Source organism: Flavobacterium sp. LHD-85 (assembly GCF_030929595.1).
Taxonomy (GTDB): domain Bacteria; phylum Bacteroidota; class Bacteroidia; order Flavobacteriales; family Flavobacteriaceae; genus Flavobacterium.
On sequence record NZ_JAVFVR010000001.1, the window covers coordinates 807401 to 1038086 of the forward strand.

A 230686-nucleotide genomic window follows, 5' to 3' on the forward strand; every position below is an offset into this window, starting at 1 on the left:
AAAGCAAATACTTCTGCTCTTGTTTTTTGTACCGGATAATAGAATCCAACAGGATCTGCCTCTGTAGTAATTGGCACATTACCAAATAAATCCATTAAATTTACATATGAATAAGCTCTTAAGAAACGTGCTTCTGCTCTAAATGTTGCTATTTCAGCTTTTAGATTAGAATCAACACCTCTTTCTGCTAGTTTTTCATCTGTAGTTTGTCTTAAAAATTCATTTGCAACACTGATATGATAAGATGCTCTTGAATAAGTACCATATAAAAACTCATTTACAGGTGACCAAGTTTGCATGTTTAATGTTGGCAAAGTTCCATCAGACCAAGCAATAACTGCTTCATCTGTAGGCAATTCTTGTGTCACAAAAAGTAAACGTAAGTAACTACTAAAATCACCACTAAGACCAGAAATATCCGCTTGTCCATCACCATCGTTTCCTCCTACATATAGTCCAGCATATAATTTAGCCAAAACTTGCTTATAAGAGTCTGGGTCTTGAAAAAAAGTATCTGATAAAAATTCATCATCATCTTTTGGTGTCACGTTTAAATCGTCAGTACACGAAGTAAGCGTCATACTTATTCCTAAAATAAATAGGAAGAAATAAGATATATATTTAAATGATATTTTCATTTTGTATGTTTTAAATTTTTTGTTTTTCAATGTACTATTAGAAACTTGCATTTACGCCAAACAAGAATGTTCTTGCTCTTGGATAAACGTTACCATCAATTCCGTTGAATTTCTCAGGATCTAATCCATCATATTTTGTAAGTACAAAAACGTTTTGAACACCTGCAGAGAATCTTAATGAAGCTGCTTTTAATAAAGATTTATCTAAAGTATATCCAAGAGTTATGTTATCCAATTTGATGAAAGAAGCATCTTTCACATAATAATTAGATAAATAACGCTGTGTTCCGTTGTCTTCAAAAACAAATCCAGTATTTAAGTAATCTGAACTCACATTTGCCAAGTCAGTTTGTCTTCTTAAACCAGCGTCAGAATACCCCATGTTAGAATTTACGTTATCAAAAATGTAATTTCCTACACTCGCTCTCCAGTTCATTGTAAAATCAAACTTTTTGTAGTTTAATGCCGAGAACAAACCAAATGTATAATCTGCCGTTGGTTTTTTATATCTGTAACGGTCATTTGCATCAATTTTACCATCTCCATTTCTGTCTACATAAGCGCCAGCAATAGGTTTTTTGTTCGCATCGTACAATTGTTCGTATACGAAGAATGAATTTGGAGCAGATCCAACTGTATTAATCAAGACTTTGTTTCCATTTCCTCCTTTAATATTATCTCCTACCTCATAACCTTGGAAACCTTCAACAGTTTGACCTAAATCTTCAATTTTTTGATCTAAGTAAGTAGCATTAACAGCAACATTCCAAGTTAAGTTATCTTTTTTGATAATATCTGATTGAAGGCTAAACTCAAGTCCTTTAGTTCTTAAATCACCAATATTATTATATCCTTGATTTCTCAAGTTAGCACCATCTGGAACCAATACATCAGCTAATAAATCAGATGACTTTTTATCAAAGTAGTTAATTGTTCCTGTGATTCTATCATTTAAGAATCCAAAATCAACCCCAATATTCATCTCAGATAATTCTTCCCATTTAATATTTGGGTTATATCCTTCTGGCCTAGCTGTTCTGTAAACAACACCATTAAACACATATTGAGTATTAACAGTACCAAGAGTTACCCTTCTTAAATAATCATACTGTGGCGGAATATCTTGTTGTCCAGTAGTACCGTAACCAGCTCTTAATTTTAAACTAGAAAGCGTTTCATTATCTTTTAGGAAAGACTCTTCGGCAATATTCCAAGCAAAGGCACCTCCCATAAAGTTACCCCATCTGTTATCTTTAGAAAAACGTGAAGTTCCGTCTCTTCTATAATTTAAAGTCAATAAATATCTACTATCGTAACCTAAGTTCAAACGACCAAAGAACGATTGTAAATTGATATCTGGATCAGTAATAACATCTTCATTTCTAGTAGAAGCAGGCTGTGTAAGCTCTCCTGACTGATATTTTTCTTTTTGAAACAACTGATAGTTATAACCAGCAGTAGCATCTAATTTAAGTTTTCCTAAATTTTTAGTGTAAACAAAATACGTATTCAAGTTTTTATTTTGAAGATCATCTGTATACGTATTATTATTTCCTAAATTCACCCAATTTCCAGTACTAAAAGGATTTGGCTGATATCCTAAAGCACTTTCTGTACTTTGTCTGTTGTATCCACTACTATCAAATCTGTCAATACCAGCTTCAGCAACCACTCTTAAATCTTCAAAGAAATGAAATTTATAGTCTATGCTAATATTACCCCATTTTCTAGTAGATTTAGATCTTTTATCTTCCTGATTTAATCTCGCAACTGGGTTTTTAGCTGGCAATAATGCTAAGTTTCCGTTTGGCTCTAACCACTCGAAATATCCTCCATAACGAGAACCTTCTTGGTAAGGAGATTGCGTAGGATCAAAACTGATTGCAGAACCAATAACTGCATCTTCATCCTGAAATTGATTTTTACTGAAAGATAAGTTTCCGCTAATGTCAATTTTTAAGTGATTATCAAATAAAACTGGATTTAACGATATCGATGTCGTTGTTCTTTCAAAAGAAGTGTTTCTTAAAATTCCAGGATTATCAACGTTTCCAACAGATAAACGCACAGGCAATTTATTGAATAAAGCACCGCTTACAGAGATATTATTGTTTGTTGTTAAAGCTGTATGGAAAATTTCATCCTGCCAGTTTGTACTTGCAGTCCCCATTAATGCTTTTTGAGCATCAGATCCTTTTGTATTTACAAAATTACGGAATTGATCTGCACTTAAAACATCCACAGTATTAGCAACAGTATTGATACCAACTTGAGAGCTGAAATTAACTTTCACACCACCTTTAGTTCCTTTTTTAGTTGTAATTACAATTACTCCATTTGCAGCACGAGAACCATAAATAGCGGCTGCCGAAGCATCTTTCAATACTGTAAAAGACTCAATATCATTAGGATCAATAGTAGACAAAATACTTGTAGCACCACTTGGAACAGCATTACTCAATGGAAGTCCGTCCAAAATAATCAATGGATCGTTAGAAGCACTTAATGAAGATCCTCCACGAATTCTAATATCTGCTTTTGCTCCTGGAGCTCCTCCTCCAACAACATTAACACCAGCAATACGTCCACCAATTAAACTTTCTGGTGTTACGTTAATACCTTTGTTAAATTCTTTTGCTGAAATTTGAGAAACAGAACCCGTAGCATCTTTTTTCTTAACAGTACCATAACCTACTTGTACAACAACTTCTTGTAATTGATTTGTATCTTCGCTTAAAGAAACTGCTAAGTTTTTTTGACCATTAAATACAATAGTCTCTGTTTTGTATCCGATAAATGAAACTAAAATTTTGTCTCCATTTTTCAGATTAGGCAATTGAAATTTACCATCAAAATCAGTAGAGGTACCTCCTGCAGCACCTTGAACATTTACATTTACTCCCGGTATTGGCTGACCTGTGGTATGATCAGTAACCGTACCATTTAAAGTGTTCTGAGCCAACACTGTAAAAGGCAACAATAGGAATAAAAATAACAACTTTTTGTAAATTGTTTTCATACTTTTTGTTTAAATTAGTTTTGAGTTTTTGAATGTTAGTTAAGTTTTTAATTTTACTTCGAATTTCAAAATTATGAATTTATTAACATGCTCGACAGCAGGCACTTTTTATTGCTTTACGAAAACGTGGTAGTGTTGAAAACTTTCTATTTTTTGTAATCTTTCAGTGTTAAAATTGCAAATACCAAAAATATTATACACCTTTATTATTAATTAGATTTTTTTCGATTAACTCCATGAAACGTAAAATAACCCTCAAACAGATTGCAAAGGAACTTGACGTATCCATTTCAACTGTCTCAAAATCACTCAGAAACAGTCTTGAAATTGGAGAAGAAACACGCCTAAAAGTTCAGGCTTTTGCAAAGTTTTATAACTATAAACCAAACAATATTGCTCTTAGTTTAAAAAACCGAAAAACGAAGAGTATTGGTATCATTATTCCCGAAATTGTACACTACTTTTTCTCTACTGTAATCAACGGAATTGAACAGGTTGCAAACGAATATGGCTATAGTGTTGTCATCTGTGTATCTGATGATTCTTTTGATAAAGAAGTCCTCAATATGGAGATGTTGGCCAATGGAAGCATCGACGGTTTTATTATGTCTCTTTCTAAAGAAACGCAGTATAAAGGCGACTTCCATCACATTACAGAAGTTATCAATCAAGGAATGCCCGTAGTCATGTTTGACCGCGTTACCAACGATATTTTATGCGATAAAGTGATTATTGATGATAAATCTGCAGCGTATGAAGCAGTTCAGAGTTTAATTGACAGCGGACGTAAAAAAATTGCTTTAGTTACAACTGTTGACTATGTAAGCGTTGGAAAACTGCGAACAGACGGTTACGAAAAAGCTTTACTAGATAACGGATTACCTTTTAACGAAGATTTAATCATAAAAATTGAAGATGTCGATACTTGCGAAATAACCATTTCTGAACTTCTGCACGCCAGAGCTTTCGATGCTGTTTTTGCTGTAAATGAGCTTTTTGCAGTAACAATTATCAAAACCGCAAATAAAATGGGATTAAAAGTTCCTGAAGATTTAGCTGTTATTGCTTTTACGGACGGAATTATTTCAAAATACTCCACTCCAACCATTACGACAGTCAGTCAGAGTGGTGAAAAAATGGGGAATAAAGCAGCTAAAATGCTTATAGAAAGAATAGAAGCCGAAGAAGATGACGACGAAGAACACAATGAAAATTATATTACAGAAGTCATAGAAACTCATCTTATAAAAAGAGAATCTACTGACTAAAATTCTTAAAATCAATACTTTCTAAAGCCATAAAAAATATTTATGGCTTTTTTATTAGCATATATAAAAAAATAATTTATAATTTTACGCCCGTCAAGGCTTTTAGTTTTACTTCGAAAGGAACAAAGTTTTGATAAGCAAAGCGCTTATCGTATAATTTTTCACAAATTACGATAATGGAAAAGCGTAAATTAAGTTTCTGGGAAATCTGGAACATGAGTTTCGGATTCTTAGGAATCCAAATGGGGTTTGCACTTCAGAATGCAAATGCCAGCAGAATTCTTCAAATTTTTGGTGCTGATGTACATGAACTTTCGTGGTTCTGGATTATTGCTCCCCTTATGGGATTAATAGTGCAACCCATTATTGGTCATTACAGCGACAAAACCTGGGGAAGATTCGGCAGACGAAAACCTTTCTTTTTAGTAGGAGCCGTTTTAGCTTCGGTGGGATTAATTTTAATGCCACAGGCTAACATTTTTATTTCTATTTTACCTGCCCTCTGGGTTGGAGCGGGAATGTTAATGATCATGGATGCTTCTTTCAATATTGCAATGGAGCCTTTTCGTGCGCTTGTTGGAGACAATTTAAGAACAGATCAGCGTACTGCAGGATTTAGTATCCAAACTTCATTAATTGGTTTTGGAGCCGTAATTGGTTCTGCATTGCCATACATTCTTACGAAATATTTTGGCGTGCCAAATAGCACAGTTCCAGGAAGTGTTCCATTAAATCTAACGTTGTCTTTTATTATCGGAGCGGCGGTTTTAATTGGCTCAATCTTAGTTACGCTGTTTACAACCAAAGAATATTCGCCCGAAGAATTAGCAAAATTTGAAGATCCGCAGAATGATGCAATTCCTGATTCTGAAGAAAAATCAAAAATCACAGACATCTTTACCGATTTTGCAAAAATGCCTGTTACAATGCGTCAGTTAAGTTGGGTGCAGTTTTTCTCTTGGTTCGGATTATTCGGAATGTGGGTTTTTACCACTCCGGCAATCGCACACCACATTTACGGTTTACCATTAGAAGATACGTCAAGCCAGCAATACCAAGACGCTGGTGACTGGGTCGGAATCCTATTTGGTGTTTACAACTTAGTTTCGGCTATCGTTGCTTTGTTTTTCTTACCGTATATCGCTAAAAAAATTGGGCGAAAAGCAACACACTCACTTTCATTAGTCATTGGAGGAATTGGATTAATCTCCATTTATTTCATGCCAAATGAAGACTGGGTTGTACTTCCAATGATCTTAATCGGAGTTGCTTGGGCGAGTATCCTAGCAATGCCATACGCTATTCTTGCGGGTTCTATTACACCTAAAAAAATGGGAGTTTACATGGGAATCTTCAACTTTTTTGTTGTTATTCCTCAAATTGTAAATGCTCTAATTGGTGGTCCAATTGTAAAATACCTTTACAACGGAGACGCAATTTATGCCTTAGTTACTAGCGGTGTTAGTTTCTTAATCGCCGCAGCTTTAGTATCTAAAGTAAAAGACGTAGACGACTTTACTCAAAAATCATAATAAAGAATTTTCCACACAATGAGCAAAAAAGCATTCATATTCGATCTTGACGGAGTGATCGTTGATACCGCTAAATACCACTTTTTGGCTTGGCAAAAAATTGCCAAATCGTTAAATATCAATTTTACCCATGAAGACAACGAACTTCTAAAAGGTGTTAGCCGCGTTCGTTCGCTAGACATTATACTTGGCTTAGGAAATGTTCAGGCTACTCAAGAACAAAAAGATCAATGGTTAATTCAAAAAAATGAAGATTACCTATCTTATTTAGTTGACATGGATGAAAGTGAGGTTCTTCCAGGAGTTTTAATAATTCTAAAACTATTAAAAGATAAAAATCAAGGAATTGCACTGGGTTCTGCCAGCAAAAATGCAAGACCAATTCTAGAAAAAACAGGCGTTCTGTCTTACTTCGATGTTATTGTTGACGGAAACGATGTCAGCAATGCAAAACCAGACCCTGAAGTATTCTTAAAAGCGGCTCAATTATTAAACATTGATCCAAAAAATTCAATCGTATTTGAAGATTCTGTTGCCGGAATTCAGGCAGCAAACATCGCAGAAATGGTAAGTGTGGGAATTGGTGAGGAAACAATTTTACATGAAGCTGATCATATTTTTAAAGATTTTACCCAAATCAAAACAAGCTTTATTAACGATTTAATTAGTCAATGAGAAAATTTGATAATTAGATAATTTCTAAAAATGAGAATTATCTAATGATCAAAACGACAAATTATTTCATTTAAAAAAAAACGTAGAACAACCAAGCAATTAAAAGGTAAAAACAGTCAAAAATAATTATCAAATTATCAAATCGACACATTATCTAATTGCCACATTATCTAATTTAAAAGATGAACCAAGATTATATAAAACCAGACAATTGGTCTATTATTGAAGAAGGATTTGATGCAGAAAGAGTAAAATCTTCTGAAAGTCTTTTTAGTATCGGGAACGGCGCTATGGGACAGCGTGCAAATTTTGAAGAATCTTACTCTGCAGAAACTTTCCAGGGAAGTTACATCGCAGGAATTTACTATCCAGACAAAACAAAAGTGGGCTGGTGGAAAAACGGTTATCCAAAATATTTTGCCAAAGTACTTAATGCTCCAAACTGGATTGGAATTGACATTGAAATCAACGAGGAAAATCTTGATTTAAATACTTGTACTGAAGTTAGAAACTTCCGTAGAGAATTGAATATGAAAGAAGGATGGTACAACCGTTCTTTTGAAGCTGTTCTTAAAAACGGAACTGAAATCGCCGTAAATGTTCGTCGTTTTCTTTCGTTAGATTTAGACGAAGCCGGAATCATTAAATACGATATTACGCCTTTAAATAAAGATGCAAAAATCGTTTACAAACCTTATGTTGACGCTGGTGTAACCAATGAAGATGCGAACTGGGAAGAAAAATTCTGGGAACCGCTTGAAGTTAAAAAAGGTACAAACGAAGCTTTTGTAACGGCTCAAACGTTTAAAACGCATTTTAAGGTTACAACCTTCATGCACAATACGATTTTGGCAAACGGAGAAAATATCAACGTTTCACCATCAACAATCGATTCAACTGTAGATAAAGTTCAATACACATACGGAACTATAATTGCAAAAGGGCAAACCTCAACAATTCAAAAAATTGGAGGTTACACGGTTTCTTTAAACCACGAAAATACTTTGGCTGGAGCCGAAAAAGTAATTAAATCTGCTGTTGCTTTAGGTTATGATACTTTGCTTCAAAACCAAATTGATGCTTGGGCAAAAATCTGGGAAATGTCAGATATTACAATTGAAGGTGATGTTAAGGCACAACAAGGAATTCGCTTCAATATCTTCCAATTAAACCAAACCTATTCAGGAAAAGATTCTCGTTTAAACATTGGTCCAAAAGGTTTCACTGGAGAAAAATACGGCGGATCAACTTACTGGGACACTGAGGCGTATTGTATTCCATTTTACATGGCTACAAAGGACCAGCAGGTTGCGAGAAACTTATTGACGTATCGTTACAATCAATTGGATAAAGCGATTGAAAACGCTAAAGATAATTTAGGTTTCAAAAACGGTGCAGCTTTATACCCAATGGTTACCATGAATGGTGAAGAATGCCACAACGAATGGGAAATCACACACGAAGAAATTCACAGAAATGGTGCGATTGCTTTTGCGATTTACAACTACAACCGCTACACAGGAGATTACTCTTATATTCCAGAAAAAGGTCTTGAGGTTTTAATCGGAATTGCACGTTTTTGGCATCAGAGAGCTTCTTTTTCTAAAGATAAAAATCAGTATGTAATTCTTGGAGTTACAGGTCCAAACGAATACGAAAATAACATCAACAATAATTTCTATACCAATTATATTGCAAAATGGTGTATTGATTTTGCTGCTGAACAAATTGAAAAAGTAGCTTCAGAATATCCTGCAGACCACAAAAGAGTGATGGATAAAGTAAGTCTTTCTGCAGAAGAAATCAAAGAATGGAAAAAAGTGGCAGACGACATGTACTTCCCTATTTCTGAAGAACTTGGAATCTACTTACAGCAAGACGGATTCTTAGATAAAGATTTAGTTCCGGTAAAAGATTTAGATAAATCACAGCGCCCAATTAACCAAAAATGGTCTTGGGATCGTGTGTTGCGTTCGCCATACATCAAACAGGCTGACGTTTTACAAGGTTTTTATTTCTTCGAAGATCATTTTTCTAAAGAAGAATTAAAACGTAATTTCGAGTTTTACGAATCATTTACCGTTCACGAAAGTTCGCTTTCTCCTTGCGTACACTCGATTCAAGCTGCAGCTTTAGATAAAATGGACATGGCATATACATTTTATTTAAGAACTTCTCGTTTAGATTTGGACGATTATAATAAAGAAGTCGAAGAAGGTTGTCATATCACGTCAATGGCCGGTACATGGATGAGTATCGTGGAAGGCTTTGGAGGAATGCGTGTTAAAAATGACCAGCTTCATTTCTCTCCAAAAATTCCAAAAGAATGGAAAGGTTATTCTTTTAAAATTAATTTCAGAAACCAAATTTTAAAAGTAGCTGTAAATCATAACGAAACAACTTTTACTGTAGACGGTGATCAAGATTTAACAATTATTGTTAACGGGAAACCTGAAATTGCAAGTAAATTTGTACAAATAAATTAAATTACAATACACTAAAAATCTAAAAAACATGAAAAACTTATTTTTCGCAAGTTTAATCTTGTTTGCTTTTAGCTCAATTGCTGAAGCACAACAATTAAAATCACCCGAAGGCAAGTTCGTAATGGAATTTTCTCTTCAAAACGACGGAACTCCAGTTTACAATTTAAAATACAAAAACAAAGAAGTTGTAAAAACCAGTAAACTAGGTCTTGAACTTAAAGATGATAAAAAATCTTTATTGAACGACTTTACAATTGCTGATACGAAAACTTCGACTTTTGATGAAACTTGGAAACCAGTTTGGGGAGAAGTAGATCACATCAGAAATCATTATAATGAATTGGCTGTGACTTTAAATCAAAAAGGAACAGACAGACAAATCGTAATCCGCTTTCGTTTATTCGACGACGGACTTGGATTTAGATATGAATTTCCAGCACAAAAGAATCTTACTTACTTTGTAATTAAAGAAGAAAGATCTCAATTTGCTATGACTGGAGATCACACGGCTTTCTGGATTCCTGGAGATTATGATACTCAAGAATACGATTATACAAAATCGAAATTATCAGAAATCAGAGGTTTATCTCAAAAAGCATACACTGCAAACGTTTCTCAAAAATCTTTTTCACCAACAGGAGTTCAGACTTCTTTGATGTTAAAAACAGCTGACGGAATCTACATTAACCTTCACGAAGCGGCTTTGATTGACTATTCTTGTATGCATTTAAATTTAGACGATAAAAACTTAGTTTTCGAATCTTGGTTAACGCCAGATGCAAAAGGAGACAAAGGTCACATGCAAGCGCCAAATCACTCTCCTTGGAGAACGATTATCGTGAGCGATGATGCTAGAGAAATCTTAGCTTCAAAAATGACTTATAACTTAAACGATCCGTCTAAAATTGACAATACTTCTTGGATTAAGCCAGTAAAATATATTGGTGTTTGGTGGGAAATGATTACTGGAAAAAGCTCTTGGTCATACACAAACGATTTTCCAACAGTTCAATTGGGAGTTTCTGATTTCTCAAAAGCAAAACCAAACGGAACGCATGGAGCAAACAATGCTAATGTGAAAAAATACATTGATTTTGCTGCACAGCACGGTTTCGACGCTGTTTTGGTTGAAGGATGGAACGAAGGCTGGGAAGACTGGTTCGGACATTCTAAAGATTATGTTTTTGACTTCTTGACGCCTTACCCAGATTTCGATGTAAAAGGTTTGCACGAATATGCTAAATCTAAAGGTGTAAAAATCATCATGCACCACGAAACTTCTGGATCTGTTCGTAACTACGAACGCCACATGGATGCAGCTTACAAATTCATGAACGATAACGGATATGATGCTGTAAAAAGCGGTTACGTAGGCGATATTTTACCAAGAGGTGAAAACCACTACAGCCAATGGATTGTAAACCACTATCAATATGCTATCGAAAAAGCAGCTGATTACAAAATTATGGTAAACGCTCACGAAGCAGTTCGTCCAACAGGAATTGCAAGAACGTATCCTAACTTAATTGGAAACGAGGCAGCAAGAGGAACAGAATACCAAGCTTTTGGAGGTTCTAAACCAAATCACGTTACCGTTTTACCATTTACACGTTTAATTGGAGGTCCAATGGATTATACTCCTGGAATTTTCGAAATGGATATCAGCAAAATGAATCCTGATAATAAATCACATGTAAACAGCACAATTGCAAACCAATTGGCATTATATGTTACTATGTACAGTCCGTTACAAATGGCTGCTGATACTCCGGAGAACTACAACCGTTTTCCAGATGCATTTCAATTCATCAAAGATGTAGCTGTTGACTGGTCAGAAAGCAAATATATTGAGGCTGAGCCAGGAGATTTTATTACCGTTGCGCGTAAAGCAAAAGGAACAAATAACTGGTTTGTTGGAAACGTAAACGGAGAAACTCCACGTACATCTAACATTGATTTCAGTTTCCTTGAAAAAGGTAAAAAATATACAGCAACAATTTATGCTGATGCAAAAGATGCACATTACAAAACAAATCCGCAAGCTTACACCATCAAGAAAATTGCTGTAACGAATAAATCAAAATTATCTCAGTTTTCTGCTCCAGGAGGAGGTTATGCGATAAGCATTATTGAAAACAAATAATTTTAATTAACCATATAAGAAATGTAAGTCCATTTAAATAGAAATCTCCCCAGTTTTTGCCTTAAATGTTCTTACATTTCTTATATGGTTTAAATTCTGCTGTCCTGCAAGGTTTTCAAAACCTTGTAGGTATAGTTCATTACCTATAATAACCTGCATGCAGTTTCAATTGAAACCTACAAGGTTTTGAAAACCTTGCAGGAAAACTAAAACTATAAATTATGAGAATTCAAACAAACCATATTATTTATAAAATACTTCTATTTGTTCTTGTTTTTTCCGCTTCCGCGAAAGCGCAAATCCAAAAAGTAGAACCGCCTTTCTGGTATGCCGGAATGAAAAATTCTGAACTGCAGATTATGTTCTACGGAAAAAATATTGCACAATATGAACCTTCAGTTTCTAATAATGTTGCGATTAAAAATGTAGAAAAAACAGAAAACCCAAACTACCTTTTCGTAACCATCGATACAAAAGATGCAAAAGCTTCTGAATTGATTTTCTCTTTCAAAAACAATAATAAAGTTGCCTTTAAACAAAAATATGTTCTTAAAGAAAGAAGAGCCAATTCTGCTGATAGAAAAAGTTACGACGCATCTGATTTGATTTACTTAATTATGCCAGATCGTTTTGCGAATGGAAATCCGAAAAACGACAGCGATGCTTCTTTAACTGAAAAAGGAAACCGTCAAGATCCAAGCGGGCGTCACGGCGGAGATATCGAAGGAATCATCAAAAACTTAGATTATATTTCATCTCTTGGCGCAACTACAATCTGGAGCACGCCTTTGTGCGAAGACAACGACAAACAGCATTCATATCATACATACGGACAATCTGATGTTTACAAAATCGATCCGCGTTACGGAACAAATGACGATTACGCTCGTTTATCGGCAGAAATGCACAAGAAAAACATGAAACTGGTTATGGATTATGTGACCAATCACTGGGGAATTACACACTGGATGGTTAAAGATTTACCAACAAAATCATGGCTTAATCAATTTGAAAACTACACTCAAACACACCACAGACGTGAAGTAATTACAGATATTCACGCTTCAAAAATAGATCAGGAAGTTTGCGTTGATGGTTGGTTCGTTCCTTCAATGCCGGATTTAAATTTAAGAAATCCTCTTGTTGCAAAATACTTAACTCAAAATGCGATTTGGTGGATTGAATTTGCTAATCTTGACGGATTTAGAGTAGATACTTATAACTATTCAGATAAAACGGCAATGGCAAATTGGGCTAAATCTATTACAGACGAATATCCTAATTTCAATATTGTAGGCGAAATCTGGATGCACAATCAAGCGAATTTAGCATTTTGGCAGAAAGACAGCAAAATTGGCGCTATCGAAAATTACAATTCAAATCTTCCAAGTGTAATGGATTTTACGCTTCAAAGCCAGATTACTTCTGCTTTCAACGAAAACGAACCAAGCTGGGATAACGGATTGATTAAATTCTACAACAATTTTGCTATGGATTTTTTATATCCAAATACCAATAACATTTTGGTTTTTTCCGAAAATCATGACACAGATCGTATGAATGAAAAGTTCAAATATGATTTGCCAAAATACAAACTGGCGATGACTTTATTGGCAACAGTTCGCGGAATTCCGCAAATCTATTACGGTTCAGAAATTGGAATGGGCGGTGATAAAGGCAAAGGCGGAGATGCCGATATTCGTCAGGATTTCCCAGGCGGATGGGCTGGCGACAAAAACAATGCTTTTACTGTAGCAGGAAGAACTGCTCAACAAGCTGCTTTCTTTAATTTCAGTTCGAAATTATTCAACTGGAGAAAAACAAACGAAGCGGTTCATTTCGGAAAAATGAAGCATTATATTCCTGAAAATAATACTTATGTATATTTCAGATATACAGATTCAAAAACCGTAATGGTAGTTTTCAATAACAATGCAAAAGAGCAAGTTGTGAAAACAAACCGTTTCAAAGAAAGCATCAAAAACTACAAATCTGGTAAAGATGTTATCACAGGAAAAACATTCGATTTAGCTTCTGAAATTACTTTAGAACCAAAATCGGCTTTGGTTTTAGAATTGGAATAAGATTAAAAACACAGTATATAATGTAGAGACGCACTGCAGTGCGTCTACGCAAAGTTTTTCCGCCACGAATTTCACAAATTTCCACGAATTAATTAATCAGATTTAAATTTGTGAAAATTCGTGAAATTCGTGGCGGAACCTTTATTATAAATCTTCGTTAAATTTGAAATAAATGAAAAAATACACTTTCCTTTTTTTATCTTTAGTATTCATAATTACGGGTTGTTCTGGCTCAAAATCAGTTACAATGAATAACGAAAATACTTCGAAAACACCTTTCGTTTGGGAAGGAGCAAATGTTTATTTTTTACTTACAGATCGTTTTTACAACGGAGACACTTCCAACGACGTCAATTTTAACCGAACCAAAACGCCCGGAAAACTTCGCGGATTTGAAGGCGGAGATATCATCGGAATTACCAAAAAAATCGAATCGGGATATTTTGAAAAACTAGGAATAAATGCCATTTGGCTTACGCCGATTGTAGAACAGATTCACGATGGTGTTGATGAAGGAACCGGATTGAGTTACGGCTTCCACGGTTATTGGGCAAAAGACTGGACAGCTCTAGACCCTAATTTCGGAACCAAAGAAGATTTAGCCAATTTAGTAAAAAAAGCACACGAAAAAGGCATCCGAATCATTCTTGACGGCGTAATTAATCATACAGGGCCAGTAACTCCAGAAGATCCGGTTTGGCCTTCTGATTGGGTTAGAACTGGCGTTGTCTGCGATTACAAATCGTTTGAAAATACAACCATGTGTACTTTGGTTGATAATCTTCCAGATGTTAGAACTGAAAGTAATCAAGAAGTAGCGCTTCCTCCTTTTTTAGTTGAAAAATGGAAAAAAGAAGGTCGTTACGAAAAAGAAATTGCTTCATTAGACGAATTTTTCAAAAGAACAAATTACCCACGAACTCCGAAATATTACATCATCAAATGGCTTACCGATTATATTTTAGAATTCGGAATTGATGGCTACAGAGGAGATACCGTAAAACATACTGATGAAAACGTTTGGGCAGACTTTAAAAAAGAATGTGAGTACGCTTTTGAAACTTGGAAAAAACATCATCCGATGCAGGTTTTAGATCAAAATCCGTTTTATACAATTGCCGAAGTTTACGGTTACGGAATTAGCGGTGGACAAGATTATGATTTTGGAGATCGAAAAGTCAATTATTTCCAAAATGGCTTCAACAGCATGATCAATTTTGAATTTAAATGGAATGCCGCTCAAAGCGATTATGAAAGTTTATTTTCGAAATATTCCAACGCTTTAAATAATGACTTAAAAGGATATTCTGTTCTTAATTATATGTCTTCCCACGACGACGGACAGCCTTTTGATGCGAACAGAACCAAAAGCATCGAAACGGCCAATAAACTGCTGCTTTCCCCAGGAATGTCTCAGGTTTATTATGGAGACGAATCGGCACGATCTTTAGTTATCGAAGGCACTCAGGGCGATGCAACTTTGCGTTCTAACATGAACTGGGATGCTATTCAGAATAATCCTGAAACTCAAAAAATACTTTTGCATTGGCAGAAATTAGGTCAGTTTAGACGAAATCATCCTGCTGTTGGAGCTGGTGTACACCAACTGATTAATCCATATCCTTATACTTTTTCTAGAACTTTTACAAAAGGCTCTTTTACAGATAAAGTGGTTATGGGAGTAGATTTACCAAAAGGTAGGAAAGAGCTTCCAGTTGGCGACATCTTCCCAAACGGAACAAAACTAAAAGACGCTTACTCAAATCAAGAAGTTGAAGTAATTGACGGAAAAGTGATTATCGACAATGATTTTGATATTGTTTTACTGGAGATAATTTAACCGCAAAGCACGCTAAGATTTACGCTAAGTGCGCTAAGTTTTGTTAGCCACGAATTCACGAATTATTTTTTTACAATCTTTGAAAATAAAAATTCGTGAATTCGTGGCTATTTAATTTTCACAAATCATCGTGTGCTTTGCGTAAAACTTTGCGACCTTTGCGGTTAGAAAAAACACTGCAAAATGCTAAAAATTGCACATCGAGGCGCCAAAGCCTACGAACCTGAAAATACTTTACAAGCTTTTCAAAAAGCCTTAGACTTAAATTCAGACGGAATTGAACTCGATGTTCATTTAAGCTCTGACGGGCATATCATCGTAATTCACGACGAAACCATCGACAGAACAACCAACGGAAAAGGTCTTGTAAATGATTTTACTTTAGCAGAATTGAAATCCTTTTTAATTGATGGAAAATATCAAATTCCAACTCTAAATGAAATTTTTGATTTAGTTGACAAAAAATGTCTCATCAACATAGAATTAAAAGGATTAGGAACTGCCCCTAAAGTTGTTCAGTTAATTGAGAAATATATTTCAGAAAAAGGCTGGAAATACGAGAATTTCATCATTTCAAGTTTTGATTGGAATATGTTAGAGGAAACATCAAGCCTAAATCCAAATATCCCAATTGGTGTTTTAACCGAAGAAAATCTTGATACCACTTTAGCTTTCGCCGAAGAAATAAAAGCAAAAGCCATTCATCCTGATTTTAATTTATTGAATGAAGAAAATGTTCAACAAATTCAGGAAAAAGGATTTCTGGTTTTGCCATGGACAGTTAATTCAAAAGAAGACATTCAAAAAGTAAAAAGCTATAAAGTAGACGGAATTATCTCCGATAATCCAGACAAAATATAAAGTTTAAAATAGCAACAGATTAAAAGTTTTTTTTTGCCACAAATTCCACAAATTTTCACAAATAAAATGCGAAAATCAATTTGTGAAAATTTGCGTAATTTGTGGTTAAATAAAAAAATTAGTGCCAATTCGTGTAATTAGTGGCAACCAAAAAAAATATGATCAAAAATTTCGACATAATCATCGTTGGTGGAGGCGCAGCTGGTTTTTTTACTGCGATTAATATTGCAGAGAAAAATCCGAAACTGAAAATCGCCATTTTAGAAAGAGGAAAAGAAGTGCTTTCTAAAGTCCGCGTTTCCGGAGGCGGACGATGCAACGTTACACACGCTTGTTTTGAACCTAACGAACTGGTAAAATTTTATCCACGTGGAGAAAAAGAACTTCGAGGCCCTTTTCATCAATTTTGTTCGGGAGACACTATCGAATGGTTTGAAAAACATGGTGTAGAGTTAAAAATCGAAGAAGATGGAAGAATGTTTCCAGTTTCAAACTCTTCACAAACTATTATCGATTGCTTCTTAAAAGCAACCGAAAAATTAGGCATAAAAGTCTTGACAGGACAAAGCGTACAATCTATTTTCAAAAAAGAAAATCACTGGAAAATTGATACACAAAGTGACAATTATGCTGCCGAAAAATTAGTAATGGCGACAGGAAGCAATCCAAAAATTTGGGAAATGCTTCAGGAACACGGACACGCTATTGTGAGCCCCGTTCCTTCCCTATTTACTTTCAATATCAAAGATTCGAGAATTAAAGAATTACCTGGCGTTGCAGCACAGGTTACCGTTCATGTAAAAGATACAAAACTAGAATCTACTGGCCCTTTATTGATTACGCACTGGGGAATGAGCGGACCAGCAATTCTGAAACTTTCGGCTTGGGGCGCACGCATTTTACATGACAAAAATTATCAGTTTACCATTTTTGTGAATTGGTTAAATGACGTTGATTATGAAGATGCGGAAAAAATCCTGAAAGATTTAAAACAAGAGCATGCTAAAAAAGCAGTTTCTAAAAAATCTCCCTTCGATTTTCCGAACCGTTTATGGGAAAGTCTGGTTTTGGCTTCGGGAATTGATTCAGAGACTAAGTGGGCCGATTTATCTAAAAATCAATTGCAGAATTTAACTTCACAGTTAACAAAAGCCGAATTTAAAGTCAACGGAAAAAGCACTTTTAAAGAAGAATTTGTAACGGCTGGCGGAATCGATTTAAAGGAAATCAACTTCAAAACCATGGAAAGCAAAATTCACGAAAATCTTTATTTTGCTGGCGAAATTGTAAATATCGACGCTATTACAGGAGGATTTAATTTTCAGAATGCCTGGACAAGCGGGTTTATTCTGGCTCAAAATATTTAATACAAAATGAAATTTAAAGGAATTATTTTTGATTTAGACGGAACGCTAGTAGATTCATTACACGATATCTCGGACGCGATGAATAAAGTGCTTACCGCTCTAAATTATCCCACACATACTTACGACACATATCAATATTTTATAGGAAGTGGTTTGCGAAATCTGGTTAGCAAAGCTTTGCCCGCTGCAAACAGTTCTGATGATGAAATCGAAAGTTGTTTTGAATGTATGGTTGATGAATATACTAAAATCTGTACGCTGAAAACGAAACCTTATGATGGAATTGTTGAATTGCTTGAAAAACTGACTTCGCAAAACATCAAAATGGCGGTTTTCTCTAACAAAGCCGACGAATTGACGAAGAAAATAGCATCAGAGATATTTCCAAAACAATTCGATACAGCAATTGGTTTAAGCACAGAAGAACTTAAAAAACCAAATCCGTTTGAAGCAATTGAAATCAGTAAAAAATGGAATTTAAAACCAGAAGAAATCCTTTTTGTTGGCGATTCTGATATTGATATGAAAACCGCGGTAAACGCTAATATGTTTCCTGTTGGCGTTACTTGGGGCTACAGAACAGAAGAAGAATTGAAAGCCAGCGGTGCAAAAACGGTTATTAATACTGCTTCGGAACTGATTGCTATTTTATAAAATCATGAATCCTTCTTTAAAAAAACAGATACTATCAATCGCTTCGTTTTCTGAAAATGAAATCGAAATGATCAATTCTTGTTTTGAATATGAAAGATTTAAAGCGAAAGAATTCCTTTCTGAAATGGGAAAAACTAGCAACAAGATTTTCTTTATTCTCGAAGGTCTTGCTCGTGTTTATTATTTAAAAGACGGAAAAGAAATCACTACCTATTTAAGTTCTGACGAAGGTTTTATTGCTTCATATTCCAGTTTCATCAATCAGACGCCATCTTTTGAAAATATTCAATGTATTGAAGACTGCGAAGTGCTTTCGATTACTTTCGGAAAAATGCAGTTTTTGTATGGTGAAATTCCAAATTGGGAACGTGTCGGAAGAATTTTAGCGGAGCAAAATTACCTCTGCATGGCAGATCGTGTTTTAAAACTGCAAATGATTCCTGCCAAAGAAAAATACCAGACTTTTTTAGCATCGGCTCCAGCCAAAATAATTCAGCGAACGCCTTTAATTTATATCGCTTCTTTTCTCGGAATTACTCCAGAATCGTTGAGCAGAATCCGTCAGGACATTTCTTAACATTTATCAAGTGAGTTGATAAATGGAATTCAAATCTTTGCCAAAATAAAATTTGAAAAAGATGAAGAATATTACCAAAAACGTTTACCAAATTCCATTATTTCCTAGAAACGCTATAAATTGTTATTTGATTGAAGATGTTTTAATTGATGCAGGAATTAGAACTTCTGCCAGTAAAATATTAAAAGCTTTAAAAAGCAAATCAATAACAAAACATGCTCTAACTCACGCTCACGCCGATCATCAAGGAAGCAGTAAAATAATCTGTGAAACCTTAAATATTCCCCTTTTATGCAGTGAACCTGAAAAGGAATTTGCTGAAAACGGAAATGTAATTACAGAATACCCAAACCCAAATCATTTTATTTCGAAATTTCAGAAAAACTTTTGGGCAGGAAAAGGACATCCTGTTACTGAAACCTTAAAAGAAGGAGATCAAATTGGTGGCTTTACTGTCATTGAAACTCCAGGGCATTCAAGAGGTCATATCTCTTTTTTCAGAGAAAAAGACGGCGTTTTAATTGTTGGAGATGTGATGACCAATATGAACCTTTTAACTACAAAAGTCGGTTTGCATGAACCTCCTCATTTATTTACGGCCGATAAAGAAACCAATAGAAAATCCATTCTAAAATTGGCTTCCCTAAAACCAAAAATACTTTGTTTTGGTCACGGACCTGTTTTATTTAATAATGGTGAATTCGAAAAATTTATTCAAAAAAGCAACATTGTATATTAACAAGAATTTACAGATTCTGTAAGTTTTCGTTAAGACTATTCTAATAATTTTACTCTCAACTAATCAATCCTTTATGAGAGTAAAATTACTTACCACAATTTCTATTTTCACTTATCAACTCAGCGTTTCTCAAAACGAAAAAGTATTGAACGGAAAAGTGTTTTCGCAAAACATTCCGCTTAATAAAGTAGAAGTAATTAATAAAACTGCCAAAACCAGCACAAGAACAAATGAATTGGGAGAATTTTCGATTCTGGTACGACCACAAGATAGTGTGTTGTTTTTCTCTAAAGATTACTTTTTTAAAAGACTAAAAATTTCCCAGGAAAATATAGATCAGAACAATATTATTGTAAATATGATTCTAAAACCTGAAGAATTGGATGAAGTTCTAATTACCGCTATAAAATTTCCACATGTAGGTCCAACTCAAGAAGTTTCAGATTCGATCGCATTACAGAGAGCTTCTCGCGATTTACGGAAATACACAGGAGTTTATGATGGCACCATTTCAAATGGAATGAATTTTGGCGCTATGGGCGCTGGTCTTTTAGGTTTGTTCAAAAAGGAAGAAAACAGCAATAAAAAGCCTAAAAAGAAAACTTCTGAATTAGATTTCAAAACATTCGCGGAAGCAACCTGTCCTTTAGATTTCTTTACAAAAGACTTAAAATTAAATTCTGATGAAAAAACTCTTTTTCTAGAATTTTGTACAGCCGATCCGCAATCGGAAATTATTCTAAAACAAAAGAATTTACTTTATACAATGGATTTTTTATATGCTAAAAATGAAGAATTTAAGAAGCTAAAGTAACACTTAACTTGAAACAAAAAAAACCTGAAACCTGAACCTAAAATTTTACTTATTCAACCACCAAATACTCGCATTTAAAACTGTTGCAAACCCAACCCAAGCTAAATACGGAATCAGTAAATAACCTGCAGTTTTATTGATTTTGATGAATTTCAAATACGTTTCGTAAATCATCAACCATAAAAGAACAATTTCGATTAAAGCTAACATTGGGTTTTTCAAACCAAAGAATAAATAAGACCAAATTGAGTTTAAAATCAATTGAATAATAAAGAAAAGTAATGCTTTTTTAACTTCTTCTGTCTCTACTTTAATTTTGTCCCAAACCAATGCAGCTGCAACGGCCATTAAAATGTAAAGTACTGTCCAAACCGGCATAAAAATCCAATTCGGCGGATTAAAAACAGGCTTCTCTAGCATTACATACCAAGTTTCAATACTTGGTTTTGTAACCACTCCCGCAGAATATCCTACTGTTAAACAAATTACTAAAGCTATAGCGATTTTTACGAACTTATTCATTGTATTAAATTTTGAATTCAAAAATAGGCAAAAGAAAATTTTAAACCATATAAGTAATGTAAGTTCATTTTACTAAAGCCTGCTTACATTTTCTTATATTCCTTATATGGTGAAAAAATTTAAAAACTATCTTTGCCAAAATTTTATAATTCATGTTAACAGCAGCTGATTTTATACCAAATCCATATTCTTCAACAATCGAAAACGGAAACTTTGAATGGAGTGCTCCAAGCAACATTGCCTTGGTGAAATACTGGGGAAAAAAGGACAACCAGATTCCAGCAAATCCTTCGGTAAGTTTTACGTTAAATAACTGCAAAACAATCACAAAACTTACCTTCTCTAAAAAAGAGAACCAAGGAAACTTTTCTTTTGATTTGCTTTTTGAAGGAAAACCAAAAGAAGATTTCAAACCAAAGATTCAGAAGTTTTTAGAAAGAGTTGAAGTTTATCTGCCGTTTTTAAAAGACTATCATTTTACGATTGATACCCAAAATACATTTCCGCACAGTTCCGGAATTGCTTCTTCGGCTTCTGGAATGGCTGCATTGGCAATGAATTTTATGAGTTTAGAGAAATTACTAAATCCAGAAATGACTGATGATTATTTCTATCAAAAAGCTTCATTCTTGGCTCGCTTAGGCTCAGGAAGTGCGTGTCGAAGCGTAAAAGGAAATGTAGTCGTTTGGGGAAATCAGGCTAATATTGAAGGAAGTACAGATTTGTTTGGTGTTGAATTTCCGTATACGATTCACGAGAATTTCAAAAATTATCAAGATACGATTCTACTGGTTGACAAAGGTGAAAAACAAGTTTCTAGTACGGTTGGACACGATTTAATGCACAATCACCCGTATGCAGAAAGACGTTTTGCACAAGCACACGAAAATCTAGATAAATTAATTGCCATTTTTGAAAGTGGAAACTTAGACGAATTCATCAAAGTTGTAGAAAGTGAAGCTTTAACGCTACACGCCATGATGATGACATCGATGCCATATTTCATTTTGATGAAGCCAAATACGCTACAAATCATAAATGCAATATGGAAATTTAGAAATGAAACTCAGATTCCGGTGTGTTTTACGCTTGATGCTGGAGCAAATGTGCATGTACTTTATCCCGAAAACGTTACAGAAAAAGTACTTCAATTTATTCAAGACGAATTAGTTGTATTTTGTCAGAATAGTCAATACATTTGCGACAAAATTGGAAGCGGTGCAATTACATCATAATTTTCCGTATCTTTAGTTAAATTTTTGGTTATGGACATTCAATTAGAAAAACGTGAGGCGATGGAGATGTTGAAAGAGACTAATGATCCTACACTTATTATGGCGATTGCAAAATTGCTTAGAAAAAATAAAAAAGATTGGTGGGATGATTTAACTGATCAACAAAAAGAAGATATAGCTCAAAGTGAATTAGAATTCGAAAGAGGAGAATTTACGAGCTACGAGGATGTTATGAAAAAATACAGATAGTGGATCTTAAAGTAAGTTTTTCAAAAACAGCTGAGAAAAATTTAGATTCAGTTTTACAGTTCATTGAAGCAAGATGGTCAGAAAAATCAAAAAGAATGTTTATTGTCAAATTTGAAAAAGCAATTTCAATAATGGTGATGAATCCTGAGATTTTTCCAAAATCATCAATAAACAAGAAATATCGAAAATGTGTTATAACAAAACAATCAAGTTTATTGTATAGTTTTAGCGCAAATGAAATCAGAATTCATAATATTTTCGACACCAGACAAAACCCAAATAAAATTAAGAAAGACATAAAATAAATCATGAAAGGACCACTATTTTACTCAAAAATATTACTCTTTGGAGAATACGGAATTATTCGCGACTCTAAAGGACTTTCTATTCCTTATAATTTTTACAATGGTGCATTGAAGAAATCTGAAGAACCTTCAGCTGAAGCAATTGCATCAAACAAAAGCTTGAAAAGTTTTGCCGCTTATCTTGAAGTTCTTCATACTCAACAGCCAGAATTAGTTACTTTTGACTTAGAAACACTTCAAAATGATGTTGAAACTGGAATGTATTTCGACTCAAGTATTCCGCAAGGGTATGGTGTTGGAAGCAGTGGTGCACTTGTTGCTGCTATTTATGATAAATATGCGACAAACAAAATCACTGTTCTAGAAAATCTGACTCGCGAAAAATTATTACACTTAAAAAATATATTTTCTCAAATGGAAAGCTTTTTCCACGGGAAAAGTTCTGGTTTAGACCCTTTAAACAGCTATTTGAGCATTCCAATCCTGATTAATTCTAAAGACAATATCGAGGCAACTGGAATTCCAACTCAAAGTTTTGACGGAAAAGGTGCTGTATTTTTGTTAGACTCAGGAATTGTTGGAGAAACAGCTCCAATGGTTAGTATTTTTATGGAAAATTTAAAAGATAAAGGTTTCCGTGCGATGCTTAAAAATCAGTTTGTAAAATATACAGATGCTTGCGTAGAAAACTTCCTGCACGGCGATATGAAGTCTTTGTTTACCAATACCAAAAAGCTTTCTAAAGTTGTCTTAAACCATTTTAAGCCAATGATTCCAGAACAGTTTCACGGAATTTGGCAACACGGAATTGACACAAACGATTATTACTTAAAACTTTGTGGTTCTGGCGGTGGCGGTTACATCCTAGGTTTTACCGAAGATTTAGAAAGAGCCAAAGCATCTTTAAAAGACTATAAATTAGAAGTAGTTTACCAGTTCTAAAGTTAAACCTCTTAAAATAGTGTTGTGATTTACTGAATACCCTTTCCTAACATTTAATCTTAAAAAATTATTGCCTATGAAAAGTATTTTAAAGATTCTCAAAGCAACTTTTTTAGGAGGAATTCTGTTTCTAGTACCATTGGTTGTACTATTAATTGTTTTGGAAAAAGGATATGGACTTGTACAAAAAACTACACTCCCACTTGTAAGCACTTTACCAAAAGTAAGCGTTTTAGGACTTGCAATTCAGGAGCTTGTTGGAATATTGATTATAATTTTAATTTGTTTTATTGCTGGATTATTGGCAAAAACTACGGCAGCTGAAAAATTAGTCCAGAAATTAGAAGATGGTATTTTAAGTTTTGTTCCTGGTTATTCATTTATGAAAAGCATGAATGAAAATATACTGGGTTTAGAATCTAAAGATGATTTAAAAGTAATTTTAGTTCCTACGGATGCTGGTTTACAATTTGCTTTTTTAATAGAGCAAGTCAGTAGTGAGAAATTTACAGTTTTTATTCCAGATGCTCCAAATCCGTGGAGCGGATCGGTGGTTTTTGTAGATAAAAAAGATATTACAGAAATCGATATTACACAAAAACAAGCTTTGGCCTGCATTCGAAAATTAGGTTATGGGTCTCAAGAATTGTTAAAAAATAAACTCTAGTTTTTTAAATCAAAAAATATACTTTAACTTCCCTAAATCAAATCAATACCACCATATCATTTATGTTAAGCAGACAGCAAAAACTTTTAGTAATGAAAATTGTTAGTCTGTTCTCTGTAGTTCGAGGTTACAATATTCCGATCATTGTTTTAGCGCAATACTTGTCGGCCATTTTTATTTTGGCTCCAGAAATTAGAGCGCTAGATATCTTGCTTGATTTTCATTTGTTTTTAATTGTATTCGCATCGGCTATTACAATCGCATCAGGATATATCATCAATAATTTTTACGACAGCCAGAAGGATTTGATTAATCGTCCAAATAAATCGATGCTGGATCGTTTGGTAAGTCAAAAGACCAAATTGAACGTTTATTTCAGTTTGAATTTTCTTGCTGTTCTAATGGCTTTTATAGTTTCATGGAGAGCTTTTCTGTTCTTTTCTGTTTATATTTTCATGATTTGGTTTTATTCGCATAAAATTAAAAAGTATCCAATTGTAGGAAATTTAATGTCTGCATTGCTTGCTGTGACGCCTTTTTTTGCCATTTTGCTTTACTTTTACAATAAGATTTCATTTGAAGAAATTGAGAATCACATGAGCCATTTTATGGTAATTTCGGCACATGCGGTTTTCTTGTTTCTGCTTTTATTGATTCGCGAAATGATAAAAGATTTAGAAAACCTCAAAGGCGATTTGGTAAGTGATTATAGAACGATTCCCGTCTTATACGGAGAAAAAATTTCTAAGCAAATTATAACGCTTTTGACTTTGTTAACCATTTTACCTGTATATGTTTTGGTTAACATTTATGATGTGGGCTATATGGACATCTATTTTTATGTCTGTTTTGGAATCCTACTTTTTTTCTTAATTTATTTATGGAAATCTGACTCTAAAGAACAATACTTAAGACTTCATAATGTTCTTAAATTCTTGATTGTATCAGGCGTTTGCTGTATTGTTCTGATTAATCCTAGCGTATTATGGCATGGTCGCGAATTGATTTCTAATTACTAAAGCTTTTTAATTTCCCGCAGATCTGGCAGATTTAGCAGATTTTTTTCTTTGTGTGGCTCTGTACAAACTTTGCGGATCTCTATGAAATAACAATCTTTAAAAGAAGCCAATTGATTGTGTTTTAGCCCCGATTGAAGTGGAAATCTTTTTATTTTTTTCTTTAAAAAATAAAAAATTGAAACGGAAAGCGGGAAACCATGTTTGAAAAGAAGCCAATTGTATTGCTCCTGAACATCTTAAAATAAAACGCTATTAATCTAAGAACATTGAACTTAAGATTTATTAGCAGGAAAAAACTATCTTTGCACAAATTAATGATTCTATGAACAACAAGGAAGGCAACAATAAAAGAGGCGGATCGAGACCAAACAGCTCACGACCAAACTCTAACAAGCCAAAACCTCCTATGGCTAAGCGCGCGCAAGGGCCTAAAAAAGTAAAACCTGAAGTTAAAGCTGCTCAGGAAGCTGCTGCTGAAAAATTTAGAAAACAAAATCAGCCTGCTAAGAGACAAAAGGCTTCAGATGAAATTCGTCTGAACAAATACATCTCTAATTCTGGTGTTTGTTCTCGTCGTGATGCCGATATTTATATTCAGTCTGGAAACGTAAAAGTTAACGGTACTGTAGTTACTGAAATGGGTTATTTGGTAAAACTGAATGATGTTGTAAACTTTGACGGTGTTACGTTAACTCCCGAAAAGAAAGAATATATTTTATTGAACAAACCTAAAAACTTTACAACTGCCTTTGATGAAGGTCAGGAATACCGTAACGTTCTAGAACTTGTTCGTGGTGCTACAAATGCAAAAATTGCTGCTGTCGGAAGAATGGACAAAAATACAACTGGTTTGCTTTTGTTTACCAACGATACTGATATGATTCGTAAATTTACATTGCCGAATCAGAAATCGTCTAAGATTTATCAGGTTTCTTTAGACAAAAACTTGAAGTTTGAAGATTTAGAAAAAATCAGCAAAGGTCTTGTTCTTGACGGACACCGCGTTTTTGTTGAAGAAGTAAGCTATATTGATAATGAACCAAAAAGCGAAGTTGGTCTTAAATTGCGTACTGCTAACGTAAAAGTGGTGCGTTCTATTTTTGAATCTTTTGAATATAATGTCTTAAGAATTGACCGTGTTTCGTTTGCTGGACTGACCAAAAAGAATCTTCCTCGCGGAAACTGGCGCTTTTTGACCGATCAAGAAATTATCAATTTGAAAAACACATAAGCATTTTTCAAATTTAAGTCATAACGAAATCCTGTTTTCTTTTGAAAATGGGATTTTTTATATTTAAAAACTAAAGAAATTATGTCCGAAAAGGGTAAAAATAGATCTTCCGATAGATTGGTTTTTGTCTTCTACTGTTTCGTAATTTGAAAAACCTAGGATGATTTTGATTCCGGGAGGAATGCTGTTTAAAATATCTCTTTTTTGATCTTCTAAAAGGAGTTTTAAACTTTCTATTAACTGAAGATTGTATCTTAAATAAGACATTACAAGTAATGCTGAAAAGTTAAGTATTTCTCTAGCTGTTTCACTTTTAATGCCAACTTCGTTAGAAACCATTTCTGAAATTCTTCCTTTCTTGTTCGAGAACAATTCTTTAAGCAATACATTTCCTTCTAAACGGTAGCAGTCATCGACTGATAAAATTCTGCCTGCATTAAAATCTACTTCTTGGTAAAAAGTGGAGTCTTCTTGGATTAGTGAAACAATTTCGGAGTAAAAATCAGATTCTTCGGCTTTGTTGTAGAGTCCCATCAAAATTGTGCCGATCGAGACGTCTATTCCCTTGATTAAAAGTGCATCATTTTCAAAATAAAACTTGTTTAACTTGGAGACAACATTAGAAGAAATAAAGCGTCTAAGTTCAATTTGTAGGTTTGGGGTCATACTCATAACTTAAAAAATGATTATTTATACTTATTTAAAATAACCGATAAAGTGAGGCTTTTCATCGATTATCGTGATAAAAATATAAAATATTTTAACATTTCCAAAAATTAAGTTAAAAATTTAGGTAGTCGATTTTCAAGCATTTAGCCCTAAAAAATACAGAAATGAGGAAATATAAAGCTTAGCGTAACTTATAAGATACAAAAATTATTTTTAAAATTTTAAGAGTTTTTTTTAAAAAATCAAAAATATAAGAAAAAGCTTAAGGTCAAAATTACCATTTAGAAAATAAGCTGTCTATTTTGCCAAAGGATAGTCAGAAAAATCCCGAGATAAATTACTGAGAAAAAGAAGTTGACAAAACTTGAAGCCAAGAATCCGAGAACAGAACCCGTGGCTGCTTTTAAGGCACGTTTATGATTTTGAGAATCGTACAATAACTCGCCTACGAGCGCTCCTACAAATGGTCCAATAATAATTCCAAACGGAATTGGCGCTAAAATGCCGATAATCAAACCAATGTTAGTTCCCCAAACTCCATAAGAGCTTCCTCCAAACTTTTTGGTTCCCTTAGATGGAATTACATAATCCAAAACTGTAATCACTACCATCAAAACAAAAGTGATTCCTAAAACCCAGTAATTGTTTTCAACAGCCTTGGTGAGATATAGCAACAACAATCCGACCCAACAACTTGATAATCCAGGCAAAACAGGAAGAAAACTCCCAAAAACACCTACAATTACACATATAAAACCGAGCAATGTTAAAAATAAATCCATAATGTTTTTGTAAATTTGTACTTACAATTTAAGCAATTTTAATAATGCGAACTCTCGTAAAAATAATTATTCTATCTTTTTTTGTGTCTTTTATTAGCCAGAACACATATGCTCAATCTAAGAAACTTTCTTTAGATGACCAAATATTAAGGGATAGCCTATATAGTATTTATAAGAAAAAAATCTTAAATTTTTCAATGAAAGACTTTGATAAGCTGTTTTTTGAATTTTTCAATAAAAAGACTGATCCTGATATACTTTTAACGAAAACTGAATTTTATAATTATACCGTTCAAATAGCCGCTTTTTCAGATAGACTTGTCAAATTATATCCTGATCAGAAGGAAGTTGCAGAAAAAAACAAAGAAACTTGGCTGTCTGAAAACTATGAAGATTATTTAGAATACAAAGCATCCCAAAAAAAATAATCCGTATTTTTGTTCATTCATTCAATTTTAAAACTTTGAGGCAGTTTTTCCCTTTTTTTATTTGTATTCTTTTTAATTCTTGTCAATATTTTGAGAAGCAGGTTCCGTCTGAAAAAGAGTTACTTCAAAAAGAGTTAAAATCAATCAACTGGAAAGAAGTTGATGAATATCCTTCTGTCTCTAACTGCGAAAAAATTGCCGATAAAAAACTTCGCCAACAATGTTTTTTCGAGGTCATGTCAAGTCTTATTCAAGAAAAACTAAACGTCGATACTTTGTCTATTTTATATCCAGAATTGGATACTATTGAGGTAAAAGTAACCGTTTTTCCAAACTCAACCATGAAGTTTGAGCCTCAGTTTCCTAAAGATTCTGTTGCTTATGACACCATAAAAATCGACAGCATTCTTCATGCTCGCTTAGTCGATTTCCCGAAAGTAAATCCTGCCATAAAACGTGGAATTCCAGTAAAAACACAATTTATTCTGCCTGTTATTCTAAAAGCAAAAGACGATAAATAATTTACACCATATAAGTAATGTAAGTTCATTTAAAATTAGAATGCGTTTACCGATTCGCTTAACTTAAATTTCTTATATAACTTAAATGGTTAATTTATTTTACAAAGCGTCGGTCTTTCCATTCATAAGAACCAAACAAGCTGTACAAAGCTACTGCTGAACTAAAAAATGGATACAATAAACTGCTCAATAAAAGACTCTTAATTCGTGTTTTAGTTAAGAATTGATTGGTGACAGAAAGCAAACCAAAATCGATTATAAATTTAAAAAAGGCAAATAAAACTAGAATCGGATAACTTAGAACTCCAAAAAGAAATAAGAAAAAACAAATAACCAAAGTTAGATTCCCAAAGAAAACAATAAGTCCTAAAAACTTTCCAAAAGTACTTTTGTAAGAACTTGTTTTTGCTGCCCAGCGCACTCTTTGATGAAACAATGCTTTCCAATTTTCGGTTGGTTTCGTAACAACAATTGCTTCTTTAGCTTTTAGATAATGAACTTCTTTGGAAAACTTTTCTATCGCTTTCTGCAATAAAAAGACATCATCTCCGCTAGCAATTTTGTCATTCCCATCAAAGCCATTCAGTTTTTCAAACAATGATTTTCTGTACGCAAAATTAGCTCCGTTGCACATGAAACCTTTCTTCAAACCAAAACTTCCAATCGTTGCGCCTTGCAAACTCGTTAAATCTAATTGCTGGAAATGATCTAAAAATGAGTTTTTACATTGATAAATTACAGCACCCGCTAGCATTGAAACTTTATTCTGCTGAATATAATTGTCAAAAGTCAGAAGCCAGTTTTCAGAAACAATACAATCGGCATCGGTTGTGATAACCCAATCGGTTTTTACATGCTGCATTGCCGTTGTAATCGCGTCTTTTTTTGGGGAATTTGAGACCCTAATGTTATCGACAATTGAAACTTGGAATTTGGAATTTAAAACTTGGAATTTATCTTTAGAATTATCATCAACTAAAATCACTTCAAATAAATCTGTCGGATAATTAAGTTTAGAAATGCTTTTTAAAAGATTGGGTAGATTTTCTTCTTCGTTTCTAAACGGAACAATAATCGTAAAACTGGTTTGCGGTTTTAAATCTGTTTTTTGATATTTTTTTATTCTGAAAAAACCATAAACAAGCAAGCAGATGCTACAAACATAAATTGCTAATATGGAGAATAAAACAAATATCATTCTACAGTTTTGGTTTTAAAATTCAGTACAAAATAGCTTCCTAGAACTACTGGCAATACGACATTCAAGAACCACATTAAGGTGCTGATGAAAATTACAATCCATTCGTTTACGCCCAAAATTCCGAAGAAATATATCGCAACGCTTCCTTTTACAGCAAAATCTAAAAACTGAAATGTCGGCAATGATGAAGCCAAAAAGTAAACCGATGTAATCGCAGCCATTAAAGTGAAATAAGGCAAATCGACATCAAAACCTAAAAACAAAAAGTAATATTGATGAGAGAAAACCAAATAACGGCAGATTCCTAAAAAGATATTTTTCTGATGAACCGATTTCGGGATTTCGTTGATTTTATGAATCAGTTTTTCTATCGAATATCCTTTGACTTTTATCTTTTTAATGGAGAATAATAAAATTAAAATCAGCATAAATCCACCAAAAAGAATCAGAACCGTTTTAGTTGTGATTACATTAAATTCAGCATTAAAATACAATAATCCAAAAATTCCAAAAATGATCGTTAAAATCATCTGGATTCCGTTGCAGATTAAGTTTAAGAAAACAACTCTTTTGGTTTCCGTTTTTGGATAATACAACGCTTTTCCCGCGTACTCTCCTACTCCATTTGGTGTAAAAATTCCAGCTGTCAATGCTGCTAAAACCTGCTTTGTGGCTTCGTAAACCGAGATTTTATGAATAACCTGCGCAAGATTCTGCCATTTCAGAATCTCAAAATAGCGGTTCAAAACACTCAAAAGCAAGATAAACGAAATCCCTAAAACCGACTGGTTTTTCTTGAATAAAACAATAAACTTTTGCCAGTCCAATTTGTCATTGTTAGCCAACTGATTATAAATAAAATAAAATGCACCGCCAACAATTAAAAGTTTGGCCAGAAGAACTAGGAATTGCTTAGCTTTGTGAGGAATTGAAATCATGCCGCAAAAGTAATCAAATGTGGCAATTAGGAAGTGAGAAAATGAGTCAATTTTCTAAACTTGAAACCTTAAACTTGAAACCACAATCTCTTGACACAAGAACGCATCATATTAGGTATTGACCCTGGAACCACCATTATGGGGTTTGGATTGATTAAAGTAATCAATAAAAAAATGGAATTTCTGCAATTAAACGAATTGCAACTTTCCAAATACGACAATCATTACCAAAAACTAAGAATCATTTTCGAGCGAACTATTGAACTAATCGAAACACATTGCCCTGATGAAATTGCCATTGAAGCGCCTTTCTTTGGCAAAAACGTTCAATCGATGCTGAAGTTAGGTCGAGCTCAAGGCGTTGCAATGGCAGCGGGACTTTCAAGAGGAATTCCGATTACTGAGTACGAACCTAAAAAAATAAAAATGGCGATTACTGGAAACGGAAATGCCAGTAAAGAACAAGTTGCAAAAATGCTGCAACAGCTTTTAGGCTTAAAAGAATTACCCAAAAATCTCGACTCTACAGACGGTTTGGCTGCTGCGGTTTGTCATCATTTTAATTCTGGTAAAGTCGTGGCTGGAAAAAGTTATTCGGGTTGGGATGCTTTTGTAAAACAAAATGAGGATAAGATAAGAAAATAGCTATATTTGTTAAAAACAAATCTTAATCTTAACCACAAATGACAAAAATTAAATTTATTGCATTTATTTTATTTGCAGCAGTTATTTCTTCATGCTCGTCTGATAATAGTGACGAAAGCCAATCAGAAAATTTTTTTAATTTCACCTATGACGGTAAAGTCCAAAATGTTAAAACTTGGGAAGCTCAAAAGCAAGGTGATTTTATAGAAGTCATGGGAACATCTGAACAAGGAATTGCTATTGATTTCAAATTTAATTCTTTTGGAAATTTATATCAGGCACTTACAAATCCTACATCAGTAAACAGTCAAATTCCTTGGTTGCAAGCTTCAGAAAATTTCACTTCTAACACTTTTACTTTTACTTTAGAGAACCTGAACAATACAGACAAAACAGTGCGGGTAAAATTTTCTGGTAAAGTATATGAAGACGGTTACGATTACGAATCAAAGTTTGTTAATGTAAGCGGTTCATTTAAAATTCCTTATAAAGAAATCACGCCACAAGTTGAAGGGCTTGGCACTTTTGCTAAAATTGATGGAAAAGACTGGCATGGCTTATCATTTGATGGTACAATTGAAAACCAGACAACAAAAATAATTTATGCTGAAAACGACGGTGAGTACACAATTGGTATTGCTTTTCCTGATTATAATGCAAAAGCAGGAACTTATAATTTTACCAGCAATGATAGTGCTTACAAAATTTCTTTTCAAAAATATGATGCGACAACTCACGAAAGCATCACCTATGATGTTTCTGGAACAGTTACTTTTACAACTCTAAATGCTGTTTTAGCGACAGGAACGTTTAGTTTAACCGCTACGCATCCTACGACTAAAGCAAAAATTATCATTTCAAATGGTACTTTTAAAGAAAGCGCTGCATTCTAATAAAAAAACATAATTTATCATTAATTAATATTGATAATTGAAGAGCAAGATTTACCTTGCTCTTTTTTTTATTATGTCCGGCATTTACATCCATATTCCTTTTTGCAAACAGGCTTGTCACTATTGCGATTTCCATTTTTCGACTTCAATGAAAAAGAAAGATGAAATGGTTTTGGCATTAGCCAAAGAAATCAATGTACGTAAAAACGAATTCAAAAATGAGATTATAGAAACCATTTATTTTGGTGGCGGAACTCCTTCCGTACTGTCAAATGACGAAATAAACTTTTTAATTTCTGAAGTTTACAAAAATTACAAGCTTGTAGAAAATCCAGAAATTACGCTTGAAGCCAATCCAGATGATTTGTCTGCGGAGCGAATTCTGGAATTATCCAAAAGTCCGATAAATAGATTAAGTATCGGAATTCAGTCTTTTTACGAAGACGATTTGAAGATGATGAATCGTGCTCATAATTCGGCTGAAGCCAAAAAATGTTTGGAAGAAGCAACAAAATATTTTGACAATATTTCCCTTGATTTGATTTATGGAATTCCAGGAATGAGTGACGAAATGTGGAGACAGAATATTCAGACTGCTTTAGATTTTGGCATTCCGCATATTTCAAGCTATGCTTTGACAGTTGAACCAAAGACAGCTTTAAGCAAATTAATTCGGACTGGAAAAATCGCTGAACCTCAGGATGAAGCAGCTTCCAATCATTTTATGATTTTGGTCGAAATGCTTCAGCAAAACGGTTTTATTCATTACGAATTATCCAATTTTGGAAAAGAGAATTATTTCTCCAAAAACAATTCGGCTTATTGGTTAGGTAAAAAATATATCGGAATTGGACCTTCGGCACACAGTTATGATGGCGAAAAAAGAGGCTGGAATATTGCAAATAATTCATTGTATTTAAAAGCTATTCAAAACGATGAACTTCCTGTTGAAACAGAAATCCTAACTATTTCAGATCGTTATAATGAATATATTATGACGGGATTGCGAACCATTTGGGGCGTTTCTTTAGAAAGAATTGAAAAGGATTTCGGATCAGAATATTTGAATTATTTACTGGAACAATCTCAAAAGTTCTTAAACGATGATCTGCTTTCAATAGAAAACAACATTCTTAAACCAACTCCAAAAGGAAAATTTTTAACGGATGGAATTGCTTCAGATTTATTTTATCTAAATTTGGATGAATAAAAATTAGCCACGAAGGCACAAAGGCTCAAATTTATTAAACTTTGTGACTTAGCGTCTTTGCGGCATAAAATCCAAATTTGTGTTAGCAAAAATCAACAACTTCGAAATCGACTTATCAAAACCCATTGATATTTCTATTCCATTAACAAATACAGATGAAAATCCGATTGCATGGTATATTGAGAAACCCGTTATTGAACCTGTAGTTTTTGGCGACTGGATTGGTAAAGTTTCTGAAGGAAAATCATCTACGAATTTTAATAATATTTTCTTCAATCCGCATGGGCATGGCACGCACACTGAATGTCTCGGGCATATTACCAATGATTTTTATAGCATTAATCAATCTTTGAAACAATTTTTCTTTTTTGCTAAATTGATTACAGTTGAACCTGAAAAGATTGGAGATGATTTTGTGATTATGCAAGAACCAATTGAAAAAGCGTTGAGCGCTTCGACTCTGCTCAGCGTGACAAACGAGGCTTTGATTATTAGAACGCTTCCAAATCAACTAGATAAAAAATCAAGAAAATATTCCAATACCAATCCGCCGTATTTGTCTGAAGAGGCTGCGATTTTCATCCGCGAAAGCGAAATTCAGCATTTATTGATTGATTTGCCAAGTGTGGATAAAGAACATGATGAAGGGAAATTATTGGCTCACAAAGCATTTTGGAATGTAAAAGACACGCACAAGGTAAATCCAGATGCAAGATTTAATGCGACAATTACTGAAATGATTTACGTTTCAGACGAAATTGAAGATGGAAATTATATACTAAATCTTCAAATCGCTTCGTTTGAAAATGACGCAAGTCCATCAAAACCAATTTTATATAAGATTTAAGGTTTGCCACGAATTTCACGAATTTGCACGAATTTCTTTTTTTCTTTTGCCACAAATTAAAAAGATTTGCACAGATTTAATCATTTTAATCCTTTAATCTGTGGCAAAAAATTAATTCGTGAAAATTCGTGAAATTCGTGGCAAAAAAACAAAAACAATATGATTAGTGTTTCTACAGATAAAACCAAACTCGACGTTCCGTTTATACAAAACTTTTTAAAAGACATTTATTGGGCTGCGGGGCGAACGATTGAAGAAGTGCAACGCACAATTGATGCTTCTGTTTGTTTTGGAATTTATCTAGATGACAAACAAATTGGGTTTGCACGCGTCATTACTGATTATGTCGTTTTTGCTTATTTAATGGATGTTTTTATTGATGAAGAACATCGCGGAAAAGGCTATTCATCCATTTTGATCGAAGCGATGATGAAAGAACCACAATTGCAAGAAGTAAAAATCTGGCGTTTGGCTACAACTGACGCTCACTTTTTATATGAGAAATTCGGATTTACAAAACTGAATCATCCAGAAAAGATGATGGAAAAAATAGTCAAATGAAAACAGTCCTAAAACTAGAAGAAACGGCTTTATTTATTCTCGGAATATTTCTTTTTAACCGTTTAAGCTATGAATGGTGGTGGTTTCTTGTTTTGATTTTGGCTCCAGATTTATCAATGATTGGTTATGTTTTTGGAAACAAAGTTGGAGCATTCCTTTATAATATCTTTCATCACAAAGGAATTACGCTTTTAATTTATGCGGTCGGCCTTTATTTAAGTATTGAAGTTGTGCAATTAGCGGGAATTATTTTATTTTCACATTCGGCAATGGATCGCATTTTCGGTTATGGTCTTAAATATGAAAAAGGTTTTAAATACACACATTTAGGTGAAATTGGTAAATAAGCAGTTATGAATTTAGAAACGTTTTACGAATATTGTCTGTCGAAAAAAGGTGTCAGCGAGCATTTCCCTTTTGATGAAGATACGCTGGTTTTTAAAGTAGGCGGAAAAATGTTTGCTTTGTCTTCTCTCTCTCAATGGGAAAAAAATGAGCAATCTGTCAATTTAAAATGCGATCCAGACCGCGCGCAGGAACTCAGAGCTGAATATGACGAAATTCAGCCAGGTTATCATATGAGTAAAGTGCATTGGAATACGATCGCTTTAAACGGAAATCTTCCAGACAAATTTGTCAAAGAATTGATAGATCATTCGTATGAATTGGTTTTCAAAAGTTTGACAAAGAAAATTCAGAATGAAATTACTCAATTAAAAAATTAGGCATTACATTTGCAGGGTAAGATCAAAACTTAAAAACCCGAATCAGTTTGCAAATTAGCATTTTATAGCATCATGAAAGAACAATTTAAAAAATTTCTAAACGAAGAACAAGATCCAAAAGCGATTGAAAAAATCACTTCGAAACTCTCAGATTTATTAATGAAAGGCGAAGAAGTTGGATACATCGCAGTGCAAAAAAAGCCTGCAATTACTGTTTTTCCAGATAGTATTGTATTAACAAACAAACGTATCATTATCTGCAAGCCTAAAAACTTAGGTCTTTCTATGGATTTTACAGATTACACTTGGGATGATATTGCAAGTACTTTTGTAAAAGAAAACATCTTAGGTTCTGAATTCTCATTTGGAACGAAAACAGATTTAGCAATTTCTATTGATTATATTCCTAAAATTCAGGCTAGAAAAATTTATACTTACGCTAAAGAGCAATTGGATTTATTGAAAAATCCAGTTTCTACTGCTACACCAGTTCAAGAAACTATTGAGCCTGTTTTTGAAGAAGAAGAAGAGGAAGAAATCGAAGAAGTAGAAACAGAAGAAGTAACAAGTTTTGCAGAAATTTTACCTGCAGCGCCAGCCGTTACAGAAACTTACGAACCGCTTCCAACTCAACCAACTCAACCTACTCAACCTGCTGGAGACCGTAAATTAAGCGATTTATCTAAAGAAGAACTTTTCGATAAATTACAGAATTACAAAAAACTTCTTGATAATGGTTTAATCATGCAGGGAGAATATGATGCTTATAAAAAAGAGATTTTAAGTTATATGTAATTTTAAAGTACAAAGTTTCTGAGTACAAAGTGCAAAGTTTTATCAGCTTTGTCTAAAATAAAAAAGCCCGAAATAGAGATTCTATTTCGGGCTTTGCATTTAAACTCTGTACTTAGAAACTTTGCACTTTGCACTTATAAAGTCGCCTTCTGCTTTTCTACAAATTTATGCGATTGCAATTCTAGTAGTTCTTTTGCATTCTTTCGTTGTAAATCGAATAAACCTTTATCTTCTGCGATATCTGCATAGACCTTATCGTGCATTTCGGCGCTTGTTTTAACCAATAAATCGCGTTGGTATTTATTTTGAGCCAAAGTCGCTTTCATAGCGGTTTCGGCTTCTTCTTGTTTGAAATCGAATTCTCCTTTTGGCGCTAATAATTTGGCAATAATTGGCGATGTTTCGATGGCTAAAAATAAAAGCATAATGAAAAATGACGGCAGCCAAGGCAGTTTGTTCAATGCATTAATACGCGCCATTAATCCGTCGAAACCTTCAATGATAGGTTGCGTCTGTGAAACTTTTTTGTCTAAATCGGCTTGAAGCTGTACGCCTGCTTTTTCTTTTTCGGCAATTTTAGCTTCGTTGGCCTTTTTAAGCGTTTCGAACTCTTTTAAAGCTGCATCATGTTTTTCGCGTTTTTCTTTGTAAACTGGGCCTTTTCCTAGTTTTTTAGTTCCAGCAGTTCCTTCAGCTTCTGTAATATAAACCGAATACAAATCGTTTACTTCTTTTTCTTTCTTTACAATGTCAGCTTTTAAAGCGGCGATTTCGGCTTTATTTTTATCTAAATCTGTTTTGAAATAGGTTCCAATTTGTTTTTTATTGGCCAATTCCATTTCGTTTTTCTCTTTCAGTAAAACGGTATTAATTTCTTTTTCGAAGATTTTAATTTCCAGAGGTTTCGAAATGACAATTGCAATAATAATTGCCAATGCAATACGCGGAGTTGCCTGCAGAAATTCATCAAGGAAACGATCTCTTTTCTTAATCGTCGAGACGATAAATCGGTCCAAATTGAAAATCAATAAACTCCATACAAATCCAAAAATTAGGGCGGGATAAATAGAATCGAAAACGGTAAAAAGCGCATAAGCACTGGCTAAGAAAGCCATAACTGCTGTAAAGTATACTGTGGCGCCAATACCAACATATTTGGTTTGTTCGCCTTCTGAGCAGTCTTTCAGGATGTCTCGGTCAGCACCGGAACATAGGATAAAAAATTGTTTTAACATGATTGATGATTTTTGATTGTGATTGATAAGGCAAATTTAACGCCAAATTTTCAAATACCGTCAAAATATCAATTTCTTTTTAGTTGTGAATCAAACGTTTGAATCCTGAATGTTAGTTAAATATTAATATTTATAAGCAATAACTGACTAATCATAACACTATGTTAATTTTTTTTCAAGGCTTTATTAATACGCAGGCCTTAGTTTCGCAACCGAAATCAAACTAAACAAACACAATGAAGAAATTTTATCTATTAACCGCATTCTTTTTATTCGCCTTTACAGGTTTTGCTCAGAAAGCCATTATCTCTGGAAAGATATTAGACGCCGATGACAAACTGCCTCTTCCTGGAGCTATGGTTCAAATTGTGGGCGAGAAAAAATACACCGTTTCAGACTACAACGGTCGTTTTGAATTATTAAATATTAATGAAGGAACTTACAAAGTTGAAGTAAAATATATTGGATATACTTCTTTAACTCAAGAAATAAAAGTGGAGCAAGGAAAAAACAATGTAATTGACTTTGCTCTTAAAGCTTCTGAAAATGAATTGAAAGAAGTTGTTGTTGGAGACATCTTAAAAGGTCAGGCAAAAGCATTGAACCAACAGAAAAACAATAAAAATATCGGAAACGTAATTTCTTCTGACCAAATGGGACGCTTCCCAGATGCTAACGTTGGAGACGCTTTAAAGCGTGTTCCAGGTATCACAATGCAGAATGACCAAGGTGAAGCTCGTAACATCATCATTAGAGGTTTGGCTCCATCGTTGAACTCTGTTACTTTAAATGGTGACCGTATTCCATCTGCTGAAGGAGATAACAGAAACGTGCAAATGGACTTGATTCCGTCTGATATGATTTCTACTATCGAAGTAAACAAAACGCTTACATCAGACATGGATGCTGATGCGATTGGAGGTTCTGTAAACTTAATTACAAGAGCAACTCCAAACGGTGAAAGAATTTCTGCAACTCTTGCTGGAGGATATTTACCAATACGTGACCACGCTTCTTACACAGCTGGTTTCGTTTACGGTAACCGTTTTGCGAATGATAAATTAGGAGTCGTTTTCAGCGGATCTTATAACAATGTAGATTACGGTTCTGATAACATCGAAAACGAATGGGTAAAAGATGATTTTGGAAATGAGTATTTGCAAGCTTCTGAAATTAGAAAATATGACGTACAGCGTATTCGTCGTAGTGCTTCTGTTGCTTTAGATTACAAATTCAATGACAACAATACCATTTTTGCTAATGCAATTTACAACTGGAGAGATGACAGAGAAAACCGTTTCAGAACTACTTACGATGATATCGAGCCTCTTTACAATGGCGAAGAAATTGTTGGTTTTGAAGGTCGTGTAAAACGTCAAACAAAAGGTGGTTTAGACAATAACAGAAACAAAAACAGAAGATTAGAAGACCAAAGAGTACAGAACTATTCTATTCGCGGAGAGCACTTAATCAACTCAACATTAGATTTAGATTGGTCTGCTAACTATGCAAAAGCTAGAGAATACCGTCCAGGAGAGCGTTATATCGAATACCGCCAGAAAGGTTTAGAAATGTTTGAAGATTTATCAGACATCAGATTTCCTTTAATCACTACTGTTGGGGAGTCTGTTGACGAATTTAAATTTGACTCTGTTACCGAAAATACAGATGAAACAAGCGAAAGCGAATTTGGTGCTAAAGTAAATATCCGTTTCCCATTCTCTGTTATTGCTGGAGAAAAAGGAAGATTGAGAACGGGTCTTAGACTTCGCTTAAAAGAAAAAGAAAGAAACAATATGTTCTATTCTTATGAGCCAATTAATGATGATATGGAATTATTATCGCAAGTTCCGACAAGCTATTTTGATGGAAAAGATTTTAATCCAGGAAGCAAATATGTGCCAGGAACTTTTGCTTCTGCAGCTTTCTTAGGAAGCTTAGATTTAAATAATCCTGCTTTATTTGATAAAGAAGCAGATCCAGCAGAATATTTAGCTGTAAACTATAATGCTAAAGAAAGAATCACTGCTGCGTATGTAAGATGGGATCAGGATTTTAACGATAAACTTTCTATGGTTTTAGGTTTCCGTTTAGAAAATACTCATATTGATTATACAGGAAACCGTGTATTAGATGAAGAAGAGTTAGAAAGCAAAATCAACAATACAAACTCTTATACTAATTTACTGCCAAGTATTTCATTACAATACAATGCTACAAAAGATTTAGTTTTAAGAGCTGCTGTTACAACCGCCCTAGCTAGACCAAACTACTATGCATTAGCTCCTTATGTAAATAATATTGCTGCCGATAAAGAAATTACAGCTGGAAATCCAGACCTTAAAGCTACTTATTCATACAATTATGACTTCATGGCTGAGAACTATTTCAAATCTGTCGGTTTAGTTTCTGGAGGTGTTTTCTACAAAAGATTAAATGATTTCATTTACAACTACAGCGACAATCAATATACTGATACGAAATTTGCAGCAGATTTCCCTAATCAAGTAAATCCAATTCCAGCAGGTGAAAACTGGTCTTTCTTACAATCAAGAAACGGAGACAATGTTGACGTTTACGGGTTTGAAGTTGCATTCCAGCGTCAATTAGATTTCTTGCCAGGTAAATTCTTAAAAGGTTTTGCTATCTATTTAAACTATACTTACACGCAATCTAAAGCAAAAGGTATTGCTGATGAGGATGGAAATGAAAGAAAAGACATTAGTCTTCCTGGAACAACTCCTCACATGTTTAACGGATCATTATCTTGGGAAAACAAACGTTTCTCTGCAAGAATCTCAACCAACTTTACCTCTGATTATTTAGATGAGTTAGGTTCTGAGTCTTACAAAGACAGTTATTATGACAAGCAGTTTTTCTTAGATGCAAATGCTGCTTATAAAATTACTCCCAAACTTCGCTTTTTTGCTGAAGCAAATAACTTAACAAACCAGCCGTTACGTTACTACCAAGGAGTTGCTGCTCATACAAAACAAGCTGAATATTACCAGCCACGTTACAATTTCGGATTGAAACTAGACTTGTAATTCTGCACTTTTTTAAAATTCTTAAATTAGACAGAGTTTAGCGCTCTGTCTAATTGCATTAAAATATATAATACAAATGAAAAATAAATCTTTAATTGCTTTTTTACTTTTAAGCTTATCATTTACAGCTTGTAAAGATGATAAATTAGCTCCAGTTCAGCCAAATGCTGTAAAACCAACTGCTGTTACAGAAGCTTTGCCTCACGATACAGATGATCCTTCAATTTGGATTAATCCGACAGATGCTTCAAAAAGCATTATTATCGGAACAGATAAAGACACAGACGGAGGTTTATATGCTTTTGATTTGAATGGAAAAATCCTTAAAAAATCAATTCCGCTAAAACGTCCAAACAATGTTGATATCGCTTATGGATTGATCATTGACGGAAAAAAAGTAGATATTGCTGTAACGACTGAACGTGAAGAAAACAAAATCAGAATTTTCAGTTTACCTAATTTAGAACCTATTGATAATGGCGGAATTCCTGTTTTTGATGGAGAATCTCAACGCGATCCAATGGGAGTTGCTTTATACACACGCCCAAGCGACGGAAAGATTTTTGCTATTGTGGGAAGAAAAACAGGTCCTTCTGGAAGTTATTTATGGCAATATGAACTTTCTGGAAGCGGAAAATTTGCTGCTGCAAAAGTGGTTCGCAAATTCGGAACGTACAGCGGTAAAAAAGAAATTGAAGCCATTGCTGTCGATAACGAATTAGGCTTTGTGTACTATTGCGATGAACAAACAGGAATTAGAAAATACAATGCAGATCCTGCTTTAAACGATAATAAAGAATTGGCATTTTTTGGTCAGAAAGATTTCAAAGCAGATCATGAAGGAATCGCGATTTACAAAAAAACAGATTCTACAGGATATATTCTAGTATCCAACCAACAGGCAAATTCTTTTATGGTTTACCCGAGAGAAGGAGCAAAAGGAAATCCGAACAATCATCCATTATTGGCTGAAGTTCCAACTTCTACAATTGAATGTGATGGTGCAGATGTAACAAGTGTTAACCTTGGAGGAAAATACAAAAACGGGCTTTTTGTAGCAATGAGCAACGGAATGACGTTCCACTATTATGCTTGGGATTTAATCCAAAAACGTATTGACGAGGCTAAGAAATAACGATTCAGTGTTGATTTGAAATTGCAGTTTTTCGGTACTTTCCTTTAAATTGTACTGAAAACTGCGTTTCAATGTCTTAAAAAGTACTCATTGTCTGGCTGAGCGAAGTCGAAGCCCAGTTTCCAATAGTGGCGCCCTTCGACTTCGCTCAGGGAGACAAGCAAGCAGTATCAGACAAGCACAAAAACAAAAAAAGCTGTTCAGAAATGAACAGCTTTTTTTTGAATTAAATAATTCCTTTTATTCTGTAATTGGCGCGCCTGCTAAGATTTCAGCATTTGCAAACTCTTCAAATTTCGCAAAATTAGCTTTGAATTTATGAGCCAATTCTAACGCTTTTTTATCGTATAAATCTTTGTCTTCCCAAGTATTTCTAGGATTTAAAATTTCCACTGGAACATTTGGACAATCTTGAGGAATTTCAATTCCAAATACTTCATGATTTTTAAACGCTACATCATTTAATTCTCCTTTTAACGCAGCAGTAATCATAGCACGAGTATATTTAAGCTTCATACGGCTTCCTGTTCCGTAAGCTCCTCCAGTCCATCCTGTGTTGATTAACCAAACTTTTACTCCTGCATCTTTCATTTTTTTGCTCAACATTTCAGCATAACGCGTTGGGTGCAAAGGCATAAATGGCGCTCCAAAACAAGCAGAGAAATTAGGCTGAGGCTCTGTTACACCAGCTTCTGTACCAGCAACTTTTGCTGTATATCCAGAAATAAAGTGGTAAGCTGCCTGACCTGGAGTCAATCTTGAGATTGGAGGCAAGATTCCGAAAGAATCAGCCGTTAAGAAAAATATATTTTTAGGATTGTGTCCAATCAAACCTGGCTGAACATTATCAATATGTGTAATTGGGTAACTTACGCGAGTATTTTGAGTAATAGAAACATCGTCAAAATCAACTACGTTTGTTCCTGCTTTGAAAACCACATTTTCTAAAAGCGCTCCTTTTTTGATTGCTCTAAAAATGTCTGGTTCATTTTCTTCTGTTAAGTTGATCACTTTCGCGTAGCATCCGCCTTCAAAATTGAAAACAGTGTTTTCGTTTGTCCAGCCGTGCTCATCGTCTCCGATTAATTTACGTTCTGGATCTGCAGATAAAGTTGTTTTTCCTGTACCAGACAATCCGAAGAAGATTGCTGTGTCTCCTGCTTCGCCAACATTGGCGCTACAGTGCATTGGAAGTGTATTTTTGAAAACCGGAAGAATAAAGTTCAATGCAGAAAAAATTCCCTTTTTCATTTCTCCTGTATAACCTGTTCCACCGATTAAAGCAATTTTTTTAGTAAAATCTAAAATAGCAAAATTAGACTGGCGTGTTCCATCAACAGCAGGATCTGCCATAAAACTTGGCGCACAAACTACTGTCCATTCTGGAGTAAAATTAGCCAGCTCTGAATCTTCTGGACGTAAGAACATATTGTAGCAAAACAAGTTTGACCAAGCAGTTTCTGTTACAACACGAACATTCAATCTATAATTTGGATCAGAACACACATAAGAATCACGAACAAAAACTTCTTTGTCTGATAAAAATGCTGTTACCTTATTATAAAGCTTTTCAAAAGCTTGTGGCTCAAATGGAATATTTACATTTCCCCACCAAACTTGATCTTTAGTAATATCATCTTTTACGATAAAACGATCTTGTGGAGAACGACCTGTAAATTCACCTGTGTTAATTGCCAACGCTCCGGTAGAATTCTCAACACCTTGTCCTGACTGCAAAGTAATCGCATGTAATTCATCTGCAGATAGTTGATAACGAACTTTTGCATTTTCAATTCCTAACTCTTTTAACGAAATCGATTGCGCGAAAACTGTATTAGTGCCCATAAATTTTTAAGTTGTGTGTGATTTTTTGTTTAAAGCAAAATTACAGATTTATTTTTATTTCTTTTAAAATACTTAAATTTCACTTTAATTTATATGAAAAAAGAGAAATTTTACTTTAAAAATTATAAAAAGAAAAAAATAACCGCCTCTAATTTGTTTATTTACAACCTTATACGCGAATTTGTTATATTATTTTTGTTTGATAACAGAAAATACAAAAAAGTCACACAAATAAAGTTATATGTTATTTATGTGACAAAATTAAAGATTAATTCTTAGACAGAATTTTTTTTTCGAGATTTTATGATTTTCTCTTCAAAATCGTAAAGAATAATAGCGCCCAAGCAATAATTAATAAGAAACCACCCAAAGGTGTTGCGAATACGATAATTTTAGATTCGAAGAGTGTATAGTCTTTTGTTGCCAATAAATAGATTGAACCGCTGAAAAGCAAAACGCCTGCAACTACTAAATTATAGATCGTTTTTAAGGTTTTCTCCGCAATGTCTTTTTGCGTAGATAAAAATAGAAGAAACAGAGCGTGATACATTTGGTAACGAACACCAACTTCAAAAGTATTTAATTGGTCAACCGAAAGATATTTTTTCAATAAATGAGCACCGAAAGCACCCAAAATAATAGCTAACATACCAATAAAAGCTCCTGTTAAAACGATTCTTCTTTTCATAATATATCTCTTTTGAAATTTCAAACAAAAATACTTCAAACGAACTGAAAAACGGCCTTATTTCCTAGATTATTTAGAACAAAATCAAATTGTTTTTTGGGTTTTGCGAAAAAAATAATTTTATTTTCTTTAATTTGAATTGTTATATTTATAACATTTAAATATATTTGTGTTAAATATTTGATACATGAGAAACATTTTAATATTTGGAGCAGGAAGATCTGCATCTTCTTTGATTCGATATTTACTATCAAAATCTAATGAAGAACAGCTGCACTTAACGGTAGCTGACCTTTCATTGCAACTTGCAAAAACAAAAACACAAGATCATCCAAATGCTACTCCGCTTGCCTTAGATATTTTTAATTCAGACGAAAGAAAAAAAGCTATTGCAAATGCATCAATCGTAATTTCTATGCTTCCTGCACATTTGCATATCGAGATTGCAAAAGACTGCCTTGAATTCAAAAAGCACCTTGTTACTGCATCATATATTAGTGATGCCATGCAGGCTTTGAACGAAGAAGCCATTAAAAATAATCTGATTTTTATGAACGAAATTGGTCTAGATCCAGGAATCGACCATATGAGTGCCATGAAAGTCATTGACGAAATCAGGTCAAAAGGTGGTAAGATGCTTTTGTTTGAATCTTTCTGCGGCGGACTTGTAGCTCCTGAATCTGATAATAATTTATGGAACTACAAATTTACTTGGGCTCCACGAAATGTAGTTTTGGCTGGACAAGGCGGTGCTGCCAAATTTATTCAAGAAGGAACTTATAAATATATTCCGTACAGCGCTTTGTTTAGAAGAACCGAATTTCTAGAAGTAGAAGGATACGGAAAATTTGAAGCGTATTCTAATCGCGATTCTCTTAAATATCGTTCAGTTTATGGCTTAGATGATATTCTTACCTTATATAGAGGTACAATCAGAAGAGTGGGGTATTCTCGCGCTTGGAATATGTTTGTACAGCTCGGGATGACAGATGATAGCTATATTTTAGAGGGGTCAGAAAATATGAGTTATCGTCAGTTCATCAATTCTTTCCTTCCGTATCATCCAACTGATTCTGTCGAAATTAAAACTCGCTTGATCTTAAAAATTGATCAGGACGATATTATGTGGGACAAGCTTTTGGAATTGGATTTATTCAATCCAAACAAAAAAGTAAACCTGCCAAATGCCACTCCGGCTCAAATCTTAGAAAAAATCTTGACCGACAGTTGGGCTCTTGAACCAGATGATAAAGATATGATTGTAATGTATCATAAATTTGGTTATGAACTGAATGGCGAAAAAAAACAAATCGATTCGAAAATGGTCTGCATTGGCGAAGACCAGACTTATACCGCAATGGCAAAAACAGTTGGACTTCCGGTTGCAATTGCGACATTATTGATTTTAAACGGAAAAATTACAACTCCAGGCGTTCAGCTTCCTATTAAAAAGGAAGTTTACGAACCTATTTTGAAAGAATTAGAAGAATATGGGGTCATTTTTAACGAACAAAATGTGCCTTATTTTGGATACAATCCAGACTTATTTTAGTCTGGGTCTGCATTGTTTATTTTTAGAATTTTTTTTTTAATTAGTTTTTTGATTTTATCCGCTTCCTCCATCAGAAGCGGATTTTTTTTCTTTTAAGGGACAAAGGTTCAGAGGAACAAAGCCACAAAGGTTTTATACTTTGCGTAAAAAAACCTTTGTCACTTTGCTCCTTTGTTACTCTGAACCTCTATTTCTCCGTTTGAAGCGTTATAGGCAATGAATACAACACTCGAACAGCTTGACCATTTTCAGTTGCAGGAATCCATTTTGGCGAAAGTTTCAAAACTCTTATTGCCTCATCTCCTGCTCCATAGCCTAAATCTTTTACAACATTAAACTCAGACAGACTTCCATCTTTTTCAACCATAAACTCAACAAAAAGCTTTCCTTCTATTTTTTGTTTCGAAAATTCTTCTGGCATTTTAAAGTTTTGTCCCACAAACATATAGAACTTTTCTATTCCGCCAGGAAATTGTGGTTGTTTAACATCTGCCTTTTCATTAACACCAATCCTGTTTTTTCCATTAAAACTATTTTGTGCAACTGCTTCCGAATTAAAAGTAATTAACAATAAAATAGAAACGACAGTTACAGAACTCACTTTTAAAACCATTGCAATTGGCGATTTTTCTTTAGTCATCATTATCAAACGTTTTTTGGTTATTTGATAATTAATAGTACTCGCCAAAGCGACAGTATGTTTATTTGAAGCAAATTCGAGTAATAAGCTCTGATAACTTTTAACTTCATCAAACTGCTTATTCACCGCTTCATCAGCCAAAAATTCGTGATTAAGCTTTATGGCTTTTTCAAACAAAACAAACATCGGATTAAACCAAAATACAATTTGCAAAACCTCAACAAAAAGAATATCCAAAGTATGTTTTTGCTGCAAATGCGCTTTTTCATGAGCAATTAATTCTGATGGAATTTTTCCATTTGCAAAATCTTCTTTACTGATAAAAATAGCATTCCAGAAAGAGTGTGGCAAAATCGATTCTTTCATTAAAACAAGTTTCTGATTGTCTATAAATTGTACCGAATTCTTCTTCATTTTTAAGAAAAAGGAAGACACATTTACAACAAATCGAATCAGTAAAATTGCTGCAATAAGAACATAAATTGCACCTAAAAAGAAATATACGATTTCATTGTATGAAACTTCGTTTAAGATTGATTTATTAGACACAATCATTATTTCATCCAGCTGAATTGTTTTAATTTTTGATGGAAAAAATGATGCAATCGAAAATAATTGCAACGGAATAATTAAGCTGAAAATCAAACTTCCGAGAAGATAAGCACGATTAAAACGAAACATTCTTTCGTTTTCCAACAACAATTTATACACTGCATAAAAAACAGCAAGCAGTAAACCCGATTTTAAAAGATACGTTATCATTTTTTCTTTTTTTGAATTTCTGAATCGATTATTTTTTTAAGATCTTCCAGTTCTGAAGACGATAGATTGGTTTCGGTTGTAAAAAACGAAGCAAATTGTGAAGCCGAATTATTAAAGAAATTACTAATCAGCCCTTTCACGTGTTTCGCAAAATAGTCTGTTTTCTTTACGAGCGGATAATATTCTCGAGAATTCCCAAATTCGTTATACGCTACAAATTTCTTATCGATCATTCTTTTTAAAAGCGTCGCCACGGTTGTTGTTGCCGGTTTTGGTTCTGGATACGCTTCAAGCAAATCCTTCATAAAAGCCTTTTCAAGCTTCCATAAATGCTCCATTAACTGTTCTTCTGCATTTGATAATTGTATCATGGTTTTGTATTTTCAAGTTTTTCTGTTTCAGCCAATTCCTTTTTATATTCCTCCAAATTCCATTCAATATTCAGTTTTGCAGCATACTCAGCCATTGTGCCAAGTCCAACTTCTGCACGCCTTTTATCTACATTATCTGGATCTATCATTGGCGATATACGAATTTTATTAGTCTTTTTATTCATTGAACTCTGACTCCCATAAATTTGTTTTTTTCCTTCTCTCAAAGCTACTCTATCTTCCAAATAAGCCAGATTTCCTGGATTTGCATTACCGTTTTTAACCGCCTCTCTCATCATTGGCAGATATTTTTGCTGGTATTTTAAATCAGAATGCTGAATCACCAGAAACAATGTCTGATTTCCTTGCGTCCCAACCACATTTTTTCCTAACCAGCCTCTTTCGTCCAGAATTTTCATAACCTTAATGAGGTTAATGCTGTCCTTCTCCCCCATTATTTTACCAATGCTGTCAATTTTCTTTTTATCAGGCTTAGCAGCTCTGTATACATTCATAAACTCTCCGCGAATTTCCTGATCTTCGGTATAAATCTCCGCAAGTTGCTTTTCCAGCACCTTATCATAATTTGCTCCAATAACATCTAATTTCTTCTGCAGTTTATCAATTGTTTTATCCCATTCTTTTTCGGTGTGCAAAGGTTTTAAATCGTTATCAATTTTAATATGCGCCATATTCTCGTATCCGTTATCGATAGAAAGATTGAGCCATTTAAATGCTTTTTTATGCTGCCTTGCCATAGAAGCAGAACAGCCTGCGTTGTACAAGTCTCGGTAATCTTTCTGTTCTATTTTAAAAGCTTTTCCATAACACGAGACAGACAAGTCGTAGTTTTTTGCCGTGTAGCAAGAATCTGCTTTATGAACCCATTCTTTATAAGTCTGAGCCTGCATAAAAACGCAGTTCAATACAATAAAAGAAAGTGCGATTATTTTTTTCATGGTTTAAAGGTTAGTTTATTTAATATTTTGTTCCGAAATCAATTCTCCTTTATCGTAATTCTTGATTCCTTTTAATTTTCCTTTGTCCGAATAAAACTTCCATTCTCCAAAATAAAACCAATGCGACTGAACCGAATCAGTCTCAAATTTAGTTTTCCCTTTCGATTCCAGTTTTCCGTTTTCGTAATAACTTTTTACAATACAGATTCCGTTTTTGTATTTCTCTGTTTTGTAGATTTTCCCATTAATGTACATTTTCCATTTTTTAACCGGAAGATCGTTTCTATAATATTCATACGATTTATAATTTGTACCATCCTGCGTATAATTATCAATCCAAACACCTTCTTTTTTCTTGTCAATTTTCTGATTGATCGGTTTGCTTTTACAGCTCAAAAGCATTGAACCGCAAAACAATAGTAAAAAGAGGTTTTTCATATTTATGTTTTAATTCTACAAGCATAGATGTTACTCTACAAATGTAGAATTAATTTTCAAACTAGCAAATATTTTTTTAAGATCCTGATATCGTAAGACTTAAAAGTTCTTATAACCTAAATTTTCTTGATTTTCCAAATGCGTTAGGGATTACTTCACATTATTTTTATTTCATTGGAGTTCAGTGAACTTCGTTTGAGGCGGTATCTCCCGATTTATAAAAACAAGGCTTTTTAGCCGTAGTTTTTGTTAATCGGGAATATAGCCGAAAGCCCGACCGAAGGGAACGCCCATAAAAAAATCCGCTCATTTCTGAACGGATTTATATAAAACTTTGCACCTCTGTGCCTTTGAACCTTTGTCCCTTTTTTACTTACTTAATTCCACAAAATATTTGTAAAACAACGGAATAGTCTCAATACCTTTCAAGTAATTAAAGATTCCGAAATGCTCATTTGGCGAGTGAATAGCATCACTATCCAAACCAAATCCCATTAAGATGGTTTTGCTTTTTAATTCTTTTTCAAACAAAGCTACAATCGGAATACTTCCACCAGAACGAACTGGAATTGCAGGAACTCCAAACGTTTCTGTATACGCTTTATTTGCTGCCTGATAACCAATGCTGTCAATTGGCGTTACATAACCTTGACCACCATGGTGAGGCGTTACTTTTACCGTAACTCCAGCTGGAGCAAGACTTGTGAAATGTTTTGTGAAAAGTTCTGTAATCTCTTCCCATTCTTGATTTGGAACCAAACGCATCGAGATTTTAGCAAAAGCTTTACTCGCAATAACCGTTTTAGCACCTTCGCCAGTATAACCGCCCCAGATTCCGTTTACGTCTAAAGTCGGACGAATTGAGTTGCGCTCGTTTGTTACATACCCTTTTTCACCATAAACATCGGCAATGTTTAAAGCGTTTTTATATTTTTCTAAGCTGAAAGGCGCTTTTGCCATTTCAGCTCTTTCTTCTGCAGATAATTCTTCTACTTTATCGTAGAAACCTGGAATGGTAATATGATTGTTTTCGTCGTGAAGCGAAGCAATCATTTTTGCCAGAATATTAATTGGGTTTGCCACAGCTCCACCGTATAAACCTGAATGCAAATCGCGGTTCGGACCTGTAACCTCTACCTCAACATAACTCAAACCTCTTAAACCAGTCGTGATCGATGGCTGTTGGTTGGAGATCATTCCTGTATCTGAAATCAAAATAACGTCGTTTTTCAGTTTTTCCTGATTGCGCTCTACGAACCAAGCCAAACTTGCAGAACCTACTTCTTCCTCACCTTCGATCATGAATTTTACGTTACAAGGCAACGTATTGCTTTGCACCATTAATTCAAGCGCTTTTACGTGCATGTACATCTGACCTTTGTCGTCACACGCTCCACGCGCGAAGATGGCTCCTTCTGGGTGAATATCTGTAGTTTTAATAACTGGTTCAAAAGGTGGCGAAGTCCATAATTCTAATGGATCTGGCGGTTGTACGTCGTAGTGTCCGTAAACTAAAACCGTTGGAAGATTTGGATCTATAATTTTCTCTCCGTAGATAATTGGGTAACCTGGAGTGTCGCAAGTTTCGACATAATCGCACCCTGCTTTTGATAAACTTTCTTTTACAGCCTCTGCTGTGTCAATAACATCTTGAGAATATGCAGTGTCGGCAGAAACCGACGGAATCTTTAATAATTCGATCAATTCGTTGATAAACCGATCTTTATGTTGTTGAACGTAGGACTTAATATTTTCCATTTAAATTATTTTTATAGAAAACCAAAAGTACGAAAAAGAGAATTAAAAAAAATTTTCAAAAAAGCTTTGATAATTCAAAAGTATGCCTATCTTTGCACCCACAATTACCGCGGATATGGCGAAATTGGTAGACGTGCCAGACTTAGGATCTGGTGCCGCAAGGCGTGTAGGTTCGAGTCCTATTATCCGCACAAAAAAAAGCTTCTGAAGATTTTTCAGAAGCTTTTTTGTTTTTACTACATTTTGTTTTTTGTTATTAAAGTTGTTGATAAAGAATTTATTACAATTTTAAATCTTTGTTCTTTCCATTTTATTTTTGAATTATCGTATAAACTAGATCATTCAAGACAATTAACAAATTACTTTATGGAGGAATTATTTTTAGAAGAAGATAGATTTCAAAAACATTTAAATGACAATCATTACACATTAATAGCACCTGTTGATCTTAATCTTTTTGAGCCTTTTATAAAAACTATCAACGAAATAGCTCCTTCAAGTTTTTTTGGCTCCATTGATGATGCTTTAAAAAATAGAGAGGCGGTACGAATAGCAATACAAAATTTCCCTCCACAGACTGAATATAAAGTTTATGTCATAATATCAATGGGCGGAATGATGCTTCATGCAACTCTGGAAGAATATTGTGAAAGGCACAACATACAATATCCATAATTAACAAAGGAAATGGAAAATTTTGATTTCTATAAAAACAAATACGAAAGAGAATTAAATAGACGAAATTATTTAGATGGAGCAATAAATAATCCAATAATCGGAGTAACAGTTGTAACAACATTAAACTCTTATATTGTATCTAAAAGTATTTTCAAAGCAAATGAAAATAGCTCAATATTCATAATTACGATTTTAATTTTAACTTTTATTCTTGCATTTATATCCGTAATTTTTATTTTTATTTCATCAAATAATCTTTTTAAAGGATTCAAATATCAACATTTCGGCTTACTTAAAGACTATAGAAAATTTGAACTTGATTTAGAAAAATTCAATAACGAACTAGAAGATAGTAATTTACAAAACAGTTTTAAACAACGAACTGTTGAAAAATTTATCCAGTTTGCAGATGATCACACTATTATAAATGATAAAAGAGCGCTAAATTTGTATAGGTCAAGAAGTTTTATAATACTAGCGATTTTATTGACATTCATAAATTTGAGTTTTGTAACTATAATAAATTTTAAAATGGCAGAAGAAAACAATCCAATAGTTGTCCCTGCGCCAATAACTCCTTCAGAACCGCCAAGAATGCCAACTGATAGAATTGAAAAAGGCGAAAATCCTACAAGTCCATTGCAAACAAAATAAAATTGCTTGGAATAAACAAAATACTGCTGCAATCTTTTATTGTAATAGATTACAGCAGTGTTTTGTTTTAAATATTATCTTTTAAGGAAATCTTATCATTCCCTAGCTTAACAGTATGCCACTCTAAAAACCTTCAATATCTCCTAAACACACCATAGTCCATGATTTTTCATTCCTCGAAATGACAAAATGTGCAGTGATTCATCTTTATCAAATCATCTTGACGAAAGGAGCTTTTCAGCATCACCAACAGTTTGTACACTATGAAAAAAATTGCGGAAATCACTCTGGAATTTTTTGTCGGTTTTGCTTTTTGTTTCTCCTTTCGTGGAAATGAAAAACTGGGTGGAAATAAAAAACACTCAAAACACTACAAAACAACAAATTATCACCAAAATCCACCCCAACAAAAAGATTTCTTCCGTACCTTTACTAATCCAAAAAATCTGCCAATAAACTCTTCTCTTTGCCTATTGCAGAACAAATTCCCCAAATTTTGTTTCGGTTATAAATTCGTTTTCAACCACTTAACAATAAACAAAAATGGAATCACAACTACAGGAAATTCGGGAACAGCAGAAAGCCTCTTGGAACAAATTTTCTCCAGGCTGGAAAAAATGGGATCATGAAATTCTGGATTTCATGAGGCCTTTTGCCGATGAAATCATTCGTTCGATAAATCCAAAAGGATCTGATGTAATTTTAGATGTCGCGGCTGGAACTGGCGAACCGGGTTTGAGCATTGCCGCGATGCTTTCTGACGGAAAAGTCATTATTACCGATCTCGCTGACGATATGCTTACTATTGCCCGCGAAAATGCTTTTAGAAAAGGAATCACAAATGTTGAATTTCAAGCTTGCGATGTCACCGAACTTCCTTTTTATGACAATACCTTCGACGCGATAAGCTGCCGAATGGGTTTTATGTTTTTTCCTGATATGCTTTTGGCGGCAAAAGAAATGTATCGGGTTCTGAAACCTGGTGGCAAAATCGCAACTGCTGTCTGGAGCGGACCTGAGAAAAATTTTTGGGTTACTGCTGTTGGCGGAACAATTAACAGAAATATGCAGCTTTCTCCTCCGCCTCCCGAAGCTCCGGGAATGTTTCGCTGTTCGAAAAGCGGTTTAATAGCCGATATTTTCCAACAAGCTGGATTTAAAAATACTTCCGAAACAGAACTTACCGGCAAATTAGTTTGTGGCACAGCAGAAGTCTACTGGAATCTGATCACCGAAATTGCCGCGCCTTTTGTTGCCGCGCTCAGCAATGCCGATGACGAAATGAGAGAAAAAATCAAGCAAGAAGTTTTTGCACAAGTAAACGAAAAATTCCCTGACGGAAATGTCATTATTGACGGAAATGCTCTTGTAATTTCTGGAGAGAAACAATTTTAAAACCGTTTGATAAATAACCCGAAAAAGCTTCTGAAACATTCCAGAAGCTTTTTTATTTATGCAATTTTACACTATTCGATTTTATTTCAAATATAGCCCAGGTTTCAACCACGGGAGACAAAGATTGTCGACAATGAATGCGTTCCAATAGTTCAGACCATTGGCTATATCTTAAATCGATAAATCCATCTTGTTTGTCATTCCTACTCCAAATCCAGATAAGGATCGAGAACTTCTGCCAACTTATTTAACCAATAAAAATTATCATCGATTTTAGACAATTCAGACTCTATACTTTCACATCTTCTCATAGAGCTTAATGAAAGAGCATGATTTACTTGTCGTATCATTTTTGCCATATCTTTAGTATCAATAACATCACTAAAAAAATCTAAAAGTCTTTTTTCTGTTTCTTCCGAAAGATCGTTTGTAGCCATTGTCTTATTTTTTAAATGTGGTAAATATAATACTTTTGAACACATAAATGTAACCAAGACAAAAATAAATCTTAAGAATTTTGAAATATGGATATTTCAGAAGAAACCTTTATTGCAAATCTTGGGACTCATATAAGACAATTGCGTGAAAAAAAAGGCTTATCACAACAAGCTTTGGCTGATGATTGTGATATCAAAAAAACTCAGATAGGTAGAATTGAAAGAGCTGAAATAAATACTACAGTAAAAACTCTTGTAAAAATCGCCAGTGCTTTGGATATTGAACCTAAAGAATTGTTTGATTTTCCTTTGAAATAAAACCTTAAAATTTTCCTTAATCTCCAATGATCAAAACCAAAAAATTTCAACTTACCAAAAAAGAATACTTTTCATTTATTATTAGAATTTTATTAAAAAAGCGCTGGTGGCTCTATGCTTTTATATTGTTTCTTTCTGTTATAATCCTTTTCAAGGACAACAAAGATTCTTCAGATACTTTTATTATGGTTTTTGGTTTTCTTTATCCGCTAATTATATTATTTCAATATTGGCGATTCGCATATTCAAAAGAAAATAAGATCATTTTTAAAGAAAGACAATTTGAAATTTTCTCGGATAGAATTATTGCTTACATGGGAGAAATCTCAGAAGGAACAATTGACAATCAAAATTTTATAAAAACTTTCGAATTAAAAGACCTTTACCTTTTATACATTTCAAAAGGTCAATGTTTTTACTTTCCAAAAAGAATTTTCGAATCTCAAGAAGATGAAAATTGGTTTAGAAATGAAGTGTTTTTAAAGATTAAGAAGAAATAATTTCGGCTAAAGCATATTTCATTAGAATCAAAAAAACCTCCAGCTAAAGCAGGAGGCAATTCATTTAACTTTCTTATTCCATAAAGCATATCCGTCTAGTTTGTCATTTCGACGTAAGGAGAAATCTTCGCGAGAAACTCGACAAAGATTGGCTTTTCGTTGCGGAGTTTCTAGTGTGATTGCTTCGCCAGTTCGCTATCGCTCGTGTCCTCCTTCCTCGGAATGACAAAATAAGTAACGAAAATCCTTTTAATCTTAATAATCTGTGGCAAAACAAAAAACATTTCAGAAATTTCTTTAATTATTTTATACTTTAGTATTTAAATATTCTTACTTTTAAAAAACCAAAAACCTAATTCTCAAAATTTCGCTTGTTTTTAAATCTCAAAAAAAACAATTAGAACACATGAGAAAATACAGATTACTAGTCATTTTTTTAGCAATTATTGCTGTTTTTTATTTTGCTAGAACAATTCGAAGCTTTACTGTTCAGCACGAAACCAAAACCCTTAAATCGGAACATTTTATTGTTTCCTATAACGGAATTTATAAAAGCGAGGCAGAAAAAGTTAGCAAACATCTTGAAGAAAATTATTCTAAAATAAGAGAAAATCTAAAAGACATAGAACACGAGCCGATAAAGGTTTTTGTTTACGGTTCGCAATTTAAGTTTAATGAAGCCACGGGTTTAACAGAAAACACAAAAGGCACAAGTCGTGGGCCAAATGAGTTCCATTTTGTTTGGACAAATTGGTTTAATTCTCTTTTCCCAGACGATCCGCTCAAAACGGCTTTGCATGAGTTTACGCATTGCGTTCAGCTGAATATATTAATATACAAAGCAAAAGACACCATCATAACACAAGACCGACTGACTTTTGAAAGAGCATTTGATAAAAAGTTTAAAGCCGAATATCCGCGCTGGCTCTGGGAATCGATTAGTATTTTTGAAGCAGGAGAAGTTAATTCGCTAAGCGTGAAATATGCCAAAAGCAAAAACCTCACTTTAGAAGATTTAAATCACGGCAATCAGATTTACAATATTGGCTACACGATAATTGAATATATGACCCAAAAATGGGGAAAAGATATTCTGCCTAAATTAATCGCGTCTTTTGGCAACATCGAAAAAACATTGAATGTATCAACCGAAGAATTTGAGAGAGGCTGGATGGCTTTTTTGGAGGAGAAATATTGATTCGTTTTTTATTTCACGCAGATTTAAAATGATTTAAGCAGATAAACGCAGATATTATTAAAATCAAAATAAATCTGCTAAAATCTGCAGAATCTGCGTGAAATAAAAATTCTTTAATCTTGGAATTTGAAATTTATTTATTGGAATTTAATATTTCAATAATCTTATCTACATTGATTTCACTATAATCATTAATATAAAAATCGCACGGCGGAAGCTGTTCTTTGGTATGCGTGCTTAAAACGCCTACGACTTTCATTCCGGCATTTAGTCCTGCTGTAATACCCGAAAAAGAATCTTCAAAAACCACACAATCAGACGGAGAAACTCCAACACGTTCTGCCGATTTTAAATATACTTCTGGATTTGGTTTATGAAACGTCACATCTTCTGACGACATCATCGAATCCATTTTTTCTCCGAGTTTCAAGAAATTGGCAATTAAATCCAAATTCGCTCGAGGTGCCGATGTAGCAACTGCAGTTTTAAATCCGCGCGATTTTAATTCGTTTAAAAAATCCATATAATATGGAATCGTTTCGACTTTGTCTTTGTAAATCTCTCGAAACATTCCTTCTTTTTCGTCTTCTAATTTTATCAATTCTTCTCCTGCAATTGGGCGTTTGAAGAAATGCGTCATGATATAACTATTGTGTTTTCCGTACATATGCTCTTCAAATTCTTCTTTCGTGTACGGAATATTATATTTATCGAAAAACTTTTCAAAAGCGATTACATGATGCGGATTGGTATGCGAAATCACACCGTCCATATCAAAAATTACACATTGCTGGCTCATATATTTGTTTTGTTGTTTTATTATCTTCAAATATACTGAATCACTCTATCTACCATCATTTTATAAAATTAAATTTTGATTATTTTCGAGATAATTTACGTACGTTAATTCCGTTTTTTCTATTCTCGATCATAATAAGATCCCCATTTTCATCAAAAGCGATTCGTCCTATATAAGCAGTTTGAGCTTCACCAACCAAACCATCTTTATAACCACTAGGTCTCTCCCCTTCTCCTAATAAATATTTTCCTTTTCCATCAGGAGTAATCTGTAAAATATTATTATTAGATGTCGATATGTATATAATGTCATTTTTATCTATAGCCAGCCCTTGTGCATCTTTTAAACCTACATACGGCACATAGACCCCATCTTGTTTTACCGTAATTTTAATTGTTGTCACAAGTCCTTCTGGTGTTATTTTTCGAATTCCTTCGGCACCAACATTTTCTTTCATATATAAATTACCCTTACTATCCTTAGCAATAAACTGCGCAGAACTAAAACGCGCCTCTTCGCCTTTACCATCATTATGCCCCCATGCATCAGGTTTTCCAGCTAAAACAGTTGATGTTCCTTTTGGATTAAATTTTAATATGGATGTTGCATCAGAAATATACAAATTATCCTCTTTGTCAATAAGAAAACCAAAAGCCTGGCGTCCCATTTCTGCTTCTGTCAGATAAGTAGTCACTAAGCCGTTTGGAGTAATTTTTCTCAAAGTTCTATCATGAGAACCTGAAAAGTATATATTTCCTTTAGAATCTGTATTTAAATCAACAATTGTTGTAAAAACAGCTTCTTCGCCCTGCCCATTTACATCTATCTCACTAAACTCTCCAGATCCAGCCAGAACTGTTACAACACCATTTTTATCTACTTTTCTTATCTGATCAGATTCAAAACTTGCTACATAAATATTTCCATTTCCGTCAATAGTCAATGCTGTAGGAAATAAATCTCTTGGCTTAAAGACCCCTGCCGCAACAGTACTTACTTTATCATATTGAATAATAGTTACATTTTCATTGTCATCACTCGAACAAGAAATCATTGTGATAGCAAATAGAAAAAAGACGATTTTTTTCATAGGTTCTTAAGATTTTTGATTTGGTTTTGAATTAGTTAAAACAAAACTAATAGAATAATCTTTCAAAAAACATTATTTCCAATAAAAAAACTACAATTTAACTTTCTTACCCAATCCAAATTTTACTTTTAACCAAAGTCATCGTCTGTCTCAAATGCTGATTGCACGCAATAAGAATTATCAAAACCAATAAACCATAACCTACGATGGTATAAATTTCCATATCGGCCAATAAAGTCGATTGTTTTGTAATTGTACTAAAAACCTTTTTCATGGCTAGAACATTTGCATTATCTGCGGAATATCCTTTGGCAATAAAACTTTGAGTTGCGCTTGCAATCGTTTGCTGTGCTTCGGGATTTTCGCCTGTTACAAATTGGCTTAATTTCAAGAAGTGTTTTTTATTCAAGAAAACCATTGCATTCTGCATTACGCAGAAACCAATTGTACTGCCCCAAAAACGCCCCGAAACCCCAACAATTCCCGAAGAAACCGCCATATTTGCTGGAACCGATGATGTGGTAAATAAGATGAGCGGAACAAATAAAAACCCAACACCGATTCCTTGCAAAATATAGGGAATGATAATATCGCTCAATGCAATATCTGGCACAAAAAGAAACGTAAACCAGAAATGGAAAATAGCAATAAGCGCAAAACCAATCATGAAAATAATTTTTGTCGAAACAGATTTCATCAGAAAAAATGCGGCTAAAATAAGTCCGATTACATTTCCTAATCCGTTTATGTATTGAACGCCCGCCACACGCGATGGATCCCAATTCCAGATTGAAAACATTGCCGAATGACAAAGACTCAATGTTGCTCTGCTGATATAGAAAAGGAAAAACAATAAAAATCCTATTCGCAGATTGGCGTATTTTATCACTTCAAAATTAAAACTTGGTCTTTTCACTAAACGTTCTTTAAAAACGAATAATCCGCCTGTAATGAGCGAAATCATCAAGATTAAAACCATTTCTGAAGACTGTAACCAATATTTTTTCTCAGCATAAACAAAAAAGTAGGCACCGCAAAGAATCGAAATTAAAACCAAAAAATAACTCATCCAGTCGATTTGATACAACGGAATCTTCTTTGTAATTCGGTGCCCTCTGAAAGTAACTAAGATTAAAAAGACGTTTAAAACTTGTAGTCCGCCCGAAACATACAACATATATTTCCAGTCGTAATGATCAAGAAACCACACTGCGATATTCATTATAAAAGGCGTAGACAACAATAGCGCGCCGTAGTAAAATGAAAACCCAATAATAATGGCATTTTTTGTATTGAACTGCTCAATAAGCAATTGTCTGATGGTGATTACAGGAAGCGCCATCAGGATTCCTTCGGCAACTCTCATCAATAGAAAAACCGAAAAATTGGTAATATAGGCCGATGAAACAATCGTAATTCCAATTAAGGAGTAAACCGCCATCAGGTAATTTTTTGCAGGGAAAAAACTCGAAAATCGGCCTTCTATCAAAATGGTTGCCAGCAGAGTTCCGTACGTAACACACATCGCAAACTGCAAATCTTCGGGCTCAATATCCAGAAAACTCGCCGCATACGTTACGTTTGACGTGTAAACCCCCAATAAAATCATAGAATGCAACAAACAAACGAACAAAATAATAATGATCGCCCATCTTGGAACCCATGATTTAAATATACTTTTATCTTCCATTTTATTTGTGTGCAGCAACAACTGTAATGTTCATTCCTGCTCTTAAAAAATCGGTTTGTTTATCTTGTTCTTTTAACTGAATTCTAACTGGAATTCTCTGTTCAATTTTCACGAAGTTTCCAGTCGCATTATCTGGAGGAAGCAACGAGAATCTTGCGCCACTCGCAGGCGATAACGAAGCAATTGTTCCCACGAAAACTTTGTCGTTTATGGCATCAGCTTTGATTTCTACTTCTTGTCCAACCGTTAAATACTGTAATTGCGTTTCTTTAAAATTGGCTGTAATCCATTTTTCTTTACTTACGATAGAAAGCAAAGACTGCCCTTCTTTTACCATTTGTCCAGGCTGTAAAGTTCTTTTTCCAACCCAACCGTCATAAGGCGCTGTGATTACTGTATACGAAAGAAACAATGCCGCATTATCTGCTACAGCTTGTTTTGAAGCAATATTCGTTTGTGTTGTCGGAACATTCGCTTCAGCAACAGAAGTGCTTAAAGTAGCTGAATGAATTCTGTTTTTCATTTCCTGAAAATGTGCTTGAGCCGATTCGTAATCTGCCTTCACTTTTTCTAATTGCTGAGAAGTTGCCGCTTCTTCGCTTACCAAAGCTTTATATCTTTCGTATTCTAATTTGGTTTTCCAAAGATTCGATTTGGCAGCTTCTAATTGCGATTCGTTAATTGCTGTTGCACTCGCTGTATTAATGGCGTTTTTTTGAGCCACAACGCTATTTTGCTGTGCATTTTGAACATCGGCAAGAGCCACATTCAATTTCGATTTATATTCTCTATTATCGATCACCACCAAAGTATCTCCTTTATGCACAAACTGATTTTCGTCAAAACGAACTTCCTGCACATAACCTGTAATTCTCGACATAATTGGCGTAACATATTGTTCTACCTGCGCGTCATTAGTCTCTTCATGATTTCGGTTAAACACATAAAACCAAATTCCCAAAATAACCCCGCTTATTACCAGCGCACACGCAATAATTGTTATTAGTATATGAAACGTTTTATTTCTTTTAGTTTCATTTTTTATCTTAACCATCTTTTTTATCTCTTTATCTTAGTTCTTTCTTTTAGTCTTTCTTCTTGCTTCTTGCCTCTTCCAAGTCTTGCTTCTTGCCTCTTCCAAGTCTTTCCTCTTTCTTCTTTCCTCTAAGGCTTCAGCCTAATCTTTCGCCAGCATCTAGCTCTGAGGCATAATTCCTGCCGTGTGCATCATTTGGTAATGTTTCAAAACAGCATCCAATCGGGTAGAGATTTTGTTGTATTTTGCCTGAAGCAAAGCATTATCAGCATCGACCATTTCGGTAATTAAAACCAATTGGTTTAAGTATTTCAGCTTTACTATTCGGTAATTTTCTTCAGCTAAATCCAAAGCTTTGTCAACCACGACAAATTTTTCAAGAATTTCCTGATACTGCGTATGCTCTTTGTATAACTGATCTTGAATTTCTTCTTTTATAATTTCAGTTTGCATTTTCTGCATATCGATTTTAGTGCTCGCTTTTGCCACTTTCGTTTTGTTTTTATACAAAGCCGAAAGATCAAAACGCGCCTCGATTCCTACCTGACCTAAAGTGTACAAATACGGATTTGGCGGAAAGAATTTGTAGTTTGGATAATAAAAGCCATAATTCCCGAAGAAGTTTACGCTTGGCAGATAATTTCCTTTTACTAATTGCATTTCAGTTTTACTGATGTTTAATTCCTGACTTGCAATTCGCATTTCTTCATTCTGCATCGCTTTATTCAGATAAAAATCATACGGATCTAAACCGTTCATTTCGTCCAGACTTGAAGTGGTGTCAATTGCAATTTCTTCGTTTTCCGGAATCTGGATCAGCGTTTTCAGATCGTGAAGTGCGATTTTAATGTTTTTGGAGTTAGTTAACGCATTCAATTCGCGATCTGAAAGCTGTAATTCGGCACGAATAACTTCGTTTTTCGTAACCGTTCCATGTTTTTGAAGCGATTGCACTTCTTTTAATCGGCTTTTTTCTTCTTTGATGTTTTCCTCAAATATTTTTTGAAGTTCCATCATTTTATAAATCGCCAGATAGTTTGCAACAACTTCCAGTTCGATATCATTTTCTGTTTTTTCCGATTTTATTTTCGCAATTTCGTTTTCCTGATTCGCAATTTTAATAGCGTTATTAATCTTGTTTCCAACGTAAATTGGCATTTTAAAAGTTGAATTTACCTCATAGATTTCAGGAATTGCAGGCGTAACTTCTTTATCTTTTAAGAAACCATCTCCTTTAAATTCTGTAATGTTGGTAATTCTGGAGTACATTCCGTTTAGTTGTACATCCGGCAATCTAAGTTCTTTTCTTTCTTTGATGTTTTGCTCAGCGAGCGTAATCTCCAGTTGAGATTTAAGGATTTTTTTGTTGTTTTCCTTCGCCAGTTTCATCGCTTCTTGTAAAGAAACCGTATGAACTTCCTGAGCATGTAAACTATTGAATACTAAAACCATTAGTAAAATCAATAGGATTCTGGGAAAACAATCTTCTTTAGAGTTTGTTTTTGTAAGGAACATGAATATTTGAATAATTAATGCTGCAAAGTTCCTTCATTTTTTATTTGGCTGATGATTCTAAAAAGTCAATAACATATTCATTTCGGACAAATGTTAAAATTCCGTTTTCCGAAAACGTTATATTAAAACACTGAAAAACAAATGATTAAAAATTAATATTTTTTCAAGCAGATTTAAAAAGGATTTTAGCCGATGGGCGCAGATTAATTTTTTACCCTCGCAGATTTGGCAGATTGTGCAGATTATAAAGCATTTAAAAAAATATCCCAAATCTGCGAGAGAAATTATTTTAGTATTAAATAAAAGAAATCTATTTATTACGTTCCAAAATTTCTTTTCCATTAAGATAATCAGAAGGTCTTTGACCTAAAATCTTAAAAAAAGTGTTACTAAAGGTCGGCACACTATTATACCCAACTTCTTGAGCTACCTCTTTCACCGAAAGTTTTCTTTCTAATAAAAGTTCGATTGCTTTAAGAATTCTTCGAATGGTGTAATATTGAATAAAAGACATCTTTAGATCTTTCTGAAATAAGCGATACAAGGAGCGTTCGCTAAAGCCAAACTCATGCGCTACATCAGCAAAGAGAATTGTTTCGCCCAAATTATTTTCAATATATCGAAGAATTTTTCCCAATCGTTTATCTTTAGGCTGAGGAAGTTCTAGAGGTAAATTGGTATGACATATCTGTGGAAGAATCGCCTTTATAGCTTTTGCAATGACAAAACTCGGACTTCCCTTTTTCAAATCTCCGTTCCATTGATTGGTAAACATCATCATTTGAAGCAGCAGATTATTCACAGGATAAATACCTTCGATTTTATAGAATTCATCTTCATCTTTTTCAACGGGAAAATACAAATTTCGCATCATCACGTGTTCCGACTTTGGTTCGATACTATGCTCTACTCCTGCAGGAATCCAGATAAAATGTCTTGCAGGCAAAAAATATGATTTCGTTTCAGTTGTTACAAAAACCACATCGCCTTCTGCATACAGCATTTGCGCTTTTTTATGTTTATGTGTTGGAACAAGCAATTCCCCCATTATATTATGATGACAGTAAATGCTTTTTTTATCGGCATCTACTTTATGGAGATAATATTTGTCTACTTTGAATGTTGATTGTTCCATAATATAAAGATAGGAAAGAAATAAATTGCTTCGTCTGTTCGCTATCGCTCGGGTCCAATATTTAAAATTCCAAAACTGGAACCTAAAAATATTTAACCGTAAAGTTCGCAAAGCTATATGATAACGCTTTGCGAACTTTTATAAATCTTGCTGAAAAAATCCTTAGCGAACTTTGCGTATCCCGATAGTTATCGGGATTGCGCTCTTTGCGGTTAAACCTCGCAAAATATATCAAAAAAAAAATGCCTCTCATAATGAGAGGCATTTTACAAACTTAGGCGGTCTGGACGGGACTCGAACCCGCGACCCCATGCGTGACAGGCATGTATTCTAACCAACTGAACTACCAAACCCTGCGTTATTGCGAGTGCAAAAATACAACAGATTTTCGTTTCTGCAAGCGTTTTTTCAAATAAAATTTAGACAAATTTTTAATTGGTTAAATTCCAATATTTTAAAAATTCACTTTAAAAGCAAAATAGAAGAAGTTTCTTTCTTTTTCTTAATCAAAAAGGTTTTTTCCATAGAAATATTCATCCCTTTATTCAACATAGCCCGTGGTTTTAACCACGGGAGACGTATTTATACACATTGCATTCCCGTGGTTAAAACCACGGGCTATGTTTTAATATATGATAGAAAATCTTTGTGGAGTTACTTGCGGAGATTTGCTTCGCCTATTCGCTATCGCTCGAGTCTCCTTCTTCGAAATAACAAACAGTACGTTAAAATTATAATTACAATAAAACAGAAAGTCCGCAAAGCTTAAAAAAAACTTTGCGGACTTTGCGTAAATCTTAGCGCTCTTTGCGGTAAAAACCAAAAAAACCAAAAGTGTATTAAATCAAAAAAGCCATCCACAAAAGTGGAAAGCTTTTCATTGGTCTAACTACTAAACCAGCTACGAGTTACAAAGTCGTAGCAAAACAACACAACTAATCTTAGATACCGTTTTTGGGCAAAAAAGCCTTTCTTAATAGAAAGGCTTCTCCCAATATTGCGGTCTGGACGGGACTCGAACCCGCGACCCCATGCGTGACAGGCATGTATTCTAACCAACTGAACTACCAAACCTCTGCGTTATTGCGGTTGCAAAGATATAACAGAATTTCGTTTCTGCAAGTGTTTTTATAAAAAAAATGAAATTATTTTTTAAAATATTATCCAAAGTTTTGTTTTTCAACCAAATATGTAGTCAATATTTTTTCAAAATTATCGCCAACATTTACCGGAACGTACTTAATTTGGTTCTTTGCACAAGTTAAAGCCAAGTTTTTAAAATAGGCTTCTACCCTTTTTTCATATTGCTCTTTTACGTTATCAGCAAAAATCGAAACCTCTTCTCCTGATTCTAAGTCGATAAACTTTCTTGGCGTGTTATCAAAATCAAATTTCAGTTCGGTTTCATTATCAACTACATGAAATAAAACTACTTTGTGTTTGTTGTGTTTTAAATGCTGCAATGCGTTGAATAATTTCTCATCATCTTCGGTCTGAAACATATCGGTAAACAAAATAATCATAGAACGGCGGTGCATTTTCTCCGCAATCTGATGCAGATATGTAATCGTATCAGTCGTTTTTTTAACTTTTGGCTGAACCAATAATTCTTCCAGTTTATTCAAAAGCATTCTATGATGACGGTCGCTTCCTTTCTCTGGGGCGTAATATTCATATTTATCCGAGAAAACGCTCAAACCAACAGCATCGCGTTGTTTCTTTAAAATATTCATTAAAACTGCCGAAGCCAAAACGGCAAATCCAATCTTCTTTTCATAAAAAGGCTGATTCGATTTCAGTTCAGGATAATGCATCGATGAAGAATTATCAACAATCAAATGACAGCGTAAATTGGTTTCTTCTTCAAAACGTTTCGTGTACAAGCGATCGGTTTTGGCAAACAATTTCCAGTCGATATGTTTGGTGCTTTCGCCCGCATTGTAGACTTTGTGCTCGGCAAATTCAGCTGAAAATCCATGAAACGGACTCTTGTGCATTCCCGATATAAAACCTTCCACAATCTGATTCGCCAACATTTCAAGATGCTGAAAACTGGAGACTTTCTCTATTTCCGATTCGATTTTCATTCGGTTTCTTTTTTAATATTTTGTGCTTTATAAAGCAAATCTGTCGCCTGAAACAATTTGCGTTTCAAGATCGGACTAAAATTAGGGTTTTCTTTTAAGAATCGCTGTACTTCATCAAAAGCATATTTCGAAGAATATTTCCCAACCGTATTATCCAGCCAATCTTTCGGAAAGAAAATATCTCCCGTACGCTGAATTTCATCAACCAAATCTAGTGAAAATCTAATATATTTCTGCGCACTTTCCTGACGAAGGGGATGATTTACATTTGCCAAACCAGCAGAAACCCAAGATTCTTTCTCTCGGTTTGCATCGTCTTTTAAAGATTCTATAAAAGCATTTCGAACCGATTCATCTTTCGATAATGACGGAAGCAAAAACTCAAAACGCTTTTGTTTGTCCGGATTGGTAAATGAAGTTCTGGTTTTCTCCAAGATTTCATCAGCTTTTGGATGTTGGAAAATCGCCAGATTCATCGCCATGTTGGTATAATCGTCTTCGTTTAATTTCAAATTCGGAATCGAAATTTCTTTACTCCAAACTTTGTACAAACTTGTTTTTCCTAAATCTGAATAAGCCACTGAGCTAAACAAACCAAACAAAGTCTTTTTGATATTAGGAGATAAGTCAGATGGCAAGCGCGTAAACAAAGTATATACTAGCTTTTTTTGACTAATCATCTGTTGTTTCTCTGTAAAAAATCTCCAATATATAGTGTTTATATTGTTAGTTATAATTCGCAAAACCAGTTCATTTTCTTCTAATTGAATTCCTCTGAAATAACACCTAAATGCATCATCAGGAGAAATGTTTCCAATAAGCATATTTTCATAAAGATTACTGTAACTTGAAGCTCTTGCCATTTCATCTTTCAAAGAAGCAATATAATTCAAATTATTCCCGTCAAGCGGAAAAACACCATATCCAAAACCGTTATAATTATAAACAACAGCGAGCGGTTTTTCAAGTCCTATAGTTTCTTTTACAACCGTATTTTTATCATTAATATTAACAGATAAGACCTTTACCTCTTTAGCATAAACTAAACCAATCTGAAAAACCTGAGGCCAGATATTCTCTGATTTATCTTCTGCTTTTTGCTGAATTTCAAAGCTTTTGATTCGGTTTTTAGCATCATATTCTATTTTATCTGTAAAAATCGCTCTTCCGGATTTGTTTACCCAGACATCGCTCCATTTTTTCATATCAAGCGGTGTTTCAGCATCAAGAATTTCTACGAGATTATTCCAATCGGCGTTGTCATTGGCGTATTTCTGAATGTATTTTTGAATTCCTTTCTGAAACGCTTCTTTTCCCATTGAAGCTTCCAACTGACGCATCATAATTGGCGCTTTGTTGTAAATAATAGCTCCATACAATGAACCTGCATTCTTTAAATTCGCCAAATGCTGCTTGATCGGATGTGTTCCTAAAGATCGATCTTCCGCGAAAGCGCTTGGATAATGTGCCGTAAAAAACTGCAGATTATGATTGACTTTCGGAAAAATCGGATTCATAATTTTATCGGCCATGAAGTTGGCAAAAACCTCTTTCATCCAAACATCGTCAAACCATTTCATCGTAACCAAATCGCCAAACCACATGTGTGAGGTTTCGTGTGCGATCAATTTTGCACGATTTAGTTTTTCGCTGTCGGTTGCGCTGTTGTCCAAAAACAAAGTCGATTCTCTGTATTGAATCGCCCCAACATGTTCCATTCCGCCATATTGAAAAACGGGAATCGAAGCGAAATCTAACTTCTGAAACGGAAATTTACGATCGGTATATTTTTCTAAGAAATCCAAAGATTGTTGATGCAAATTGAAAATAGTATCAGCGCTTACGCGAAATTTCTCAGGACTGTTTTCACGATACAGCATCATCATTTCTAAACCTGGTTTTTGTGTCACGCTTTTGAATTTTCCAGCTACAAAAGAAAATAAATAGGTACTCATTTTGTCTGATTCTCCAAAAGTGTAAGACGTAAAATCACCTTTTTCGAGTTTCTCCACAACATCGGCTCCAGCTAAAACCGACCAATCTTTTGGCACAGAAAGCCTCAATTTATAAGTCGCTTTCAAATCAGGCTGATCAAAACAAGGAAATAAAGTACTCGCGCGGTCTGGAACTAATAAAGTGTACAGAAAATCATCATTTCTGTTTAATGATAAATTACCCGCAATAAATGAAATTTCAATTCTATTTTTTCCTGAAGTCAAAGCCGAAACAGGAATTATAATATGTCCGTTTTCGTAAACAATCGAAATCTTTTTCCCGTTTGCTTCAATTGTTTTAATGTTCAAAGTTTTTTCTTTAAAATCTAAAAGCAAAGGCTGACTTAAATCAGATAAACTCAAATTTACAATCAAATTAGAGTTTATATTTTCTGTTTTCTGATTCGGAATTTCGAAAAACAAAGTGTAATGAAGATCTGAAATCTGTTTTTTGCGAAAATGTGCCAGCTGTTCAGAAACACCGTTCTCAACTAATTCACTTGCTTTTGATTGAGAAAAACTATTGAAAATCAATATAAAAAAACAAAGAAGGCTGTAGAAAATTTTCATTTTTAAGGAATATAAGATTTGCTAAAATTAGCAAAAGCATTGATTTTTCGCAAACAATTATCGCAACAATATTGCATTTAAAAATAAGATTTCTATATTTGCAACATTATTGCATTAAACAGCATAAAAAACCTCATCTAGAAGTTAATCTTCACGAATGAAAAAGAAACTTAAATTTATAAATCTCTTGATGCCTTTGATTGTATTGTTCGCAATACTTTTTCCGGCTGTCCATTCGTACGAGCATATTTTAGACACTCATTCCTGTAAAGAAAAATTAGAGTTTTCTGTTTCCGAAAAACCGCAATTCAAAGCCAAACTGCATTCGTTTCATAAATGTTCGATTTGTGATTTTAAGTTCAGCGCGGTTGGCACATTTGAGATTAATATTTTTCAGTTTTTCAAGAATAATCCTGTTGTAAAACACATTGTTTTTTACAGCAAACCTCATTTTGCATTTTTTAAGGGCGCTCTTTTCTCACTTCGAGCCCCACCTTTTACACTTTAATATTTTTTTTGTGTTCCCGATTGTTTTGCAATTCGGCATATAATTGTTTTTATGATTTAAAAATCTAAAAACATTCAATAGCTATTACATTCGTTTTAAGCATTTAATACAATGTATTGATATTGATATTGATATTGATATTGATATTGATATTGATATTGATATTGATATTGATATTGAAATAATTTTTCTACACAAAAAAACTTCCAAATTTTTATCGATTAACATATTAGAACTAAAACTTAATTCAGCTTTTAGTTACCAGTGTGCTGTTTGACTAGAGAAAAGATATATGTCGCCTCGCTGAGGCTTTTGCATAGGTCATAAATTCTTTTTTACAAATATTTCGTCCCGCTGGGACTTACCCAAAAATGACAAATATATTTCTACCAATATTTTGTCCCTCTGGGACTTATAAACTCTGCAATAGGCTTCCTGTATAACCCAAATACCCTTTATAAAATGATCAAAATCAAATCAGAAAAAATGAAAACAACAAAACTCATTCTGGCTTCGCTCTTTGCGGCAGTTGCTTTTACAAGCTGCAGTAATGACGATTCAGAAGAAAAACAGGCAATTCCAACTGTTGACAAAATCGAATTAGGTCTTAACAATAGCGAAACAGCAACTACTGGCGCAGATTTCCATTTTAATGCAGAAGTAACTGCTGCTGATAAAATCGAAAATGTACAAGTAAAAATTCTACAAAAAAGTACCGAAACATACTCGAAAGTCTGGTCGCACGAAATTACGTGGACGCAATATGCGGGCGCAAAAAACGCGACGGTTCACAAACATTTTGATATTCCAGAAGATGCTGTAGCAGGGAAATACGACTTCATCATTATAGTAAACGATCAAAACGGAAACAAGCTAGAAGTGAAGAAAAACTTAACCATTATAAATTAAAAACATGAAAAAATTAAAGCTTTTAATGGGCATTTTGGCTCTTACTTTTATTTCATCCTGCTCCAGCGACAAAGCCGAAATCGACAGCGAATATCCCGTAATTGATAGTACTGGAGCAAATGCTTTTCCGATTCAATGCAGCACGATCGAACGCGGAAAAACCTTCACATTTAAAGCCACTTTTAATGATAATGTCGCTTTGGGTTCTTACAGCTTAGACATTCACCACAATTTCGATCATCATACGCATAGCACGGAAGTTAACACCTGCGAAACCGAAGCTGTAAAAAGTCCTGTAAAACCAATGCTTTTTATAAACAATTACACCATTCCAAACGGAGTAAAAAGTTATGAAGCAACAGCACAAATCACCATTCCTGCAGATGTTGATCCTGGAGATTACCATTTTATGATTCGCTTGACGGATAAAGAAGGCTGGCAGACGCTGAAAGGTTTAAGTATTAAAATTTTATAAGATCAGATTAATGAAGAATGCCCTATCCATTTATTGGAAATTTTGTTTTTTACTCATCAGTTTATTAATTACAACAGAAGCTATTTCTCAAAATCAGCCTTCAGAAAAGAAACCAGAAATCAAGGAACTTGACGAAGTTTTAATCAGCAACAATTCTGTTCAAAAAAGCAAAAAAGAAGAATCGCTAAATGTTGAAACGGTAAACAATAGTTTCATTCAGCGTAATCTTGGCGGAAGTCTGATGCAGTCTTTGCAGAAATTACCTGGCGTTAAAACTATTTCTATTGGTTCTGGAGGTTCTAAACCGCTTATTCGTGGTTTGAGTTTCAATCAGGTTATTGTGGTTGAAAACGGCTTGAAACACGAAGGCCAGCAATGGGGCGCAGATCATGGCTTGGAAATCGATCAATATGCTGTAAATCGGGTAGAAATTATAAAAGGTCCTTCTTCATTTATTTACGGATCTGATGCTGTGGGCGGTGCGATAAATATTAAACCCTTGCCTCTTCCGTTGCAAAATACTTTTGGCGGAAGTGTTGACCTTACTGGAAAAAGCAATAATGCGCAATTTGGAAGTTCTATTAATTTATTTGGAAGAAACAAAAACTGGTTCTTTGATTCGCGTGTTACCACAATGGATTACGGCGATTATCGTGTTCCGACCGATGTGGTTCATGTGTACAGTTATGCTGTTCCGTTATATAAAAATCATTTGCGAAATACGGCTGGGAAAGAACTTGATTTTCATTTGAGTACAGGATATTCTGGAGAACATTTTAAATCGGTTTTCTATTTCAGCAATGTGCACACCAAAAGCGGATTCTTCGCGAATGCGCATGGACTCGAACCTCGAAATGTAGATCTAGAATTGCACGACAAATCGAGCCGTGATATTTTGATGCCTTATCAGCAAGTCAATCATTTAAAAGTTAGCAATACGACTTCTTTTCAGTTGGGAAATCATGCTTTTGAAACTCAGATTGGTTTTCAGAATAACTTTAGAAGAGAATATAGCCATTATGTAAATCATGGTTATATGCCACCTATTTATCCTCAAGACATGTATGCACCGCAGGATTTGGAACGCCAATATGATAAAGATGTCTGGTCGTTTTCTGCTAAAGATGAATTCAGAATGAATAACCATCAAATTACGGTTGGTTCGAATGTAATTTTTCAGCAAAATGAAATTGGCGGATGGAGTTTTTTAATTCCTGCTTTCACTCAATTCAATGCTGGTTTATTTGCTTACGATAAAATTGAACTGAACGAAAAATGGTTTTTAAACGGCGCTATTCGTTACGATTACGGAAAAATCAAAATGAAATCGTATTACGATTGGTTTCAAAGTCCAGTTTCAGAAAACAATCAAACGGAATTGGAATATTTACAGCGTTCTCAGGATTTGACTAAAAACTTTGACAGTTTTACGTGGTCGATTGGAGCCAATTATAATCCTGGAAAGCTTTCGCTGAAGGCCAATTTGGGTTCTAGTTTTAGAATGCCAATTGCCAAGGAACTGGCTTCAAACGGTGTAAATTATCATTATTTCCGATTCGAAAAAGGAAATCCGAATCTGGATGCAGAACGTTCGTATCAATTGGATTTGGGAATGGAATGGAATCAGCAAAACTGGTCTTTTCAACTGACTCCGTTTGTGAACTATTTTCCGAATTTCATTTATCTGAATCCAACTTCAGCTCATGATATTTATTATGGCGCAGGAAATCAAGTTTTTGAATATGAACAAAGTAAAGTCTTTCGTTATGGCGCAGAATTGCAGACTCGCTATTATTTCCTAAAATCTTTAAGTGCAGAAATTGGCGCCGAATATCTTTATTCGGAACAAAAATCAGGAAGTAAAAAAGGCTATACACTTCCGTTTTCTCCGCCGCCTTCTGTTTTGTTTGGATTGAATTATGAACCTCAAATCCCTTTTTTAAAAGAACCATATTTTTCTGTTGATTATCGCTTTACAGCAGAACAAAATAATATCGTTCCGCCTGAGAAAAAAACGGCTGAAAGTCATGTTTTTAATGTGGCTTTTGGTTCAAAAATTAAAACAGGAAAACAGGATATCAGCCTCAATATTCAGATCCAAAATTTATTTAGTACAAGATATTTAAATCACACCAGCTTTTACCGACTTATCGAACTTCCAGAAGCGGGACGGAACATTATTGTTTCTATGAAGATTCCGTTTTCGATTTCGCGATAAGCAAACCATTCAAAACTCAATTATTTACAAATTTTAAATCCTTTATTACAATGAAAAACAATTTTTACAAACTGCTTTTTTTATTCGCTTTGTCGCTTTTTGCCATTTCGTGCAGCAACGACGATGACAACCATGACGATCACGATCACGATCAAGACACTTCAGAAGAACACACTTTTGTTAGAGTTTTACTTTCTGACGAAAAAACTACAGCGCTAACGCTTTTTGATCCGCATGAAGATAAAATCAGTTCTTTTACGGCAAAGTTTGCTAAAGCCTCTTTGTACACAACAGAATCTGGACGTTATGCAGGAATTGTTCACAGAGACAATAATTTTGTAGAAACTTTCGACAGCGGATTAGAATTGCACGGCGATCACATTGATGTTGATGATGTTCCGAAATTTGGAGTTTTAGCGACAAGCGCATTAAAACCAACGCATTTTAAAAGTAAAATTGGAGAAATCTTAACTTTTAATGACGGCGACGGAACACTTTCTGTTGGTAAAGAAGCAGATGTAAACAAAGCTGGTGCAACATTCAAAACGATAAACGCAGGTTTATTAGCGCATCACGGTGCAATGGCGACTTTTACAAACGGAACTTATGCCATTACGGTAAAAGACAATTCGGTTACGGGAACGCTTCCTGAAAAAGTAAAAATTATTGACAATACCGGAAAAACACTTTTTGATGCTAAAATTCAAACAAAAGGAATTCACGGAAATGCTTCAGATGGCGTTTATGCAGTTTTTGGTTCGTCAAGCGGAATTTTGGTTGTAGAAAGTAACGGAAACCAAAAACTAATCGATCATCCAGCAGATTTTGGAACGGCTTGGTTCGGAAGTATTTTAGAAACAGCTTCGGCAGGAAAATTCATTGGATACACTGCTGCAAAAGGTGCTTATTTAATTGATGTTGTTGCTGGTACAGTAAAACCAATTATTGCGAACACAACCATTATGCAATGTAAAACAAGTTACGATCGTAAAAAACTGGCTGTTTTATTGCATTCTGGAGAGTTTAAACTTTATGACATCAGCAGTTTACAACCTGTAAAAGAAACTAAAGCAACAACAGAAACAGCTACAGATGCTACATTAAAACCTCAAATGGCAGTTACAGACCGTTTTGCTTACATTACTTCGCCATCAACTGGAGAATTAGTACAAGTTAACCTTACTACATTGGCAATCAAAAAGACTAAGGTTTCTAGTACGCCTTATATGATTACGGTTTTGGGTTATGAAAACAGCGAAACCCACAGCCACTAATTGATTTTAAAGTAACTTTTTCAATTATTCTAACACATAGAAACATAGCTTATCTTTGAGCGTAGAGGCGTTTCACTTATTTAAAACCACATAGCTATGTGTAAAAACTAGTTTTCTCTAAACTCTTTTATAAGCATAAAATCTATGTTTCTATGTGTTTAAAAAAGCTCAGCACATCAAAATAAAAAAGGTCCAACTTTCGTCGGACCTTTTTTATATTAATCGTAATCTAAGATTACAATAAAGCGTCTAAACTATCTGCGTAGGTTTGTTTCGGAGCTACTCCTACTTGTTTTCCTACTACTTCACCGTTATGAAACACCAAAACGGTTGGTATGTTGCGCACACCATATTTTGCAGCAAATTCTTGGTTAGCATCTACATCTACTTTACCAACCACAACTTTACCAGCGTACTCATCGCTTAATTGGTCAATGATTGGACCAACCATTCTACAAGGACCACACCATGCTGCCCAAAAATCTACCATTACTGGTTTATCTGATTTTAAAACTACTTCATCAAAAGTAGCATCTGTTATTGCTAATGCCATAATATATTAAGATTAAATTACGTCTGAAATATTAACTTTCAAACTACAGTACAAATTTAAAAATTTAAAATAAATCAAACACCATTACTAAATTAGTTTTCGTTATAAATGTATTATCATTAATTATAAGCTAGATAACTTTAAAATTACAATTTATTTACCTGAAAATCAAACCAATAAAAAGTTAATGTTTTTTGTAGTATCTTTAATACATTCAAAATTCAGCTACTATGAAAGAAGCTTTATCCAAAACCAAATCTTTTCTGCAATCTGATTCTTTTAAAAAATATGCCAAACGTTTTGGATATTTTATCTTGGGCTTAATTGCAATACTTTTGCTCGCCTGCGGAGGTTTGTCGATATATTTTAACCGAAATAAAGCCGAAATTATCGCCAAAGTCAATACCAAAATCAACGAAAATATAAATGGCAAGTTTCATATTGGCGATTTTCATTATAAATTTCTAACTGGTTTCCCAAACTTTACATTGGCGCTTAATGATGTCGAAATAAAAGACAATCAATGGCAAAGCCACAAACATACTTTGCTGAGAGCAAAAGAAATCGAAGCGCGTTTGAACATTTTTAGTTTGCTGCAGCACGAAATCAACATTCATAAAATCTTAATCAACGACGCCGATATTTATATTTATAAAGCCGAAAACGGTTATTCTAACGCCAATATTTTTAAACCTAAAAAGAAGAAGCCAAAAACCGATAAAGAAAAACCCGAAACGACAATTGACGAAGTGAACCTCAACAAAGTTCATGTTATTATTGATAATCATCTGGGACATAAATTGTTTGATTTTGATGTGGCGAGTTTAGAATCTAAAGTAAATTATGGCGATGACAACTGGCAGACGAATCTGTATTTGAAAACTAAAATTAATAGTCTAGCTTTTAATACTATTCACGGAAGTTTTGCTAAGGAGAAAGTTCTGGAAGGCAATTTTGATATTTCGTATGCCGAAGCCAATCAGAAAATAGATATTAAAACCAAAGGACTTAAAATTGGTTCCGATGTTTTTGATATTATCGCTTTCTTTAATATCGGAAAAAGCAATTCGCATTTCGGAATCAATATCGGAACGGATATTTTATGGCGAAATGCGTCCAATTTATTATCGGCAAACATCAGTTCGAAACTTAACCAATTCGACATCAAAAAACCAATTAAGGTAAACTGCGATATAAAAGGCGATTTGAATGTAGAAGGCGATCCTAAAATTGTGGTGCAGGCAGACATTCGTGATAACGAAGTGAGCATTCCTGACGGTTTATTTACCAATTGCAGTTTCAAAGGAATTTTCACTAACACTTTTAAACCCGAAAAAGAATCCAGCGATCCAAACTCTGCTATTATTCTTACCCATTTTAAAGCCGAATACGAAAGCATTCCGTTAACAATTGCGCAGGCAGTTATTAATAATCTCGAAAAACCGATTGCCACAGGAGTTGTAAATTCTGACTTTGATATTTCGAAACTCAACGGACTGATGAATGAAAAAATTATTCATTTTGAAAGTGGTCATGCCAAAGCCAATTTGAAATTTCAGTTTGATATTGTCGATTTGTACATCAATAAACCAAAATTTACAGGTGATGTTGATATTGCTGATGCTACATTCGATTATCTTCCAAAAAGAATTCATGCCGAAAAAACGGCAGTACAATTGTCCTTTACGCAAGAAGCGCTTTACATTAAAAAAATAGCCTATAAACACAAAAAGAACATTATTCGCATTGACGGAAAAATTGATAATTTCTTGAATCTCTATTACGATGCACCCGAAAAAATGGTCGTAAACTGGAATATTTATTGTCCAAATATTGATGTGAAACAGTTTTTAGGCGTTCTGCAAAATTCTCCAAAACAAAAAGTGGTAGAGAAAAAACCAGTGAAAAAGAATGTCAATTTTACGAATCAGTTACGATCAGTAATAGAAAAATGTGCTGCTGTAATTAATCTCAAAGCCGATAACATCACCTACGGATCGCTAACCGCAACCAACACTCGGGCCACAATCCAGATGCTAAATTCTAAGATCCTGCTCAAAAACGGAACGCTGCAGACTTCTGGCGGAAGCATAAACTTTAGCGGTTCTGTTGAGCCAAGCGGAAATCGTTATGTCTTTACTTCGAACGCGCAGGTAAACCGTGTAGATATTGCAAGTTTCTTAAGGTCTTTCAACAATTTCGGAATCAAATCTTTCAGTCCCAAAAACATTCGCGGACGATTAACCAGCAATGCTAATGTTGCGGGTTTAATGAGCAATACAGGCGATCTGATTGTCAATTCTATGAAAGGAAAACTAGATTTTAATGTCAATCAAGGTGCTTTAATCAATTTTGAACCAATTATGAAAGTAGGCAAATTTGCTTTTCCGTTTCGTGATGTCGAGAATATTACTTTCAGCGATTTAGCGGGTTCGCTTAATTTGCGTGGCGAGCAAATCGATATCCATAAATTGACTATAAGTTCGAGCGTTCTCAACCTTGATGCAGAAGGCGTTTATTCTTTCGGCCGAGGCACCAATCTCGCCCTCACAGTTCCGCTAAGAAACTCTAAAAACGACGCCAAACTCGCCACCAAAGAAGAACGAAAAGCCGTTCGCGAACGCGGTATTGTCCTACATTTGATTGCTTATGATAATGAAGGAAAAATGAAGGTTAAGTGGGGGAAGAAGGATAAAGGGTGATAAAAATTCATTTTATAAAATTTCGTATTTCATGGTTAATATTAAGTTGAAAACTAAATATTTTTGAGGCCAATTGTACGCAGGTCAATTGTACGCACAAAACTACTTTTATAAACTATGAATATCAAAGAAAAATTCGGATTCAAAGTCAAAGAACTTCGAGAACAAAAAGGATACTCAATCGAGTATTTAGCCAATATTTCCAACGTTGATAGAAATTACATCTCAGATATTGAAAAAGGTCAACGAAATGTCTCCATAGAAATAATAGAAAAAATAATAACAGCTCTCGATACTGATTTTGGGGCTTTTTTTAATGATAAGGGTTTTAAAAAATGAAGAAAGTAAAAAAATATTCAGAAATCAGGCAAAAACTTCAAATTGATGTTGACAAAAAAACAGATAATGGTTTAGCTAAATTTACTCATTATCTACAAAATCATAAAAATGGTGTTTCGGAATATTTCAAAAATGATGCTGAAGAATATCTTACAACGATACATGAAAAATTAAATATTTTAGAAGAGCCAAACTTCCAATATTATTTACCCATAAAATGGGACATCCCTTTTCCTTCTCCAGAAGAACCTAAATTTAAATTTATTGATTTATTTGCTGGTATTGGAGGAATAAGACTTGCTTATCAAAATCTGGGAGGCAAGTGTGTATTTACAAGTGAATGGGACACTTATTCAAAAAAAACTTATGAAGCAAATTTTGGTAAAGTACCATTTGGAGATATAACTCAAATTAATGAAACAGAAATTCCTGATCACGATGTTTTACTTGCAGGATTTCCATGTCAACCCTTTTCTATTGCTGGCGTTTCAAAAAAGAATGCATTAGGCAGAAATCATGGTTTTTTAGACGAAACTCAAGGAACTTTATTTTTTGATATTGCTAGAATTCTTAGACATAAAAGACCAAAAACTTTTATGTTAGAAAATGTTAAAAACTTGGTATCTCACGATAAAGGAAATACTTTTAAAGTCATCAAAAAAACATTAGAGGAATTAAATTATACCATTTACTATAAAGTTTTAGATGGTAAGTATTTTGTCCCACAACATAGGGAAAGAATTATTATTGTTGGTTTTGATAACGAATATTTTGAAGGAAAAGAGAATTTCAAATTCCCTGAAATGACTGAAGCAAAATTTGCATTAAAAGATATTCTTTTACCAAATGTAGACCCTAAATACACATTGTCAGACAAGCTTTGGAATTACCTTCAAGAATATGCAAAAAAACATAAAGCCAAAGGAAATGGTTTTGGATTTGGTTTAGCTGATTTAAACGGAATTTCTAGAACCATGAGTGCTAGATATTACAAAGATGGAGCAGAAATACTAATTCCTCAGAAAGGCAAAAATCCAAGAAGATTAGTACCTCGAGAGTGTGCAAGACTTCAAGGATTTCCTGACAATTTCATAATACCTGTATCAGATAATCAAGCGTATAAACAATTTGGGAACTCTGTTGTTTCGCCCTTAATGCAAGCGGTTGGAGAATGTTTAATTAAAGAAATAGAAATAATTAATGGAAAACATTCTTAATAAAGCAATAGAAGCTGTTCAAACATCTGAAGTTGCATTTTGTAAATTTCTTTCAGCAAATGATACCAAAGCAACAAAATCCCACCAAAGCGGTTATTTAATTGGTGTTTCTGCTTGGTCTTTATTTCTTGACAAAAAACCAGATGCACACATTATAAAACATAATGCAAAAATAAAATGGCAAGATGATTTTGAAACATCAGCAACTTTTACATATTACAAGTCCAAAGGAGAATTAAGACTAACAGGATTTGGTAAAAAGTTTCCCTTTAGAGAAGAAGACAACGTAGGTGATTTATTTATATTAACTAAAAAGACGAAGGAATATTTTGAAGGTTATATTTTACAATCGAGTGAGGATATAGATGATTTTTTTGCAGCAGTAAATATTTCATCAACACAAACAAATGCAATTATACCAAAACAATTTGATGAAAAACCTGAAGATAAATTACTAAAATGTTTTCATCATTTTTTATTGACTTTAAAACAAGATTTTCCACCAACAATCGATCTAGCAACTACAGCTAGAAACTGTTACATAAATTCTTTTAGTAAAGCTAAAAATATAATTCAAAAAAATCCTGATCAAGAAATATTAAATTGGCTTGAAACTGAGTTTAAATTATTTAAAACTATAGAAAATGATCGATATAGTAGCATACTTAAATCCCCATTTGCATCTGTAGAAGATTTAATAACCTCTGCCAATACAATATTAAATAGACGTAAAAGCAGAGCAGGAAAATCGTTAGAACATCATCTTTCTGAAATTTTTAATTGTTTTGAACTTCAATACTCAAGTCAATCAATTACTGAGGACAACAAAAAACCTGATTTTCTTTTTCCTGGCTCAGACTCATATCATAACCCTCTCTTTGACAACAATAAATTAATCTCTTTAGCATCAAAAACAACATGTAAAGATAGATGGAGACAAATTCTTAATGAAGCTGATAAAATAAAAACAAAACATTTATTTACTCTTCAGCAAGGAATTTCTAAAAATCAACTGCAAGAAATGTATAAATATGATGTATGTCTTGTTGTTCCAGAACCTTTTCTCAAAAATTTCCCTATTGAATTCCGAGATAAAATTTTAACTCTTGAAAATTTCGTTCATCATGTAAAGAAAACGCAAATGTGATTAAATATAGTTTTGAACATATATTAAAAACCTATACTAAAAAAAGCCACTTTCGTGGCTTTTTCTCATTTCTTACTCAATCACCAAATAAGGATCAAGAATTTCTGCTAATTCATTTAACCAATAGAAACCATCTTCAATATTTACGGTTTCGGTTTTCATAAATCCATCTTCTCGTATTGCATTTAACGCAATTAGGAAATTTACTTGCCTAATGGTTTTTGCCATACTTTTGGAATAAATTGAATTGTTGAAGAATTCAGTTAACCTCAACTCTGTTTCTTTGGAAAGGATGTTTATACTCATTAAGCCTGAGAGTTTAAAACTACATACCCATAAAACCAACAAACAAGTTTTTCCCTTATCCTATTAGGCAATTTTTAGTCCATAATCGGAATTACAAAATTGAAAAATAAATCAATTTAAAATTTCATAATATTTCCTTAACCTACTTGTCTTTTATCTTTAAAATCGATAAGTTTGAGAATGAATCATTAAATTTTATTTGTTATGAAAGTACAAATCAACACCGACAAAAACATTGAAGGAAGTGCAAGATTAGAAAGTTATTTTTCTGGAGAAATAGAGAAAAGCTTAGATCGTTTTCAAGATAAAATTACTCGTGTAGAAGTTCACTTTGGAGACGAGAATGGAGAAAAGTTTAGTCTGCATGACAAAAAATGTGTGATTGAAGTTCGTCCCGTAAAATTACAGCCAATCACTGTTACAGAACACGCTGAAACACTTGAAAAAGCTTTTAGCGGTGCATTGGCCAAAGCTAAAAAAACATTGACGAGCTCTTTCGAAAAAATTAAAGCGCATTAATATTATTTTTAAACCATATAAGTGATATAAGTTCATTTTAAGTTTAGTTAAAAACTTATTTCACAAAAAAAGCGAAGCACTTTTAGTGCTTCGCTTTTTTTATGGTTCATAATAAGTGAAAAACTTAAATTCTCTTATATAACTTATATGGTTTATCTTATTTAGGTAGAGGCGCGCCAACTGCAATATCGCAACGGTGACCTGGTTTTCCGTGTGGCGGATTCATTCCGTCTGCTACTGTTGCTTCATTGCCTTCTGTGCTTAACAAAGCTGGAACTGGGTTTGATGCTGGTGGAGTAACCGTAAAGTTTTTGGTAACAGTTCCGCTTTGATCAGTATTTGTAGTTGTCGTAGTTGTTTTTGCAACAGGAGAATTTAAAGGAGCCCCAACCGCAATATCACATCTATGGCCCGGCTGTCCGTGTGGCGGATTCATTCCTTTTGCCACTTTAACAGGCGTAGTTGTTGTAGTCGTTACCATTTTCGCCTGATTCGGATTTACCTGAACGGTTTGTCCTTGAGTTGCTTGTACTTGCTGCGTTGGTGCAGAATTTAAAGGCGCTCCAACCGCAATATCGCAACGGTGCCCTGGCTGTCCGTGAGCAGGATTGATTCCTTTTGTATCGCTTAAAACTGTATTTGGGTTTGTTGCAGGTGCTTGCACCACTGGCGCAGCAGGTTTTGTGGTATCTTTTGCAAGTCCTAATCTTACTAATTCTGAAGATGCTGTACTTGCCTGCGGTTCTAATTCCTTTTTACAAGAAACAAAAAGTAAAGAAGTAACAGCTATTGAGCTTAGAAGTATTTTTGCCTTCATGACTGGGTATTTTTATTGATGAATCAAATATAGTGGTTTTTTGAGAGATTAAATCACATGAGTAATGTTAATGATAATTTAATGAGGAACAAAGGTACATAGTCATTAGGCATCTTAAAATAAACTTTGCGACTCTGCGACTTTGCGAGATTCAAAAAATAGCATTGCGAGAAACCTCACTTCCATCGTTAAAAAAATTATACCTTTAAACTCAAATAACATATCTCATGAAAAAAATACTTTTACTTCTTTTATTCGGTACAACTTTTGCAAATGCGCAAACAGACAAAAACAAAATCAATCAGACTCTTGATACATGGCATAAAGCTGCTGGCGAGGTAAAATATGATGCTTACTTTCATGTATTGGCAGATGATGCTATTTACATCGGAACTGATGCAACCGAAAATTGGACCAAAAAAGAATTTGCTATTTGGGCAAAACCCTTTTTCGATAAAGGAACGACTTGGAATTTTAAAGCATTAGAACGTCATATCTTTTTTGATAAATCAGGAAAAATTGCTTGGTTTGATGAACTGCTAGACACTCAAATGAAAATCTGTCGCGGTTCTGGAGTTTTGATAAAAGTGGGCAACGAATGGAAAATTCAACATTATGTGCTGTCAATGACAATTCCGAATGACGAAGTTGATGCTATAACCAAGATAAAAGCACCTATTGAAGACGCTTTAATTGCAAAACTTCAGAAAAAATAAAACATTTTACAGTTTTCTTATTATAAACGTAACTTTTTGAGCATATTAGAAGCGCTGTTGGTAGATTAATTTTAATTAATTCGGCAAAAACAGCGCTTTTTTGTAACTTTAGAATAAGATACTGTCAAAAAAACGAACCGTATTTTACAAAATTCATCAAAATAAAACCCACACCTCTATTTTAACAGCCTTAAAAACAAGAATATTTATTTTTTTCTAACTTTGACCCCGAAAAAAATAGGGTTAAACAAAGTATTTTAAAAATGAAAATAGAAAAACGCTGGATTATCTCCTTTATCATGATAAGCGTCGTATGTACGATAGGGGCATTTTGGCCGACAGTGACCGAAAATAATTATGTTTTGTCAGAATTTGGAACTATAGATCACATTGTTCCTGCCGATGTTGCTTGGATGCTTACTTCGAGCTGTTTGGTTTTAATCATGACTCCAGGATTATCTTTCTTCTATGGCGGAATGGTTGGCAAGAAAAACGTTATTTCGACCATGCTTCAAAGTTTTATCTGTTTAGGAGTTGTAACGCTTTTATGGGTTGTTGTCGCATTTAGTTTGGCTTTTGGAGAACCAGTTGGTTTTGGATCTGGAGATCATTTTTACAGCTTTTTTGGTAATCCAACTACTTTTGCTTTTATGGATTATGTTGGTGTTCTGCCACATAAACAATTGGCCAATACGATTCCGTTTATGCTTTTTGCCTTGTTTCAGATGAAATTTGCCATCATTTGTCCTGCCATTATTACGGGTTCGTTTGCAGAGCGCGTTCGTTTTATTTCTTATTTAGTTTTCATTAGTTTATTCACGATATTCATTTATGCTCCTTTATGTCATGCCGTTTGGTATCCGACGGGCGTTTTAGGAAGCTATTTTGGCGTTAAAGATTTTGCAGGAGGAACTGTAGTACACATGAGTTCTGGTTTTGCTGCTTTGGCTGGCGTTATTGTTTTAGGAAAAAGAAAAAACAGCCAGCATATTCCAACCAATATTCCGTTTGTATTATTAGGAACAGGAATGCTTTGGTTCGGCTGGTTCGGATTCAACGCTGGATCTGCTCTTGCTGCCAACGGAACTGCTGCTATGGCTTTTGCAACAACGACAACTTCATCTGCCGCAGCCATGTTAACTTGGATTTTCTTTGATAGAATGAACGGAAGAAAAGTTTCTGCTCTTGGAGCTTGCATCGGCGCTGTAGTTGGTCTTGTTGCCATTACACCAGCTGCAGGATTTGTTTCGGTGCCAGAAAGTATGTTCTTCGGTTTCATTACAGCTTTGGTTTCTAACACGGCTGTAAACTGTAAATATTCTAAAAAATTCGATGATACTCTTGACGTTTTTGCTTGCCACGGTGTAGGCGGAATTATGGGAATGATTCTAACTGCTATTTTCGCTCACGGCGAAGATGCAAGTTTACTTCATGGCGGATGGAATGTTTTCGGGCATCACATGATGGCGCTGGTTCTAGTTTCGATCTTTACTTTCTTCGGAGCTTATTTCTTATTTAAAGTAACCAATTTCATTATTCCGCTAAGAGTTTCAGAAGAATCAGAACACATCGGATTGGATTTATCTCAGCACGATGAAACTTTAGATCCAAAATCAAAACCAATTACTGAGCCTCATTACGGTTAAAAAATATAAGTTGCCACGAATTACACTAATTTTCACTAATTTTTTTTCTGCAATGCGTTAAATTGATTTGTGTAAATTCGTGTAATTCGTGGCAAAAAACAAAATATACTTCACGCGAATTCTTTGCGGAAAACTTTTTAAACCCAATTACGCTATTTTCATTCGTTTATATTCCTTAATTTTGCCGAAAATTTTTGTAAAAGTGGGAAGTAAAAATAAACTAAAAAGATTCAGAGAAAACGAAACATTCCAAAACGTTTTTCAACCAACCAGAGAAGAAGTTGTAGGTGATTTGATGCCTTTAAAAGGAAAATGGAATTCTGATTTCTTTAAAAATGACAATCCATTAGTTTTAGAATTAGGATGTGGAAAGGGAGAATATTCTGTTGGATTAGCAGAGAAATACCCAAACAAAAATTTTATCGGAATTGATATTAAAGGTGCTCGTTTCTGGCGTGGTGCTAAAACTGCTGTAGAAAACGGACTTCATAATGTGGCTTTCGTTCGTACTCAAATTGAATTGATCAATCATATTTTTGCTGAAGGCGAAGTAGACGAAATCTGGATTACTTTCCCAGATCCACAAATCAAATACAAAAGAACCAAACACAGAATGACGAATTCTGAGTTCTTAAAATTGTACAAAAAAATCTTGAAAAAAGACGGTGTCGTAAATCTTAAAACCGACAGTGAATTTATGCACGGTTATACACTTGGATTGCTCCATGGAGAAGGTCACGAAGTTTTATACGCAAATCATAACGTATATAAAAACGAAGGAAGCCCAGAGGTTGTAACTTCTATTCAGACTTTTTACGAAAAACAATATTTAGAAATTAATAAGGCAATTACGTATATTCGTTTCAAAATTAAAGACTAACTTTAATTTTGAAACCTTTATCTAACCCATTTTAATAACTAAATGACCTACCTTACTCCATTAATTTCAGGTTTTATTGCCGCTGCCATTGGAACTATTCCGCCTGGATTGCTCAATATGACGGCTGCCAAAATAAAAATGAAAGAAGGGAAAAAGAATGCGCTGTCATTTGTAATTGGTGCGGTTTTAATTATTTTTTTTCAGGCTTACATTGCAGTATTGTTTGCTCGCGTCATAGACAATCGTCCAGATGTTGTAATATTATTGCGTGAAGCTGGTTTTATCATTTTTTCGATCTTAACTATTTATTTTTTCTTTTTTGCGAAAGATCCGATAGCAAAGAAAAAAACGAAGATTAAAAAGAGCAGTAAAAAAAGCCGTTTCTTTCTAGGCATGCTTCTTTCTGGATTAAACTTCTTTCCTATTCCTTATTATGTCGTAATAAGTGTAACGCTTGCCTCGTACCATCTTTTTGTATTCGAAAACACCATTATCTTAACCTTTGTATTAGGCTCGGTTCTTGGAGCTTTTGCAATTTTGTATAGTTATATCGCTTTCTTTGGAAGAATAGAAAAGAAAACTGATTACTTCATGAGAAACATGAACACTATTATCGGGACCATAACTGGATTAGTTGCACTGGCAACACTTTTTAATATCTTGAATTATTACTTCGGATAATTTTATAGCCACAGATTTAGGGGATTAAAGTGTTTTTTTTCTTTGTGGTTAATTATTTCTCACGCAGATTTTGCAGATTTTAGCAGATTAATAGTAATTTTAAAATCTTTATAATCCTTTTAATCAGTGGCAAAACAATCATGGCAGAAGAGAATTTTTTCGAAAGAGTTTATGTAATCGCCAGACAAATTCCGTTTGGAAAAGTTACTTCGTATGGCGCTATTGCAAAAGCATTAGGCACAGCTCGTTCTGCAAGAATGGTCGGTTGGGCAATGAATGCTTGTCACAATATGGATGATGTTCCCGCACATAGAGTGGTAAACCAAAAAGGACTTCTAACAGGAAAACATCATTTTGACGGAACTAATTTAATGCAGCAACTTCTGGAAAGCGAAGGTATTGTGGTAGAAAACAATCAAATTATAGATTTCGAAAAACATTTTTGGCAACCTGAAATTGAACTTTAAATTTTTTCACCATATAAGTGATATAAGTTCATTTAATCGTGACGCTTATTCTTATGTCTGAAAATCTGCAATGCGCAATCTTTGTCAAAGTTTAAAACTTTGACAAAGATTCTGAAGCTATTTTAAATCCAAACTAAAATGAACTTATATAACTTATATGGTTCAAAAAAACTAAATCAGGCAAATTACAAAACTCGTTTGATCCTCGTCGGTTTGGTAACTTAAATAACCTCCGTGTGCTTCAATAATATTCTTAGAAAGTGTCAAACCAATTCCCGCGCCATCTTTTCTAGTGGTGAAAAACGGAAGAAAAACTTTATCTCTAATTTCAGCATCTACCCCTTTTCCGTTGTCTGAAATCACAATGAAAAAACGATTGTTTTCGGTATAGCTTGAGATTATTAATTTCTTTTCTGTTTTTTCTTTTAAAGCATGAATACTATTGGTAATCAAATTGATAATTACTTGTTCCATCTGATTTTTATCAATCATAATAGAACGTGAACTGTGTATTTCATTCACCAATTCTATTCTTTCTTCCTTCAAAATCGGGCTCATAATTCGGAGACAATCTTCAAACAGAGCATTAATTGGCGTCATTTGCTTATTTGGCGTTGGCAGCATTGCTAGTTTACGGTAATTCTCTACAAAAAACTGCAAATGATCACTCCTATTTATGATTGTCGAAATACTGCTTTTGATGTCTTCAAAATCATCTTCTTCCAATTCTTCCTGATCTACAATATGAAGCAAATTTTGCGAAAGTGCACGAATAGGCGTTAGCGAATTCATTAATTCATGAGAAATAATCTTCATTAAATTAATCCAAGCCTCTTTTTCTTTCTTCTCAATAACACGCTGAATACTGTCTAATAAAATGATAAAATACTCTTTATTGTACGTTTGTGTGCGCGAAGTCTGAAGCATAAAAGTCTGCAAATCCTGATCTTCAATTTTAATAGAAATGGCTGTTTTAAGCTCACTAAAACCAACATTTTCAACTTCAATGCAAAGTCCAGGAAGATAGTTTTTAAGATATTTCCAGTGACTTACTTTTGGCACTTTGAAGAGATTGGAAAAACAGTCGTTCATTATAAAAATAGACCAATCCTCATTTTCTTTTTCTAAGATCAAGGCCGCAGTATCAATACTGTTCAAAATCGAACGATAGATTAATTCTTTGGAAATCTGTTCCTGTTTCTGAACTTTTAAAGTGTCGTATAACAGATACAAACTGTTGAAATTATCTTTTTTATGTTCTTCTGGAAAATGAGCAGAAAAATCATCATGCAGAATCGAGTTTATCGTTTTGTCATAAAACAGCAATTGGTTTTTGACGAAAAAATACATTTCGAACAAAAAAATTAAAACGAAAACACCAACCAAAATACCATTGAATCGAAATCCTTTATAAAATAGCAACGCACTGCAAAGAAAGAGTGCCATTACAAACACAACTCTTAGAAACAACGCATTATAAAACTTCCAATTCTTCATTTTTATTTGAATTGCCTCCAGCTTTAGCTGGAGAGATAAATTATTTATAGAAATAGGCTTTAGTCAAAATGTTTAGGTTTGGCTAAAGCCTCAATCTTATCTCAATATTAACATCCTGCTAAAGCTGGACGCTACTCATTTTCTCTAATTCTTCAAATCGTATTTCTCTATTCTTCTATACAAAGCAGCACGAGACAAACCCAATTCTTCCGCAGTTTTACTGATGTTTCCATTATGCTTGAAAAGTGCTTTTTCAATCGCACCTTTCTCCATTTCTGATAACGGATTTTCATCATTTTCTTGAATTTCTTCAAAATCCAAAATATCCAGATCCATTACAGAAATAGTATTGTTTTCAGCCAAAATCAAAGCACGTTCGATTTTGTTTTCCATTTCACGGACGTTTCCTTTCCACGGATATTTTTCCAAATATGGCGCTGCATTATCCTCAAAACGCCAATTTTCCTGATTGTATTTTTCGGCAATCTGTTCCAGAATAAAGTTTGCCATTGGTACAATATCGTCTTTTCTTTCGCGCAAAGACGGAAGATTGATTTCCATTGTATTAATTCGATAAAGTAAATCTTCTCTAAAAGTTTTATTCTTTACTTCTGTTTTAATATCGCTATTTGTTGCGGCAATAACACGAACATTCAACGTTCGCGGTTTGCTTTCTCCTAAACGCGTTACGGTTTTAGTTTGCAAAACATGAAGCAATTTGGCTTGAAGATGCAGTGGAATATTTCCGATTTCGTCCAAGAAAATTGTTCCGTTTGACGCATTTTCGAAACGTCCTGGAGTATCTATTTTAGCATCGGTAAAAGCACCTTTGGCGTAGCCAAAAAGTTCACTTTCAAACAGATTATCACTTAGAGAGCCCAAATCTACATGTACAAAAGGTTCATTTTTTCTTTCTGAATGCTGATGAATAAATTCTGCAAAAACATACTTTCCTGTTCCGTTTTCACCTAAAATCAAAACATTGGCGTCTGTTCTGGCCACTTTTTCAGCAATAGAATAAGCTTGTTTTATTTTGGCTGAAGTCCCGACAAAATATTTCTTTTCTACTTTTTCTGCTTTTTCTAAAGCTGTTTTTTTACTGCTTTTCCTGCTTTCGGTAACAGCTTTATCAATAACTTCTATCAGTTTTTCATTATTCCAAGGCTTTAGAACATAATCAAAAGCTCCAATTTTAATGCCTTCTACAGCAGTTTCAATTTTACCAAAAGCGGTCATTAAAATCACAATAGTCTGTGGCGAAAGCGTTTTAATTTCTTTCAGCCAATGAATTCCTTCACGCCCATCTTCAAAACCAATTCGGTAATTCATGTCCAACAAAACCACATTTATATCATTTTCGCTTAAAATTGAAAAGATTTTTTTTGGACTATTAGTTGTAAAAATCGTCTCGAAATGTTTTTTAAGAATCATTTTTGCAGAAAAAAGAATTTCTTCCTGATCGTCAACAACTAATATTTGGGCTAGTTTTTTTCTCATGTGTTTTTTTTCTGTCCGCTTCCGAACGGTCAACTGTTCATTATCGGACACTACTTTTTTGAAGTATTTTCTGAAGCCTCTTTAAAATCAACGCTTTACAAATAATAAATTTTATGGCACAGTATTTACCTATTGATTATCAGTAAAATAAATTATAAAATGGACACGGTAATTCCTCGTAAAAATAAAAAATTTAGATATCTCGCAATAGCAATTGCTGTTTTTTTAGTTTTGCTTACCATCTCGGTTTTTGCTTTTAATACCAAAAGGACTTTAAATGTAAAAGCAGACGAATTAGTAATCCAAAAAGCAGAAAAAGCTTTTTTTGAAGATTTCGTAGTTTTCCAGGCAAAAGTAGAACCTTTGAATGTAATGCTGGTAAACGTTACCGAAGGCGGTTCTGTAAAAGAGATTTTTGTAGAAAATGGCGCAATGGTAACCAAAGGGCAATCTCTGGCTCGTTTGTACAATCCAAACACAGAATTGAATTACTTAACTCAGGAAACGGCTATTATTGAGCAAATCAACAATTTAAACACGGGAAAATTAAACATCCGAAATCAAGAACTAAACTTAAACAAAGATTTAGTTTTGATCGAACATGATTATAACGATGCGAAGCGATTATATGATATGAATGCGAAGTTGTATGAGAAAGATGTAATTTCTAAAAATGACTGGAATACTTTTAAGGAAAGTCTTCGTTTTCAAGAAGAACGTAAAAGAACAATTCAGCAAAGCATTCAAAAAGAAAAACAAAGCAACCAGGTTCAGATTTCTCAAATAAACCGTTCAATCCAGACTATGGAAAAAAGTTTGGACATTCTTAGAAACAACAAAAAGAACTTTCTAATCACAGCTCCAGAAACAGGAAGATTAACTTCTTTTGAACCTGTTTTAGGAAAAACTTTCCAAGCAGGCGCAAGCATTGGAAAAATTGATTCTAAGAAAGGATACAAACTTACCGCCGAAGTTGACGAATTTTATCTGGAAAAACTTAGAGAAGGATTAAAAGGGCAGATAGAATTTAAAGGAAAAAATCTTGAAGTTATCGTTACCAAAGTAATTCCAGAGGTTAAGGGTGGACGATTTACCGTAGAACTTGCTTTTGTAAGTAAAGAAAATATTGTCTTGCAAGACGGACTTAGCTTTGGTGTAAAACTAATTTTGTCTGAAAAGAATAGAACTTTAGTAATCCCGAGAGGAGCATTTAATCAAGAAGCTGCAGGAAAATGGATTTTTGTTGTAAACGGAAACAAAGCAGTAAGAAGAAACATCAAACTTGGCCGCGAAAATCCTTCGTATTATGAAGTTCTGGAAGGCTTAAAAGAAGGCGAATCTGTAGTTACTTCTTCTTATACCGATTATAAAGATATTGAAGAGCTTTCTCTAAATAAAGAATAGTTTCTTTTGTTTCAAGTTTCAGGTTTCAAGTTGGTTACAAAGTAAACTTGAAACCTGAAACTTGAAACAACAAAAAACAAATAAAAAAATCATCATTTCAATCATCAATCAAAAAACGAATTTAATAACATTTCAAAACCTTAAAAATTATGATCGCAATTCAGAATTTAACCAAAGTTTTTAGAACAGAAGAAATAGAAACCGCAGCTTTGAGCGGTATCAACGTAGAAATAAAAAAAGGAGATTTTTTAACCATTATGGGGCCTTCAGGTTGTGGAAAATCGACTTTGTTAAATATAATTGGACTTTTGGACAGCGCAGATGGCGGAAGCTATAAATTACTAGATCAGGAAATGATTGGTCTAAAAGAGAAAGGAAGAGCGCAGGTGAGAAAAGAAAATATTGGTTTTATTTTTCAGAATTTCAACCTAATCGATGAGCTTTCTGTTTACGATAATATCGAATTGCCATTGCTTTACAACAATGTAAAGACTTCTGAAAGAAAGCAAAAAATTGAGGCTATTGCTGAGAAACTTAATATCTCTCATCGTTTGAAACATTTTCCGCAACAGCTTTCTGGCGGACAGCAACAGAGAGTTGCCGTTGCAAGAGCTTTAGTAAATGACCCTAAAATTATTTTGGCCGATGAACCTACAGGAAACTTAGACAGTAAAAACGGTAATGAGGTAATGGAACTTTTAACCGATTTACATGCTAAAGGTGCTACTATTTTGATGGTTACCCACTCTGATTATGATGCTTCTTTTTCGCAAAGAACCATTCATATGAAAGACGGAGTTATATTTTCTGAAAAGTTAAATCAACGAAATGTTGATGTTTTTATGGACGCTAAATAACAAAGTGATGATTAAAATTATTGTTACTGCACTCGTAGTTCTGGTAGAATTAGTTTGCAAAATATTTACTATGATTTAAAACCGAAAGGTTTTCCAAAAACAACCATATCAACTATAAAAAATATACCTCAAAATGATTTTTAACTGGTTTAAAATTTTTATATATCATTTAAAGCAAAGCAAACTGTTTTCGTTTTTAAATGTTTTAGGATTAAGCATCGGGATTGCGGGCGTAATCTTTGCCATCTTGTATTGGAACAATGAGCATTCTTACGATCAATGGAATCCTGAAAAGGAAAACACTTATATGGTCCTTAATAGACTTAGTAATGGAGACACGTGGGGCTCCAATTCTATTCCGTTTGGCGAGACTTGTAAAGCTTCTATTCCCGAGATAGAAAATATCTGCTTCTTTCATACTTGGTACGATGAAGATATAATCAAATATCAGGATCAAAAACTGCTAACAAAAGACATTTTATCTAGTGATGAAAATTTCTTTGATTTCTTCCCATTTGAGATTATTAAAGGCGCTAAAAGCAATATTCTAAAAGAAAAAAATAGTGTTGCAATTTCTGAAGAACAGGCATTATTAGTCTTTAAAAACGAAGATCCTATTGGTAAATCTATTTCTTATGGCAATAAAAACTATACCATAAAATCGGTATATCGCATTACTAAACCATCATCTATAGAGCCTTCTTATGTTTTTAGTGGCGTGAAGAGAGAAGGTGATTTAGACCAATGGGGAAATTTTAATTATGGCTTACTAATTAAAATCAAAAAAGATGCAACTGTAAGCACTGTTTTAAAGAAAATGCAAAATGTTTATTTTGTAAACAGAACCGTAAAAGATGCCAAAGAAAGTGGCATGACTGTGGCTCAATATGTAAAGGAAAATGGTGAAATAAAAGTCATTTTAGATCAATTGAAAACGTCTCGCCTTTACGGAACCAAAAGTTCTGCTGGGCAAAATTATCCTGAGGGTGTCGGAAATTTAAAATTGCTTTACATTATGGCGGGCTTATCTGTTTTGATTTTAGTTTTATCATTGGTTAACTATATCAATTTAGCAACAGCATCGGCTATAAAACGTGCAAAGGAAGTTGGAGTACGTAAAATTGTAGGCGCTTCAAAAAACCAGATTATTATTCAGTTTATTTTTGAAACTGCTATAATTGTAACATTAGCTATTTTATTTGCTTTGGCAATTGTAGAGCTTTCATTACCATATTACAACAATTTTTTAAACAAAACACTGACTATGAATGGCAGTGAATTCTACCTGCAGCTCATTTTTATTTTTGGATTAGTTATCGTTCTTGCAGGTATTTTCCCTGCCATTTATATCTCAAATTTTGAGACTCTAAAAGTTTTAAAAGGCAATTTCTCTCGCAGCAAAAGTGGTATCTGGATTCGTAATTCGATGCTTATTTTTCAATTCGGAATTGCTGCATTCTTTATCATTGGAGCGCTAATTGTCAATTCTCAGGTAGAATACATGATGGAAAAAGATTTGGGCTTTAGTGGCGATCAGGTTATTTCTATTCCTTACAATACTGTTGACAGACTCAAAAGGACTGATGATTATTTAGTCTCAAAACAAGAAATTAAAAAAATACCGGGAGTTGTTGATGTTAATACATTTGCAGGAGCTTTTGGAGGCAATTCAGGTTCAAGTTCAGGATTTAAACACAATGGGATTTTTGTACAGCCAAAAAACATTGAAATGGATTTTGGTTTCTTAGACATGATGAAAATAAAAGTAGTTAAAGGACGTGACTTATCGCCTCAATATGCTTCAGACACTATAAGCAGCATGCTTATGAATGAAACATTGGTAAAAATGTTAAACCTTAAAGATCCAATCAATACCGTTATTACCTCAGGATGGAGCATCGGAAGTGGTGATAATTTAAAGTTTAAAATTGTTGGAGTTGTGAAAGATTTCAATTTAACCGGATTACAAAATAAAGTTCCTCCAATGGTTTTTATAAATCTTAAAACTTTAAAATGGAATAACTTTAGCAATGTTCTTGTAAAGGTTTCTCCAAATAATTTAACAGAAACGTTAGATAAATTGAAATTATATTGGGAGAAAAATGTAAACCCAGACTATCCTTTTGATTACGAATTTGTTAACAAAGGATTCGCAAAGACTTATGAGCAACAAGTGAAACAAAAAAACCTGTTTTTTATTCTAAATTTGGTTGTAATTATAATTGCGGTGTTTGGATTGTTCGCTTTGGCATCATTTTCGATGGAGAGAAGATTGAAAGAAATCGCCATTAGAAAAACATTAGGAGCCGAAACAGATATACTCCTAAAAGAATTGTCGAAACAATATATTGTTTTCTGTTTTATAGGATTTGCAATCGGGATTGTTCCTGCTTACATATTATTACAGAAATGGCTTGAAGATTTCGCTTTTAGAATTGGAATATCATCTATTCCTTTTGTAATTGCCTTGATTTCTCTTTTGATTTTAACTTTAATAATTGTTTTAACAAAAGCGTTCCAGGTAACCAAAATAGATGTTTTAAAATATTTAAAATACGAATAAGCTTGTAGACCATTTTTTTTAAAGAAGCCCGACAGATTTCAGTAAAATCCGTCGGGCTTTTATTTTTTTAGTCTTTCATCGTTACAGCATCGTTATAAATCAACTTGTCCAAATTTTGGTCTCGATCGTATACATCTGGGAAAAAATTAACTTCTCCATTGTCTTGAACCCAGCAGGTAAAATAACCTATATAAACCGGAATTTTACGTTTAAGCATGCAAGTTGTTTCTTTTCCTCCATTCATAGCACTCTCTATTTTGTCTGCTGGCCAGTCTGGATCATCTTTTAAAATATGCAATGCAAGCTGTTTGGCTTCTTTCACATTGATGCAGCCGTGGCTGAAAGTGCGTTTTTCAAATTCGAATAAACTTTTTGCAGGAGTATCATGCATATAAATATCGTTTGGATTCGGAAACATGAATTTTACTAATCCCAGCGAATTTTTAGGTCCTGGTTTCTGTCTTACTTTACCTCCATTCCATTCCATATTATGTTCTTCCAAATAGTTTTTATCACTTGCAATTTGGAGTTTTAGTTCATTTTGAATAATGCTATTTGGCACATACCAATATGGACTAAAAACAATTCGATCCATACTTCCACTAAAGATTACTGTTTCGCTAAGTCGATTACCAACAAAAATATCCGAAACTAGATCATACTTTCCATCCTTAACATAAAACAGTCTGAATGAAGGAATATTAACCATAACATATTCGTCTGCTTTAGCCAACTTGGTCGGGATCCATCTGCATCTTTCCATATTCAGCATAATGGTTCTGATTCTTTTACCAATCGGTTCATTCATCTGATTGATAATATCTCTTGTTAGGGCATAATTTATCTTTAAATTATATCTTTTTTTATAATTTAAAACGCCCGCCATCAATTCTTCATCATAAATATCACTTCCTGAATCTTGTTTTAAATCTCCAACTACAAACAGACGGTTTCTAATTTGCTTTATAGCAATTGCCGTATCGTCTGGTCTTAAATCTTTAAAAGCAGCACTGTCAATCGTAATTTTCTGCCATAGATTATCGGTTTCTATTTTACGGTATTTTTTCAGCGCATCTTTCAATCTATAGTATTGACTGAATAAAAGATTATCATCTTTATCCAATCGATCAGAATCAACCATTAACGAATCTAGAATGTGAGTATACGAAATAGATTTTGCAGGCAAGTACCATCCTATTTTTTTTAATGTCGCAGGATCAACTCCAGAATATACATTGCTGGCATAAAACACATACATGCTTGTCAGCAGTAATTCGGTATCAAGCTGTGGCGGTTTGTTTGAAGAACTTTCATTAAAAGCCTCATCTATTTCCTCTTTATAAGGCATTTTATTTTCAATTCCCTGATCTTTCAGAACATTTACTTTCTGATACAATAATGATCCAAATTCTGTTATATTTTTATCATCGTACCAAATAGATTTGTACTGTTTTGCTTTATAAATACCCTCAACATCTTTCTGATATTTTTTAAGCTTAGGATATTTTTTAAAAAAGGCGTTAATTGAAGCTGCGTCGATGGTAATGACTGCAACAGCTTTTGGATTTGTTGCATCAGCCTTGCTTTTGGCATTGTTGGAAAATGAATTGAATGAAAATGCAAAAAAACTGACTGTAACAATAATTAAAGAAAAAGTAAAATTTCGCATATTTTTAAAGTTTTAAATTGGTAGAAACAACTTTAAAAAAAATACCGAAAACCCAATAAATTACTCAAAAAACCTTAGTTTTCACATATTTTTTTCCTATCTGGTAATCATCGATTTGGGCTATCAAATATAGCGAAGTTTTGTGAGAATTTTAATTTAATTAGAAGAAAACTTTTATAAAAAATCATTCCTAATAAATCGAACAAACTTTTATAAAAGTATCAAAACAGGTAGATTCTTAAATTCCTTTTTCAACAAAAAGTTATGTTGAATAATTTTGAATAATCTCAATATCAATAATTACAATTCAAAAACGCTTAATTTCCGAACTTAATCTGTTATCTTTGCACCCTAAAATCAGTTTAAATAAATATAATCTTATAAGACTGGTTTAAGAATAAAAAAATAGCCCATTACAATGAAACTAGATAGAAAAGAAATTCTAAAAGCCTTAGAGACAATCACTATTGCTGGAGAAGGAAAAAATATGGTTGAAAGCGGTGCGGTAACCAATGTTATTACATTTGGAGATGAAGCTGTTGTAGACCTTGTATTGCATACACCTGCTATGCACATCAAAAAAAGAGCTGAAGATGATATTAAGAAAACAATTCATGATTTAATATCGCCAGACGCGAAGGTAAAAGTAAATATTAAAGTAGAAGCTCCGGAGAAACCTGAAATTAAAGGTCGTGCAATTCCTGGAATCAAAAATATTATCGCAGTTGCTTCTGGTAAAGGAGGAGTAGGAAAATCTACTGTAACAGCAAACTTAGCTGTTACACTTGCCAAAATGGGATTTAAAGTTGGTGTTTTAGATGCTGATATTTACGGCCCTTCAATGCCAATTATGTTTGACGTTGAAAACGCAAAACCTGTTTCTGTAACTGTTGACGGTAAGTCTAAAATGAAACCAATTGAAAGCTACGAAATCAAAATGCTTTCAATAGGATTTTTTACAGCACCAAGCCAAGCTGTAATCTGGAGAGGGCCAATGGCTGCAAAAGCATTAAACCAAATGATTTTTGATGCAGATTGGGGAGAATTGGATTTCATGCTTCTTGATTTGCCTCCGGGAACTGGAGACATTCACCTTTCTATCATGCAGTCGCTTCCAATTACTGGAGCTGTTGTAGTAAGTACTCCACAGGCCGTTGCACTTGCAGATGCCAAAAAAGGTGTTGCAATGTTTATGCAAGATAATATCAATGTTCCTGTTTTAGGAATTATAGAAAATATGGCTTACTTTACACCAGAAGAATTGCCAGACAATAAATACTATATCTTTGGACAAGAAGGTGCTAAAAACCTTGCTGAAGATTTAGGCGTACCATTTTTAGGAGAAGTTCCTATTGTACAATCTATTCGCGAAGCAGGAGATTACGGTCGTCCAGCGGCATTGCAAACGGCTTCTCCAATTGAAAAAGTTTTTGAAGGAATTACTAGAAATGTAGTACAAGAAACTGTAAACAGAAACGAAAGCCTACCTGCAACAGAAGCCATCAAAATTACAACAATGGCAGGTTGTTCTGCAGTTAAAAAAACTAATTAGATAATGAGATAATTTGCCAATTAGATAATGTCTTAAATTTTCTAATTGGCATATTTTCACAATTGACACATCATATTATGACAACAGAAGAATTAACAAGCAATGTTTTATTGGCCTTAGATGAGATAAGACCATTCTTAAAATCTGACGGTGGAGATATTTCATTAATTTCTATCGAGGATGACAAACATGTAAAAGTTCGTTTGGAAGGAGCTTGCATTAGCTGCAGCGTAAATCAAATGACACTAAAAGCAGGTGTTGAAACAACTATAAAAAAATACGCACCACAAATTGAAACTGTGGTAAACGTGATGTAACAAAAATCGGTATTTTTTTCAAAATTGAACCTTTAGAGTTTAACAAGAATAATAAGTGTTTTATCGTTTGATTAATAAAATGATAAAATAACAGCCAAAAAAAGATGTTTTTTGTCATATTCACAAAAAATAATACAAAGTTTTAAGAGTTTCTGTTAAGGAATTGTTACATTTTTAACTTAAATTTGTCACATAACCCTAAATCATTAAACTTATGAGAAACTTTTACGCTCTTTTTTTATTATTTTTTGTAAGCGCTGTAAATGCACAACAGGGCCAAACACTTTTTGCTGAAAAAGCTTGGGTAAATGAATCTGAAGAATGGTCAGATTTTCAATATTCGGGACAAATTATTTTTTCTACGAATGGAAAAACTGAAGAAGGCGCTTTACGAATTGGCAATTATGATTTTTTATATGACCTTTGCGAAGGAAAAGCGAAGTTCTCAAGTAAAACAACTTATAGTTCTGCCGATTTCTCGCATCCAAGAAAACTTAGTGCACAAACAGATAAACAAGGAATCTTAAATTCGACTTACGAAGGAACTTTAATTTTCCAGTCTGACAAAGATTATTACTCTGTAATCTCCCTTGTTACAATATTAGAAAAAGGAGGTAACATTATTGGTGTTAAAATGCGCCTTAAAGAAGGCAATCGAAAAGAATATGCTTTTAGCTTAAAAGAAAAAAGTTAAAATTAATAGAGAATTTGAACACGTTTTCAAATTCTGCAATAAAATTCCCATAATTAAAATGGATGTATTAATTAAAATCAAAGATCGAGAAGGAGTTATACACGAATTACAAGCTCCAACCGATATGGCAATGAATATAATGGAGCTATGCAAAGCATACGAACTTCCTGTTGAAGGAACTTGTGGAGGAATGGCCATGTGCGCTTCTTGCCAGTGTTATGTTCTAAATGATGTTGCATTGCCAGAAATGGGAGATGATGAAGAAGCTATGCTTTCTGAAGCATTTTATGTGAAGTCTAATAGCCGTTTAGGTTGTCAGATACCAATTACTGAAGATTTAGAAGGTTTAGAACTGGAATTAGCTCCTGAATACTAAAAATAGAAAAAGCGAGAATAAAATGGTTCTCGCTTTTTTGTTTTTTTAATACTTTTTTATCAAATCATCCAAAGAAAACTCCTTTAACAATTTGTCCAAATATTTACCTCTACTGCTCAATTCTCGCTGGTAGGGAGCAAACAAACTGGTCGATTTATTCAGTTCGTCATTCAGTTCTTTCAGGTAATTTTCTTCTTCTATTGTCTGCGATGACGCCTTATTAGCGATAAAATCTAAAATTCGTTTGACAGCGATTTCTTTTTCGATAATAGCATTTTCGTCATTATTCAAAGTACAGATTCCGTAAACACCTTTACAGTAATAATTCCATTCTTCTTCTAAAGCATTTTCTACTTTTTCAGGATTTATTTCTCCATTTTCATCAAAAACATTTCCATACGCAAATGCTTTATTCTGATGATTGTTTAAATTCAAAAGCAACTTCTCTTTAAATTCCTTTTTCAATTCTTCATAAGATTCCGTCCTATTCTTCTTAATCAGATCTACAATATTTTGAGCAAAGTATCTTAGGGATATCGTCAATGTATGCTGATCATTTAAAGGTGAACTAATCGATATTTCTGAATTAATTACATAAGAAGGTGACGGAATTAACTTTTTTTCAATAAGCTTATTTAATTCATCATCCGATAATCTTGTAAGTCTTTTGACTTCTTCAAATTCCAGATAATTGTCTACGATATAAGCAAGATTTTCATCTCTCATCTTAATTATTGTTTAAAAAAATTGATGGATCAAAAGGCTCAAATTCTCTTTCAGAAAAAGCTTCGGTCAAAACACCAGACGAACACAACCAAGTAATGGTTTCTTCCAACCTATTTCCTGCTTTATAAATCATTTCGCTATATCTTGGCAGAACATAATATTGATTGTTTAAGAGAATAATTTCATCACCATCGAAAGTATCTCCAATTCTAATAGAGTTTAGCACTTCTTCTTTAGTTAAAACTTCTTTTCCCGCATCCCAAAACCAATATTCAGTAATACGGTTTTTCCATTCTTCAAGAGTTAAAACAATCGTTTCAGGAAGATAAACCCTTACATAAGTTCCTCCAAGAATTCCACTTCCGTATTCTTGAACATACTCTTTATAATCTTCATCAAAAGTTATGTTTAATGTTTTTTCACAAGCCAGAATTTCTTCTTCATCTGCTGTAAATAAATCTGTTTTTTGCGTATTGTAATTTGGAATAATCTTGTAGTTATCGAAATTCATTGTCTTTATTTTTCTAAATTAAAGATATGCCTTTTTTATATTGCCAGTAACTTTTTAAAATTAAAAAACTTCACTCAGACCTTATCTAAAATTTTATTCTTTATAATATTCACTTATTTTATAATTTTTAGTTTTTGTCTGCCATTTATTGTTTACAAAGTTTCTTGTAGTCACGGTTACAAATTCACTATTCATTGCATCTTCTTCTAATTCATAAACCTTACGCAATCCTTTATTGGGTACAACTTCATATTCTGTTGTCATGTGCCAACAGCAGCCAGATTTAGAATATGTAATTAATCTTTTTCTTTTATGATCTGTAACAAACATACCAAGATTTTCAACTACCAAATTGGTTAATTGACTACTCAAAACAAATTGTTTTTTAGTAGAATTATAAACATAAATATCATAAGAAGGACCGCCATATCCACTGTTGTTCCCGTTCCTCACAGCCAAATCTTCTGTTCCGTCAAAATTAAAATCATCAAAAATCAATGGACTTTGTTCACCATAAAGCTGAATAACATTTACTGTTGGTTTTTGTTTTTCATCAAGAAAAAAGTACAAATCGTCTGAAGTCAGCGTTTGAAAAAAACGATTTGAATTTTTATCCACTAATTTTATAACTGCTTTTCCTTCACAATTTTCAGCATTGCAATTATCTACAGAGATCTCAGCAGAATATCTTTTTGAACCATTCATAACTTCAAATTTATTCTGTCCTGCACAAATTCCTGAAATTAGAATTAGTAAATATTTTATATTTTTCATTTTTAATCGGGTTACTGTGATTCTTTCTTGTAAAACTAATCTAAACTAAATTAGAAATCTACTTCCAAAAGCTATAAAATAATTAAAATAAGATATTTAAAATCAAAAAAACCGTAATTACATCACTGCAATTACGGTTTTCTCTTTATAACAATTTTATTTAATCTCTCGATTTATACCAAACCTGCTTTAATTAAATATTCAGCAATTTGGATCGTGTTTGTTGCAGCCCCTTTTCTTAAGTTATCAGCAACAATCCACATGTTTAATGTATTTGGCTGGCTTTCGTCACGACGGATTCTTCCAACAAAAACATCATTTTTACCTTCTGCATATAATGGCATTGGGTATGTAAAGGTATCTAAATTATCTTGAACTACTACTCCATCTGTATGGTGTAGAATTTCGCGAACTTCATTTACATCAAAATCATTTGTAAACTCTACGTTTACCGCTTCGCTGTGTCCGCCTACAACTGGCACACGAACTGCAGTAGCTGTAACTCTAATGGTGTTATCACCAAGAATTTTTTGAGTTTCGCGAACTAATTTCATTTCTTCTTTAGTGTATCCGTTTTCTTCAAAACTATCGCAATGTGGAATTGCGTTTCTGTGAATTGGATATTTATAAGCCATCTCGCCTTGAACTCCAGCGTACTCGTTTTCTAATTGTTTTACCGCTTTTACACCCGTTCCTGTGATAGATTGATAAGTAGAAACAATGATTCTTTTAATGTTGTATTTTTTATGCAAAGGAGACAAAGCCAAAACCATTTGAATAGTAGAACAGTTTGGATTTGCAATAATTTTGTCTTCTTTAGTTAAAACGTCAGCGTTGATTTCTGGAACTACCAATTTTTTAGTAGGGTCCATTCTCCATGCAGATGAGTTGTCGATAACAGTTGTTCCGGCAGCAGCAAATCTTGGAGCCCATTCTAATGAAGTATCTCCTCCAGCAGAGAAAACAGCGATATCAGCTTTCATATCAACAGCTGTCTGTAAACCTACTACTTTATATTTGGTTCCTTTGTATTCGATTTCTTTTCCAACTGATCTTTCTGATGCAACAGGAATTAATTCTGTAACAGGAAAATTTCTTTCTGCTAATACTTTAAGCATTACTTCGCCTACCATTCCGGTAGCGCCTACAACTGCAATTCTCATTTTTATATTTTTAAATAATCAATTAATCTAATTTAGTAACGCAAAAGTAAGTATAATAAAAGTCTCCACAAGGCGATTCACAAAAAATAACAAATTGTTACAAAATAAACAATTTGTAAAAAAACCGCCTCTTTAGAAGGCGGTTAAGTTAGACTTAGTGTAGCGGTATTATATTTTTATTTATTTTTCAATAAATCTCTAATCTGTGTCAATAATTCTTCTTGAGTTGGTCCAGCTGGAGGCGGCGGTGCAACATCTTTCTTTTTAGCGTGATTAATTCCTTTTATTATTAGGAACAAAACAAAAGCCACAATTACAAAGTTAATTACTGCCGATATAAAGACTCCATACTTTACACCTCCAAAAGCAGTTAATTGTTCAATAGTCGATAAATGCGCAGCATCTAAAGCTGGTTTCAACAGCAATGGCGTAATTACATCTTCAATAAATGAGCTGACAATTTTACCAAAAGCAGCTCCAATGATCACCCCGACAGCCAGGTCAACCACGTTGCCTTTCATTGCAAATTCCTTAAATTCTGAAAAAAATCCCATACTTGATCTGTTTAGTTGAATAATAAATGAATATCGAAAATACGCATTTTTATTGGATTTTTTTAAGATTATCTAAAAAATACCCTCTTAACACGCTGCGAAATACTCGTCATTATCTCATACGGAATTGTTTTTAAGGCTACAGCCATCTCTATCACAGTCGGGCTTTCGCCAAAAATAATTACCGAATCGCCTTCTTTGCAATCGATATGGCTTACATTAACCATCAGCATATCCATGCAGACACTGCCAACGATTTTTGCCTTTTGGTTTTTGATTGTTACATATCCTACTTCATTTCCCCATAATCTCGAAATTCCGTCTGCGTAACCAATCGGGATTGTGGCAATTTTGGTTTCTCTATCGGCCATAAAACGTCGTCCGTAACCTACGCTGTCACCTGACGGAATGGTTCTTATTTGAGAAATTATGGATTTCAGAGTTCCGACATTTTCTAAATATTTTTGCTCAGCCGGATCGTTTGAAACGCCATACAAACCAATTCCTAATCGCACCATACTATATTGAGCATCGGGAAAATTACTGATTCCTGAAGTATTCAAAGTATGCCTGATCGGGTTAATATTTAATTCTGACATTAATTTTGAAGACAGTTTTTCAAACAATGCAATCTGCTGTCTAACAAAATCAAAATGCTTAGGATCGTCACTTGTTGCTAAATGCGATAAAATACTTTGAACACGAACTGTTGAATTTCCTTTTAAAGTCGAAATCAGTTCATCGATAGTATTGTTTTCAAAACCCAAACGATGCATTCCCGTATCCATTTTAATATGAATTGGATAATCTTTTAAGTTCTTCTCGCGAGCAATTTTCAAAAAGGCATTTAGCCCTTTTAAGCTATAAATTTCAGGCTCTAATTGATACTGAATCATAGATGGAAAACTTGTCGATTCTGGATTCAGAACCATAATTGGAACTTTTATTCCGCCATTTTTCAGCGATATTCCTTCATCGGCGAAAGCCACTCCCAAATAATCTACTTTATGATGTTCTAAAAGTTTTGCAATTTCTAAACCTCCATTTCCGTAACCAAATGCTTTTACCATTACCATCATTTTGACATTTGGTGCCAATTTTGATTTATAGTAATTAAAATTATGACTTATAGCATCGAGATTAATTTCGAGAATTGTTTCATGCGTTTTTTCTTCAAGAAGCGAAACAATTTCTTCAAACTGAAAAGATCTTGCTCCTTTTATTAAAATGATTTCGTTATTGAAATTCAGATTGTCTATTACAGTAATAAAATCGGCTGTATTCTGAAACATTGTGCTATTTGGAAATTTCGATGCAAAAGAAGAAATTGTTGGGCCAATGCCAATTACACGATTTATTTTATTGTCTGAAATTAGCTGGGCAACTTTAGAATACAATTCTTCATTTGTGAAGCCGCTTTGGAAAATATCTGACAAGATAACCGTTTTAGAAGCGCCTTTTTTCTTTTGGCTTTCTAAGAAATCTAAAGCAATTTTAAGTGATTGAAAATCGGAACTATAACTGTCATCAATAATACTGCAATTGTTGATTCCGTTTTTCACTTCTAAACGCATTCGAACAGGATAAAGCATTTGAATACGGCTTTGAATTGTTTCCTGATCATATTCAAAATGCAATAAAACCAATAAGCAAGAAATAGCATTTTCTATAGAAGCCGAATCATTAAACGGAATTTCTAAATTAAAAGTTTCTTTTTTGTATTGATATTGAATAAAGGTGTGATCGTTTTTATATTCTCTTTTTTCAATAAAAACATCTGCATGTTTATCGGTAAAACTCCATGAAAAAAGTTTTCGCGGATGAATCATATATTCAGCAGCAAACTGAGTCAGACATGATTCTACAACTTCTGTTTTTTGATAGATTATAACTGGACAATCTTTAAACAAAAGTAATTTTTCGTCAATCTTCTGCACTAGGTTTAAAAATCCTTCATCGTGAGCACTTCCAATATTGGTGAGCACACCTATTGTAGGTTTAATTATATTCTCGAGATGAATCATTTCGTTAACGGTCGAAATTCCAGCTTCAAAAATTCCTAAATTATGCTTTTCATTAATTCCAATTACCGAAAGCGGAACTCCAACTTGAGAATTATAGCTTTTAGGACTTCTAATAATATTATAATCAGGACTCAATAAAAAATTAAGCCATTCTTTTACAATCGTTTTGCCATTGCTTCCTGTTAGTCCAATAACTGGAAAATGAAAAAGATTTCTATAATATGCCGCAAACTCCTGAAGCGCCTGAAGTGTATTTTTGACTACCAAAAAGTTAGCTTTATCTGCACAGCCTTCTGGAATATATTGGACAACAAAATTCTGGACTCCGTTTTCTATTAGATCCGGAATAAATAAATGAGCATCATTGTTAACACCCGCCAGAGCAAAAAATAATGTCTGCGATCCGTTTTGAAGAGAACGGCTGTCAATGGAGATATGATCGATTAAAACATCAGTATTTGAGCCAATCCATTTGGCGTTGAGAACTGAAACCAGGCTTTTTAAATTTAGGCTCATTTAGAATTTTCTTTTTTTCAAATTTAAAAAAAGGTTTGCCACGAAATTCCCAAATTTTTACAAATTAATTTCACGCAGATTTAAAAAGATTTAAGCAGATATGCACAGATTTTTTTAATAATTAAATTGGCTCAGATCTGCCTAAATCTGCAGAATCTGCGTGAAAAAATTTTAACCACATAATAAAGGATAATCCCAGATTATAAACCTGAAATCTTTGGCAAAAAAAATAATTCGTGTGAATTCGTGTAATTCGTGGCAGAAAACATTTATTGATTATATTTGTTTTTACACTACAAATTTTCCATGTTTTGAAAAAAGTACTTCCAATATTCTCCTATATATTACATCCGATTTTTATATCACTGTACGCAACTTTGTTTTACTTATTTTACAAAGACGATGTTTTCAGCACAAATGAAAAGTATTTTGTTCTAATTCAGATTTTAGTAATTAACATCGTCGTTCCTATTTTATTTTATTTACTTCTAAAATCAACAGGACATGTAAAATCGATAATGCTGAGCCAGACTTCAGAACGAACAATTCCGCTAATTCTGCAATGCTTTTTGTATATTTTATTAGTAAAAAGAAGTATTGTAATTACCCGTTATCCTGAACTTCATTTCTTTTTCCTTGCTGCTTTATTTAGTACTATTTTGGCATTAGTTTGTGTGCTTTTCAAAACAAAGGCAAGTCTTCACATGGTTGCTGTTTCGGGTTTAACGATTTTTGTTATCGGATTAAACATTCATCTTCAGCTCCATAATCCGTATTGGCCGGCTTTACTTATTTTACTGTCAGGAATTGTGGCTTCATCCCGTTTAGAAATGAATGCGCATACTTCTAGAGAAATATTAATTGGATTGTTTATTGGAATAATGCCTCAGCTTTTGTTTTTATACTTGTGGCTATAAAATATAAAAGATCAATCCCGCATTTAAGGTTTTCATATTGATCTTTTCACCATCCAAAGTTGTTGCTGACTTAAACAACGGACTTAGTCCATAATAAATATAAACATTCCAGGTGTTATATCCAGCAGCTAGATAGGGACCGTACTGAAATTTATTAATATCAACATTGTTCTTGATTTTATATGTTGTTTCGCCATCATCAAGAGTTGAAGCATTTGAAAAAACATAACTTAATTTTACTCCGCCATAAATACGCCAGAATTTAGTGCTTTCGTAAGTCGAATTACGCCATCTGAATTCGATTGGAAGATCTACCGAATATTGTCTGTAACGGTTGGAAACAAATTGCCCGTAATCGTTTACTCCATATATTGTTTTTCCTGATCCGTCCTCAGAAATAGTAAGATTCTGATAATAATTTTGATAGCTTAAACCTAAACCCGCAGCGATAGCAACAGTTCTCGATTTATTAATGGGCATATCGCGCAAAAAACCACCTGAAAGTCCTAGAGAAAACTTATTCTGTTTAAAATCGATTGGAATATCGGTAAACAGATTATAGGTAACCGAAAAATAAAACTGATCTTCTCGATACAAAGAATCAATCTTTATAACTGGTTTTATCTCAGGTTTAACGTCTTCTTGCGCAAAAGAGTTAAAAAAAGTGAGTAAAAATAAGCAGCTAAAAATAATTCGCATATCGTGGTTCGGTTTTTAAAGAGATAATTACAAATAAACGCTTTTTGAATCACATTTATTTCACATACAAATATAATATAATGCGCTCTGCGGTAAAGATGCGAAGTAAAAATATTCTCATTTTGACTGCAAATAAAATTAATTGCTGCATTATTTTCAATAAATCAGCTTGCTGAAATAAAAAATTAATCAATTTTGTTTTTATCTTTTATACCTTTGCAGAGCATGAAGAAAAAGCAGCTCATATTAAGTTTATCTTTTGCTGTAACAATATTGTTCTCGATATTGTTTCAGTCGATACACAGTTATGAGCATATTGTAAAACAGCTTTCAGAAAAACAGTGCCATCATAATTATAATGATCCTAGTGGCGAAATCACGCACCAGCACCATGATTATGACGTTTGTTTTGTTTGCCATTTTGCTTTTGAATCTTTTGTTCTTCCTCAAAATTTCTCTTTTGAATTTCATTCATTTGATAGAGAAACACCTTATTTCTTCCCATTTTCAGAGAAGATTTTTTCTATTTCAAACCCTTCGTATTTCTTGCGAGGGCCGCCTGCAGCTATAGTTTCTTAAGTTTCGATTATTCGAAAAAACATCACATTTCTTTTAATTTAAAATTCAAAAAACATTGAGTTTCCTAATCCTATTTTATCAATCAGGATCAGAATGCTTTATTGTACGTTTTTGATTTTCATTCGAAGAAAAAATTCCATTTAACTATAGCATCATTTTCAAATGAAAAAATTTATAATTGCCCTTATTTTAGGGTTTTCGGGCATGCTTTCTGCTCAAAATTCGGTTTCAGGAACCGTAACCGATAATCAAAATAATCCTTTGCCAGGAGTTTCTGTTTACGCTCCAGAATTACATAAAGGAACAACTACAGACGCAAACGGAAAATACGAATTGAATAATCTTCCAAATGGAAGCCTCCGCATTGCTTTTACTTATGTTGGATATGCCAATCAAAACAAAACAATTGCAAAATTACTGAAGCAAAACACTTTAGATATTACTCTTGAAGAATCAATTTTAGAAATGGATGAAGTTGTGGTTTCTACTCCGTTCAATAAATTACAATCGCAAAACGTAATGAAAATTGAGCACGAAAGCATTAAAACTTTACAGCAAAAAGGAACTTCAACTCTGATTGAAGGTTTGGCAACAATTCCTGGAGTTTCTCAGATTTCAACAGGAACATCTATCGGAAAGCCCGTAATTCGTGGATTAAGCGGTAATCGTGTTTTGGTTTATTCTCAAGGTGTTCGTATCGAAAATCAGCAATTTGGAGATGAGCATGGTTTAGGTTTAAACGATGCAGGAATTGAAAGTGTTGAAGTGATCAAAGGTCCTGCTTCTTTATTATATGGCTCTGATGCTTTGGGAGGTGTTTTATATTTCAATCCTGAAAAATTTGCTGATGCTGGCGATTTTAAAGCCAATTTCAGCCAAAAATATTTTACGAATACTCAAGGGAGCAATTCTTCTATCGGATTAAAAACTTCTACTGACAACTGGAAATTCTTAGCGCGAGGAAGCTACAATACGCATTCTGATTACAAAATTGCTGACGGAGACCGTGTAACAAATTCTCGCTATAACGAAACTGATTTTAAAACTGGAATCGGTTACAGCAATTCAACTTTTTCAAGTGTTTTACGATACAACTACAACAAACTGGATATTGGAATTCCAGAAGATGGAATTGCAGAACAATCTTCGAGCAAAGACACTCAATTTCCTAGACAAGGAATCTTCAACCACTTATTGAGTTTAAACAATGTTATCTTTTTTGAAAACTCTAAACTTGATGTTGATTTAGGATACATTGCCAATGACAGAAGCGAATTTGAAGACAGCAACGAAGCGTCTTTACACATGAAATTGAACACTTTCAATTATAATGCTAAATATCATTTTCCTAAATTCGGAAAAATTGAAACTATTTTAGGCGTTCAAGGAATGCATCAGACCAATAAAAATTCTGGAGAAGAATATTTAATTCCAGATGCTACAACGAACGATTTTGGTGTTTTTGGAACTGCAAATTACGAATGGAACAATAGCGTTATTCAAGCCGGATTGCGTTTTGACAACAGAAATATTACTTCAATCGCACACGGAACTGAAGGCGAAGAAGGATATTTTTTGCCACTTGATAGATCTTTTGACAGTTTTAATGCCTCTTTAGGATACAAAACAAAATTAGCGGAACCATTAACGCTTCGTTTAAATGTTGCTACAGGATTTAGAGCGCCAAACTTAGCAGAATTAACTTCAAACGGTGTTCATGAAGGAACAAATAGATACGAAATTGGAAATGCAAATCTGAAAACAGAGCAAAACGTTCAGACCGATTTAAACTTAGAATACAAAAACTCACACTTTGAGTTTTTCGTAAACGGATTCTATAATCATGTAAACAACTATATCTACACTTCGCCAACAGGAGAAGTTCTAGACGATAATGATGTTTTTGCTTATGTTCAAGATAATGCCCAATTATACGGAGGTGAAGTTGGTTTGCACTTTCACCCGCATCCATTAGATTGGCTGCATTTTGAAACTAGTTTTGAAACGGTTACAGGCAAAAAAGAAAACAAAGATTATTTGCCTTTGATTCCTGCAAATAATTGGAATAATACACTTAGAACTGAATTTAATATCAAAAACTGGCTAAGCGAAGGTTTTGCTTCGCTAAATGTTTCTTCAACCTTCAGCCAAGACAATGTAAGCGGTTTCGAAACAGCTTCTAAAGGTTACACTTTGGTAAATTTAGGTTTTGGAGGAACAGTTAAATTAGGAAAAACAGCTTTCGACATTAACTTAAACGGAAACAATCTATTTGACAAAAAATATATTGCACACCTTTCTAGATTAAAAACAGACGGTATTCCGAATATTGGAAGAAATATCGTTTTGGGCGTTAATTTTAATCTGTAACAATTTCAAACCATATAAGTCATATATGTAAAATTAAGCAAAACGTTTAAATGAACTCACATCACTTATATGGTTTAATTTTTCATTTCAATTTTCACAACAAAAAGTGCTATTTTTGTTACAACAGATAAAAACTAACTATGAAAAAAACATTTTTATTAATGGCAATTACAACCGCAGGGGTTTCCTTTGGACAAGGCAAAATGCAATACCCAGAAACTAAAAAAGGAGAAACTGTTGATGTTTATTTCGACACCAAAGTAAGTGATCCGTATCGTTGGTTAGAGGATGACAAATCTGCCGAAACGGGTGCTTGGGTAAAAGCTGAAAACGACGTTACCTATGATTATTTAAATAAAATTCCTTTTCGTAACGAGCTTAAAAAACGAATGGAAACACTTTGGAATTACGAAAAAATCGGAGCTCCATTCAAAGAAGGAAAATTCACTTATTATTCAAAAAATAACGGCCTTCAAAATCAATCTGTAGTTTATAGAAAAGATGAAAACGGAAAGGAAGAAGTTTTCTTAGATCCGAATACTTTTTCTAAAGACGGAACAACTTCGCTTGGAGGTTTAAATTTTTCTAAAGACGGAAACAAAGCGGCTTACTCAATTTCTGAAGGAGGAAGCGATTGGAGAAAAGTAATTATCATTGATGCGCTTTCTAAAAAAGTTTTAGAAGACACTTTGGTTGATATAAAATTCAGTGGAATTTCTTGGCTTGGAAATGAAGGTTTCTACTACTCTAGCTATGACAAACCTAAAGGAAGTGAATTATCTGCCAAAACAGATCAGCACAAATTGTATTTCCATAAACTGGGAAGTCCTCAAAAAGAAGATAAAGTAATTTTTGGCGCCGATCAAAAAAGAAGATATGTAGGAGGATATGTTACTGAAGACAATCGTTATCTGGTAATTACAGCAGCTAATTCGACTTACGGAAATGAATTGTATATTAAAGATCTAACCAAGCCAAACAGTCCAATTGTTACCATCTTAGACAACTTTAACAGCGACAGTGGAATTATTGAAAATGAAGGCAGCAAACTGTTTATAGAAACCGATCTTAATGCTCCAAACAAACGTGTTGTAACGGTTGATGCGACAAATCCGAAACCGGAGAATTGGAAAGATTTTATTAAAGAAACCAAAGATATATTATCGCCTTCAACTGGTGCAGGATATTTCTTTGCCAATTATAGTAAAGATGCTGTTTCGTTTGTACAGCAATACGATTACAGCGGAAAACTGGTTCGCGAAATCAAACTTCCTGCTGTTGGAACTGCGGGCGGATTTAGCGGCAAAAAAGAAGATAAAATTTTATACTACAGCTTTACCAATTACACAACTCCAGGAAGCATTTATTCTTTGGAGCCAAAATCTGGTAAATCTGAAGTTTATCAAAAACCAAAAGTAGATTTCAAAAGCGAAGATTACGAGTCTAAACAAGTTTTCTATACTTCTAAAGACGGCACAAAAGTTCCGATGATTATTACGTATAAAAAAGGAACAAAACTGGATGGTAAAAACCCAACAATCCTTTACGGATATGGCGGATTCAATGTTAGCTTAACTCCAAGTTTCAGCATTGCTAATGCAGTTTGGATGGAAAACGGAGGCGTATACGCAGTTGCCAATTTAAGAGGTGGCGGTGAATACGGAAAAAAATGGCATGATGCGGGAACAAAACTTCAAAAGCAAAATGTATTTGATGATTTTATCGCTGCAGCAGAATATTTAATTGCTCAAAAATATACTTCATCTGATTATTTAGCTATTCGCGGAGGATCTAACGGAGGTTTATTAGTTGGCGCAACGATGACTCAACGTCCCGATTTAATGAAAGTGGCTTTACCAGCTGTTGGAGTTATGGATATGCTTCGTTACAACGCATTTACAGCAGGTGCAGGATGGGCTTTTGATTATGGAACTGCTCAAGACAGCAAAGAAATGTTCGAATACTTAAAAGGATATTCTCCAGTTCACAACGTAAAACAAGGAACTCATTATCCTGCAACTATGGTAACTACTGGAGATCATGACGATCGTGTAGTTCCTGCACACAGTTTTAAGTTCGCATCTGAATTACAGGAAAAACAAACAGGAGAAAATCCAGTTTTAATTAGAATTGATGTTAAAGCAGGACATGGTGCAGGAAAATCTGTTGCCGCTACGATTCAAGAGAACGTGGACATCCAAGCTTTTACACTTTATAATATGGGTTTTAAAGCTCTGCCTTCGAAGTAAGATTTTAAACTAACTTTTTTTAAGCCACGAATTCACGAATTATTTTCTGAATCTCGTGGCTTTCTTTTTTTGTTTCACGCAGATTTTGCAGATTTAAGTCGATTTAATTTAAAAAAATCTGCGCGCATCTGCTCAAATCATTTAAAATCTGCGTGAAATAAATTCGTGGAAATTAGTGCAATTCGTGGCAAACCTTTTTAAATTTGAGAAACTTAAAATTTACACAATGGAAATTATAAAATGGGGAATTATAGGCTGCGGGAATGTAACCGAAGTTAAAAGCGGACCCGCTTTTCAGAAAGCTCCAAATTCGGCTTTAGTTGCAGTGATGCGAAGAGATGCGGCTCTTGCTGAAGATTACGCCAAACGTCACAACGTTCCAAAATGGTATTCGAATGCTGAAGATTTAATAAATGATCCAGATGTTGATGCCATTTATATCGCCACTCCTCCATCTTCTCATAAAGAATATACTATTTTATGCGCTAAAGCTGGAAAACCAGTTTATGTAGAAAAACCAATGGCCTTGACGTTTGAAGAATGCAACGAAATGATCAGCGCTTGTAAAGAAAATAACGTTCCTTTGTTTGTTGCTTATTACAGAAGAGCTTTACCTCGTTTTTTAAAAATAAAAGAAATTATTGATCAAGGAAAATTAGGAACAATCAGACACGTCAATTGTGTTTTGTATCATCCTTTTGAAGCACGTTACGATGACGAAATCAATCTTCCGTGGACTGTTTTACCGCATATTTCAGGAGGTGGAATCTTTGTTGATTTAGCTTGCCATACTTTAGATTTCCTAGATTTTGTTTTAGGCCCTATAAAATCAGTTCGTGGACATGCAACTTCTCAATTAATGGCTTATCCTGCCGAAGATGCGGTTTCAATGTCATTCTTATTTGAAAATGGAATTCACGGATCTGGCATTTGGAATTTTGCAAGTTTTGAACGTTACGATAACACTGAAATTGTAGGTGATAAAGGTAAAATCTCGTTCTCTACTTTTGGAAATGACCCGCTACATATTCAATATGCAAATGGAGAAAAAGAAACCATTATTATAGAAAATCCGCTTCACATTCAACAACCGTTTATTGAAACTGTTATTGCTGAATTATTAGGAAATGAAGGTGCTTCTCCATCTAAAGGAACGTCTGGTGCCAGAACCACTTGGGTTATTGATCAAGTTTTGAAAGAGTTTAGAGAGAATTCGAAATAGATGTCACTGTTTATCATTTCGAGGAATGAGAAATCACAGAAAATGCGCATAAAAAAGAGGATATTCTTTCGAATATCCTCTTTTTTTTAAACTATAAACTATAAAAAAAATGGAAAAACTATAGGCTGTATTTCACACCTAATGTTAATCCTAAACCAGAAATTCCAACATAAGAACTTAACTCGTCCATTTTATCATTTGGTCTAGTTGTATCAGCTGTATCTGGTGTTGCAGTGTTCGGATTAAACAATACATTATTAGAATTTACATCTAATTTCTTGTGATAATTTGTATATCTCTGTGATGTATTTCTAGTTGCTAACGCATCTTGTCCATTTACTGTATATTCTGTAGTTTCTTTAGTCTTACCATGAACAGTAAAGTTACGGTATTCTAACTCTGCGAAAGCAGAAATGCGTTTTCCTAATTTATAAGATGTTCCTAACGCTGCCATAAATCCAATTGTTGGATTTGGTTTTACAACATCTTTAGAATAGATATTATTTTTAGCTACTTGATTAGCCCCTACATAAGTTAAAAGCTCTCTATCGGTTTTAATATCTAATGTACCGTGAATTGGCACAATAACTCCAACTTTAGTATATGGTTCAAAACCATGAGCATCACCTAAAAACATTACAATAGAAGGTGCTAAATCAAATGCTTTGATTTGTCCTTCAGCTGTAAAACTAATGTATGTAGCCGCAGTAGTAGCTGGATCGTATCCATAAAGTCTATCTGTTGTTTGAGCCATAGTCTTGCTATTACTGATATAATAGTTTGCAGACATTTCAACTCCTAAACGAGTAGAAAAACGGTAACCAGCAGTAATACCACTTCTGAAACCTTGCCCAAAAGAACCTGTTATGCTTTCTCTTGAAACTAATTTATTGTTAGTTAAAGTACCTGAATATACATCTCTGTTTGGTGCCTGACCTCCCACTTCTGGAAACTCAGTTGAAGCTGTTTGATTGAAATATGATCCTCCTAATTTGAAATACCAGCTTTCTGGTTTCTCTGCTTTTTCTGTTTGCGCCATTGTAGCCATTGAGCAAACTAATAATCCTAATAAAAATAGGTTCTTTTTCATAATTTTGATTTATTGATTAGTACAAACATAGAATATTTTAACACATTCTTACCATTTGTAAAGTTAGACTTGGAACGAAAACGTTGTAATTTGGCGCAATATTACTAAAAAAGTATTATGCATGCATATTTTTAACATAAAAAATTAACATATGTTTAAATTTTAACTGTTAATTTTTTAGTTTAGTTTAAAATTAATCTGCATTTTCTCCAATTCCTGCAATAATTCAGCTGAAATTTTAACCTTCAGACGACGGCTCGGCATCGTTAATTTGGTTACCACTTTTATTTCTTCAATTTCATTCACTTCCTGAATCTTAGTATCTTCCATCGCGCTATCTTCATTTTCATTCTCAGCTTCAAAAACAGCATCTTCGGCTTCAAAATCGGTTGGCGTTTCTACCTCAACCAAGCGCTTTATTTTTTCTAATTCCATAATTTCAAAAGTCACAGAATTCTCCCCTTTGTTTTCAGCAAACAAATGGCTCAGTTTATGAATAAACTCCGGATGAAGATCTTTGATATTTAAAAGAACAATCAATTTCTTAGCAAAAGCTTCCAGAATATCCTGCAGCTGGCGAATCTCAACGAACTGCATTCTAGGATCGGATTTCTTTCCTGTATCGTGATTGACCCATCCGTCTTTGATTAATATTTTCAAAAAGGCAAAATTGTTCTGAATCAAGAAGTGGCGGAACTTTAAATATTCCTCCCCAAAAATCTTAAACTCATAACTTTCATCATAACCTTCTAAGTTGAAGGCTGCCCAGCCTTTTCCGTTTTTGGCAACACGATGTTGTACGTTATTAATGATTCCGGCAAACATTAAATTCTTGCCGACATATTCATTCATGCTTTTCAGCGCTTCCAAACGAGAATTGCAGAAATATTTCATTTCAAATCTAAAATCATCAAGCGGATGTCCCGAAATATAGATTCCAACAACTTCTTTTTCTTTGGCCAGTTTTTCCATTGTGCTCCAGTCTTCGCATGGAGGCACAACTGGTTCAGCGATTTGTACTTCGCTAGTTTCTCCGAACAAACTTACCTGAGACGAATTTTCATTTTCCTGAAATTTCGATCCATAACGCATTGCTTTTTCGTAGAACGTAATTCCGTCTCCATCATCGTGGAAATATTGTGCTCTGGTTGTTCCTTCAAATGAATCAAAACCTCCAGCAAGTGCTAAATTTTCAATCGCCTTTTTGTTAGCGGCGCGCAAATCAATTCGCTTCGCTAAATCAAAAATCGATTTATATCTTCCGTCTTTTCTGTTTTCTACAATGGTTTCTACAGCGCCAGAACCTACACCTTTGATAGCTCCCATTCCGAAACGAACTGCATAATCATCGTTTACCGTAAATTTATAGTATGACTCGTTTACATCTGGACCCAAAACTTGTAATCCCATACGTTTACATTCTTCCATGAAGAACGAAACTTGTTTGATATCGTTCATGTTATTCGAAAGTACCGCCGCCATATATTCTGCAGGATAATGCGCTTTCAGATAAGCCGTTTGGTACGCAATCCAAGCATAACAAGTCGAGTGCGATTTGTTGAAGGCGTAACTCGCGAAGGCTTCCCAGTCTTTCCAAATTTTCTCCAGAATCTTGGCATCGTGACCTTTTGCAGCAGCTTGTTCAACAAACTTCGGTTTCATTTTATCTAGTACATCCTTTTGTTTCTTACCCATCGCTTTACGCAAGACGTCGGCCTCACCCTTTGTAAATCCTGCCAAAGACTGAGACAAAAGCATTACCTGCTCTTGGTAAACAGTAATTCCGTAGGTTTCAGATAAATATTCCGCACAGGCATCTAAATCGTATTTGATTTCCTCGTCGCCATTTTTTCTTCGAACGAAAGACGGAATATACTCCAAAGGTCCCGGACGATACAATGCGTTCATGGCAATTAAATCTCCAAATACCGTTGGTTTCAGATCTTTCATGTATTTCTGCATCCCAGGTGACTCGTATTGGAAGATTCCAACAGTTTCACCTCTTTGGAAAAGCGCATACGTTTCTTCATCATCAATCGGGAAAGTATCTGGGTTCAGTTCAATTCCTGTTCTATATTTTACCAGCTTAACGGTATCTTTTATCAGCGTAAGGGTCTTCAGACCCAAGAAGTCCATTTTCAGCAATCCGGCACTTTCGGCAACCGAGTTATCAAACTGTGTTACATATAAATCGGAATCTTTTGCAGTTGTTACAGGAACATAATTCGTAATATCCGATGGCGTAATGATTACTCCACAAGCGTGAATTCCCGTATTACGCATCGATCCTTCAAGGATTTTTGCCTGCTGAATGGTTTCTCCAGCCAAATCATCTTCATTGGCAATCGCGATTAATTCTTTTACATTATCAAATTCGTCTGAACGAAGCGCTTTTTTTACCTCGTCTTCACTCTCCGAAATAAAACGCGCCAAATTCCATTTTGACGGCATCATACCTGGAATCAATTTCGCAATTCTATCAGCTTCAAATAATGGTAAATCCAATACACGAGCCGTATCACGAATAGCCGATTTAGTTGCCATTTTACCATACGTGATAATCTGAGCCACCTGTTTTTGGCCGTATTTATTGATTACGTATTCCATTACACGACCACGACCCTCGTCATCAAAGTCGATATCAATATCGGGCATCGATACACGGTCAGGGTTTAGGAAACGCTCGAAAAGCAAGTCGTATTTAATCGGGTCAATATTGGTAATTCCGAGGCAATATGCAACGGCAGAACCCGCTGCAGAACCACGACCAGGTCCTACCGAAACGTCCATATTTCTAGCTTCGGCAATGAAATCCTGTACAATCAAAAAGTAACCCGGATAACCTGAGTTTGAAATCGTCATTAACTCAAAATCCAAACGCTCTTGAATAGATTCGGTTATTACGCCGTATCTTCTTTCAGCTCCTCGCATTGTAAGGTCTCGCAAATAAGCATTTTCACCACGAACCCCATTGTCTTTTTCGTCTTCAGGATCGACAAATTCTTCCGGAATATCAAACTTCGGAAGCAATACGTCACGATAAAGCGAATATCCTTCAACCTTATCTATAATTTCCTGAATGTTGATAATGGCCTCTGGCAAATCAGCAAAGAGTTTTTTCATCTCGTCTTGCGACTTGAAGTAGTATTCCTGATTTGGAAGTCCGTAACGGTAGCCACGTCCACGCCCAATAGGCGTTGCCTGCTTTTCACCGTCTTTTACACACAACAAAATATCGTGCGCATTGGCATCTTCCTTATTTAAATAATAAGTATTATTAGTAGCAATTAACTTTACATCATGTTTTTTAGCAAACTCAATCAGGGTTTTATTCACACGATTTTCGTCTTCCTGATTGTGGCGCATCACTTCCAGATAGAAATCTTCGCCAAATTGTTCTTTCCACCAAACTAAAGCTTCTTCTGCTTGGTTTTCACCAATATTCAATATTTTACTTGGAATCTCTCCGTATAAATTCCCAGACAAAACCATGATATCTCCTTTATATTGCTCCACAATCGCACGGTCAATCCTAGGAACATAATAAAATCCGTTTGTATAAGCAATCGAAGCCATTTTGGCCAAGTTGTGGTAACCCGCTTTATTTTTAGCCATCAAAACAACCTGATAACCGTTGTCTTTTTTGCTTTTATCTAAGTGATTTTCGCAGATATTAAATTCACAACCTACAATTGGTTTCACTTCCGTTTCTGTTGGTTCTTCACCCGCTTCAACTAAGGCTTTATTTTTTCCAGAAGCGGCTTTGTTATGATTCATAACAGCGCTCACAAAATGGAAAGCTCCCATCATGTTTCCAGTATCGGTCATGGCAACCGCAGGCATTCCGTTTTTGGCTGCAGCCGCAACAATATTCCCAATTCCGATAGTAGATTGAAGTACCGAAAACTGTGTATGATTATGTAAATGCGCAAATTTTGCTGCTTTAAAATCAGCTTTATCTTCTTCTGAAACAACATTTTGGGTGTCTTCTCCAGCTAAAGCTTTAAGCTGTTCTCTAATTTTATCAGAAGCCGCTTTTAAATTAATGTGTTTTAAACCAATTAATTTAAATGGCTCTGGATTTCGTTGTTGAAAGTCTTTGAAATATTCTTTCGGAACGTCTAATTCCTCTTTAGTAAAAACCTCTCTTCTAACCAATTCAAGGAAACAACGCGTAGTTGCCTCAACGTCGGCAGTTGCGTTGTGCGCTTCCGCGAATGGCTGATCGAAAAGATAGCTGTGTAATTCGGTAAGCGTAGGAAGTTTGAATTTTCCTCCACGACCTCCCGGAAGCTGTAATAATGAAGCAGTAACTTCAGTACAAGTATCCAAAACTGGCATAGAACTCATTTGAGACTCCACTCCCATTCTATGAAATTCGGCTCCCATAATATTAACGTCGAAACCTAAATTCTGACCAACAATATATTTGGTTTTGCTTAAAGCAATATTGAATTTCTCTAAAACTTCGGCCAAAGTGATTCCATCGGCTTCAGCCAATTCAGTCGAGATTCCGTGAATACGTTCTGCATCATAGGGAATGTTAAATCCTTCAGGTTTTACCAAATAATCCTGATGTTCGACAAGCTGTCCCATTTCGTCATGAAGCTGCCAAGCAATTTGTATACAGCGAGGCCAGTTGTCAGAATCGGTAATCGGGGCATCCCAGCGTTTTGGTAATCCGGTTGTTTCGGTATCGAATATTAAATACATAGAGTTGTAAAAGTCAAATTTTTAAGCTCCAAATTCCAAATCTTACACATTGCAAAACATTGACAACATGAAACATAACAAAATGCGAAATGAAAAATCGGAGGAATTCAAATTTACGCTTTTTTTACAGAAATAAAGAAGCTAAAGTTGTTAACAAAAACGTTAATTAAAACTCGCCGATTGCAACTTGTAAAAAATTAAACACATAGAAGCATAGATTTTAGTTTTATAAAAAGAGATTTTAGAAAATCTAGATTTTCACACATAGCTATGTGTATTTAAATAAGCGAAACGCCTTTGTAGACAAAGAAAAACTATGTTTCTATGTGTTTAAAATAATTACAACTCAAAGTTTTTTAATCCAAAAAACTTCGGTTATTCATTTTGGATACTCTTTACTCCAAAATGAACACTTTTAAACTGCAGTGTATCCTGAACTTTGCTTCATCAAATTATAACAATTAAAAAAATAATAACCATGAAAACAATTTTTATCACAGGCGCATCATCAGGTTTAGGAAAAGCAACAGCAAAATTATTCCACGAAAAAGGATGGAATGTAATCGCAACCATGAGAAATCCGGAAAAAGAAACTGAACTTTCTCAATTAAAAAACGTAACACTTTTACCTCTAGACGTTACCGATTATGATCAAATTCAAACTACAGTAAAAAAAGCATTAGAACTAAGTGACATTGATATCGTTTTTAATAATGCAGGTTATGGATTAATTGGTCCTTTAGAAAGTTTTTCTGATTCTCAAATCACCAAACAATTGGACACTAATTTATTGGGAGTAATTCGCGTTACAAATGCTTTTATCCCATATTTCAGAGAAAGAAAAAACGGCTCATTTATTTCAACAACTTCCATTGGCGGATTGATTGCTTTCCCTTTAGGATCAATCTATCACGCAACAAAATGGGGATTGGAAGGCTGGAGCGAAAGTATGGCTTACGAACTAAATCCGTTTGGAATAAACATTAAAACAGTTTCTCCTGGAGCAATCAAAACAGAGTTTTTGCACGGTTCACTTGATACAAGTACTTTGCCAGAATACGAAACAATGACCAATAAAATGTTTGGAAGTGTTGACACCATGTTTGAAATGGCATCGACCCCAGAGCAAATTGCAGATGTAGTTTATGAAGCTGCTACAGATGGAAAAAACCAATTAAGATATGTTGCCGGGGAAGATGCAAAAGCACTTTACAAACAAAGACTAGAGGTTGGAGACGAAGTTTTTCGTTCTGAATTTGGCAAACAATTTTTTGGAGAATAATAATTCCTAATAAAGCCGTCCATATTCTTTTTATTAGGCTCCAGCGGAGCAGAATATTTATAGAAATTCAATCATGCAAAAGCAAAAGAGCTCCAGCGGAGCGAAATATTTATCACAATGAATATGTCGCTCCGCTGGAGCTTTGCTCTCAACAACAAATACAATTTCTATAAATATTTCGCTTCTTCGAAGCTGATTTTAGTCTCTCAAATTTTCATACTTTTATATCATGGAAAGAAAAAACAATAGTCCAGAAAAAATCTCTTCTATATCGCAGTTTCACAACCTGCTTCGACTGCCAAAACCACTTCATCCGATGGTGAGTTTGGTAGACAACACACAGTTGGTCATCAACGAAGATTTAGCGAATCATGCCTTTTTGCTTGATTTTTATAAGATCTCTTATAAGTTTTCTACCAAAGGAAAAATGGGCTACGGTCAAGGCTATTATGATTTCAACGAAGGCGGACTTATGTTTGCTTCTCCAACTCAGTTAATTTTTACTGAAAATGAAGAAGGTGTTGAATATGGAGGTTATACACTTTTATTTCATCCTGATTTTATTCGAAATTATCCTTTGGGAAAAAGCATCAAAAAATATGGCTTCTTTTCTTATGATACCAATGAAGCGCTGCATCTTTCTGACAGTGAAAAAACAATTATTATTGGATTATTACAAAGCATCGACAACGAACTCAATACTGCAATTGATGAAATGAGTCAGGATGTGATTGTCTCTTACATTGATGTTTTGCTGAATTACAGTAATCGTTTTTACAAGCGCCAATTCATTACCAGAAAAACCATCAGTAACGATTTATTATTAAAAGTCGAAGAAACTCTTGATAACTATATCAGCAATGCAGAAACCTTAAAAAGAGGATTGCCAACAGTAGAATTTCTGGCTTCGCAAATCAATGTTTCAAGTCACTACTTAAGCGACATGCTTCGCAACTTAACTGGATTAAATGCACAACAGCATATTCATTCGAAATTAATCGAAAAGTCAAAAGATTTCTTGATTACAACCAATCTTTCAGTAGCAGAAATTGCTTATCAATTAGGTTTTGAGTATCCGCAATCTTTCAGTAAATTATTCAAAAAGAAAACCAATCTTACTCCATTAGAATTTAAAAATTCATTGAACTAATTTTTAAAAACGCTGCTCTCAAAAAATCAATTTCTGCCTCAAAAAATCATAAAATTTCATAAAAATACACTTCTTGGATGTCGTAGTATTTTGATGTTTTATTGAATCTAAATAATACCCAAAAAACACCTTAAAAAGCTTTAAAAAACCCAAAAAGCATACTTTTTACAAAGAAATCAAAACTAACAATTATTACTATTTTTATTCATTTTGTTAGATTTTTTCAAACAAATTCTTATATTTTATATTGATTTTGAGATAAATTTGCAAACTATTAAAACAAAAAACAATCAGGTAAAATTAAAGCCGAAAAAGAAAAAGCAAATTAGTTTCTTCATCATTTTTCTTTCAAATTTTAGTCTGCAAAAGCCATTTGGCAATTTGTAAATTAGTTTGGGTATCGTATATAATGAAATATTGAAATTGACGCTTTTTTATCTTTTTTTACTTTTGTTTTGCTATTATAATGAACAGGAAATTGCTGTGGTTATAGAAATTACAATTAAAAAAAATAAAAAATGAGTAAGACATTATTTGACAAAGTATGGGATTCACATGTTGTGCGTAAAATTGAAGATGGACCAGATGTGTTTTTTATTGACCGCCATTTCATTCATGAAGTTACGAGTCCTGTTGCTTTTTTAGGATTAAAATCAAGAGGCGTTAACGTATTATATCCGGAACGTACTTTTGCAACTGCCGACCACAATACACCAACCATAAACCAACATTTACCAGTTCAGGATCCGCTTTCTGCAAACCAGCTTAAAGCTCTTGAAGATAATGCGAACGAATACGGAATTTCGCACTGGGGATTAGGGCACCAAAAAAATGGAATTGTACACGTAGTTGGTCCTGAAAACGGAATTACTTTGCCAGGTGCTACTATTGTATGTGGTGATTCGCATACGTCTACTCACGGTGCTTTTGGAGCTATTGCTTTTGGTATCGGAACATCTGAGGTTGAAATGGTGCTTTCTACTCAATGTATCATGCAGCCTAAACCAAAGAAAATGCGTATTAACGTAAATGGTCAATTAAGCAAAGGTGTTGGTCCAAAAGACGTTGCACTTTATATTATTGCTCAGTTAACTACTTCTGGAGGAACAGGATATTTTGTTGAATATGCTGGTGATGTTTTTGAAAACATGACTATGGAAGGCCGTATGACAGTTTGTAACTTAAGTATCGAAATGGGTGCTCGTGGAGGTATGATTGCTCCTGACCAAACAACTTTCGATTTCCTTGAAGGAAGACTTTACGCTCCAAAAGGAGAAGCTTGGACAAAAGCTGTTGAATATTGGAAAACACTTAAAACAGATGCTGATGCTGTATTTGATGCTGAATTAAACATCAAAGCTGAAGATATTGAACCAATGATTACTTATGGTACAAACCCTGGAATGGGAATTGGTATCACAAAACATATCCCAAGTGCAAACCAAGTTGAAGGTGGTGAGGAAACTTACAAAAAATCTTTGGCTTACATGGGCTTCAACGAAGATGATGTAATGATCGGAAAACAAATCGATTACGTTTTCTTAGGAAGTTGTACAAACGGGCGTATTGAAGATTTTAGAGCTTTTGCTGAAATTGTTAAAGGAAGAAAAAAAGCAGATAATGTTACGGCTTGGTTAGTTCCGGGCTCTCACGTTGTTGAAGCGCAGATTAAAGAAGAAGGAATTTTAGATATCTTGACAGAAGCTGGTTTCGTATTACGTCAGCCGGGTTGTTCTGCTTGTTTAGCAATGAACGACGATAAAGTTCCTGCTGGAAAATATGCAGTAAGTACTTCAAACAGAAACTTTGAAGGTCGTCAAGGTCCTGGTTCAAGAACGCTTTTAGCTTCTCCAATTATGGCTGCTGCAGCTGCTGTTACAGGAAAACTAACAGACCCGAGAGAATTATTTTAATTCTCGCTATAAGCTTTAAGCAATAGGCTTTAAGCTAAAAACACAATACATAATACACCCTGTAGGAAAAGCCTAAAGCTTACAGCCTACAGCCTAAAGCAAAAACAAAAATGGCATACGATAAATTTAATATACTTACTAGCAGCGGAGTTCCGTTGCCAATTGAGAACGTAGATACAGATCAAATCATCCCAGCTCGTTTCTTAAAAGCTACAAAACGTGAAGGTTTTGGAGACAATCTTTTCAGAGACTGGAGATACAACGGAGACGATACTCCAAAAGCAGATTTCGTTTTAAACAATCCAACTTACAGTGGAAAAATTCTTGTTGGAGGAAAAAACTTCGGTTCTGGATCTTCTAGAGAGCACGCTGCTTGGGCGGTTTACGATTACGGATTCCGTGCTGTAGTTTCTAGTTTCTTTGCAGATATCTTCAAAGGAAACTGTTTGAATATTGGTGTTTTGCCAGTGCAAATCAGCCCAGAGTTTTTGGAAAATATTTTCAAGGCAATCGAAGCTGATCCTAAAACAGAATTAGAAATCAATCTTCCTGACCAAACTATTACTTTATTGTCAACTGGTCAGCAAGAATCTTTTGCTATCAACGGATACAAAAAGAATAATATGATTAATGGTTTTGACGACATTGATTATTTACAAGATATGAAAGAGGATATTAAAGCTTTCGCTGATAAACTTCCTTACTAATAGCAATATCATTCAGTCTATTAGACCCGAAAGGCTTCAAAACCTCTCGGGTCTTTCTAGAATATAGAACGCGGATGAAACTGATTTGCATTCGCAAAAACACGGATTAACACGGATTTTATTTTATCTAAATTATAAAAAATCCGTTTTTATCAGCGTCTTCGCGAATGCGAATCCGTAAAATCAGCGTTCAAATTAAAATAAAGGATATCAATAATATCCAACCCGTTTAGAAATTAGAATATCAATATGGAAAAAAGAAAAATTGAAATAATGGATACGACGCTTCGTGATGGTGAACAAACCTCGGGAGTTTCATTTTCTGCTGCAGAAAAATTAACCATTGCGCAATTGTTGTTGGAGGAATTAAATATTGATAGAATCGAAATTGCTTCTGCACGAGTGAGCGAAGGAGAATTTCAAGCCGTAAAAGGCATTACTTCATGGGCTGAAGAACGCGGTTATATTAACAGAATTGAAGTTCTTACGTTTGTTGACGGCGGTGTTTCAATTGACTGGATGAAAAAAGCGGGTGCTAAAGTGCAGAATTTATTGACCAAAGGCTCAATGAATCACTTAACGCATCAATTGAAAAAAACACCCGAACAGCATTTTTCTGAAATTGCTCAGATTATATCTTTAGCTAAAGAAAATAATATAGAAACTAATGTTTATCTGGAAGACTGGAGCAACGGAATGCGAAATTCTCCAGATTACGTTTTTCAATTCCTAGATTTCTTAGCAACTCAGCCAATTAAAAGAGTTTTACTCCCCGATACTTTAGGTGTTTTAATTCCGTCGCTAACTTTTGAATTTATTTCGAAAATCAGAACAAAATATCCAAACATTCACTTTGATTTCCACGCACATAACGACTACGATTTAAGCGTTGCTAATGTTATGGAAGCGATAAAAGCTGGAATCAACGGACTTCATGTAACGGTAAACGGAATGGGAGAACGTGCTGGAAATGCACCTCTTGAAAGTACTGTTGCCGTAATTAACGATTATTTGCCACAAGTAAACATCAATGTAAAAGAGACTTCTCTATATTCTGTAAGCAAGTTGGTAGAAACTTTTACAGGCTACAGAATTCCTGCCAACAAACCTATAGTAGGTGATAATGTTTTTACACAAACAGCTGGAATTCATGCCGATGGAGACAACAAGAACAACTTGTATTTTAACGATCTTCTTCCAGAACGCTTTGGGAGAAAAAGAAAATACGCTCTAGGAAAAACTTCTGGAAAAGCCAATATCGAGAAAAATCTTCAGGAATTAGGTTTAAAATTAAACAACGAAGATTTGAAATTGGTTACCCAAAGGATTATCGAACTGGGCGATAAAAAAGAAACCGTAACTAAGGAAGATCTTCCATACATTATTTCTGATGTTTTGGACAGTCATACTTACGAAGAAAAAATTACTATAAATTCTTACATGCTGGTTCATTCTAAAGGAATGCGCCCATCTACGACTTTATCTTTAAATTTAAACGGAGAAATAATCGAAGAAAATGCTCAGGGAGACGGTCAGTTTGATGCTTTTATGAATGCTTTATCCAAAATTTACAAAAGCAAAAAACTTACACTTCCAAAATTGATCGATTATGCCGTGAGAATCCCACCAGGAAGTAGTTCTGATGCGTTGTGTGAAACCATTATCACATGGGTCAACAACGGAAAAGAATTCAAAACCCGCGGATTAGACTCGGATCAAACTGTTGCAGCGATTATTGCAACGCAGAAAATGTTGAATATAGTTACTTAATATAAGGGACAAAGGTTCAAAGTTGCAAAGGCACAGAGGTTTTTACCTGCTTTCAAAACTTTGAACCTTTGTTCCTCTGAACCTTTGAACCTTAATAACACATATAGAATGAAATTAAACATAGCCCTTTTAGCCGGCGACGGAATCGGACCAGAAGTAATAAATGAAGCTGTAAAAGTATCTGATGCTATTGCAAAAAAATTTGGACATGAAATCACTTGGAAACCTGCTTTAACTGGTGCTGCTGCAATTGATGCAGTTGGTGAACCTTATCCAGATTCTACACACGAAGTTTGTAAAAATGCCGATGCCGTTCTTTTTGGAGCAATCGGACATCCTAAATATGACAACGATCCTTCTGCGCCAGTACGTCCAGAACAAGGTTTGTTAAAAATGCGTAAAGCATTAGGTTTGTTCGCAAACGTAAGACCAACTTTTACCTTCCCATCTTTATTAGATAAATCTCCATTAAAAAGAGAAAGAATTGAAGGAACTGATTTAGTTTTCTTAAGAGAATTAACTGGAGGAATTTACTTTGGTGAAAAAGGAAGAAAAGACAACGGAGACACAGCATACGACAACTGTGTTTACACAAGAGCTGAAGTGCAGCGTTTAGCTAAAAAAGGTTTCGAACTAGCTATGACTCGTTCTAAAAAATTATGCTGCGTTGATAAAGCAAACGTTTTGGAAACTTCACGTTTGTGGAGAGAAACGGTTCAGGCAATGGAAAAAGATTATCCAGAAGTTGAAGTAAGCTACGAATTTGTAGATGCTGTTGCTATGCGTTTGGTTCAATGGCCAAACTCTTATGATGTATTGATTACAGAGAACTTATTTGGAGATATTTTAACTGACGAAGCTTCTGTAATTTCAGGTTCAATGGGATTAATGCCTTCTGCTTCTATGGGAGCTGAAGTATCTTTATTCGAACCTATTCACGGTTCATACCCACAAGCTACAGGATTAAACATTGCAAACCCAATGGCTACTATTTTATCTGCTGCTATGATGTTCGAAAACTTCGGATTAATGGAGGAAGGAAAAGCGATGAGAGATGCTGTAAACAAAGCTTTAGAAGCTGGAGTTGTTACTGAAGATTTAGCTAATGGCGGAAAAGCATACGGCACTAAAGAAGTTGGTGACTGGTTAGCAGCTAATGTATAATTAAAGAAATCGTAGAGACGCACTGCAGTGCGTCTTCTCGTTATATTAGACACACTGCGGTGCGTCTCTACAAAAAACAAAAAAAAAGGGATCAACTTTCGTTGATCCCTTTTATATTTTAGAAAAAAAACATTAATATTCTCTTCTGTTTCCGCGATCTCCACCACGGTTGTTTCCGTAACCACCACGATCGTTTCCTCCGCGGTTGTTATTAAAACTTCTTCTTTCGCCTTCTGGTTTTGGCTCAGATTTATTTACAACGATTGTACGACCTGAAACTACAGCACCGTTCAATTCATCGATTGCTTTTTGAGCCTCTGCATCATTTGGCATTTCAACAAAACCAAATCCTTTACTTCTTCCAGTAAATTTATCAGTAATAATTTTAACAGAGTCAACTGTTCCATAAGCCTCAAAAGACTCTCTTAAATCTGCTTCCTCAATACTGAATGGAAGGCTTCCAACGAAAATATTCATAGATATTTATTTATAATAAGAAGCAAATGTACTCTTATTTATATCTAATCTACCATGTTATGGATTTATTTAAGTTTTTATTCTGATTTGACGAGGTTAAAATCTAGGAATTAATTGCTCACAGGAACAAAGTTTGCCCCCGGTTCTATTGGAATTTTATAAAAAACACCCTCTGAAAAATGCATTGTTTGTTTTTCGGCATCAGAACTAGTATTAACTGCTGTAAATTTAAAAGTTCCAGAAATGGTATTATCAGCAGTATTATATTCTGTAACAACAATTTCTCCGCTTCCCTTGCCTGTTCCAGTAGTAAATTCTGCTTCTTCTCCTTTATAAGTGTTTTTATAAACGGCTTTTATATCATCATTTACACCTAAAACATAGGTTTTCTCAGCTGGTTCAGGAATCTGAAATTTAATTTGCTCGTAGCCTAAAGAACCTTCAATAATAAAAAAACCATTCGTTTCGATCCCAGCGCTATAAACTTGGCCTCTCCAAAAAACATTATCTTTTAAAGTTTGAAAGGCTGGGTTATTAAATCTAACATCCTCTGTACAAGACACAAGCAAAAGCAGAAGAGATAGAAAGTAAAAGTATTTTTTCATATTTAAAATGAATTTGGTGCAAAAGTATTGCATTAAGAGCTAAATACTTAATTTAAAAAGTCAAAAAAATGCTAAAAAAATGACTCAAATATATTTAATCTCTTTTAAAACGCATTTTTCATAAAAAAATTATATCTTTGCGCCCTTAATTAACAGAGGTCGAGTACCTCAAAATTTAATCAATAAGATTATGTCAGTAAAAATTAGATTACAAAGACACGGTAAAAAAGGAAAACCTTTTTACTGGGTAGTAGCTGCAGATGCACGCTCAAAAAGAGATGGTAAATACTTAGAGAAAATCGGTACTTACAATCCAAACACTAACCCAGCAACTGTTGAGTTAAACCTTGACAGCGCAGTTAAATGGTTACACAATGGTGCTCAACCAACTGATACTGCTAGAGCTATCCTTTCTTACAAAGGTGCTTTATTGAAACACCACCTTGATGGAGGAGTTCGTAAAGGTGCTTTAACACAAGAGCAAGCAGATGCTAAATTAACTGCTTGGTTAGAAGCAAAAGCTGGTAAAGTTGATGCTAAAAAAGATGGTTTATCTAAAGCAAAAGCTGATGCTAAAGCTACAGCATTAAAAGCAGAGAAAGAAGTTAACGCTAAGCGTATCGCTGATGCTGCTGCTGCACAAGCTGAAGTTGCTGCTGCTGCACAAGCTGAAGTTGCTGCTGCTGCACAAGCTGCTGAGGCTACTGAAGAAGTTGCTGAAGCTACTGAAGAAGCTCCTGCTGCTGAAGAGAATAACGAAACAACTGAAGCATAATTTTACTTAGCGATAATGCGTAAAGAAGATTGTTTTTATTTAGGTAAAATCGCTAAAAAATTTAGTTTCAAGGGTGAAGTCTTAGTCTATCTAGACACGGATGAACCTGAGTTATACGAAAATCTGGAATCAGTGTTTGTTGAAAGCAACAAACACTTGGTTCCTTTTTTTATTGAAACAAGTTCATTGCATAAAAACGACTTTTTAAGAGTTCGTTTTGAAGATGTAAATACCGAAGAAGATGCAGATGCTCTTGTTGGCAGTCCTATTTATCTTCCTTTGACTATGTTACCAAAACTTACTGGTAACAAATTCTACTTCCACGAAGTTATTGGTTTCGAAATTGAAGACAAACGTTTAGGCGTTTTCGGAAAAATAACTTCCATAAATGATTCAACTGCACAGCCTCTTTTTGAAGTTTTAAATGGCGAAGTTGAAATCTTAGTTCCCATGATTGATCAGTTTCTTGTAAAAATCGATCGCGAAAACAAAAAAGTAATCATGGATCTTCCTGAAGGTCTTATTGAGATGTATCTATAATTTAGTAATCAGTCTCAGTCACAGTTTTCTATCATTACTTTTCGTAAATTTTTATTTTTTAATTTTTAGAAATGTCAACATTCAGTTTCAAACAATTTTCTATAAAACAAGATAAAACCGCTATGAAAGTTGGTACCGATGGTGTTTTATTGGGTTCTTGGGCTCCTGTTCATCATAATCCTTTTAGTGTTTTGGATATTGGTGCAGGAACTGGAATTATTGCTTTGATGCTTGCGCAAAGAAGTCATGCGGAACAAATTGATGCGCTTGAAATTGATGAAGATGCCTATGAACAAGCTGTAGAAAATTTTGAAGCTTCTCCTTGGGGCGATCGCCTATTTTGTTTTCATGCTGGTTTAGATGAATTTATTGACGAACCAGAAGATGAATACGATTTAATCGTTTCGAATCCACCTTTTTATACTGAAGACTATAAAACAGAAAGCGAACAACGTGATTTAGCTCGTTTCCAAGATGCAATGCCTTTTGAAGAGCTTGTCGAAGCTGCCGATTTATTGCTTTCAGAAAACGGAATTTTAGCCGTTATCCTTCCTTTCAAAGAAGAAGAAAAGTTTATTGCTTTAGCAAAAGAATCAGAACTTTATCCAATAAAAATCACAAGAGTTAAGGGAACTCCAAAATCGGAAATCAAAAGAAGTTTATTGGCTTTTAGCCGAAATGAAGTTTCTAAAATTGAAATCGATGAATTAGTAATCGAAATTGAAAGACACGTTTATACTCCAGAATATATCGAGCTGACTAAAGATTTTTACTTGAAGATGTAAAAAATCTTTGTCAAAGTTTAAAAACTTTGACAAAGACTCTATTTAGATTTTTCTATTTGCCTTTTTTAGCAAAAAGAACTGCTCTTTCCAAAACTTCATCTCTTCCTTGTTGAATTCCTAAAATCGTTGGTTTCACTTCAATATTAGGAACAATTCCGATTCGTTGAGTTTCTTTCTTATTTGGATAAAAAACACCATAGCAAGTAAATGATGAACCAAATCCTCTAATGATTTGAAATCTATAATTTGCGCCATCAGCTCCACCCGTCTGACTTCCGATTACTACACAATTAGGAACCGTTTGCAAACTCATGACGGTAAACTCAGCATGACTTACAGCTTTTTCATTTGTTATAACAATTACTTTTCCTTTATAATAATCTGGATTATTTTTTCCGCACTTCTGAATTCCTTCTCTCCAATAATAACGCCCAGGGTAATTTACATCTGGATCAAGAAATCTAGCGAATTCTTTCTCTTCAGGATTAAGCCAATCTGCAATTGGGTACATAACCTCGTGTGGTCGATTTCTATTGTCAAAGATTATTGCATTTGTATTGTTTAATGCCGAAATTAAGGCTGGGACATCTGCTGGATCAAGTTCGTCAAAATCAACATAACCAATATTACCCTCCAAAATCTTCCATTTTTCTTTATCAGGAAACTGAATTTTTAAATCTTCGTACACGTATCTATTAATAGACTTTACTGCCGTTTTTCCGTCTCGAATATACTCGATTTCAAATGAAGGTGTTTTTCCATTAAAAATTGTCCAATATGCATTCTTTAAAACAGATGGTTCGTTAGATCCTTCTACATATTTTCGGTTTTCCTTCAAAACTTCTGCAATAGTCTTCCCCTCTACTTTTGTAATTACGTCACCAATCTTAATATCACTAACTTTTGCCAGAGAATCATTTTTCAATGCAACAACAATCGCTTTTTCATCAATAATAGTAACGTCCACAGGAATAAATTTATCACCAAAATAGTCAAACAATTGAGCCATACTAGTCGCAGCGTGAGTATCATTTAGTTTTACAGAGATTTCGCGCATTGCCAAATTAAAATCCTTTTCAGATTCTGGCGCATAATATCTTGGCAACATTTCATTTAATACTTTGTCCCAATTTTCGTCCATTTGATATTTATATGGAAAGAAATATTCGATGTAATTCCAATACCTGAAAAGAGTTAAAATACGTAAGTTTTTATCAGTCCATTTAAAATCAGCATATTTTACTTCGTTATTAAACTGAAGAGGTACATTTCCTGTATGAAGTTCGAAATTAACATAGTATTGCTTACCCTGAATTCTATTTTCTTCAATAAACTTTAGTTTTTTGGAAAGTGATTTCGAAAACAATTCTTTATTATTAACCCACGACAAATCGAAGTTTTTATCAAAATATTCTTTTTTTACAGCAGGTTTTAAAGATTGCTGTTTTTTGATTTCTCCCAAAGAATCAATCCAGTTTTCTATAACAAGAGAAAAAGCTTCAGAAGTCTGAGCCTCTTCTATTTTTGGCAGGATTTGAAATAATTGTTCATCCCAATTTTTACTGCCATCCGCAACATTCGGATGATAATATTTTAAAAAGCCCCACACTTTGCAGGTTGCAGCTAGCTTTTGAGTTTCGGTGATTGGTTTTGAAAATGAGTATTGAAATACTAGTAAAAATGCAATGAGTACTGTTTTTTTCATTAAAATTTGGGGTTTCGGTTAGTTAGTTAAATGGTTAAACTTGTTCAAAAATATTTTTAAACTGATATAAAATTCGTTCAATCAAACGCAGATCTTCGGTTACAATTTCTGCGCTTCCTTTCATTTCTTGCTGGAAAGCAATCTGTTTATTGTATGATGTTTTCAAACCTTTTGGAAGCGCAACATCTATAAGCAGATTTCCATCTTTATCGGGCACCAGCGAAATGTTTTTGATTTCTCCTTTCAAAACTCCAAATTCTCTGTCAGGAAAGTTAGCCAGACGGATATTTACGCGTTGTCCTACTTTTATTTTTCCTGAGTTTAAAGCCGGAGCTTTTACCTTTCCAATAAAACTGTTTTTAGCATCTGGAATTATAGAAAACACATTATCTCCAACATTTATGGTCTGGTTTTCATTCCAAACCTGCAGAAAAGTTACTTTACCGCTGATGGAAGATTTTAACGCATAAGCCAATTCCCAGTCTTTTATCACTTTTTTTAACTGATAAAACGACTGCGAGACACTGCGCCCAAGGTTAACTTCTTCTCTAGTGCTGTTTATCTGCGAATTCTGGCTTGATTTTGTATTATCAATAAGAGAAGACCTTAATTGAGAAATCGACGATAATAAGCCTCTATAATTTTTTTGCGCCTGAAGAAAACTCAATTTTTTGGCTTCCATTTCCTGAGCAGAAATAATTCCTTTGTTGAATAAGGTTTCAAAGCGTGCCACTTCATTTTTCTGAAGTTCCAATTCCCGTTCATTAATTACTTTCTGCTGCTGCAGAATTTCTATTCTTTCGGTTATCTGAATTTTCTCAGACTGCTGTGCTCTGCTTTCTACCTGAAAAGGATGCAGGTCTTTATTTAATTCCTGCGCCTGATAGTCTTTTTGGAATTCTGCAAATGCACTTTCTATCTCGCCTAATTGCTTGTTTTGCAATAATGCAAAAGGAAATTCTTTTTGAGAATTATTTACATCATATCCGTCAACAATATTTTTAAGCACAAAAACATCTTTGTAATTAGCTGTATTTTCAATAATAGCCAATATTCTATTTTTAGAAACAAGCGTCTTATTTTTAACCAAAATTGCCTCAATGCGTCCAGAAGATTTTGATACTATTTTCTCTGGCGGAATATTAGTGGTAATTACGATTTCGGTTTTTATAACATCTGGATATTTGACAAACCAGGAAACAAAAAACAGCATGACGATAATAGAAAATATGAGAACAGTTCCCCATCGTATCATCCAATGTGGCACTTTGGTTAGGATATCCTGAACCTCTTCGCTTCTTAACTCAAACGTATCGTTGTTTTCTGCCATAATTAATTTCCTAACTGCAATTGGTTTCTAACCAATTCAAAATAATTTCCTTTCTGTTCCACCAATGCCGAATGGTTTCCAATTTCAATAATTTTTCCCTTGTCCAAAACCACAATCTGATCCGCGTTCATAACCGTGCTCAACCTATGCGCTATTACAACAACTGTTTTATCCTTAAAAAAGATGTCTAATTTTTTCATAATCTCCTTTTCATTATTCGCGTCTAGTGCTGAAGTCGCTTCGTCAAAAAATAGGATCTCAGGATTTTTATAAACCGCTCTCGCAATTAGAAGGCGCTGTTTCTGTCCGGTACTCATTCCTATTCCATCTGCACCGATTTTGGTATTATACCCCAATGGCAGTTCGCTTATATATTGCTTGATATTGGCTACATCTGCCGCATAGACCAATCGCTGTTTATCAATTATATCTACTCCAAAAGCAATATTTTTGGCAATGGTGTCGCTAAAAATAAAACCTTCCTGCATTACGGCACCAATATTAGATCTCCAAGCATTTTGCGTTATATTTTTAAGTTGTGCATTTCCAATTAAGACTTCTCCTTTTTCAGGTTCGTAGAACTTTAGAAGCAGTTTCATTAAAGTTGTCTTACCGCTTCCGCTAACTCCTACTATAGCTGTTACTTTATTAGTCGGAATTAAAAGGCTTAAATTATCTAAAACAGGAACATCTGATCCTAAATAACGAAAAGTCAGGTTTTTAATTTCGATATCTGCATTTTGCGGCACATCGCTTGTCTGATGAATTTCCTGCTGCAATTCATCTTCTTTCTGATGAATTTCTGATAATCTGGCAAGCGAAATTTTAGCATCCTGCCATTCTCTCACAAACTCTATTAACTGGGTAATCGGGCCATTTAAGTTTCCTACAATTGCACTTATGGCAAGCATCATTCCTAATGTTATAGAACCATCTATCACGAGTTTGGCTGATAGAAAAATGATAAATATATTTTTTAATTCATTTATGATCGAAGATCCGATTGTCTGTGTCTGTTCTAAAATCAGTCCTTTTATCGAAATCCTGAAAAGTCTTGCCTGAACATACTCCCAACCCCAACGGTTTTGTTTTTCGGCATTATGAAGCTTGATTTCCTGCATTCCGTTTATAAGCTCCATTACTTTATTCTGTTCGTTTGAAACCTCTGCAAATCGCTTATAATCCAGCGCTTCCCTTCTTTTCAAAAACAGAACAATCCAACCAAAATAAAGAACGCTTCCTGCAAAAAAGACTAGAAAAATCTTGAGATTGAAATAGGCCAAAACAGCGCCCATAACAAACATATTAATTACAGAAAACAGAACATTAAGTGATGATGTGGTCAATATTTTTTCGATTCTCCTATGATCATTTATTCGCTGCATAATATCTCCAGTCATTCTTACATCGAAAAAAGAGATCGGCAGATTCATTAATTTGATAAAAAAATCTGATATAAGAGAAATATTGATTCTGGTTGACAAATGCAGTAAAATCCAACTTCTGACGAGTTCCAAGCCTGTTCTTCCTGCAAAAACAAAGAGCATAGCAAAAAGAATCAGATAGATAAAATGGATGTTCTGGTTCTGGATTCCAACATCGACAATACTCTGGGTTAAAAAGGGAAAAATTAAATTGAGCAAACTGCTCGCAAAAAGCCCTATAGCAAGCTGAACAAGAAATGATTTGTATTGAAATAAATATTGGCTAAGAAATCTAAAACCTAATCCTGAATTTTCCTGTTTATCAAAATCAGATTGAAAAAATTTAGGCGTTGGTTCGATCAATAATGCAATTCCCTCTTTTGTTTCATCGTGGGCGTTATTTCCAATCCAAAACTTTACAAATTCTTCTTTATTATATTTTAAAAGACCAAAACCTGGATCTGAGATATAATATTTCCCTTTTATAATATTATAAAGCACAACATAATGGTCTTTATTCCAGTGCAGAATGCATGGCAGTGGAGCTTCTTCAATTCTTTTTACAGAGAGTTTAACTCCTAAAGTTCTAAATCCTATTTTTTCGGCGGCATCGCTCAAAAAAAGCAAATTGCTTCCCTCACGAGTTGTTTCGCTAAAATCCCTCAACTCCTGAATATTGATCGTTTTACCGTAATATTTAGCAATTATTTTTAAACATGTTGGCCCACAATCTTTATTATCTGCCTGTTTATAATGAGCGAATTTTTTCAATTTATTTTGATTTATTTCCGACCAATTTAAGAAAAAAATTTCTTGTTAATCTATAAAAAAAACAGAGAAGACCTAAATCTTCTCTGTTTTAGTATTTAAAAACAAATTTTGTAGCAACACAATTTCTTTAGGACATGACCGCGGTTACCCTAACCAAATAAATTAACACAGCGGCCAACTCCTAAGAATCTCAGTACCAATCATCAATACTGAGAATATGCTCAATGTTCCACGATCGAGCGCCTATACATTCAAAAAAAACATGACTAAATTCTAAATAAGGCTATATCGGTTACTTTTAAAAAAGTTAAAAATCAACAACAAAGACGACTTGAATCACAAATACCCGATGACGTATTTAGCGGACAAGTTTCGCCTAATGGTATTAAAATGCATCCTGCTTCTAAGGCATAAACCCAGCATTCTGGAATTCCTCCTTTTATGGTTTTCTGCTCACTTCTATTAATGTGCTGAACACCTTCAAGACTTAAAATTTTCTTTAACATATTAATACCGTATTTTTAGATAGTAAAAGAAAAAAACGCTCTGTTACTATTTAAAGATTAAAATTATCAAGCTAATTGTTCTCGATACCAGCATCAGTACAATTAAATTCTTGCGAATACTCACTGTCCAAGATACTTTTTTGCTCTTTTTTAGTCAGCTTTCTTGTTTCTTTGCTTTTTAAAATTTTTTCTAACATAACAAGTTATTTACGTTTTTTTGTTAAAGCCTCAAATCTGCAATAACTTGATGCTTAAAAAAATCTTTTTAACAGCCTCCAACATAATTATTTGGTATGCAGTTCCAGTATGCTGTCACATCTCCAAATTCTGTACATCTTTTAGCTTTAAATCCGTCTTCACAAATTGGAGCATGATCTCCATTTATTGTTTTCAATTCATTTGCAGTCAATTCTACTACGCCTTTCAATTTCAAAATATTCTTTAACATGTCTGCAGGTTTTTAAATTTGGGTTAACCATTTCTATTTTTAACAGTCGAAACTTCTGTTTTTTATTCTTCCTATGCTATTTTTTCCAAAACTTGAACTTCCTCTACAAAATCATTTAAGAAATACTTCAATTCATTCAATTCATATTCATTTGGAAATAGCCTTTCATTTACAATTTTAATTGGTGTATAATTAAAATTGTTCGTAGAGCACCAATCATATTGTTTCTGAATTTCCTGATTTATCATCATGCTTACAGAATCAACATTCCATTTTTTAAGCCATTTTTTGTATATCATTCTCTTGATGTACCAATCTGAAATTGCCTCAACCGTTTTTCCAGGTGTTGTTCTGTTAATGGTCAAAAGTCTTTCTACAACAGCTTTATAAGGATTATCGTTATTTTCTGGATTAATATTAAAAAGAACATTCAAAAATATTTTGTCCGGAAACTTTAATACTAAATCAAAAGCCTCTTGAAAAGTCTTATAACAGTGTCCGCAACTTGGACTAAGAATTATAGAAAGTCTAACTCCTGCATTTTTATTGCCAAATGTCAAACCTCTTAAATCTTCAAATCCTTTTGTATATTTTACTTTTTTAGACAAGAAATTTAATAGCGAGTAATTTCTTTTAAATTTCTTAAGCTCTTTTAGAGAGTTTTCATTATCAAGCATTTTTCTAATCATTACTTTAACTGCTGCCCAAATTGGAATTAAAAGCAATAAAGAGAATACGTAAGGAAAGATTTCATTAAAACTAAAACTCAACGTAAAAAGATCTGACGAAAACCAAACAATGCTTTGCACCAATATTAAAAATGATATTGCAAGACACATGATGCACCATTTTTGAATCTCAAATTTTTGAATCCAGATCGAACATACTATTACCGGAATTGCCAATAAACTTAAGAATCCAACAAAAACTGCCGAACTTAAAGGCTGAACCAATATTGCTATAATGCTTGAGCTAAAGAAAATTAATGGGAAATCTGAAAAACTCAACCATCTATTTGCAATATCATCATTGAAGCTTATTACTGAATGACAAGAAGAATTAGAACTTAAATTACAAAATTTTGAAATTACGGTGTTTTTAACTCCCCATCTTTCTTGCACAATAAATATACTTACAATTAGCCCTAAAACCGATGTTACCAAGAACGAAGCGCTAAACCAATCAAAATGATTATAGTAGAAAGATAATCCTGCTACAAGTGCAAGTGGCAGAAAATATTTTAGCCAGTTGTATTCTATTTTTAGATTATCTCTTGCTACTACATTATTTGGTTCAATGGCAACAATTACTCCATTCCAATCTAAAAGGAATTTATCGTAAGATAATTTTTGACTTCCTTTTTTTGAGGTTGTAATTCTTACACCGCTTTTAATCTTTTCGACTAATATTAATTCGTCTTTAAAATATGCCAAAAAGTTAGATGGCAAATCTTCAATCTGTTCTTTCGAAACTCTTACAGCTGCATTCTCTACAGAAAGCAAATCAAACGAGTCTGTAATGGCAAACAAACTCGGATAATTTGGATGAGACAAAAACAGATCCTTAAACTCATTTTTGATATCTGAGTAGCGGTTGATTTGCAGAAATTTTTGAACCAGTTTTAACATCGCTTTTGATCGTTTTTAAATCATAATTACACTGCAAAGATTGGGGTTTTTATTGATAAAAATCACATAAACACATACATTTTATTAATTATACCACATACAATTTATAAATTATACCAAGCATAGGTGTCTTTGTAATTTATTGGTTTTCAAATTGTTACACGTTCATTCTTTCAATAAAAAGCTCAGAAAACCCATTTTCGATTAACGGTTTTGCTTTTTATCTAGTTTTGAATAGGCAATAATCTAAACATTAAAAAACATGAAAAATAGACGCATAAAAACACATGATTTTTGAATAAAGAAATCATAAAACAGATTTCTCAAAATGACTCAAAATAGTCAAAATTGAAATCTAAATAACAAAATACACTCCCCAAAAAACGAACCTAAGCAGTACACTTTTAGCAAAACTAACTTACAAACAAAGCCCATTTCCTACTGCTTTTAAGCCTAAAAAATTCTTACATAAACCATTTTTAATGCTCTTTTTAGCATTTTATAAAGTTGCATAAAAATATTTATGAAAGATTTATAGTACTAATTTTTTAATTCAAATAATTATCAAATCATGAAAAATAACAAATTAACATTCGAAGATTTCCTACTAGATACAATTTCTAAAAAAGAACAAAAAACAATTAAAGGAGGAGATGAAGAGCCGCTTCCTGAACCAAATCCAGGAAAAGCAAGTGGTGGTGGAAATAACTAAACAGAATTTGAAACATTTAAAAGTAAACCCAAAAAAATCAAATCATGAAAAATAGCAAATTAACATTCGAAGATTTTCTACTAGATACAATTTCTAGAAAAGAACAAAAAACAATTAAAGGCGGAGACGAAGAGCCACTTCCTGATCCAAACCCAGGAAAGGCAACTGGCGGCGGAAATAATTAAACATTTAAAAGTAAATCCAAAAAAATCAAGTCATGAAAAATAGCACATTAACATTCGAAGATTTTCTACTAGATACAATTTCTAGAAAAGAACAAAAAACAATTAAAGGAGGAGATAATGAGCCGCTTCCTGAACCAAATCCAGGAAAAGGTAATGGTGGTAACGGAAGCACATAAAAAATAAAAAATTATTATGATTACTACATTAAATATTATTCGCAAACTGAGCTGGAGACACTCCAGTTCTTTTGCGAAATGATTTTGCAAAAGAAACTGCATTTTTAAACCCTACACTTTCTGCAATTGCCTGTGTAGAATATTTACGATATAAATGATTTGTAATCATTTGGTTAATAACGTAATTAATCTTCAATTCATTAGAATATTCACTAAAAGATTTTCCAAATCTTTTGTTCACAACATAAGACAAATAAGTCGTATTGGTTTTTATTTTTTTAGCCGCATACGAAAGCGTGAAATCAGCATTTAAATATTCTAGCTTTTCTTCTAAAGCCAATAGCTTTTCGACTATCTTATTTTCTTTTGCCTCATCAATACTCAAATTCGCATTTTCCTTTTTCAAAGTAATATCTTCAGTTTCAAGAACCTCCATTGCTGCTTTTTCAGTAGAATCTACGTCTATTTCTACTTTTTCAAGTTCTTTTTTCTCTAGATTAGCTTTGAACTCTTCGATCAAGGCGTTCATTTTCTTTTGAGCTTTATTTTTATCCCTAATATTTTTAATAAGGAAAAACACAATTCCGATTACTAGAATTACATAAAATACTTTCAATGCCTTATTCCAAAACACTTCATATTTATACTTCTCCTGAACGCTAAGCATCTCATCACTAAGATCTGCTGTTCCCAGTTTATAGTTAACTTCTAGTGTTTCTTCTCTAAGATTTCCTTCATACTTTTCGTATGAGTCCAAGTATATTTTAGAATGTTTATAAGCCAGCTCAGGCTCATTTTTAATACTGTAAATTTTAGCCTGTATATAATTAGACTTAAAATAGCTATTATCCATAGCTTTATTCTTTTGACTAATAGAATCTACCTTTTTTAAAAATATAAGAGCTCTATCGTATTTCTTCATAGAAAAATAAAGATCTCCTAAATTATAACTGGCGATTTGATACAAATCTTCATTATCAGTCTGTTTGGCATAAAAAGAGATATCGTAATAAATTTTTTCAGCATTTACGTAATCCTTTTTAAACAGATAAATATTTCCTAAACTAAGTTTAGAAATAGTCTTATTGTCAATAAATCTATCCGAATACGCTATGCTTTTTTTATAATAATACTCCGCAGAATCTAGTAAGTAAGCTTTATCTCGGCTCTTGTAATAATATCCTTCATAAGAATTTCCAAGATTTGTGTAGGTATTACTTTTTGAATTCTGAAACTGATCTTTTTCATACAAGCCCTCATTTTTATCTAAAAATGCATCATTTTGTCTTAAGATTTTTATAGACAGCCGATAATTGCCAACACCTTCATTTAGTAAAGCAATATTGGCTTTAAATTTTACAATTTGTACAACATCATTTATTTTAGTAGAAAGTTTCACTCCTTCCTGATAACTGCTAAGAGCTTTGCCATAATTTGATCTTTTCCAATAGGTAAGACCTCTGTAGTTGCATAAATATGCATGAAGCTTTATTTTATTAGTAGACTCTGGGACTTTATTTAAATGCTTTATCGCTTCTGCATACAATTTATCAGATTGATTAGCATTCCCTTTTAGCTGATACAGATAAGAACCGGCGCCATAAGCAAAGGCTTGATGAATCTCATTCTTAGATTTAATCAATTGATTTACATAAACTAAACCTTCATCATAATTTCCATTAATGCTAAAACGGATTTTATCCTGTAATTCTAAGTACTTTTGCTCCGTGAGCTCTCCTGTAGTTTGAGCAGTCCCACTGGAAAATATTAGTAGTAAAAAGAAAAAAGAGATGATCAGCCTCATTAAGTTTATTTTTGGAATTCAAAAATAGTCTATAAATTATCAATAAACTACAATTAATTTGCCAAATTCCTATTAATTTTATTTTTACCATGTATAAATATAACAATTTTACCGTTATTTGTTATATTTATATTATGTAAATTTGCTTTGCTAAAATTAAACAACATGAAACCAGACTTATTTCAATCTCCAGATTACTATAACTTAGACGATTTGCTAACAGACGAACATAAATTAGTTCGCGAATCAGCACGCGCTTGGGTTAAAAGAGAGGTCTCTCCTATTATAGAAGAATACGCTCAAAAAGCAGAATTTCCTAAACAAATTATAAAAGGTCTAGGCGAAATTGGCGGTTTCGGCCCTTATATTCCAGTTGAATATGGTGGAGCGGGACTAGATCAAATCTCTTACGGATTGATTATGCAGGAGATTGAAAGAGGCGATTCTGGTGTAAGATCTACTTCATCTGTTCAATCTTCTTTGGTAATGTACCCAATTTGGAAATATGGAAACGAAGAACAGCGAATGAAATACTTGCCGAAACTAGCAACAGGAGAGTTTATTGGCTGTTTTGGTTTGACAGAACCAGATCACGGTTCTGATCCCGGAAGCATGATTACCAATTTTAAAGATATGGGAGATCATTATCTTTTAAATGGTGCCAAAATGTGGATTTCGAATGCACCTTTTGCTGATATTGCTATTGTTTGGGCCAAAAACGAAGAAGGCAGAATTCACGGTTTAATTGTAGAACGAGGCATGGAAGGATTCTCGACTCCAGAAACTCATAACAAATGGTCGCTTCGTGCATCTGCAACAGGCGAATTGATTTTTGACAACGTAAAAGTTCCAAAAGAAAACCTATTGCCAAACAAATCTGGTTTAGGCGCTCCACTTGGATGTTTAGATTCTGCCCGTTACGGAATTGCGTGGGGAGCAATCGGAGCTGCAATGGATTGCTATGATACCGCTTTAAGATATTCAAAAGAAAGAATTCAGTTTGGAAAACCAATTGGAGGAACTCAATTACAGCAAAAAAAATTGGCTGAAATGATTACTGAAATCACAAAAGCACAATTATTAACTTGGCGATTAGGAGTTTTAAGAAACCAAGGCAAAGCGACAACTGCTCAAATTTCTATGGCAAAACGCAACAACGTAAACATGGCAATCAACATCGCCAGAGAAGCAAGACAAATGCTCGGAGGTATGGGAATTACGGGCGAATACTCAATTATGCGCCATATGATGAACCTTGAAAGTGTTATCACGTACGAAGGAACTCACGACATACATTTGCTTATAACAGGAATGGATGTAACTGGAATTCCAGCATTTAAATAAGCTGCAATTATTAAAATATACATAAAATCAATGCGAAAAGCTTCTTCTTCACGGAGAAGCTTTTTATCTTTGCACCAAAATTTTTTCAAAAATGAATATCGAAACGATAAACAAAAGCATACAACCTCAAAAAGACCAACTTTTAAACCACTCATTATACAATAAAATACAAAATATTGATGATTTACATAGTTTTCTAGAAACTCATGTTTTTGCTGTTTGGGACTTTATGTCGCTATTAAAAGCTTTACAAGCCAAACTTACTTGCACTACAACACCATGGTTTGCTACTAAAAATCCGGAAACACGATATTTAATTAATGAAATTGTTCTTGCAGAAGAAACCGATTTAAGCATAGACGGAAGAAGACAAAGCCACTACGAAATGTATCTTGAAGCTATGGCAGACTGTGGCGCAGATACAACTGGAATTTTAAAATTTCTATCAGAAGTAACGTCTCTTCACAATATATTTGTAGCAATAAAACAAAGTTCGCTACATCCAAATGTGAAAGCTTTCCTTGATTTTACTTTTAGAGTTATCGAAGAAGGAAAACCTCACGAAATTGCCGCTGCATTTACTTTCGGAAGAGAAGACCTTATTCCGAGTATGTTTACTGAAATCTTGAAGAATTTCCAAAAGAACCTTCCTGAAACTGATTTGGCAAAATTGCTATACTATTTTGAAAGACATATCGAATTGGATGCTGATGAGCATGGTCCTATGGCTATGACAATGATCTCAGAATTATGTGAAAACGATGCTCAAAAATGGAAAGAAGTTGAAGAAGTTTCGATTCTTGCCCTAGAAAAACGTATCGCACTTTGGGACGCCATTGAAGAAGAAATCGTAATGAAAACCGAAATGGTTTAAAAACAAAATAAGTTTTTTTAAAAATTCCAATAACTTAATTGTTTCAATAAACAATTAAGTTATTGGAATTTTGTTTTTCATACCTTTGATGTTCAACCTGTTGAAAATACTTTCAAATGAAAATTATCGATTTCATTCCAACTGAACAGTTAAGGCCTTTTATTAAGACTTACAAAATTATCGAAAGCGAGGAAGCATTGACAAATAGGGTTTTGCCTGGCACTGCTTTAACAATCGCTTTTCGCTGTAAAGGTGATGTAAATTATATTAAAGGGAATCAGCACGATAAGCTCCCAATTTCTACAATTTCAGGTATTCGTAAATCTGTTCGTTTAATCAATTATGCAAAGGATACGACAACTCTTGTCGTTCAGTTTAAAGAAGCTGGAGCTAAAGCTTTTTTTAAAGAACCGCTTCATGAATTGTTTGAAGAAAGTGTTTCGCTTGACAATTTCATTCCACAAGAAAAAATCGCTGTTGTTGAAGAACTTTTAGCAGAAGCAAAAACCAACAATCAAAAAATTGCGATTATCGAGCAGTTTCTTTTATCAAGATTGCACAATTACAAACCCGATGATTTAATCTCTGCTGCCATTAATATTATACAATCTAAAAAAGGCATAGTCAAAATAAAAGAACTTGCCAGCGCGCTTTTTATCAGTCAAGATGCGTTCGAAAAAAGATTCCGAAAAACGGTAGGCTCTTCTCCAAAACAATTTTGCTACGTTATTCGCATAAAATCGATTATTGATCACAAACAAAAAAACCAAAACCTCATCAATCTCGCTTTTGATGCTGGATATTTTGACCAGCCTCATTTTAATAAAGACTTCAAATTATTTACAGGACAAACTCCAACTGAGTTTTTTGACTTTCCATCTTTTTGGTAAATCAATGATTTTTTACAATGATTTCGCTTTCACAATTCTGAATTTTACATCAATAAAATAAGAATTATGAAAACAAATCTTTTAATTGGAATTCTCTTTTTGACATTGTTCAGCTATGGAGTAAATGCTCAATCAACAAAAATTAATTCACAAATTGAATCTAAAAAATCAGAAACCATGCAGCAAATTTTTATCGATAAATTTATCGTCCCTGAGAAATCAAAACAAGAATTTTTAGAACGAGTGCAAATCAACCGCAATTTTATAAAACACTTAGACGGGTTTATAAATGACAATGCTTATGAACGAATTGACGAAAACGGCAATTTAATTTACATAACAATTGCTGTTTGGAAAAATGAAAGTGTTCTTAAAAAAGCAAAAGAAACAGTACAGGCTTACTATAAAAAAGAAGGTTTTAATATCTCTGAAATGTTTGAAAGACTGCATATCACGATGGAACGAAACGTCTACAAAGAATCGGAAAAACTGTAATTGGAAAACATAAACTTTAAATTTACTTCTTGGTTTTCCAAATAAAACCATCCAATAAATAATGCGTAAACTGAGGAACAGTCAGCAAAGGAACTAGTAGAATCTGCCAGCTTGAAAAATCAAAATTTGTGATGCTGATGTTTTCATTCCAAACAAAAAGCTCCCAAAGAAATTCTTCCGAAAAGGCTATTAAAAGCAATATCCCAATGTAAATTAAAAGTCCTTTATAGTGTTTTAAGAAAGACAAACTACCTAATTCCGAAGCTGATTTTCCATCAATTTCTTTAAAATAAACCAAAGCCATATATGGAATTCCATGCGAAACGACATTCAATAAAGTAAAAATCAAATCGTCATTAAAATATACAATTCCGAAATACCAAGACAAGGCCGTTCCTAGAATTATACTGTTTTTCGGAATATTAAAAAACCGGTTCTGAATAGATTTTACAGCGGTATAAACTACATACAAAATCAAAATTGCAGTATAAATCCAAAACAGGATTTCTAGAATTCTTTGGTTTTCAAACCTAAAAAATTCATTTTCTACAAACCAATTGAACTTTCGCTTTGACGAAAAAAACCAATACAGCATCGGGTATCCAGTTGAAGCATAAATCGCTAGATTATCAATCCAAACCGAGATTTTGGTTTTGGCTTCTTTTCTAGCATACAATCTCATGAATCCGTATTGCTGCCTGATGAAGTGAAAAACAGCCACATAAGCCAAAAATGACCAAAAAACTAAACTTCCGAAAGCGAAAAGCACAATTCCCGTGACAAAACAAAAAAGAGGCAAAAGAATCAGTCTTCTTTTTTGTTTCTGAAATTCATAGGCGACAAAATAAGTTTTGAAAAGTGTTGCATAAACGTGTGCTACGTCTATAAAAACAATCAGGAAAAGCCAAGTATAAAAAGAATAATTCTCTTCGATCTGGGCAATATAATCCTGAAAAATAAAGATAATTGCCAGCACAAAAAATGACGGCCCGATAATAAAAGTTAAATCGGTTTTGGCTTTATGAATCCACGGTTGTTCCATCTACAATTTCATTTACAACATTAATTCCTTGGTGAAAAGCTTCTTCAAAAATGGAAATTCCAGACAAATCGCTGTGCGCAAAATATATAGAATTTTGAATATTTTGTTGGGCTTGTTTCTTCGCTTCGCCAAAAATAAAACCTGGAGCAGGCGAAATCATTCCGTGGCCTAAAAGAAATACTTCTATATCCTCGGTGCATTCTTCAATATTTGGATGTGCGATTTTTAAATCGCTCAAAACAAACTGCTTCCAGTATCCTTTGTCTTTTTTATAAAGTTCTTTTCTCGTTTTCTTCAAATCGGCAGATGAAAAACTATAGTAATACGTAATCACTTTTTTGTCTTGAACCTGATTCAAAGTCTGATGCTGATCATAAACATATCCTAATCCTTTTGCATCATAAATGACATTATCCCAAGAAAGCGGAAAACTAAAATTGTCCGATAAATCATTAACTACTAAAGTTGCCAAAAGCCATGGCGTGTAATGAAAATCTTTGGTAAACACTTTTCTGCCTTTAATCAAATACTGATTAACAAATTGTGGAGAAGCCATAATCGCTTTATCGGCAATAATTTCAACCGAGGTTTTGTTTACATCATCAAAAGCTTTTGCAATTACTTTATTATTCTCTACTTTGACTTCATAAACCAAATGATTTTTCAACGTTTTGTCTTTGGTATATTTTTTTAAATGATTTGCTAAACGCGAATTTCCTTCAGGCCACGTTAAAACGCTGTCGTGTTTTTCGGGCGTAGAATCTTGTTTTCTTCCAGCAAAATAATGAATTCCTGCCCAAGCCGAAACGTAGTCGATTCCCAAACCAAAATCGTCTTTACAGCAATAATCGATATAATTGAATAAAGGTTCAGATGTAAAATGATTGTCTTTGAACCACTGTTTCATCGTGATTTGATCTAACGCTCTTGTTTCTGTATCAGATGAAGAAAGATAAAGCGGAATATCAAATAAATACTTCTGATCTTCTCCTTTGGCGGTTCTAAACGCATCCATTTTTTTAAAGAATTTATCAAACTCCAAATCGTCTGAAATTAAATTTCCTTCTTTTGGAACCACACCTTCCTGCCAATTGTTTTTATAGAACAAACGTTCGTCTGGCGCAAAAGTCAGCTGCAATTCGTCAAAAATGGGAAATCCCTTTTCGTTGTAACCTAAAATGATCTTTTCTTCTTCTAAAAAATGAAGCAGTTCTTTATCCTGAAAATTCGGCAATGGCAAATAATGCGCGCCTAAAGGATATTTGGAATATTTGTTTTCTCCGTTGGAAGAATTTCCGCCCAAATGATTTTCTAGTTCCACTATCAAGAAATCTGAAATTCCTTTTTTATGAAACTGGCGTGCGGCGCTTAAACCCGAAATTCCACCGCCTACAATCAAATATGGAACTTTAATCTGCTTAGTCGGTTTAGGAAAATCTTTAATCCATAAACGATGCCCAAGCAAGTGTTTGGTTCCAGATAAACGAATCATCATCACCGCAATTTTATCAGAGCAAAATTGCAGAAACGGAACCGCAATTAACGCCGCACCAACTACTTTTAAAAAACTCCTTCTGGATTTATTGCAGTTTTCCCCACTCTTCATCAAAATAGCGTACTAAAATCTGGTTGTCTAAACGATTGATTTCGATTTGGTTCGAAATCATATCATTTGTAAAATAATTGAAACGATCGAATTGATAATTGTAAAACTTCAACCCGTCTGCTTTTCGGTTTACGGAATTAAAAGTCGTTCCATAACCATTTATGGCAATTGTATAACCCCATTCTCCAAAAGACGGAACGTACGCATGATATGCATCAACTTGCGGAAAAACCTGCATCACCGTTTTATTAATGCACCAAAAAGACTTTGGCGCAAAATAAGGTGAAGTCGTTTGTATCACAAGCGCTGCATCTGGCTGTAAAATATTTTTTATGGTTTGATAAAAATTCAGCGAATACAATTTTCCCAAACTATAATTGGACGGATCTGGAAAATCGATTATCGCAACATCATATTTCTCTTTATTGTTTTTCGCCCAAATATACGCGTCCGTATTGATTACGGTAACTTTAGGATTATTTAACGAATTTTGATTGAAATTTGTCAATACCGCATTGGTTTTAAACAGCTTTGTCATTCCTTCGTCTAAATCTACCAAAGTCACTTTTTGAACGTCTTTGTATTTCAAGATTTCGCGAACTGCAAGACCATCTCCGCCACCCAAAACCAAAACGTTTTTTACGCTTTTAGCCATCGACATGGCAGGATGAACTAAAGCCTCGTGATAACGGTATTCGTCTGCAGAACTGAATTGTAGGTTATTATTCAAATAAAGCCTGTAATCGCTCTTATTGTGCGTTAAAACGATACGCTGATAAGGTGTCGAATTGGTGTAAATGATATTTTCTCCGTACAATTTTCCTTCTGAATAGGCTAGAATATCATTCGAAAAAACAAAAACAACCAATAATAATACAAAAGAGAAAACAGCTTTTGCTTTCAAAAAATAAACGCTTTTTAATTCTCTCTTCAGCAAAAAACACAAAACAATAGCAATACTTACATTAATCATTCCGAAGAAAAGAGAAGTTCCCATGATTCCTAATTTCGGAACTAAAACTAACGGAAATAAAATTGAAGCCAACAAAGCGCCAATATAATCAAAGGTAAAAACATTCGAAACGAGGTCTTTAAACTCGACTCTGTCTTTTAAAATATTCATTAAAAGCGGAATCTCCAGTCCGACCAAAAATCCGGTTACGAAAACAAATAAATATAAAATGAATTGAAAAGAGCCCACATTTTCAAAAAGCAGAAACAAAACTACAGAACTCAGACCTCCGATAAGTCCGACCAAAATTTCGATTTCTACAAAGGTGTTAAGCAGATTCTTATGAAAAAACTTTGAGAAAAAAGAGCCTATACCCATCGAAAACAGGTATACGCCAATAATAAATGAAAACTGCTTTACCGAATCGCCCAATAAATAACTCGCCAAAGTTCCCGCAACCAATTCGTAAATTAGTCCGCAAGTAGCAATTATAAATACGGCAAAGAGTAAAAGAAATTCAAACCTAAGAAACTTTTTACCCATGAATTGCGGCACTAATAATCATGGAAATCCCGATGATAAATGCTGCCAAAACAATGGCAACAGCAACATTATTTTTTTCTACAACTTCTTTCCAAGTATTTTCAGGAGTCAGTTTTTCGATAATGTAATACCCGATTAATAAAATAACAATTCCTAAAAAAGAATAAAGAATTGAGTTTACTATAGGCTGTGCGTGCAATAATTCCATATTTGATAGTTTTTATTTGTGGTAAAAATGATTGTATGATGAACGGCTTCCGCTCGTTGTTGATTTATAATTTTCTGTCGATTCGCAATCGCAGATTCTATTTCCTGCAATCGTAAAATAAAGATAAACCCCAAAGCAACAGAATCCAATAAATAAGGATGTGATATTGTTGCGTATAAAATCGAAAATTCTTTCCATAATGTTTAATCTTGGTAGCGAGAATATGAGCTGTCTGCCCATCTATCTCTTTCAAAACTCATTTTAAAAAATCGTATTATAAAATAAATGGCAACCATACCGATAATAACCAGCCAAACATTTCTGCTAGAAGATTGGTTCCAGATCACATTCACACGCATTTCAGCATTATTAACATCTTCTGGGGCTTTCATTGGCGTAATTAAAAGATGATATTTACCCGCTTTTACACCACAAATATTAAACTTCTCGGACTGGCTTCCTTCTATCCAGGACTCCCCTTCCGAATAACCATGATAATATTCTATGTCTTTATTTGCATAAATTTCATCACCGTTATCTTCGTTTATCAGGGCAATATTTAGATTTGCCCACGAATTATCAACATCTGAAGAAACCTTGATTGTCATTGGAGCCGATCCTCCCTTTAAAACAAAAGCTTCGCTAGTTATTTCTTTATTGTCAAATTCACTAAATCGTATTGATTTTGAAAAAACATTTTGTTCTGGCTGGTCTCTATAAATTAACCAATTTGAAATAATAATTAATAAAGCGATAAAACAGAAAATAATTGCCGTATTTCTAAGATCAAACATCGAAGGCTGAATAATGTTTACACCAAACTTATATGGCAGAAAAACTTTCTTAAATGCTTTTCTAATATCTTCTTTTTTAATGTATTCGCCATAAAATGCTGTGTCGACCTTATGCAAAGATTCAATAGAAATCATATAAGGTGGTCTTATATACTCAACGACATGAATTATGGTATTCTGCGGAAGTTCGAAATCAAAAAAACCTTCTGCATTAATGATTTGGGTATTCGAATAATCATAAATATCGTAATCCTTCCCATCATGTTCTAAAACCAAAGGATGCGACTTAACATTAAAAGTCTCTTCCATTTCAGTTAATAAAATCCAATGACCTTGCGAAAGCGAAAGATAAATAAACTCCTTTTTATCATTTTGAAGAATAAACTCTGTCCATTTATAACTTTGAGCGCTTTTAAACAAGATTCCAGTTACCTTATAATTGCTGCCTTTTAGAAATCCGATATCGCCAATTGCTAACGGAGCATCATTCTCTTCAGATTTATATTTATTTTTTCTTCTAAACTTTCCCTCATCATCTCGCGCATATAAACTATGGCACTTTGGGCAAACAAAATTGATAACTTCAAAACCAACCTCTAATTCGGTTTCTGTATTACAATCGTAACAAGGAATCTTCATATCTTATCGGTTAATTTCAAAATCTTTAATAATTTCTGCATCAAAATAGGCAATATAATCGGCCATAACAGCTCGTACTTTATGCGAGTTATCCTGAAGATAATTGCACAAATAGACATCCAAAGTCAACTGATTGTATTCTGGCCAAGTGTGTATACAAATATGTGATTCTTTCAGGCAATACGAGATTGTAAAACTTTCATTCTCGAAGTCATGCACTACGACTCCAACTTTCTCAAGTTCATATTTTTCTAAAATGGAATTGGTAACTGCAACAAAGCCTTTGCTGTTGGTAAGCTTAGAAATTTCGTCGACATGTAGAGTAACCAGTTTATGCAATCCTGGCGAATAAGGAGGTAAATCCATTAAGTTATTTATATTACACAGGAGCCAAATATATAATATTTCTAGAATAAAATAATGCGGGAAACTGTATTTTAAAAATAACTTTTTAGGACTATGTGTTTATGATTTTTTCGTTTTATTTGCATACCAAACATTCCTGTGTCTGCTGATAAGAATTGCACCAGCTTGATTTTTTTACAATATAAGCCGTTTTGTTTATTTGCCTTCTTGCTTCTAGCAATTGGTTTTGAGCTTCTGCTTTTGAGGTGTACCCCATAAGGACTGTTCTAAAAGAATTGCCTTTTTTTATGATGGTAGAATTTTGATTTATTTTAACTGCTTTTTTAAGTTCATCATCTGCATCTTCGATTTTTGGATCTCCTCCTGCAATTATAAACCATTCTAACCCTGGCTCTGTGCTTGATAAAGGAGTTTCGAATAATTCTATTTTTTTCTGACTCTCTTCTATTTTCTTCATTTGCGCCCTAGTCGGATTTGTAAGAGTATCACTTTTTATATTTTCCTGAGCTTTTAAATAATCGTCATATTCTTTTTTGACTTCATTGTAGTAATTAGTCCATGATCTTTTCATATCGCCACTTGGAGCTACAACTGATAAATATTTGGCAAGCTGTAATCGTACAAGCGGATCTTTCTGCTCTTTTACATCATTTACATATTTATCAAAATATTCGAGTTCTTTAATATCCTGGTCTCTTTCTTTAAACAAATCACTAACTATCAAAGTGACTGTGCTTATTGCAAGAGAAACTACAACCCATTTAAAATAGTCGATAAACTTATCCAGATTTTCTTGTCCTAATTCTCCTTTTTTAATCAATCTGTATAAAAATATTAAAGAGAATAAGCCAATAAAAACAATAAAGAGATAAAGCCAAAACGAAACAGTTCCTGTATTTGATAACATGACTTAAGCATTTAAAATGTTTACAAAAAAATAAAACTCAAAACACTGAAAAACAATGCAATATAAAAACAAAACCTAAAAGAACATCCCGTAATTTCACCCTTTTTTATACAGGAAAAACCATGGTAAAAACAAAAATCCCGCAACTTCATCGAAAATGAAATTGCGGGATTAGTTTCGCAGAGAAGAAGGGATTCGAACCCTCGATACAGTTACCCATATACTAGCTTTCCAGGCTAGCTCCTTAAACCACTCGGACACCTCTCTATTTTGGTCTGCAAATAACACAAAAAAAATTGAGTTTAGAAAGTAAAATTAAGATTCGTTTATACTTTTTCGAAATTCTTCCATAAACAATTTAACTGCCTTCTTCTGGTAACTGCCAATTGTCAGCATAAATGAGTCGCGTTTGGTCACCACTCCAGTAATCTGAATGGCTTTAAGACTATGCTCCCAACCTTTCAACGCTTTTTCGGCCACGATAGTTGCCCAATCGCTGTTTTCTACCATTTGCAATAGCGCATGAATCGAGTTTAATTCTATAGAAATCTTCGGACTCATATTGTGTTTTGCAAACAGCAATTCAACATATTCTCTAGAATTGGAACCTTTCCCTGGAAGAATCAGCGGAACTTCTTCTATTTTTTTAAACGGTATTTTCTCTAATTCAGCCAAAGAATGCGATTTTGAAACCGCCATAACCATGTTTGAAGTAAACAAAGGCACTTTCTGAATTGGAGGGCCAATTTCATGTGATGAAATAACCAGAACCAAATCCAATTCATTATTAATCAGTTTTTGTTCTAAGGCTTCTGTAGTACCGTATTCTACAATTATTCTTAAATTCAGATATCTTTTGGCGAATGCATTTACAACGGGCAGAATCAATAATCCGAAAATATAAGTTACGCCAATTCGGAGTTCGCCGCCAATCATTTCGTTTAAATCTTCAATGGCCTGTTTTCCATTTTCTACATTTTCGACTACTTTTTTAGCATGAATTAGAAAAACAGCACCCGCTTCTGTCAATTGCACTTTTTTTCCGATTCGCTTAAACAATGGCATTCCGAGTTCTTCTTCGAGCTTTTTAATTTGCTGCGAAAGCCCCGATTGCGTTACAAAACACAATTCGGCTGCCTTTGTAAAGTGCAAAACCTCAGCCGTTTTAATAAAATATTGCAATTGATAGATTTCCATATTGATAAGTTTTACTACTTACTATAAGTAAAATTATTAATTTTTCTAATGAAATCATAATCCCGACCTTTGTATCAAATAATTAATACCGATTATATATTCAATATAGTGTAATAAAAATTAGACTATTTTCATACTATATCGGCATTATACCAGAACTTCTCGGTAATATAATAAGTATAAGATCATGTTTAAAGCCTTAAAATCAAGAAATTTCAAGTTATTCTTTTACGGACAATCTGTTTCGGTTATCGGAACTTGGATGCAGAAAACCGCCGTAAGCTGGATGGTTTACAGTATAACAGGATCGGTCTTTTTATTGGGTTTAGCCACTTTTTTAAGTATGATTCCGTCTTTGTTTCTAGCACCTCTTGCAGGAAGTATTATTGGACGTTATGACAGACATAAAACTATTTTGTTTTTACAATCTCTCGCTATGCTTCAAGCGGGAACTTTAGCATTGCTCATTTATCTTAAAATCTATAACATCAATTTTATTCTGGCTTTGAGCTTAATTCAAGGAATTATAAATGCTTTTGATATGACTTGCCGCCAGACCATGATGATTGATATTGTCGATAATAAAGAAGATCTTCCAAACGCAGTCGCACTTAACTCAACCATGAACAATTTTGCCCGAATTGCAGGTCCTGCACTTGCTGGAATCATTCTGCATCAATATGGAGAAGATATCTGTTTTATTGGGAATTTTGTGAGCTACGTGCCTGTTTTGATTTCGCTAATGATGATGAAAATCACGCCTCATATCAAAGCCGAAAACAAGCTTAAAATGTTGGACGATCTTATTGAAGGACTTGATTATGTAAAAAAAGAAACTGAAATGGCAAGAATGCTTTTAATGTTGACTTGCAGCAGTTTATTCGTAATTTCTTTTAATACATTAATGCCCGTTTTTGCAAAAGATATTTTTAACGGAAATGCCGAAACTTTCAGTTGGTTTGAAAGCGCTGCCGGAATTGGTTCTGTTATATCTGCAATCTATTTAGCCAATTTAAAATCGGCTGAGAATATGGGAAAACTAATGATCGCTGCCAGCTTACTGTTAGGATTTAGCATTATTATTCTAGCCATTTCAAGCAGTATTACAATTGCTTTAATCTGTATGACTTTGAGCGGAATCGGAATGATGGGACAAACTTCATCAATCAACATTTATATTCAGACACACAGTATTGTAAGCATGCGTTCTAGAAGCATCAGTTATTATATGATGGCATATCAGGGAATGATTCCTGTGGGAAGTTTGATTATTGGTTATGTTTCTCATTCGCTTGGCGTAAGAACTACCGTTGCTATTCAAGGAATTATCTGTATTCTTTCCGTTATTGTTTATGTGTATTACAAAAAACATAAAGCAGAAGATGAATTGGAGACTTGTCCTGTTACTTATAAAAATTCTAAGTTTTAAATCAAAAGAAAACATTCCATCGAAATGTCTGGTTGTTAGAATTAGATTTGAATTAGGATTATACGTTCCGTAGGAATGTTTGATTAACGAGACGGATTTTTTTATTGTCGCAAAAAAAAACAGACGTCCCTACAGGACACAATCCAAAATGATAATTTTTTTTTCTAGCGATGAAATATGCCTATGGAATATGCCCGCTGTGATAAATTTTCAATTTTGTCAAAGTTGTAAACTTTGACAAAGTTCTTTACCACGAAGCATTGGAATTTGGAATTTTTAAAATATTGTAATTTAAATTTAAGATATTTCCCCTCGAAGCGCCGTCTCAAAAATATCTTTAAACTCGTTTTGCGGAATATTATGCCCAAGCAAATACATTAATTTGGTAATGGCTGCTTCAGTAGTAATGTCTTTTCCTGAGATAACTCCAAGCGATTTCAAAGCTGTGCTGGTTTCGTATTGTCCCATGTTTACACTTCCGCCAGAACATTGGGTTACGTTTACGATATGCATTCCAGATTTGATCGCATTTTCTATTAAGCTGATAAACCAATCCTCTGTTGGAGCATTTCCAGAACCGTAAGTTTCCAGAATAATTCCTCTTAAACCTTTAGTTGCCAAAATTGAAGCCAAAACAATTTCGCTCATTCCTGGGAACATTTTGATGATCGCAACGTGATTGTCTAAATTCTTATGAACAATCAGTTTTGCATCTTTATTTTTTGGAAGAAATAAATGTCTGTTTAGTTTCAAATGAACACCAGATTCTACCAATTCAGGATAATTTGGCGCTGTAAAAGCTCTAAAATGTTCTGCGTTTACTTTAGAGGTTCTGTTTCCGCGATACAATTTGTATTCAAAATACAAACAAACTTCATTAATAACAGGTTTTCCATCTTCTAAAAGTGAAGCAATCTGGATCGCTGTAATCAGGTTTTCTTTTGCATCAGTACGCAAATCTCCAATTGGCAATTGCGAACCAGTAAAAACAACAGGTTTTGCCAAATTCTCCAACATAAAACTCAATGCTGATGCTGAATACGACATGGTATCTGATCCGTGAAGGACAACAAATCCGTCGTAAGCGTTGTAATTTTCCTCGATAATAGTGGCTATTTTTGTCCACATTTCGGGATTCATATTTGAAGAATCGATTGGGTGTTCGAACGAAATTGATTCGATCTCGCAATCCAATTGTTTGATTTCGGGAATCTTTTGTATTAGTTTACCAAAATTGAAGGCTTTCAGTGCCCCAGTTTCAAAATCTTTGCTCATACCGATCGTCCCTCCGGTATAAACCAATAATATTTTTGCTTTAGATGACATCTTGGTATTTTAATTTGTTGACAACAGGATTTGCGTACATGGCTAAAAATCCTTGTCTTGTCACAGGATTATCGCTTCCGATTCTCATTTCTAAACGACGCTCAAAAAGCTGTTTTTCGCTCTCTTTGTATTTGTCGGCGAATTTATTTGTTTCGTTTAAAATATCGTATGCAATAAAGTTTGTCGGCCATAATTGGTAGTTTTTCAAAATCACATCGTCAATAGTTTGTGCCAAAGCCTGAACTTGCTTGTTTGCATTGTCATTTTCAGCCACAATCTGATCGATTTCTGTATCCAGAACATCGCCAACAGAAATATGTATTCTTTTTTTAGTTCCCATGATACCGCTTATAATGGTCATGAAATCTTCATTTTTATCTTTTACGTAAACTTCGTTGTTTGCTTCTGCCATTAATTGCGGCATTTTCAACACATCAGTCGGATCGTATTCATAAGAAATAGAAACCGGAACAATTTTTAATTTCTTGAAATAATCCATTAAATTTTCTTCATCAGAACCCATTCCGATCATTTTTAAAACTCCTGGATTGGTTTCGTCATTTCCGTCTTTTGTTCTTCCTTCTCTTTGCGCAATCCAAACCGAACGATTTTCGCGAAGCAATAATTGTCCCATATATTCAGACAATAACTTTGAGCTTTGCAACATTTCTCGAGGTGTTAATCCTCTTAAAACCAAAAAGTTTCTATTTAATTTTGCTAAAGTTGCCAAAAAAGCTTTCTTCACCAAATTGTCTCCAATTGCCGAAGCCGTCATAACCAAACCATGTTCGAATAAACAAACATTCAATAATGTGGTATCCAAAAGAATATCTCTGTGATTGGAGATAAACAAATAAGAAGTATTAGGTTCCAGTTTTTCAAAACCTGAAGTTGTAAGGCCTTCAGAGCTTTTTTCTAAAACTTTCTGAATAGTATTGTAAATAAAGTTGCACTGAAAATCACGAATAGAATGTGTTTTCTTCAATTGTTCCTTCCAAACCTCATCTTCTACATCCGGAAAAGTAAAGTTCATCATGGTTTTCATCATCGGATGATTGACAACACCATGAAGTGCTTCATTTATTTCGGAATCATAAAACGGTCGAATGGCATCAAATCTCTGCATTATTTATTTGGGTTTAAGTGGGCAAAAGAACAAAAAAAAAATTAAAGTTTTGTAAGGTACAAGTTAAATCCCAAAAACGTCTTTGGAATTCTGAGTTGTAATTGCTGCAATTTCTTCTTTAGAAACACCATATATATCGCTTAATTTAGCAATAACATTGACTAAATAACTGCTTTCATTTCTTTTTCCTCGGTAAGGAATTGGCGCTAAATATGGCGAATCTGTCTCCAAAACGATATGTTTTAAATCGATTTGATTCAAAAACTGATCAATTTTTCCGTTCTTAAAAGTAACAACACCACCAATTCCTAATTTCATTTTGTAAGAAATCGCGCGTTCTGCTTGTTCTAAAGTTCCGGAAAAACAATGAAAAATCCCAAATAAATCTTCAGATTTTTCTTCTTCTAAGACTTCAAAGATTTCGTCAAATGCTTCTCTGCAATGAATTACGATTGGCAATTTGTATTGTTTTGCCAGCTGAATTTGTCTTTTAAAAGCAATTTGCTGTTCTTTTAAATGCGTTTTATCCCAATACAGATCGATCCCGATTTCACCAACTGCGTAGAATTTTCTTTTTGATAATTCCGTTTCAACATGCGCCAACTCTTCCAGATAATTATCTTTCACGTAAGTGGGATGCAAACCCATCATTAAGAAAATATTTTCAGGATAATTTTTTTCTAAATCGTACATAGACTGTGTGGCCGCAGCATCGATTGCGGGAATAAAAAAACGGGTAATTCCGGCATCGATAGCGCGCTGAATCATTGCGTCACGATCCTGATCAAATTCTTCAGAATATAAATGCGTGTGTGTATCGGTAATAATGGGTGTTGAATTCAAGGCTATAATTTTAAAGTGCCAAAATTACGACAATATTAAAAGAATAGCAATTTCATAGAGATTAAGGGACATGGATTTAACGGATTCACTTCGTGAAAACGCGGATAAAAACAGATTTTTGATCCTATTTTGTCAGGCTGAGCAAAGTTGAAGCCTTAATCGCTAATCTTCATCAATTCTCAACACGATCCTTCGACTTCGCTCAGGATGACAAAAAAAAACCTTTGTCAAAGCTTGTAACTTTGACAAAGGCCAGAATAATAATCACCTAATTTTTGTTATTCTGAAGAACAAAGGGCCTCACAAGAAGCGTCGAAAAGAAAACCCCCATTTTTTCTCTCGATCAGCTAGTGTGACCCCTCGTTATTCAGTACAACAAACAAGCTTTATTTTCCGTTTTCTATATATAGCAAAGCGCGTTCCAAAACCTCGTCTTTACCTTGTTGAATTCCTAAAATTGTTGGTTTTACTTCAATATCAGGTACAATTCCTACACGTTGGGTTTCTCTTCCGTCTGGATAATAAACTCCAATTCCTGAAAAGCCCGTATGATAGCCATTAAAATCAAATTCAAAAACATTTCCGTCTGCTCCTGCCGTCTGACTTCCAATAATTGTGGTGTTTCCCGCTGTTTGAAAACACATTGCTGTCCATTCTGACTGGCTTATTGAATTCTCATCCAATAATACAATCACTTTTCCTTTGTAATGGTCTTTATTGTCAAACCCTGCATTCCTTCCCTCCGTCCAATAGTACTTGCCAGGATAGTTTAAATAGGGATAAGTATAAATAACAAATTTCTCTTCTTTAGCATTTAAAAAGTCTGAAATGACTTTATAAGTACTGTGTGGATAATTTCTAATATCAAAAACTATTGCTTTTGTCGATTTGAGCGCATCAATCATATCAGGAACATTTTTGGGTTTGATCACTCCCATATTAACATAACCGATATTATTATCCAAAAGTTTAAATTTATCTTTCTTTTTCTGAGCTCCCTTCTTATACTCATTTCTATGCGAATCATGATAATTAAACCAAATCATAGATTTTGTTTCATATTTTCCATCTTTCAAAAACTCCACTTTAACCTTTTCAGATTCGCTTAGCAGAATCGTACCAATAACTTTGTCCAGAAAAGAAACTTCGTTTGAAGCAGCAATCATTTCTCTTTTTTCTTCAATGATTTCTTTGATGCTCTTATCATTTATTTTAGTTATCACTGTCCCAATTTTAATATCGTCTGCCTCAGCTAGACTGTCTCCTAAAATCTCTGTGATTACGATTTTTTCATCTATTATTTTGCCCGCTGCAGGGAAATAATAAAAGCTCTTTTTTGCGGTTGCCAAAGATGGATATATATGAAATTCAACATGGCTATCATTGAGCTTTGCTGCTGTTTTTCTTAATATTTTATAAAAATCTTCTGGAGTTTTGGACTCAACGACAGAAGGAAGCACTTCATTTAAAGTTTCATCCCATTTCTGATCCATAATGTATTTATAAGGAAAATAATATTCAACTACATTCCAATACGCATAAAGCATTAAAAGTTTTGAATTTTTATCTGTATAATCTAGATTAAAATAGTTTTTCAAATTTTTAAAACCGTCAAAACTTGGTCCAAATTCCTCATTATTCTGATATCTATTTTCTTCAATAAATTTTAATTTCTTCGAAAGCTTTTTAGAAAACAGTTTATTATTAAACCAGCTTAAATCGAAATTCTTATCGAAAACCTTAACATCTTTTGGCACAACAATCGGTGCTATTTCTTGTATTGGACCAAGATCATCAATCCAATTTTCTAAGATTAATGAAAACTCTTCTTTGGTTTGGGCTTTTTCAATTAAAGGCAATTTTTCTAAAAGCTGACTATCCCAATTCAATTCTCCGCTGGCAACTTTTGGATGATAATATTTTAAGAATCCCCAAACTTTGCAAGTTGCAGCCAGTTTTTCGGTCTGCGTAATCTTATTCAAACCAAAAATAGTCTGAGATAAAACAAGAATAAAAATAAGTGCAACTTTTTTCATTTAGTTTTTTGGCTAGTTTAAATTGTCTTTGGAGCAAAATCTCTTAAAAAGAAAATCGAATTTAGAACTAAAATTCCAAATTCGATTGAGGTTTTCCGTAAAGGGATAAAATTTTTCTTAATAATTACAAAATTATTCCAATTCTTCTAAAAGTTGCTCTACTTCATCATAATCTTCATAGTCTTGCGAAATAGTCTGTAAAATAGCTTTACAGTCGTCATATTTTCCTTGCTTTAGTTTAGATAAAGCCAAATTCCATTTTGCTTTTTCTTTATAAACAGAGTTTCCTGCTTCCAATTCTTTGAAAATGTTTTCTGCCTTTACGTATTTGCCAACTTGCAATAAGGATACGGCATAGAAATATTTAATTTCATCTGAATTGTTTTCTTTCAAAATCATTTCAAAAATCGGAATAGCAGTTTCATATCTTCTTCCGTTAAAATTATTCTCAGCTTGCTTTAAAATGGCTTCAGAGACGCCTCTTTCTGTAAAATAAGCGCTTTCTGGGTGGTTATAATCTTCAAAATTTGGATAATGTCGATAATCGAAGAAAAATAAACCAAACATAACTATTACAGATATCGCTGCAGCAAAGTACCAAGGCTTAAGCGATGCTGCTTTATGTTTCTTTTTGTTGAAGTATTTATCTGAAATTCGAGTCAAATTTTCTTCAAATACGACTCTTTCTTCAGCTATCTCCAATTTATTTTCTTGTCGATAGCGCTTTTGTTCTTCTTCAAATTCCTCTGTCTGAGCAATCAATTCATGAGCAGATTCATTGACAGATACCACATTCTCATAAACTGTCACATCTTTATTGGCAGAGTTTTTCAATTCTTTTAGCCAGCGTCTTTTACATAACAAGAAAAAATAAGCATCAAACGGACAAGTCAATTGAAGTTTTCCGGCTTTCGCCTGACTAAAAAGCAAAATCATAATTTCCTGAATCACATTCTGCGCATGATCTTTATCTCCAGAATTATTGGTTATAAACTGCACTACTTTGGGTGCAAATTTTTTAAATATCATTTCAATTACTACCGAATCATTTGCGGCTAGTCCGTCGATATATTTTTGATCTGGATGAATTTTATTTAGATCCATAAAAAACATTTTATAGCTAATTTAAAAAAAAGAATCTTAAAAACTTAAAAAAACAAGAGATAACAACATTATAATCAATTATATATACCAAAAAAAAGATTCTTCAAAAAGTTTTAAAAAATTAAAAGAAACAGAAAGTTACCAATTTATTACCGAATAAAATGATAAAGCCTTGAAAATCTAAAAAAGCCACCAAATTATATCTCTTGTATCATTAGTTTTTTGGATGTAATTGCTTTATTTTTGGGTTTCAATCATTACAGGAATGGAAAATCTTCACGAAATTCTCAAAAAGGAGAATTATAAAAAAATAAAATTCAAAATCACTAAAACCCAGCATTTGCAGATAAAAGCCAAAATAAATGGCATTTCTGGCAATTTTATTTTAGATACGGGTGCATCCAACACGTGCGTGGGGTTTGAGTCTATTGAACGCTTTGAACTTTCGGCAAAAAACTCTAAAACAAAGGCTTCTGGAGCAGGCGGAACAGGAATGACAACTCAGATTTCATCTCAAAATAAACTGCAGTTAGGAAGCTGGAAAAATAAGGGTTTTAGTATCGTAATTTTTGATCTTTCGCACGTCAATGAAGCTTTGGAATCTTTTAAAGCAAAGCCCGTTCACGGCATTATTGGTGCTGATGTTTTATTGGAAGGAAAAGCTATTATTGATTATTTTAACCACTACTTGTACCTTAAATAGAAAAAATTCCAAATTCCATCCCGAGGCTTCGGGATCAAATTCCAAATAAAAAAGTCTCCATTAAAATGAAGACTTTTTAGTTTTATACTATTTCTTGATTGCTAATTTCTGTTTTTGGAACTGCATGTTTTTTCAAAGAAAAATAAGCAACAACTGTACTCAACAACATTAAAACTCCTCCCAAAATAAAAGGTGCTCCTGCAAATTTAAAAGGCGCATCATCATGGGTGAAAAAGTAAAATGTATTGGCCATCATTGGCGGACCAATAATCGAAGACGCACTCATTAAACTAGTCAACGTTCCTTGAATTTCGCCTTGTTCGCTTGGTTCAACTTTACTCGCTACCACAGATTGCAATGCTGGACCGGCAATTCCGCCAAGGCAATATGGAATTAGAAAAACAAACATCATCCAGCTTTCTGTTGCAAAAGCAAACAATAGCATTCCGATTGTATATAAAGCTAAACCGATATAAATACTTTTCTCATTTCCTATTTTTGGATTGATGTAACGAACTAATCCTCCTTGTACAACTCCAACCAATAATCCGATTATTCCTAATGAAATTCCGATCATTCTTTCATCCCAATTGAATTGGTAAATGGTGAAGAAACTCCAATTGCTCTGTACTGCATGCGAACCAACGTACAAAAGAAATATCGCGACAATTAAACCAATTAATGTTGGATGCTTTCTTAATCCTAAAATAGCTCCAATTGGATTGGCGCGTCTCCAGTCAAATTCTCTTCTGTTTTCTTTTTTTAATGATTCTGGCAGAATGAAAAATCCGTAAAGGAAGTTTACCATACACAAAATTGCCGCTGCATAAAAGGGAACTCTTGATCCGTATTGGCCTAAAAGTCCGCCAATAACGGGTCCGATGATAAAACCTAATCCGAAAGCGGCGCCTACTAACCCAAAGTTTTTAGCTCTATTTTCGGCAGTACTAACGTCGGCAATATAAGCTGAAGCGGTTGTAATACTAGCACCAGTCACTCCAGCAATAATTCTTCCGATAAAAAGCCAGATAATAGTTGGCGAAAATGCCAATAAAAGATAATCTAAAGAAAATCCGAAAAGGGAAATCAAGATAATTGGCCTTCTTCCAAATTTATCACTCAAATTTCCAATAACGGGAGCAAATACAAACTGCGTTATCGCATACGCGAAAGTCAACCAGCCTCCAATTTTTGCGGCTTCACTGATGTCTCCGTGAATCAATTCTTCGATTAATTTTGGTATTACAGGAATAATAATTCCCCATCCTGTAATGTCTATTAACATGGTTATGAAAATAAAACCAATTGCTGCTGACTTGTCTTTTTGTAGCATAATAATTTTTGTAAGGTGATGCAAATAAACGAAAAAGCTGACATTTTTTAATATCAACTTTATAATTCAACAATAAAAAAATCCCAAATTCCAATTTGAAAAACTTGGTGTTGAATTATTAAAACTGGTATATTTTTTCACGCAGATTTAAAAAAGATTTAAGCAGATAAACCCAGATTTTTTCTAATTAAATCTGTAAAATCTGCGTGAAATATTTTACTATTAATTAAAAAAAATCCCAAATTCCAATTTGAAAAACTTGATATTGAATTATTAAAACTGGTATATTTTTTCACGCAGATAAATGCAGATTTTTCTAAATAAATCTGCTGAAATATTCATCATTTTACCGACATAGCCCGTGGTTTCAACCACGGGAGACGTATTATATGTATTGTGTACCTGTGGTTGAAATCACGGGCTATATTTTAATACCAATAAAAAAATCCCAAATTCCGAATTGATGGAACTTGGGATTTTTATTGTGAAATTCCGAATTCGGGCTCGGAATTTCACTATCAAAAATTAAAACTATTAATGAGTATGTTTAGGATTAAAACCGTCTTCGCTTAATTCAGTATGCACATAATCGGCATGCATTTCTGCTTCGTAGTCGATTTTTTCTCCTTTAGAGAACTTACGGATAATTTTCTCCATAATATCATAGATTACAGGAACCACAATTAACGTAAGGAACAATGAAGAAATCAAACCTCCAATAATTACCCAAGCCAATCCGTTTTTCCATTCAGCTCCAGCTCCAGATGCCAATGCAATCGGGAACATACCAAACACCATCGCAATTGTTGTCATCAAGATCGGACGTAAACGTGCGTGGTTTGCTTGAATTAAAGCTGTTCTGATAGATTCTCCAGCTGCTCTTCGCTGATTGGTATAATCGACAAGCATGATCGCATTCTTACACACCAGACCAATCAACATGATTACCCCTAAGATAGTAAAGATATTCAAGGTATTGTTTGTTAATGCCAAGGCAAATAAAACTCCAATGAACGAAAGCGGAATAGCAAATAATACGACAAACGGGTGAACGAAACTGTCATATAATCCAACCATTACAAGGTAAACCAAAATAATAGCGGCTAATAATGCAATTCCTAAAGTACCAAATCCTTCAGATTGGTTCTCTTGGTCACCACCCCAGATATAATTTACTCCTGTTGGTTTTTGCAATTTATCTAATTTTGCCTGCCATTGCTGAACGATTGTTCCTGCTGGCACCCCAACGTTCTGACCTTGTACGGTTACAGAAGCTGTTTTATCTCTACGCTCTAGTTTACTTGGTCCAGAACCTTCTGTAATAGTTGCGAATTGGTTTAATTTAATTTGCTGACCTGCATTGTTTATGAAAATCAAATTACTAACGTCTGTGATGTTTTTTCTATCAAATTCGTTGTATTTAATGTTGATGTCATACTCGTATTCACCAGCTCTAAATTTACCATCTGTATTACCACTGTAAGCAGTTTGCATGGTTAAACCAACTGTTTGAAGTGTTAATCCTAACGCAGCCATTTTATCTCTATCAACCTGAACGTTGATCTCTGGGTTTCCATCCTCAACTGTTAATTTAATCTCGGTTGTTCCAGGAATTGTACGTAATTCTGCTTCGGCAAGTTTAGCAAATTTCATGGCACTTTCTACGTTCGGACCTGTTACGATCAAACCTAAAGTTGCATCCTCAGCAGTACCTAAGATACCTACTGGAACTGTTTTTACTTTTGCACCAACTAAAACTTTTTCTAGTTTACGTTTCACTTTTGCAGCATATACGTTGGCATCATCTGTACGATCTTTTTGATCAATCATTTTAACGTCAATCTCTGCTTTGTATGCAGTTGCCTGAGCAGCTCCTAAACCTTCACTGGTTTGACCAACAGTTGTAATTTGGCTGAAAACATATTTCTCTCCTTTTAAGAAAGCTTCTGCTTTTTGTGTCATAAAGTTAGTTTGCTCTAACGAAGCATCTTTTGGCATCTCAATTTGAACCAAGAACTCACCACTATCAGATGATGCAAAAAACTCTCCTCCAATATATCCGCCTCCCATTAACCAGAAGATCGTACCAAAGAACATTACAAGGATAACTCCCATTGTTTTAATGTAGTGATCTAAACACCAGTTAAGCAAGTTTGATACCCAGTTTGTAAAACGAGTCAAGTAGCTTTCGAAACCAAGAATAATTTTTCCAAAAAGGTTTTTACCTTCAATATGTTCTAATTTTCCAAAACGTGATGATAACCACGGAATAATCGTAAATGAAGCCAATAATGAGAACATTGTAGAAATAATTACCGTAACACAGAATTGTGTAATAATGTTCGATACCAATCCTGTACTCATTGCAATCGGTAAGAACACCACCACAATTACTAATGTAATCGAAGTTACGGTTGCACCAATTTCGGCAGTTCCATCATAAGCGGCACGAATTCGGCTTTTACCCATCTCCATGTGTCGGTAAATATTTTCCAATACCACAATCGCGTCATCCACAAGAATACCCACAACAAGAGATAAACCAAGTAAAGACATTAAGTTAAGCGTGTAACCTAATAAATAAATTCCAATAAACGTTGCAATCAAAGATGCTGGAATAGATACCATTACGATCAACGAGTTTCGAATACTGTGCAAGAAGAACAACATTACGAATGCTACCAGAATAACCGCAATTAACAAGTCATGTACAACAGAATCTGCTGCCTCAAGAGTAAAGACAGTACTGTCTTTTGCTACTTCTAATTTTAATTGAGCCGATTTGTAATCGTTCTCTAATGTTTTAATTGTTTTAATCAATTGCTCACTTACCGCTACGGCATTGGCATCTGATTGTTTTACAATTTGAAGTACAATGGCACTTTTTTGATCTACACGCGCAATTTTCTCCGCGATTTTTTGAGTATCCTGAACATCGGCGATATCTCCTAAACGAATTTGAATTCCGTTTTGAGAAGAAACTACTAAGTTTCTTAATTCGTCAACATTTTTATATTTCCCCGCTAAACGGATTAAGATTTTTTGGTTACGAGTTTGGATGTTACCCGTTGGGAAATCTAAGTTCGAACTTAAAATAGTTTGTTGCACTTGCGGAACTGAAAGTCCGTAACCTTGCATTTTTACTGCATCAAGGTTCACCTGAATCTCACGCTCTTGACCACCAATAATATTTACTTGAGCAACCCCTTGTACACGAGATAAAACTGGCGCAATCTTTTTATCGATCAAATCGTAGAAAGCTGCTTCGTCCATTTTACCATTTGCACCTAGCGTCATAATTGGTAAATCACTCAAAGAGAATTTAGTCAATGACGGTGGATCTGCATCGTCTGGCAAGTCACTCAAAATCGCGTTGATTTTACGCTGTGCATCGTTCATCGAAATATCAACATTCGCATTTGAAGTCAATGTGATCGATACAATCGAAAGACTCTCGTAAGATTTCGAATCGATTTTCTTAATATTTTCAAGAGATGCAATCGCATCTTCAATTTTCTTTGTCACTGTATTTTCAACCTCACTTGGAGAAGCTCCAGGATATACAGTTGAAACCGTAATTACGTTGGTTTCGAATTTTGGGATCAGCTCGTAGCCTAATTGGCTGTAACTGAATAATCCACCAAGTGTCAGAATTGTAAACAATACAATTACCAACGACGGACGTTTTATGGATATTTCGGCTAATTTCATATTTGTTGTTTTTTGCTGTAGGCTATACGCTGTAGGCTTTAGGCTTTTTTTAAATGCTTAAAGCTTATTGCTTACGGCTTAAAGCTTAAAATTATTTAATAATTTCTACTGTATTTCCGTCTTGTAAGTTGATTTGACCCGTAACAATTACAGTTTCTCCGTCATTTAAACCATTGATAATTTCAACTTTATCTCCTAAAATTCTTCCAGCAATTACCTTTCTTAATTTAGCAACACCGTTTTCTACAACAAAAATCTCGTTACTGCTCACACTTCCAACAAAAGCATTTCTAGGAACAACTTTCAAGTTTTGTTTTTGGTTTTTAGCACCAAAGTTTGCAGTTCCGTACATACCTGCTTTTAGGTCGTTGTTAGCATTGTTTGTAATTTCAATTTCTACAGGGAAATTTAAAGAAGCATCTGCTTTTGCAGCGATAAAAGTAATTTTTCCGCTAAATGATTTATCAGGATAAACACTTGCTGTAATGTCTACAGTTTGTCCTAATTTTAAACTAGCAACTTGAGTTTCGTTTACTGTAACAGTTAATTTTAATTTAGAAACATTTACAATATCAAATAAAGCAGTTGCAGGCATTCCAGCTAAAATAGAACCTGGCTCGATGTATTTTTTATTGATGTATCCATTGATTGGAGCTTTTACTCTTGTATCTCCAACATTAATTTTAGCTTGAGTATAGTTAGATTGAGCATTAGTTAAAGCCAATTTTGCTTGATCTAATTGCTGTTTAGTAACTCCGCCAGTTTTGAAAGCGTTTTCATATCTAGCATAATCAGATTTTGCATTTTGATATGCTGCTTCAGCTGCTTGAGCATTTACATTGATAACATCACCTCTTACAGTTAAAAGAGTTTGACCTACTCTTACATAGTCACCTTCTTTAACTAAAACACTAATTACTTTTCCAGATTTTTCAGCAGAGAAAGTCAATTCCTGAATTGGTGCGAAGTTTCCGTTTGCAGTAAAACCTAGGTTAACATCTTCTGTTTTTACTGTAGCCACTTTTACAGAAACTGCTGCGTTTTTTTCTGCTACAATTGCAGTTTTCGCTTCGTTTTCTGCTTTGTTCTTATTTAAAATGTAGCTAACTCCAAAAAAAGCTACAATTATGATTACGACTGTTATAATTATTTTCTTCATTGTAATAATTTGTTATTTAGTAAGAGATTTAAGTTCGCCTTTCGATTTGATTAGAGATATTTCGGCAATTTTATAATTTAAAACTGCTCTTGTAAAGTTATTTTGAGCTTCAAGTGATGCATTTTCAGCGTCTAGCAAATCGGTTAAAGATGCTAAACCTTGAAGATAATTGTTTTTGGTATTTCCTAAAATTTCTAACGCTAAACGCATATTTTCTCTCTGATTTTCAATAGTCACAAGATTATTATTAATCTGAGCCATTGCATTTCTATAATCTAAATCCAAAGAAAGTTTAGTGTCTTTGATGTCTTCTTGCAATTCTCTGATTTGAACATCAGCCTGTCTTACTTTTGCACGAGTTCCGAAACCTGTAAAGATTGGCACATGTAAGTTTAAAGCAATTGCAGAGAAATCTGACCAATACACTCCTTTATCTGGTTTTGCAAACCAAGGCATTTCTGGTCCTTGTCCTATGTAATTGTAACCTGCAGACAATGAAAGTGTAGGATAATAACCTGCTTCAACCGCTTTTTTATTGAATACTAAAAGTTCTTCTTGTTTTTTCAAAAGCAAATATTCTGTTCTGTTTTCAATATTTGGCTCTTGTGTTAAAGCAGCTGGCACAACTTCAAATTCTTCTTTTGGCATAACGATTTGAGTTTCGATAGGCATACCCATATAAAACTTCAATGCATTTTCCTGTAATTCGATCTGATTTTTAACCTGCTGACGATCTGTATCAATGTTAGACATTTTTACGATAATACGATCTAAGTCAATTTTTTTAGCTAAACCATTATTAAACTGCCCTTGAACAATATCACGAACTTTTTCTGTATTTACATAGTTACTATCTAATAGAATAAGTCTTTCTTTTTGTACATAAACTGAATAATAGTTATTTGCAACTCTTTCAATAACTTGTTCTTCTGTCAATTGATCATTTATCTGATAAAACTCACGAGTCGTTTTTGCAGCTCTTAAACCTGTAAAAACAGATTGATCAAATAATGCCTGAGTTAAAGAAAGCCCTGCAGTTGAAGTCCATTTCTGTCCAAATGCTGCCTGAATTGTAGTTCCTGGCTGTCCAAATCCTGCACCGTCGATAACTGTAGTCTGAATTACCGGATTATACGTTAAACTTCCATTTGCACTAATTTGTGGCAAAGCTCTCGAACGTATTTCCTGAATCTGATACTCACTATTCTCTACCTGAAGCTTTGCTTTTTTAGCATCGGCTTTATTTTGAAGCGCATAATTGACCGCGTCTTTCAGGGTTAAAGTGGTTTGTGCGTTGACAGACAAGCCAATGGTGCACAAAAATATAAGAAGGATTCTTTTCATAAGTAGTTAAATATTTATTTTTTTAAATTTTGAGATAGTACCGTCATTTTCCATCCTCACTCAGAATAATGACGATTGAATATATTTGGATGAATTAATTATTTATTCTTTTTAACTGTTTTTCTAATTCCTCTACTCCCTTTACAGTGGCCATTGCACGAGTATGATATTCTAATGCTTCCAGCTCAATTCTTTGTGCTTCACTTTCAGAAACCGTATTTTCGTTTATATGAAAAACCAGTGTATAATAAAACTTCACATAAACCTCTACATTCAAATCACTTCTATAAAGACCTTCACGAATTCCCTTTTCAATATTTTCTCTAAAAAGCTGTGTGCATTGATCAATTTCAAATGAAAGAATATTTTGGTAGATCTCAGGATAATGTTTCTTTAACTGATAAATTGGAGATGTGTCGATGTTATTTTTAAACATGTCACGAAACATTTCTCTAATTTCAAAATTCTCATGAATAGCATTAAAATTCTTTGCTATAATAGTATCCATGATTTCGTGTACCTGGCCATGAACCAGCGAAGTGCTTTCTTCAATCAAAACTTCTTTATTGCAGAAATACTTGTAGATCGTTTTTTTTGAAATACACATTTCACCCGCAATATCGTCCATTGTAACACTCTTAAAACCAAGCTTTAAAAATAACTCGCTTGCTTTTGCTATAATCTTCTCTTTCATTTTAAATTCTCGAATTGCCTTACAAATATACTTTGGAAACTAAAATCAAAAAAATAGTTTCCAATGTTTTTGTAATAATTTTACATTAATTTATTCTTTTAGTAAGATTTATATGCTAAATTCTAAATTTGCTATAAGTTTAATGTCTTTACCTAAAGCAGCGCCCGAAGTATGATTAAAAGAACTGTAATCTAAACCAAAGTCCTCACGTTTGATGTTTCCTTTAATTTCAAAAGCTACTTTCTTTTCTCCGTTATAAATATTTTCCCCTAGAAATTCAGCATCCAATTCAACTACTCTGGTGATATCTTTTATAGTTAAATCTCCTTTGAAAAAATTGATGTTCTGATTTACTTTTTGAAACGATGTCGATTTGAAACTGATAATCGGATGCTCATCTTCTTCAAAAAAATCCTGAAGCTGTAAATAAGCATCTATAGATTGGAAACTTTCATTTTTATTATTGATATCTAATGAGAATTCGACAGAAGCATCTTCAATCTCATTATCTTCAATATTCACATACCCATCAAATTTATTTGAGTTTCCTCCCAAATAAGCAGTTCTTGATCGTCTCATTTCTAATAAAACATCTGATTGGCTAGAATCTAAGGTCCATTTTGTTTTCATAAATACCTGACTTAATTGATTTTACAAATCATTAAAAATCTTCATGAAAACTTTTACAGTGTTCTTAGTTTCCATTTTATCGCTGCAAATATAGACAGGAAACTCTGAATACCAAAAAAGTTTCCAAGTTTTTTAGAAAAAATTTTAACTTATTAAAAATGAGATGGCTTAAAAGTCCTTTTTAAATGATTATTATGCTTTTAGCATTTCATCCTTAAAAATTCATATTTGAATTGTATCTTTGAGCCTCGAAATCAGAATTTATTATGCACGATATAAGTCAGTACCAGGATTTTTTTATCAATTATCTACAAAGCCAAAACATACATAAAGAACCTAAAAATCTTTACGAACCTATAGAATATATTTTAGGACTTGGAGGAAAGCGCATTCGCCCAGTTTTAACTTTAATGGCCGCAGAGGTTTTTGATACTGATTATTCGATTGCGCTTCCGGCAGCAATGGCGGTTGAAGTTTTTCATAACTTTTCGCTAGTTCATGATGATATTATGGACGATGCCCCATTAAGAAGAGGACAAGTTACTGTGCATGAAAAATGGGATTTGAACACTGGAATTCTTTCTGGAGACGCCATGCTTATTTTGGCCTATCAATATTTTGAACAATACGAGCCGATTGTTTTTAGAAACCTTGCCAAATTATTCAGCAAAACAGCGCTTGAAGTTTGCGAAGGACAGCAATGGGATGTAGATTTTGAGGATCGTAAAGATGTTACCATTCCTCAATATCTTAAAATGATCGAATACAAAACAGCTGTTTTGGTTGCCGCTGCCATGAAAATGGGCGCAATTGTGGCTAAAACTTCTGAAAAAGAAGCTGATTTAATTTACGATTTCGGATTAAATTTAGGATTAGCTTTCCAGCTTCAAGACGATTATCTAGATGCTTTTGGTGACCCAGAAACTTTTGGAAAACAAGTTGGTGGCGATATTATAGAAAACAAAAAAACCTATTTATATCTAAAAGCTTTAGAGTTTTCTACTGAGGAAAAAGCTTCAGCATTAGAAAAATTATTCACATTGCAATTAGAAGATAATTCAGAAAAAATAGAAACGGCTAAAGCCATTTTCAACGAATCTGGAGCATCAAAAGCAACGCAAAAAGCTATCGAAATGTATACTTTTAAAGCTTTTGAAACGTTAGAAAAAATGGAAATCAGCGATGAAAAGAAAAACGTTTTGAGAACTTTCGGAGAAAATTTAATGGGTCGTAAAGTTTAGTGTTTCGTTTCAGTTATAAGTATTCAGAAAAAATCTACAATCATAAATCAGCAATCTAAAATCTAAAATCACATGTTTGTAGCACCAGTAAATACCGAATCATTATTAGCGCAAGCGCAAACAGAGACTTTATACATTAGTCTTATTGAACAGCTTAATAAAGATTTTAATTTGGCGAATGAAGGAATCGATTTTCCGTTAAGCATTACGCCAGACGAATTGAAAATTCAGCTTCACGAAAAAGTCTACAGAATGATTCAGTACAAATTTGCTGAATATTTAAACTTACTCTACATTATTGATGTTCCTGAAAATGAAATCAAACAACTCGATGGTTCAGATTTGGTAATTCTAGCAGAACAAGTTGCTTTTTTGATTTTAAAAAGAGAATGGCAGAAGGTTTGGTTTCGCAACTATTATAAGTAAAAAAGGTACATAGGTACAAAGTTGCAAAGCGACAAAGGTTTTTATTTGGCAATTTCCACCTTTAAGATTTCATGATTTATTTTCCCATAAGTTATTCTAACACTTAAGCCATTTTTAAATATCCCATTATTAGCTTTAGTGAAACTATTAAAACTTCCTAATAGCGCATCTTCATATTGAAAATCAATCGAATCAATTTTGAATTTCTCTATCGTGACAGCTTTTCTTCTAGAAATTGGTCTAAAACTTTCAAAATCAGAAATTTTACCTTCAATCACGCACACTTTTGAAGAATTAAAAAGATTCTGGATTCTTTTTTCTGTTGTATCTGTTGTGCAAAATTGTAAATAGAAAAACATAATTGTTGATAGACTAAAAACAGCACCAGTTGTCCACAATAATATCAATTTTTCATAATCATCATTTACCTCTTTGAATTTTTTAATTAGAACCCAAAGAATAAGTGAGGCAATTGAAACCCAAAAAAATACCTCGAAAGATCTTGTGTTAGATGGCAATTCTGAGATAGACCAATAAGTATAATAATTCATTAAAAAACCTTTGAACCTTTGTTTCTATGAACCTTTGAACCTCTAAAAATAAACTCTCACAAAAGGCATAAATCCAGAACCGTAAAGACTTTTATTAGGGTCATACAAAACATCGTAGCGCGCACCTATAGTCACACTTCCTGTCCTGTAACCTGCTCCTAAATATAAAGCTGTGTTCCAATAAGAATCAGAAAAACCTGGGTGATAATAATTGTCTTCGTAGTCGGTATCGACCTTAACTTGTTCCAATTCTGCAGATAATTGTAGTTGTGGAATCGGGTTTACAAGCGTGATAAAACTTCCTCCCCAAACAAACGATTCGTAATAATCTCTTTGATATAAATAACCAAATTGCAATCCAACACCGACTGCAACAATTTCGTTAACATTATAAATGGCGCTCGGCATAACCGAGATATTGGTGTAACCAGATCCAAAGCCGAGACCTAAACCGCCTCCAAATTGAACTTTGTCCCAAAAATGATTACTGTTGTCAATGACATATTTTTGTTGTGCAATACTATAACTTGAAAACAAGACCGCCAAAATCACAAAAAAATATCTGCAATCGATTGAAAATTGAATTTTATTCATAGTTAACGTTTATTTTAACAAATTTTTACGTAAAAGTACGTAAAAAAAAGATTTAAATAAATGCGATTGTTGTACTTTTGCCTTTCTATATAACAAAAAAGTATATTCACTCATATTATGGATAGGTTTTCATTTTTAAACGCAGCGCATACTGAGTTTTTTGCACAATTATACGATCAATATTTAGTTAACCCAGACAGCGTTGAGCCTAGCTGGAGAAGTTTCTTTCAAGGTTTTGACTTTGGGCAAACGACTTATAATGACGAAAATCCGGTGCAAACGATCGTTGAGTACGTGACTAGCGATAACACAGATTACAGTCAGATTTCTGAAAAACTAAAGAAAGAATTTAACGTTCTTAAATTAATTGACGGATACCGTACGCGCGGGCATTTATTCACGAAAACAAATCCTGTTCGTGACCGTAGAACTTCATCTCCAACTTTGGATATTGAAAACTTCGGATTATCTACAGCAGACCTTTCAACTGTTTTTGATGCTGCTCAAACTATCGGAATGGCGCCTTCTTCTTTGCAAGATATCGTAAATCGCCTAAAAGCTATTTACTGTCAGCATATCGGTATTGAGTACATGTACATTAGAAATCCTAATGTAGTAAAATGGATTCAAGACAAATTGGCTGTAAATACAAATCAGCCTAACTTCTCTTCTGACGAAAAGAAAACAATCTTAAATAAATTAAACGAAGCTGTTTCTTTTGAGAATTTCCTTCATACTAAATATGTTGGACAAAAACGTTTCTCATTAGAAGGTGGAGAATCTATCATCCCAGCTCTTGACGCTTTGATCGAGCAAGCTGCTGAAAAAGGTGTTGAACAATTCGTAATGGGAATGGCTCACCGTGGTCGTTTGAACGTTTTGGCAAACATTTTCGGAAAATCTACTCAAGACATTTTTGGTGAGTTTGACGGAAAAGATTACGATCAAGAATATTTTGACGGTGACGTAAAATACCACTTAGGTCTTACTGCTGACAGAAAAACAAGATCTGGAAAAAGCATCAACATCAACTTAGCACCAAACCCTTCTCACTTAGAGACTGTTGGAGCTGTAATTGAAGGTATCACAAGAGCAAAACAAGAAAGACATTTCCCAGAAAATATTTCAAAAGTATTGCCAATCGCTGTTCACGGTGATGCTGCTATTGCTGGTCAAGGTATTTTGTATGAAATCATTCAAATGTCTTTATTGGACGGATACAAAACTGGTGGAACAATTCATATTGTAATCAACAACCAAGTTGGATTTACAACTAACTACTTAGACGCTCGTTCTTCTACTTACTGTACAGACGTTGCCAAAGTAACGCTTTCTCCAGTATTGCACGTAAATGCTGACGATGCTGAAGCTGTTGTTCATGCAGTATCTTTTGCATTAGATTACAGAATGCAGTTTGGACGTGACGTATTTATCGACTTATTAGGATATAGAAAATACGGACACAACGAAGGTGATGAGCCACGTTTTACGCAGCCTGTTTTATATAAAATCATTGCTAAACATAAAAACCCAAGAGACATCTACGCAGAGAAATTACTTTCTGACGGCGTAATTGATGCTTCTTATGTTAATGCTTTAGAAAAACAATACAAATCTCAATTGGAGGAGAACTTAGAAGCTTCTCGTAAAAAAGATTTGACTATCATTACTCCATTCATGAAAAACGAATGGGAAGGTTTTGTTCAAGTTACTGACACGCAAATGCTTCAAAAAGTTGATACTTCTTATCCAAAAGAAAAATTAACTCAGATTGCAAATGCTATTTCTAATTTACCTGAAGACAAAAAATTCATCAGTAAAATTCAAAAATTAATCAACGACAGAAAAACCATGTTCTTCGAAACTAATCTTTTAGATTGGGGTATGGCAGAACATTTAGCATACGGATCTTTATTACAAGAAGGTTTTGATGTTCGTATTTCTGGACAAGACGTAGAAAGAGGAACTTTCTCTCACCGTCATGCTGTAGTTAAAGTTGAAGATTCTGAAGAAGAAGTAATCTTAATCAACAGCCTTGAAGACAAAAAAGGAAACTTTAATGTTTACAACTCTCACTTATCTGAGTACGGAGTTTTAGGTTTTGATTACGGATATGCATTAGCAAGCCCAAAAGCTTTAACAATCTGGGAAGCACAATTTGGAGATTTCTCTAACGGAGCTCAAATTATGATTGACCAATACATTTCTTGTGGAGAAGATAAATGGAACAACCAAAACGGTATCGTTCTTTTATTACCTCACGGATACGAAGGACAAGGTGCTGAGCACTCTTCTGCAAGAATGGAGCGTTACTTACAGCTTTGTGCAAGACATAATATGTATGTTGCAGACTGTACAACACCTGCTAACTTCTTCCACTTATTGAGAAGACAATTGAAAACGAATTTCCGTAAACCATTGGTTGTATTTACTCCAAAAAGTTTACTTCGTGACCCAAGATGTGTATCTCCAGTAGAAGATTTAGTAAACGGAAGTTTCCAAGAAACAATTGATGATACTACAGTAAACAAAAAAGATGTTAAAACATTAGTTTTCGTTACTGGTAAATTCTACTATGATATTACTGCAGAAAGAGAAAACAACGGAAGAAAAGACGTTGCAGTTGTTCGTATCGAGCAATTATTCCCTTTCCCAGTTGAGCAGATTAAAGAAATCATTGCAAAATATCCAAATGCTGATGATTATGTTTGGGCACAAGAAGAACCTAAAAACATGGGAGCTTACAGCTTTATGTTAATGAACTTTGATCTTGTAAAATGGAGATTGGCTTCATTAAAAGCATACTCTGCTCCTGCATCTGGAAGTTATACACGTGCTAAACGCCGTCACGCAGATGCAATTAGAATGGTATTCGATAAAAACTTATTTAGATAATTAAAAAATAATTGTTTCAAGTTTCATGTTTCGGTTTCAAGTGCAACAACTTGAAACTTGAAACTTGAAACCATAAAAACCTTAAACAAAAACAAGATGATTTTAGAAATGAAAGTCCCATCACCAGGGGAATCAATAAAAGAAGTTGAAATTGCAACTTGGTTAGTAAAAGACGGAGATTATGTAGAGAAAGATCAGGCTATTGCTGAAGTTGATTCAGATAAAGCTACTCTTGAATTGCCTGCTGAAATGAGCGGTGTAATTACACTAAAAGCTGAAGAAGGTGATACAGTTGCAGTAGGTGCTGTAGTTTGTTTAATTGATACAGATGCTGCTAAACCAGCAGGAAGTGCTCCAGCTGCACCAGCGGCAGAAGCTCCAAAAGCTGAGGCTCCTAAGGCTGAAGTAAAAGCAGAAGCTCCAAAAGCTGAGCCAGTTCAAGCTCCAGCTGCTACAAGTTATGCAGCAGGAACTCCATCTCCAGCAGCAAGAAAAATATTAGACGAAAAAAATATTGCTCCAGCTTCAGTAACAGGAACTGGTAAAGGCGGAAGAATCACTAAAGATGATGCTGTAAACGCAGTACCTTCTATGGGAACTCCAACTGGTGGAAGCCGTGGAACTGAGCGCACAAAATTATCAATGTTACGTCGTAAAGTAGCAGAAAGATTAGTTTCAGCTAAAAATGAAACTGCAATGCTTACTACTTTCAACGAAGTAAACATGACGCCAATCAACCAAATTCGTAACGAATATAAAGATGCTTTCAAAGCTAAACATGGTGGTTTAGGTTTAGGATTTATGTCATTTTTTACAAAAGCAGTTACAAGAGCGTTACAATTATATCCAGATGTTAACTCAATGATGGATGGTGACTACAAAATCGCTTACGATTTTGCTGATATCTCAATCGCAGTTTCTGGACCAAAAGGATTAATGGTTCCTGTTGTTCGTAATGCTGAACTTTTAACTTTCCGTGGAATTGAAGCTGAAATCAAAAGATTAGCTTTAAGAGCTCGTGATGGTCAAATTACAGTTGACGACATGACTGGAGGAACTTTCACAATCACAAATGGTGGTGTTTTCGGAAGTATGTTATCTACTCCAATCATCAACCCTCCTCAATCAGGAATTTTAGGAATGCACAACATTATCGAGCGTCCGATTGCTGTAAACGGAAAAGTTGAAATTCACCCAATGATGTACGTTGCTCTTTCTTACGATCACAGAATCATCGACGGACGTGAGTCTGTTGGTTTCTTAGTAGCTGTAAAAGAAGCTTTAGAAAATCCATTAGAATTATTAATGAATGGCGACGCTAAACGTGCTTTAGAGTTGTAATTTTTAAGTAATTTTCGATAATACAAAGGCCTGTTCTTTCATTAGAACAGGCTTTTTTTTGCTTAAAATTAGCTTAAGATTGTCTTAAGATGTTAATTTTTTAAATAAATGAAAATTTTAACCTCGAAAAACTATTTAATTTAGAATAAATAAGAATAACTTGTTTAGTTGCTGTCCAACAATTAAATTTGCACTATCAAAATTAATTCTAAATAAAAATGAAATTAAAATTTACGATTTCGCTCTTAACTTTTTGTTTTTTCTTATTGATTGGAAATACAATTACGGCACAAGAAAAAGCAACTATAAAAGGAAAAATATCTTTAAATAATAATGAATCTCCTGAAGGGATTTCTTTAGCATTAAAAGGCACGAGGTTTGGAACAACTACCGATGAAGAAGGTAATTACAAAATAAAAAATGTTAAGCCAGGAACATACACATTAAAAGTTTCGGCTGTTGGCTATAATGCATCAGAAAAAAAGATTACCATTACCGAAGGACAAGAATTAACTGAAAATTTCAATCTTACTTCAAATTCAGAAGAATTAACAGAAGTAGTTGTAAACGGTCGTAAAAATAGTTTCGTACGTAAAGACAACCAACAAGTTTCAAGATTACCTCTTAAAAACCTTGAAAACCCACAAGTTTATACCACAATTACTGGAGGAGTTCTAAAAGAACAAGTAGTAACAACATTTGATGACGCTTTAAAAAATGCACCTGGTGTTACACAACTTTGGGCTTCAACTGGCCGTGGAGGAGATGGAGCAAGTTACTACTCACTAAGAGGATTTCCTGTTCAAGCAACTATTGTAAATGGTGTGCCAGGTTTAACAAACGGTAGTTTAGATCCCGCAAATATTGACAGAGTTGAAATTATTAAAGGACCTTCTGGAACCTTATTCGGAAGTAGCTTGATTTCATATGGGGGATTAATTAATACCACTACAAAAAGACCTTACAAAGGGTTTGGCGGAGAAGTAAACTATACAGCCGGAAGCTACGGACTAAACCGTGCAACTGTTGATCTTAACACTTCGCTAAACGACAAAAAAACACTTAACTTCAGAGTTAACTCAGCATACAATAAACAAGAAAGTTTTCAAGATGCTGGTTTTATAGAATCATTTTTTGTAGCGCCATCGCTATCTTATGAAGTGAATGATAGATTATCATTCTTAGTAAATACAGAATTCATGAGTAATGAAACAACAAACCCAACCATGTTGTTTTTAGACAGAGCAAATCCGTTACGAGTTCATAATATTGCTGAATTAAAATACGATAACAATCGTTCTTATACAAGCAACGAATTAACAATCAAAACGCCTTCTTACAATATTCAGGCGCAAATGAATTATAAGCTTTCTAGTCAATGGACTTCTCAGACTATTTTCTCTACAAGTAATGCTAAGTCAACCGGTAATTATGCATATCTATACGAAGGAACTAGCAATAAGGCATTTTCTTCTATTAAAGAAGGTATTGTTTTGGCAAGATTTTTCAATTACCAAGACAACAAAAACACCACTTTTGACATACAACAAAACTTCGTTGGTGATTTTAAAATCGGAAATTTAAGAAACAGACTTGTTGTTGGTTTGGATTACTACAATAGAGTGGGACTTGATCGCGGTACAGGATACTTTGGAAATGGATATGTTTATATTGGTGACGATTTAGCATCTTTCAACGCAATCTTTGGCCCTTCAAATGGTGATACAGGAGATTTAACAAAAGCTGGATCTGATGCAATTGTAGGAAACGCTCCAAGAAACAACAGTAAAACAAAACAAGAAGTTTACAGCGCTTATTTCTCTGACGTAATTAACTTCACTCCTGCCCTTTCTGCAATGGTTAGTTTACGTGCAGATCGTTTTATAAACAGTGGAGATGTTTCAACTGACGATGACAACTACAATCAGACTTCTTTATCTCCAAAATTTGGATTGGTTTACCAGCCGATCATTGATAAAGTGTCTATTTTCGCAAACTACATGAATGGTTTTTCAAACGTAGCACCAGGCGAAAATGTAAATGGAACAGTAAGAACACCTGTAACATTTGATCCTGAACACGCTAACCAAATAGAATTTGGTACAAAATTGAATATTTTTAAAGATAAAATTTACGCTACTTTAAGCTACTACGACATTAAAGTTTCGAATATGGTTTATAGCGTTAGACCAAATGCAACCGATGTAACAAACTTCCAAGACGGTGCGCAGCACAATAAAGGTTTTGAAGCAGAATTTATTGCTAACCCAATTACTGGTTTAAACATTATTCTTGGCTACAGCTATAATGATGCAACTCTAACTAAAGGAGATGCTGACTTTGTAGGGTTCAGACCAGAAAGTGCAGGAGCTTACAACTTAGCAAACTTATGGGCAAGCTATAAATTTACTAATGGATTATTGAGAGGATTTGGTGTAGGATTTGGAGGAAATTATGTTGGAGACAACAAAATCATGAACCGATCAGTTTCAGGAACATTTACAATTCCAGAATATACTGTACTTAATTCTTCTTTGTTCTATAACACTGAAAAATTTGGAATAACACTAAAACTAAATAATATTACAAACGAAGAAATCTATGACGGATGGTCAACAGTACATCCAAAAGATCCTAGAACTTTCGCTGCAAGTTTTACTTATAAGTTTTAATAAAAGTCAAACAAAACACCTTCCTTAGTCGGAAGGTGTTTTTTAAATTCTAATTGATTATGATTACAATTGCCAGTCTTATCGTTTTCTTAGCTTTTTACACACTGTATTATACTTCGAAAAGAGCAGTGTTGTCGTATGATTTAGGTTTTGAGAAATGGATGCAGAAAAATCCAAAGCAAACTAAAATCATCGGATTAATGCTTTTGCTTTCTGCTTACGCAATGTGGCTTTTTACACAATCTTTAGGCTGTGGCACTTTGATGTTTTTCATTCAGCTGATGACTGTTGGAAGTTTGATCATTATCCTTACTCCTTTAAAAAAGATAAACAGCAAATTGCTTCTAGCACTACTAATTTTTGTTGCTGTAACTGAACTTTATTACAACTAAAAAACCACTTTAAATTATATGCCAGCAAATCCAAAATATCTAAATCCTTCTTTTTGGCCTCGTTTTTCCAAAATTACTGCTGCAATTTTAGGAGGATACTTTGTTTCTGTTACTTTTCATTTGGCTCTTGCGGCTTGGTTTAGCCGAAAAGATATTTTAATCACAATGGCTTTCAGCGGTTTTATTCTTTGGGTAGCCTTAATGATTATTGCTTTTTTAGCCAAAAGTGGCTGGAAAATTTGGGGAGTTTATATTCTGCTAACTTTACTTTTTTGTCTTTTCATTTATCTAGGTCAAACCTATAATACGGCACAATAATATTTATGAATAACCGTCATTACAATATCTATTTTCACACGCATACTGTCAGCGGAATCGTTATCAGTGTAGTTCTTTTTGTAATTTTCTTCGCTGGATCTTTTTCTTTTTTTAGAGATGAAATCATCAATTGGGAAAGAAGTGAATCTACAGCAATCACAAAAGAAATTCAATTAGATTACAATGATGCACTTCAGCATCTTGACAAAAAATATGTTTTGCACGGAAGAAATCTCACCATTTCTAAACCGTCTGTAGAAAATAGAGTTGCTGTATATATGGAAGGAACCAAAGATACATTGGCTCCAAAAAAACAGCAGGCAGGAGAGTTTTTTTATCTCGACAATAAGAACTATGAGAGCTACACTTATGAAGAATCTTATTCATTAGGAGAGCTTTTATACCGTCTTCACTTTCTGGCACAAATTCCATATCCAGCAGGATATTATTTAGCTGGATTTACAGCTTTGTTCTTTTTATTCGCAATCATAACAGGAGTTCTGCTGCATTGGAATAAAATTGTTTCCAACTTTTATATGTTCCGTCCGAAAGAAAAACTAAAAACACTTTGGACAGATGCACACACAGCATTAGGAATGATCGGTTTACCTTTTCAATTTGTATACGCGGTTACAGGAGCATTTTTTATGATTAAACTTTTAATTGTAGCTCCAGCTGTAATGGCTTTATACAAAGGAGATCAAGATAAATTGTACAAGGAACTGGAATATACTGATCCTGATTATAAGTTTGAAAATAAAAAACTGGCAAATCCTTTTAACATTAATGAACTGGTTGCAAAAACCAAAAAGAATTGGGCCGATTTTGAAATTACCCGTGTTTTTATCCAAAATTACGGCGATGCCAATATGCATGTTTTGGTAGAAGGCGAACTTTTAAGCCATAAAAAATTTACAGGAATCGGAAAAGTAGTTTACAGAGTTGCTGACGGAAAAGAAATTGCTAAAAAAGACCCCATTACTCATACTAATTATTTAGACGTTGTAAAAAATGTTTTGTACAGAATACATTTTGGCGATTATGGCGGATATGCTTTAAAAATTGTAAGCTTCATTTTAGGAATTATAACCTGCTTCGTTATTATTTCTGGAGTTATGATTTGGCTTGTTGCCCGACAAAAAAACAATATGCCAGAAAAGAAAAGACGTTTCAATGCTGCTGTTGTTCGTATTTATTTGGCAATCTGTTTAAGTATGTATCCCATTACAGCATTGGCTTTTATCGGAAGTAAAATTTTCTATCCGTTAAGTCAGTCAAATCTGTATGCACTTTATTTTGGAGGCTGGCTAATACTTACCATCTTCTTTATCATTAAAAAGAATGATGCTTTTACCAATAAATTCTGTCTCATTTCTGGAAGTATTTTAGGATTCCTGATTCCAGTTACAAACGGAATCGTTTCTGGAAATTGGTTTTGGACTTCGTTTTTGGAGAACAAATTTCAGATTTTCTTTATCGATGTTTTCTGGATTTCCCTTGCTGGAATTTCTTTATACACAGCGTACCATTTAAAACCAAAAAAAGTCGTTTCTTAATAAGAATCAGTTTTTTTGTTTAACAATACTATTTTTTTTAGTCCCACATTTCCAATAGCTATTAGATTGTGGGACTATTTTTTTTCAGCAACCACTCTTTTATTGCACTTATTCATAAATTATTTCCAATCACTTGTCCCTTATAAATTTTGAGCATACTTTTACGCTTTTAATCAAAAAATGGGATTCAAGACCAAAATACGCTTTATACACAAATGGCTCGGACTAATTTCCGGACTTATCGTTTTTATAGTCTCTATTACGGGTTGTATTTTCTGTTTTCATGATGAAATAAAAGACATTACAAGAAAAGAATGGCGTTTGGTTGAACCTCAGAATAAACCTTTTCTTTCACCATCTGAGCTGCAGGAAAAAGCAAAAGAAGCTGTCCCTGCAAACAAAGCTACCATGATTGCTTATTATGGAAAAGACAGATCGGCAATTGTTTACACTTATTCAGACACAGGAAATCTCTACTTATATTTTAATCCGTATACTGGGAAATATTTAAAAGCAGAAAATCCAGAAACTGACTTTTTCATTATTGTCGAATACATTCATTTATATCTGCTCCTGCCCGATTATATAGGAAAGCATATTATTGGCGGAGCAACTATCATTTTTATTTTATTGCTTATTTCGGGAGTTATGCAATGGTGGCCCAAACGAAAAAGCGACATTAAAAGAAGCTTCACTATAAAATGGTCAGCAAAATGGCGACGTGTCAATTACGACTGGCATAATACCACCGGTTTTTACATTTCTGTAATAGCCTTAATTTTAGCCATAACCGGACTTACTTTTACTTACGAATGGGTTGGTGATGGAATTTATAAATCCTTCAACTTTGGGGGAGACAAAGCAGTTGAAACAAAAACTCCTGTAATTGATACTGCCACATTCAAAATAAATTCGGTTATAGCAATTGACAAAGCATTTGTTCAAACTCAGAAATTGCAGCCAAAAGCAGAAATGTTCTTTATAATGATTCCGCAGCAAAAGGGCGATATTGTCAGCACAGGAGCTTATCCGCATACATTGCGTTACGATCAGCAGAGCAACTATTATTTTCATCCGTCAAGCGGAAAATTAATCCAAAGCCAAACTTTTGACAAAAAAAGTCTGGGACTTCAAGTTGTCGAAATGAATTACGGAATACACACAGGTCAGGTTTTAGATCTTCCTGGAAAAATTATAGCTTTTACGGTGAGTTTAATTGCCGCTGCATTACCTGTAAGTGGATTTATAATCTGGTTTGGAAGAAACAGAAAATCTAAAAAAATAAAGACATAAAAAAACCGTCCCTTTTTTAATGAGACGGCCTTTTTATAATTTTTTTGAAATTAAGACTAATTTCTGTCTGCTAAAGCATTTTTCTGTAAACTTTTAACTGAGTTCACTTTGTTGTCTACATAAGCAACTTCGCTTAAACTGTTTTCATTAAAGTAAATCCATTTTCCTGTTTTAACTCCGTCTGTGTATTCTCCAACGGTTTTTTTATTTCCTTTTTCGTCATAAGATACCCAAACACCGTCTAATTTACCGTCTTTAAAAAAGCCTTCTTGCTGCACTTTACCATTTTCATGGTAATACGTTGCTTTTACCTTGTTTCCAGCAGCTTCTAATTCAGGCTTTCCTTCTTGTGCAACTACAATTCCAGAGAACAATATTGCAGCTAAAATTACACTCTTTTTCATATCTTTAGGTATTTAATGTTAAGAAATCTTTATCAAATATAGTCAATAGTTTACATTAAAAAAACTTTTGCTTAACAATTTGGTAACATAAGATAAAAACTTAACATTGGAAAAATGCATAAAACAAAAAAACCAGCGCTGAAGCACTGGTTTTACTGATGTTTTAGAAATATTTAAGTTTTACGATAACGTTGTAAATTTCGTAAATAAATTAGTTCAATAATGCACTAAGCTGTTTATCCAATTCAGGATCTGATGGTCTTGATGCATCAGATTTTACAATATTGCCTTGTGGGTCTATTAGAATAAATCGTGGAATTCCAGTTACACCATAATTAACCACGAACTCAGATTCCCAATCTTTATCTGCAAATAACTGGACGCCTCCTAATTTTTTATCGGTTACAAACTTTTTCCATTTTTCATTGTCTTTTGCTTTATCAATAGAAATGCTTACAAATTCAATATTTTTTCCATGATATTTCTCTTCGATCTTTTGTAAGTAAGGAATTTCAGCCCTGCAAGGCGCACACCATGTTGCCCAAAGATCAATGTAAACATATTTTCCTTTTAAATCAGAAAGTTTTGTTTTTCCTCCTTTAAAATTTTCATAGTCAAAACCTGGAGATGCTTTTCCAACCATTTTATTTGCCTTTGCAACTCTTTCATATTCTTCGGCAGCATATTGGTGAAAACTCTCAAAACTGCGTTTTAAAGCTGTTTTAAATTCAGGAGCAAAATCACCTTTTTCAAGACTTTCTGTATCTGCTTTTAATTTACCATCAAGTAAAGCGGTAAATTCAGCCGATTCTTTTGCAAAAGCATCTTTCTGAAAATTTTCATCTTTTAAAGCTTGTTGAGCTAAAAAGTTACTTTCGTTTACTCCTTTACCTTTATACAATATAGTCTCATCAAATTCCTTTGCATCCATTGTTAAATTAACTTCAGAATTTGGTTTTAAATATAAATTAGAAGATTCTGTTCCGTCAGAAAAAACATAGAATCCCTGAGGAGCATCAAAAGCTGCAGCAAAAACTCCTTTTTTATCGATTGGAATTACTTGCCTAAAATTATCTCTTCCTTTAATCACTAAAGTATCGCTATTTCTGTTGGCGATTTTAGCACTGAATTTAATTGAATTCTTGCCTTGACCTATAACATTCAAGGCATTAAGAATTACCAAACCTGCAACAAGGAGTTTCTTCATGGGTCTTAAAATTATTTTTTAGAGAATCAAAACTAAAGAATTAATGCTTCGGAATTTCACAATTAACAATTTATTTGAAATTATTCTGAATCAACTTATCACTTTACTATATTATCTTGAATTTTGTATTTACTTTTGCAGTCTAAAATTTTGATTATGTATAGAAGTCATAATTGTGGCGAATTAAACGCTTCAAATATTAATACCGAAGTTACACTTGCGGGCTGGGTTCAAAAATCACGTGATAAAGGATTTATGAATTGGGTCGATTTACGCGACCGTTATGGAATTACACAACTTATTTTCGACGAAAGTCGTACCGATAAAACTGTTTTTGAATTAGCCAAAACTCTTGGAAGAGAATTTGTAATTCAGGTAAAAGGAACTGTTATTGAGCGCGAAGCCAAAAACAAAAATATTCCAACAGGTGAAATCGAAATTTTAGTTTCTGAATTAACGATTTTAAATTCAGCTTTAACTCCTCCATTTACAATTGAAGATGAAACTGACGGAGGTGAAGATATCAGAATGAAATACCGTTATTTGGATATTCGTAGAAATCCTGTAAAAAACAGTTTATTGTTTCGTCACAAAGTAGCGATGGAAGTTCGTAAATATCTTTCTGATTTAGATTTCTGCGAAGTTGAAACGCCTTATTTAATTAAATCAACTCCAGAAGGAGCAAGAGATTTCGTTGTACCAAGCCGTATGAACGAAGGACAGTTTTATGCATTGCCACAATCTCCGCAAACCTTCAAACAATTATTGATGGTAGGCGGAATGGATAAATATTTCCAAATCGTGAAATGTTTCCGTGATGAAGACTTACGTGCAGACCGTCAGCCTGAGTTTACTCAGATTGACTGCGAAATGGCATTTGTTGAACAAGAAGACATTCTGAATGTTTTTGAAGGATTGACAAGACATTTATTAAAAGAAATTAAAGGTATCGAAGTAGAGAAATTCCCAAGAATTACCTACGACTATGCCATGAAAACATACGGAAACGATAAACCGGACATTCGTTTCGGAATGAAGTTTGGCGAATTAAACGAATTTGCACAACATAAAGAATTCCCAGTTTTTAATTCAGCTGAATTAGTTGTGGGAATTGCTGTTCCGGGAGCAGGAAATTATACTCGTAAAGAAATTGACGGATTAATTGACTGGGTGAAACGTCCTCAAGTTGGAGCATCTGGAATGGTTTACGTAAAATGCAATGAAGACGGAACATACAAATCATCAGTAGATAAATTCTATGACAATGATGATTTGGCAAATTGGGCAAAAGCAACAGAAGCAAATCCTGGAGATATGATTTTTGTTCTTTCTGGTCCAGCAAATAAAACAAGAGCGCAACTTTCTGCTTTACGTATGGAATTGGCCACTCGTTTAGGATTGCGTAATCCTGAAGAATTTGCTCCACTATGGGTTGTAGATTTCCCATTATTGGAACTTGACGAAGAAAGCGGACGCTACCATGCAATGCACCACCCATTTACTTCTCCAAAACCAGAAGACATGGCGTTATTGGAAACAGAGCCAGGAAAAGTTCGTGCAAATGCATACGATATGGTTTTAAACGGAAATGAAATTGGCGGTGGATCTATTCGTATTCACGATAAAGCGACACAACAATTAATGTTCAAATATTTAGGATTTACCGAAGAAGAAGCAAAAGCTCAATTCGGTTTCTTAATGGATGCTTTCCAGTTTGGAGCACCGCCACACGGAGGATTAGCTTTTGGTCTTGACAGACTTGTAGCAATTCTTGGAGGTCAGGAAACCATTAGAGATTTTATTGCTTTCCCTAAAAATAATTCAGGACGCGATGTTATGATCGATGCACCTGCAGCAATTGATGATGCACAATTGAAAGAGCTTCGAATTAAAGTAGATATTGCTTAATTTGAAGTAAATTATTCATAAAAAAACAAAAAGCCGCTGAAATTTCAGCGGCTTTTTTATATTAATGAAATATTAAGAAAAATCTTAGCTGCTGATTTTTGTGAATTATCATATTCTTACAAACGTAATGCTTTTATATTCTTACAATTAATGATTCGCAAATTATGGTATTTTATAAACAAATTGATGCAATAAACCGCGTAAAAACACTGTAAATCAATAATTTTTACAAAAAATTAACACGTATATGTCTTTTGTATGATTTTATATATTACATTTGTTTATTATAAATTATTATTACATTACAAATGCGTACAGGTACAGTAAAATTTTTCAATGAGTCTAAAGGTTATGGATTCATTACAGACGAAGAAACAGGAAAGGACATCTTCGTTCACGCTTCAGGAATTAACGCGGAAGAATTACGCGAAGGTGACCGTGTAAGCTATGAAGAAGAAGAAGGAAGAAAAGGGAAAGTTGCTGCTAAAGTAGCAGTAATCTAAGAAAAATATAGCAATTATTTTTTTTTGCCTCTGAATGGTCTCAGAAGACGTCCCGAAGTATCGGGACGTTTTTTTTTGCCCATTTCTTAAAAAAATATTAAAATAACGCAATGTTATTTATAATGAATAAAAATTAGACATAAACGCGGTTTACTACCCTACTTAAATCCTTTTTTAGCTTGTGTTTTACAGAGTTCCAAGTTATCTTTGTGGCTCATTTTTTAAGTATAAAATCGAAGTTTATGCAATCTGATCAATACAGTTACATTCCTATTTTAATGCAGTTTATTTTAGCTGTTGGTTTTGTGGTAGGAACAATCATTATTTCTGGAAAATTAGGACCTAAAAGATCCTCTGAAGTTAAAGACAAAAACTTCGAATGTGGTATCGAATCTGTAGGTAACGCTCGTATCCCATTCTCTGTAAAATACTTCTTAGTTGCCATATTGTTCGTATTATTCGACGTAGAGGTTATTTTCCTTTATCCTTGGGCAGTAAACTTCAAAGACTTAGGAATTGAAGGAATGTTAAAAATGTTAGTTTTCATGTCTTTGCTTTTAGTTGGTTTCTTTTATATCATCAAAAAGAAAGCATTAGAGTGGGAATAATTTAGAGAATTTAGATTTTAGATTTCTGATTTTAGATTCAAGCCATTTAGAATTAAAATTTAAGATTTAATCCTCAACAAAAAACTGATTTAAAAAATTGACTTTATTTTTTATGATTTCAAAAATCTAAAATCTAAAATCAGAAATCTAAAATAAAAATGAGCGATTCAAAAGTAAATATGGTTGCGCCGCCAGAAGGAGTTACTGGTGAAGGTTTCTTCGCTACAAAACTTAGTGATGTTGTTGGTTTAGCAAGAGCCAACTCATTATGGCCGCTTCCTTTCGCGACTTCATGCTGTGGTATCGAATTCATGGCAACAATGGCATCTCACTATGACTTAGCTCGATTTGGTTCTGAGCGTGTGAGTTTCTCGCCAAGACAAGCCGATATGTTATTAGTAATGGGAACTATTTCTAAAAAAATGGCGCCTATCTTAAGACAAGTATATGAGCAAATGTCAGAACCTCGCTGGGTAATTGCTGTTGGAGCATGTGCTTCTTCAGGAGGTGTTTTTGACACTTACTCTGTTCTTCAAGGAATTGACAAAGTAATTCCTGTTGACGTTTATGTACCAGGATGCCCGCCAAGACCAGAACAAATTGTTGATGGAGTTATGAGACTTCAGGACTTGGTAAAAAGCGAATCTGTGAGACGAAGAAGCTCACCTGAATACCAAGAATTATTAGCTTCATATAATATCTCATAAGATGGCCTTAGAAAATACCCTGATTCAAGACAAACTTGTAGAAACATTTAATAATGATGTTTTTAACTTTCAGCAAGAAAGAGATATTTTTTCTTTAGAAGCTTCGGCTGATAAAATCACGCCTTTGATTCTATTCCTTAAAAACGATCCAGAATTACGTTTTCACTTCTTAACAGATTTATGCGGAATTCACTATCCAGATAACGAAACAGAACGTCAGTTTGCAGTTGTTTATCATTTACACAACTGGTACGAAAATAAAAGATTAAAAATCAAAGTTTTCTTAAACGGCGAAAAACCAGAAATCAAAACGATTTCAAATATTTTCCTTTCATCCAATTGGATGGAAAGAGAAACTTTCGATTTCTATGGGATTGACTTTATTGGACATCCCCAATTGAAACGTATTTTAAATATGGATGAAATGCAGTCTCACCCAATGCGAAAAGAATTCCCATTGGAAGATAGCGGAAGAACAGATAAGGATGATAGATTCTTCGGAAGAACAACATCAAATTGCTAAAAAATAATTCAACATTATAAAATGTCAGAACTATTATTACCACCAGAGCATCGTTATGCTAAAATAATTAAGGAGAGACTAAATGACGACGGAAGCGAACTTTCTGTACTGAATTTAGGTCCGACTCACCCTGCTACACACGGTATTTTCCAAAATATCTTGTTGATGGATGGTGAAAAAATTCTTGAGGCTGAGCCAACTATTGGTTACATCCATAGAGCATTTGAAAAAATTGCCGAAAATCGTCCTTTTTACCAAATTACACCTCTTACAGACCGTATGAACTATTGTTCATCTCCTATTAATAATATGGGATGGTGGATGACAGTAGAAAAACTATTAGGCATTGAAGTTCCGAAAAGAGCTCAATATTTAAGAGTTATCGTTATGGAGCTAGCTCGTATTACAGACCATATTATCTGTAACGGGATTTTAGGTGTAGATACTGGTGCGTATACTGGTTTCTTATACGTATTTCAATTTAGAGAAAAAATCTACGAAATCTACGAAGAAATTTGTGGAGCTCGTTTGACTACAAATATGGGAAGAATAGGTGGTTTTGAAAGAGACTGGTCTCCAGAAGTTTTCAAAAAACTAGACAAATTCCTAGAAGAATTCCCACCAGTATGGCAAGAATTCCAAAACTTATTCGAGAGAAATAGAATTTTCCTTGATAGAACTGTAAATGTTGGTGGAATCACTGCTGAAAAAGCAATCGCTTACGGATTTACAGGTCCAAACTTACGTGCTGCGGGAGTTGATTACGATGTACGTGTAGCACAGCCTTATTCATCTTACGAAGATTTCGATTTTATTGTTCCTGTTGGAAAATCAGGAGATACATACGATCGTTTCTGTGTTCGTAATGCTGAAGTTTGGGAAAGTTTAAGTATTATTCGTCAGGCTTTAGAAAAAATGCCTCCAGGAAACGAATATCACGCTGAAGTTCCAGATTACTACCTTCCTCCAAAAGAAGATGTTTACACTTCTATGGAATCTTTAATTTATCACTTTAAGATCGTAATGGGAGAGGTTCCTGTACCAGTTGCAGAAATCTATCACCCTGTAGAAGGAGGAAATGGAGAACTTGGTTTTTATTTAGTAACAGACGGAAGTAGAACTCCATATAGATTACATTTCAGAAGACCATGCTTTATTTATTACCAAGCATTCCCAGAAATGATTAAAGGCGCTATGCTTTCTGATGCAATTATCATTCTATCAAGTTTGAACGTAATTGCAGGAGAATTAGACGCCTAAAAAATTTAGATTTTAGAAGATAAAATTTAGATTAAAAAATTTGTGCCTTTGCGCCTTTGTGGCAAAACAAGAATAAAATGGAAAGAAAACATTACAAACAAGAAATAAACATGACTGAGGCATTGATGAACCGCATCAATGAATTAATCAGCCATTATCCTGAGGGCAAACAAAAATCGGCTTTATTGCCTGTTTTGCACGAAGTTCAGGATGCACATAACAACTGGCTTAGTATTGAATTGCAAGATAAGGTTGCCGAGATTCTTCAGATAAAACCAATTGAGGTTTATGAAGTGGTAACATTCTATACGATGTTCAACCAAAAGCCAATTGGTAAGTATATGTTTGAATTCTGCCAGACTTCTTGTTGTTGTTTACGTGGTGCCGAAGATTTAATGGATTATACTTCTGAAAAACTAGGCATTAAAATGGGTGAAACAACTCCAGACGGAATGTTTACCATTGCTGGTGTAGAATGTTTAGGTGCTTGCGGATATGCTCCGATGATGCAGTTGGGAGATTTCTACAAAGAAAAACTAACAGAAGAGAAAATCGATCAGATCATTGCTGATTGTAGAGATGATAAAATAATATTACACGATAAATAAGATGTCACAAAAAATATTATTAGATAAAATCAATATTCCTGGAATTAAAACCTACGAAGTATATCGCCAAAATGGCGGTTACGCTTCAGTAGAAAAAGCTTTAAAAACACTTACTCCAGATGAAGTTACTGAGGAAGTAAAAAAATCAGGATTACGTGGTCGTGGTGGTGCAGGTTTCCCTGCCGGAATGAAATGGAGCTTTATTGACAAAAAATCAGGAAGACCAAGACACTTAGTTTGTAATGCCGACGAGTCTGAACCTGGAACATTCAAAGATAGATTTTTGATGGAATATATTCCTCACTTATTGATCGAGGGAATGATTACTTCAAGCTACGCTTTAGGTGCTAACCTATCGTATATCTACATCCGTGGAGAATATATGTGGGTTTTCAAAATTTTAGAAAGAGCAATCGCCGAGGCTAAAGCTGCCGGATGGTTAGGAAAAAATATATTAGGATCTGGTTATGATCTAGAACTTCACGTTCACTGTGGAGCTGGAGCATATATCTGTGGAGAAGAAACAGCATTAATCGAATCATTGGAAGGTAAAAGAGGAAATCCTCGTATCAAACCACCTTTCCCAGCGGTTTCTGGTCTTTGGGCAAATCCAACTGTAGTAAACAATGTTGAAACAATTGCGACTGTGCCTTGGATTGTAAACAATTCTGGTGATGATTATGCTAAAATAGGAATTGGACGTTCTACTGGAACTAAATTAATTTCTGCTTCAGGGCACATTAAAAACCCTGGTGTTTACGAAATTGAATTAGGTTTAAGCGTAGACGAATTCATGAATTCTGATGAATATTTAGGAGGAATGTCTTCAAGCCGTCCATTAAAAGCATTTGTACCAGGAGGTTCTTCTGTGCCAATTTTACCAGCTGAATTGATTTTCAAAACAGCAAACGGCGAAGATCGTTTAATGACTTACGAATCTTTAAGTGATGGTGGTTTTGCTACTGGATCTATGTTAGGTTCTGGAGGATTTATTGTTTACAACGATACAGCTTGTGTGGTAAGAAACACTTGGAACTTTGCTCGTTTCTATCACCATGAATCTTGCGGACAATGTACACCTTGCCGTGAAGGAACAGGATGGTTAGAAAAAATCTTATGGAGAATCGAAAACGGTCAAGGCCGTGAAGAAGATATCGAATTATTGTGGAGCATTCAGAGTAAAATTGAAGGAAACACAATTTGTCCGCTTGGTGACGCTGCTTCTTGGCCAGTAGCTGCAGCGATTCGTCACTTTAGAGATGAATTTGAATATCACGTTCGTTTCCCAGAAAAAATTAAAAATAGAGATCACTTTGTTGCCGAGCCTTTCTCACAAGTTAAGCATTTAGTTGGCGGTAAAGCAATCGTATAAGAATATATAGCAGAAAGTTATAAAGTTAAAAATATTAAAAAGGACAGCAACTCTTTTGAATATTCCGACTTTCAACATTCAAATCAATAAGAGATGAAAGTAACCATAGACGGTCAAAGTATAGACGTAGAACCAGGAACAACGATCCTGCAGGCTGCACGTATGATTGGTGGAGATTTAGTTCCACCTGCCATGTGCTATTACTCAAAATTAAAAGGCAGCGGCGGTAAATGTCGTTGTTGTTTAGTTGAAGTTTCTAAAGGTAGTGAAGCTGATCCACGACCAATGCCAAAATTAATGGCATCTTGTGTAACAGGATGTATGGATGGTATGGAAGTAAACAGTAAATCGTCTGCAAGAGTAACTGAAGCTCGTAAATCTGTAACAGAATTTTTATTAATCAACCACCCTCTAGATTGCCCTATTTGTGATCAAGCTGGCGAATGTGATTTACAAAATTTAAGTTTCGAGCACGGAAATCCGAAATCACGTTACATTGAAGAAAAAAGAACATTTGAACCAGAAGATATTGGTCCAAATATTCAACTGCACATGAACCGTTGTATTTTATGCCAAAGATGTGTACAAGTTGCAGATCAATTGACAGACAACAGAGTTCACGGAGTATTAGATCGTGGTGACCACGCTAATATTTCAACTGGAATTTCTAAAGCAATCGACAATGAGTTCTCTGGAAATATGATTGACGTTTGTCCAGTTGGAGCTTTAACAGATAAAACTTTCCGTTTTAAATCAAGAGTTTGGTTCAACAAACCTTATAACGCGCATAGAGAGTGTACAACTCCAGGATGTTGCGGTAAAACTACAGTTTGGATGTTTGGTGGAGAAATTCAGCGTGTAACTGGTCGTAAAGACGAGTACCATGAAGTAGAAGAATTCATCTGCAACAGCTGTCGTTTTGATCATAAAAATGTTAATGACTGGGTTATTGAAGGTCCAAGAGAATTTGAAAAAGATTCTGTAATTAACCAAAACAATTACACTCAAAAATTAGAGAAAGTTGAAATCGATACTGAAAAGAATATTCTTTTAGGTAGAGATATTGACCGTAAAAAAATTAGTATGGCTGCAATTCCATTAACTGATAAAGACATAAAATAGTAAGAAATGGAAAGTGCATTTATTATAGAAAAGAGTGTTGTAATTGTTGTCGTTTTTGCGGTAACAATGATCATGGCGATGTATTCTACTTGGGCAGAGCGTAAAGTTGCTGCTTTCTTACAAGACCGTGTTGGACCAAACCGCGCTGGATGGGGAGGTTTATTACAACCACTTGCAGACGGTATGAAATTATTCTCTAAAGAAGAGTTTTTCCCAAACACTCCAAATAAATTTTTATTCGTTGTAGGTCCGGCAATTGCAATGAGTACAGCTTTGATGACAAGTGCTGTAATTCCGTGGGGAGATCGTTTGCATCTTTTTGGAAGAGACATTATTCTTCAAGCTACAGATGTAAACATTGCTTTATTATACATTTTCGGAGTTCTTTCTGTTGGTGTTTACGGCATCATGATTGGTGGATGGGCTTCTAACAATAAGTTCTCTTTGATGGGAGCTATCCGTGCAGCTTCTCAAATGGTCTCTTACGAAGTTGCAATGGGATTATCAATAATTGCTTTATTGATGATGACTGGAACAATGAGTTTAAAAGAAATTTCATTACAGCAGCAAGGAATGAACTGGAATGTTTTTTATCAGCCATTATCATTCTTAATTTTCTTAATCTGTTCATTTGCAGAAACAAACAGAACTCCTTTCGATTTAGCAGAATGTGAAAACGAGTTAATTGGAGGTTACCACACAGAATATTCTTCAATGAAAATGGGATTCTATTTATTTGCTGAGTATGCAAGTATGTTTATCTCTTCTACAATTATTTCTGTATTATTCTTTGGTGGATACAACTATCCAGGAATGCAATGGATGGTAGAAAATGTAGGTGTAAATACAGCTAACTTATTAGGAATTGGAGCATTATTTATAAAAATATGTTTCTTCATTTTCTTCTACATGTGGGTACGTTGGACAATTCCAAGATTTAGATATGACCAATTAATGAACTTAGGATGGAGAATTTTAATTCCGCTTTCGATTATTAATATCATGATTACGGGTGTTGTTATTTTAAGACACGATATTGCAGCAGCTTTAGGATTCTAAGAACCGTACTAAGCTTCAAATAAAAAACAAAATAGATTTTGAATTTGATCAACATCAAATTGTAAATCATAAACTATAATAGTAAAAATGTCAATAGAAACTATATCATTATCGGGTAGAAAAAAGGTGGTGTCAAATAAGGACATGTCTTTTGTTGAACGATTGTATCTTGTGGCGATTGTAAAAGGTCTAGTTATTACTGTAAAACACCTTTTCAGAAAAAAAGTTACCATTCACTATCCAGAACAGGTTCGTGAAATGAGTCCAGTTTACCGTGGTCAGCACATGCTGAAGCGTGATGAACAAGGCCGTGAAAACTGTACAGCTTGCGGATTATGTGCTTTATCATGTCCTGCAGAAGCGATCACTATGAAAGCTGCAGAACGCAAGCCTGATGAAAAACACTTATATAGAGAAGAGAAATATGCAGAAATCTACGAAATCAATATGCTTCGATGCATTTTCTGTGGTTTATGTGAAGAAGCTTGTCCAAAAGATGCTATTTACTTAACTGAATCTAAAGTATTAGTTCCTGCTAACTACAATAGAGAAGATTTCATTTTCGGGAAAGATAAATTAGTAATGCCTTTAGAAATGGCTTTGAAAAACGCTCAACTTAAAAACGCTAACTAAATGATACATATTCCTGATTTTGCACACGCAACAACTGTTCAAGTTATCTTTTGCTTTTTAGCGTTTATTACCGTTATTACTGCTTTCTTAACTATTTTCAGCAGAAACCCGATTCATAGTGCCATCTACTTGGTAATTTGTTTCTTTTCGATCGCTGGTCATTATTTACTATTAAATTCTCAGTTCTTAGCTGTTGTACATATAATAGTCTACTCCGGAGCTATTATGATTTTGTTCCTGTTTACCATCATGTTGATGAACCTGAACGAACAGCGAGAAGTTCACCGCCCTAGAATTACACGTTTAGGCGCTATTGTATCTTTCTGTTTAATATTGATTGTTTTAATCGCAATCTTTATTAATTCGAAACCAATTGTTGGTGAATACGATTCTACTGGAGAAGATTTCCAATCAATTAAAGTTTTAGGTAAAATATTATTGAACGAATATATGGTTCCGTTCGAATTTGCTTCGATCTTACTTTTGGTTGCTATGATTGGAGCAGTTCTATTGTCTAAAAAAGAAAAATTAAATAAATAATGGGTAATATATTAAATCAAATAGGTATTGAAAACTACATCTTTTTGAGTGTTGTACTTTTCTGTATTGGTATTTTTGGTGTATTGTACAGACGAAATGCTATTATCGTTTTCATGTCTATCGAAATTATGTTGAATGCGGTAAACCTTTTATTTGTTGCTTTTTCAACTTATCATCAAGATGCGCAAGGACAAGTTTTTGTGTTCTTCTCGATGGCGGTTGCTGCAGCCGAAGTTGCGGTAGGATTGGCCATTTTAGTTTCTATCTTTAGAAATATCGGATCAATTAGTATCGATAATTTAAAAAATTTAAAAGGATAATCAGAAATGGATACCAATTTAGCTTTAATTTTAGTTTTAACTCCTTTACTAGGTTTTCTAGTAAATGTCTTTTTTGGGAAAAGCTTAGGCAAAACAGTTTCTGGTACAATCGGAACTATTGCCGTAGCAATTTCTTTTGTAGTTTCTCTTTTACTTTTTAATCAAATAACTTCAACTGGAAAAGGAATTGAAGTTACTTTATTTGATTGGATTCAAATTAGCAACTTAAAAATCAATCTTGGATTTTTATTAGATCAATTATCTGTTCTTTGGTTACTTTTTGTAACTGGAATTGGATCTTTGATTCACTTATACTCTATCAGTTACATGCACGATGATGAGAATATGCACAAGTTTTTTGCATATTTAAATCTATTCGTATTCTTTATGATTACGCTTGTAATTGGAAGCAATTTATTAGTTCTTTTCATCGGATGGGAAGGTGTTGGACTTTGTTCTTACCTATTAATTGGATTCTGGCATAAAAACCAAGATTACAATGATGCTGCTAAAAAAGCTTTCATCATGAACAGAATTGGAGATTTAGGTTTATTAATCGGAATGTTCATCATTGGTTCAATGTTCTCAACATTAGATTATGCAACTTTAAAAACGGCAATTGCTGGTGCTTCTAACTTAAATTTACCATTACTTTCTTTAGCTGCTTTATGCTTGTTTATTGGAGCTTGTGGTAAATCTGCTCAAATTCCGTTATACACGTGGTTACCTGATGCGATGGCTGGACCAACTCCAGTTTCTGCATTAATCCACGCGGCTACGATGGTTACTGCGGGTATCTTTATGGTAACAAGATTAAACTTTGTTTTTGACCTTGCAACAGATGTACAATCTGTAATCGCAATTATTGGAGCAATCACTTCATTAGTCGCTGCTACAATTGGATTAGTTCAAAACGATATCAAAAAAGTATTGGCTTACTCTACAGTTTCACAATTAGGTTTAATGTTTTTAGCATTAGGATTTGGAGCTTATGAAGTAGCGGTTTTTCACGTAATCACTCACGCTTTCTTTAAAGCTTGTTTATTCTTAGGGTCTGGATCTGTAATTCACGGATTACACGGAGAACAAGATATGCGTAATATGGGGGGGTTGCGCAAAGCAATGCCAATTACTTTTTGGACAATGTTGATTTCCTCATTGGCAATTTCAGGATTCCCCTTACTTTCAGGTTTCTTCTCTAAAGACGAAATTTTAATGACTGCCTTCCATCACAGTATTCCATTATATGTGGTTGGATCGGTTGCTTCAATCATGACAGCTTTCTATATGTTCCGTTTAATGTTCTTAACTTTCTTCAAAGAATTTAGAGGAACTGAAGAACAGAAACACCATTTACACGAAAGTGGTTCATTAATTACGATTCCACTTATCATTTTGGCTATTCTTGCTGCATTTGGCGGATTGATCAGTTTACCAGGAAACAGCTGGTTAAATGGATACCTTGCCCCTCTTTTCACAAAAGTAACAGGAGAAGAGCATCACTTAGGCACAACCGAGTATGCTTTAATGGGAGTTGCTGTATTAGGGTGTTTACTAGGAATTTTAATTGCTTACGTAAAATACTTTAAACAAGATAATGTTCCAGAATCTGATGAAAATATTACTGGTTTAAGTAAAGTGTTATACAACAAATACTATGTAGACGAATTTTACGACGCTATATTTGTAGCACCAGTTAATAGTTTATCTAAATTCTTTAGAGATTATATCGAGACAGGATTATCTGCTCTTGTTTTTGGATTAGGTAAAATAGCAAACGAAATTGCTTTCCAAGGAAAAAAATTACAAACCGGAAGTATAGGATTATATCTATTTGTATTTGTTTTAGGACTTTGTGCAATTGTTTCCTATATATTTTTAGCTCAATAATATTATTACTATGAACGTTTCTACTATATTAATTATACTTTTAATTGGTGCATTTGCCACTTACTTTTCTGGTGACAAACTAGCTTCAAAAGTTGCTTTACTTTTTAGTTTAGCCGCTTTAGGATGTTCAATTGTATTATTGAATAATTATAACGCAGGTGAAAATATCAGCGTAATCAACAGCTGGATTAATCAGCCTAAAATTTCTTTCGCTTTAAATGGTGATGGACTTGGGCTTGCAATGGTTTTATTAACGGCAGCTTTAACTCCGATTATTATATTTTCGTCTTTCGGAAATGAATATAAAAATGCAAAAGGCTTTTATGCTCTAATCTTGTTTATGGCATTTGCTATGGTTGGAACTTTCTTAGCGGCTGATGGTCTTTTATACTATATTTTCTGGGAGTTAGCTCTTATTCCAATCTACTTTATTGCTTTGATCTGGGGTAATGGCGATGCTGAAGAGCGTAGAAAAGCAGTGGTTAAATTCTTTATTTACACACTTGCTGGTTCGTTATTCATGTTAACTGCTTTTATCTATTTATACACAAAAGCAGGTTCTTTCTTAATCGAAGATTTATACAAAGTAAACTTATCTGCTTGCGAGCAATTCTGGATTTTCTTGGCTTTCTTCTTAGCTTACGCTATCAAAATTCCAATTATTCCTTTCCATACTTGGCAAGCAAATGTATACCAAAAAGCACCAACTGTTGGAACAATGCTTTTATCTGGTATCATGTTAAAAATGGGATTGTACAGCGTTCTTCGTTGGCAATTGCCACTTGCTCCAATCGCAGCTAAAGAATACATGCATATCTTTATCGCTCTAGGAATTGCAGGTGTAATCTATGGATCAATCGTTGCATTGAGACAAAAAGATTTAAAGAAATTATTAGCGTATTCTTCTCTTGCTCACGTTGGGTTAATTGCTGCAGGATCTTACACTTTGACTCTTGATGGTTTTAGAGGTTCAGTTATGCAAATGATCGCTCACGGTTTTGTTGTAGTGGGATTATTCTTTGCTGCTGAAGTAATTTTCAGAAGATACGAAACTAGAGAAATCGGAGAAATGGGTGGAATTCGTGCTCAGTCTCCAAAATTCACTTCAATGTTTTTAATCTTAGTATTAGCTTCTGTTGCATTACCAAGTACATTTAACTTCGTTGGAGAGTTTACAGTATTATACAGTTTATCTCAAATCAATATCTGGTTTGCTCTTCTTGGCGGAACAACTATTATTTTGGGAGCTTACTATATGTTAAGAATGTTCCAGCATGTAATGTTAGGAGAAACAAACTCTAAAGCTTTTGCTGATGTTACACTTAACGAGGGAATTTCATTTGCTGTAATCATTGCAGTTTTATTATTCTTTGGTTTCTATCCAAAACCAATCACAGATTTGATTACACCAAGCTTGGAAAACATTTTACAAGTTATCAATAAGAACTAATATTTTAAACAAAAAATAAATTAGGATTTAAGCTTAAAATTGAAATCCTAAATCAAAAAGATAAAAATGAATACATTAATAGCTATAACAGGATTGGGTATTTTCTGCCTATTGTTTGAAATTCTTAATTTAAGAAAGGCAATCGTTCCTATTACCATTTTGGGTTTATTGGGCGTATTGGCACTTAATTACTGTGAATTTGGAGCAGAACAAAGTTATTACAACAACATGATAGCAGTGAGTAAGTTTTCTACAGCTTTTTCATCATTGTTTATCGTTTTGACGATTTTCCTTGTAGCGTTAAGTCACAATTTTTACCAAAATCACCCAACGAAAATTTCAGATTACGTTGCAATTAAAGTATTCTTGCTAGCTGGAGCTGTAGCAATGGTTTCTTTTGGAAACTTGGCTATGTTCTTTTTAGGAATTGAAATCTTGTCTATTGCTTTATATGTTTTAGCTGCTAGTGATCGTTTGAATATAAAGAGTAACGAAGCAGGTATGAAATATTTCTTAATGGGATCTTTTGCATCTGGAATTATTTTATTCGGAATCTGTTTGATTTACGGAGCAATGGGAACTTTTGATATAACTGAAATCCACGAAAGCGCTTTATCTGCAGAATTACCAATCTGGTTTCCTATTGGTTTGATTTTAATGATTATCGGAATGTTATTTAAAGTTGCAGCAGTTCCTTTCCACTTCTGGGCTCCAGATGTGTATGAAGGTTCTCCAGCTCTAACAACAGCTTTGATGAGCACTTTAGCAAAAGTAGTAGCTATTGCAACCCTATTTAAGTTGATTTCTGGAATGAATGTAATTGCTTCTTTAGAAAATCAAGACCTTTTGCATACGTTTGAAGTTATAGTGGTTATTATTTCTATCGCTTCAATGTCTGTTGGTAATATTATGGCATTAAGACAAGTAAACGTAAAACGTATGCTTGCTTTCTCTGGAATTTCTCACGCAGGCTTCATGTTAATGACATTATTAACGGTTTCTGCTTCAGCTGGAGTTTTATTATATTATACTGCTGCTTACGCATTGGCTGGAATCGCAGCTTTCAGTGTAATTTTATATGTATGCAGAGATCAGGATAATGAAGATATTACAAACTTCCACGGTTTAGGAAAAACAAATCCGCTATTGGCTGCTGTTCTTACAGCTTCATTATTATCAATGGCCGGAATTCCTATTTTCTCTGGATTCTTTGCTAAGTTATTCTTATTCAACCAGACAATTCAGGCAGGATATATTGGTTTAGTAATTGTTGCTGTAATCAATTCAATCATTAGTGTTGGATATTATTTCAAACTTATTATTGCAATGTATTCTAAAGAACCTAATCAAGAAAGAACAGGAAGACCATTCCTTATTTATGCTACTGCTGTAGTGTCAATTGTTTTAAACATTGCTTTAGGTTTATTCCCATCATTAGTTTTAGACCTATTGAAATAAAAAAATTTCTTTAAATAAAATATTCAAAAATCCATTAAACCAGTTTTAATGGATTTTTTTTATGTCCTAGATAAAGAACAGAAATTCATGTTAAAAAATTCTTCTATGCAATTGCACATCAAAAAATCTCCATATATTTGAATTCAATTAAATGTATTAAAATATGAACTTTAATTCAAAAAATCCATTTTTAAACAGTAAGCGTTTTTCGTCTAATACTGAATCAAGAACAGAAGTGCACCAAGCTCAGATTATTGATTACAATCAAGAAATGACGGTGTCTGGAACAATTAACAAAACAGCAATCTTATTTCTAATCTTATGCGGTGCTGCTATGGTAACATGGTGGATGGCTTTTAATGGAATGAATCCTATGCTGCCTACAATTGGAGGTGCAATTGTTGGTTTCATTTTAGTATTAGTTTCTTCTTTCAAACCACAATTATCTCCTTACCTAGCGCCAGGATATGCTTTATTTGAAGGATTATTTATAGGAGGTATTTCTGCAATATTTGAATTAAAATTTCCTGGAATCGTAATTAATGCAGTTGGAGCAACTTTGGTTACTTTCTTAGTTTGCCTTGGTTTATACAAATTTAGAATTGTTAAAGTTACAGAACAGTTTAAATCTGTTGTTGTGGCTGCGACGTTAGCAATTGCGACATATTATTTAATTTCTTGGGTTGTATCAATGTTTACAAGCTGGACTCCTGTTCATTACGGAAATTCTATGATGAGTATTGGTATTAGTGTTTTTGTTATCATTATAGCGGCTCTTAACCTTTTCTTAGATTTTGATTTAATTGAAAAAGGTGCAAGAGAAAAAATGCCAAAATTTATGGAATGGTACGGAGCAATGGGATTAATGATTACATTGGTTTGGTTATATATCGAATTCCTAAGACTTTTATCAAAACTTTCTAGTAAAGACTAATTCTCCAAAAATATTAATTCAGGCCCTTTTGAGTAAAATCAAAAGGGCTTTTTTTATTTCTATAAACTAAATTTTGAATACCAATTCAATATTCGAATTATATCTTCTAAGAATAATCTGTTATTCAAAACACGAAAAGAATCCATTTCCTACAAAAAAATAAAATGTAATTTATGTAATAAAAAAAATTTACAAATCCTTTTTCTTCTTTTTGTTTAAGGTTCAAAATTGCAAAAAGCGAGAAAAATACGGCTTTCCGTATTTACTTTGCAACATGTAATAAATTACAATTAATGCAATTTATTACATTTTTAACACTTTAAAAGCCAAATAATTTAAGTATATTCTTTTTTTTGGTAAAAAAATTATACTATTAAAAATTAATATATAATTTTGTGTAATCGATTACAATTAAACCACGTTGAAATCGTAAGTAAAACCACTTACTTATTTTATTAACTATCTTAAACAAACCTTATGAAAAAAAACCTACTTTTCGTGGCTGTCTTTCTTATGACAGTTCAACTATGGGCACAAACCATTCAGATTAACGAAGCCTCAGGCTGGCTAGAATCTGCTTTTGTAAAATGGCAACCAGTTAGCGGTGCCCAAACCTACAATGTGTATTATACTGGGAATGGATTTACGGATCAAAAAATAGATGACCAGCTTATTAGAAGTTATGGCTCTTATTTTCGTGCTGATATTCCAGGTCTAAAAGCAGGCACTTATACCGTAAAGGTAAAACCTGTTGTAAATGGCATTGAAGGAACAGGAGCTACAACTGGCAGCTTAACAGTAAGTGCACACGACAGAAACGGATTTGCATTTGAAAGCGGTCGTGTTCCTGGAGGATACAAAGCAGATGGAACTCCTAAAGACAATGCTGTAATCCTTTACATTACACAAAATACCAAAAACACAATTTCTATGAATATTACGGGTGCAAGTGTAAATCCTTGCATTGGTTTACAAAATATTCTTTACGCTATCAAGAAAGGAAAAGATACACGTCCGTTTATCATTCGTTTAATTGGAAATATCACCGATATGACTGTTATGGAAGGTGGCGACGTTGTTATTGAAAACGCAAACAACGCTTCGAGTTATGTTACCATTGAAGGTATTGGTGACGATGCTGTTGCAAATGGATGGGGGGTTAGATTGAAATCGGCTTCAAATATCGAGGTAAGCAATCTTGGATTTATGAACTGCAATAGTACTGCAGGCGATAACGTAGGAATGCAACAGGACAATGATCACGTATGGGTTCACAACTGTGATTTATTCTATGGGAATGCAGGAAGCGATGCTGACCAGATAAAAGGTGATGGAGCATTGGACAATAAAACTTCAACTTATATCACATTATCATACAACCACTTTTGGGATAACGGAAAAGCAAGTCTTTTAGGTTTAAGCGAAGGAACAACTTCTGGACTTTATATCACGTATCACCACAACTGGTTTGATCATTCAGATTCTCGTCATCCTCGTGTACGCTATTACTCAGCACATATTTACAACAATTATTATGATGGAGTTTCAAAATATGGCGCAGGATCAACTTTAGGATCTTCACTTTTTGTGGAAGGAAATTATTATAGAAACAGCAAATACCCAATGCTAACTTCGCTTCAAGGGTCAGACATTTGGGATGAAGCCAATCAAGTGAATAATGCTGGAACAATGGGAACATTCTCAGGTGAAGCTGGAGGAAGTATTAAAGCTTATAATAATACTTTTGACGCTTCTAACGGAACAAACAACATGCGTTTTGTAGCTTATAATGATCCGAATCCGTTGTATAATATCTCAGGAAAAATAAGCTCTACAACAGATTTTGATGCTTATGTGGCTTCTACAAGAGGAGAAGTGGTAAGCAGTGCTGTAAAATCTAAATCTGGCGCTAATGTTTACAACAACTTTGATACAGATGCTAATTTGTATGTGAAAAATCTAACTATAGATACTCCTGCGGCTGCAAAAACAAAAACTACTCAATATGCAGGACGTATTTCTGGAGGAGATTTGAAATGGACATTCAACAATGCTACAGATGATACTTCTTCTTTAGTTATTACAGCATTAAAAACAGCCCTTACAAACTACACTGGAACTTTAGTTTCAGTACAAGGCGAAGGAAATCCTCCTTCTGGATCACAAACTTTAACTTTGACTTCTGCTTCAAACAACAATCAAACTGTTGCTAGCGGTACTGCAATTTCTTCAATCGTGTTTACATGGGGAGGAGATGCAACTGACGCAACTGTAACAGGACTACCTGCTTCTGGCTTATCTTTTGTAAAAAATGCAACAGCAAAAACTATCACTATTTCAGGTACGCCTACAGCAACTGTTTCATACTCAATTGCAACTTCTGGAACTAGTGGTTCCCCAGCTACTGGTTCTGGAACTGTAACAGTTACTGCTGCTGGAAACCAAACCTTAACTTCTACTGGCAACAATAGTCAAACGGTTTCATCTGGAACTGCTATTGCTTCAATCGTATTTACTTGGGGCGGAAATGCAACTGATGCATCTGTAACAGGATTGCCTGCATCTGGATTGTCTTTTGTAAAAAATACATCTGCAAAAACAATAACTATTACTGGAACTCCAACTGCAAATGTATCTTACTCTGTAACAACTTCGGGTACGGCGGGAACACCTATAACAGCATCAGGAACTATTACAGTTACAACTGGTTCAACTGGCGGATCTGAATTACATAACTTTACAACATCTGGAAAAACTAGTGCATTCTATTCTATAACAGGAAATATGAATTCAACGCCAGGTTCTGTAACTTACAATGGATTAACACTTACTGAACGTCTAAAAATTGAAACAAGCACATCAATAACATACACAACAACTAGTGCTTCTACATTGACTTTGGTTTTCGATTCAAGTTTTGCAGGAACTATTAAAGTAGACAACGTTTCATATACAGCATCTGCAGGTATTGTGACTGCTTCAATTGCCGCAGGTTCTCATACTATAACAAAAGGTTCTGTAGCCAATCTATTCTATATTAGCACAGTTTATAGTGGCAGTACTTCTAGAATGGCTGTTACAACCGAAACTGCTGCAAAAGAAAGCACAGAAACGTCGCAAATAATTTTATATCCAAATCCTGTTTCTAGCACATTATACTTATCAGATCCTGAACACAAAGTACAAAAAGTATTGATTTACAACATTTCTGGAAATCTTGTAATTAATTCTGGAAACTCTGAAAGCATTGATACAAGCGGTTTAATTCCTGGAACTTATTTAGCAAAAATTTATACTGTTGACGGATCGTTTAACCAAACTCTTATAAAAAAATAAAAACCGAACTTAACTTAAAAAGGCTTCCAAAACTGGAAGCCTTTTTTGTTTTTATGACATATTTGCATTACTACAAATCAAATTTAATTCCCTGCGCTAGCGGAAGATTTGTTGTATAATTAATTGTATTGGTCTGACGTCTCATGTAAATTTTCCATGCATCAGATCCTGACTCACGTCCTCCACCGGTTTCTTTTTCACCACCAAAAGCACCTCCGATTTCGGCACCAGAAGTTCCGATATTTACGTTTGCAATTCCGCAGTCAGAACCTGTTGCAGATAAAAATCTCTCGGCTTCACGTAAATTATTGGTCATAATTGCAGAAGACAATCCTTGCGCAACGCCATTTTGAATTTCAATGGCACTCTCCACTTCTCCTGAATATTTAATTAAATATAAAACTGGCGCAAATGTTTCATGCTGTACAATTTCAAATGAATTTTGAGCTTCTGCAATTGCAGGTTTTACATAACAGCCACTTTCATAACCTTCACCAGATAATACTCCTCCTTCAACAAGGATTTTTCCACCTTGGGCTACAACTTTATTTAAGGCTGCTGCATACATTTCAACCGCATGAGTATCAATTAGTGGTCCAACATGATTCTTCTCGTCAAGCGGATTTCCGATTCTTAACTGTTTGTAGGCTGCCACTAAAGCATCTTTTACTTTATCATAAATACTTTCGTGAATAATCAATCTTCTAGTTGAAGTACAACGCTGTCCAGCTGTTCCGACAGCTCCAAAAACAGCGCCAATAACTGTCATTTTAATATCGGCATCTGGAGTTACAATAATAGCATTGTTTCCTCCCAATTCTAATAATGATTTGCCTAATCTTCCTGCTACAGTTTGAGCAACAATTTTCCCCATTCTGGTTGAACCAGTCGCAGAAATAAGCGGAATACGAGTATCTGCGGTCAACAACTCTCCGATTTTATAATCACCGTTTATTAAACACGAAATTCCTTCTGGAAGATTGTTTTCTTTAATAACCTGAGCTATGATATTCTGGCAAGCAATACCGCAAAGAGGTGTTTTTTCAGAAGGCTTCCAAACGCAAACATCACCAGAAATCCACGCTAAAGCAGTATTCCAAGACCAAACGGCAACCGGGAAGTTAAACGCCGAAATAATTCCGACAATTCCTAACGGATGATATTGTTCGTACATTCTATGCCCTGGTCTTTCAGAATGCATGGTTAACCCGTGCAATTGACGAGATAAACCAACTGCAAAATCGCAGATATCTATCATTTCCTGAACTTCTCCAAAACCTTCCTGCAATGATTTTCCCATTTCATAAGAAACCAGTTTTCCTAGAGCTTCTTTATTCTGGCGCAATTTTTCTCCAAACTGACGTACAATTTCACCACGCTGTGGAGCAGGAATCAATCTAAAAGTTTTAAACGCTTCTGCTGCAGTTTGAATTGCTTTTTCGTAATCTGCTGCCGTTGACATTTTTACCGAAGCAATTAATTTTCCATCAACTGGCGAATAACTTTCCAGAATTTCTCCAGAAGAAAAATTATTAATTCCTGTTGATGTTCCTTCATTTATTGTCTTGATGCCCAATTTATCAAGAGCTTCCTTCATTCCAAATTGCGATGCTATTGTTGTCATTGTAACTTTTTTGGTTAAAATTGTTATATTTTTATGTAAAGATATTGTTTTAGAATTAATTTCCCATTGAAGTTAATTCATAAATAAACGTAAATTTAAGCTTATTTTATAGTATTAACAGAAACGAGACCTCAAGATTGAATTTATTTAATGAAATTTGCAGTACTTAAAATTAAAAATATGACTGCTTATTTTAGGCTCCTGCTTTGTTTTCTTTTAGTTTCAACCAATATATTTTCTCAAAAAGAAAAACATTCTTTTTCAGTAGTTCCTTTAGGAGTAATGGGTGGCATTGACGAAAAAAATCTTTCTGCTTATTTAATAGCTCCATCAAACACAACAAATTATATCTGTCTTGACGCTGGAACTGTAAACGCAGGAATCGAAAAAGCGATTGAAAAGAAAACTTTTAAAGTTTCTACAAGCGAAGTTTTACGAAAATACATCAAAGGATATTTGATTTCGCATGCCCATTTGGATCATGTTTCAGGTCTAATTATAAATTCTCCTGCCGATTCTTCTAAAACGGTTTATGCTACTAATAAATGTATAGAAATGATGGAAAACCATTATTTCAACGATCAGACTTGGGCTAATTTTGGAGATGCAGGGCCAGGTTTTCCTTTAAAAAAATATCATTTTCAAACTTTAATTCTAGGAGAAGAAACTTCTTTAACTAATACAAAAATGACGGTTAAAGCATTTTCTCTTAGCCATGTTAATCCCTTCGAAAGCACTGCTTTCTTAATTAAAAATGAAAATGACTATGCCTTATATTTAGGAGATACAGGACCAGATGAAGTAGAAAAAAGCAATAATCTCCGTGATTTATGGACAGCTGTTGCCCCAATAGTTAAAACCAAACAATTGAAAGGAATTTTTATTGAAGTTTCGTTTCCAAATGAACAGCCAGATAAATTTTTATTTGGTCATTTGACTCCGAATTATTTAATGAAAGAGCTTCATATTTTAGAGGATTTAGCTGGAAAAGGTTCTCTAGAAAACTTTAAAATTATCATCACGCATTTGAAACCACCCGCAAAGAATATTGCGAAAATTAAAGAACAGTTAAAAGCTCAAAATAATTTAGGATTGAAAATTATTTATCCTGAACAGGGGAAGAAATTTAGTTTGTAATTTTATTTTGCCACAGATTTCTAGGATTAAAAAGATTTCTTCATAAATCCTAAACGATAATCATAATTAAACCCGACAGGTTTTTGAAACCTGTCGGGTTTCGTTGTTCTATCAAAAAAATATTTTATTTCTTGGCCGTAAACCTAGGATCAGTTTCCATAACAGTTCCGCAATTATCGCAAGTTCTTAATTCTTCCGAATTGTAGAAATGTTCAAAATGTGGAAGAAAATCTTTCTCTATGTTATGAAGCTCAAAATATACTTCATACAATTTATGGTTACAGTTATCACAGTGCCAAAGCAAACCATCTGTAAAACCTTGTCCAGCACGTTTTCTTTCTATAACGAGACCTATCGAACCTTCTGAACGAACAGGAGAGTGAGGCACTTTTGCAGGATGAAGATACATATCTCCAGCATTTAATTCCATTTCTTTACGCTGTCCATCTTCCTGAATGACCACTTTTATACTTCCTTCTAACTGATAAAAAAGCTCTTCTGTTTCGTTATAATGATAATCTTTTCGTGCATTAGGTCCCGCCACAACCATTACAATATAATCACCAGAATCTACGTAAAGATTTTTATTTCCAACAGGCGGTTTAAGTAAATGACGGTTTTCGTCAATCCATTTAGTTAAGTTGAAAGGTTTTGCTATAGCCATTTTTTTAATTCTAAATTATGAAAAGCTAAGGTAATGAAATTGTAGAGACGCACCGCAGTGCGTCTATGGTTTGTAATTTAATTTCTGAAAAATGTTAGACGCACTGCAGTGCGTCTCTACAACACCTCTTTTATCAAATAAACATAAACAGGAAGATGATCGCTAAAACCAGCTTGAGTCAATGTATTGCGCAAAGGATAACCTTTATACTGTCCAGAATTTTGAATAAGATACGGTTTATTGAAAATACCAGCTTTCCAAAAATTAAAAGTTGAAAAATCCGATCTAACCAAAGAGGCTGTCATTATAATTTGATCAAATATGTTCCAAGAATCACGATACGCAATGGTTCCTAAACCTTTATTTGCGAGTTCTTCAAACGGATTAAAAACATCAAATTCAGCAACTTCAGCTTTTGCTCCTTTTGCTCGTAGCCCATTTTTTATGCTTTTATTAAATGGTCCGTCATTAAAATCTCCCATTGTCAATACTTTTGCCTGTGGATTTATCTGCTGTAACGAATCAATAATTTTTCTGTTCAATTTTCCTGCGGCTTCTCGAAACATTGTTGTTGCCTTTTCTCCACCAGATCTAGATGGCCAGTGATTTACGATAATATGTATTTCTTCATTTTCTAAAAATCCCGAAACCAAAAGCTGATCTCTCGTAAAAACACGATTTTTATTTTCTTTTTTAACTTCAATTCCATCATCTAAGATTTCTGTCTCTTCTTCTTTTTTGGGAATTTCTTTTTTATAAATAATTAATGGAATATTAGAGAAAGAAGTTGGACGGAAGTATTTTTTCTGATAAAGCAAAGCCACATCAATACCTCGTTTGTCCGGTGAATCAAAATGAATGATTCCTAAATCCAACTGCTGTAATTTTGGTTCTTTAACTAAATCTTCTAAAACATTACGGTTTTCAATTTCTGATCCACCAATTAAAGTTGGCGCATTTGAGTTTTCTGGCGTTCCGATTTCAGATATCACTCTTGCCAAATTTTTTAATTTCTGTTGATATTTTTCTGTCGTCCAGTGTTGTGCCCCGTTTGGTGTCCATTCATCGTCATTTGTAAATTCGTCATCAACAGTGTCATAGAGGTTTTCGAAATTATAAAATGCTACTGTGTGTATTTTATACTTTTTGGATTGAGATTGCGATTGAATTGAAAAAAGTACGGCTAATAAAAAGATTCTAAAAAAGTGCATGGATTTAATATTTTAAAAAACATTTCAATATTACTCTTTTTTATCCAATTGTAAGAAAATTCAAATAGATTTAAAATCTAAAATTTCTATATTTGTTTTTTCATACAAATGAAAAGAAGCAAATGATGATCATGAAAAACCTTTTAAATAGTAAGAAGCCAAATACTCTGTTTCAACTCGCATTTCTTATTTTTGCTTTACAATCATTCAACTGTCAATCTCAACAAAACATGATAACACCGCCTTATTTACAAAAAGGAGATACTGTGGCACTTTTGGCAACAGCAAGAAAAAACATCGACGATAACTTAAAACCAACAATAGATTTATTGCACAGCTGGGGTTTAGAGGCTGTAATCGGGTCAACAATCGGTTTGGATTATCATCAATTGGCAGGAACAGATGAACAAAGAGCTGCCGATTTTCAAAAGCAATTAGACAATCCTAATATCAAAGCAATTTGGTGTGTTCGAGGCGGATATGGCACCGTTAGAATGTTAGATTTACTGGATTTCACCAAATTCAAACAGCATCCAAAATGGGTAATTGGTTTTAGTGACGTAACAGTTCTACATAATCATTTGAATACGATGGGTTACAAATCTATTCACGGTATTATGCCAGTAACGGTTCCTAGAGCCACTCCAGATGCGGTAAATTCATTAAAAGCGGCTTTGTTTAACGAACCAATTTCTTATACTGTTAGCCCAACTCCAATGAATCGTTTGGGAAGTGCAACAGGAGAATTAGTGGGTGGTAATTTATCTATTTTATATAGTTTGTTAGGATCTCCGTCTGCAATTGACTGCAAGGATAAAATTTTGTTTATTGAAGATTTAGATGAATACCTATATCATATTGACCGTATGATGATGAATCTAAGACGTAACGGTTGCATCGAAAATCTAAAAGGAATCATTATTGGTGGAATGACAAGCATGAAAGACAATGAAGTGCCTTGGGGAAAAAATGCGTTAGAAATTATAGATGACGTAACAAAAAAATACAATATTCCAGTCATTTTCAACTTCCCAGCTGGACATATTAGAGACAATAGAGCTTTGATTATGGGAAATACCGTTTCTATAGAAGTTACTGCTTCTGGAAGTACTATGACATTTAAAAAATAGTTATATCCTTAAACCTTTCATTTTTTAAAAGGCTTAAATACCACATAAAAATCTCGCAGAGACGCAAAGCCGCAAAGTTTAGTAATACTTTGCGGCTTTACTTTTTTACACACAGAAAATCTCAAACTTGAAACATTAAACTTGAAACAAAAAAATGGCAGAGCATAACGATTTAGGAAAACTAGGCGAAGATCTCGCCGCTGCACATCTTGAAGAAAATGGATATTCAATTCTTGAAAGAAACTTTGTCATCCAAAAAGCAGAAATAGATATAATTGCACAAAAAGATAATGTTTTGGCGATTATTGAAGTTAAAACCCGTTCGAGCTTAGATTTTGGTTCTCCGCAAGATTTTGTAAAGCAAAAAAAGATTCAATTACTCATTAGAGCAGTAAATGCCTACATAAACGATAGGGAAAAGGATTCTCAAGAAGATTTAGAAATTCGTTTTGACATCGTTGCGGTCCATAAAAATGGGGAATCATTTGCAATTGAACATCTTACTGATGCTTTTTATCACTTTTAACATAATTTTTCATTGTTATAATTGTAACAATTTGTTTTTTTATTTATATTTGCAAAGAATTATAACATCGCAATGTTAAATTAACAAACCAACTCAACTGTTACCAAAAAAAAAAAAGAATTATGAAAACTGTTTCTTCTATTGTAGAAAACTACATTAAAACAAAACCATTTTTATTAAATGCCCTGTCGCTCGGAATTATTAACCTAACATCACTTTCGCGAAATATCATGACCGAATTAGAAAGTGAGTTTGGAAAAGAAGTAAAACAAGGCGCTGTAGTAATGTCTTTAAAACGACTGACGGAAGAACTGGATTTTAAATTGAACCACAAAATCAATAAAGTAATTAAGAATATTGGTGAAATTACAGTTCGTTCTGAACTTACAGATTACACTTTCGCAGCATCTGAAACGGTCTTAAATAAACAAGCAGATTTGATCTCTGATATTAATGCTTTATCTGATATTTTTTATACCTCATCTCGTGGTGTAAACGAAACTAATATCGTTGTCAGCAGTAGTGTAAATCACTTAGTTGAAAAGCACTTTATGAGAGAAAAATTAATCCAAAAATTGGATAATCTGGCTTCTATTACTGTAAAATTACCAAAAGAAAACATTGTTGTTCCTGGTATTTACTACTTCATTTTCCAGCGTTTGGCTTGGGAAGGAATCATCATCAACGAGGTAATTTCGACTTCAAACGAATTTACGATTTTAGTTGGAGAAGATCAAGTTGATGTTGCTTTTAAAGTAATTAAAGACTTGAAAAACTAGAACAATATTAAAAGAATCAGATTTGATTCTTCCTTTATAACACAAAAATCCTTTTGTCTTTTTTTAATGAAAGATGAAAGGATTTTTTTTTGAATAAAAGAGTGCTTAGGCATTATTCCATTTTTAGCAAATAAGAATATTCTCAAAAGACAAATTGTGAAATAAATTTTATTTCGAAAAAGCGTCAATATGACACTTACGTGTAAAAAAGCCACTTCACAATGTATTTTATGTCTTTTATATAAAAAACTAACAAAAAATCCGAATTAAGTTTTTTTATATATAATTTGTTGCGAATAATATTTTTATATATTTGCGATGAAGTCAGATATCAGACCTCAGATTTTGATCGTTTAATACCATTGGAATTAAATAAACGCAATTTAAATTGTTAGAAGCTGCCAACCATAGTGAAAAATTATTGGTAAGTGAACTCAAAAAAGGAAACGAAAAAGCCTTTCGCCAGCTTTTTGATTTATACCGCCAAGATATTTATGGATATAGCATTAGTCTTCTAAAATCAAAAGAGGTAGCGGAGGAAAATGTGCAGGATGTTTTTTTGAAAGTTTGGCTCAACCGTGAAAGTTTGGATGTAGAACAATCTTTTAAAGCCTACATTTTTACTATTGCAAGAAATCAGGCTTTTAATGTTTTGAATAAGGCTGCGAATGAAATTTTATTGAAAGAAGCCGTTTTCTACGAAAGTCAGAAATCACATGAATACGGAGATTATGCTGTTCGGGAAGCCGATTGCAAAAAACTCCAAAAGCAAGCAATAAAACAGCTCCCGCCCAAACGACGGCAGATTTTTAAAATGTCGCGGAAAAAAGGAATGAGCTACGAAGAAATAAGCGAGGAACTCGGAATCTCGATAAACACAGTCCGGAACCAAATGAGTAAAGCGCTCGAATCGATGCGCGGTTTTTTTCAACTTCACGATGAAATTATCTAACCAAAACCACAAATATTGCCCTTAAAATCACTCTTCGGAGTGATTTTTTTTTGATTTTTTTTGCCACAGATTTAAAGGATTCCCACAGATTAGTATTTTTTCTATCTAAAATAAACGATTGTTTTTTACCCAACAGATTGAAATCTTCTTAATCTGTTAATCTGTGGCTTGAAAAAAAATCAATTGCCTCCAGCTTTAGCTGTAGGTTTATTTGAAAGTAAGATTGGGGCTTTAGCAAATAAGATAATTTTGGCTAAAGCCCAGATTTGGAGACTTTTTTTGACCTCCAGTTAAAACTGGAGGCAATTAAATTAGAAAACTAAAAACACGCAAATTTCACAATCAAAATCGATAATTTTTGTCTGCTTCTATTTTGATTTTTCATTATGAAAACGAAAAAAATAGAATCGTGAATAAACCTGTTTGCCCGCGAGAGGGATGGAAGCAAGCTACCGAAGTAGCGCGGACAGCCCGACAGCATTAGGAAAAGGGGCGCATAAAGACAAAGATTGTTGGCCCCTTTTTCTAATGCTGGCTCGCCCAAAAAATCATTTTTATATTCAGATTGAGGGATTTCTTTATCAATTTTCTTGTGTGATTCTTCGTTACTCAGGATGACAAAATGTATTAATCATTATTTCTTCAAAAAAACAAGATTCTACATTTTATTAAAAATCAACACATTAAGCAATTCAAAATGTTAAAATTTAAAAAATTATAACGTTTGAGTAGTACTCAATTGCATCTCAGCTGTATTATAGAAACACAGAACCTAAAAACATTCTTAATGAATTCAAATTCTGAAATAAAAACGCTTTTAGAGAAGTTTATTTTAAATCAATGTACTGCCGAAGAAACAGAACAGGTTATTGCTTATTGCCGCAATAATAATCTAACTGAAGATTTTCCGACAGTAGAAGAAGTAAAAAATCTATTGGGCGAAATGCCAAAAATGGATGAGCAGAAAGCTGATTCGATTTTCGACAATATATTATCTGCAACAAAAGAGCAAGAAACAGTTATCGAATTACAGTCTAGAAAACCAAATTACAGAAAATACATTTCTATTGCGGCTTCTGTCTTGGTTCTTTTGGGAGTTGGTTTTGCTTACAAACAAGGTTTCTTTACTAAAAGCACAGAAGTCCCATTCGATTTTAAAAGCACTGATATTGTCTTACAGATGGAAGATGGAAGTGTTCAAATTATTTCTGAAAATGGAAAAGTCCAAGTTCATGATGAAAAAGGGAATGTTGTTGGAAATCAAGATGGAGATAAATTGGTTTACGAAAATCAAGCTGATTCTGATAAACTAGCATACAACACGCTTAAAATTCCATTTGGCAAAAAATTCCGTTTGCAATTATCTGACGGAACTATGGTTCATTTAAACTCTGGCACCACTTTAAAATATCCTGTAAAATTTATTGCTGGAGAAAATCGTCAGGTTTATCTAGACGGAGAAGCTTTTTTTGATGTTGCAAAAGACAAAAAACATCCATTTATTGTAAATGCTGATGAACTGAATGTACGTGTTTTAGGAACGCATTTTAACGTTTCTAACTATCCTGAAGATGCTGCGACAGATGTGGTTCTCGTTGAAGGCTCTGTTGGAATGTATCGTTCTAACGAAGATTTTGATGCTTCTAAAAATACAATCTTAAAACCGGGCTATAAAGGGAGTTTCAACAAAGAAAATGCTTCAATTTTTACTAAACCCGTTCTTACTGAAATTTATACTTCTTGGATAGATGGTGGACTTACTTTTAGAAACATGACTTTCAAAAACATCATTACCAAACTGGAAAGACGCTACAACGTAACAATCATTAATAAAAATGAGAAATTGGCTAACGAGAAATTCAATGCCAGCTTTAAAGAAGAATCAATTGAGAATGTGATGAGCTATTTTAATGATGTTCATGGCATTAATTACACGATAAAAAACAATCAAATACTAATTAAATAACCACTAAAACCAATACAATATATGATGAGATAACATTACGGGAATAAAAAAATCGGAAAGAGCTGCGAACAATTTCCGATTTACTAAGTGATTGAATATAACGAATTAACTACAATCAATTAACAAAATTATGAAAAAAAAATCTAAGAATAATGGGTTTCTATACTCATTGTTCCAAAATGACCTAAAATTGAAATTAACTACTCTACTTATTTTGGTCGCCATGTTTAATATCAAAGCAAGTACTTATGCTCAAAAAACTAAAGTTACTCTTGAATTGAACAATTCAACAATCGAAAAGGTTATTGAGACCATTGAACAAAAAACAGATTTCAGATTTATTTACAAAATGAATGATGTCGACTTAGATCGAACGGTTTCTATTTCTGTAAAAGAACAATCGATATATGTAGTTTTGGACAGAATTTTTAAAGGAACTCCGACAGAATTTAAAATTCGCGACACACAAATTATCCTTAAAAAGCCAGAATTAAAAACACAAAATATTGTAGATGAAAAGGAAACTATTTCTGGAATTGTTACTGACGAAAATGGTGCTCCGCTTCCTGGAGCTTCTATTATCGAGGAAGGCACAAAAAATAGTGTTGTAACCGATTTTGATGGTAAATTTAAGTTTACTGTCGAAAGCAGTTCTTCTGTAATCTTGGTGAGTTTTGTGGGTTATAAAACTAAAAAAGTTCCTGCTGGAAATGGCATTTTAAATATTCAATTGGAACCAGTTGCTACTAACTTGCAAGAGGTAGTTTTAGTTGGTTATGGATCGGTTACTAAAAAAGATGTAACGGGTGCAGTTTCTACTATTAATGCAAAAGAGATGAATCAAGGAGCAATTGTAAATCCGTTACAATTAATTTCTGGAAAAGCGGCGGGTGTAAATATCAATCAAATTGGTAGCGAACCTGGTTCTGGTCCAAGTGTACGTATTCGTGGAGTAAGTTCTTTAATTGGCGGAAGCGATCCTTTGGTTGTGGTAGATGGAATTCAGGGAAATTTAGATTTATTAAATTCGATTCCTCCAACAGAAATTGAATCGATCGATATTTTAAAAGACGCCTCAGCTACAGCCGTTTATGGATCTAGAGGAGCTGCTGGAGTAATTATCGTAAGAACTAAAACGAATAAAACAGGAAAAACAACTTTTGAATATGTAGGTTCTTCTTCTATCGATTTTATTCCAAAAAAATTAGATTTTCTAAATGCTGATCAATGGTGGACTGCAGCACAAAGTGTTGGAGTTCCTGCTTCTGCAAATCATGGCGCAAATACAGATTGGTACGGAATTTTAACACAAACAGGATTTACGCAAACACATACACTTTCATTTGGTGGAGGCAGTGAAAAATTTAGCTACCATGGATCTGTAAGTGCTATTTTGCAAGATGGTGTTGTGATTAACTCTAACAATAAAAAATACATTGCAAGATTACAAGCCACTCAAAAAGCGTTGGATGACAAATTAACTTTGACTTATAGTTTAACTAACGGAATTAGTAATACGGCAAGCAGTGTACAAAGTATTGGTAGAGTTAATCAGGTTTCAAACTTAATTTCTCAGGCTTATCAAATGCGTCCTACTGATCCTGTATTTGAATCAGACGGGACAACTTATTATACAGATCCTAACCTATTTCAATATTTGAATCCTTATGCGGCTCAACAAGAAATTACTAATGAGGGAAAATATGATAATTTATTCGGAAGTCTTAAAGCAGATTTAGATATAGTTGATGGTTTACAGGCTGGTTGGTTTGGAAGCTGGAGAAAGGCAAATAATTCAATCGGTTTTTATAATCCGGCAAAATCTACAGATGCAAACGCAATTAACCAAAAAGGTTTTGGAAATATCAATAATACTCGTCAAGAAGAAAAATTAATGGATATTAGTTTGAATTACAAAAAAACATTTGGAGTTCACTCTATTAATGCTTTGGCCTTGTACGAATGGCAGTACCAAAGCAAGCAAGAAAATTACTCTCAAGTAAGGGGTTTTATTAATGATTTAGCAACTTATAATAACCTTCAATTAGGTGACATTAGTAAAGCTCTTCCTGGTGATATTAAATCTTCTAAAGAAGATAGAACTCTAGCTTCTTTTTTGGCAAGAGTAAATTACTCTTTATTAGATCGTTATTTGGTTACAGCAAGTATCAGACGTGATGGTTCTTCTGTCTTTGGAGAAAATAACAAATGGGGAAATTTTCCATCTGCTTCTGCGGCTTGGCAAATTGCAAAAGAATCATTTATGGCCAATCAATCTGTAGTGAATGATTTGAAACTACGTGTAGGTTATGGCGTTACCGGAAATCAGCAAGGCTTGAAGCCTCTAAGTTCTCTTTCTTTGGTTGGTGCCTCAGGGACAACTTATTTTGGAGGTTCTCAAATTCCAAATTACAACATCACTCAAAATGGCAATCCAGATCTGAAATGGGAAACAAAAAAACAAACTAATATTGGTCTTGATTTTAGTTTAATTGACAGCCGATTGAGAGGTACAATTGATGTGTATACTGCAACAACAGATAATTTATTATTTGATTACACAGTACCTCAGCCTCCTTACCCACATGACAAAATTAAAGCCAACGTTGGTAGTATAAGAAATCAAGGTCTTGAGGTTGCTTTGGCGTATGATGTAATTCGTAATGAAAATACAACTTTTACTTTGGCAGGAAATGTTTCCTTTATGAATAATGAGGTTCTTAATCTAAGCGGAAGCATCAATGGTGTAGCATTAAATACAGATTATGTAAGCTGGGGTGCACCGAATTCTTATTTGATAAAAGGACAACCAATAGGAACATTTAATATTTTACAGCACCAAGGTAAAGATGCTGCAAATGCTGAAACAGTAGTAGACCAAAATGGTGATGGCGTTATTGACCAAGGAAGTATGAGTCTGGATCGTGTAATGCAAGGTTCTGCTTTACCAACTTATACTTTTGCTTTCAATCCAACTTTGAGATATAAAAAGTTTGACGCTTCTTTATTATTAAGAGGATCAGGAGGAAATAAAGTTTATAACACTGTAAATCAACGTTCAAGTTATATGGAAAACATCGGAAAAAGCAATGTTTTACAAAGTGCTGTTGATTTAGGTATTTACACCTCGCAATATTCTTCAAATTTATGGTTAGAAGATGGTTCTTTTGTTCGTTTAGAAAACGTTACGGCAGGATACAATTTTAGCTTTAAAGATCGATTTATAGAGTCAATTAGACTTTCTCTTACTGGAAACAACCTATTCCTTATCACCAACTATTCGGGTATTGATCCTGAAATTAACTTAAGTGGTAGTGGTGACGTTAATGATTATTTTGGAGGAGATAGAGGAATTTATCCTCGTACCAGAAGCATTTCGTTTGGTGTAAACGTTAAATTTAAATAGTAAAAGAAATGAAAATCAAAAATATATTTTTAGCAGGAAGCATTTGTTTCTTTGCTCTGACAGGTTGCACCAATGTTGACGAAAACGTGTACGATCAATACCCTGCGAAGGATTTTTATGGATCTCCTCAAGGAGCTGATATAGCCTTAGCAAGTGTATATGCACAAATTCCTGGTAATTGGAATGGCGTTGGTTATGCTGGTGCCGATATGGGTTGGTACGACTTAAATTCCATGTGTGCTGATGATCAAGTTATTCCTCACAGAAATACAGGTGACTGGTCAACTGAATTTGCAATTTTGTTCAAACACCAATGGTTGCCAACAGACGAAGTAGTTAAAAATACATGGAACTGGCTTTACAAATCAATTTTCAATGCCAACCTTGCAATACAACAATTGGAAGACTCTAAAGCGGATGCATCAAAAATTGCTGAAGCAAAAGTTTTAAGAGCTTTTTTCTATTATTTATTAATTGATGATTTTGGAAGTGTTCCGTTTTACACAGATAACAATATTACTGTTGACAAAATTCCACAAGCAAGTCGTCAGGTTGTATTTGATTTTGTAGTATCAGAATTAAAAGCCAATGTTGATTTACTGCCAGGTACTAAAGGTGGAGAATTTTACGGAAGATTCAATAAATGGGCTGGATACACTTTGCTTGCTAAAGTATACTTGAATGCAGGTGTTTTAACTGGAACTCCAAAATGGGCCGAATGTCTCGCCGCTTGTAATGTTGTAAATGGCGGTGGTTTTTCATTGCACCCTGCACTTTCAGATGCTTCAAGTCCGCTAGGAAATAAATATTATGAGTTGTTTGGAGATACAAGTCCTCAAGATGAAACAATTTTATCTATTTATACTACCGTTGATGTTGTAGGCCGTAATATTTTTACTGTACGCAGTTTGATTGGACCACATGCAAATGCTTTATTTGGTTACAGTGGTTGGAACGGATCTGTTGTTCCAAAAGATTTTTACCTAAAATATGACGATAAAGATATTCGTAAAAAACAATTTTTATTAGGACCACAACCAGGTAACGTAAATTATACATTAGACATCACTTCATTAGATAATCCCGGAGCGGGCGCTCAAGAAGGTGTTCGAAATGTTAAATTTTATCCTGCAGGTTCAATGAATGGTGGCGGAGCTTCAAATGATTTCCCAATTTATAGATATGCTGATGTTATATTAATGACAGCCGAATGTAATGTTCGTCTAGGCAATGCTGGAGCCGCTAAACCTTTAGTAGATGCTATTAGAACTCGTGCTGGTCTTGCTGCTTTACCTTCAAATCCTACTCTTGACGATATTTTTGATGAAAGAGGACGTGAGTTAAACTGGGAAGGACATCGTAGAGAAGATATGATTCGTTTTGATAAGTTTTTGTTGCCAAATGAATTCAAAGGTACTTCAGAAGAATATAGAAAAATATTCCCTATCCCAACTTCAGCTTTAAATGCAAATCCAGGACTAAAACAAAATCCAGGTTACTAAAACAGCTCAATACTATGAAAAAATATATAAATAAATTAGCAGCATTACTGGCATTAGTAATCGTTGCTACTTCTTGTGAATCTGATGCAGAATTAACCGTTTTAAAATCGGTTAGTTTTCCCTCTGCAATTACATCCTCTGCAAGTAAAATTGTGCTTACAGAAGATACAGCCGACGATACTGCAACAACTATTTCTTGGCCAGCTGTTGTTTTCCCGATTGAAGCACCTGTTTTATACACAGTTCAATTTGATCTTCCAGCAAATACTTCTGGTAGTAAGGCTTGGTTAACTGCTAAAACATTTGAAGCAGGAAACGATGTTTTGAGCAAATCTTTTACAGTTCGTGATTTGAATAAAATTGCAACAGATCTAGGAATACAACCAAATGTAGACGGAAAACTAGCAGTAAGAGTCGTGGCTGCCATGGATAGAAATATTTATTCGGATCCAATTGAAATAACGGTCACTCCTTACGAAAAAGCAGTTGCTTTTGGCAAAATTTTTATGCCTGGTGATTATCAAGGTTGGGCAGTTGAAACTGCTGCAGCTTTAACAGCAATAGAAAAAGGAATCTATCAAGGATATATGACTGCTGAAGGTACTGCATTAGCATTCAAATTAAATACTGCCAGAACATGGGCTGAATTTTACGGTGCAGGTGCTACTAATGAAGATTTAGTTAGAATGGATGATGATAATTTATTTCTTCCAAGTGCAGGTTCATACCAAATTAAAGTAAATTTGAACACGCTAAAATGGTCTGCTACTCCTTATGCATGGGGAATTGTTGGAACTGCTCAATCTGGAGGATGGGACAATAGCACGCCAATGAGTTATGATCATCAGACTAAAACATGGGAAGTAACAGCAGACTTAGTTCCTGGAGCATTGAAATTCAGATTGAACAACAAATGGGATGTTAATTACGGACCTAAAGATGCTACAACAAATACCATCAATCGTGACGATCAAGGCTCTTATACCATTACTGAAGCTGGAACTTATGAAGTTACGTTCACTATTGAAGAAACAGATCCAAACACAAATGGCTATCCTGCAACAGCAACATGCAGTATAGTTAAAAAATAATCTAACATCATTCATACTTGTTAGATTAGTTTTGAGTGAAACCTGCCTTTCTGAGCAAAAGGCAGGTTATCTAAAAAAATAAAACTGCCCGCTCAAAATCTATCAATTTTAATTTTAAAATCATGAAGTCTAACTCCAATATTTTTCTTGCTTTACTGCTTTCAATAGCTTTTGTATCGTGCAGTTCTTCTGAAGAAAATCCACAGCCTGAGCCAAATCCACAGCCTGGAAACGAATATCAGCAGTATGGATCACCATTTGATAAAGTTGCAGCCAACGAAGATGCCGTAATTTATCAGGTAAATGTGCGCTCTTTCAGTCCAGAAGGAAACTTAAAAGGCGTTCAGAAACGACTTGCAGATATACAGAAACTAGGTGCAAATGTCATTTATCTGATGCCGATTTATCCTGTTGGAAAAATAAAAACTGCCGGAAAATTAGGTTCTCCATATTCTATTAAAGACTACAAAGCGGTTAATTCTGATTATGGGAACTTAGAAGACCTTCGCGCTCTAGTTACAGAAGCACACAGCAAAAATATGGCGGTGATTTTAGACTGGGTTGCCAATCATACTTCTTGGGATAATCAATGGATAACCGCCCATCCAGACTGGTACCAAAAAGACGCTAGCGGAAATATTACCATTCCGCCTGGAACAAACTGGCAAGATGTGGCGCAGTTAAATTATACCAATGTTGAAATGAAAAAAGCCATGATCGATGCCATGTCCTATTGGGTTTACAATGCCAATATTGATGGTTTTAGATGTGATGCTGCCGATTTTGTTCCGATGAATTTCTGGTCAGAAGCGATTACTGCAATCCGTAAAATAAAGAACCAAAGGATGATTTTGATGGCAGAAGGTACTAGAGTTAATCATTTTGATGCAGGATTTGATTATACTTTTGGTTTTGCCTATTTCGGCGCTTTAGAAAAAGTGTTCTCAGAAGCTCAGCCTGCAAGCTATCTTCAAACAGAAAGCTCTAAAGAATATGGGCAGTTAGATGCTTCAAAAAGAATAGTGCGCTATACCACTAACCACGATGTCAATCTTTCTGACGGAACTCCGCTTGAACTTTTTGGAGGAAAAAAAGGATCTCTTGCAGCTTTTGTAATTGCATCGAGTATGAAATCTGTTCCTATGATTTACAATGGTCAGGAAATTGGATACAACAAACGCATTGATTATTTTGACAATGTGCCAATAGATTGGTCTACTGCAGATAACGATATGCTTTTGGAATATCAAAAAATAATTGCCTTTAGAAATTCAAGTGAAGCACTTCGAAAAGGAAAACTGACCGGTTACAGCAGTAATGATGTGAGCGTTTTTACTATGGAAACCGCAGCTGACAAAGTTCTAATTGTTGCCAATATCAAAAACAAATCGCTCAAATATACTGCTCCAACAGCTTTGGCTAACACCAATTGGACAGACGCATTAACTGGAAATCAAATAGCAATTGGCACAGAAATCAATTTAGAAGCTTACCAATATTTAATCCTTAAAAAACAATAACGCTTCTGATACAAATAGATTTGTAAAAACTAAAAAACATGAATTTTCAATCCCAAAAAATACTGTTCCAAATTCGTTTGGGCAGGAAAACTGCGCTTTTATTTTTCGTTTGCTTCTGCTCATTAGCAGTTAAAGCACAAGAAATAACTTCGCCAGACAAAAATCTTTCCTTAAAATTTGAATTGAAAGAAGGCGGAATCCCTTCTTATCAATTATCATACAAACAAAAACCGGTTATTAAACCTAGTTCTTTAGGTTTAGAACTTCAAAATATGCCTTCGTTTTTGGATGGTTTTACCGTTACAAATACAGCACAATCTTCTGTTGATGAAAGTTGGAATCCGGTTTTAGGTGAAGAAAAAACAATTCGAAATCATTATAACGAATTGGTTGTCACTTTAGCGCAAGCGAAAAACAATAACAGATTCATTAGAATTCGTTTCCGTTTATTCAATGATGGATTAGGATTTAGATATGAATTTCCAAAACAAAATGACCTGAACTATTTTGTAATTAAAGAAGAACGCTCGCAATTTAACTTGACTGGAAATCATAAAATCTTCTGGATTCCAGGAGATTATGATACCAACGAATATGCGTATACCACTTCAAAGATTTCAGAGATTCCGTCGCTGATGAAAAAAGCCACTATCGAAATCAATTCGCAGTGGCCAATCGCTGCATTATCAGTACAAACACCATCAATGATGAAATCTGATGACGGTTTATACATCAACATTCACGAAGCAGGATTAATCAATTATCCAGCCATGTATCTTGAAGTTGATCCTGTAAACAACAAAATGATCAGTCATTTGGCTCCCGATGCCGTTGGTGCAAAAGGTTACATGCAAACCGATGCACAATCTCCTTGGAGAACTATTGTGGTAAGCGATAAAGCGACAGATATTCTAGCTTCCAAATTGATTTTAAACCTTAACGAGCCTACAAGCTATAAAGATGTTTCTTGGATAAAACCAGTAAAATACATCGGAATCTGGTGGGAATATTTCGTTGCAGGAAGAAGTACTTGGGCTTTCGGACAGGAAACAAACGTAAAATTAACTGATGATTTTACCAAACTTACGCCAAACGGAAAACATGGAGCCACAACAGAACGCGCAAAAGAATATATTGATTTTGCCGCTAAAAATGGCTTTGATGCGATTCTTATTGAAGGTTGGAATATTGGTTGGGAAGACTGGATTAATAACTGGAAAGAAGAAGTTTTTGATTTTGTAACGGCTTATCCTGATTTTGATGTAAAAGCAGTTCATAAATATGCCGCTTCAAAAGGCATAAAAATTATCATGCATCACGAAACTTCAGGATCGGCAACCAATTACGAACGCCGTTTGGATCGTGCTTTTCAGTTTATGAATGATAATGGTTATGATGCTGTAAAAACAGGATATGTTGGAAAAATTATTCCGCGTGGCGAACATCACGACGGACAATGGATGGTGAATCATTACATTAACGTTGCGAAACGTGCTGCCGATTATAAAATTATGATTAACAGCCACGAAGCCGTTCGACCAACAGGATTAAACAGAACTTATCCAAACTGGATTGCTCAGGAATCAGCGCGCGGTACCGAGTTCGAATCTATGGGAGGATTAGCTCCAGATCACACCACCATTTTACCATTTACACGTTTAATGGGTGGTCCAATGGATTATACGCCAGGAATTTTCCAAACCGATCTTTCGTATTACGGAACTGGAAGTTCACAACGAGTAAACACCACTTTAGTAAAACAATTGGCTTATTATGTAACCATGTACAGTCCACTGCAAATGGCTGCTGATATTCCTGGAAATTATGAGCGTTTTCCAGATGCTTTTCAGTTCATTAAAGATGTAGCTGTAGATTGGGATAACAGTTATATTTTGGAAGCTGAACCTGGAGATTATATTACAATTGCACGTAAAGCAAAAGGCAAAAACGAATGGTTTATTGGCGGAATTACAGATGAAAATGCAAGAACAGCAAACATTTCATTTGATTATTTACCTGCAGGAAAAAATTTCGTCGCCACAATTTATGCCGATGCTAAAGACGCTAACTGGAATAAAAATCCACAAAAATATATGGTTACTAAATTTATCGTAAACTCAAAAAGTAAACTGAAGCAATATTTAGCTCCTGGCGGTGGTGTAGCCATCAGCATCAAAGAAGGAACTGCTTCAGATTTAAAAGGATTGAAAAAATTATAATTTAAGGTGCTATCCCGATAGCTATGGGGACTGAAACACTCAGTTTCTAAGTTTTTTGCCACGAATTACGCGAATTCCACGAATTAAAAACCGCAAATGAAAATTTGTGCTAATTCGTGTAATTCGTGGCAAGAAACCTATGCTCATTTTTGAGCAAAATTAAAACTTACTATTTTGAAAACTATTAACCACAAATGTTTGTCGAATTTAAAAACAATGCGAGTGAGAATGAATTTTAGTTAGAAATGCCGACAAGCATGCAAAAAACTACTATTATGAAAATCAAAATTACCACTAGATTATTTCATATTGCCAAAGCAATATTTTGCTTTCTAATATTATTTGCAAGTTCCGTTTATGCTCAGGATCCTGTGCAATACGGAACCCCATTTGCAGGTGTGCCCGATACTCGAGATGTAAACATGTATCAAGTGCATATACGTCCGTTTAGTGCCAACGGAGATTTAGCCGGAGTAACTGCTCGATTAGACAATATTAAAGCACTCGGCACCAATGTAATTTATTTAATGCCGATTTTCCCCCACGGAACCGATTCCCGAAGTTCACCTTCGCCCTATTGTATCAAAGATTTTAAAGCTGTTGGCTCAGAGTATGGCTCACTTGCCGATTTAAGAACTCTGGTTGATGGCGCTCACAGCCGCGGAATGGCCGTAATTTTAGATATTGCCATTAACGGAACTTCATGGGATCATGGCTGGACAGTTTCGCATCCTGAATACTACAAACGAACAGGAACAACGATTCAGCAATTAGGAAACTTCTCTGATATTGCAGCATTGGATCTTAATAGTTCTGCAACAAGAGCAGCTATTAAAGATGCTATGCGCTACTGGATTTTCGCAGCCAATATTGATGGTTACCGTTGCGATTATGCCAACAATCCTCCTTTGGATTTCTGGTCTGAAGTGAATTCAAATCTTCGCGGAATTACATCTCATAAATTATTAATGCTAGCCGAAGGAGACCGACAAGAGAACTTTGAAGTTGGTTTTGACATGAATTATGGAGACCGATGGTTTCACGCTGGTTTATATGATATTGCTAGTGGAGGTCCAGTTTCCCAACGAATTCAAGATCAGACGACATATGAATATGCGAAAGCAACAGGAAATCAGCAAATCGTTAGATATACTGGAAATCACGATACATATACCAATGATGATGGTGTGAGAAGACCATTTGTAGTATTTAAAAATCATAACGGAATAGTTGCCAATTTCTTAGTTTCAGCTTACATGAGAGGCGTTCCTTTTTTAATGAGCGGACAAGAAATTGATTACGAACCAAAGACAGATTGGCCTTGGCAAAACTTTAAATTCAACTGGTCGCAAAACCCAACTGCCGCAGCTGATTTTGCTAAAATTCTAAATTTTAGAACGCAAAGTGCAGCTATACGACGTGGTGACTTGACTACTTATGCAAACGATGACATCAGCATTTTCACTAAAACATTAGGAACAGAAAAAGTAATCGTAATGTCGAATTTGAGAAACGCAGCAAAATCGTATGTTATTCCAGCGGCTTTAGCAGGAACTTATGTAAATCCATATAACAATAATGCTTCGGTAACTTTAACCGCAGGTTCTACTCGTAATTTTGCTGCTTACGAATATTTGGTTTTAACCAATACCAATGCACCTCTTGTAGCCGTTACAGGAGTTTCTGTTAGTCCGACAACCGTAACAGTTGGTTTAGGTACTACGCAACAATTAAACGCTACAATCGCTCCTGCAAATGCGACAAACCAAAGCGTAAGCTGGTCTTCTAGCAATACAGCTATAGCAACTGTAAATGCATCTGGGTTAGTTACGGCAGTTTCTGCTGGAACAACAACTATTACAGTTACAACTGCTGACGGAAACAAAACAGCAACTTCAGCTATAACTGTTGCTGCAATTCCTGTTTCTTCTGTTGCAATTTCTCCTGCTTCTGCAAGTTTATATGCCGGAAACACGCAACAGCTTACAGCAACGATTTCGCCTACAAATGCAACCAACAAAAATGTAACTTGGTCATCAAGCAACACAGCAATTGCAACGGTGAATTCAAGCGGACTTGTCACAGCAGTTTCTTCAGGAACTGCAACGATTACAGCAACTACTCAAGACGGAAACAAAACGGCTTCAGCAACTATTACAGTAAATCCAAATACAAATTTCACGGTATATTTCTACAAACCATCAAATTGGGGAACTGGAATTAAAATTTACTATTGGAATGCATTACCAACAGGCGTTTTAGCAACTGCAACATGGCCTGGAGTAAATATGACCGATGCTGGAAATGGCTGGTATAGCTACACTTTCACAAATGTAACCTCAACCAATTTAATTTTCAACGACGGAACCAACCAAACGGCCGATTTAAGCAGAAATAAAAACGGATGGTACATGAACAGCGCTTGGTACGATTCTAACCCGGGAACTGGCGTTGCTGTTACAAGTGTTAGTTTAAGTCCAACGACAGCTTCATTAAATGTTGGCGGAACACAGCAATTGACCCCAACAATTCTTCCTGCAAATGCAACTAATAAATCGGTAACATATAGTTCAAATAATACAGCTGTAGCCACTGTAAATGCTTCTGGTTTAATAACCGCTGTCGCGAATGGAACAGCGACAATTACCGTTACAACTGTTGACGGAAGTAAAACTAGCACTTGTTTGGTATCGGTTACAACAGCTTCTGGAGGAGGAAATTACTACACGATCAAAAACAGATGGACAGGCGCTTATTTATCTGACGCAGGAACAAATACAGGTTACGGAACAAGCGTTTCAGGAAACAACTACAAATGGCAAAAAATCGCAATTGATGCCACTTATTTTGTATTGAAAAATGTTGCAACAGGAGAATTAATGAATATTGAAGGGCAAACAGGAAATGTACAATGCAACATTACTGATACTACTTTCTGGAGCGCGCAATGGTCAAGCGATTACATTGACGGAACTTGGACTCGTTTAAGAAACAGATGGCAGACAGGAAATATTATTCATATCGAAAACCTGACAGGTTCGGCACAATACGGAAATTCACAAGATGGTTGGTATAGCGCACAATGGCAATTGGAAGCAACAACAGTTGGAACATCAAAAATGGCTTTAAATGTTGAAGAAGTTTCTACAATAGAGCCTGCAATTAGTATTTATCCAAATCCGGCAATTAACAATGAATTTAATATTTTAATGCCTGAATTAGCAAGTGGAGATACGGCTGAAATTTTCGTTTCAGATTTGAACGGAAGAACTCTTTTAACACAAAAACTTTCTGCTTCGGGACAAGTTAATCATCATTTATCTACAGGAATTTATATAGTGAACATTGCTTCTAAAGATTTTAATGTGACCAAAAAACTGATTGTTAAATAATTCTTTTTGCCACGAATTTCGCGAATTTTCGCGAATTAAAATTTGTGATGATTCGTGTAATTCGTGGCAACTTTTTTTAAAACGAATAATTCAGAGCAAGTCCGAAATTATTCTCCGATGTGATTTCATTTTTATTTAATGCCGGTTTAAAAGTTAAATTCTCATTTACATTAAACTGAGATAACGCAGCATCAACATTGGCATCGATAATGTTTAAGACATAAAAACCAACGATAAACAAAGCAGATAAATCCCTATTTCTTTGATAGCCTTTTTGAGCTGTAATCAATTGGCTTTCGCTTAATCTTGCTAAAAATTCAGAATCGCTTTTTTTACCTTCAAGCCGATTTTTGTATTCGTTTCTATAAAGATTGTAATTCTTCTGATTGTCTATGTAGAAATAGACACTTTTACCAATAGCACCATATATCAAAGGAAGTTTCCAATATTTTTTATTATAAATCTATCCTAAACCAGGCAAAACTGCTGAATAAAATGCCGCTTTTGCTGGGCGAAGTGGATCAATAGTTTCTGATTTTAAGGAATCATTAGAAATAATTCTATCTTTTCCCTGAGCAAAAATTGAAGTAAATCCAAAAAGTAAAAAAAGAACAACAAGTTGATTCTGCATATAAAGTGTCTTTGAAAATTTTGGTTCAAAGAAAACTTTTTAGTTCTAAGATTTTTCTTAAGTAAAAGATAAAGAAAACTTAATTTTTTTATCAAATTTCAAACAACAATGAAAAAAGTTGTACTCATCCCTGATTTATAATATTGAAAAGTTTTCTGAGATTTTTAATAAAGCTTATTTCATCTTTTTTTACCATTTTTTACTCATAATATTTATAAGTTTTAGTACTTGTGGATGAAGGAGTGGATGAACTTCCTTGATAAATAGAATGAATGATATTAATTGGAAAATTATCTTCATTATATGTCATCTGCCTTATAACAGAACTCGTAGAACTTTTTATTGAAATAATATTGTTAGGCGACATAGCAATTATTGAATTAGTATTGCTAAACATCCAATAGTAAAGACTCTCATTATGATATTTATAACTTAAATATTCAGGGCTTTTTTTGTTATCATATTCATAGTCAAAAATTAAGTCGGGGTTTTGATTTGTATTTGCACGATTGATAACCTTTATAATATTACCATTACTGTCATATTTAAACTCCTTAATTAAATATTCATCAAAATTAGAAGGAGTAATTTGAATCGTTTTAATTATTCTTCTATTATTATCAATATATACTTCAGAAATTAAATCTTTAGATTTATTTAAAGCTGTTTCAATATGATTTTTTACGATAATTTTGTCCGCAAAATATTCTAATACCGAATAATCAGCCGTACCTTCTTTAACTACTTTAATTAATCTATTCTGAGTATCATAGGAGTAAGAACTTTTAAGTTTTTCATTTGCTATTAAAGTTATTGAAGCTATAAGCTTTCCTTTATTATTATACTCATAACGATATTCCGTTATCATTATTCCAGGTGTATTAGGAATTACTTTCGTTAAATATCCGTTTTCATATTCAAATTCTTCTTTACCATCCTTTTCAGAATCTACAGATTTTAATAATCCCTTTTTTAAATTTGGATTATTTTCGGTAGAATTATCGGAACTACAGCTACAAACAATAACTAAAATCAAAAAATAAAATATTCTAATTTTTTTACTCATATATGGTAAGACTAATTTAACACAAAACAATTAACTCAAACTTTACTCCTCAAACAACTCCATCAATTCCAGCGCACGTTTTATAGACTTCACGTTCTCAAAAGTCAATAACAAACGTAAACCATTCACGGTTTGTTTTTCTTTCATTTTGCAAAGATTACTATGCTTTTGAACGAAGTTTAAAACGTTTCTGAACTTCACAGATTGATAATAATCAGACTGCTGATCTGAAACGAAATAACCAATCATTTTGCCTTGTTTCAAAACCAATTTCTCTATTCCGACTTTTGTAGCAATCCATTTTATTCTAATGCTGTTTAATAAAGCAACAGCAGGTTTTGGCAATGGTCCGAAACGGTCGATTAGTTTTTTCTCAAATTCCTGTAATCCCGCTTCGTCTTTTATAGCGCCTAATTCGTTATATAAAACCAAACGTTCCGAAACGTTATTGATATATTCATCTGGGAATAAAAGCTCAAAATCAGCATCGATTTGAATGTCTTTTACGTATTCTTTTGTATCGATATCATTTTCCTCAGGATACAAATCTTTGAATTCGTTTTCCTTCAATTCTTCAATCGCTTCATTCATGATTTTTTGGTACGTATCAAAACCAATTTCATTAATGAAACCGCTTTGCTCACCACCCAATAAATCTCCTGCTCCTCGAATCTCCAAATCTTTCATCGCAATGTTGAAACCGCTTCCCAATTCGCTAAATTGCTCCAATGCCTGAATACGTTTTCTCGCATCTTCGGTCATTGATGAATACGGCGGACAAATGAAATAACAGAATGCTTTTTTATTGCTTCGCCCTACTCGACCGCGCATTTGATGCAAATCTGACAATCCAAAATTATTGGCGTTGTTGATGAAAATCGTGTTCGCATTTGGAACGTCCAATCCGCTTTCAATGATTGTGGTTGCCACCAAAACATCAAAATCTCCGTTCATGAAACCTAACATCAATTCTTCAAGTTTGGCACCATCCATTTGTCCGTGGCCAATTCCGACTCTTGCATTTGGAACCAAACGCTGAATCATTCCTGCCACTTCTTTTATATTTTCAATTCTATTATTAA

The 230686-nt window shown here is 34.1% G+C and carries 203 protein-coding genes and 4 tRNA genes (2 of these 207 cut by a window edge); 125 read left to right on the forward strand and 82 right to left on the reverse strand.

From position 1 onward, the window contains the following. Both RB618_RS03415 and RB618_RS03420 read right to left on the reverse strand, forming a co-directional pair. Nucleotides 1–638 carry the start of a RagB/SusD family nutrient uptake outer membrane protein gene (locus tag RB618_RS03415; protein WP_308067482.1) on the reverse strand. Its footprint begins 967 nt before the window's first position, so the window shows 638 of its 1605 coding nt (coding positions 1–638); the start codon lies at nucleotides 636–638; the stop codon falls past the left edge of the window. A gap of 37 nt (nucleotides 639–675) precedes the next feature. Next, nucleotides 676–3657, reverse strand: coding sequence for a TonB-dependent receptor (locus tag RB618_RS03420; protein ID WP_308067483.1), 2982 nt, complete (start codon nucleotides 3655–3657; stop codon nucleotides 676–678). Nucleotides 3658–3893: 236 nt separating this feature from the next. Here RB618_RS03420 and RB618_RS03425 point away from each other — a divergent pair, with 236 nt between their 5' ends. The 13 genes from RB618_RS03425 (at nucleotide 3894) to RB618_RS03485 (ending at nucleotide 20697) form a co-directional block, all read left to right on the forward strand. Further along, nucleotides 3894–4925: a LacI family DNA-binding transcriptional regulator gene (locus tag RB618_RS03425; protein ID WP_111367658.1), complete on the forward strand. Its 1032-nt coding sequence runs from the start codon at nucleotides 3894–3896 to the stop codon at nucleotides 4923–4925. A gap of 176 nt (nucleotides 4926–5101) precedes the next feature. Beyond that, nucleotides 5102–6457 (forward strand): MFS transporter, encoded by a 1356-nt coding sequence (locus RB618_RS03430; protein ID WP_308067484.1) that lies wholly within the window; start codon nucleotides 5102–5104, stop codon nucleotides 6455–6457. Nucleotides 6458–6475: 18 nt separating this feature from the next. Then, complete coding sequence (pgmB, locus tag RB618_RS03435; protein WP_308067485.1) at nucleotides 6476–7132, forward strand: beta-phosphoglucomutase; 657 nt, start codon at nucleotides 6476–6478, stop codon at nucleotides 7130–7132. A 182-nt stretch (nucleotides 7133–7314) separates the two neighbouring features. Further along, complete coding sequence (locus RB618_RS03440; protein WP_308067486.1) at nucleotides 7315–9618, forward strand: glycoside hydrolase family 65 protein; 2304 nt, start codon at nucleotides 7315–7317, stop codon at nucleotides 9616–9618. Nucleotides 9619–9646: 28 nt separating this feature from the next. Next, nucleotides 9647–11761: a glycoside hydrolase family 97 protein gene (locus RB618_RS03445; RefSeq protein WP_308067487.1), complete on the forward strand. Its 2115-nt coding sequence runs from the start codon at nucleotides 9647–9649 to the stop codon at nucleotides 11759–11761. 221 nt (nucleotides 11762–11982) lie between these two features. Beyond that, nucleotides 11983–13845 carry a glycoside hydrolase family 13 protein gene (locus RB618_RS03450; protein WP_308067488.1) on the forward strand — a complete coding sequence of 621 codons (1863 nt, stop codon included), beginning with the start codon at nucleotides 11983–11985 and terminating at the stop codon, nucleotides 13843–13845. Between the two features lie 172 nt (nucleotides 13846–14017). Beyond that, entirely contained in the window at nucleotides 14018–15685 is a 1668-nt protein-coding gene (locus RB618_RS03455) for an alpha-amylase family glycosyl hydrolase (RefSeq protein ID WP_308067489.1), read from the forward strand. 183 nt (nucleotides 15686–15868) lie between these two features. Beyond that, complete coding sequence (locus RB618_RS03460; protein ID WP_308067490.1) at nucleotides 15869–16546, forward strand: glycerophosphodiester phosphodiesterase family protein; 678 nt, start codon at nucleotides 15869–15871, stop codon at nucleotides 16544–16546. Between the two features lie 158 nt (nucleotides 16547–16704). After that, the gene (locus RB618_RS03465; protein WP_308067491.1) at nucleotides 16705–17913 is read left to right on the forward strand and encodes an NAD(P)/FAD-dependent oxidoreductase; all 1209 of its coding nucleotides are present in this window, start codon (nucleotides 16705–16707) and stop codon (nucleotides 17911–17913) included. Nucleotides 17914–17919: 6 nt separating this feature from the next. Beyond that, complete coding sequence (locus RB618_RS03470; protein ID WP_308067492.1) at nucleotides 17920–18567, forward strand: HAD family hydrolase; 648 nt, start codon at nucleotides 17920–17922, stop codon at nucleotides 18565–18567. 4 nt (nucleotides 18568–18571) lie between these two features. Beyond that, the gene (locus RB618_RS03475) at nucleotides 18572–19144 is read left to right on the forward strand and encodes a Crp/Fnr family transcriptional regulator (RefSeq protein ID WP_308067493.1); all 573 of its coding nucleotides are present in this window, start codon (nucleotides 18572–18574) and stop codon (nucleotides 19142–19144) included. A gap of 61 nt (nucleotides 19145–19205) precedes the next feature. Beyond that, entirely contained in the window at nucleotides 19206–19883 is a 678-nt protein-coding gene (locus RB618_RS03480) for an MBL fold metallo-hydrolase (protein ID WP_308067494.1), read from the forward strand. Between the two features lie 73 nt (nucleotides 19884–19956). Next, complete coding sequence (locus tag RB618_RS03485; RefSeq protein ID WP_308067495.1) at nucleotides 19957–20697, forward strand: hypothetical protein; 741 nt, start codon at nucleotides 19957–19959, stop codon at nucleotides 20695–20697. A 45-nt stretch (nucleotides 20698–20742) separates the two neighbouring features. Here the strand turns inward: RB618_RS03485 and RB618_RS03490 are convergent, their stop codons facing one another. Then, nucleotides 20743–21219, reverse strand: a complete 477-nt coding sequence (locus RB618_RS03490) for a TspO/MBR family protein (protein WP_129746089.1) — start codon at nucleotides 21217–21219, stop codon at nucleotides 20743–20745. A gap of 152 nt (nucleotides 21220–21371) precedes the next feature. Here RB618_RS03490 and RB618_RS03495 point away from each other — a divergent pair, with 152 nt between their 5' ends. From RB618_RS03495 to RB618_RS03525, 7 genes are all read left to right on the forward strand, one after another. Further along, nucleotides 21372–22454, forward strand: coding sequence for a diphosphomevalonate decarboxylase (locus RB618_RS03495; RefSeq protein WP_308067496.1), 1083 nt, complete (start codon nucleotides 21372–21374; stop codon nucleotides 22452–22454). A 30-nt stretch (nucleotides 22455–22484) separates the two neighbouring features. Beyond that, nucleotides 22485–22703 (forward strand): hypothetical protein, encoded by a 219-nt coding sequence (locus tag RB618_RS03500; RefSeq protein ID WP_111367628.1) that lies wholly within the window; start codon nucleotides 22485–22487, stop codon nucleotides 22701–22703. Next, on the forward strand, nucleotides 22703–23008 hold the full coding sequence (locus RB618_RS03505; RefSeq protein WP_308067497.1) for a type II toxin-antitoxin system RelE/ParE family toxin: 306 nt from the start codon (nucleotides 22703–22705) through the stop codon (nucleotides 23006–23008). Before RB618_RS03500 ends, RB618_RS03505 begins: the two co-directional genes overlap by 1 nt. Before the next feature lie 3 nt (nucleotides 23009–23011). Further along, nucleotides 23012–23950, forward strand: coding sequence for a mevalonate kinase (locus RB618_RS03510; RefSeq protein ID WP_308067498.1), 939 nt, complete (start codon nucleotides 23012–23014; stop codon nucleotides 23948–23950). A 76-nt stretch (nucleotides 23951–24026) separates the two neighbouring features. Further along, nucleotides 24027–24617: a DUF502 domain-containing protein gene (locus RB618_RS03515; protein ID WP_308067499.1), complete on the forward strand. Its 591-nt coding sequence runs from the start codon at nucleotides 24027–24029 to the stop codon at nucleotides 24615–24617. A 62-nt stretch (nucleotides 24618–24679) separates the two neighbouring features. Next, on the forward strand, nucleotides 24680–25636 hold the full coding sequence (locus RB618_RS03520; RefSeq protein ID WP_308067500.1) for a geranylgeranylglycerol-phosphate geranylgeranyltransferase: 957 nt from the start codon (nucleotides 24680–24682) through the stop codon (nucleotides 25634–25636). 322 nt (nucleotides 25637–25958) lie between these two features. After that, nucleotides 25959–26867 carry a pseudouridine synthase gene (locus RB618_RS03525; RefSeq protein ID WP_111379589.1) on the forward strand — a complete coding sequence of 303 codons (909 nt, stop codon included), beginning with the start codon at nucleotides 25959–25961 and terminating at the stop codon, nucleotides 26865–26867. A 63-nt stretch (nucleotides 26868–26930) separates the two neighbouring features. Here the strand turns inward: RB618_RS03525 and RB618_RS03530 are convergent, their stop codons facing one another. Together RB618_RS03530 and RB618_RS03535 are read right to left on the reverse strand one after the other, a co-directional pair. Further along, a complete protein-coding gene (locus tag RB618_RS03530) occupies nucleotides 26931–27533 on the reverse strand; it encodes a DUF937 domain-containing protein (protein WP_008466405.1) in 603 nt (200 codons plus the stop codon). 284 nt (nucleotides 27534–27817) lie between these two features. Further along, complete coding sequence (locus RB618_RS03535; RefSeq protein ID WP_308067501.1) at nucleotides 27818–28318, reverse strand: DUF456 domain-containing protein; 501 nt, start codon at nucleotides 28316–28318, stop codon at nucleotides 27818–27820. A 44-nt stretch (nucleotides 28319–28362) separates the two neighbouring features. Between RB618_RS03535 and RB618_RS03540 the strand changes: the two genes are divergently transcribed. Together RB618_RS03540 and RB618_RS03545 are read left to right on the forward strand one after the other, a co-directional pair. Next, the gene (locus RB618_RS03540; protein WP_308067502.1) at nucleotides 28363–28746 is read left to right on the forward strand and encodes a hypothetical protein; all 384 of its coding nucleotides are present in this window, start codon (nucleotides 28363–28365) and stop codon (nucleotides 28744–28746) included. Nucleotides 28747–28781: 35 nt separating this feature from the next. After that, on the forward strand, nucleotides 28782–29267 hold the full coding sequence (locus RB618_RS03545) for a hypothetical protein (protein WP_308067503.1): 486 nt from the start codon (nucleotides 28782–28784) through the stop codon (nucleotides 29265–29267). Nucleotides 29268–29361: 94 nt separating this feature from the next. On the opposite strand, the gene RB618_RS03550 is transcribed toward RB618_RS03545, so the two are convergent. Both RB618_RS03550 and RB618_RS03555 read right to left on the reverse strand, forming a co-directional pair. Further along, entirely contained in the window at nucleotides 29362–30465 is a 1104-nt protein-coding gene (locus RB618_RS03550) for a glycosyltransferase (RefSeq protein ID WP_308067504.1), read from the reverse strand. Next, on the reverse strand, nucleotides 30462–31406 hold the full coding sequence (locus RB618_RS03555; protein ID WP_308067505.1) for a hypothetical protein: 945 nt from the start codon (nucleotides 31404–31406) through the stop codon (nucleotides 30462–30464). The genes RB618_RS03550 and RB618_RS03555 overlap by 4 nt, the downstream gene beginning before the upstream one ends. A 90-nt stretch (nucleotides 31407–31496) precedes the next feature. Between RB618_RS03555 and ruvC the strand changes: the two genes are divergently transcribed. The 8 genes from ruvC (at nucleotide 31497) to RB618_RS03595 (ending at nucleotide 37082) form a co-directional block, all read left to right on the forward strand. Next, the gene (gene ruvC / locus RB618_RS03560) at nucleotides 31497–32051 is read left to right on the forward strand and encodes a crossover junction endodeoxyribonuclease RuvC (protein WP_308067506.1); all 555 of its coding nucleotides are present in this window, start codon (nucleotides 31497–31499) and stop codon (nucleotides 32049–32051) included. A 38-nt stretch (nucleotides 32052–32089) separates the two neighbouring features. Further along, nucleotides 32090–32944: a hypothetical protein gene (locus RB618_RS03565; RefSeq protein WP_308067507.1), complete on the forward strand. Its 855-nt coding sequence runs from the start codon at nucleotides 32090–32092 to the stop codon at nucleotides 32942–32944. A gap of 73 nt (nucleotides 32945–33017) precedes the next feature. Continuing rightward, on the forward strand, nucleotides 33018–34154 hold the full coding sequence (gene hemW, locus RB618_RS03570; RefSeq protein WP_308067508.1) for a radical SAM family heme chaperone HemW: 1137 nt from the start codon (nucleotides 33018–33020) through the stop codon (nucleotides 34152–34154). 79 nt (nucleotides 34155–34233) lie between these two features. Further along, complete coding sequence (locus RB618_RS03575) at nucleotides 34234–35001, forward strand: cyclase family protein (protein WP_308067509.1); 768 nt, start codon at nucleotides 34234–34236, stop codon at nucleotides 34999–35001. A gap of 159 nt (nucleotides 35002–35160) precedes the next feature. After that, entirely contained in the window at nucleotides 35161–35562 is a 402-nt protein-coding gene (locus RB618_RS03580) for a GNAT family N-acetyltransferase (protein WP_308067510.1), read from the forward strand. Further along, nucleotides 35559–35909, forward strand: coding sequence for a DUF4260 domain-containing protein (locus RB618_RS03585; protein WP_308067511.1), 351 nt, complete (start codon nucleotides 35559–35561; stop codon nucleotides 35907–35909). The genes RB618_RS03580 and RB618_RS03585 overlap by 4 nt, the downstream gene beginning before the upstream one ends. Nucleotides 35910–35915: 6 nt before the next feature. Then, nucleotides 35916–36287, forward strand: coding sequence for an MmcQ/YjbR family DNA-binding protein (locus RB618_RS03590; protein ID WP_308067512.1), 372 nt, complete (start codon nucleotides 35916–35918; stop codon nucleotides 36285–36287). Nucleotides 36288–36359: 72 nt separating this feature from the next. Then, the gene (locus RB618_RS03595) at nucleotides 36360–37082 is read left to right on the forward strand and encodes a PH domain-containing protein (protein ID WP_308067513.1); all 723 of its coding nucleotides are present in this window, start codon (nucleotides 36360–36362) and stop codon (nucleotides 37080–37082) included. Nucleotides 37083–37216: 134 nt separating this feature from the next. Here RB618_RS03595 and RB618_RS03600 read toward each other — a convergent pair whose 3' ends face one another. Beyond that, nucleotides 37217–38317, reverse strand: coding sequence for a DUF4407 domain-containing protein (locus RB618_RS03600; protein WP_308067514.1), 1101 nt, complete (start codon nucleotides 38315–38317; stop codon nucleotides 37217–37219). A gap of 236 nt (nucleotides 38318–38553) precedes the next feature. Between RB618_RS03600 and RB618_RS03605 the strand changes: the two genes are divergently transcribed. Both RB618_RS03605 and RB618_RS03610 read left to right on the forward strand, forming a co-directional pair. Further along, entirely contained in the window at nucleotides 38554–41364 is a 2811-nt protein-coding gene (locus tag RB618_RS03605) for a TonB-dependent receptor (protein WP_308067515.1), read from the forward strand. A gap of 76 nt (nucleotides 41365–41440) precedes the next feature. Continuing rightward, entirely contained in the window at nucleotides 41441–42499 is a 1059-nt protein-coding gene (locus RB618_RS03610) for a phytase (protein ID WP_308067516.1), read from the forward strand. 240 nt (nucleotides 42500–42739) lie between these two features. Here the strand turns inward: RB618_RS03610 and pckA are convergent, their stop codons facing one another. Together pckA and RB618_RS03620 are read right to left on the reverse strand one after the other, a co-directional pair. Continuing rightward, complete coding sequence (gene pckA / locus RB618_RS03615; protein WP_308067517.1) at nucleotides 42740–44344, reverse strand: phosphoenolpyruvate carboxykinase (ATP); 1605 nt, start codon at nucleotides 44342–44344, stop codon at nucleotides 42740–42742. Nucleotides 44345–44645: 301 nt separating this feature from the next. Beyond that, nucleotides 44646–45032 (reverse strand): DUF423 domain-containing protein, encoded by a 387-nt coding sequence (locus RB618_RS03620; protein WP_308067518.1) that lies wholly within the window; start codon nucleotides 45030–45032, stop codon nucleotides 44646–44648. A 187-nt stretch (nucleotides 45033–45219) separates the two neighbouring features. Between RB618_RS03620 and RB618_RS03625 the strand changes: the two genes are divergently transcribed. After that, entirely contained in the window at nucleotides 45220–46584 is a 1365-nt protein-coding gene (locus tag RB618_RS03625; RefSeq protein WP_308067519.1) for a saccharopine dehydrogenase C-terminal domain-containing protein, read from the forward strand. Between the two features lie 187 nt (nucleotides 46585–46771). Here RB618_RS03625 and RB618_RS03630 read toward each other — a convergent pair whose 3' ends face one another. The 5 genes from RB618_RS03630 to RB618_RS03650 all read right to left on the reverse strand — a co-directional run bounded on the left by RB618_RS03630 (nucleotide 46772) and on the right by RB618_RS03650 (nucleotide 51512). Beyond that, a complete protein-coding gene (locus RB618_RS03630; protein WP_308067520.1) occupies nucleotides 46772–47986 on the reverse strand; it encodes a M56 family metallopeptidase in 1215 nt (404 codons plus the stop codon). Continuing rightward, a complete protein-coding gene (locus RB618_RS03635) occupies nucleotides 47983–48357 on the reverse strand; it encodes a BlaI/MecI/CopY family transcriptional regulator (protein ID WP_111425991.1) in 375 nt (124 codons plus the stop codon). The genes RB618_RS03630 and RB618_RS03635 overlap by 4 nt, the downstream gene beginning before the upstream one ends. After that, nucleotides 48354–49316 (reverse strand): DUF6624 domain-containing protein, encoded by a 963-nt coding sequence (locus tag RB618_RS03640; RefSeq protein ID WP_308067521.1) that lies wholly within the window; start codon nucleotides 49314–49316, stop codon nucleotides 48354–48356. The genes RB618_RS03635 and RB618_RS03640 overlap by 4 nt, the downstream gene beginning before the upstream one ends. 15 nt (nucleotides 49317–49331) lie before the next feature. After that, the gene (locus tag RB618_RS03645; RefSeq protein ID WP_308067522.1) at nucleotides 49332–49754 is read right to left on the reverse strand and encodes a hypothetical protein; all 423 of its coding nucleotides are present in this window, start codon (nucleotides 49752–49754) and stop codon (nucleotides 49332–49334) included. Between the two features lie 369 nt (nucleotides 49755–50123). Further along, nucleotides 50124–51512: a dipeptidase gene (locus RB618_RS03650; RefSeq protein ID WP_177211219.1), complete on the reverse strand. Its 1389-nt coding sequence runs from the start codon at nucleotides 51510–51512 to the stop codon at nucleotides 50124–50126. A gap of 109 nt (nucleotides 51513–51621) precedes the next feature. Here RB618_RS03650 and RB618_RS03655 point away from each other — a divergent pair. From RB618_RS03655 to RB618_RS03675, 5 genes are all read left to right on the forward strand, one after another. Beyond that, nucleotides 51622–51703 (forward strand) — tRNA-Leu (locus RB618_RS03655). A 175-nt stretch (nucleotides 51704–51878) separates the two neighbouring features. After that, complete coding sequence (locus RB618_RS03660) at nucleotides 51879–52187, forward strand: hypothetical protein (RefSeq protein WP_308067523.1); 309 nt, start codon at nucleotides 51879–51881, stop codon at nucleotides 52185–52187. A gap of 12 nt (nucleotides 52188–52199) precedes the next feature. Then, nucleotides 52200–52844, forward strand: coding sequence for a hypothetical protein (locus RB618_RS03665; protein ID WP_308067524.1), 645 nt, complete (start codon nucleotides 52200–52202; stop codon nucleotides 52842–52844). A 263-nt stretch (nucleotides 52845–53107) separates the two neighbouring features. Continuing rightward, on the forward strand, nucleotides 53108–53473 hold the full coding sequence (locus tag RB618_RS03670) for a hypothetical protein (RefSeq protein ID WP_308067525.1): 366 nt from the start codon (nucleotides 53108–53110) through the stop codon (nucleotides 53471–53473). After that, a complete protein-coding gene (locus RB618_RS03675; RefSeq protein ID WP_308067526.1) occupies nucleotides 53388–54239 on the forward strand; it encodes a class I SAM-dependent methyltransferase in 852 nt (283 codons plus the stop codon). The genes RB618_RS03670 and RB618_RS03675 overlap by 86 nt, the downstream gene beginning before the upstream one ends. A gap of 203 nt (nucleotides 54240–54442) precedes the next feature. Here RB618_RS03675 and RB618_RS03680 read toward each other — a convergent pair whose 3' ends face one another. Beyond that, nucleotides 54443–54676, reverse strand: a complete 234-nt coding sequence (locus RB618_RS03680; RefSeq protein WP_308067527.1) for a hypothetical protein — start codon at nucleotides 54674–54676, stop codon at nucleotides 54443–54445. A gap of 87 nt (nucleotides 54677–54763) precedes the next feature. Between RB618_RS03680 and RB618_RS03685 the strand changes: the two genes are divergently transcribed. The 3 genes from RB618_RS03685 (at nucleotide 54764) to RB618_RS03695 (ending at nucleotide 56692) form a co-directional block, all read left to right on the forward strand. Next, nucleotides 54764–54994, forward strand: a complete 231-nt coding sequence (locus RB618_RS03685; RefSeq protein WP_308067528.1) for a helix-turn-helix transcriptional regulator — start codon at nucleotides 54764–54766, stop codon at nucleotides 54992–54994. A gap of 26 nt (nucleotides 54995–55020) precedes the next feature. Continuing rightward, complete coding sequence (locus RB618_RS03690) at nucleotides 55021–55494, forward strand: YcxB family protein (RefSeq protein ID WP_308067529.1); 474 nt, start codon at nucleotides 55021–55023, stop codon at nucleotides 55492–55494. Nucleotides 55495–55900: 406 nt separating this feature from the next. After that, complete coding sequence (locus RB618_RS03695) at nucleotides 55901–56692, forward strand: hypothetical protein (RefSeq protein ID WP_308067530.1); 792 nt, start codon at nucleotides 55901–55903, stop codon at nucleotides 56690–56692. Between the two features lie 133 nt (nucleotides 56693–56825). On the opposite strand, the gene RB618_RS03700 is transcribed toward RB618_RS03695, so the two are convergent. From RB618_RS03700 to RB618_RS03745, 10 genes are all read right to left on the reverse strand, one after another. Further along, the gene (locus RB618_RS03700; RefSeq protein WP_308067531.1) at nucleotides 56826–57491 is read right to left on the reverse strand and encodes an HAD family phosphatase; all 666 of its coding nucleotides are present in this window, start codon (nucleotides 57489–57491) and stop codon (nucleotides 56826–56828) included. A gap of 79 nt (nucleotides 57492–57570) precedes the next feature. Next, the gene (locus RB618_RS03705) at nucleotides 57571–58581 is read right to left on the reverse strand and encodes a hypothetical protein (protein WP_308067532.1); all 1011 of its coding nucleotides are present in this window, start codon (nucleotides 58579–58581) and stop codon (nucleotides 57571–57573) included. A gap of 106 nt (nucleotides 58582–58687) precedes the next feature. Beyond that, nucleotides 58688–60271, reverse strand: a complete 1584-nt coding sequence (locus tag RB618_RS03710) for an MFS transporter (protein ID WP_308067533.1) — start codon at nucleotides 60269–60271, stop codon at nucleotides 58688–58690. Nucleotide 60272: 1 nt separating this feature from the next. Then, nucleotides 60273–61325, reverse strand: coding sequence for an HlyD family secretion protein (locus tag RB618_RS03715; RefSeq protein WP_308067534.1), 1053 nt, complete (start codon nucleotides 61323–61325; stop codon nucleotides 60273–60275). A gap of 141 nt (nucleotides 61326–61466) precedes the next feature. Further along, the gene (locus RB618_RS03720) at nucleotides 61467–62759 is read right to left on the reverse strand and encodes a TolC family protein (protein WP_308067535.1); all 1293 of its coding nucleotides are present in this window, start codon (nucleotides 62757–62759) and stop codon (nucleotides 61467–61469) included. 373 nt (nucleotides 62760–63132) lie between these two features. Further along, nucleotides 63133–63957: an AraC family transcriptional regulator gene (locus tag RB618_RS03725; protein WP_308067536.1), complete on the reverse strand. Its 825-nt coding sequence runs from the start codon at nucleotides 63955–63957 to the stop codon at nucleotides 63133–63135. A gap of 279 nt (nucleotides 63958–64236) precedes the next feature. Then, nucleotides 64237–64310, reverse strand: a tRNA-Asp gene (locus RB618_RS03730). Between the two features lie 647 nt (nucleotides 64311–64957). Beyond that, a tRNA-Asp gene (locus RB618_RS03735) sits at nucleotides 64958–65031 on the reverse strand. 86 nt (nucleotides 65032–65117) lie between these two features. Continuing rightward, nucleotides 65118–66044, reverse strand: coding sequence for a DUF58 domain-containing protein (locus RB618_RS03740; RefSeq protein WP_111375851.1), 927 nt, complete (start codon nucleotides 66042–66044; stop codon nucleotides 65118–65120). After that, the gene (locus RB618_RS03745) at nucleotides 66041–68608 is read right to left on the reverse strand and encodes a M1 family aminopeptidase (protein ID WP_308067537.1); all 2568 of its coding nucleotides are present in this window, start codon (nucleotides 68606–68608) and stop codon (nucleotides 66041–66043) included. The genes RB618_RS03740 and RB618_RS03745 overlap by 4 nt, the downstream gene beginning before the upstream one ends. Nucleotides 68609–68765: 157 nt before the next feature. On the opposite strand from RB618_RS03745, the gene RB618_RS03750 reads away from it, so the two are divergent. The 5 genes from RB618_RS03750 to RB618_RS03770 all read left to right on the forward strand — a co-directional run bounded on the left by RB618_RS03750 (nucleotide 68766) and on the right by RB618_RS03770 (nucleotide 73992). After that, nucleotides 68766–69116 (forward strand): hypothetical protein, encoded by a 351-nt coding sequence (locus RB618_RS03750; RefSeq protein WP_308067538.1) that lies wholly within the window; start codon nucleotides 68766–68768, stop codon nucleotides 69114–69116. 486 nt (nucleotides 69117–69602) lie between these two features. Further along, a complete protein-coding gene (locus RB618_RS03755; RefSeq protein WP_308067539.1) occupies nucleotides 69603–70025 on the forward strand; it encodes a DUF4625 domain-containing protein in 423 nt (140 codons plus the stop codon). Between the two features lie 4 nt (nucleotides 70026–70029). Next, nucleotides 70030–70500: a DUF4625 domain-containing protein gene (locus tag RB618_RS03760; protein WP_308067540.1), complete on the forward strand. Its 471-nt coding sequence runs from the start codon at nucleotides 70030–70032 to the stop codon at nucleotides 70498–70500. A gap of 10 nt (nucleotides 70501–70510) precedes the next feature. Then, on the forward strand, nucleotides 70511–72718 hold the full coding sequence (locus RB618_RS03765) for a TonB-dependent receptor domain-containing protein (protein WP_308067541.1): 2208 nt from the start codon (nucleotides 70511–70513) through the stop codon (nucleotides 72716–72718). A gap of 50 nt (nucleotides 72719–72768) precedes the next feature. Further along, entirely contained in the window at nucleotides 72769–73992 is a 1224-nt protein-coding gene (locus RB618_RS03770; RefSeq protein WP_308067542.1) for a hypothetical protein, read from the forward strand. A gap of 235 nt (nucleotides 73993–74227) precedes the next feature. Here RB618_RS03770 and trxA read toward each other — a convergent pair whose 3' ends face one another. Further along, entirely contained in the window at nucleotides 74228–74545 is a 318-nt protein-coding gene (gene trxA, locus RB618_RS03775; RefSeq protein WP_012023423.1) for a thioredoxin, read from the reverse strand. A 230-nt stretch (nucleotides 74546–74775) separates the two neighbouring features. Between trxA and RB618_RS03780 the strand changes: the two genes are divergently transcribed. The 4 genes from RB618_RS03780 (at nucleotide 74776) to RB618_RS03795 (ending at nucleotide 79950) form a co-directional block, all read left to right on the forward strand. Beyond that, nucleotides 74776–77247: an AsmA family protein gene (locus tag RB618_RS03780; protein WP_308067543.1), complete on the forward strand. Its 2472-nt coding sequence runs from the start codon at nucleotides 74776–74778 to the stop codon at nucleotides 77245–77247. Between the two features lie 117 nt (nucleotides 77248–77364). Continuing rightward, nucleotides 77365–77586 (forward strand): helix-turn-helix domain-containing protein, encoded by a 222-nt coding sequence (locus RB618_RS03785; RefSeq protein WP_263523988.1) that lies wholly within the window; start codon nucleotides 77365–77367, stop codon nucleotides 77584–77586. Continuing rightward, the gene (dcm, locus tag RB618_RS03790) at nucleotides 77583–78803 is read left to right on the forward strand and encodes a DNA (cytosine-5-)-methyltransferase (protein ID WP_308067544.1); all 1221 of its coding nucleotides are present in this window, start codon (nucleotides 77583–77585) and stop codon (nucleotides 78801–78803) included. Before RB618_RS03785 ends, dcm begins: the two co-directional genes overlap by 4 nt. Further along, a complete protein-coding gene (locus tag RB618_RS03795; RefSeq protein WP_308067545.1) occupies nucleotides 78787–79950 on the forward strand; it encodes a type II restriction endonuclease in 1164 nt (387 codons plus the stop codon). The genes dcm and RB618_RS03795 overlap by 17 nt, the downstream gene beginning before the upstream one ends. Before the next feature lie 72 nt (nucleotides 79951–80022). Here the strand turns inward: RB618_RS03795 and RB618_RS03800 are convergent, their stop codons facing one another. Further along, the gene (locus RB618_RS03800; protein ID WP_308067546.1) at nucleotides 80023–80256 is read right to left on the reverse strand and encodes a hypothetical protein; all 234 of its coding nucleotides are present in this window, start codon (nucleotides 80254–80256) and stop codon (nucleotides 80023–80025) included. A gap of 204 nt (nucleotides 80257–80460) precedes the next feature. Here RB618_RS03800 and RB618_RS03805 point away from each other — a divergent pair, with 204 nt between their 5' ends. Further along, complete coding sequence (locus tag RB618_RS03805; RefSeq protein ID WP_308067547.1) at nucleotides 80461–80775, forward strand: HPF/RaiA family ribosome-associated protein; 315 nt, start codon at nucleotides 80461–80463, stop codon at nucleotides 80773–80775. Between the two features lie 157 nt (nucleotides 80776–80932). Here RB618_RS03805 and RB618_RS03810 read toward each other — a convergent pair whose 3' ends face one another. Then, nucleotides 80933–81592: a hypothetical protein gene (locus RB618_RS03810; RefSeq protein ID WP_308067548.1), complete on the reverse strand. Its 660-nt coding sequence runs from the start codon at nucleotides 81590–81592 to the stop codon at nucleotides 80933–80935. Between the two features lie 227 nt (nucleotides 81593–81819). Between RB618_RS03810 and RB618_RS03815 the strand changes: the two genes are divergently transcribed. The 5 genes from RB618_RS03815 (at nucleotide 81820) to RB618_RS03835 (ending at nucleotide 85982) form a co-directional block, all read left to right on the forward strand. Beyond that, nucleotides 81820–82308, forward strand: a complete 489-nt coding sequence (locus RB618_RS03815; protein WP_308067549.1) for a nuclear transport factor 2 family protein — start codon at nucleotides 81820–81822, stop codon at nucleotides 82306–82308. Between the two features lie 263 nt (nucleotides 82309–82571). Further along, the gene (locus tag RB618_RS03820; RefSeq protein ID WP_308067550.1) at nucleotides 82572–83954 is read left to right on the forward strand and encodes an ammonium transporter; all 1383 of its coding nucleotides are present in this window, start codon (nucleotides 82572–82574) and stop codon (nucleotides 83952–83954) included. Between the two features lie 202 nt (nucleotides 83955–84156). After that, a complete protein-coding gene (trmB, locus tag RB618_RS03825; protein ID WP_073408106.1) occupies nucleotides 84157–84834 on the forward strand; it encodes a tRNA (guanosine(46)-N7)-methyltransferase TrmB in 678 nt (225 codons plus the stop codon). A gap of 42 nt (nucleotides 84835–84876) precedes the next feature. Further along, complete coding sequence (locus RB618_RS03830) at nucleotides 84877–85515, forward strand: lysine transporter LysE (protein WP_308067551.1); 639 nt, start codon at nucleotides 84877–84879, stop codon at nucleotides 85513–85515. A 140-nt stretch (nucleotides 85516–85655) separates the two neighbouring features. Continuing rightward, entirely contained in the window at nucleotides 85656–85982 is a 327-nt protein-coding gene (locus RB618_RS03835; RefSeq protein ID WP_308067552.1) for an MGMT family protein, read from the forward strand. 171 nt (nucleotides 85983–86153) lie between these two features. On the opposite strand, the gene RB618_RS03840 is transcribed toward RB618_RS03835, so the two are convergent. Beyond that, nucleotides 86154–87479, reverse strand: coding sequence for a HAMP domain-containing sensor histidine kinase (locus RB618_RS03840; protein WP_308067553.1), 1326 nt, complete (start codon nucleotides 87477–87479; stop codon nucleotides 86154–86156). 144 nt (nucleotides 87480–87623) lie between these two features. After that, the gene (locus RB618_RS03845) at nucleotides 87624–88976 is read right to left on the reverse strand and encodes a sigma-54 dependent transcriptional regulator (protein WP_308067554.1); all 1353 of its coding nucleotides are present in this window, start codon (nucleotides 88974–88976) and stop codon (nucleotides 87624–87626) included. Nucleotides 88977–89135: 159 nt separating this feature from the next. On the opposite strand from RB618_RS03845, the gene RB618_RS03850 reads away from it, so the two are divergent. The 3 genes from RB618_RS03850 (at nucleotide 89136) to RB618_RS03860 (ending at nucleotide 93800) form a co-directional block, all read left to right on the forward strand. After that, nucleotides 89136–90380, forward strand: a complete 1245-nt coding sequence (locus RB618_RS03850; protein ID WP_308067555.1) for an HlyD family efflux transporter periplasmic adaptor subunit — start codon at nucleotides 89136–89138, stop codon at nucleotides 90378–90380. Between the two features lie 149 nt (nucleotides 90381–90529). Next, entirely contained in the window at nucleotides 90530–91237 is a 708-nt protein-coding gene (locus RB618_RS03855) for an ABC transporter ATP-binding protein (protein ID WP_308067556.1), read from the forward strand. A 133-nt stretch (nucleotides 91238–91370) separates the two neighbouring features. Continuing rightward, nucleotides 91371–93800 (forward strand): FtsX-like permease family protein, encoded by a 2430-nt coding sequence (locus tag RB618_RS03860; protein ID WP_308067557.1) that lies wholly within the window; start codon nucleotides 91371–91373, stop codon nucleotides 93798–93800. 67 nt (nucleotides 93801–93867) lie between these two features. Here the strand turns inward: RB618_RS03860 and RB618_RS03865 are convergent, their stop codons facing one another. Then, complete coding sequence (locus RB618_RS03865; RefSeq protein ID WP_308067558.1) at nucleotides 93868–95469, reverse strand: L,D-transpeptidase family protein; 1602 nt, start codon at nucleotides 95467–95469, stop codon at nucleotides 93868–93870. A 418-nt stretch (nucleotides 95470–95887) separates the two neighbouring features. Between RB618_RS03865 and RB618_RS03870 the strand changes: the two genes are divergently transcribed. The 4 genes from RB618_RS03870 to RB618_RS03885 all read left to right on the forward strand — a co-directional run bounded on the left by RB618_RS03870 (nucleotide 95888) and on the right by RB618_RS03885 (nucleotide 98408). Next, the gene (locus RB618_RS03870; RefSeq protein WP_308067559.1) at nucleotides 95888–97021 is read left to right on the forward strand and encodes an Mrp/NBP35 family ATP-binding protein; all 1134 of its coding nucleotides are present in this window, start codon (nucleotides 95888–95890) and stop codon (nucleotides 97019–97021) included. Between the two features lie 77 nt (nucleotides 97022–97098). Next, nucleotides 97099–97338, forward strand: a complete 240-nt coding sequence (locus tag RB618_RS03875) for a NifU family protein (protein ID WP_095929732.1) — start codon at nucleotides 97099–97101, stop codon at nucleotides 97336–97338. Between the two features lie 214 nt (nucleotides 97339–97552). Further along, nucleotides 97553–98032 (forward strand): hypothetical protein, encoded by a 480-nt coding sequence (locus RB618_RS03880; protein WP_308067560.1) that lies wholly within the window; start codon nucleotides 97553–97555, stop codon nucleotides 98030–98032. A gap of 58 nt (nucleotides 98033–98090) precedes the next feature. After that, on the forward strand, nucleotides 98091–98408 hold the full coding sequence (locus RB618_RS03885) for a 2Fe-2S iron-sulfur cluster-binding protein (RefSeq protein WP_091490641.1): 318 nt from the start codon (nucleotides 98091–98093) through the stop codon (nucleotides 98406–98408). Between the two features lie 45 nt (nucleotides 98409–98453). Here RB618_RS03885 and RB618_RS03890 read toward each other — a convergent pair whose 3' ends face one another. The 6 genes from RB618_RS03890 to RB618_RS03915 form a co-directional block, all read right to left on the reverse strand. Further along, on the reverse strand, nucleotides 98454–99134 hold the full coding sequence (locus tag RB618_RS03890) for a DUF6058 family natural product biosynthesis protein (RefSeq protein WP_308067561.1): 681 nt from the start codon (nucleotides 99132–99134) through the stop codon (nucleotides 98454–98456). 1 nt (nucleotide 99135) lies between these two features. Next, a complete protein-coding gene (locus tag RB618_RS03895; protein ID WP_308067562.1) occupies nucleotides 99136–99645 on the reverse strand; it encodes an SMI1/KNR4 family protein in 510 nt (169 codons plus the stop codon). 93 nt (nucleotides 99646–99738) lie between these two features. Beyond that, entirely contained in the window at nucleotides 99739–100419 is a 681-nt protein-coding gene (locus RB618_RS03900; protein WP_308067563.1) for a hypothetical protein, read from the reverse strand. Nucleotides 100420–100592: 173 nt separating this feature from the next. Continuing rightward, the gene (locus tag RB618_RS03905; RefSeq protein ID WP_308067564.1) at nucleotides 100593–101582 is read right to left on the reverse strand and encodes an aspartate-semialdehyde dehydrogenase; all 990 of its coding nucleotides are present in this window, start codon (nucleotides 101580–101582) and stop codon (nucleotides 100593–100595) included. A gap of 176 nt (nucleotides 101583–101758) precedes the next feature. After that, nucleotides 101759–102136 carry a large conductance mechanosensitive channel protein MscL gene (gene mscL, locus RB618_RS03910; protein ID WP_274255096.1) on the reverse strand — a complete coding sequence of 126 codons (378 nt, stop codon included), beginning with the start codon at nucleotides 102134–102136 and terminating at the stop codon, nucleotides 101759–101761. Between the two features lie 68 nt (nucleotides 102137–102204). Continuing rightward, nucleotides 102205–104676: a bifunctional UDP-N-acetylmuramoyl-tripeptide:D-alanyl-D-alanine ligase/alanine racemase gene (locus RB618_RS03915; RefSeq protein ID WP_308067565.1), complete on the reverse strand. Its 2472-nt coding sequence runs from the start codon at nucleotides 104674–104676 to the stop codon at nucleotides 102205–102207. A gap of 311 nt (nucleotides 104677–104987) precedes the next feature. Between RB618_RS03915 and RB618_RS03920 the strand changes: the two genes are divergently transcribed. Continuing rightward, nucleotides 104988–105593, forward strand: coding sequence for a hypothetical protein (locus RB618_RS03920; RefSeq protein ID WP_308067566.1), 606 nt, complete (start codon nucleotides 104988–104990; stop codon nucleotides 105591–105593). Here the strand turns inward: RB618_RS03920 and RB618_RS03925 are convergent. Then, nucleotides 105588–106292 (reverse strand): porin family protein, encoded by a 705-nt coding sequence (locus tag RB618_RS03925; RefSeq protein ID WP_308067567.1) that lies wholly within the window; start codon nucleotides 106290–106292, stop codon nucleotides 105588–105590. The two genes, RB618_RS03920 and RB618_RS03925, sit on opposite strands and share 6 nt — an antisense overlap. 225 nt (nucleotides 106293–106517) lie before the next feature. On the opposite strand from RB618_RS03925, the gene RB618_RS03930 reads away from it, so the two are divergent. The 4 genes from RB618_RS03930 (at nucleotide 106518) to RB618_RS03945 (ending at nucleotide 112712) form a co-directional block, all read left to right on the forward strand. After that, on the forward strand, nucleotides 106518–106871 hold the full coding sequence (locus tag RB618_RS03930) for a hypothetical protein (protein WP_308067568.1): 354 nt from the start codon (nucleotides 106518–106520) through the stop codon (nucleotides 106869–106871). Nucleotides 106872–107033: 162 nt separating this feature from the next. Further along, on the forward strand, nucleotides 107034–109241 hold the full coding sequence (locus RB618_RS03935) for a TonB-dependent receptor domain-containing protein (protein WP_308067569.1): 2208 nt from the start codon (nucleotides 107034–107036) through the stop codon (nucleotides 109239–109241). 140 nt (nucleotides 109242–109381) lie between these two features. Beyond that, entirely contained in the window at nucleotides 109382–111490 is a 2109-nt protein-coding gene (locus RB618_RS03940; protein WP_308067570.1) for a prolyl oligopeptidase family serine peptidase, read from the forward strand. Between the two features lie 226 nt (nucleotides 111491–111716). Then, nucleotides 111717–112712 carry a Gfo/Idh/MocA family oxidoreductase gene (locus tag RB618_RS03945; RefSeq protein ID WP_308067571.1) on the forward strand — a complete coding sequence of 332 codons (996 nt, stop codon included), beginning with the start codon at nucleotides 111717–111719 and terminating at the stop codon, nucleotides 112710–112712. A 118-nt stretch (nucleotides 112713–112830) separates the two neighbouring features. Here the strand turns inward: RB618_RS03945 and RB618_RS03950 are convergent, their stop codons facing one another. Both RB618_RS03950 and dnaE read right to left on the reverse strand, forming a co-directional pair. Beyond that, nucleotides 112831–113802, reverse strand: coding sequence for an outer membrane beta-barrel protein (locus tag RB618_RS03950; RefSeq protein WP_308067572.1), 972 nt, complete (start codon nucleotides 113800–113802; stop codon nucleotides 112831–112833). A gap of 177 nt (nucleotides 113803–113979) precedes the next feature. Beyond that, nucleotides 113980–118515, reverse strand: coding sequence for a DNA polymerase III subunit alpha (gene dnaE, locus RB618_RS03955; RefSeq protein ID WP_308067573.1), 4536 nt, complete (start codon nucleotides 118513–118515; stop codon nucleotides 113980–113982). Nucleotides 118516–118993: 478 nt separating this feature from the next. Here dnaE and RB618_RS03960 point away from each other — a divergent pair, with 478 nt between their 5' ends. The 6 genes from RB618_RS03960 (at nucleotide 118994) to leuB (ending at nucleotide 126501) form a co-directional block, all read left to right on the forward strand. Continuing rightward, on the forward strand, nucleotides 118994–119797 hold the full coding sequence (locus tag RB618_RS03960; RefSeq protein WP_308067574.1) for an SDR family oxidoreductase: 804 nt from the start codon (nucleotides 118994–118996) through the stop codon (nucleotides 119795–119797). A gap of 229 nt (nucleotides 119798–120026) precedes the next feature. Beyond that, on the forward strand, nucleotides 120027–120947 hold the full coding sequence (locus RB618_RS03965; RefSeq protein WP_308067575.1) for a helix-turn-helix transcriptional regulator: 921 nt from the start codon (nucleotides 120027–120029) through the stop codon (nucleotides 120945–120947). Nucleotides 120948–121465: 518 nt separating this feature from the next. Beyond that, nucleotides 121466–122860, forward strand: coding sequence for a 3-isopropylmalate dehydratase large subunit (gene leuC / locus RB618_RS03970; RefSeq protein ID WP_308067576.1), 1395 nt, complete (start codon nucleotides 121466–121468; stop codon nucleotides 122858–122860). 110 nt (nucleotides 122861–122970) lie between these two features. Next, nucleotides 122971–123567: a 3-isopropylmalate dehydratase small subunit gene (gene leuD / locus RB618_RS03975; RefSeq protein WP_278019797.1), complete on the forward strand. Its 597-nt coding sequence runs from the start codon at nucleotides 122971–122973 to the stop codon at nucleotides 123565–123567. A gap of 249 nt (nucleotides 123568–123816) precedes the next feature. Beyond that, nucleotides 123817–125337 carry an alpha-isopropylmalate synthase regulatory domain-containing protein gene (locus tag RB618_RS03980; protein WP_308067577.1) on the forward strand — a complete coding sequence of 507 codons (1521 nt, stop codon included), beginning with the start codon at nucleotides 123817–123819 and terminating at the stop codon, nucleotides 125335–125337. A 108-nt stretch (nucleotides 125338–125445) separates the two neighbouring features. Beyond that, nucleotides 125446–126501 (forward strand): 3-isopropylmalate dehydrogenase, encoded by a 1056-nt coding sequence (gene leuB / locus RB618_RS03985; protein ID WP_026727055.1) that lies wholly within the window; start codon nucleotides 125446–125448, stop codon nucleotides 126499–126501. Between the two features lie 132 nt (nucleotides 126502–126633). Here the strand turns inward: leuB and RB618_RS03990 are convergent, their stop codons facing one another. Together RB618_RS03990 and RB618_RS03995 are read right to left on the reverse strand one after the other, a co-directional pair. Continuing rightward, nucleotides 126634–126978 carry an RNA-binding protein gene (locus RB618_RS03990; RefSeq protein WP_250834416.1) on the reverse strand — a complete coding sequence of 115 codons (345 nt, stop codon included), beginning with the start codon at nucleotides 126976–126978 and terminating at the stop codon, nucleotides 126634–126636. A gap of 110 nt (nucleotides 126979–127088) precedes the next feature. Continuing rightward, nucleotides 127089–127583: a DUF6252 family protein gene (locus RB618_RS03995; protein WP_308067578.1), complete on the reverse strand. Its 495-nt coding sequence runs from the start codon at nucleotides 127581–127583 to the stop codon at nucleotides 127089–127091. A gap of 190 nt (nucleotides 127584–127773) precedes the next feature. Here RB618_RS03995 and RB618_RS04000 point away from each other — a divergent pair, with 190 nt between their 5' ends. From RB618_RS04000 to RB618_RS04010, 3 genes are all read left to right on the forward strand, one after another. Beyond that, on the forward strand, nucleotides 127774–128358 hold the full coding sequence (locus RB618_RS04000) for a 30S ribosomal protein S16 (RefSeq protein ID WP_308067579.1): 585 nt from the start codon (nucleotides 127774–127776) through the stop codon (nucleotides 128356–128358). A gap of 15 nt (nucleotides 128359–128373) precedes the next feature. Beyond that, nucleotides 128374–128898, forward strand: a complete 525-nt coding sequence (rimM, locus tag RB618_RS04005; RefSeq protein WP_008466225.1) for a ribosome maturation factor RimM — start codon at nucleotides 128374–128376, stop codon at nucleotides 128896–128898. A gap of 71 nt (nucleotides 128899–128969) precedes the next feature. Then, nucleotides 128970–129683 carry a methyltransferase gene (locus RB618_RS04010; protein WP_308067580.1) on the forward strand — a complete coding sequence of 238 codons (714 nt, stop codon included), beginning with the start codon at nucleotides 128970–128972 and terminating at the stop codon, nucleotides 129681–129683. Nucleotides 129684–129735: 52 nt separating this feature from the next. Here RB618_RS04010 and RB618_RS04015 read toward each other — a convergent pair whose 3' ends face one another. From RB618_RS04015 to RB618_RS04040, 6 genes are all read right to left on the reverse strand, one after another. Continuing rightward, on the reverse strand, nucleotides 129736–131388 hold the full coding sequence (locus RB618_RS04015; protein WP_308067581.1) for a S41 family peptidase: 1653 nt from the start codon (nucleotides 131386–131388) through the stop codon (nucleotides 129736–129738). A gap of 34 nt (nucleotides 131389–131422) precedes the next feature. Continuing rightward, nucleotides 131423–132718, reverse strand: coding sequence for an HlyD family efflux transporter periplasmic adaptor subunit (locus RB618_RS04020; RefSeq protein WP_308067582.1), 1296 nt, complete (start codon nucleotides 132716–132718; stop codon nucleotides 131423–131425). A 2-nt stretch (nucleotides 132719–132720) separates the two neighbouring features. After that, on the reverse strand, nucleotides 132721–134913 hold the full coding sequence (locus RB618_RS04025; protein WP_308067583.1) for a peptidase domain-containing ABC transporter: 2193 nt from the start codon (nucleotides 134911–134913) through the stop codon (nucleotides 132721–132723). A 314-nt stretch (nucleotides 134914–135227) separates the two neighbouring features. After that, complete coding sequence (locus RB618_RS04030; protein ID WP_308067584.1) at nucleotides 135228–135419, reverse strand: hypothetical protein; 192 nt, start codon at nucleotides 135417–135419, stop codon at nucleotides 135228–135230. A 265-nt stretch (nucleotides 135420–135684) separates the two neighbouring features. After that, nucleotides 135685–135867: a hypothetical protein gene (locus RB618_RS04035; protein WP_308067585.1), complete on the reverse strand. Its 183-nt coding sequence runs from the start codon at nucleotides 135865–135867 to the stop codon at nucleotides 135685–135687. A 71-nt stretch (nucleotides 135868–135938) separates the two neighbouring features. After that, a complete protein-coding gene (locus tag RB618_RS04040) occupies nucleotides 135939–137495 on the reverse strand; it encodes a vitamin K epoxide reductase family protein (protein ID WP_308067586.1) in 1557 nt (518 codons plus the stop codon). A 571-nt stretch (nucleotides 137496–138066) separates the two neighbouring features. On the opposite strand from RB618_RS04040, the gene RB618_RS04045 reads away from it, so the two are divergent. Genes RB618_RS04045 through RB618_RS04055 form a run of 3 tightly spaced genes read left to right on the forward strand, consistent with a single transcriptional unit; the run spans nucleotide 138067 to nucleotide 138568 of the window. After that, nucleotides 138067–138207, forward strand: a complete 141-nt coding sequence (locus tag RB618_RS04045) for an rSAM-modified peptide (RefSeq protein WP_308067587.1) — start codon at nucleotides 138067–138069, stop codon at nucleotides 138205–138207. Nucleotides 138208–138251: 44 nt separating this feature from the next. Next, nucleotides 138252–138392, forward strand: coding sequence for an rSAM-modified peptide (locus RB618_RS04050; RefSeq protein ID WP_308067588.1), 141 nt, complete (start codon nucleotides 138252–138254; stop codon nucleotides 138390–138392). Between the two features lie 32 nt (nucleotides 138393–138424). After that, on the forward strand, nucleotides 138425–138568 hold the full coding sequence (locus RB618_RS04055) for an rSAM-modified peptide (RefSeq protein WP_308067589.1): 144 nt from the start codon (nucleotides 138425–138427) through the stop codon (nucleotides 138566–138568). A 28-nt stretch (nucleotides 138569–138596) separates the two neighbouring features. Here RB618_RS04055 and RB618_RS04060 read toward each other — a convergent pair whose 3' ends face one another. Next, the gene (locus RB618_RS04060) at nucleotides 138597–140372 is read right to left on the reverse strand and encodes a helix-turn-helix domain-containing protein (protein ID WP_308067590.1); all 1776 of its coding nucleotides are present in this window, start codon (nucleotides 140370–140372) and stop codon (nucleotides 138597–138599) included. 165 nt (nucleotides 140373–140537) lie between these two features. Between RB618_RS04060 and RB618_RS04065 the strand changes: the two genes are divergently transcribed. From RB618_RS04065 to RB618_RS04080, 4 genes are all read left to right on the forward strand, one after another. Next, on the forward strand, nucleotides 140538–141716 hold the full coding sequence (locus RB618_RS04065) for an acyl-CoA dehydrogenase family protein (protein WP_308067591.1): 1179 nt from the start codon (nucleotides 140538–140540) through the stop codon (nucleotides 141714–141716). A gap of 91 nt (nucleotides 141717–141807) precedes the next feature. Next, entirely contained in the window at nucleotides 141808–142590 is a 783-nt protein-coding gene (locus RB618_RS04070) for a DUF3050 domain-containing protein (protein ID WP_308067592.1), read from the forward strand. A gap of 116 nt (nucleotides 142591–142706) precedes the next feature. Continuing rightward, complete coding sequence (locus RB618_RS04075; protein ID WP_308067593.1) at nucleotides 142707–143480, forward strand: AraC family transcriptional regulator; 774 nt, start codon at nucleotides 142707–142709, stop codon at nucleotides 143478–143480. Nucleotides 143481–143546: 66 nt separating this feature from the next. Further along, a complete protein-coding gene (locus RB618_RS04080) occupies nucleotides 143547–143975 on the forward strand; it encodes a hypothetical protein (RefSeq protein WP_308067594.1) in 429 nt (142 codons plus the stop codon). A 22-nt stretch (nucleotides 143976–143997) separates the two neighbouring features. Here RB618_RS04080 and RB618_RS04085 read toward each other — a convergent pair whose 3' ends face one another. From RB618_RS04085 to RB618_RS04130, 10 genes are all read right to left on the reverse strand, one after another. Beyond that, on the reverse strand, nucleotides 143998–145017 hold the full coding sequence (locus RB618_RS04085; protein ID WP_308067595.1) for a hypothetical protein: 1020 nt from the start codon (nucleotides 145015–145017) through the stop codon (nucleotides 143998–144000). Then, nucleotides 144995–146623 carry an NAD(P)-binding protein gene (locus RB618_RS04090; protein ID WP_308067596.1) on the reverse strand — a complete coding sequence of 543 codons (1629 nt, stop codon included), beginning with the start codon at nucleotides 146621–146623 and terminating at the stop codon, nucleotides 144995–144997. The genes RB618_RS04085 and RB618_RS04090 overlap by 23 nt, the downstream gene beginning before the upstream one ends. Next, complete coding sequence (locus tag RB618_RS04095) at nucleotides 146598–148118, reverse strand: polyamine aminopropyltransferase (protein WP_308067597.1); 1521 nt, start codon at nucleotides 148116–148118, stop codon at nucleotides 146598–146600. Before RB618_RS04095 ends, RB618_RS04090 begins: the two co-directional genes overlap by 26 nt. After that, complete coding sequence (locus RB618_RS04100; RefSeq protein ID WP_308067598.1) at nucleotides 148111–148326, reverse strand: DUF350 domain-containing protein; 216 nt, start codon at nucleotides 148324–148326, stop codon at nucleotides 148111–148113. The genes RB618_RS04095 and RB618_RS04100 overlap by 8 nt, the downstream gene beginning before the upstream one ends. A 12-nt stretch (nucleotides 148327–148338) precedes the next feature. Next, entirely contained in the window at nucleotides 148339–148524 is a 186-nt protein-coding gene (locus RB618_RS04105) for a hypothetical protein (protein WP_308067599.1), read from the reverse strand. A 5-nt stretch (nucleotides 148525–148529) separates the two neighbouring features. Then, a complete protein-coding gene (locus RB618_RS04110) occupies nucleotides 148530–149759 on the reverse strand; it encodes a DUF4178 domain-containing protein (RefSeq protein WP_308067600.1) in 1230 nt (409 codons plus the stop codon). Between the two features lie 3 nt (nucleotides 149760–149762). Beyond that, on the reverse strand, nucleotides 149763–150125 hold the full coding sequence (locus RB618_RS04115) for an S-adenosylmethionine decarboxylase (RefSeq protein ID WP_308067601.1): 363 nt from the start codon (nucleotides 150123–150125) through the stop codon (nucleotides 149763–149765). Between the two features lie 115 nt (nucleotides 150126–150240). After that, a complete protein-coding gene (locus RB618_RS04120) occupies nucleotides 150241–151032 on the reverse strand; it encodes an SPOR domain-containing protein (protein ID WP_308067602.1) in 792 nt (263 codons plus the stop codon). 180 nt (nucleotides 151033–151212) lie between these two features. Next, nucleotides 151213–151299 (reverse strand) — tRNA-Ser (locus RB618_RS04125). A 48-nt stretch (nucleotides 151300–151347) separates the two neighbouring features. Then, nucleotides 151348–152229: a LysR substrate-binding domain-containing protein gene (locus RB618_RS04130; protein ID WP_308067603.1), complete on the reverse strand. Its 882-nt coding sequence runs from the start codon at nucleotides 152227–152229 to the stop codon at nucleotides 151348–151350. A 187-nt stretch (nucleotides 152230–152416) separates the two neighbouring features. Between RB618_RS04130 and RB618_RS04135 the strand changes: the two genes are divergently transcribed. Beyond that, nucleotides 152417–153658 (forward strand): MFS transporter, encoded by a 1242-nt coding sequence (locus tag RB618_RS04135; RefSeq protein WP_308067604.1) that lies wholly within the window; start codon nucleotides 152417–152419, stop codon nucleotides 153656–153658. Nucleotides 153659–153955: 297 nt separating this feature from the next. On the opposite strand, the gene RB618_RS04140 is transcribed toward RB618_RS04135, so the two are convergent. The 5 genes from RB618_RS04140 to RB618_RS04160 all read right to left on the reverse strand — a co-directional run bounded on the left by RB618_RS04140 (nucleotide 153956) and on the right by RB618_RS04160 (nucleotide 160093). Beyond that, the gene (locus RB618_RS04140; protein WP_308067605.1) at nucleotides 153956–154984 is read right to left on the reverse strand and encodes an asparaginase; all 1029 of its coding nucleotides are present in this window, start codon (nucleotides 154982–154984) and stop codon (nucleotides 153956–153958) included. Continuing rightward, nucleotides 154974–156110: a 1-acyl-sn-glycerol-3-phosphate acyltransferase gene (locus tag RB618_RS04145; protein ID WP_308067606.1), complete on the reverse strand. Its 1137-nt coding sequence runs from the start codon at nucleotides 156108–156110 to the stop codon at nucleotides 154974–154976. Before RB618_RS04145 ends, RB618_RS04140 begins: the two co-directional genes overlap by 11 nt. A 63-nt stretch (nucleotides 156111–156173) precedes the next feature. Next, on the reverse strand, nucleotides 156174–156953 hold the full coding sequence (locus RB618_RS04150) for a TatD family hydrolase (protein WP_308067607.1): 780 nt from the start codon (nucleotides 156951–156953) through the stop codon (nucleotides 156174–156176). 386 nt (nucleotides 156954–157339) lie between these two features. Then, entirely contained in the window at nucleotides 157340–158989 is a 1650-nt protein-coding gene (locus tag RB618_RS04155; RefSeq protein WP_308067608.1) for a S41 family peptidase, read from the reverse strand. 132 nt (nucleotides 158990–159121) lie between these two features. Beyond that, nucleotides 159122–160093, reverse strand: coding sequence for a CDC27 family protein (locus RB618_RS04160; RefSeq protein ID WP_308067609.1), 972 nt, complete (start codon nucleotides 160091–160093; stop codon nucleotides 159122–159124). A 265-nt stretch (nucleotides 160094–160358) separates the two neighbouring features. On the opposite strand from RB618_RS04160, the gene RB618_RS04165 reads away from it, so the two are divergent. Then, the gene (locus tag RB618_RS04165) at nucleotides 160359–160796 is read left to right on the forward strand and encodes a retropepsin-like aspartic protease (RefSeq protein WP_308067610.1); all 438 of its coding nucleotides are present in this window, start codon (nucleotides 160359–160361) and stop codon (nucleotides 160794–160796) included. A gap of 82 nt (nucleotides 160797–160878) precedes the next feature. Here RB618_RS04165 and RB618_RS04170 read toward each other — a convergent pair whose 3' ends face one another. The 6 genes from RB618_RS04170 to RB618_RS04195 form a co-directional block, all read right to left on the reverse strand. Further along, nucleotides 160879–162129 (reverse strand): TCR/Tet family MFS transporter, encoded by a 1251-nt coding sequence (locus RB618_RS04170; protein ID WP_308067611.1) that lies wholly within the window; start codon nucleotides 162127–162129, stop codon nucleotides 160879–160881. Nucleotides 162130–162663: 534 nt separating this feature from the next. Continuing rightward, complete coding sequence (locus RB618_RS04175) at nucleotides 162664–165840, reverse strand: efflux RND transporter permease subunit (RefSeq protein ID WP_308067612.1); 3177 nt, start codon at nucleotides 165838–165840, stop codon at nucleotides 162664–162666. A 91-nt stretch (nucleotides 165841–165931) separates the two neighbouring features. Beyond that, complete coding sequence (locus RB618_RS04180) at nucleotides 165932–166999, reverse strand: efflux RND transporter periplasmic adaptor subunit (RefSeq protein ID WP_201999039.1); 1068 nt, start codon at nucleotides 166997–166999, stop codon at nucleotides 165932–165934. Nucleotides 167000–167011: 12 nt separating this feature from the next. Beyond that, nucleotides 167012–168343: a TolC family protein gene (locus tag RB618_RS04185; RefSeq protein ID WP_308067613.1), complete on the reverse strand. Its 1332-nt coding sequence runs from the start codon at nucleotides 168341–168343 to the stop codon at nucleotides 167012–167014. Nucleotides 168344–168437: 94 nt separating this feature from the next. Further along, a complete protein-coding gene (locus tag RB618_RS04190; protein WP_201999041.1) occupies nucleotides 168438–169037 on the reverse strand; it encodes a TetR/AcrR family transcriptional regulator in 600 nt (199 codons plus the stop codon). Between the two features lie 108 nt (nucleotides 169038–169145). After that, on the reverse strand, nucleotides 169146–169667 hold the full coding sequence (locus RB618_RS04195) for a YceI family protein (RefSeq protein ID WP_308067614.1): 522 nt from the start codon (nucleotides 169665–169667) through the stop codon (nucleotides 169146–169148). Nucleotides 169668–169933: 266 nt separating this feature from the next. Here RB618_RS04195 and RB618_RS04200 point away from each other — a divergent pair, with 266 nt between their 5' ends. Both RB618_RS04200 and RB618_RS04205 read left to right on the forward strand, forming a co-directional pair. Continuing rightward, on the forward strand, nucleotides 169934–170908 hold the full coding sequence (locus tag RB618_RS04200) for a polyprenyl synthetase family protein (RefSeq protein ID WP_308067615.1): 975 nt from the start codon (nucleotides 169934–169936) through the stop codon (nucleotides 170906–170908). Between the two features lie 72 nt (nucleotides 170909–170980). Then, nucleotides 170981–171334, forward strand: a complete 354-nt coding sequence (locus tag RB618_RS04205) for a hypothetical protein (protein ID WP_308067616.1) — start codon at nucleotides 170981–170983, stop codon at nucleotides 171332–171334. Nucleotides 171335–171375: 41 nt separating this feature from the next. Here the strand turns inward: RB618_RS04205 and RB618_RS04210 are convergent, their stop codons facing one another. Next, on the reverse strand, nucleotides 171376–171885 hold the full coding sequence (locus RB618_RS04210; RefSeq protein WP_308067617.1) for a hypothetical protein: 510 nt from the start codon (nucleotides 171883–171885) through the stop codon (nucleotides 171376–171378). 42 nt (nucleotides 171886–171927) lie between these two features. Further along, entirely contained in the window at nucleotides 171928–172479 is a 552-nt protein-coding gene (locus RB618_RS04215) for a hypothetical protein (RefSeq protein WP_308067618.1), read from the reverse strand. Between the two features lie 117 nt (nucleotides 172480–172596). Between RB618_RS04215 and RB618_RS04220 the strand changes: the two genes are divergently transcribed. The 7 genes from RB618_RS04220 (at nucleotide 172597) to RB618_RS04250 (ending at nucleotide 182946) form a co-directional block, all read left to right on the forward strand. Next, the gene (locus RB618_RS04220) at nucleotides 172597–175374 is read left to right on the forward strand and encodes a 2-oxoglutarate dehydrogenase E1 component (protein ID WP_274255031.1); all 2778 of its coding nucleotides are present in this window, start codon (nucleotides 172597–172599) and stop codon (nucleotides 175372–175374) included. 96 nt (nucleotides 175375–175470) lie between these two features. After that, nucleotides 175471–176715 (forward strand): 2-oxoglutarate dehydrogenase complex dihydrolipoyllysine-residue succinyltransferase, encoded by a 1245-nt coding sequence (odhB, locus tag RB618_RS04225; protein WP_308067619.1) that lies wholly within the window; start codon nucleotides 175471–175473, stop codon nucleotides 176713–176715. A 218-nt stretch (nucleotides 176716–176933) separates the two neighbouring features. Then, complete coding sequence (locus tag RB618_RS04230) at nucleotides 176934–179387, forward strand: TonB-dependent receptor (protein WP_308067620.1); 2454 nt, start codon at nucleotides 176934–176936, stop codon at nucleotides 179385–179387. 59 nt (nucleotides 179388–179446) lie between these two features. Continuing rightward, entirely contained in the window at nucleotides 179447–179779 is a 333-nt protein-coding gene (locus RB618_RS04235; protein WP_008466137.1) for a hypothetical protein, read from the forward strand. Between the two features lie 18 nt (nucleotides 179780–179797). After that, on the forward strand, nucleotides 179798–180097 hold the full coding sequence (locus RB618_RS04240) for a hypothetical protein (protein ID WP_308067621.1): 300 nt from the start codon (nucleotides 179798–179800) through the stop codon (nucleotides 180095–180097). Between the two features lie 5 nt (nucleotides 180098–180102). Then, entirely contained in the window at nucleotides 180103–181653 is a 1551-nt protein-coding gene (locus RB618_RS04245; RefSeq protein ID WP_308067622.1) for a PepSY-associated TM helix domain-containing protein, read from the forward strand. 180 nt (nucleotides 181654–181833) lie between these two features. Next, entirely contained in the window at nucleotides 181834–182946 is a 1113-nt protein-coding gene (locus tag RB618_RS04250) for a PepSY-associated TM helix domain-containing protein (RefSeq protein WP_308067623.1), read from the forward strand. Between the two features lie 56 nt (nucleotides 182947–183002). Here RB618_RS04250 and RB618_RS04255 read toward each other — a convergent pair whose 3' ends face one another. Further along, nucleotides 183003–183350, reverse strand: coding sequence for a membrane-binding protein (locus RB618_RS04255; RefSeq protein ID WP_308067624.1), 348 nt, complete (start codon nucleotides 183348–183350; stop codon nucleotides 183003–183005). 211 nt (nucleotides 183351–183561) lie between these two features. Further along, complete coding sequence (locus tag RB618_RS04260) at nucleotides 183562–184557, reverse strand: TlpA disulfide reductase family protein (RefSeq protein WP_308067625.1); 996 nt, start codon at nucleotides 184555–184557, stop codon at nucleotides 183562–183564. Nucleotides 184558–184713: 156 nt separating this feature from the next. Here RB618_RS04260 and aspS point away from each other — a divergent pair, with 156 nt between their 5' ends. The 18 genes from aspS to RB618_RS04350 all read left to right on the forward strand — a co-directional run bounded on the left by aspS (nucleotide 184714) and on the right by RB618_RS04350 (nucleotide 204788). Further along, nucleotides 184714–186465 carry an aspartate--tRNA ligase gene (gene aspS, locus RB618_RS04265; protein ID WP_308067626.1) on the forward strand — a complete coding sequence of 584 codons (1752 nt, stop codon included), beginning with the start codon at nucleotides 184714–184716 and terminating at the stop codon, nucleotides 186463–186465. Nucleotides 186466–186773: 308 nt separating this feature from the next. Then, nucleotides 186774–186968 (forward strand): cold-shock protein, encoded by a 195-nt coding sequence (locus tag RB618_RS04270; RefSeq protein ID WP_007137066.1) that lies wholly within the window; start codon nucleotides 186774–186776, stop codon nucleotides 186966–186968. A 242-nt stretch (nucleotides 186969–187210) separates the two neighbouring features. After that, nucleotides 187211–187576 (forward strand): NADH-quinone oxidoreductase subunit A, encoded by a 366-nt coding sequence (locus RB618_RS04275; protein ID WP_201999055.1) that lies wholly within the window; start codon nucleotides 187211–187213, stop codon nucleotides 187574–187576. Nucleotides 187577–187734: 158 nt separating this feature from the next. Continuing rightward, nucleotides 187735–188283 (forward strand): NADH-quinone oxidoreductase subunit B, encoded by a 549-nt coding sequence (locus tag RB618_RS04280; protein ID WP_111378918.1) that lies wholly within the window; start codon nucleotides 187735–187737, stop codon nucleotides 188281–188283. Between the two features lies 1 nt (nucleotide 188284). Then, nucleotides 188285–188806, forward strand: a complete 522-nt coding sequence (locus tag RB618_RS04285; protein WP_308067628.1) for an NADH-quinone oxidoreductase subunit C — start codon at nucleotides 188285–188287, stop codon at nucleotides 188804–188806. Between the two features lie 21 nt (nucleotides 188807–188827). After that, on the forward strand, nucleotides 188828–190066 hold the full coding sequence (locus RB618_RS04290; protein WP_308067629.1) for an NADH-quinone oxidoreductase subunit D: 1239 nt from the start codon (nucleotides 188828–188830) through the stop codon (nucleotides 190064–190066). A 77-nt stretch (nucleotides 190067–190143) separates the two neighbouring features. Further along, nucleotides 190144–190674, forward strand: a complete 531-nt coding sequence (locus tag RB618_RS04295) for an NAD(P)H-dependent oxidoreductase subunit E (protein WP_057115709.1) — start codon at nucleotides 190144–190146, stop codon at nucleotides 190672–190674. Between the two features lies 1 nt (nucleotide 190675). Continuing rightward, nucleotides 190676–192046 carry an NADH-quinone oxidoreductase subunit NuoF gene (gene nuoF / locus RB618_RS04300; protein ID WP_111378916.1) on the forward strand — a complete coding sequence of 457 codons (1371 nt, stop codon included), beginning with the start codon at nucleotides 190676–190678 and terminating at the stop codon, nucleotides 192044–192046. A gap of 93 nt (nucleotides 192047–192139) precedes the next feature. Then, complete coding sequence (locus RB618_RS04305) at nucleotides 192140–193168, forward strand: 2Fe-2S iron-sulfur cluster-binding protein (protein WP_308067630.1); 1029 nt, start codon at nucleotides 192140–192142, stop codon at nucleotides 193166–193168. Nucleotides 193169–193174: 6 nt separating this feature from the next. After that, a complete protein-coding gene (nuoH, locus tag RB618_RS04310; protein ID WP_308067631.1) occupies nucleotides 193175–194227 on the forward strand; it encodes an NADH-quinone oxidoreductase subunit NuoH in 1053 nt (350 codons plus the stop codon). Between the two features lie 87 nt (nucleotides 194228–194314). Beyond that, nucleotides 194315–194860 (forward strand): NADH-quinone oxidoreductase subunit I, encoded by a 546-nt coding sequence (locus RB618_RS04315; RefSeq protein ID WP_111286267.1) that lies wholly within the window; start codon nucleotides 194315–194317, stop codon nucleotides 194858–194860. Beyond that, nucleotides 194861–195400 carry an NADH-quinone oxidoreductase subunit J gene (locus RB618_RS04320; protein ID WP_308067632.1) on the forward strand — a complete coding sequence of 180 codons (540 nt, stop codon included), beginning with the start codon at nucleotides 194861–194863 and terminating at the stop codon, nucleotides 195398–195400. Further along, entirely contained in the window at nucleotides 195400–195720 is a 321-nt protein-coding gene (nuoK, locus tag RB618_RS04325) for an NADH-quinone oxidoreductase subunit NuoK (RefSeq protein ID WP_008466103.1), read from the forward strand. Before RB618_RS04320 ends, nuoK begins: the two co-directional genes overlap by 1 nt. Before the next feature lie 6 nt (nucleotides 195721–195726). Then, nucleotides 195727–197610: an NADH-quinone oxidoreductase subunit L gene (gene nuoL, locus RB618_RS04330; RefSeq protein ID WP_308067633.1), complete on the forward strand. Its 1884-nt coding sequence runs from the start codon at nucleotides 195727–195729 to the stop codon at nucleotides 197608–197610. A gap of 10 nt (nucleotides 197611–197620) precedes the next feature. Further along, nucleotides 197621–199060: an NADH-quinone oxidoreductase subunit M gene (locus RB618_RS04335; protein ID WP_308067634.1), complete on the forward strand. Its 1440-nt coding sequence runs from the start codon at nucleotides 197621–197623 to the stop codon at nucleotides 199058–199060. Nucleotides 199061–199126: 66 nt separating this feature from the next. Further along, entirely contained in the window at nucleotides 199127–200518 is a 1392-nt protein-coding gene (locus tag RB618_RS04340) for an NADH-quinone oxidoreductase subunit N (RefSeq protein ID WP_308067635.1), read from the forward strand. 163 nt (nucleotides 200519–200681) lie between these two features. Beyond that, nucleotides 200682–201452 carry a Bax inhibitor-1/YccA family protein gene (locus RB618_RS04345; protein WP_308067636.1) on the forward strand — a complete coding sequence of 257 codons (771 nt, stop codon included), beginning with the start codon at nucleotides 200682–200684 and terminating at the stop codon, nucleotides 201450–201452. 477 nt (nucleotides 201453–201929) lie between these two features. Next, nucleotides 201930–204788, forward strand: coding sequence for a T9SS type A sorting domain-containing protein (locus tag RB618_RS04350; protein ID WP_308067637.1), 2859 nt, complete (start codon nucleotides 201930–201932; stop codon nucleotides 204786–204788). Nucleotides 204789–204858: 70 nt separating this feature from the next. On the opposite strand, the gene RB618_RS04355 is transcribed toward RB618_RS04350, so the two are convergent. After that, a complete protein-coding gene (locus RB618_RS04355) occupies nucleotides 204859–206412 on the reverse strand; it encodes an aldehyde dehydrogenase family protein (protein ID WP_308067638.1) in 1554 nt (517 codons plus the stop codon). Between the two features lie 150 nt (nucleotides 206413–206562). On the opposite strand from RB618_RS04355, the gene RB618_RS04360 reads away from it, so the two are divergent. Continuing rightward, the gene (locus RB618_RS04360; protein WP_308067639.1) at nucleotides 206563–207549 is read left to right on the forward strand and encodes a 3',5'-cyclic-nucleotide phosphodiesterase; all 987 of its coding nucleotides are present in this window, start codon (nucleotides 206563–206565) and stop codon (nucleotides 207547–207549) included. A 124-nt stretch (nucleotides 207550–207673) separates the two neighbouring features. On the opposite strand, the gene RB618_RS04365 is transcribed toward RB618_RS04360, so the two are convergent. Both RB618_RS04365 and RB618_RS04370 read right to left on the reverse strand, forming a co-directional pair. Continuing rightward, complete coding sequence (locus tag RB618_RS04365; protein ID WP_308067640.1) at nucleotides 207674–208213, reverse strand: 3-hydroxyanthranilate 3,4-dioxygenase; 540 nt, start codon at nucleotides 208211–208213, stop codon at nucleotides 207674–207676. A 116-nt stretch (nucleotides 208214–208329) separates the two neighbouring features. Then, nucleotides 208330–209424, reverse strand: coding sequence for an endonuclease/exonuclease/phosphatase family protein (locus RB618_RS04370; protein ID WP_308067641.1), 1095 nt, complete (start codon nucleotides 209422–209424; stop codon nucleotides 208330–208332). Between the two features lie 230 nt (nucleotides 209425–209654). Here RB618_RS04370 and RB618_RS04375 point away from each other — a divergent pair, with 230 nt between their 5' ends. The 11 genes from RB618_RS04375 to RB618_RS04425 all read left to right on the forward strand — a co-directional run bounded on the left by RB618_RS04375 (nucleotide 209655) and on the right by RB618_RS04425 (nucleotide 227907). Beyond that, nucleotides 209655–210554 carry an LD-carboxypeptidase gene (locus tag RB618_RS04375; protein ID WP_308067642.1) on the forward strand — a complete coding sequence of 300 codons (900 nt, stop codon included), beginning with the start codon at nucleotides 209655–209657 and terminating at the stop codon, nucleotides 210552–210554. 154 nt (nucleotides 210555–210708) lie between these two features. Next, complete coding sequence (locus tag RB618_RS04380; RefSeq protein ID WP_308067643.1) at nucleotides 210709–211080, forward strand: YraN family protein; 372 nt, start codon at nucleotides 210709–210711, stop codon at nucleotides 211078–211080. A gap of 122 nt (nucleotides 211081–211202) precedes the next feature. After that, a complete protein-coding gene (locus RB618_RS04385) occupies nucleotides 211203–211859 on the forward strand; it encodes a hypothetical protein (protein ID WP_008466087.1) in 657 nt (218 codons plus the stop codon). 388 nt (nucleotides 211860–212247) lie between these two features. Further along, on the forward strand, nucleotides 212248–212811 hold the full coding sequence (locus tag RB618_RS04390; protein WP_308067644.1) for an RNA polymerase sigma-70 factor: 564 nt from the start codon (nucleotides 212248–212250) through the stop codon (nucleotides 212809–212811). Between the two features lie 787 nt (nucleotides 212812–213598). Beyond that, a complete protein-coding gene (locus RB618_RS04395) occupies nucleotides 213599–214777 on the forward strand; it encodes a FecR domain-containing protein (RefSeq protein WP_308067645.1) in 1179 nt (392 codons plus the stop codon). A 190-nt stretch (nucleotides 214778–214967) separates the two neighbouring features. Then, nucleotides 214968–218183, forward strand: a complete 3216-nt coding sequence (locus RB618_RS04400; RefSeq protein WP_308067646.1) for a TonB-dependent receptor — start codon at nucleotides 214968–214970, stop codon at nucleotides 218181–218183. Nucleotides 218184–218191: 8 nt separating this feature from the next. Beyond that, nucleotides 218192–219685 (forward strand): RagB/SusD family nutrient uptake outer membrane protein, encoded by a 1494-nt coding sequence (locus tag RB618_RS04405; RefSeq protein ID WP_308067647.1) that lies wholly within the window; start codon nucleotides 218192–218194, stop codon nucleotides 219683–219685. A 14-nt stretch (nucleotides 219686–219699) separates the two neighbouring features. Continuing rightward, on the forward strand, nucleotides 219700–220776 hold the full coding sequence (locus tag RB618_RS04410; protein WP_308067648.1) for a SusE domain-containing protein: 1077 nt from the start codon (nucleotides 219700–219702) through the stop codon (nucleotides 220774–220776). A gap of 122 nt (nucleotides 220777–220898) precedes the next feature. Then, the gene (locus RB618_RS04415; protein WP_308067649.1) at nucleotides 220899–222296 is read left to right on the forward strand and encodes an alpha-amylase family glycosyl hydrolase; all 1398 of its coding nucleotides are present in this window, start codon (nucleotides 220899–220901) and stop codon (nucleotides 222294–222296) included. 38 nt (nucleotides 222297–222334) lie between these two features. After that, nucleotides 222335–224515, forward strand: a complete 2181-nt coding sequence (locus RB618_RS04420) for a glycoside hydrolase family 97 protein (protein WP_308067650.1) — start codon at nucleotides 222335–222337, stop codon at nucleotides 224513–224515. Between the two features lie 275 nt (nucleotides 224516–224790). Further along, nucleotides 224791–227907: an Ig-like domain-containing protein gene (locus RB618_RS04425; RefSeq protein ID WP_308067651.1), complete on the forward strand. Its 3117-nt coding sequence runs from the start codon at nucleotides 224791–224793 to the stop codon at nucleotides 227905–227907. Between the two features lie 76 nt (nucleotides 227908–227983). Here RB618_RS04425 and RB618_RS04430 read toward each other — a convergent pair whose 3' ends face one another. The 4 genes from RB618_RS04430 to mfd all read right to left on the reverse strand — a co-directional run. Beyond that, nucleotides 227984–228340, reverse strand: coding sequence for a DUF5683 domain-containing protein (locus RB618_RS04430; RefSeq protein WP_374121101.1), 357 nt, complete (start codon nucleotides 228338–228340; stop codon nucleotides 227984–227986). Between the two features lie 30 nt (nucleotides 228341–228370). Next, the gene (locus RB618_RS04435) at nucleotides 228371–228538 is read right to left on the reverse strand and encodes a hypothetical protein (protein WP_308067652.1); all 168 of its coding nucleotides are present in this window, start codon (nucleotides 228536–228538) and stop codon (nucleotides 228371–228373) included. Between the two features lie 199 nt (nucleotides 228539–228737). Next, nucleotides 228738–229604 (reverse strand): hypothetical protein, encoded by an 867-nt coding sequence (locus tag RB618_RS04440; protein WP_308067653.1) that lies wholly within the window; start codon nucleotides 229602–229604, stop codon nucleotides 228738–228740. A 42-nt stretch (nucleotides 229605–229646) separates the two neighbouring features. After that, nucleotides 229647–230686 carry the final stretch of a transcription-repair coupling factor gene (gene mfd, locus RB618_RS04445; protein WP_308067654.1) on the reverse strand. Its footprint extends 2326 nt past the window's final position, so 1040 of the gene's 3366 nt are visible here — the last part of the coding sequence; the start codon falls outside the window, past its right edge; it ends in the stop codon at nucleotides 229647–229649.

Excerpts from the sequence above, each read along its gene's own strand:
- RB618_RS03520 (WP_308067500.1), top strand. The coding sequence starts at position 24,680 with ATGTTAAGCAGACAGCAAAAACTTTTAGTAATGAAAATTGTTAGTCTG.
- RB618_RS03995 (WP_308067578.1), bottom strand. The coding sequence starts at position 127,583 with ATGAAAAAATACTTTTACTTTCTATCTCTTCTGCTTTTGCTTGTGTCT.
- RB618_RS03420 (WP_308067483.1), bottom strand. The coding sequence starts at position 3,657 with ATGAAAACAATTTACAAAAAGTTGTTATTTTTATTCCTATTGTTGCCT.
- RB618_RS03815 (WP_308067549.1), top strand. The coding sequence starts at position 81,820 with ATGAAAAAAATACTTTTACTTCTTTTATTCGGTACAACTTTTGCAAAT.
- RB618_RS04010 (WP_308067580.1), top strand. The coding sequence starts at position 128,970 with ATGTCAACATTCAGTTTCAAACAATTTTCTATAAAACAAGATAAAACC.
- RB618_RS03640 (WP_308067521.1), bottom strand. The coding sequence starts at position 49,316 with ATGAAAAAAATAATCGCACTTTCTTTTATTGTATTGAACTGCGTTTTT.
- RB618_RS04385 (WP_008466087.1), top strand. The coding sequence starts at position 211,203 with ATGAAAACTGTTTCTTCTATTGTAGAAAACTACATTAAAACAAAACCA.
- RB618_RS03845 (WP_308067554.1), bottom strand. The coding sequence starts at position 88,976 with ATGAGAAAAAAACTAGCCCAAATATTAGTTGTTGACGATCAGGAAGAA.
- RB618_RS03860 (WP_308067557.1), top strand. The coding sequence starts at position 91,371 with ATGATTTTTAACTGGTTTAAAATTTTTATATATCATTTAAAGCAAAGC.
- RB618_RS04135 (WP_308067604.1), top strand. The coding sequence starts at position 152,417 with ATGTTTAAAGCCTTAAAATCAAGAAATTTCAAGTTATTCTTTTACGGA.
- RB618_RS03690 (WP_308067529.1), top strand. The coding sequence starts at position 55,021 with ATGATCAAAACCAAAAAATTTCAACTTACCAAAAAAGAATACTTTTCA.
- RB618_RS04305 (WP_308067630.1), top strand. The coding sequence starts at position 192,140 with ATGAAAGTAACCATAGACGGTCAAAGTATAGACGTAGAACCAGGAACA.
- RB618_RS04020 (WP_308067582.1), bottom strand. The coding sequence starts at position 132,718 with ATGGCAGAAAACAACGATACGTTTGAGTTAAGAAGCGAAGAGGTTCAG.
- RB618_RS03835 (WP_308067552.1), top strand. The coding sequence starts at position 85,656 with ATGGCAGAAGAGAATTTTTTCGAAAGAGTTTATGTAATCGCCAGACAA.
- RB618_RS04170 (WP_308067611.1), bottom strand. The coding sequence starts at position 162,129 with ATGCTACAAAAAGACAAGTCAGCAGCAATTGGTTTTATTTTCATAACC.
- RB618_RS03740 (WP_111375851.1), bottom strand. The coding sequence starts at position 66,044 with ATGAAAATCGAATCGGAAATAGAGAAAGTCTCCAGTTTTCAGCATCTT.
- RB618_RS04155 (WP_308067608.1), bottom strand. The coding sequence starts at position 158,989 with ATGAAAAAAGTTGCACTTATTTTTATTCTTGTTTTATCTCAGACTATT.
- pgmB (WP_308067485.1), top strand. The coding sequence starts at position 6,476 with ATGAGCAAAAAAGCATTCATATTCGATCTTGACGGAGTGATCGTTGAT.
- RB618_RS03720 (WP_308067535.1), bottom strand. The coding sequence starts at position 62,759 with ATGGTTTTAGTATTCAATAGTTTACATGCTCAGGAAGTTCATACGGTT.
- RB618_RS03870 (WP_308067559.1), top strand. The coding sequence starts at position 95,888 with ATGAAACTAGATAGAAAAGAAATTCTAAAAGCCTTAGAGACAATCACT.
- RB618_RS04130 (WP_308067603.1), bottom strand. The coding sequence starts at position 152,229 with ATGGAAATCTATCAATTGCAATATTTTATTAAAACGGCTGAGGTTTTG.
- RB618_RS03645 (WP_308067522.1), bottom strand. The coding sequence starts at position 49,754 with ATGAAAAACCTCTTTTTACTATTGTTTTGCGGTTCAATGCTTTTGAGC.
- RB618_RS04185 (WP_308067613.1), bottom strand. The coding sequence starts at position 168,343 with ATGAAAAGAATCCTTCTTATATTTTTGTGCACCATTGGCTTGTCTGTC.
- RB618_RS03530 (WP_008466405.1), bottom strand. The coding sequence starts at position 27,533 with ATGACCCCAAACCTACAAATTGAACTTAGACGCTTTATTTCTTCTAAT.
- RB618_RS03465 (WP_308067491.1), top strand. The coding sequence starts at position 16,705 with ATGATCAAAAATTTCGACATAATCATCGTTGGTGGAGGCGCAGCTGGT.
- RB618_RS03595 (WP_308067513.1), top strand. The coding sequence starts at position 36,360 with ATGAAAGAACAATTTAAAAAATTTCTAAACGAAGAACAAGATCCAAAA.
- RB618_RS03700 (WP_308067531.1), bottom strand. The coding sequence starts at position 57,491 with ATGAGCCAGCAATGTGTAATTTTTGATATGGACGGTGTGATTTCGCAT.
- RB618_RS03925 (WP_308067567.1), bottom strand. The coding sequence starts at position 106,292 with ATGCGAATTATTTTTAGCTGCTTATTTTTACTCACTTTTTTTAACTCT.
- RB618_RS04255 (WP_308067624.1), bottom strand. The coding sequence starts at position 183,350 with ATGAAAAAGAGTGTAATTTTAGCTGCAATATTGTTCTCTGGAATTGTA.
- RB618_RS04195 (WP_308067614.1), bottom strand. The coding sequence starts at position 169,667 with ATGAAAACAAAATGGACCTTAGATTCTAGCCAATCAGATGTTTTATTA.
- RB618_RS04065 (WP_308067591.1), top strand. The coding sequence starts at position 140,538 with ATGAAACCAGACTTATTTCAATCTCCAGATTACTATAACTTAGACGAT.
- RB618_RS04215 (WP_308067618.1), bottom strand. The coding sequence starts at position 172,479 with ATGAATAAAATTCAATTTTCAATCGATTGCAGATATTTTTTTGTGATT.
- RB618_RS04355 (WP_308067638.1), bottom strand. The coding sequence starts at position 206,412 with ATGACAACAATAGCATCGCAATTTGGAATGAAGGAAGCTCTTGATAAA.
- mscL (WP_274255096.1), bottom strand. The coding sequence starts at position 102,136 with ATGGGATTTTTTTCAGAATTTAAGGAATTTGCAATGAAAGGCAACGTG.
- RB618_RS03905 (WP_308067564.1), bottom strand. The coding sequence starts at position 101,582 with ATGAGAATTGCAGTTGTAGGCGCTACCGGAATGGTAGGCGAAGTAATG.
- RB618_RS04235 (WP_008466137.1), top strand. The coding sequence starts at position 179,447 with ATGATTACAATTGCCAGTCTTATCGTTTTCTTAGCTTTTTACACACTG.
- pckA (WP_308067517.1), bottom strand. The coding sequence starts at position 44,344 with ATGGGCACTAATACAGTTTTCGCGCAATCGATTTCGTTAAAAGAGTTA.
- RB618_RS03940 (WP_308067570.1), top strand. The coding sequence starts at position 109,382 with ATGAAAAAAACATTTTTATTAATGGCAATTACAACCGCAGGGGTTTCC.
- RB618_RS04435 (WP_308067652.1), bottom strand. The coding sequence starts at position 228,538 with ATGCAGAATCAACTTGTTGTTCTTTTTTTACTTTTTGGATTTACTTCA.
- RB618_RS04145 (WP_308067606.1), bottom strand. The coding sequence starts at position 156,110 with ATGCAGAGATTTGATGCCATTCGACCGTTTTATGATTCCGAAATAAAT.
- RB618_RS03695 (WP_308067530.1), top strand. The coding sequence starts at position 55,901 with ATGAGAAAATACAGATTACTAGTCATTTTTTTAGCAATTATTGCTGTT.
- RB618_RS04350 (WP_308067637.1), top strand. The coding sequence starts at position 201,930 with ATGAAAAAAAACCTACTTTTCGTGGCTGTCTTTCTTATGACAGTTCAA.
- RB618_RS04040 (WP_308067586.1), bottom strand. The coding sequence starts at position 137,495 with ATGTTAAAACTGGTTCAAAAATTTCTGCAAATCAACCGCTACTCAGAT.
- RB618_RS03485 (WP_308067495.1), top strand. The coding sequence starts at position 19,957 with ATGAGAGTAAAATTACTTACCACAATTTCTATTTTCACTTATCAACTC.
- RB618_RS03710 (WP_308067533.1), bottom strand. The coding sequence starts at position 60,271 with ATGGAAGATAAAAGTATATTTAAATCATGGGTTCCAAGATGGGCGATC.
- RB618_RS03935 (WP_308067569.1), top strand. The coding sequence starts at position 107,034 with ATGAAAAAATTTATAATTGCCCTTATTTTAGGGTTTTCGGGCATGCTT.
- RB618_RS04250 (WP_308067623.1), top strand. The coding sequence starts at position 181,834 with ATGGGATTCAAGACCAAAATACGCTTTATACACAAATGGCTCGGACTA.
- RB618_RS03670 (WP_308067525.1), top strand. The coding sequence starts at position 53,108 with ATGAAAAAAATTGCGGAAATCACTCTGGAATTTTTTGTCGGTTTTGCT.
- RB618_RS03610 (WP_308067516.1), top strand. The coding sequence starts at position 41,441 with ATGAAAAATAAATCTTTAATTGCTTTTTTACTTTTAAGCTTATCATTT.
- RB618_RS04415 (WP_308067649.1), top strand. The coding sequence starts at position 220,899 with ATGAAGTCTAACTCCAATATTTTTCTTGCTTTACTGCTTTCAATAGCT.
- nuoH (WP_308067631.1), top strand. The coding sequence starts at position 193,175 with ATGGAAAGTGCATTTATTATAGAAAAGAGTGTTGTAATTGTTGTCGTT.
- RB618_RS03540 (WP_308067502.1), top strand. The coding sequence starts at position 28,363 with ATGCGAACTCTCGTAAAAATAATTATTCTATCTTTTTTTGTGTCTTTT.
- RB618_RS03960 (WP_308067574.1), top strand. The coding sequence starts at position 118,994 with ATGAAAACAATTTTTATCACAGGCGCATCATCAGGTTTAGGAAAAGCA.
- RB618_RS03490 (WP_129746089.1), bottom strand. The coding sequence starts at position 21,219 with ATGAATAAGTTCGTAAAAATCGCTATAGCTTTAGTAATTTGTTTAACA.
- RB618_RS04365 (WP_308067640.1), bottom strand. The coding sequence starts at position 208,213 with ATGGCTATAGCAAAACCTTTCAACTTAACTAAATGGATTGACGAAAAC.
- RB618_RS04085 (WP_308067595.1), bottom strand. The coding sequence starts at position 145,017 with ATGGAACAACCGTGGATTCATAAAGCCAAAACCGATTTAACTTTTATT.
- RB618_RS04315 (WP_111286267.1), top strand. The coding sequence starts at position 194,315 with ATGTCAATAGAAACTATATCATTATCGGGTAGAAAAAAGGTGGTGTCA.
- RB618_RS03525 (WP_111379589.1), top strand. The coding sequence starts at position 25,959 with ATGAACAACAAGGAAGGCAACAATAAAAGAGGCGGATCGAGACCAAAC.
- RB618_RS03550 (WP_308067504.1), bottom strand. The coding sequence starts at position 30,465 with ATGATATTTGTTTTATTCTCCATATTAGCAATTTATGTTTGTAGCATC.
- RB618_RS04055 (WP_308067589.1), top strand. The coding sequence starts at position 138,425 with ATGAAAAATAGCACATTAACATTCGAAGATTTTCTACTAGATACAATT.
- RB618_RS03805 (WP_308067547.1), top strand. The coding sequence starts at position 80,461 with ATGAAAGTACAAATCAACACCGACAAAAACATTGAAGGAAGTGCAAGA.
- RB618_RS04160 (WP_308067609.1), bottom strand. The coding sequence starts at position 160,093 with ATGGATCTAAATAAAATTCATCCAGATCAAAAATATATCGACGGACTA.
- RB618_RS03855 (WP_308067556.1), top strand. The coding sequence starts at position 90,530 with ATGATCGCAATTCAGAATTTAACCAAAGTTTTTAGAACAGAAGAAATA.
- RB618_RS04230 (WP_308067620.1), top strand. The coding sequence starts at position 176,934 with ATGAAATTAAAATTTACGATTTCGCTCTTAACTTTTTGTTTTTTCTTA.
- RB618_RS03820 (WP_308067550.1), top strand. The coding sequence starts at position 82,572 with ATGAAAATAGAAAAACGCTGGATTATCTCCTTTATCATGATAAGCGTC.
- RB618_RS03600 (WP_308067514.1), bottom strand. The coding sequence starts at position 38,317 with ATGTTAAAACAATTTTTTATCCTATGTTCCGGTGCTGACCGAGACATC.
- dnaE (WP_308067573.1), bottom strand. The coding sequence starts at position 118,515 with ATGTATTTAATATTCGATACCGAAACAACCGGATTACCAAAACGCTGG.
- RB618_RS03930 (WP_308067568.1), top strand. The coding sequence starts at position 106,518 with ATGAAGAAAAAGCAGCTCATATTAAGTTTATCTTTTGCTGTAACAATA.
- RB618_RS04205 (WP_308067616.1), top strand. The coding sequence starts at position 170,981 with ATGTTTGTAGCACCAGTAAATACCGAATCATTATTAGCGCAAGCGCAA.
- RB618_RS04110 (WP_308067600.1), bottom strand. The coding sequence starts at position 149,759 with ATGAAGATTCCTTGTTACGATTGTAATACAGAAACCGAATTAGAGGTT.
- aspS (WP_308067626.1), top strand. The coding sequence starts at position 184,714 with ATGTATAGAAGTCATAATTGTGGCGAATTAAACGCTTCAAATATTAAT.
- RB618_RS04095 (WP_308067597.1), bottom strand. The coding sequence starts at position 148,118 with ATGGGTAAAAAGTTTCTTAGGTTTGAATTTCTTTTACTCTTTGCCGTA.
- RB618_RS04035 (WP_308067585.1), bottom strand. The coding sequence starts at position 135,867 with ATGTTAAAGAATATTTTGAAATTGAAAGGCGTAGTAGAATTGACTGCA.
- dcm (WP_308067544.1), top strand. The coding sequence starts at position 77,583 with ATGAAGAAAGTAAAAAAATATTCAGAAATCAGGCAAAAACTTCAAATT.
- RB618_RS03840 (WP_308067553.1), bottom strand. The coding sequence starts at position 87,479 with ATGAAGAATTGGAAGTTTTATAATGCGTTGTTTCTAAGAGTTGTGTTT.
- RB618_RS04175 (WP_308067612.1), bottom strand. The coding sequence starts at position 165,840 with ATGAAATTAGCCGAAATATCCATAAAACGTCCGTCGTTGGTAATTGTA.
- RB618_RS04290 (WP_308067629.1), top strand. The coding sequence starts at position 188,828 with ATGTCAGAACTATTATTACCACCAGAGCATCGTTATGCTAAAATAATT.
- RB618_RS03880 (WP_308067560.1), top strand. The coding sequence starts at position 97,553 with ATGAGAAACTTTTACGCTCTTTTTTTATTATTTTTTGTAAGCGCTGTA.
- RB618_RS03440 (WP_308067486.1), top strand. The coding sequence starts at position 7,315 with ATGAACCAAGATTATATAAAACCAGACAATTGGTCTATTATTGAAGAA.
- hemW (WP_308067508.1), top strand. The coding sequence starts at position 33,018 with ATGTCCGGCATTTACATCCATATTCCTTTTTGCAAACAGGCTTGTCAC.
- RB618_RS04120 (WP_308067602.1), bottom strand. The coding sequence starts at position 151,032 with ATGTTATCAAATACAGGAACTGTTTCGTTTTGGCTTTATCTCTTTATT.
- RB618_RS03750 (WP_308067538.1), top strand. The coding sequence starts at position 68,766 with ATGAAAAAGAAACTTAAATTTATAAATCTCTTGATGCCTTTGATTGTA.
- RB618_RS03715 (WP_308067534.1), bottom strand. The coding sequence starts at position 61,325 with ATGGTTAAGATAAAAAATGAAACTAAAAGAAATAAAACGTTTCATATA.
- RB618_RS03950 (WP_308067572.1), bottom strand. The coding sequence starts at position 113,802 with ATGAAAAAGAACCTATTTTTATTAGGATTATTAGTTTGCTCAATGGCT.
- RB618_RS03885 (WP_091490641.1), top strand. The coding sequence starts at position 98,091 with ATGGATGTATTAATTAAAATCAAAGATCGAGAAGGAGTTATACACGAA.
- RB618_RS03620 (WP_308067518.1), bottom strand. The coding sequence starts at position 45,032 with ATGAAAAGAAGAATCGTTTTAACAGGAGCTTTTATTGGTATGTTAGCT.
- RB618_RS03915 (WP_308067565.1), bottom strand. The coding sequence starts at position 104,676 with ATGAGCCTAAATTTAAAAAGCCTGGTTTCAGTTCTCAACGCCAAATGG.
- RB618_RS03900 (WP_308067563.1), bottom strand. The coding sequence starts at position 100,419 with ATGAAAAATATAAAATATTTACTAATTCTAATTTCAGGAATTTGTGCA.
- RB618_RS04060 (WP_308067590.1), bottom strand. The coding sequence starts at position 140,372 with ATGAGGCTGATCATCTCTTTTTTCTTTTTACTACTAATATTTTCCAGT.
- RB618_RS03460 (WP_308067490.1), top strand. The coding sequence starts at position 15,869 with ATGCTAAAAATTGCACATCGAGGCGCCAAAGCCTACGAACCTGAAAAT.
- RB618_RS03675 (WP_308067526.1), top strand. The coding sequence starts at position 53,388 with ATGGAATCACAACTACAGGAAATTCGGGAACAGCAGAAAGCCTCTTGG.
- leuD (WP_278019797.1), top strand. The coding sequence starts at position 122,971 with ATGGCATACGATAAATTTAATATACTTACTAGCAGCGGAGTTCCGTTG.
- RB618_RS03495 (WP_308067496.1), top strand. The coding sequence starts at position 21,372 with ATGTTAACAGCAGCTGATTTTATACCAAATCCATATTCTTCAACAATC.
- RB618_RS04270 (WP_007137066.1), top strand. The coding sequence starts at position 186,774 with ATGCGTACAGGTACAGTAAAATTTTTCAATGAGTCTAAAGGTTATGGA.
- RB618_RS03765 (WP_308067541.1), top strand. The coding sequence starts at position 70,511 with ATGAAGAATGCCCTATCCATTTATTGGAAATTTTGTTTTTTACTCATC.
- RB618_RS03875 (WP_095929732.1), top strand. The coding sequence starts at position 97,099 with ATGACAACAGAAGAATTAACAAGCAATGTTTTATTGGCCTTAGATGAG.
- RB618_RS04070 (WP_308067592.1), top strand. The coding sequence starts at position 141,808 with ATGAATATCGAAACGATAAACAAAAGCATACAACCTCAAAAAGACCAA.
- rimM (WP_008466225.1), top strand. The coding sequence starts at position 128,374 with ATGCGTAAAGAAGATTGTTTTTATTTAGGTAAAATCGCTAAAAAATTT.
- RB618_RS03745 (WP_308067537.1), bottom strand. The coding sequence starts at position 68,608 with ATGAAAATTTTCTACAGCCTTCTTTGTTTTTTTATATTGATTTTCAAT.
- RB618_RS04360 (WP_308067639.1), top strand. The coding sequence starts at position 206,563 with ATGAAATTTGCAGTACTTAAAATTAAAAATATGACTGCTTATTTTAGG.
- RB618_RS04105 (WP_308067599.1), bottom strand. The coding sequence starts at position 148,524 with ATGGAAAGAATTTTCGATTTTATACGCAACAATATCACATCCTTATTT.
- RB618_RS03630 (WP_308067520.1), bottom strand. The coding sequence starts at position 47,986 with ATGATAACGTATCTTTTAAAATCGGGTTTACTGCTTGCTGTTTTTTAT.
- RB618_RS03605 (WP_308067515.1), top strand. The coding sequence starts at position 38,554 with ATGAAGAAATTTTATCTATTAACCGCATTCTTTTTATTCGCCTTTACA.
- RB618_RS04165 (WP_308067610.1), top strand. The coding sequence starts at position 160,359 with ATGGAAAATCTTCACGAAATTCTCAAAAAGGAGAATTATAAAAAAATA.
- RB618_RS04345 (WP_308067636.1), top strand. The coding sequence starts at position 200,682 with ATGAACTTTAATTCAAAAAATCCATTTTTAAACAGTAAGCGTTTTTCG.
- RB618_RS03895 (WP_308067562.1), bottom strand. The coding sequence starts at position 99,645 with ATGAATTTCGATAACTACAAGATTATTCCAAATTACAATACGCAAAAA.
- RB618_RS03865 (WP_308067558.1), bottom strand. The coding sequence starts at position 95,469 with ATGCGAAATTTTACTTTTTCTTTAATTATTGTTACAGTCAGTTTTTTT.
- RB618_RS04395 (WP_308067645.1), top strand. The coding sequence starts at position 213,599 with ATGAATTCAAATTCTGAAATAAAAACGCTTTTAGAGAAGTTTATTTTA.
- RB618_RS03425 (WP_111367658.1), top strand. The coding sequence starts at position 3,894 with ATGAAACGTAAAATAACCCTCAAACAGATTGCAAAGGAACTTGACGTA.
- RB618_RS03800 (WP_308067546.1), bottom strand. The coding sequence starts at position 80,256 with ATGAGTATAAACATCCTTTCCAAAGAAACAGAGTTGAGGTTAACTGAA.
- RB618_RS03585 (WP_308067511.1), top strand. The coding sequence starts at position 35,559 with ATGAAAACAGTCCTAAAACTAGAAGAAACGGCTTTATTTATTCTCGGA.
- RB618_RS04275 (WP_201999055.1), top strand. The coding sequence starts at position 187,211 with ATGCAATCTGATCAATACAGTTACATTCCTATTTTAATGCAGTTTATT.
- RB618_RS04100 (WP_308067598.1), bottom strand. The coding sequence starts at position 148,326 with ATGGAATTATTGCACGCACAGCCTATAGTAAACTCAATTCTTTATTCT.
- RB618_RS04335 (WP_308067634.1), top strand. The coding sequence starts at position 197,621 with ATGAACGTTTCTACTATATTAATTATACTTTTAATTGGTGCATTTGCC.
- RB618_RS03565 (WP_308067507.1), top strand. The coding sequence starts at position 32,090 with ATGACAAAAATTAAATTTATTGCATTTATTTTATTTGCAGCAGTTATT.
- RB618_RS04000 (WP_308067579.1), top strand. The coding sequence starts at position 127,774 with ATGTCAGTAAAAATTAGATTACAAAGACACGGTAAAAAAGGAAAACCT.
- RB618_RS04140 (WP_308067605.1), bottom strand. The coding sequence starts at position 154,984 with ATGTCATCTAAAGCAAAAATATTATTGGTTTATACCGGAGGGACGATC.
- RB618_RS03965 (WP_308067575.1), top strand. The coding sequence starts at position 120,027 with ATGGAAAGAAAAAACAATAGTCCAGAAAAAATCTCTTCTATATCGCAG.
- RB618_RS03650 (WP_177211219.1), bottom strand. The coding sequence starts at position 51,512 with ATGGAAAATATTAAGTCCTACGTTCAACAACATAAAGATCGGTTTATC.
- RB618_RS04080 (WP_308067594.1), top strand. The coding sequence starts at position 143,547 with ATGAAAACAAATCTTTTAATTGGAATTCTCTTTTTGACATTGTTCAGC.
- RB618_RS03665 (WP_308067524.1), top strand. The coding sequence starts at position 52,200 with ATGGAAAATTTTGATTTCTATAAAAACAAATACGAAAGAGAATTAAAT.
- RB618_RS03760 (WP_308067540.1), top strand. The coding sequence starts at position 70,030 with ATGAAAAAATTAAAGCTTTTAATGGGCATTTTGGCTCTTACTTTTATT.
- RB618_RS03725 (WP_308067536.1), bottom strand. The coding sequence starts at position 63,957 with ATGGAACAATCAACATTCAAAGTAGACAAATATTATCTCCATAAAGTA.
- RB618_RS03680 (WP_308067527.1), bottom strand. The coding sequence starts at position 54,676 with ATGGCTACAAACGATCTTTCGGAAGAAACAGAAAAAAGACTTTTAGAT.
- RB618_RS04380 (WP_308067643.1), top strand. The coding sequence starts at position 210,709 with ATGGCAGAGCATAACGATTTAGGAAAACTAGGCGAAGATCTCGCCGCT.
- RB618_RS03945 (WP_308067571.1), top strand. The coding sequence starts at position 111,717 with ATGGAAATTATAAAATGGGGAATTATAGGCTGCGGGAATGTAACCGAA.
- RB618_RS03830 (WP_308067551.1), top strand. The coding sequence starts at position 84,877 with ATGACCTACCTTACTCCATTAATTTCAGGTTTTATTGCCGCTGCCATT.
- RB618_RS04420 (WP_308067650.1), top strand. The coding sequence starts at position 222,335 with ATGAATTTTCAATCCCAAAAAATACTGTTCCAAATTCGTTTGGGCAGG.
- RB618_RS03785 (WP_263523988.1), top strand. The coding sequence starts at position 77,365 with ATGAATATCAAAGAAAAATTCGGATTCAAAGTCAAAGAACTTCGAGAA.
- RB618_RS03430 (WP_308067484.1), top strand. The coding sequence starts at position 5,102 with ATGGAAAAGCGTAAATTAAGTTTCTGGGAAATCTGGAACATGAGTTTC.
- RB618_RS03980 (WP_308067577.1), top strand. The coding sequence starts at position 123,817 with ATGGAAAAAAGAAAAATTGAAATAATGGATACGACGCTTCGTGATGGT.
- nuoF (WP_111378916.1), top strand. The coding sequence starts at position 190,676 with ATGTCACAAAAAATATTATTAGATAAAATCAATATTCCTGGAATTAAA.
- RB618_RS04280 (WP_111378918.1), top strand. The coding sequence starts at position 187,735 with ATGAGCGATTCAAAAGTAAATATGGTTGCGCCGCCAGAAGGAGTTACT.
- RB618_RS03850 (WP_308067555.1), top strand. The coding sequence starts at position 89,136 with ATGGACACGGTAATTCCTCGTAAAAATAAAAAATTTAGATATCTCGCA.
- nuoL (WP_308067633.1), top strand. The coding sequence starts at position 195,727 with ATGGATACCAATTTAGCTTTAATTTTAGTTTTAACTCCTTTACTAGGT.
- RB618_RS03445 (WP_308067487.1), top strand. The coding sequence starts at position 9,647 with ATGAAAAACTTATTTTTCGCAAGTTTAATCTTGTTTGCTTTTAGCTCA.
- RB618_RS03480 (WP_308067494.1), top strand. The coding sequence starts at position 19,206 with ATGAAGAATATTACCAAAAACGTTTACCAAATTCCATTATTTCCTAGA.
- RB618_RS03450 (WP_308067488.1), top strand. The coding sequence starts at position 11,983 with ATGAGAATTCAAACAAACCATATTATTTATAAAATACTTCTATTTGTT.
- RB618_RS04370 (WP_308067641.1), bottom strand. The coding sequence starts at position 209,424 with ATGCACTTTTTTAGAATCTTTTTATTAGCCGTACTTTTTTCAATTCAA.
- RB618_RS04320 (WP_308067632.1), top strand. The coding sequence starts at position 194,861 with ATGATACATATTCCTGATTTTGCACACGCAACAACTGTTCAAGTTATC.
- RB618_RS04245 (WP_308067622.1), top strand. The coding sequence starts at position 180,103 with ATGAATAACCGTCATTACAATATCTATTTTCACACGCATACTGTCAGC.
- RB618_RS04410 (WP_308067648.1), top strand. The coding sequence starts at position 219,700 with ATGAAAAAATATATAAATAAATTAGCAGCATTACTGGCATTAGTAATC.
- RB618_RS04200 (WP_308067615.1), top strand. The coding sequence starts at position 169,934 with ATGCACGATATAAGTCAGTACCAGGATTTTTTTATCAATTATCTACAA.
- RB618_RS04190 (WP_201999041.1), bottom strand. The coding sequence starts at position 169,037 with ATGAAAGAGAAGATTATAGCAAAAGCAAGCGAGTTATTTTTAAAGCTT.
- RB618_RS03535 (WP_308067501.1), bottom strand. The coding sequence starts at position 28,318 with ATGGATTTATTTTTAACATTGCTCGGTTTTATATGTGTAATTGTAGGT.
- trxA (WP_012023423.1), bottom strand. The coding sequence starts at position 74,545 with ATGGCATTAGCAATAACAGATGCTACTTTTGATGAAGTAGTTTTAAAA.
- RB618_RS03795 (WP_308067545.1), top strand. The coding sequence starts at position 78,787 with ATGGAAAACATTCTTAATAAAGCAATAGAAGCTGTTCAAACATCTGAA.
- RB618_RS03705 (WP_308067532.1), bottom strand. The coding sequence starts at position 58,581 with ATGAAAAAAATCGTCTTTTTTCTATTTGCTATCACAATGATTTCTTGT.
- RB618_RS03555 (WP_308067505.1), bottom strand. The coding sequence starts at position 31,406 with ATGATTTCAATTCCTCACAAAGCTAAGCAATTCCTAGTTCTTCTGGCC.
- RB618_RS04180 (WP_201999039.1), bottom strand. The coding sequence starts at position 166,999 with ATGAAGAAAATAATTATAACAGTCGTAATCATAATTGTAGCTTTTTTT.
- RB618_RS03500 (WP_111367628.1), top strand. The coding sequence starts at position 22,485 with ATGGACATTCAATTAGAAAAACGTGAGGCGATGGAGATGTTGAAAGAG.
- RB618_RS04015 (WP_308067581.1), bottom strand. The coding sequence starts at position 131,388 with ATGAAAAAAACAGTACTCATTGCATTTTTACTAGTATTTCAATACTCA.
- RB618_RS03580 (WP_308067510.1), top strand. The coding sequence starts at position 35,161 with ATGATTAGTGTTTCTACAGATAAAACCAAACTCGACGTTCCGTTTATA.
- RB618_RS03510 (WP_308067498.1), top strand. The coding sequence starts at position 23,012 with ATGAAAGGACCACTATTTTACTCAAAAATATTACTCTTTGGAGAATAC.
- RB618_RS04375 (WP_308067642.1), top strand. The coding sequence starts at position 209,655 with ATGATAACACCGCCTTATTTACAAAAAGGAGATACTGTGGCACTTTTG.
- RB618_RS03475 (WP_308067493.1), top strand. The coding sequence starts at position 18,572 with ATGAATCCTTCTTTAAAAAAACAGATACTATCAATCGCTTCGTTTTCT.
- RB618_RS03660 (WP_308067523.1), top strand. The coding sequence starts at position 51,879 with ATGGAGGAATTATTTTTAGAAGAAGATAGATTTCAAAAACATTTAAAT.
- RB618_RS03515 (WP_308067499.1), top strand. The coding sequence starts at position 24,027 with ATGAAAAGTATTTTAAAGATTCTCAAAGCAACTTTTTTAGGAGGAATT.
- RB618_RS03685 (WP_308067528.1), top strand. The coding sequence starts at position 54,764 with ATGGATATTTCAGAAGAAACCTTTATTGCAAATCTTGGGACTCATATA.
- RB618_RS03755 (WP_308067539.1), top strand. The coding sequence starts at position 69,603 with ATGAAAACAACAAAACTCATTCTGGCTTCGCTCTTTGCGGCAGTTGCT.
- RB618_RS03990 (WP_250834416.1), bottom strand. The coding sequence starts at position 126,978 with ATGAATATTTTCGTTGGAAGCCTTCCATTCAGTATTGAGGAAGCAGAT.
- RB618_RS04090 (WP_308067596.1), bottom strand. The coding sequence starts at position 146,623 with ATGAAGAGTGGGGAAAACTGCAATAAATCCAGAAGGAGTTTTTTAAAA.
- RB618_RS04210 (WP_308067617.1), bottom strand. The coding sequence starts at position 171,885 with ATGAATTATTATACTTATTGGTCTATCTCAGAATTGCCATCTAACACA.
- odhB (WP_308067619.1), top strand. The coding sequence starts at position 175,471 with ATGATTTTAGAAATGAAAGTCCCATCACCAGGGGAATCAATAAAAGAA.
- RB618_RS04440 (WP_308067653.1), bottom strand. The coding sequence starts at position 229,604 with ATGAGTAAAAAAATTAGAATATTTTATTTTTTGATTTTAGTTATTGTT.
- RB618_RS04045 (WP_308067587.1), top strand. The coding sequence starts at position 138,067 with ATGAAAAATAACAAATTAACATTCGAAGATTTCCTACTAGATACAATT.
- RB618_RS04340 (WP_308067635.1), top strand. The coding sequence starts at position 199,127 with ATGAATACATTAATAGCTATAACAGGATTGGGTATTTTCTGCCTATTG.
- RB618_RS04240 (WP_308067621.1), top strand. The coding sequence starts at position 179,798 with ATGCCAGCAAATCCAAAATATCTAAATCCTTCTTTTTGGCCTCGTTTT.
- RB618_RS04030 (WP_308067584.1), bottom strand. The coding sequence starts at position 135,419 with ATGTTAAAGAAAATTTTAAGTCTTGAAGGTGTTCAGCACATTAATAGA.
- RB618_RS04295 (WP_057115709.1), top strand. The coding sequence starts at position 190,144 with ATGGAAAGAAAACATTACAAACAAGAAATAAACATGACTGAGGCATTG.
- RB618_RS04050 (WP_308067588.1), top strand. The coding sequence starts at position 138,252 with ATGAAAAATAGCAAATTAACATTCGAAGATTTTCTACTAGATACAATT.
- RB618_RS03625 (WP_308067519.1), top strand. The coding sequence starts at position 45,220 with ATGAGAAACATTTTAATATTTGGAGCAGGAAGATCTGCATCTTCTTTG.
- leuC (WP_308067576.1), top strand. The coding sequence starts at position 121,466 with ATGAGTAAGACATTATTTGACAAAGTATGGGATTCACATGTTGTGCGT.
- RB618_RS04260 (WP_308067625.1), bottom strand. The coding sequence starts at position 184,557 with ATGAAGAAACTCCTTGTTGCAGGTTTGGTAATTCTTAATGCCTTGAAT.
- nuoK (WP_008466103.1), top strand. The coding sequence starts at position 195,400 with ATGGGTAATATATTAAATCAAATAGGTATTGAAAACTACATCTTTTTG.
- RB618_RS04405 (WP_308067647.1), top strand. The coding sequence starts at position 218,192 with ATGAAAATCAAAAATATATTTTTAGCAGGAAGCATTTGTTTCTTTGCT.
- RB618_RS04115 (WP_308067601.1), bottom strand. The coding sequence starts at position 150,125 with ATGGATTTACCTCCTTATTCGCCAGGATTGCATAAACTGGTTACTCTA.
- RB618_RS03810 (WP_308067548.1), bottom strand. The coding sequence starts at position 81,592 with ATGAAGGCAAAAATACTTCTAAGCTCAATAGCTGTTACTTCTTTACTT.
- RB618_RS03635 (WP_111425991.1), bottom strand. The coding sequence starts at position 48,357 with ATGATACAATTATCAAATGCAGAAGAACAGTTAATGGAGCATTTATGG.
- RB618_RS03470 (WP_308067492.1), top strand. The coding sequence starts at position 17,920 with ATGAAATTTAAAGGAATTATTTTTGATTTAGACGGAACGCTAGTAGAT.
- RB618_RS03780 (WP_308067543.1), top strand. The coding sequence starts at position 74,776 with ATGAAAGAAGCTTTATCCAAAACCAAATCTTTTCTGCAATCTGATTCT.
- RB618_RS03455 (WP_308067489.1), top strand. The coding sequence starts at position 14,018 with ATGAAAAAATACACTTTCCTTTTTTTATCTTTAGTATTCATAATTACG.
- RB618_RS04285 (WP_308067628.1), top strand. The coding sequence starts at position 188,285 with ATGGCCTTAGAAAATACCCTGATTCAAGACAAACTTGTAGAAACATTT.
- RB618_RS03770 (WP_308067542.1), top strand. The coding sequence starts at position 72,769 with ATGAAAAACAATTTTTACAAACTGCTTTTTTTATTCGCTTTGTCGCTT.
- RB618_RS04220 (WP_274255031.1), top strand. The coding sequence starts at position 172,597 with ATGGATAGGTTTTCATTTTTAAACGCAGCGCATACTGAGTTTTTTGCA.
- RB618_RS03590 (WP_308067512.1), top strand. The coding sequence starts at position 35,916 with ATGAATTTAGAAACGTTTTACGAATATTGTCTGTCGAAAAAAGGTGTC.
- RB618_RS03890 (WP_308067561.1), bottom strand. The coding sequence starts at position 99,134 with ATGAGAGATGAAAATCTTGCTTATATCGTAGACAATTATCTGGAATTT.
- leuB (WP_026727055.1), top strand. The coding sequence starts at position 125,446 with ATGAAATTAAACATAGCCCTTTTAGCCGGCGACGGAATCGGACCAGAA.
- RB618_RS04075 (WP_308067593.1), top strand. The coding sequence starts at position 142,707 with ATGAAAATTATCGATTTCATTCCAACTGAACAGTTAAGGCCTTTTATT.
- RB618_RS04425 (WP_308067651.1), top strand. The coding sequence starts at position 224,791 with ATGAAAATCAAAATTACCACTAGATTATTTCATATTGCCAAAGCAATA.